The sequence below is a fragment of the Clostridium ihumii AP5 genome, from assembly GCF_000612845.1.
Classification (GTDB): domain Bacteria; phylum Bacillota; class Clostridia; order Clostridiales; family Clostridiaceae; genus Clostridium_J; species Clostridium_J ihumii.
In genome coordinates this window covers 1-211220 of sequence record NZ_CCAT010000065.1, presented here as the reverse complement: position 1 = coordinate 211220, position 211220 = coordinate 1, and the positions used below count along the sequence as shown (strand labels likewise).

The 211220-nt window shown below is 26.5% G+C and carries 233 protein-coding genes and 1 other annotated feature; of the genes, 215 read left to right on the top strand and 18 right to left on the bottom strand.

Annotated elements, in window-relative coordinates:
• The first annotated feature begins 301 nt into the window (after nt 1-301).
• The 56 genes from BN346_RS14265 to BN346_RS14000 all read left to right on the top strand — a co-directional run bounded on the left by BN346_RS14265 (nt 302) and on the right by BN346_RS14000 (nt 52460).
• Complete coding sequence (locus tag BN346_RS14265) at nt 302-1615, top strand: MBL fold metallo-hydrolase RNA specificity domain-containing protein (RefSeq protein ID WP_051540424.1); 1314 nt, start codon at nt 302-304, stop codon at nt 1613-1615.
• A gap of 225 nt (nt 1616-1840) precedes the next feature.
• Nucleotides 1841-5359, top strand: coding sequence for a pyruvate:ferredoxin (flavodoxin) oxidoreductase (nifJ, locus tag BN346_RS14260; RefSeq protein ID WP_040329492.1), 3519 nt, complete (start codon nt 1841-1843; stop codon nt 5357-5359).
• A gap of 653 nt (nt 5360-6012) precedes the next feature.
• On the top strand, nt 6013-6387 hold the full coding sequence (locus BN346_RS14255; RefSeq protein ID WP_040329491.1) for a DUF1292 domain-containing protein: 375 nt from the start codon (nt 6013-6015) through the stop codon (nt 6385-6387).
• 677 nt (nt 6388-7064) lie between these two features.
• Complete coding sequence (locus BN346_RS14250) at nt 7065-7706, top strand: HAD-IB family hydrolase (protein WP_040329489.1); 642 nt, start codon at nt 7065-7067, stop codon at nt 7704-7706.
• A gap of 8 nt (nt 7707-7714) precedes the next feature.
• On the top strand, nt 7715-8521 hold the full coding sequence (locus BN346_RS14245) for an aminotransferase class IV (protein ID WP_040329487.1): 807 nt from the start codon (nt 7715-7717) through the stop codon (nt 8519-8521).
• Nucleotides 8522-8642: 121 nt separating this feature from the next.
• The gene (locus BN346_RS14240; RefSeq protein WP_040329485.1) at nt 8643-10409 is read left to right on the top strand and encodes a DUF342 domain-containing protein; all 1767 of its coding nucleotides are present in this window, start codon (nt 8643-8645) and stop codon (nt 10407-10409) included.
• Between the two features lie 11 nt (nt 10410-10420).
• On the top strand, nt 10421-10867 hold the full coding sequence (locus BN346_RS14235; RefSeq protein WP_040329512.1) for a chemotaxis protein CheW: 447 nt from the start codon (nt 10421-10423) through the stop codon (nt 10865-10867).
• 9 nt (nt 10868-10876) lie between these two features.
• Nucleotides 10877-11365, top strand: coding sequence for a chemotaxis protein CheD (locus BN346_RS14230; protein ID WP_040329484.1), 489 nt, complete (start codon nt 10877-10879; stop codon nt 11363-11365).
• A 30-nt stretch (nt 11366-11395) separates the two neighbouring features.
• Entirely contained in the window at nt 11396-12451 is a 1056-nt protein-coding gene (locus tag BN346_RS14225; protein ID WP_040329483.1) for a protein-glutamate methylesterase/protein-glutamine glutaminase, read from the top strand.
• Nucleotides 12452-12456: 5 nt separating this feature from the next.
• Nucleotides 12457-13221 (top strand): CheR family methyltransferase, encoded by a 765-nt coding sequence (locus BN346_RS14220; RefSeq protein ID WP_040329482.1) that lies wholly within the window; start codon nt 12457-12459, stop codon nt 13219-13221.
• An 11-nt stretch (nt 13222-13232) separates the two neighbouring features.
• Nucleotides 13233-15650, top strand: coding sequence for a chemotaxis protein CheA (locus BN346_RS14215; protein ID WP_040329480.1), 2418 nt, complete (start codon nt 13233-13235; stop codon nt 15648-15650).
• 14 nt (nt 15651-15664) lie between these two features.
• On the top strand, nt 15665-16279 hold the full coding sequence (locus BN346_RS14210; RefSeq protein WP_040329479.1) for a chemotaxis protein CheC: 615 nt from the start codon (nt 15665-15667) through the stop codon (nt 16277-16279).
• Complete coding sequence (locus tag BN346_RS14205; protein ID WP_040329478.1) at nt 16272-16631, top strand: response regulator; 360 nt, start codon at nt 16272-16274, stop codon at nt 16629-16631. The genes BN346_RS14210 and BN346_RS14205 overlap by 8 nt, the downstream gene beginning before the upstream one ends.
• A gap of 11 nt (nt 16632-16642) precedes the next feature.
• Nucleotides 16643-17041: a chemotaxis protein CheW gene (locus BN346_RS14200; RefSeq protein WP_040329476.1), complete on the top strand. Its 399-nt coding sequence runs from the start codon at nt 16643-16645 to the stop codon at nt 17039-17041.
• A gap of 31 nt (nt 17042-17072) precedes the next feature.
• Complete coding sequence (gene fliM / locus BN346_RS14195) at nt 17073-18068, top strand: flagellar motor switch protein FliM (RefSeq protein ID WP_040329474.1); 996 nt, start codon at nt 17073-17075, stop codon at nt 18066-18068.
• A complete protein-coding gene (fliY, locus tag BN346_RS14190; RefSeq protein WP_040329472.1) occupies nt 18061-19227 on the top strand; it encodes a flagellar motor switch phosphatase FliY in 1167 nt (388 codons plus the stop codon). The genes fliM and fliY overlap by 8 nt, the downstream gene beginning before the upstream one ends.
• 754 nt (nt 19228-19981) lie before the next feature.
• On the top strand, nt 19982-20251 hold the full coding sequence (gene flgM / locus BN346_RS14185; RefSeq protein WP_040329471.1) for a flagellar biosynthesis anti-sigma factor FlgM: 270 nt from the start codon (nt 19982-19984) through the stop codon (nt 20249-20251).
• Nucleotides 20252-20259: 8 nt separating this feature from the next.
• Nucleotides 20260-20676 carry a flagellar protein FlgN gene (locus BN346_RS14180; protein ID WP_040329469.1) on the top strand — a complete coding sequence of 139 codons (417 nt, stop codon included), beginning with the start codon at nt 20260-20262 and terminating at the stop codon, nt 20674-20676.
• Between the two features lie 12 nt (nt 20677-20688).
• Entirely contained in the window at nt 20689-22212 is a 1524-nt protein-coding gene (gene flgK / locus BN346_RS14175; RefSeq protein ID WP_040329467.1) for a flagellar hook-associated protein FlgK, read from the top strand.
• Nucleotides 22213-22224: 12 nt separating this feature from the next.
• Nucleotides 22225-23415 (top strand): flagellar hook-associated protein FlgL, encoded by a 1191-nt coding sequence (gene flgL / locus BN346_RS14170; RefSeq protein ID WP_040329466.1) that lies wholly within the window; start codon nt 22225-22227, stop codon nt 23413-23415.
• Nucleotides 23416-23438: 23 nt separating this feature from the next.
• Nucleotides 23439-23867 (top strand): flagellar assembly protein FliW, encoded by a 429-nt coding sequence (fliW, locus tag BN346_RS14165; protein WP_040329465.1) that lies wholly within the window; start codon nt 23439-23441, stop codon nt 23865-23867.
• 2 nt (nt 23868-23869) lie between these two features.
• A complete protein-coding gene (gene csrA / locus BN346_RS14160) occupies nt 23870-24085 on the top strand; it encodes a carbon storage regulator CsrA (RefSeq protein WP_040329463.1) in 216 nt (71 codons plus the stop codon).
• A gap of 17 nt (nt 24086-24102) precedes the next feature.
• On the top strand, nt 24103-24498 hold the full coding sequence (locus BN346_RS14155; RefSeq protein WP_040329461.1) for a flagellar protein FlaG: 396 nt from the start codon (nt 24103-24105) through the stop codon (nt 24496-24498).
• A 17-nt stretch (nt 24499-24515) separates the two neighbouring features.
• Nucleotides 24516-24905, top strand: a complete 390-nt coding sequence (gene fliS / locus BN346_RS14150) for a flagellar export chaperone FliS (RefSeq protein ID WP_040329459.1) — start codon at nt 24516-24518, stop codon at nt 24903-24905.
• 445 nt (nt 24906-25350) lie between these two features.
• Complete coding sequence (gene fliD / locus BN346_RS14145; protein ID WP_040329458.1) at nt 25351-26943, top strand: flagellar filament capping protein FliD; 1593 nt, start codon at nt 25351-25353, stop codon at nt 26941-26943.
• 5 nt (nt 26944-26948) lie between these two features.
• Nucleotides 26949-27299 (top strand): flagellar protein FliT, encoded by a 351-nt coding sequence (gene fliT, locus BN346_RS14140; RefSeq protein ID WP_040329457.1) that lies wholly within the window; start codon nt 26949-26951, stop codon nt 27297-27299.
• A 618-nt stretch (nt 27300-27917) separates the two neighbouring features.
• A complete protein-coding gene (locus BN346_RS14135) occupies nt 27918-28745 on the top strand; it encodes a flagellin N-terminal helical domain-containing protein (RefSeq protein WP_040329456.1) in 828 nt (275 codons plus the stop codon).
• Between the two features lie 85 nt (nt 28746-28830).
• Entirely contained in the window at nt 28831-29217 is a 387-nt protein-coding gene (flgB, locus tag BN346_RS14130; RefSeq protein WP_040329455.1) for a flagellar basal body rod protein FlgB, read from the top strand.
• A gap of 4 nt (nt 29218-29221) precedes the next feature.
• Complete coding sequence (gene flgC / locus BN346_RS14125) at nt 29222-29653, top strand: flagellar basal body rod protein FlgC (protein ID WP_040329454.1); 432 nt, start codon at nt 29222-29224, stop codon at nt 29651-29653.
• A gap of 10 nt (nt 29654-29663) precedes the next feature.
• Nucleotides 29664-29984, top strand: a complete 321-nt coding sequence (fliE, locus tag BN346_RS14120) for a flagellar hook-basal body complex protein FliE (RefSeq protein WP_040329452.1) — start codon at nt 29664-29666, stop codon at nt 29982-29984.
• Between the two features lie 15 nt (nt 29985-29999).
• Nucleotides 30000-31574: a flagellar basal-body MS-ring/collar protein FliF gene (gene fliF / locus BN346_RS14115; protein ID WP_040329451.1), complete on the top strand. Its 1575-nt coding sequence runs from the start codon at nt 30000-30002 to the stop codon at nt 31572-31574.
• Nucleotides 31575-31580: 6 nt separating this feature from the next.
• Nucleotides 31581-32597, top strand: a complete 1017-nt coding sequence (fliG, locus tag BN346_RS14110) for a flagellar motor switch protein FliG (protein ID WP_040329449.1) — start codon at nt 31581-31583, stop codon at nt 32595-32597.
• Nucleotides 32581-33336, top strand: coding sequence for a DivIVA domain-containing protein (locus tag BN346_RS14105; RefSeq protein WP_040329447.1), 756 nt, complete (start codon nt 32581-32583; stop codon nt 33334-33336). Before fliG ends, BN346_RS14105 begins: the two co-directional genes overlap by 17 nt.
• Before the next feature lie 18 nt (nt 33337-33354).
• On the top strand, nt 33355-34668 hold the full coding sequence (gene fliI / locus BN346_RS14100) for a flagellar protein export ATPase FliI (RefSeq protein ID WP_040329446.1): 1314 nt from the start codon (nt 33355-33357) through the stop codon (nt 34666-34668).
• A gap of 12 nt (nt 34669-34680) precedes the next feature.
• Complete coding sequence (gene fliJ / locus BN346_RS14095) at nt 34681-35109, top strand: flagellar export protein FliJ (RefSeq protein ID WP_040329445.1); 429 nt, start codon at nt 34681-34683, stop codon at nt 35107-35109.
• 13 nt (nt 35110-35122) lie between these two features.
• Nucleotides 35123-36385 (top strand): flagellar hook-length control protein FliK, encoded by a 1263-nt coding sequence (locus BN346_RS14090; protein ID WP_040329444.1) that lies wholly within the window; start codon nt 35123-35125, stop codon nt 36383-36385.
• Between the two features lie 22 nt (nt 36386-36407).
• Nucleotides 36408-37238 (top strand): flagellar hook assembly protein FlgD, encoded by an 831-nt coding sequence (locus BN346_RS14085; protein ID WP_242838437.1) that lies wholly within the window; start codon nt 36408-36410, stop codon nt 37236-37238.
• 29 nt (nt 37239-37267) lie between these two features.
• The gene (locus BN346_RS14080; RefSeq protein ID WP_040329442.1) at nt 37268-37660 is read left to right on the top strand and encodes a TIGR02530 family flagellar biosynthesis protein; all 393 of its coding nucleotides are present in this window, start codon (nt 37268-37270) and stop codon (nt 37658-37660) included.
• 80 nt (nt 37661-37740) lie between these two features.
• Complete coding sequence (locus BN346_RS14075) at nt 37741-38754, top strand: flagellar hook-basal body complex protein (protein WP_040329441.1); 1014 nt, start codon at nt 37741-37743, stop codon at nt 38752-38754.
• 216 nt (nt 38755-38970) lie between these two features.
• Nucleotides 38971-39162: a flagellar FlbD family protein gene (locus BN346_RS14070; protein ID WP_040329440.1), complete on the top strand. Its 192-nt coding sequence runs from the start codon at nt 38971-38973 to the stop codon at nt 39160-39162.
• Between the two features lie 12 nt (nt 39163-39174).
• Nucleotides 39175-39975, top strand: a complete 801-nt coding sequence (locus BN346_RS14065) for a motility protein A (RefSeq protein WP_040329439.1) — start codon at nt 39175-39177, stop codon at nt 39973-39975.
• The gene (locus tag BN346_RS14060) at nt 39975-40703 is read left to right on the top strand and encodes an OmpA/MotB family protein (RefSeq protein ID WP_040329438.1); all 729 of its coding nucleotides are present in this window, start codon (nt 39975-39977) and stop codon (nt 40701-40703) included. Before BN346_RS14065 ends, BN346_RS14060 begins: the two co-directional genes overlap by 1 nt.
• Nucleotides 40704-40772: 69 nt before the next feature.
• Nucleotides 40773-41213, top strand: a complete 441-nt coding sequence (locus BN346_RS21010; protein ID WP_074432720.1) for a flagellar basal body-associated FliL family protein — start codon at nt 40773-40775, stop codon at nt 41211-41213.
• A 9-nt stretch (nt 41214-41222) separates the two neighbouring features.
• Nucleotides 41223-41567, top strand: coding sequence for a flagellar biosynthetic protein FliO (gene fliO, locus BN346_RS14055; protein ID WP_040329437.1), 345 nt, complete (start codon nt 41223-41225; stop codon nt 41565-41567).
• Nucleotides 41568-41588: 21 nt separating this feature from the next.
• On the top strand, nt 41589-42413 hold the full coding sequence (gene fliP, locus BN346_RS14050; protein WP_040329436.1) for a flagellar type III secretion system pore protein FliP: 825 nt from the start codon (nt 41589-41591) through the stop codon (nt 42411-42413).
• A 16-nt stretch (nt 42414-42429) separates the two neighbouring features.
• Entirely contained in the window at nt 42430-42693 is a 264-nt protein-coding gene (fliQ, locus tag BN346_RS14045; RefSeq protein WP_040329434.1) for a flagellar biosynthesis protein FliQ, read from the top strand.
• 17 nt (nt 42694-42710) lie between these two features.
• The gene (locus tag BN346_RS14040) at nt 42711-44552 is read left to right on the top strand and encodes a fused FliR family export protein/FlhB family type III secretion system protein (RefSeq protein ID WP_074432717.1); all 1842 of its coding nucleotides are present in this window, start codon (nt 42711-42713) and stop codon (nt 44550-44552) included.
• A 123-nt stretch (nt 44553-44675) separates the two neighbouring features.
• Nucleotides 44676-46742: a flagellar biosynthesis protein FlhA gene (flhA, locus tag BN346_RS14035; RefSeq protein WP_040329432.1), complete on the top strand. Its 2067-nt coding sequence runs from the start codon at nt 44676-44678 to the stop codon at nt 46740-46742.
• Nucleotides 46739-47917, top strand: coding sequence for a flagellar biosynthesis GTPase FlhF (gene flhF / locus BN346_RS14030; RefSeq protein ID WP_040329431.1), 1179 nt, complete (start codon nt 46739-46741; stop codon nt 47915-47917). Before flhA ends, flhF begins: the two co-directional genes overlap by 4 nt.
• Nucleotides 47911-48780, top strand: a complete 870-nt coding sequence (locus BN346_RS14025; protein WP_040329429.1) for a MinD/ParA family protein — start codon at nt 47911-47913, stop codon at nt 48778-48780. Before flhF ends, BN346_RS14025 begins: the two co-directional genes overlap by 7 nt.
• An 11-nt stretch (nt 48781-48791) precedes the next feature.
• On the top strand, nt 48792-49451 hold the full coding sequence (locus tag BN346_RS14020; protein ID WP_040329427.1) for a flagellar brake protein: 660 nt from the start codon (nt 48792-48794) through the stop codon (nt 49449-49451).
• The gene (locus BN346_RS14015; protein ID WP_040329425.1) at nt 49448-50173 is read left to right on the top strand and encodes a FliA/WhiG family RNA polymerase sigma factor; all 726 of its coding nucleotides are present in this window, start codon (nt 49448-49450) and stop codon (nt 50171-50173) included. Before BN346_RS14020 ends, BN346_RS14015 begins: the two co-directional genes overlap by 4 nt.
• A 68-nt stretch (nt 50174-50241) precedes the next feature.
• A complete protein-coding gene (locus tag BN346_RS14010; protein WP_148361108.1) occupies nt 50242-50688 on the top strand; it encodes a hypothetical protein in 447 nt (148 codons plus the stop codon).
• Nucleotides 50689-50765: 77 nt separating this feature from the next.
• The gene (locus tag BN346_RS22255) at nt 50766-50891 is read left to right on the top strand and encodes a hypothetical protein (protein WP_278245519.1); all 126 of its coding nucleotides are present in this window, start codon (nt 50766-50768) and stop codon (nt 50889-50891) included.
• A complete protein-coding gene (locus BN346_RS14005) occupies nt 50888-51661 on the top strand; it encodes a flagellar hook-basal body complex protein (RefSeq protein WP_040329423.1) in 774 nt (257 codons plus the stop codon). The genes BN346_RS22255 and BN346_RS14005 overlap by 4 nt, the downstream gene beginning before the upstream one ends.
• Nucleotides 51662-51674: 13 nt before the next feature.
• The gene (locus tag BN346_RS14000) at nt 51675-52460 is read left to right on the top strand and encodes a flagellar hook-basal body complex protein (RefSeq protein ID WP_040329422.1); all 786 of its coding nucleotides are present in this window, start codon (nt 51675-51677) and stop codon (nt 52458-52460) included.
• A 49-nt stretch (nt 52461-52509) separates the two neighbouring features.
• Here the strand turns inward: BN346_RS14000 and BN346_RS13995 are convergent, their stop codons facing one another.
• On the bottom strand, nt 52510-54144 hold the full coding sequence (locus tag BN346_RS13995; RefSeq protein WP_040329420.1) for a putative manganese-dependent inorganic diphosphatase: 1635 nt from the start codon (nt 54142-54144) through the stop codon (nt 52510-52512).
• Between the two features lie 737 nt (nt 54145-54881).
• Here BN346_RS13995 and BN346_RS13990 point away from each other — a divergent pair.
• Nucleotides 54882-57428: a cation-translocating P-type ATPase gene (locus tag BN346_RS13990; RefSeq protein ID WP_040329418.1), complete on the top strand. Its 2547-nt coding sequence runs from the start codon at nt 54882-54884 to the stop codon at nt 57426-57428.
• A 41-nt stretch (nt 57429-57469) separates the two neighbouring features.
• Here BN346_RS13990 and BN346_RS13985 read toward each other — a convergent pair whose 3' ends face one another.
• Complete coding sequence (locus BN346_RS13985; protein ID WP_040329416.1) at nt 57470-57898, bottom strand: hypothetical protein; 429 nt, start codon at nt 57896-57898, stop codon at nt 57470-57472.
• Nucleotides 57899-58559: 661 nt separating this feature from the next.
• Between BN346_RS13985 and BN346_RS13980 the strand changes: the two genes are divergently transcribed.
• Complete coding sequence (locus BN346_RS13980; RefSeq protein ID WP_040329414.1) at nt 58560-60851, top strand: AAA family ATPase; 2292 nt, start codon at nt 58560-58562, stop codon at nt 60849-60851.
• Nucleotides 60841-61014 carry a hypothetical protein gene (locus tag BN346_RS21740; protein WP_158644498.1) on the top strand — a complete coding sequence of 58 codons (174 nt, stop codon included), beginning with the start codon at nt 60841-60843 and terminating at the stop codon, nt 61012-61014. The genes BN346_RS13980 and BN346_RS21740 overlap by 11 nt, the downstream gene beginning before the upstream one ends.
• A 68-nt stretch (nt 61015-61082) precedes the next feature.
• Here BN346_RS21740 and ychF read toward each other — a convergent pair whose 3' ends face one another.
• A complete protein-coding gene (ychF, locus tag BN346_RS13975; RefSeq protein WP_040329413.1) occupies nt 61083-62180 on the bottom strand; it encodes a redox-regulated ATPase YchF in 1098 nt (365 codons plus the stop codon).
• A gap of 828 nt (nt 62181-63008) precedes the next feature.
• On the opposite strand from ychF, the gene rsmH reads away from it, so the two are divergent.
• From rsmH to BN346_RS13850, 25 genes are all read left to right on the top strand, one after another.
• On the top strand, nt 63009-63932 hold the full coding sequence (rsmH, locus tag BN346_RS13970; RefSeq protein ID WP_040329412.1) for a 16S rRNA (cytosine(1402)-N(4))-methyltransferase RsmH: 924 nt from the start codon (nt 63009-63011) through the stop codon (nt 63930-63932).
• Nucleotides 63933-63959: 27 nt separating this feature from the next.
• A complete protein-coding gene (locus tag BN346_RS13965) occupies nt 63960-64460 on the top strand; it encodes an FtsB family cell division protein (RefSeq protein ID WP_051540422.1) in 501 nt (166 codons plus the stop codon).
• Between the two features lie 239 nt (nt 64461-64699).
• Nucleotides 64700-66889 carry a stage V sporulation protein D gene (locus BN346_RS13960; protein ID WP_040329411.1) on the top strand — a complete coding sequence of 730 codons (2190 nt, stop codon included), beginning with the start codon at nt 64700-64702 and terminating at the stop codon, nt 66887-66889.
• A 249-nt stretch (nt 66890-67138) separates the two neighbouring features.
• Nucleotides 67139-68587 (top strand): UDP-N-acetylmuramoyl-L-alanyl-D-glutamate--2,6-diaminopimelate ligase, encoded by a 1449-nt coding sequence (locus BN346_RS13955; protein WP_040329410.1) that lies wholly within the window; start codon nt 67139-67141, stop codon nt 68585-68587.
• 3 nt (nt 68588-68590) lie between these two features.
• On the top strand, nt 68591-69979 hold the full coding sequence (locus BN346_RS13950; protein ID WP_040329409.1) for a UDP-N-acetylmuramoyl-tripeptide--D-alanyl-D-alanine ligase: 1389 nt from the start codon (nt 68591-68593) through the stop codon (nt 69977-69979).
• Nucleotides 69980-70933 carry a phospho-N-acetylmuramoyl-pentapeptide-transferase gene (gene mraY / locus BN346_RS13945; protein WP_040329408.1) on the top strand — a complete coding sequence of 318 codons (954 nt, stop codon included), beginning with the start codon at nt 69980-69982 and terminating at the stop codon, nt 70931-70933. It begins immediately after the preceding gene.
• 113 nt (nt 70934-71046) lie between these two features.
• Nucleotides 71047-72159 carry a stage V sporulation protein E gene (spoVE, locus tag BN346_RS13940; protein ID WP_040329407.1) on the top strand — a complete coding sequence of 371 codons (1113 nt, stop codon included), beginning with the start codon at nt 71047-71049 and terminating at the stop codon, nt 72157-72159.
• Nucleotides 72160-72595: 436 nt separating this feature from the next.
• Nucleotides 72596-73384 (top strand): cell division protein FtsQ/DivIB, encoded by a 789-nt coding sequence (locus tag BN346_RS13935; protein WP_040329406.1) that lies wholly within the window; start codon nt 72596-72598, stop codon nt 73382-73384.
• A gap of 19 nt (nt 73385-73403) precedes the next feature.
• Nucleotides 73404-74120 (top strand): DUF881 domain-containing protein, encoded by a 717-nt coding sequence (locus BN346_RS13930; RefSeq protein WP_040329404.1) that lies wholly within the window; start codon nt 73404-73406, stop codon nt 74118-74120.
• Nucleotides 74121-74141: 21 nt separating this feature from the next.
• Nucleotides 74142-74483 (top strand): small basic family protein, encoded by a 342-nt coding sequence (locus BN346_RS13925; protein ID WP_040329403.1) that lies wholly within the window; start codon nt 74142-74144, stop codon nt 74481-74483.
• Between the two features lie 10 nt (nt 74484-74493).
• Complete coding sequence (locus BN346_RS13920) at nt 74494-75195, top strand: DUF881 domain-containing protein (RefSeq protein ID WP_040329402.1); 702 nt, start codon at nt 74494-74496, stop codon at nt 75193-75195.
• 113 nt (nt 75196-75308) lie between these two features.
• Entirely contained in the window at nt 75309-75980 is a 672-nt protein-coding gene (locus BN346_RS13915; RefSeq protein WP_040329401.1) for a YggS family pyridoxal phosphate-dependent enzyme, read from the top strand.
• Nucleotides 75981-75995: 15 nt separating this feature from the next.
• A complete protein-coding gene (locus tag BN346_RS13910) occupies nt 75996-76463 on the top strand; it encodes a cell division protein SepF (protein ID WP_040329400.1) in 468 nt (155 codons plus the stop codon).
• Nucleotides 76464-76474: 11 nt separating this feature from the next.
• Entirely contained in the window at nt 76475-76750 is a 276-nt protein-coding gene (locus tag BN346_RS13905; protein ID WP_040329398.1) for a YggT family protein, read from the top strand.
• Nucleotides 76751-76753: 3 nt separating this feature from the next.
• Nucleotides 76754-77530, top strand: a complete 777-nt coding sequence (locus BN346_RS13900) for a YlmH family RNA-binding protein (protein ID WP_040329396.1) — start codon at nt 76754-76756, stop codon at nt 77528-77530.
• Between the two features lie 15 nt (nt 77531-77545).
• A complete protein-coding gene (locus tag BN346_RS13895) occupies nt 77546-78133 on the top strand; it encodes a DivIVA domain-containing protein (RefSeq protein WP_040329395.1) in 588 nt (195 codons plus the stop codon).
• A 179-nt stretch (nt 78134-78312) separates the two neighbouring features.
• Nucleotides 78313-79401 carry a 3-dehydroquinate synthase gene (gene aroB, locus BN346_RS13890; RefSeq protein ID WP_040329394.1) on the top strand — a complete coding sequence of 363 codons (1089 nt, stop codon included), beginning with the start codon at nt 78313-78315 and terminating at the stop codon, nt 79399-79401.
• Nucleotides 79402-80094, top strand: coding sequence for a 5'-methylthioadenosine/adenosylhomocysteine nucleosidase (locus BN346_RS13885; RefSeq protein WP_040329393.1), 693 nt, complete (start codon nt 79402-79404; stop codon nt 80092-80094). It abuts the gene before it with no gap.
• Nucleotides 80095-80104: 10 nt separating this feature from the next.
• Nucleotides 80105-80896 carry a 3-deoxy-7-phosphoheptulonate synthase gene (gene aroF, locus BN346_RS13880; RefSeq protein ID WP_040329392.1) on the top strand — a complete coding sequence of 264 codons (792 nt, stop codon included), beginning with the start codon at nt 80105-80107 and terminating at the stop codon, nt 80894-80896.
• A gap of 9 nt (nt 80897-80905) precedes the next feature.
• On the top strand, nt 80906-82219 hold the full coding sequence (gene aroA / locus BN346_RS13875) for a 3-phosphoshikimate 1-carboxyvinyltransferase (RefSeq protein WP_040329390.1): 1314 nt from the start codon (nt 80906-80908) through the stop codon (nt 82217-82219).
• Nucleotides 82220-82303: 84 nt separating this feature from the next.
• Nucleotides 82304-82915 carry a TraR/DksA C4-type zinc finger protein gene (locus tag BN346_RS13870; RefSeq protein WP_040329388.1) on the top strand — a complete coding sequence of 204 codons (612 nt, stop codon included), beginning with the start codon at nt 82304-82306 and terminating at the stop codon, nt 82913-82915.
• A 79-nt stretch (nt 82916-82994) separates the two neighbouring features.
• Entirely contained in the window at nt 82995-83447 is a 453-nt protein-coding gene (lspA, locus tag BN346_RS13865; protein WP_040329386.1) for a signal peptidase II, read from the top strand.
• A complete protein-coding gene (locus tag BN346_RS13860; RefSeq protein ID WP_040329385.1) occupies nt 83447-84364 on the top strand; it encodes an RluA family pseudouridine synthase in 918 nt (305 codons plus the stop codon). The genes lspA and BN346_RS13860 overlap by 1 nt, the downstream gene beginning before the upstream one ends.
• 21 nt (nt 84365-84385) lie before the next feature.
• Nucleotides 84386-84922, top strand: a complete 537-nt coding sequence (pyrR, locus tag BN346_RS13855) for a bifunctional pyr operon transcriptional regulator/uracil phosphoribosyltransferase PyrR (protein ID WP_040329384.1) — start codon at nt 84386-84388, stop codon at nt 84920-84922.
• A 28-nt stretch (nt 84923-84950) separates the two neighbouring features.
• Nucleotides 84951-86066 (top strand): THUMP domain-containing class I SAM-dependent RNA methyltransferase, encoded by a 1116-nt coding sequence (locus BN346_RS13850; protein WP_040329383.1) that lies wholly within the window; start codon nt 84951-84953, stop codon nt 86064-86066.
• A gap of 28 nt (nt 86067-86094) precedes the next feature.
• Here the strand turns inward: BN346_RS13850 and BN346_RS13845 are convergent, their stop codons facing one another.
• On the bottom strand, nt 86095-87843 hold the full coding sequence (locus BN346_RS13845; RefSeq protein WP_040329381.1) for an Rqc2 family fibronectin-binding protein: 1749 nt from the start codon (nt 87841-87843) through the stop codon (nt 86095-86097).
• Nucleotides 87844-88230: 387 nt separating this feature from the next.
• On the opposite strand from BN346_RS13845, the gene dapF reads away from it, so the two are divergent.
• Entirely contained in the window at nt 88231-89052 is an 822-nt protein-coding gene (dapF, locus tag BN346_RS13840; protein WP_040329380.1) for a diaminopimelate epimerase, read from the top strand.
• A 180-nt stretch (nt 89053-89232) separates the two neighbouring features.
• On the opposite strand, the gene BN346_RS13835 is transcribed toward dapF, so the two are convergent.
• Together BN346_RS13835 and BN346_RS13830 are read right to left on the bottom strand one after the other, a co-directional pair.
• Nucleotides 89233-89871 carry an SdpI family protein gene (locus BN346_RS13835; RefSeq protein ID WP_040329379.1) on the bottom strand — a complete coding sequence of 213 codons (639 nt, stop codon included), beginning with the start codon at nt 89869-89871 and terminating at the stop codon, nt 89233-89235.
• A complete protein-coding gene (locus BN346_RS13830; protein ID WP_040329378.1) occupies nt 89868-90146 on the bottom strand; it encodes an autorepressor SdpR family transcription factor in 279 nt (92 codons plus the stop codon). The genes BN346_RS13835 and BN346_RS13830 overlap by 4 nt, the downstream gene beginning before the upstream one ends.
• Before the next feature lie 351 nt (nt 90147-90497).
• Between BN346_RS13830 and BN346_RS13825 the strand changes: the two genes are divergently transcribed.
• From BN346_RS13825 to rpiA, 37 genes are all read left to right on the top strand, one after another.
• A complete protein-coding gene (locus BN346_RS13825) occupies nt 90498-92000 on the top strand; it encodes a GspE/PulE family protein (RefSeq protein WP_051540421.1) in 1503 nt (500 codons plus the stop codon).
• Between the two features lie 4 nt (nt 92001-92004).
• Nucleotides 92005-93204 carry a type II secretion system F family protein gene (locus BN346_RS13820; RefSeq protein ID WP_040329376.1) on the top strand — a complete coding sequence of 400 codons (1200 nt, stop codon included), beginning with the start codon at nt 92005-92007 and terminating at the stop codon, nt 93202-93204.
• A 32-nt stretch (nt 93205-93236) separates the two neighbouring features.
• Nucleotides 93237-93683 carry a hypothetical protein gene (locus tag BN346_RS13815; protein WP_040329374.1) on the top strand — a complete coding sequence of 149 codons (447 nt, stop codon included), beginning with the start codon at nt 93237-93239 and terminating at the stop codon, nt 93681-93683.
• On the top strand, nt 93664-94104 hold the full coding sequence (locus BN346_RS13810; protein ID WP_040329373.1) for a hypothetical protein: 441 nt from the start codon (nt 93664-93666) through the stop codon (nt 94102-94104). Before BN346_RS13815 ends, BN346_RS13810 begins: the two co-directional genes overlap by 20 nt.
• On the top strand, nt 94082-94597 hold the full coding sequence (locus BN346_RS13805) for a hypothetical protein (RefSeq protein WP_148361107.1): 516 nt from the start codon (nt 94082-94084) through the stop codon (nt 94595-94597). Before BN346_RS13810 ends, BN346_RS13805 begins: the two co-directional genes overlap by 23 nt.
• Nucleotides 94573-94965, top strand: coding sequence for a hypothetical protein (locus tag BN346_RS13800; RefSeq protein WP_040329370.1), 393 nt, complete (start codon nt 94573-94575; stop codon nt 94963-94965). The genes BN346_RS13805 and BN346_RS13800 overlap by 25 nt, the downstream gene beginning before the upstream one ends.
• Before the next feature lie 36 nt (nt 94966-95001).
• Nucleotides 95002-95709, top strand: a complete 708-nt coding sequence (locus BN346_RS13795) for a hypothetical protein (protein WP_040329369.1) — start codon at nt 95002-95004, stop codon at nt 95707-95709.
• Nucleotides 95710-95725: 16 nt separating this feature from the next.
• Entirely contained in the window at nt 95726-96160 is a 435-nt protein-coding gene (locus BN346_RS13790; protein ID WP_040329367.1) for a hypothetical protein, read from the top strand.
• Complete coding sequence (locus tag BN346_RS13785; RefSeq protein ID WP_040329366.1) at nt 96154-96534, top strand: hypothetical protein; 381 nt, start codon at nt 96154-96156, stop codon at nt 96532-96534. The genes BN346_RS13790 and BN346_RS13785 overlap by 7 nt, the downstream gene beginning before the upstream one ends.
• Before the next feature lie 12 nt (nt 96535-96546).
• On the top strand, nt 96547-97053 hold the full coding sequence (locus BN346_RS13780; RefSeq protein WP_040329364.1) for a shikimate kinase: 507 nt from the start codon (nt 96547-96549) through the stop codon (nt 97051-97053).
• Nucleotides 97054-97166: 113 nt separating this feature from the next.
• On the top strand, nt 97167-97604 hold the full coding sequence (aroQ, locus tag BN346_RS13775) for a type II 3-dehydroquinate dehydratase (protein WP_040329362.1): 438 nt from the start codon (nt 97167-97169) through the stop codon (nt 97602-97604).
• Between the two features lie 121 nt (nt 97605-97725).
• Nucleotides 97726-98796: a M24 family metallopeptidase gene (locus BN346_RS13770; protein ID WP_040329361.1), complete on the top strand. Its 1071-nt coding sequence runs from the start codon at nt 97726-97728 to the stop codon at nt 98794-98796.
• 80 nt (nt 98797-98876) lie between these two features.
• The gene (efp, locus tag BN346_RS13765) at nt 98877-99434 is read left to right on the top strand and encodes an elongation factor P (RefSeq protein ID WP_040329360.1); all 558 of its coding nucleotides are present in this window, start codon (nt 98877-98879) and stop codon (nt 99432-99434) included.
• A 173-nt stretch (nt 99435-99607) separates the two neighbouring features.
• Nucleotides 99608-100525 carry a stage III sporulation protein AA gene (gene spoIIIAA, locus BN346_RS13760; RefSeq protein WP_423219654.1) on the top strand — a complete coding sequence of 306 codons (918 nt, stop codon included), beginning with the start codon at nt 99608-99610 and terminating at the stop codon, nt 100523-100525.
• Nucleotides 100522-101040 (top strand): stage III sporulation protein SpoIIIAB, encoded by a 519-nt coding sequence (spoIIIAB, locus tag BN346_RS13755; RefSeq protein ID WP_040329357.1) that lies wholly within the window; start codon nt 100522-100524, stop codon nt 101038-101040. Before spoIIIAA ends, spoIIIAB begins: the two co-directional genes overlap by 4 nt.
• Before the next feature lie 12 nt (nt 101041-101052).
• Nucleotides 101053-101250, top strand: a complete 198-nt coding sequence (spoIIIAC, locus tag BN346_RS13750; RefSeq protein ID WP_040329355.1) for a stage III sporulation protein AC — start codon at nt 101053-101055, stop codon at nt 101248-101250.
• A gap of 11 nt (nt 101251-101261) precedes the next feature.
• A complete protein-coding gene (spoIIIAD, locus tag BN346_RS13745) occupies nt 101262-101645 on the top strand; it encodes a stage III sporulation protein AD (protein WP_040329353.1) in 384 nt (127 codons plus the stop codon).
• Nucleotides 101646-101667: 22 nt separating this feature from the next.
• The gene (spoIIIAE, locus tag BN346_RS13740) at nt 101668-102840 is read left to right on the top strand and encodes a stage III sporulation protein AE (protein WP_040329352.1); all 1173 of its coding nucleotides are present in this window, start codon (nt 101668-101670) and stop codon (nt 102838-102840) included.
• Nucleotides 102841-102917: 77 nt separating this feature from the next.
• Nucleotides 102918-103499, top strand: a complete 582-nt coding sequence (gene spoIIIAF, locus BN346_RS13735; protein WP_040329351.1) for a stage III sporulation protein AF — start codon at nt 102918-102920, stop codon at nt 103497-103499.
• Nucleotides 103500-103538: 39 nt separating this feature from the next.
• On the top strand, nt 103539-104240 hold the full coding sequence (spoIIIAG, locus tag BN346_RS13730) for a stage III sporulation protein AG (protein ID WP_040329349.1): 702 nt from the start codon (nt 103539-103541) through the stop codon (nt 104238-104240).
• A gap of 41 nt (nt 104241-104281) precedes the next feature.
• Nucleotides 104282-104809 (top strand): SpoIIIAH-like family protein, encoded by a 528-nt coding sequence (locus tag BN346_RS13725; RefSeq protein ID WP_040329347.1) that lies wholly within the window; start codon nt 104282-104284, stop codon nt 104807-104809.
• 75 nt (nt 104810-104884) lie between these two features.
• Nucleotides 104885-105286 carry an Asp23/Gls24 family envelope stress response protein gene (locus BN346_RS13720; protein ID WP_040329346.1) on the top strand — a complete coding sequence of 134 codons (402 nt, stop codon included), beginning with the start codon at nt 104885-104887 and terminating at the stop codon, nt 105284-105286.
• 285 nt (nt 105287-105571) lie between these two features.
• Nucleotides 105572-105976: a transcription antitermination factor NusB gene (gene nusB, locus BN346_RS13715; protein WP_040329344.1), complete on the top strand. Its 405-nt coding sequence runs from the start codon at nt 105572-105574 to the stop codon at nt 105974-105976.
• Nucleotides 105977-106008: 32 nt separating this feature from the next.
• Entirely contained in the window at nt 106009-106854 is an 846-nt protein-coding gene (locus tag BN346_RS13710) for a bifunctional 5,10-methylenetetrahydrofolate dehydrogenase/5,10-methenyltetrahydrofolate cyclohydrolase (protein WP_040329343.1), read from the top strand.
• A complete protein-coding gene (gene xseA, locus BN346_RS13705) occupies nt 106847-108052 on the top strand; it encodes an exodeoxyribonuclease VII large subunit (protein WP_040329342.1) in 1206 nt (401 codons plus the stop codon). The genes BN346_RS13710 and xseA overlap by 8 nt, the downstream gene beginning before the upstream one ends.
• Nucleotides 108052-108270, top strand: coding sequence for an exodeoxyribonuclease VII small subunit (locus tag BN346_RS13700; RefSeq protein WP_040329340.1), 219 nt, complete (start codon nt 108052-108054; stop codon nt 108268-108270). The genes xseA and BN346_RS13700 overlap by 1 nt, the downstream gene beginning before the upstream one ends.
• Nucleotides 108271-108294: 24 nt before the next feature.
• Nucleotides 108295-109161: a polyprenyl synthetase family protein gene (locus BN346_RS13695; RefSeq protein ID WP_040329339.1), complete on the top strand. Its 867-nt coding sequence runs from the start codon at nt 108295-108297 to the stop codon at nt 109159-109161.
• Between the two features lie 373 nt (nt 109162-109534).
• Nucleotides 109535-111403: a 1-deoxy-D-xylulose-5-phosphate synthase gene (gene dxs, locus BN346_RS13690; RefSeq protein WP_040329337.1), complete on the top strand. Its 1869-nt coding sequence runs from the start codon at nt 109535-109537 to the stop codon at nt 111401-111403.
• Between the two features lie 151 nt (nt 111404-111554).
• Complete coding sequence (locus BN346_RS13685; protein ID WP_040329336.1) at nt 111555-112382, top strand: TlyA family RNA methyltransferase; 828 nt, start codon at nt 111555-111557, stop codon at nt 112380-112382.
• Nucleotides 112379-113233 (top strand): NAD(+)/NADH kinase, encoded by an 855-nt coding sequence (locus tag BN346_RS13680; protein WP_040329335.1) that lies wholly within the window; start codon nt 112379-112381, stop codon nt 113231-113233. The genes BN346_RS13685 and BN346_RS13680 overlap by 4 nt, the downstream gene beginning before the upstream one ends.
• Nucleotides 113230-113682 (top strand): arginine repressor, encoded by a 453-nt coding sequence (locus BN346_RS13675; RefSeq protein ID WP_040329334.1) that lies wholly within the window; start codon nt 113230-113232, stop codon nt 113680-113682. Before BN346_RS13680 ends, BN346_RS13675 begins: the two co-directional genes overlap by 4 nt.
• A gap of 12 nt (nt 113683-113694) precedes the next feature.
• A complete protein-coding gene (recN, locus tag BN346_RS13670; protein ID WP_040329333.1) occupies nt 113695-115389 on the top strand; it encodes a DNA repair protein RecN in 1695 nt (564 codons plus the stop codon).
• 408 nt (nt 115390-115797) lie between these two features.
• A complete protein-coding gene (spoIVB, locus tag BN346_RS13665; RefSeq protein ID WP_081771021.1) occupies nt 115798-116985 on the top strand; it encodes a SpoIVB peptidase in 1188 nt (395 codons plus the stop codon).
• A gap of 182 nt (nt 116986-117167) precedes the next feature.
• Entirely contained in the window at nt 117168-117983 is an 816-nt protein-coding gene (gene spo0A, locus BN346_RS13660; protein WP_040329330.1) for a sporulation transcription factor Spo0A, read from the top strand.
• A 552-nt stretch (nt 117984-118535) separates the two neighbouring features.
• A complete protein-coding gene (locus BN346_RS13655) occupies nt 118536-119390 on the top strand; it encodes a GNAT family N-acetyltransferase (RefSeq protein ID WP_040329328.1) in 855 nt (284 codons plus the stop codon).
• 531 nt (nt 119391-119921) lie between these two features.
• Nucleotides 119922-120209 (top strand): hypothetical protein, encoded by a 288-nt coding sequence (locus BN346_RS13650; RefSeq protein WP_040329327.1) that lies wholly within the window; start codon nt 119922-119924, stop codon nt 120207-120209.
• 250 nt (nt 120210-120459) lie between these two features.
• Nucleotides 120460-121137, top strand: a complete 678-nt coding sequence (rpiA, locus tag BN346_RS13645; RefSeq protein WP_040329326.1) for a ribose-5-phosphate isomerase RpiA — start codon at nt 120460-120462, stop codon at nt 121135-121137.
• 55 nt (nt 121138-121192) lie between these two features.
• Here rpiA and BN346_RS13640 read toward each other — a convergent pair whose 3' ends face one another.
• Nucleotides 121193-122191, bottom strand: coding sequence for a pyruvate kinase (locus tag BN346_RS13640; RefSeq protein WP_040329325.1), 999 nt, complete (start codon nt 122189-122191; stop codon nt 121193-121195).
• Between the two features lie 177 nt (nt 122192-122368).
• Nucleotides 122369-122572 (top strand) — a binding site (T-box leader).
• A gap of 71 nt (nt 122573-122643) precedes the next feature.
• Between BN346_RS13640 and serS the strand changes: the two genes are divergently transcribed.
• The 11 genes from serS (at nt 122644) to scpB (ending at nt 134704) form a co-directional block, all read left to right on the top strand.
• The gene (gene serS / locus BN346_RS13635) at nt 122644-123924 is read left to right on the top strand and encodes a serine--tRNA ligase (RefSeq protein WP_040329323.1); all 1281 of its coding nucleotides are present in this window, start codon (nt 122644-122646) and stop codon (nt 123922-123924) included.
• A 489-nt stretch (nt 123925-124413) separates the two neighbouring features.
• On the top strand, nt 124414-125388 hold the full coding sequence (locus tag BN346_RS13630) for a hypothetical protein (RefSeq protein WP_040329322.1): 975 nt from the start codon (nt 124414-124416) through the stop codon (nt 125386-125388).
• 86 nt (nt 125389-125474) lie between these two features.
• Nucleotides 125475-125993, top strand: coding sequence for an NUDIX hydrolase (locus BN346_RS13625; protein ID WP_040329321.1), 519 nt, complete (start codon nt 125475-125477; stop codon nt 125991-125993).
• Between the two features lie 183 nt (nt 125994-126176).
• Nucleotides 126177-126776, top strand: coding sequence for a stage II sporulation protein M (gene spoIIM, locus BN346_RS13620; protein ID WP_040329320.1), 600 nt, complete (start codon nt 126177-126179; stop codon nt 126774-126776).
• Between the two features lie 217 nt (nt 126777-126993).
• Nucleotides 126994-127869 carry a site-specific tyrosine recombinase XerD gene (xerD, locus tag BN346_RS13615; RefSeq protein WP_040329318.1) on the top strand — a complete coding sequence of 292 codons (876 nt, stop codon included), beginning with the start codon at nt 126994-126996 and terminating at the stop codon, nt 127867-127869.
• 301 nt (nt 127870-128170) lie between these two features.
• Nucleotides 128171-129346 carry a phosphopentomutase gene (locus BN346_RS13610; protein ID WP_040329316.1) on the top strand — a complete coding sequence of 392 codons (1176 nt, stop codon included), beginning with the start codon at nt 128171-128173 and terminating at the stop codon, nt 129344-129346.
• 62 nt (nt 129347-129408) lie between these two features.
• Nucleotides 129409-130224, top strand: a complete 816-nt coding sequence (locus BN346_RS13605; protein ID WP_040329314.1) for a purine-nucleoside phosphorylase — start codon at nt 129409-129411, stop codon at nt 130222-130224.
• 164 nt (nt 130225-130388) lie between these two features.
• Nucleotides 130389-131693 (top strand): pyrimidine-nucleoside phosphorylase, encoded by a 1305-nt coding sequence (locus BN346_RS13600; RefSeq protein ID WP_040329312.1) that lies wholly within the window; start codon nt 130389-130391, stop codon nt 131691-131693.
• Nucleotides 131694-131928: 235 nt separating this feature from the next.
• Nucleotides 131929-133125 carry a D-alanyl-D-alanine carboxypeptidase family protein gene (locus BN346_RS13595; RefSeq protein ID WP_040329311.1) on the top strand — a complete coding sequence of 399 codons (1197 nt, stop codon included), beginning with the start codon at nt 131929-131931 and terminating at the stop codon, nt 133123-133125.
• Between the two features lie 195 nt (nt 133126-133320).
• Nucleotides 133321-134091: a segregation/condensation protein A gene (locus tag BN346_RS13590; protein ID WP_040329310.1), complete on the top strand. Its 771-nt coding sequence runs from the start codon at nt 133321-133323 to the stop codon at nt 134089-134091.
• Complete coding sequence (gene scpB, locus BN346_RS13585; protein ID WP_040329309.1) at nt 134084-134704, top strand: SMC-Scp complex subunit ScpB; 621 nt, start codon at nt 134084-134086, stop codon at nt 134702-134704. Before BN346_RS13590 ends, scpB begins: the two co-directional genes overlap by 8 nt.
• Nucleotides 134705-134844: 140 nt before the next feature.
• Here the strand turns inward: scpB and ytfJ are convergent, their stop codons facing one another.
• Both ytfJ and BN346_RS13575 read right to left on the bottom strand, forming a co-directional pair.
• Nucleotides 134845-135321 carry a GerW family sporulation protein gene (ytfJ, locus tag BN346_RS13580; RefSeq protein WP_040329308.1) on the bottom strand — a complete coding sequence of 159 codons (477 nt, stop codon included), beginning with the start codon at nt 135319-135321 and terminating at the stop codon, nt 134845-134847.
• A 1-nt stretch (nt 135322) separates the two neighbouring features.
• A complete protein-coding gene (locus BN346_RS13575; RefSeq protein WP_040329307.1) occupies nt 135323-135904 on the bottom strand; it encodes a DUF2953 domain-containing protein in 582 nt (193 codons plus the stop codon).
• Nucleotides 135905-136044: 140 nt separating this feature from the next.
• Between BN346_RS13575 and BN346_RS13570 the strand changes: the two genes are divergently transcribed.
• Nucleotides 136045-137157 carry a D-alanyl-D-alanine carboxypeptidase family protein gene (locus BN346_RS13570; protein WP_040329306.1) on the top strand — a complete coding sequence of 371 codons (1113 nt, stop codon included), beginning with the start codon at nt 136045-136047 and terminating at the stop codon, nt 137155-137157.
• A gap of 64 nt (nt 137158-137221) precedes the next feature.
• Here BN346_RS13570 and BN346_RS13565 read toward each other — a convergent pair whose 3' ends face one another.
• Nucleotides 137222-137737, bottom strand: coding sequence for a DUF1643 domain-containing protein (locus BN346_RS13565; RefSeq protein ID WP_051540420.1), 516 nt, complete (start codon nt 137735-137737; stop codon nt 137222-137224).
• A 239-nt stretch (nt 137738-137976) separates the two neighbouring features.
• Between BN346_RS13565 and BN346_RS13560 the strand changes: the two genes are divergently transcribed.
• Complete coding sequence (locus BN346_RS13560) at nt 137977-138972, top strand: sulfide/dihydroorotate dehydrogenase-like FAD/NAD-binding protein (protein ID WP_040329305.1); 996 nt, start codon at nt 137977-137979, stop codon at nt 138970-138972.
• Entirely contained in the window at nt 138969-140246 is a 1278-nt protein-coding gene (locus tag BN346_RS13555; protein ID WP_040329303.1) for an FAD-dependent oxidoreductase, read from the top strand. Before BN346_RS13560 ends, BN346_RS13555 begins: the two co-directional genes overlap by 4 nt.
• Nucleotides 140247-140345: 99 nt before the next feature.
• Here the strand turns inward: BN346_RS13555 and BN346_RS13550 are convergent, their stop codons facing one another.
• Entirely contained in the window at nt 140346-140888 is a 543-nt protein-coding gene (locus tag BN346_RS13550; RefSeq protein ID WP_040329302.1) for a hypothetical protein, read from the bottom strand.
• A 551-nt stretch (nt 140889-141439) separates the two neighbouring features.
• Here BN346_RS13550 and BN346_RS21735 point away from each other — a divergent pair.
• The 20 genes from BN346_RS21735 to BN346_RS13455 all read left to right on the top strand — a co-directional run bounded on the left by BN346_RS21735 (nt 141440) and on the right by BN346_RS13455 (nt 159485).
• Nucleotides 141440-141580 (top strand): hypothetical protein, encoded by a 141-nt coding sequence (locus tag BN346_RS21735; RefSeq protein WP_158644497.1) that lies wholly within the window; start codon nt 141440-141442, stop codon nt 141578-141580.
• Entirely contained in the window at nt 141573-141983 is a 411-nt protein-coding gene (locus BN346_RS13545) for a DUF3139 domain-containing protein (RefSeq protein ID WP_051540419.1), read from the top strand. The genes BN346_RS21735 and BN346_RS13545 overlap by 8 nt, the downstream gene beginning before the upstream one ends.
• 135 nt (nt 141984-142118) lie before the next feature.
• Nucleotides 142119-142865, top strand: a complete 747-nt coding sequence (locus BN346_RS13540) for a hypothetical protein (RefSeq protein ID WP_040329301.1) — start codon at nt 142119-142121, stop codon at nt 142863-142865.
• A gap of 366 nt (nt 142866-143231) precedes the next feature.
• The gene (locus tag BN346_RS13535) at nt 143232-143690 is read left to right on the top strand and encodes a hypothetical protein (RefSeq protein WP_040329300.1); all 459 of its coding nucleotides are present in this window, start codon (nt 143232-143234) and stop codon (nt 143688-143690) included.
• 234 nt (nt 143691-143924) lie between these two features.
• Entirely contained in the window at nt 143925-145598 is a 1674-nt protein-coding gene (gene hcp, locus BN346_RS13530; protein ID WP_040329298.1) for a hydroxylamine reductase, read from the top strand.
• A gap of 552 nt (nt 145599-146150) precedes the next feature.
• Nucleotides 146151-146822, top strand: coding sequence for a manganese catalase family protein (locus BN346_RS13525; RefSeq protein ID WP_040329297.1), 672 nt, complete (start codon nt 146151-146153; stop codon nt 146820-146822).
• Nucleotides 146823-147288: 466 nt separating this feature from the next.
• On the top strand, nt 147289-148182 hold the full coding sequence (locus BN346_RS13520) for a DUF1266 domain-containing protein (RefSeq protein WP_040329295.1): 894 nt from the start codon (nt 147289-147291) through the stop codon (nt 148180-148182).
• Between the two features lie 211 nt (nt 148183-148393).
• Entirely contained in the window at nt 148394-148876 is a 483-nt protein-coding gene (locus BN346_RS13515) for an RNA polymerase sigma factor (RefSeq protein ID WP_040329294.1), read from the top strand.
• Nucleotides 148869-149621 (top strand): hypothetical protein, encoded by a 753-nt coding sequence (locus BN346_RS13510; RefSeq protein ID WP_040329293.1) that lies wholly within the window; start codon nt 148869-148871, stop codon nt 149619-149621. Before BN346_RS13515 ends, BN346_RS13510 begins: the two co-directional genes overlap by 8 nt.
• 213 nt (nt 149622-149834) lie before the next feature.
• Nucleotides 149835-151622, top strand: a complete 1788-nt coding sequence (locus BN346_RS13505; RefSeq protein ID WP_051540418.1) for an ATP-binding cassette domain-containing protein — start codon at nt 149835-149837, stop codon at nt 151620-151622.
• Nucleotides 151600-153378 carry an ABC transporter ATP-binding protein gene (locus BN346_RS13500; RefSeq protein ID WP_040329292.1) on the top strand — a complete coding sequence of 593 codons (1779 nt, stop codon included), beginning with the start codon at nt 151600-151602 and terminating at the stop codon, nt 153376-153378. Before BN346_RS13505 ends, BN346_RS13500 begins: the two co-directional genes overlap by 23 nt.
• A 91-nt stretch (nt 153379-153469) precedes the next feature.
• On the top strand, nt 153470-153721 hold the full coding sequence (locus BN346_RS13495) for a dihydroxyacetone kinase (protein ID WP_040329290.1): 252 nt from the start codon (nt 153470-153472) through the stop codon (nt 153719-153721).
• Nucleotides 153722-154206: 485 nt separating this feature from the next.
• Nucleotides 154207-154596: an ArsR/SmtB family transcription factor gene (locus BN346_RS13490; RefSeq protein ID WP_040329288.1), complete on the top strand. Its 390-nt coding sequence runs from the start codon at nt 154207-154209 to the stop codon at nt 154594-154596.
• Between the two features lie 16 nt (nt 154597-154612).
• A complete protein-coding gene (gene arsM, locus BN346_RS13485) occupies nt 154613-155410 on the top strand; it encodes an arsenite methyltransferase (RefSeq protein ID WP_158644496.1) in 798 nt (265 codons plus the stop codon).
• Between the two features lie 322 nt (nt 155411-155732).
• Nucleotides 155733-156434: a glycosyltransferase family 2 protein gene (locus BN346_RS13480; protein ID WP_051540417.1), complete on the top strand. Its 702-nt coding sequence runs from the start codon at nt 155733-155735 to the stop codon at nt 156432-156434.
• A gap of 36 nt (nt 156435-156470) precedes the next feature.
• Nucleotides 156471-156653, top strand: coding sequence for a hypothetical protein (locus tag BN346_RS13475; RefSeq protein WP_040329287.1), 183 nt, complete (start codon nt 156471-156473; stop codon nt 156651-156653).
• The gene (locus BN346_RS13470; protein ID WP_101541707.1) at nt 156646-157116 is read left to right on the top strand and encodes a pyridoxamine 5-phosphate oxidase; all 471 of its coding nucleotides are present in this window, start codon (nt 156646-156648) and stop codon (nt 157114-157116) included. Before BN346_RS13475 ends, BN346_RS13470 begins: the two co-directional genes overlap by 8 nt.
• Nucleotides 157117-157141: 25 nt before the next feature.
• Entirely contained in the window at nt 157142-158206 is a 1065-nt protein-coding gene (locus tag BN346_RS13465) for a hypothetical protein (RefSeq protein WP_040329286.1), read from the top strand.
• A 14-nt stretch (nt 158207-158220) separates the two neighbouring features.
• Nucleotides 158221-159027 carry a PP2C family serine/threonine-protein phosphatase gene (locus BN346_RS13460; RefSeq protein WP_040329284.1) on the top strand — a complete coding sequence of 269 codons (807 nt, stop codon included), beginning with the start codon at nt 158221-158223 and terminating at the stop codon, nt 159025-159027.
• A gap of 56 nt (nt 159028-159083) precedes the next feature.
• Nucleotides 159084-159485 carry a GNAT family N-acetyltransferase gene (locus BN346_RS13455; protein WP_040329282.1) on the top strand — a complete coding sequence of 134 codons (402 nt, stop codon included), beginning with the start codon at nt 159084-159086 and terminating at the stop codon, nt 159483-159485.
• A 66-nt stretch (nt 159486-159551) separates the two neighbouring features.
• Here the strand turns inward: BN346_RS13455 and BN346_RS13450 are convergent, their stop codons facing one another.
• Nucleotides 159552-160412 carry an SDR family oxidoreductase gene (locus BN346_RS13450; protein WP_040329281.1) on the bottom strand — a complete coding sequence of 287 codons (861 nt, stop codon included), beginning with the start codon at nt 160410-160412 and terminating at the stop codon, nt 159552-159554.
• Nucleotides 160413-160649: 237 nt separating this feature from the next.
• Here BN346_RS13450 and BN346_RS13445 point away from each other — a divergent pair, with 237 nt between their 5' ends.
• From BN346_RS13445 to BN346_RS21725, 14 genes are all read left to right on the top strand, one after another.
• Entirely contained in the window at nt 160650-161516 is an 867-nt protein-coding gene (locus BN346_RS13445; RefSeq protein ID WP_040329280.1) for a GNAT family N-acetyltransferase, read from the top strand.
• Nucleotides 161517-161520: 4 nt separating this feature from the next.
• The gene (locus BN346_RS13440) at nt 161521-161967 is read left to right on the top strand and encodes a GNAT family N-acetyltransferase (protein WP_051540415.1); all 447 of its coding nucleotides are present in this window, start codon (nt 161521-161523) and stop codon (nt 161965-161967) included.
• 81 nt (nt 161968-162048) lie between these two features.
• Nucleotides 162049-162423, top strand: coding sequence for a hypothetical protein (locus tag BN346_RS13435; RefSeq protein ID WP_040329277.1), 375 nt, complete (start codon nt 162049-162051; stop codon nt 162421-162423).
• Nucleotides 162424-162447: 24 nt separating this feature from the next.
• Nucleotides 162448-163008: a GNAT family N-acetyltransferase gene (locus tag BN346_RS13430; RefSeq protein ID WP_040329276.1), complete on the top strand. Its 561-nt coding sequence runs from the start codon at nt 162448-162450 to the stop codon at nt 163006-163008.
• The gene (locus BN346_RS13425; protein ID WP_040329274.1) at nt 162998-163576 is read left to right on the top strand and encodes a GNAT family N-acetyltransferase; all 579 of its coding nucleotides are present in this window, start codon (nt 162998-163000) and stop codon (nt 163574-163576) included. The genes BN346_RS13430 and BN346_RS13425 overlap by 11 nt, the downstream gene beginning before the upstream one ends.
• Nucleotides 163577-163609: 33 nt before the next feature.
• Entirely contained in the window at nt 163610-164113 is a 504-nt protein-coding gene (locus BN346_RS13420) for a GNAT family N-acetyltransferase (protein WP_040329273.1), read from the top strand.
• A 53-nt stretch (nt 164114-164166) separates the two neighbouring features.
• Nucleotides 164167-164655 (top strand): GNAT family N-acetyltransferase, encoded by a 489-nt coding sequence (locus tag BN346_RS13415; RefSeq protein ID WP_040329271.1) that lies wholly within the window; start codon nt 164167-164169, stop codon nt 164653-164655.
• 38 nt (nt 164656-164693) lie between these two features.
• Nucleotides 164694-165161 carry an HD domain-containing protein gene (locus BN346_RS13410; RefSeq protein WP_051540413.1) on the top strand — a complete coding sequence of 156 codons (468 nt, stop codon included), beginning with the start codon at nt 164694-164696 and terminating at the stop codon, nt 165159-165161.
• Between the two features lie 21 nt (nt 165162-165182).
• A complete protein-coding gene (locus tag BN346_RS13405; RefSeq protein WP_040329269.1) occupies nt 165183-165683 on the top strand; it encodes a GNAT family N-acetyltransferase in 501 nt (166 codons plus the stop codon).
• Between the two features lie 49 nt (nt 165684-165732).
• Nucleotides 165733-166182, top strand: a complete 450-nt coding sequence (locus BN346_RS13400; protein WP_040329268.1) for a GNAT family N-acetyltransferase — start codon at nt 165733-165735, stop codon at nt 166180-166182.
• A gap of 229 nt (nt 166183-166411) precedes the next feature.
• Nucleotides 166412-166582: a hypothetical protein gene (locus BN346_RS21730; protein ID WP_158644495.1), complete on the top strand. Its 171-nt coding sequence runs from the start codon at nt 166412-166414 to the stop codon at nt 166580-166582.
• A gap of 514 nt (nt 166583-167096) precedes the next feature.
• Complete coding sequence (locus tag BN346_RS13390) at nt 167097-167279, top strand: hypothetical protein (protein WP_040329267.1); 183 nt, start codon at nt 167097-167099, stop codon at nt 167277-167279.
• Between the two features lie 97 nt (nt 167280-167376).
• Entirely contained in the window at nt 167377-168009 is a 633-nt protein-coding gene (locus BN346_RS13385) for a Type 1 glutamine amidotransferase-like domain-containing protein (RefSeq protein ID WP_040329266.1), read from the top strand.
• Between the two features lie 151 nt (nt 168010-168160).
• Nucleotides 168161-168298, top strand: a complete 138-nt coding sequence (locus BN346_RS21725) for a hypothetical protein (protein WP_158644494.1) — start codon at nt 168161-168163, stop codon at nt 168296-168298.
• Nucleotides 168299-168553: 255 nt separating this feature from the next.
• Here BN346_RS21725 and BN346_RS13380 read toward each other — a convergent pair whose 3' ends face one another.
• A complete protein-coding gene (locus tag BN346_RS13380) occupies nt 168554-169507 on the bottom strand; it encodes a transposase (RefSeq protein ID WP_040329265.1) in 954 nt (317 codons plus the stop codon).
• Nucleotides 169508-169746: 239 nt separating this feature from the next.
• Between BN346_RS13380 and BN346_RS13375 the strand changes: the two genes are divergently transcribed.
• The 29 genes from BN346_RS13375 (at nt 169747) to BN346_RS21955 (ending at nt 191995) form a co-directional block, all read left to right on the top strand.
• On the top strand, nt 169747-170238 hold the full coding sequence (locus BN346_RS13375; RefSeq protein WP_040329264.1) for an ASCH domain-containing protein: 492 nt from the start codon (nt 169747-169749) through the stop codon (nt 170236-170238).
• A 51-nt stretch (nt 170239-170289) separates the two neighbouring features.
• Complete coding sequence (locus tag BN346_RS13370) at nt 170290-170646, top strand: MazG nucleotide pyrophosphohydrolase domain-containing protein (protein ID WP_040329263.1); 357 nt, start codon at nt 170290-170292, stop codon at nt 170644-170646.
• 65 nt (nt 170647-170711) lie between these two features.
• On the top strand, nt 170712-171392 hold the full coding sequence (locus BN346_RS13365; protein WP_040329262.1) for a hypothetical protein: 681 nt from the start codon (nt 170712-170714) through the stop codon (nt 171390-171392).
• A gap of 63 nt (nt 171393-171455) precedes the next feature.
• Nucleotides 171456-172430, top strand: a complete 975-nt coding sequence (locus BN346_RS13360) for a phosphotransferase (protein ID WP_051540411.1) — start codon at nt 171456-171458, stop codon at nt 172428-172430.
• A 52-nt stretch (nt 172431-172482) separates the two neighbouring features.
• Nucleotides 172483-173031, top strand: a complete 549-nt coding sequence (locus tag BN346_RS13355; RefSeq protein ID WP_040329261.1) for a GNAT family N-acetyltransferase — start codon at nt 172483-172485, stop codon at nt 173029-173031.
• A gap of 33 nt (nt 173032-173064) precedes the next feature.
• Nucleotides 173065-173766: a 5'-methylthioadenosine/adenosylhomocysteine nucleosidase gene (locus BN346_RS13350; protein ID WP_040329260.1), complete on the top strand. Its 702-nt coding sequence runs from the start codon at nt 173065-173067 to the stop codon at nt 173764-173766.
• 11 nt (nt 173767-173777) lie between these two features.
• A complete protein-coding gene (locus BN346_RS13345; protein ID WP_040329259.1) occupies nt 173778-174644 on the top strand; it encodes an aminoglycoside 6-adenylyltransferase in 867 nt (288 codons plus the stop codon).
• 50 nt (nt 174645-174694) lie between these two features.
• Nucleotides 174695-175363 carry a hypothetical protein gene (locus BN346_RS13340; protein ID WP_040329258.1) on the top strand — a complete coding sequence of 223 codons (669 nt, stop codon included), beginning with the start codon at nt 174695-174697 and terminating at the stop codon, nt 175361-175363.
• Between the two features lie 121 nt (nt 175364-175484).
• A complete protein-coding gene (locus BN346_RS13335) occupies nt 175485-175907 on the top strand; it encodes an NUDIX hydrolase (protein ID WP_051540409.1) in 423 nt (140 codons plus the stop codon).
• Nucleotides 175908-175935: 28 nt separating this feature from the next.
• Nucleotides 175936-176442 (top strand): P-loop nucleotide/nucleoside kinase family protein, encoded by a 507-nt coding sequence (locus tag BN346_RS13330; RefSeq protein WP_040329256.1) that lies wholly within the window; start codon nt 175936-175938, stop codon nt 176440-176442.
• A gap of 28 nt (nt 176443-176470) precedes the next feature.
• On the top strand, nt 176471-176752 hold the full coding sequence (locus BN346_RS13325) for a hypothetical protein (RefSeq protein WP_051540407.1): 282 nt from the start codon (nt 176471-176473) through the stop codon (nt 176750-176752).
• Between the two features lie 94 nt (nt 176753-176846).
• Nucleotides 176847-177500, top strand: coding sequence for a zinc dependent phospholipase C family protein (locus tag BN346_RS13320; protein WP_040329254.1), 654 nt, complete (start codon nt 176847-176849; stop codon nt 177498-177500).
• 94 nt (nt 177501-177594) lie between these two features.
• On the top strand, nt 177595-177969 hold the full coding sequence (locus BN346_RS13315) for a nuclear transport factor 2 family protein (protein ID WP_040329253.1): 375 nt from the start codon (nt 177595-177597) through the stop codon (nt 177967-177969).
• Nucleotides 177970-178036: 67 nt separating this feature from the next.
• On the top strand, nt 178037-178888 hold the full coding sequence (locus tag BN346_RS20635; protein ID WP_051540405.1) for a GNAT family N-acetyltransferase: 852 nt from the start codon (nt 178037-178039) through the stop codon (nt 178886-178888).
• Nucleotides 178889-178928: 40 nt separating this feature from the next.
• Nucleotides 178929-179441 carry a GNAT family N-acetyltransferase gene (locus tag BN346_RS13305; RefSeq protein WP_040329252.1) on the top strand — a complete coding sequence of 171 codons (513 nt, stop codon included), beginning with the start codon at nt 178929-178931 and terminating at the stop codon, nt 179439-179441.
• Nucleotides 179442-179460: 19 nt separating this feature from the next.
• Nucleotides 179461-180402, top strand: coding sequence for an amidohydrolase family protein (locus tag BN346_RS13300; RefSeq protein ID WP_040329251.1), 942 nt, complete (start codon nt 179461-179463; stop codon nt 180400-180402).
• A 116-nt stretch (nt 180403-180518) separates the two neighbouring features.
• On the top strand, nt 180519-181373 hold the full coding sequence (locus BN346_RS13295) for a hypothetical protein (protein WP_040329250.1): 855 nt from the start codon (nt 180519-180521) through the stop codon (nt 181371-181373).
• Nucleotides 181374-181646: 273 nt separating this feature from the next.
• Nucleotides 181647-182651: a DUF5700 domain-containing putative Zn-dependent protease gene (locus BN346_RS13290; RefSeq protein ID WP_040329249.1), complete on the top strand. Its 1005-nt coding sequence runs from the start codon at nt 181647-181649 to the stop codon at nt 182649-182651.
• Nucleotides 182652-182715: 64 nt separating this feature from the next.
• Nucleotides 182716-183201 carry an NUDIX hydrolase gene (locus BN346_RS13285; RefSeq protein WP_242838436.1) on the top strand — a complete coding sequence of 162 codons (486 nt, stop codon included), beginning with the start codon at nt 182716-182718 and terminating at the stop codon, nt 183199-183201.
• A gap of 67 nt (nt 183202-183268) precedes the next feature.
• On the top strand, nt 183269-184045 hold the full coding sequence (locus BN346_RS13280) for a hypothetical protein (RefSeq protein ID WP_040329247.1): 777 nt from the start codon (nt 183269-183271) through the stop codon (nt 184043-184045).
• Between the two features lie 75 nt (nt 184046-184120).
• Entirely contained in the window at nt 184121-184789 is a 669-nt protein-coding gene (locus tag BN346_RS13275; protein ID WP_051540403.1) for a Type 1 glutamine amidotransferase-like domain-containing protein, read from the top strand.
• A gap of 28 nt (nt 184790-184817) precedes the next feature.
• Entirely contained in the window at nt 184818-185291 is a 474-nt protein-coding gene (locus BN346_RS13270) for a GNAT family N-acetyltransferase (RefSeq protein ID WP_040329246.1), read from the top strand.
• Nucleotides 185292-185310: 19 nt separating this feature from the next.
• Nucleotides 185311-185841: a GNAT family N-acetyltransferase gene (locus BN346_RS13265; protein ID WP_040329245.1), complete on the top strand. Its 531-nt coding sequence runs from the start codon at nt 185311-185313 to the stop codon at nt 185839-185841.
• A 245-nt stretch (nt 185842-186086) separates the two neighbouring features.
• Nucleotides 186087-186860, top strand: coding sequence for a class I SAM-dependent methyltransferase (locus BN346_RS13260; RefSeq protein ID WP_040329244.1), 774 nt, complete (start codon nt 186087-186089; stop codon nt 186858-186860).
• A gap of 38 nt (nt 186861-186898) precedes the next feature.
• Complete coding sequence (locus BN346_RS13255; RefSeq protein WP_040329243.1) at nt 186899-187360, top strand: GNAT family N-acetyltransferase; 462 nt, start codon at nt 186899-186901, stop codon at nt 187358-187360.
• 11 nt (nt 187361-187371) lie between these two features.
• On the top strand, nt 187372-188049 hold the full coding sequence (locus BN346_RS20630; RefSeq protein WP_051540401.1) for an HAD family hydrolase: 678 nt from the start codon (nt 187372-187374) through the stop codon (nt 188047-188049).
• Nucleotides 188050-188294: 245 nt separating this feature from the next.
• Entirely contained in the window at nt 188295-188750 is a 456-nt protein-coding gene (locus BN346_RS13245) for a hypothetical protein (RefSeq protein ID WP_040329241.1), read from the top strand.
• Between the two features lie 121 nt (nt 188751-188871).
• A complete protein-coding gene (locus BN346_RS13240; protein ID WP_040329239.1) occupies nt 188872-190815 on the top strand; it encodes a cell wall-binding repeat-containing protein in 1944 nt (647 codons plus the stop codon).
• Between the two features lie 157 nt (nt 190816-190972).
• On the top strand, nt 190973-191995 hold the full coding sequence (locus BN346_RS21955; RefSeq protein WP_203226300.1) for a GNAT family N-acetyltransferase: 1023 nt from the start codon (nt 190973-190975) through the stop codon (nt 191993-191995).
• A 98-nt stretch (nt 191996-192093) separates the two neighbouring features.
• Here the strand turns inward: BN346_RS21955 and BN346_RS13225 are convergent, their stop codons facing one another.
• Both BN346_RS13225 and BN346_RS13220 read right to left on the bottom strand, forming a co-directional pair.
• Nucleotides 192094-192315, bottom strand: a complete 222-nt coding sequence (locus BN346_RS13225) for a helix-turn-helix domain-containing protein (protein ID WP_040329237.1) — start codon at nt 192313-192315, stop codon at nt 192094-192096.
• Between the two features lie 17 nt (nt 192316-192332).
• On the bottom strand, nt 192333-192821 hold the full coding sequence (locus BN346_RS13220) for a DUF2975 domain-containing protein (RefSeq protein ID WP_040329235.1): 489 nt from the start codon (nt 192819-192821) through the stop codon (nt 192333-192335).
• 237 nt (nt 192822-193058) lie between these two features.
• Here BN346_RS13220 and BN346_RS13215 point away from each other — a divergent pair, with 237 nt between their 5' ends.
• The 9 genes from BN346_RS13215 (at nt 193059) to BN346_RS13175 (ending at nt 199356) form a co-directional block, all read left to right on the top strand.
• A complete protein-coding gene (locus tag BN346_RS13215; RefSeq protein ID WP_040329234.1) occupies nt 193059-193370 on the top strand; it encodes a hypothetical protein in 312 nt (103 codons plus the stop codon).
• Nucleotides 193371-193745: 375 nt separating this feature from the next.
• The gene (locus tag BN346_RS13210) at nt 193746-194099 is read left to right on the top strand and encodes a hypothetical protein (RefSeq protein ID WP_040329233.1); all 354 of its coding nucleotides are present in this window, start codon (nt 193746-193748) and stop codon (nt 194097-194099) included.
• Nucleotides 194100-195205: 1106 nt separating this feature from the next.
• Entirely contained in the window at nt 195206-195385 is a 180-nt protein-coding gene (locus BN346_RS13205; protein ID WP_040329232.1) for a hypothetical protein, read from the top strand.
• Between the two features lie 14 nt (nt 195386-195399).
• On the top strand, nt 195400-195648 hold the full coding sequence (locus tag BN346_RS13200) for a spore coat protein (protein WP_040329231.1): 249 nt from the start codon (nt 195400-195402) through the stop codon (nt 195646-195648).
• Nucleotides 195649-195903: 255 nt separating this feature from the next.
• Entirely contained in the window at nt 195904-196308 is a 405-nt protein-coding gene (locus BN346_RS13195) for a VOC family protein (RefSeq protein ID WP_040329229.1), read from the top strand.
• Nucleotides 196309-196749: 441 nt separating this feature from the next.
• Nucleotides 196750-197067 (top strand): thioredoxin, encoded by a 318-nt coding sequence (gene trxA, locus BN346_RS13190; protein WP_040329228.1) that lies wholly within the window; start codon nt 196750-196752, stop codon nt 197065-197067.
• Between the two features lie 278 nt (nt 197068-197345).
• Nucleotides 197346-197711 (top strand): C-GCAxxG-C-C family (seleno)protein, encoded by a 366-nt coding sequence (locus BN346_RS13185; protein ID WP_040329227.1) that lies wholly within the window; start codon nt 197346-197348, stop codon nt 197709-197711.
• A 146-nt stretch (nt 197712-197857) separates the two neighbouring features.
• Nucleotides 197858-198751, top strand: a complete 894-nt coding sequence (locus tag BN346_RS13180) for a glycoside hydrolase family 73 protein (RefSeq protein ID WP_040329225.1) — start codon at nt 197858-197860, stop codon at nt 198749-198751.
• 59 nt (nt 198752-198810) lie between these two features.
• A complete protein-coding gene (locus BN346_RS13175) occupies nt 198811-199356 on the top strand; it encodes a flavodoxin family protein (RefSeq protein ID WP_040329224.1) in 546 nt (181 codons plus the stop codon).
• Nucleotides 199357-199453: 97 nt separating this feature from the next.
• Here the strand turns inward: BN346_RS13175 and gap are convergent, their stop codons facing one another.
• Both gap and recQ read right to left on the bottom strand, forming a co-directional pair.
• Complete coding sequence (gap, locus tag BN346_RS13170; RefSeq protein ID WP_040329223.1) at nt 199454-200485, bottom strand: type I glyceraldehyde-3-phosphate dehydrogenase; 1032 nt, start codon at nt 200483-200485, stop codon at nt 199454-199456.
• Nucleotides 200486-200879: 394 nt separating this feature from the next.
• Entirely contained in the window at nt 200880-203021 is a 2142-nt protein-coding gene (gene recQ, locus BN346_RS13165) for a DNA helicase RecQ (protein ID WP_040329222.1), read from the bottom strand.
• A gap of 213 nt (nt 203022-203234) precedes the next feature.
• On the opposite strand from recQ, the gene BN346_RS20625 reads away from it, so the two are divergent.
• Complete coding sequence (locus BN346_RS20625) at nt 203235-203993, top strand: nucleoside phosphorylase (protein ID WP_051540399.1); 759 nt, start codon at nt 203235-203237, stop codon at nt 203991-203993.
• Nucleotides 203994-204095: 102 nt separating this feature from the next.
• Nucleotides 204096-204260, top strand: a complete 165-nt coding sequence (locus tag BN346_RS21720) for a hypothetical protein (RefSeq protein WP_158644493.1) — start codon at nt 204096-204098, stop codon at nt 204258-204260.
• A 51-nt stretch (nt 204261-204311) separates the two neighbouring features.
• Here the strand turns inward: BN346_RS21720 and BN346_RS13155 are convergent, their stop codons facing one another.
• Nucleotides 204312-205406 (bottom strand): iron-containing alcohol dehydrogenase family protein, encoded by a 1095-nt coding sequence (locus tag BN346_RS13155; protein ID WP_040329221.1) that lies wholly within the window; start codon nt 205404-205406, stop codon nt 204312-204314.
• A 303-nt stretch (nt 205407-205709) separates the two neighbouring features.
• Here BN346_RS13155 and BN346_RS13150 point away from each other — a divergent pair, with 303 nt between their 5' ends.
• From BN346_RS13150 to BN346_RS21950, 5 genes are all read left to right on the top strand, one after another.
• Nucleotides 205710-206438 carry a pseudouridine synthase gene (locus BN346_RS13150; RefSeq protein ID WP_040329220.1) on the top strand — a complete coding sequence of 243 codons (729 nt, stop codon included), beginning with the start codon at nt 205710-205712 and terminating at the stop codon, nt 206436-206438.
• Between the two features lies 1 nt (nt 206439).
• Complete coding sequence (gene mnmM / locus BN346_RS13145) at nt 206440-206982, top strand: tRNA 5-(aminomethyl)-2-thiouridylate-methyltransferase MnmM (RefSeq protein WP_040329219.1); 543 nt, start codon at nt 206440-206442, stop codon at nt 206980-206982.
• 278 nt (nt 206983-207260) lie between these two features.
• Nucleotides 207261-208145: a MurR/RpiR family transcriptional regulator gene (locus BN346_RS13140; protein ID WP_423219653.1), complete on the top strand. Its 885-nt coding sequence runs from the start codon at nt 207261-207263 to the stop codon at nt 208143-208145.
• A 1024-nt stretch (nt 208146-209169) separates the two neighbouring features.
• On the top strand, nt 209170-210522 hold the full coding sequence (gene gdhA / locus BN346_RS13135; RefSeq protein ID WP_040329217.1) for an NADP-specific glutamate dehydrogenase: 1353 nt from the start codon (nt 209170-209172) through the stop codon (nt 210520-210522).
• Between the two features lie 152 nt (nt 210523-210674).
• The gene (locus BN346_RS21950; protein WP_187372139.1) at nt 210675-210827 is read left to right on the top strand and encodes a hypothetical protein; all 153 of its coding nucleotides are present in this window, start codon (nt 210675-210677) and stop codon (nt 210825-210827) included.
• Nucleotides 210828-211220 lie beyond the last annotated feature (393 nt).

The following is a 211220-nucleotide window of genomic DNA, read 5'->3' as shown; positions in this document are numbered from 1 at the left end:
CTAAATCAATTTTTAAAGAAATACTAATTTAAATAATTCCTGTTTCTTGATGAAAGAAAAAAGTTTTTCAATTGATAAATCTGCTATTTTGAATTTGAACTTGGATACCCTTAAGAGTGAGACTAGCTCGGAATCATTTTATAGTAAGTATTTCTTTTGAAAACAATATATTTACAGTTTAAAAAATAGTTTTGAATTTGAGCTTGTTTCCCTATAGCATGAAATTTATTTTTATAAATAAGATTTATTTAGGAGAAACTATTTATAAAGTAAGAATAAATTTAAGCTTAGAGGTGATTTTGTGGAAATTAAATTTTGTGGTGCTAATAAATGTGTGACAGGGTCTTGTCATCTATTAAAAATAAATAATAAACAAATTTTATTAGATTGTGGTAAGTTTCAAGGTGAAGATGAAAAAATAGGAAACAATGAAGACTTCATATTTAATCCAAAAGAAATCAGTTTAGTGATATTATCACATACACATATAGATCATAGTGGTAGAATTATGTTGTTGTATCAACGAGGATTTACAGGAAAAGTTATATGTACAAAAGCAACAGTAGATTTATGCAAAATTATATTAGAACAAAATGAAGAATTATCAAAAAAAGAAATTGAAAGTTACTTAGATAAATTTGAGGGGTATGACTATAATCAAGTTATAAAGATAGATGATAAAATTCAACTTGTTTTTAAAGATGCAGGACATATGTTAGGGTCAGCAATATGTGAACTAAATATAAAAGAAAATAATAAAAATATAAAATTAATATACAGTGGAGACCTAGGAAACTTAGATTTACCTTTAGTTAAAGATCCTGAAAAAATATATCGTGGTGATTACTTAATATTAGAAAGTACTTATGGCGATAGAGTACATAAAATAAAAAGAAATGAATTTGCAAAGCTTATAGATATTATAAAGGATATTACTGAAAAACAAGGAAATGTGCTAATTCCAGCTTTTTCATTAGGTAGGACTCAAGAGATACTATATACATTAAATAAATTTATAGAAAAAGAAAAGTTAAAGGTAAAAGTTTACGTAGATAGCCCTTTAGCGTCAAAAATAACAGATGTTTTTGAGAATAATTTTGAGTATTTTGATAAACAAGCTAAAAAATATATAGAACAAAATGATAATCCACTAGATTTTAAAAATTTATATTTCACAAGTTGTATAGATGAATCTAAGGAACTTAAAAACTTAAAAGGTGTTGTTATTATAGCTGCAAGTGGTGATTGTAACAAAGGTAGGATAATTCATCATATTAAAAACAACATTGAAGATGAAAATAGTGCATTAGTATTTGTGTGTTCGCAAGGAAATAAAACATTAGGACGAGAAATTTTAGAAGGTAAGAAAGAAGTAACAATTTTAGGTGAAACATTAGAGGTTAAAAGTAAAATCTATAACTTGCAAAGTTTATCAGGTCATGGTGATTGTGAAACTATAAAGGGCTGGATAGACAATTTTTTAGAGAAACCAAAAAAAATATATTTAGTTCATGGAGAGGAAATTGTACTTTCAAAATTTAAGGAAAATTTAGAAAAAGCAGGATATTTCGTGAAAATACCTAATTATGGAGAAAGCGAAATCATAGATAGTTAAAAATATAACAAAGAAAGTAAAGGAATAATACTTGAAATTTAGTTAGGATGGCATTATTATTATAAATGAAGGATGTATAAAATGTTATTTTAATAAAAATATTATAAGGTTAGGTTTTTTTGACTTTTTAAGCAAATTTTTTTGTTATTAGAATAATTATATTATTTAGAATTTTTTGCTTAAAATGAAATCTTAAAGTAAATATAAAGAAAGAAGGTTTGGACGATGAGACAAATGAAAACTATGGATGGAAATACAGCTGCTGCTCACGTAGCATATGCTTACACAGATGTAGCTGCAATATATCCAATAACACCATCATCACCAATGGCAGAACACTGCGATGAATGGGCTGCCCAAGGAAGAAAAAACATCTTTGGTCAAACTGTAAAAATGATGGAAATGCAATCTGAAGCAGGAGCAGCAGGAGCAGTTCACGGATCATTACAAGGAGGAGCATTAACTTCTACATTTACAGCTTCTCAAGGATTATTACTTATGATTCCTAACATGTATAAAATAGCAGGAGAATTACTACCAGGTGTATTTCACGTGAGTGCTAGAGCTTTAGCAGCTCAAGCATTATCAATCTTTGGAGATCATCAAGACGTAATGGCTGCAAGACAAACAGGTTTTGCATTACTTGCAAGTAATAGTGTTCAAGAGGTAATGGATTTATCACCAGTATCACACTTAGCTGCAATAGAAGGAAGAATACCATTCTTAAACTTCTTTGATGGATTCAGAACTTCACATGAAATACAAAAAATAGAAGTTTGGGATTATGAAACATTAGCTAAATTTGCAAATATGGATGCTGTAGAAGCATTTAGAAATAGAGCATTAAATCCAAATAGCCCAGTAACAAGAGGAACAGCTCAAAACCCAGACGTATACTTCCAAGCTAGAGAAGCTTCAAACAAGTTCTATGATGCAATTCCAGAAACTGTTGAGAAGTATATGGAAATGGTAAATAAAGAAATCGGAACAGACTATCACTTATTCAATTACTATGGAGCAGCAGATGCTGAAAGAATGGTAATAGCAATGGGTTCAGTTTGTGATACTATAGAAGAAACAATAGATTATTTAACAGCACAAGGAGAAAAAGTAGGTTTATTAAAAGTTCGTTTATATAGACCATTCTCACTAGAACACTTCTTTAAATATATACCAAAAACTGTTAAGAAAATTGCAGTTTTAGATAGAACTAAAGAACCAGGTTCAGCTGGAGAACCATTATATCAAGATGTAAGAAATGCATATTATGAATGTAGTGAAAAACCAGTTATAATTGGTGGAAGATATGGACTTGGATCAAAAGATACAACTCCAGATCAAATAGTAACTGTATTCGATCACTTAAATGGAGAAAACTTAAAGAATGGATTTACATTAGGTATTAATGATGATGTAACTCATACTTCAATAGATATTACAAGAAGCATAAATGTTGCTGATGAAGGAACTACAGCTTGTAAATTCTGGGGATTAGGATCAGATGGTACAGTTGGAGCAAATAAAAGTGCAATAAAAATTATCGGTGATAATACTGATATGTATGCTCAAGCATATTTTGCATATGACTCTAAAAAATCAGGTGGAATAACAGTTTCTCACTTAAGATTTGGTAAAAAACCAATAAAAGCAACTTATTTAATAAACGCAGCTGACTATGTTGGATGTCACAACCAATCATATGTTACAAAATATGATGTTTTAGCTGGAATTAAAGACAATGGAACATTCTTATTAAATTGTATCTGGGATGAAAAAGAATTAGACAAACATTTACCAGCATCAATGAAGAGATACATTGCAGAACATAATGTTAAATTCTATACAATTAACGCTGTAAAAATAGCTCAAGAAATAGGCTTAGGTGGAAGAATTAACATGATAATGCAAGCTGCATTCTTTAAATTAGCTAACATAATTCCAGTTGAAGAAGCTGTTAGACATTTAAAAGATGCTGTAGTTAAATCTTACGGTAAAAAAGGCGAAAAAGTTGTTAACATGAACAATGCTGCTATAGATAAAGGAATAGAATCAATTGTTGAAGTGAATGTTCCAGCATCATGGAAAGATGCAGTAGATGAAGCATTACCAATGAAATCAAAACCAGATTTCGTTAAGAATGTAGTTGATGTTATGAATAGACAAGAAGGAGACAAGCTTCCTGTAAGTGCATTTAATGGTATAGAGGATGGTACATTTGCTCCAGGAACAGCAGCTTATGAAAAGAGAAATGTAGCTATAAGTATTCCAGAATGGATACCAGAAAATTGTATTCAATGTAACCAATGTGCATATGTTTGTCCACATGCAACAATAAGACCATATGCAGTAACTGAAGAAGCATTAAAAGATGCTCCAAAAGCTATGAAAATTGCAGATGCTAAAGGCGGAAAAGCGTTTGAAGGATTAAAATTTGTTATGACAATTTCAGCAGAAGATTGTACTGGATGTGGAAACTGTGCAGAAGTTTGTCCAGCAAAAGAAAAAGCATTAGTAATGAAACCAGCAAATACTCAAGAAGCACAAGCTGAAGTTTGGGATTTTGCTACTGAAAAATTACCAGCTAAAGCTCAAAATCCAATGGGTGTTTCTAACGTAAAAGGAAGTCAATTTGAGACTCCACTTTTAGAGTTCTCAGGTGCTTGTGCAGGTTGTGGAGAAACTCCATATGCAAAACTTATAACTCAATTATTTGGAGATAGAATGATGGTGGCTAATGCTACAGGATGTTCTTCAATTTGGGGTGGTAGTGCTCCTTCAACTCCATATACAGTAAATCATAAAGGACAAGGTCCAGCATGGGCAAACTCATTATTTGAAGATAATGCAGAGTTCGGTCTTGGAATGTTCTTAGGTGCAAACCAAATGAGAGACAAATTAGTTATAGAAGTTGAAAAAGCTGTTGAAGCTAATATAAATGCTGATTTAAAAGCATTATTAAATGAATGGTTAGAAAAGAAAAATTGTTCAGAAGCTACTAAAGAATTAGCAGCTAAAATATTACCATTACTAGAAGCTGAAAAATCAAATGAAGCATTAACAGAAGTAATAAACAAAAAAGACTTCTTTGTTAAGAGATCTCAATGGATATTCGGTGGAGACGGTTGGTCTTATGATATCGGATATGGTGGAGTTGACCACGTTTTAGCAACTGGTGAAAATGTTAATATTTTTGTATTTGATACAGAAGTTTATTCAAATACAGGTGGACAATCATCTAAAGCAACTCCAACTGCAGCTATAGCTAAATTTGCAGCATCAGGTAAGAAAACTAAGAAAAAAGACTTAGGTATGATGGCAATGAGCTACGGTTATGTATATGTTGCTCAAATAGCAATGGGTGCTGATCAAAATCAAACACTTAAAGCTATAAAAGAAGCAGAAGCATATGATGGTCCATCATTAATAATTGCATATGCACCATGTATAAACCATGGAATCAAAAATGGTATGGGCAAAACTCAATTAGAGTCTAAATTAGCTGTTCAATCAGGATACTGGTCATTATATAGATTTAATCCAGTATTAAAAGAAGAAGGAAAAAATCCATTCTCATTAGATTCTAAAGAGCCAACATTATCATTTAGAGATTACTTAATGGGTGAAGTAAGATATGCATCTCTTCTAAAATCATTCCCAGAACAAGCAGAAGCATTATTTGCTAAAACAGAAGCTGATGCTAAGGAAAGAAGAGAAAACTACAAAAGACTTGCAGAACAACAATAGTCTTTAAAATATATAAAAAAACAGTCTCGAATTTATATTTGAGACTGTTTTTTTATTTACTATAGAAATATAAGTTAAAATTTTAAGTTATTCATATTTTAGTTGAGAAAGAGCAATTTAAAATGTTATACAAAATTAACAATTAACGATGAACAATTAACAATGAAGGATAAAATTGATGTCTCAGTTTTTTAAAATCAAATTTTATAATAATTTGCAGAGCAAATTAGTGGAAAACAATATAAAAACTTAGTTTTTAGGTATTTCTATTTTAAATATTAGGAATGAGATGAGTAATATTAAGCATAACTGTCAATTATCAATTTTCAATTGTCAACTGGTTCAAAATATAAAAATAGGAATAAACTGCAACTCTAGAATTATCATTTGATAAATTTGTTATTTTAAATATTAGAAATGAATAATATATTTAATAACTGTAAATTAATAAAGTTGATGAAAGTTTGTTTTTGTAAAACAATATAAAAATAATGAAATGCATATTTTTATGAATAGGATTAATTTTTAATTATGAAATATTTATATTAAATGTGAATTTTAAATAAAAATTATATTTTTATAACAAAAAGCTTTTAAAATATTAGATTTAAGGGTACAATTAATACATAACGAGATACAGGAGGTATTTAACAATGAGTGACGAAAAGAAATGCGGATGTGGATGTGGCTGTGAAGGTACAGAAGAAGTAAAACATGATGGATGTGGATGCGGACATGATCACAACCATGAAGATTCAGATTGTGGATGCGGATGTGGATGTGAAGATCACGAAGTTTTAACAGTTGCATTAGAAGATGAAGAAGGAAATAGCATTATTTGTGAAATAGTAGATGGTTTTGTATTTGAAAATAACGAATATGCATTAGTTCAAAATCCTGAAGATGATTCAGTTTACTTATTTAAAGTTGTTGGTGATGATGAAATAGGAGAACTAGTAGTTCCAGAAGACGACGAATATAATGCTGCAAGAGCATATTATGAAAATGAAGTAGCTTCTCAAAACTAATGAAATATGAAAAAACCGTTGTAAAAGACGGTTTTTTTTATTTAAAAATGAAAATAATATATAAGTATAGGGTTTGAAAATTAAAATTTTAGTTATTTATGTTTTGGGTGAAAATGGGCAGTTTAAAGTGTTGTACAAAAATTAAAAATTAATTATGAAGAATGAAATTGAAGTCTCAGTTTTTTTGAATCAATTTTTATGATAATTTGCTAAGTAAATTAGTTAAAACATATATTACAAAAATATTCTAATTAATAGTTAGAGTTACTATTAAAACTATGATTAGTAAGAATATTATAATGGGGAATTTATTCTCCAAAATGAACTTTTTATGGATAAATATTATATTAGTTTTATTTGAAGTACAAATAAAACATTGTAGAGGGGATTTCAATCCCCGGGGATATTCAGCATCATTGTTAATTACTAACTGTCAACTGGTTCCAAATATAACAATGTAATAAACTGCAAGATAAGTAGTACCATTTGAGTAAGAGATTACTTTGAATTTCAGCTTGAAACCCTATAAAATACTAAATGTATAAGTTGAAAACTAAATTTTGAATAATATAAAGGTATATGAATATAAGTAAAAATATTCTATAATAATATTAATAAATGAGAACAAATATTAAAGATTAAATTTATTTAAATATAAAATAGGAACTGGAGTATATATGGAAAAATTAGCTATATTTGATGTAGATTACACTATAACTAAAAGGGAAACCTTATTTGAATTTTATATGTTTATGATAAAGAAAAAGCCTAAAGTTGTATTGCACGCACCGAGAAATATAATATCAACTATATTATTTTGTTTAAAGATTAGAGATGCTTCAAAAGCAAAAGAGACATTTATAAGATTTATAGATGGCATAGAAGATGTTGAAATGAAGTGTTTGGTTAAAGAATTTTATGAAGAAAGATTGTGCAAGATTTTTTATAAAGATGCAATTGAAATGATGAAAAAGTTAAAAAAAGAAGGCTGTAAGATATATTTAATATCTGCATCAGCTGAATTCTATTTAAATGAATTATATAATATAAAAGAAGTTGATAAGGTGATTGGAACAAGATTTAAATTAGAAAATAATATCCATAAACCTAAGATAGAGGGGGAAAATTGCAAAGGTGAAGAAAAAGTTATAAGGCTTAAGGAAGAGTTAAAAAAAGATAATATTGAGGTGGATTTTAAAAATTCTTATATGTTTTCTGATTCATTATCAGATATGCCATTATTCAAATTGGTAGGAAATCCATATTTAATAAATTATAAGAAAAAACATGATTATATAAAAATACTAAAATGGAAGTAGGGGTAAAAATGAGTGAAGCTTTAAAAGAATATTTTATATACAATGGGGATGAATATTTAACTAATGAATATGAAAAATTTAAATTGCAAGGCAATAATCAAATATATGAAGTTATAAGAATAATAGAAGGTAAACCATTATTTTTTAAAGAACATATGGAAAGATTGAGAAACTCAAGAAGAATGATTTCTAATAAAGATAGTATAAGTGATGATAAAATAATACAGTCTTTTGAAAAGCTTGTCACATTAAACAATGTTAAAGAAGGAAATGTTAAAGTTATATTACAAGAAGAAAATTTTATTATGTTTTTTATAAAACATAGTTACCCTACAGAAGAAATGTATAGGAATGGTGTAGATACTATATTATATTTTGGTGAAAGAGAAAATCCTAATGCTAAAATCATAAATAATGATTTTAGGAATAAAGTTAATATAGAGATAGACAATAAAAATGTGTATGAAGCTATTTTAATTGATAGAAATGGAAATATAACAGAAGGAAGTAGATCTAATATTTTCATGGTTAAAGATGGAAACGTAATCACTTCTCCTGTAAAAAATGTTTTACCAGGTATAACTAGGATGAAGATATTAGAAGCTTGTAGAAGATCTAATATAAAAGTAATTGAAAAAGAAGTTAATTATAAAGAAATTGAAGATTTGGATGGAATGTTTATTTCAGGAACATCACCAAAAGTTTTGCCAATAAGAAACTGTGAAAATATAAAAATAAATTCTCAAAGTAATGAATTAATTCAAAAAATATTAAAAGAATTTAACAAAATAATAAAAGAGGATATAAACTATTAAAAATTAGTGAAAAAGATAAAGTTATAGGGACTTTTGACGATAATTTATATAAAACATGGGTATTAATTATCTAAATAAGTTCCACAAAGATAAAAAATATTTTAGCTTTGGAGGGGAATAGATGGGGGATTTAAAAAGTAAAGGCATAGGTCTTATAAAGTTTGAAAATAATCAGATTATTATTATTGATCCAAAAGAAGGAAACTTACCAGCTAGAATACTACCTTCATTAGATGTGGCGGTTATAATAGATGGTAAAGAAGTTTCAATTCCATCAGAAGTTCATGAAAAAAATAAAATAGAACTTAAAATAAAAAAAGAATCTATACCTAAGAGAGAAATCATATTAAATGTCTCAGAAGATAAAATGGAAGCATGTATAACTATTAAAGAAGAAAAATCTTATAAATATAAGATAAGAGAGTCTTCATTTGCTCCTGTTTTTGTTCCAGCTCTTGAAATAGAAGCAGAAGTTACAGCACCTAGATATACAGAAATCGAATTATTGTCACAATTATCTAAAATGGGAATCATTTATGGTCTTGACAATGATAATATAAGATGGTGTTGTAACAATGATATGGTTGAAAATGTAATCATAGCAAAGGGAAAGAAATGTGTGGAGCCAATAGATGATAAAGTAACATTATTTTTTGACGACAATAAAGAAGGAAAGCTTATAGAAGATGAACAAGGTAATGTGGATTTCAAATCTATAGGTAATGTTGCAAATGTTAAGACGGGTGAACTAATAGGTCAATTAGAAATTGGTAAAAATGGAGAAATTGGATTTAATGTTTATGGACAAGTAGTGAAGCCACATAGAAAAAAGGAAAAAAGAATATTTGCAAAAGATGGATGTAGAATACTTGACAATAAAGTTTATGCAACAATTGATGGTAGACCTAATATTAGAGGAACTGTATTTTCGGTAGAAAAAGTATTAAAAATATCTGGAGATGTAGATATATCGAAAGGCAATGTAAGTTTTATAGGTGATGTTATAGTAAGTGGTGATGTAAAAGAAGATATGAAAGTAGAAAGTGGAAACAATATATTAGTTAATGGTAACACTTTGATTGCAACTTTGATTGCAGAAGGTGACATAGAAATAAATGGTAATGTTATATCGACTAATATATGTGGTGGAAATTTTAGTGCTGAATATATAATTTATGTTGATAAGTTAGAAAAATTTTATCAAGTTATAAGTAATATTTATGAAAATTTAATAAAAATAAATCACAGAAATCTTTTAACAACACATATAAATGAAAAAGAATTAATAAATGCAATTATAGATTCTAGATTTAAGAATTTTAACATGGATTTAAAAATTTTAATAAATATGATGGAAAAACAATATGATGTTGAGAATGAGTTTTATAGATTAATTAAATCAAAGATGTACACCACATATTTTTCAAGTTTTGAAAGTATTGATGAAATAAAAAAAGCAGTTTCACTATTAGAAAAAAGGCTATATGATATAAAATCAAAGAATAAAAGAAAATCTGATTTGTATGTAAATTATGTTCAAAATAGCACCATTAGTATGTCAGGGTCAATATATGTTAATGGACAAGGTATTTATAAATCGGAAGTCACTGCACTTGATAGTATCTACTTTTTAAAGAACAGTAGCATAATGAGAGGTGGAGTATTAGTTGCAGAAAATGAAATAAAGGCTAAAATAGTTGGAACACCTAATGCTGTTCAAAATATATTAAAGGTGAAAAAACATGGACATATATATGTTGATAATGCATACTATAATACAAAATTTATTGTAGGTAATAAAATTTATGTGCTTGAAGAAAATAGCAGAGATGTCCACGTTTATTTGGATAAAGATGGTGAAATATGTGTAGAAAAATTAAAAATATAGAGGGTGAATGCATGAGTAATGAAATAAAGATGTTGGTCTTTATGATAGGAGATCAATTTTATTCTGGAGATATTATGGAAGTGGAAAGAATATTAAATTATGAAGAATTAGCAGAATTGCCAGATTCTCCACAGTTTTTAAAAGGAATAATGAATTATGAAGGAAATATTCTACCAGTTATATCACTATCAGAAAAATTTAATAGATTTACAAATGAGAAAAGTAATGACTCAAAAATAATAGTAACAAGAGATGGCGATAGAAAGATAGGAATTATAGTTGATTCTGTGTCAGAAGTAAAGTCAGTTAAAGAAGAAGTGATAGAAGAATCACCAGAAATGGTAGCAGATATTTCAAAAAGATATATAAAGGGATTTATAAAGGAAAAAGATAGAATAATAATATTTTTATCACTTTCAACTATATTATCAGAAGATGAAAAAGAACTTGTGTATTAAGGTGAAAATATGGAATGTAAAAATATAAAAATTGGTATAGGCGATTTAAATATAGCAAAAGATCCAGACACGTTAATGACTATTGGACTTGGTTCTTGTATTGGGATAGCTTTATTTGATAAACGTACTAAAATAGGTGGACTTGCACATATAATGCTACCAGACAGTACTAAGTTTACAAAAGTGACAAATGAACTAAAATTTGCTGATTTAGCAATACCTATTCTTATAAAGAAAATGACACAAGCAGGAGCAAATAAAAGCTTAATAAAAGCTAAAATTGCTGGTGGAGCATCTATGTTTAGTTTTTCAGATAAAAGCATGAATATGGATGTAGGAGAAAGAAATATAAAAGCCGTAAGAGAAGTTTTAAAACAGAACAATATATCTATAGAAGCAGAAGATGTAGGTGGAAATAAAGGTAGGACAATTACATTAAGTACTGTAAATGGTATGTTACAGATTAAAACTATTGGGCTAGGCATTAAAGAAATTTAAACTATAATTTTTTATGGAGAGTGATGCTTTATGAATACTAAGTTGAAAGTTATAGTTGTTGATGATTCCGCACTTATGAGAAAAATAATATCTGACATGATAAATTCAGAAAGTGATATGGAAGTTGTAGCAACTGCTAGAAATGGACAAGATCTTTTAAAAAAACTAGATGAAGTAAATGCAGATATTATAACATTAGATATTGAAATGCCTATAATGGATGGGATTACTACACTTAAGAAGTTAAAAGAAAAAAGAGTAGATTCAAAAGTCATTATGCTTAGTTCATTAACAAAAGATGGTGCGGAAATCACTATGGATTGTCTTCAATTAGGTGCTTTTGATTTTGTATGTAAGCCTTCAGGATCTATATCACTAGACATAGATATAGTAAAAGAAGATTTAATAGATAAAATTAGAAATGGAAAAAAAACATTAAAAAGTTCATTTGCAATGAAAAATAGAACAAAACCTTCGTTTGTAGAGAGAACAAAAAGAAGTGAAGTTAAAAGGATTAGTAAAATAAGTGCAGTTGCAATTGGGGCTTCTACTGGAGGACCTAAAGCGTTATACACTGTTATTACAGCATTACCTAAAAATCTTGATGTTCCGGTATTTGTCGTTCAACATATGCCAGTAGGATTTACTAAAGCATTTGCTGAAAGATTAGATAGATCAAGTGGGTTAAAGGTTGTGGAAGCAGAACATGGCATGCATATTGAAAAAAATGTTGTTTATGTAGCTAAAGCAGGATACCATATGGAAGTTGAAAGAAATAGTATTAAACTTGTTGACAGTGCTCCTGTTTGTGGAGTAAAGCCAGCAGTAGATAATTTATTTATTTCATGTGCAAAAGTATATGGAAATGGACTTTTAAGTGTGGTATTAACAGGAATGGGAAGAGATGGTTCTAATGGAACTATTGAAATTAAGAATAAAGGTGGCTATACAATATCAGAAGATGAATCTACATGCGTAATATATGGAATGCCGAAAGCTGCATTTGAAACAAACAAAGTAGATGAAGTACTGCCATTACACCATATTTCAAGTAGAATAGCTAAGATAGTTAGAGGAGTTGAATAAGAGTAATGGATTTTAAACCGTTAGAGGCATGGGTAAAAAAAGAAATAGGAATAGATTTAACAGCATATAAATCAAATCAATTGCATAGAAGAATTCAAAGTTTAATGACAAGAGTTGGAGTAAGTACAATTGATGAGTATATAAAGCTACTAAAAAGTGATTTAGGCCAAAGAGAAAAATTTATAGATTACTTAACTATAAATGTTACAGAGTTTTTTAGAAATCCTGAGATATTTAATGAATTTAAAGATGTTATAAAGAGTGATTTTCAATATAATACTCCTTTAAAAATTTGGAGTGCTGCTTGTTCCATAGGAGCTGAACCATATACTTTAGCAATGATATTAGATGAAATGTCACCAGGTGTAAATCATAAAATTTTAGCTACTGATTTAGATAATACCATACTAAATAAAGCTAAAAAGGGTCAATATAATTCTTTAGAAATAAAAACTGTGCCACAACAATTGCTTAAAAAATATTTTGCAAATGATGGTGGAGTGTACAATATAGATAATAAATTAAAAAAGAATATAACTTTTAAAAAACATGATTTAATTTTAGATAACTATGAAAATAATTTTGATATAATAGTTTGTAGAAATGTAGTTATATATTTCAATCAAGATGTAAAAGACAAAATATATGAAAAATTTAGCAAGTCCTTAAAAAAAGGAGGGATACTTTTTGTAGGTGCTACAGAGAGTATATATAATTACAAAGCATTTAACTTTGAAAAAGTATCTACTTTTATTTATAGGAAGCTTTAAGGAGGAATAATATGGATACGTCTCAATACCTTTCAATGTTTTTAGAAGAGTCAATGGATAATCTTCAAACTTTAAATGAAAGTCTCCTTATTTTAGAACAAGAGCCAAATGATAAAGAAATATTAGATCAAATATTTAGGGTGGCTCACACTATTAAAGGCATGGCTGCAACTATGGGTTATAGCACTATGGCAGAACTTACTCATAAAATGGAAGATGTATTATCTAAATTTAGAGAAGGAGAACTTAGTGTTACTCCAAAAGTTGTAACAGTATTATTTAAATGCTTGGATACCTTAGAAAATATGGTTAATACTATTTCAGATGGTGATGAGTTAGATATGGATGTATCAGAAATAGTAGAACACTTAGAAGGAATTTCACAAAGTGAAGTATCAGAAGAGGAATCTGACACTAAAGAATTTGTTGAAGATGAAGAAATTGAAAATAATGCATTAGAAGAGAATGTTGTTAATTTTAACGAATATGATTTAAATGTTATAAAACAAGCTGAAGATAGTGGGTTTAATGCATTTAATATTCATATCAAATTAGATGAGGGTACTATATTAAAGTCAGCTAGAACATTTATAATAGTACAAAAATTAGAAGAATATGGAGAGATAATAAAAGCTTATCCTACTTTAGAAGATTTAGAAAATGAAAATTTTGATTTAGATATAAATTTTGCATATGTAACTAAAGAATGTAAAGAAAAGATACAAAAATCACTGGAAGATATTTCAGAAGTTAAAAATGTAGATGTTTTTGAAATAGCTAAAAGTAGAGCAAATCTAGTATCTCAAAATTGCAATTTAAATGAATATGACTTAGATGTTATAAAACAAGCTAGACAGAACGGATATAATCCTTATAATATAAATATAGAACTAGATGAAGGAACTTTATTAAAGTCAGCTAGAGTATTCATTATAATGCAAAAACTAGAAGAATATGGAGAGATTTTAAAATCTAATCCAGTACTTGAAGATTTGGAAAATGAAAATTTTGATTTAGATATAAATTTTGTTTATTTAACTCAAAAAAGTTCTGAAGAAATTGAAAATGCAATTAAGTCAATTTCAGAAATTAGCTTAGTATCGGTAACAGAAATAGATGAAAAATCTGCAAGTAGTAAGCCAAAAGAAAACAAAATTAAAGAAAATGCTAATAATAAAGAAGTAAAAAAAGAAGAGATAAAACCTAAAGAAATAAAAAAGAATTCTAGTGAAAAACCAAAAACTGAAAAGAAAAAAGCAAATGAGAAAAATGGTTCAGAAAAACATCCAAAGGGAAGAACTGTTGGACAATCTGTTAGAGTTGATTTAGAGAGACTTGATAAATTTATGAATATGGTTTCTGAGCTAGTTATTCATAGAACAAGATTAGAACAAATAAGTTCAAATCATAAAATACCTGAACTAAATGAAACTTTGGAACAAGTGGCTAGAAGTACATCTGATTTACAAGACTTAGTAATGAAGATTAGAATGTTATCTTTAGATACTGTATTCAATAGATTCCCAAGAATGATAAGAGATTTATCTATAGAACTTGGAAAAGAATTTGATTTTGAAATACAAGGACAAGATACAGAGCTTGATAGAACCGTAATAGAAGAAATAGGTGAACCATTAATCCACTTATTAAGAAATGCTGCAGATCATGGAATTGAAAGTCCAGAAGAAAGAATTAAACAAGGAAAAGATCCTCGTGGTAAGATAAAACTTATTGCGTATTCAGAAGGTACTAAAGCAGTAATAAAAGTTGAAGATGATGGTGCTGGACTAAAAGTAGATAAAATTAGAGCTAAAGCTGAAAGAGTAGGTATAAATACTGAAGGAATGACTGAAAGTGATATTAAAAATTTAATATTTAGTCAAGGTTTTAGTACTAACGAAGTAGTTACAGACGTTTCTGGTAGAGGCGTAGGAATGGATGTTGTAAAAACAAAAATTTCTACACTAGGTGGATCGGTAGAAGCTATAAGTGAAGAAGGTAAAGGAACTAGCTTTATAATTAGACTTCCACTAACATTACAAATTATCCAAGCTTTACTAGTAAAGGTTGGAACAGAAACTATGGCTATATCTTTAGGATATATAGATAGAGTTATAGAATATAAAGATGAAATGACTAAGAAGACTAATAATAAAGAAGTAATTATATATAACGATAATATAATTAACCTTATAAGAGTAAATGAAAAATTAGGTTTAGAAGAAGTAAATCATGGAAAAAAATATGTAGTGATAGCTAAAATTGGAGAAAAAGAAGTTGGATTACTTGTAGATTCTCTATTAGGACAACAAGAGATAGTTATTAAATCTTTTGGAAAAACATTAAAGAATACTGATGAATATATAGGAGCTACAATCTTAGGAGATGGACTAGTAACACTAATATTGGATGTTGCAGCCTTAATATAAGGAGGTGTTAAGACTTGGAATATAGCAAATTTAGTGATATTGAGTTAGATGCTCTAAGAGAAGTCGGAAATATTGGAATAGGAAATTCAGCAACAGCACTATCTAAACTTTTAAATAAAAAAATCGATATAACTTTTCCTAAGGTTAATCTAATTAGATACGAAGAATTATTTGAAAGTGATTGTGAAAGTTGTGTTTATGCAGTTGTTACAAGAGTTTTAGGTGAAGCTCCTGGAAATATGCTTTTCATAATAGAAGAACAATCTCTAATAAATATAGTTGGTAGTCTTTGTGGAAGTTATAATGATGAAATAAATGAACTTGGAATTTCAGTTTTAGGTGAAATAGGAAATATAATCTCAGGTACGTATATAAATGCAATAGCATCGCTTACCAATTTACAACTATCATTGTCTGTTCCAGCAATAGCATCAGACATGATATGTGCAATTTTAACTACAACGTTTATGGAAGCTGGACAGTATGGAGATTATGTTTTAGATATTGAAACGGAATTTGTTCAAGAAAATGAAACTTTGAATGGGCATTTTTATTATGTTCCGATGCCTGGTTCACTAGAAAAAATACTAAAATCTTTAGGAATAATGGAGGGAAATTTAAATGGCTAAAGTATTAATAGTTGATGATGCAACGTTTATGAGAATGATGATAAAGGATATATTAGAAAAGAATGGATTTACAGTTGTGGGAGAAGCACCTAACGGTATTAAAGCAGTTGAAATTTATAAAGCAGAAAAACCAGATGTAGTTACTATGGATATAACAATGCCTGATATGGATGGTATTGAAGCAGTTAAAGCTATCAAAGCTTTTGATCCAGCAGCTAAAATAATAATGTGTAGTGCGATGGGTCAACAAAGCATGGTAATGGATGCCATAAAGGCAGGTGCAAAAGATTTTATAGTTAAGCCGTTCCAAGCAGATAGGGTTTTAGAAGCTATAAATAAAGTAATTGGATAGGGGGAATTGTGATGCAAGTTGTTGTATTTAAGATTGGGGATGAACAATTTGCTGTTGAAACTAGCAAAGTTCAAAGCATAAGTGATATGACTAATATTACAATGGTACCCAAAGCTCCAAGCCATATAAAAGGACTTATAAATTTAAGAGGAATAATAATAACAATATTAGATATCAATTTAATATTGGATATGAATCCTAGTTATGCAGAGGAACAAAACATTATAATCTTAAACTTAGAAGATGAATCAGTTGGCATAACTGTTGATTCTGTAGATGAAGTTTTAGACATAGAAGATAGTTCCGTAGAAAGAGCTTTAGGAGAAAAGGAAAAGATATTTATCAAAGGGGTAATAAACTTAAAAGATAGAATTATAACTTTATTAGACTTTGATAAAATTAATATATAAAAATCTACGTATATAGGAATGAGGTAGAGTAATGTCAGAAGTATTGTCTCAAAGCGAAATAGATGCTCTTTTGCTTGCTTTATCTTCTGGGGACTTAGAGGCAGAATCATTAGAAACCAAAGAAGAAAAAGTAAAGGCTAAGCCTTACGATTTCAGAAGGCCTCAAAAGTTTACTAAAGATCATATAAGAACTTTGGAGCTTGTTCATGATAATTACAGTAGAATAATTTCTAATTATTTAACTGCACAGCTTAGAAGTAATATAAAGGTTAGGGTAGAGAGTGTTCAGCAAATAACTTATGAAGAGTTCATACACTCTGTACCTAATCCGACAGTGCTTACACTTTTTAAAATGCCACCATTAAGTGGGGATATATTACTTGAAACAAATGCAGAGTTTGTTCTTAGAATGTATGATGTTTTAGCAGGAGGTTCAGGTTATAAGAAGCCTAAATTAAAAGAACTTACAGAAATAGAAAAAAATCTTATAAAGGTTTTAAATGCTGGGTTAATTTCTAATTTAAAACTTGCATGGGAAGATATATTAGATGTTGAACCAGAGATAAATGATATAGAAACAAATCCAGCGTTAAATCAAACATTAGCACCTAATGAACCAGTTGCACTTATAACATTTACTGTTGAAATGCTTAATACATCTATGCTTATGAATATATGTATTCCATATTTAAGTATAGAAAAAGTATTAGATAAATTAGTTACAAGATATTGGTTTAGTGATGAAGATGAGGATGTTAATAGAGAATCTAAAACTAAAGTAAGAAAGAATTTAGATTCAATTAATGTAGAAGTATCATCTGTTATAGGTAGAGCTGAAATTACAGTAGAAGATTTTTTAATGTTAAATGTAGGAGATGTTATAAAGCTTAATAGTGCTATAGATGATTCAGTAGAAGTTTATGTAGAAAAACAATTAACGTACATGGCTAAACCAGGATTAAGTGGAAAGCATAGAGCAGTTCAAGTATTAGAATTTATAGGTGAGGATGTGAATAAGTATGAATAACGAATTTCTATCTCAAGAAGAAATAGATTCTCTTTTAAATGGTGGAGATTCATCTTCTACAGAGGAAATAAGTGAAGATAGAGAAGTTTTTAGTGATATAGAAAAAGATCTTCTTGGTGAAGTTGGAAATATTTCAATGGGATCAGCGGCTACAGCGCTTTCTACTATTATTGGAAGAAAAGTTAACATAACTACACCAACAATACAAGTAAGTTCATTAAAAAAAGTAAAGGATAGTTTTGAAACACCTAATGTTGTTTTAGATGTTCAATATACTAGTGGTATAGTAGGCGGAAATCTACTTATTATGAAAATAAGTGATGCAGCTGTAATTGCCAATTTGATGATGGGCGGAGATGGAAAAGTTGAGGGAAGTCTAGAACTTTCAGAAATTGAAATTAGTGCAGTTTCAGAAGCGATGAATCAAATGATTGGTTCCTCAGCAACTTCTATGGCAACTATGTTTAGAAGAGAAGTAAACATATCTCCTCCAGTTTCAAGTATATGTGAAGAGAAAACTATACCAATATCGGAAGAAATAAATGATGATGAAGATGTAGCATTTATTTCTTTCAGAATGAATATAGATGAGTTGGTTGATAGTAATATAATGCAGGTTTTACCATTAGTTACTGCTCAAAAAATAGTTTCTATAATGATGGGGACAGAAGATTCAGAACCTCAAGCACCTGTGGAGGAAGCTCCAAAGGCACAAGTAGCACAAACTACTTATGAGGAGTCAAAAACTGAACCAGCAAGAAGTATAGAATCACAAGTTTCGAACAGTAATTATGATTATCAGTATGAGCCTAAACCAATAGAAGATAGAGTGGAACCAGTTCAAGTTAAAGAGGCAAGTTTTTCACAGTTGCAACCAAAACAAACTATGAATTTACCTCATAACATAGATTTAATAATGGATGTTCCGTTAGAAGTTTCGGTAGTACTTGGTAGAACAAGAAAAAATATTAGAGATATTTTAGATTTAAGTGCAGGGTCGCTAATTGAGTTAGATTCTTTAGCAGAAGAACCGGTAGATGTACTAGTAAATGGCAAGAAAATAGCTTATGGAGAAGTTGTCGTTGTTGACGAAAATTTTGGCATAAAAATTACTGGTATAGTAAGTGGTGAAGAGAGAATTAAGAGTTTGGGAAGATAAAAAAGGAGCATTTTAATGCTTCTTTTTTTATGAAAATATTATATAAGGAACTAGCTGGAAGATACAATTATTCTTATTCATATTGATAAAGAGCAATTTAAAGTGTTATACAAAAATCACAAATTAACAATGAAGGATAAAACTGAAGTCTCAGTTTTTTTAATCAATTTATATAATAAGTTGCTAAGCAAATTAGTTAAAACATATATTGAAAAATATTCCAATTAATAGTTAGAGTTACTATTAAAACTATGATTAGTAAGAATATTATAATGGGGAATTTATTCTACAAAATGAACTTTTTATGGATAAGTATTATATTAATTTTATTTGAAGTACAAATAAAATATTGTAGCGGTGATTTTAATCCCCGGGAAGTTCTATAATTGGTGATTAGTTTAAAATGCAATTATGCAAATAACTTCTAAGCCTATAATTATCATTTGATAAAGAGATTGCTTTGAATTTGAACTTGGAACCCTATATGATTAATAAATATAAAATATGCATATAATTTATACAATAAGATTAAGTAGTCTTAAAAATTAAATCTTTTTTTTCTGTATGTTTTTTCTATAAACTTTTAAAAAATAGAAACGATATATTAATTAGAATAAGAGGTGTGTGGAAATATAATATTTAGATTTTTTAGCAAAATTTTCATAAGTAATGTTATTATATTATAGTAAGGAAAGTTTACAAATTCTTATATTATATTTTAAAAATATTAAAGTAAGGTAGGAGAGAGTGTGGTATGAAAGTAAATAATGTATCTAATAGAATGATGATAAATCCATATAATAATATAAATAAAAGTAGGAATATATCAAAACAAAATCCTATGAAAGACAGTTGTGAAATTTCTAATATAGGAAAGAAATTAAACAATATGTCACTAGATACGGTAGAGGGAAATTCTGAGGCAAAGGTTGAAAAAATAAAAAATCAAATTAATAATGGAACTTATAAAATTGATAGCAAATTAGTTGCAGAAAAAATGATTGAAGCTATGAAAGGAAGATAATATTATTAATGGTTGTAGAATTAAAAGAAATTTTAATAAAAGAAAAGCAAGTTATAGATGAAATGATAACATTACTAGAAAAGCAACATGAATTAATAGTTAATGAAAAAGCATTTGCATTAGAATCAATTATAGATGAAATTGAAGAAGCTAATAAAAATATTGCAATAATAGAAATGCAAAGAAGGAAACTTTGCAAGGATAAAAAAATTACAGAAGTTATAAGTGAAATTAAAGATAAAGAATTAGAAAAATGCTATGATGATTGCATAATGAGTTTAGAAATTGCAACAATGCAAAAAGATACAAATAGCTTGCTTTTAAAGCAAGCTCTTGTATATACTAATTCAATGATAAATATGATGAAACCACAAGAAAAAGCATATAGCAATACTTACAATTCATATGGAAAGGTAAGAAGATAAAGAGGTGTAAAAATGTCAGGATTATTTGGAACAATGCACGTATCGAAACTTGGAATGTTTGCACAACAATCAGCGTTAAATACAACATCACATAATATAGCAAATCAAGCAACACCAGGTTATTCAAGACAACACGTTGTGCTTAAAACTGCAAGACCAATAACACTTACAGGACCAGGACAAATTGGAACTGGTGTTAATGTTGTAGCAATAGAAAGGACACGAGACATATTTTTAGATCATCAAGTTAGAAGAGAGACAAGCAATCTTGCAAGCTCAACAGCAAAAGAAAAATATCTATCTAAACTTGAAGGCATATATAATGAACCAAGTGATAGTGGAATATCTAAACTTTTGTCAGAGTATTTTGATGCATGGCAAACATTATCATTAAATCCAGAAAAATTAGAAGCAAAACAAGTAGTTGTTCAAACAGGAAAACAACTTACAGAATTTTTAAATCATACAAGTAAGCAAATTGATGGGGCTTTTTCAAATTTAGAAGATGAGAAAAAAGATGTAGTAACTCAAGTTAACACAATATTAGATCAGTTAAATGAAGTAAATGAGCAAATAAAAAAAGTTACATTGATGGGAAATAACCCAAATGACTTGTTAGATAGTAGAGATTTACTATTAGATGAACTAAGTACTAAATTTGGAATTGATGTAAAAGCTGATGGAAATTTAAATGGAATAGAAATTAAGCCACTTGGTGGAGGGCCTAATTTAATACAAGATACAGATAAAGATAAAAAATATCATTTAGAGTATGTAAAAGATAAAGATGATGAGCAAGGTAAGTTTCAATTTGTGGAAGTGGATAAGGACGGCAAAAAAATAGGTGCTGGTATAGATTTTGAGCCAGATGGAGGTACTATAAAAGGGCTTCAGAGTGTAGAAGATACAATAAATGCTAATAAAGCAGAATTAGATAACTTGGCAAAAATGTTAGCATATTCAGTAAATGCTATACATAGTGAAGGTGGAGCTAATAAAGGTGATTTTTTTGTAACAACTGATGGTAAAGATGTAACGGCTGCCAATATAGTTGTAAATGATGCTTTACTTAAAAATCCAGCAAATGTAAATACTGCAACTGAAGATGATGTAGCAGATGGTAAAAGGGCTTTAGCAATAGCTCAATTAAGGAACATAAAGTTCTCCATTCTAAAAGATGACAATACTGTTATGAATTATAATGAATTTAAAGCAGCAAATAAATTTGGAACAAGTACAGATAAAAAGATTATTAATACTTTTGAGGGAGATAAAAAAGGGGCTACTACAGAGGGATATTTTAAAAGTAGTATGAATGGTTTAGGAGTTATAACTCAAAAGGCTAAAAAAGAAATTGAAAATCAAACCATATTACTAAGGAGCTTATTAGAGAGAAGAAGTTCTGTATCAGGAGTTTCACAAGATGAAGAAACTATAAATTTAATTCAATTCCAACATGCATATCAAGCAAATGCTAAGATGATTTCAACAGTTGATGAATTATTAGATGTAGTAATAAATGGACTAAAAAAATAGTGAGGTGATAGCATGAGAATAACTACAAGTATGATGACAAACACTTTTTTAGGTGATATGAATGTAAATTTAAATAACATGAGTAATAGACAAAAGCAATTAAATACTGGAAAAGAATTTAGTAAACCATCAGATTCTCCATATAAAGCTGCTCGTTCTATGCAAATGTATAGTGAGATATATTCTAATGAGCAATACAATACAAATATTTCACATACTGTGAATTGGCTAGATACAACAGATACGGCAATGAACAGCTTAGGAAATGCATTGACAAGAATAAGAGAACTTATGGTTTCCGCAGGAAATGGTTCTTATGGAGAAGATGAATTAAAATCTATAAAAGATGAGATAAGTGAAAAAACAAATGAAATATCACAAATTTTAAATACTTCTTTTGATGGTAAATATATATTTGGTGGAACAAAAGGAGAGAAACCCTCATCAGTAAATGATAAAGGTGAAATTGTAGCAAAGGATCAAGGTGATACATTAAAAGTTGAAATATCTCAAGGTGTCGTAATTGATTATAGTATAAATGCAGATGAAATTTTAAATTTTCAACATGAAGTTTTAAAGGAAAAGCTTCCTGATGGAACAGGTGGAAGTATAATAAAATTGGACAAGAATGGAAATACACTAAGGATAAATTCTACAACGTCTAATTTAATAGATAATGCAAATAATAATGTTTTATATGATGGTAAACCTATTAGTGTAGATAGCGAAGGAAATTTAAAGGGTCATGATGGAACTGTTTTAAAAGTAGATAAAAGCAATGGAAAATTGCAAAAAGAAGATGGAACATATATTAGTCCAGAAATTAAAATAGATAATAAAATTGAAGTGATTAAATCAAAAGAAACAGGTGAACTAGGAAAATTATTAAGTGATATTACCAATTCATTAGAATCAGGTGATGCATCTAATGTTACAGGTGAATATTTGTCAAAGATTGATAGTGCTATTAGCAATGTTTTAAGTGTTCGTTCAAAGGTTGGTACTCTTCAAAATAGAATGGAAGGTGCTGAAACTATAAATAAATCTCAAAATACAAATTTAAAGGAAATATTATCACACAATGAAGATATAGATTGGGTAGAAAAAAGTATGGAGATGGCTACAGTACAAACTATTTATATGGCATCACTTCAATCTTCAGCTAGAATATTACAAAATAGTCTTTTAGACTATGTAAGATAAAGATAGATTAAGGAGAATAAGTTATGAAGCTTAATACAAAATATCATGGAGTTATAGATTATAATGAAGATGATGTTATAAGTTTTGAAAGTGGAATTTTAGGATTTGAAAATTTAAAAAGATATATAATATTTTCTTTAAAAGATAATGAAGATTTTAAAATTATTCATTCTATAGAAGATGAAGGTGTTGGTTTAGTACTTATGTCTCCATTTTTAATAAGAAATGATTATGAATTTGAATTAAATGAGAACATTCTAAAAAGCTTGCAAATTGAAAATGAAAGTGATGTTATGGTTTATACAACGGTGACGTTAAATTCAGATTTAAAGAAAATAACAACTAATTTAAAAGCTCCTATAATTATTAATGTATGTAAAAACATAGGAAAACAAATAATAGTAGATAATAAGGATTACCTAGTAAAAGAACAAATATTTAAGGAGAATTAATTATGTTAGTTGTAAGCAGAAAAAAAGGTGAATCTATACTTATAGGGGAAGATATTGAAGTTACTGTAGTAAAGTTAGACAATGGCTCAGTAAAGTTATCTATAAATGCACCGAAAGATGTTACAATCCTAAGAAGGGAATTGAAGGAAGAGGTAACTATAGAAAATAAAAATGCAGTTTCAAGCAATACTTTCATTTTACCTAAATTAAAAAAATAATAGTGAGGTGAAAGTTTATGGAAGTTAAAGCAATACAACCTAAAATCAACAAGGAAGTAGATTTAGGCTATAGCCCTTCTATAAAAAATGTTTCTACAGAAAATATTGAGGAATTTTCTGGTAAAGTTATTGGGAAAACAAGTGAAAGTAAAAATGAGGGTTTTGAGAGTTCAAAGGATGAGTATAGAGAAGAGGATATAAAAAAGGCGGTAGATGAACTTAATAAAGTTTTTAATAATGACAAATCATATATAGAATATGAGCGACATAAAGTTTTTAAAAATACTTTTATAGTGAAAATAATAGACAAAGAAACTAAGGAAACTATAAAGGAAATACCGCCTAAAAAAATATTAGATATGATAGCATCATTGTGTGAAATTGCAGGAGTTATCGTAGATGAAAAAGCATAGAAGAGGTGGAGTAAAAAGTGAACAACTATATCAATGGATATAATGCTTATAAAAACAACAGTGTAAATTATGCATCCAAAGAGCAATTATTATTGATGCTTTTAGATGGAGCTGTTAAATACTCTAAAATAGGTAAACAAGCTATAATAGATGGAGATGTTAAAAAAAGACATGAAAATCTAGTTAAAACTCAAGATATTTTTTATGAGCTTATAATATCTCTAGATAGAAGTACAAACTTAGAATGGATAGATGGATTAGCTGGTGTATATGAGTTTATAAACTCAAGACTAATGGAAGCTAACATAAAATGTGATGTAGCTATAATGGATGAAGTAATACCACTAATAGAAGACATTAGAAACATGTGGTATGAAGCTCACAAAATAAGCTCAAAACAAAAATAAAACAAATTAAAATCAAATATGAATAATTAACAATTAACGATGAACAATGAAGGATAAAACTGAAGTATAAGTTCTTTTTGAATGAATTTTTATAATAATTTGCAAAGTAAATTATTTAAAGACTATATAAAAATTTCATCTTAAAAAAATCTTCGAAGTAATAGTGATATTTAATATTAAACCTATTATTAGTAGAGGTATTATAAGGGGGAATTTATTATCCACAATAAACTTTTTTATGGATAAATATTATGTTGATTTTATTTGAGGTGCAAATAAAACATTGTAGCGGGGATTTTAATCCCCGGGATATTCACCATCATTGTTAATTGTTAACTGTTACTTTGTTCAAAATGTAAAAATAGAAAGAACTCTATAATTATCATTTAATAAAGAAATTAAACTAAAATAGCTCTACAGAGAATATTAAAGGATGGTGGTACAAATGAGATTAACAGGATTAGCTACTGGAATGGATACAGATGCTACTATAAAAGAAATGCTTAAACCACAACAAACTAAGATAGATAATATGAAGAAAGATCAAGAAATAGTTCAGTGGCAACAAGAGATATATAGAGACATAATAAAAGAAACAAATAGCCTTATGAGTAAATACTTTGATGTATTAAATAAAGATAACTACTTATTAGGTTCTTCATCATTAACAACAACAAAAGTTACATCAAGCAACCCATTACTAAACATGACAGCAAGTGCAGATGCTAAAGAAGGAGCTTATAAAATAGAAGTTAAAAGTTTAGCTAGTAATGCAAAGATTAGTGGGTCTGAAATTAAAGATATAAATATGGGTAAGACAAAACTTGAAGATTTAGGAATTGCTATTACAGATACTCAAGTTATGAAAATGGAAGTAGAAATTCCTGATAAGGATGGAAAAGTTGAATCAAAAACTATTAATATAAAAATTAAATCTGATATGACAATTAAAGAATTAGCTAGTGAAATTTCAAAAGAAACTAATGGTGAGGTTAAATTAGAGTATAGTGAGATTTCTAAAAGCTTTGAGATATCTACAAAGAGCGCTGGTAAAAACGTAACATTAGGTATATCAAGTGATAGTAGTGATGTAAAAATAATAGAAAAAGACAAGGATGGTAAAGAAATAGAAGTAACCTATAAAGGTATAAGTGCGGTAGATGTATTTGAAAAGATGAATATTAAAAGTTCTGGAAAAGTTAATGGAAGTAATGCAACAGGTACAATTACATTGCCAAATGGACAATCAGGAGGGTTTGATCAGTCAAATAATAAATTTTCACTTGATGGTATAAATTTTGATATTAATGGAATGTCAAAAGATGATACAGTAACCATTACAGTTTCTAAAAGCAATGATGAGGCAGTTAAGAAGATTAAGTCTTTTGTTGAGGATTATAATAAGCTTGTAGATAAGGTTAATAAGTTAAACACAGAGAAGAGAAATTATAGTTATAAACCACTTACAGATGCAGAGAAGAAGGATATGACTGATGATCAAATTGCTAAGTGGGAAGCAAAGGCTAAGCAGGGTATATTAAAAGGTGATAACTATCTAAACAATATGCTAAGTGATTTAAGAACTTCTATGTTTGGAAAATCAGGAGATACATTATTTAGTATAGGTATAAGTACAACTACTTCTTATAATGATGGTGGAAAGTTAGAGTTTGATGAAGAAAAGTTTTTAAAGAAGCTTAATGAAGATCCAGAAAAAACTATGGACACATTCAAAAATGGAATGAATAGATTAGATGAGACTTTAAAAAATTATACAAGTACTAATAATGTAAGGGTAAATGGTAAAGATGCAAAGAGAAGAGGTCTTTTAGTAGAAAAAGCTGGTTATGAGGGAACAACTACTGTTACAAATAACATACTTACTAAAAAGATTAGGGAAAAACAAGAATTAATAGATACACAAATCAAAAAGATGTCTACAATGGAAACTAATTATTATAAAAAGTTTTCAAATTTAGAAACAGTTATGAATAAGTTAAATTCACAATTAGGTTATCTTACTCAGATGATGGGTTAAAAAGAATGAGTAATGATTTAGTAAAGCTTTTAGAAGATTATAGTAACTTAAGTGAAAGTATTATAGAAATTTTATCTAAAAATATTGATGAGGCAGATTATTCTAATATAGATGACTTAGTAACTAAGCGACAATTTATAATAAATAAATTGCAAAGTTATAATAAAGAAGATATAAAAGAATGTGTAAAAAAGTTAAATTTATTAGATGATGAACTTAAAATAAATGAACTTTTCAATTCAAGAAGAAATGAGTTGAAAAGTAAAATGAAAGAGTTATCATTAGGTAAAAGTGCTAATAGTATGTATAACCAAGAATTTTATTCTACTTTTAGATTGTTTTATGAAAGAGCATAAAAAAATTTCACTATTATGAATAAAACATGAAGAAATCATAATAAATCGAAAAAATCGGTGAAGCAAAGTGAAATTTGTATTATAATTATTAAATAAGATGTTTTTTAATGAAAAGGAAATTTGTAATACAATGTTTGTAAATAAAAAAATCTGCATAGACATCTATTGCAGATTTTTTTATGGCATAAATAGTAAAGGTTTATGGCATAAATAGTAAAGGTTTATGGCATAAATAGTAAAGGTTTATGGCATAAATAGTAAAGGTTTATGGCAAAAATTACATATAAATTCTATTGACATAATAGGTCAAATTCCAATATCATATATAGTATATTATGTAGAAAAATGATGAAAAAGGGACAGATATAATTTTTTTATGAACTGTATTCTAAAAGAATATGTATAAAATAATTGGTAAATTTTAATAGTGAAAATAGGAAATGTTAACTAATTGTTAAGTTTTTAAAAATGTTGAAATGATACTTTATAAAAGATAGAATTAAGTTATAAATATATAAAAACAAAATACAAAAAAAGTAAAAATGTGCAAATTTTTATATAGATTTTAAAAATAATATAGAAAATGTTACTAAATAATAAATATGGAGATGATATTAAATGAGATTAAATCAAAACATACCATCCTTAAATGTGTATACGGAATACTGTAAGAATTTAAATAAACAAAGCAATGCTATGAATAGAATACATTCAGGACTTAAAGTTGCTACAGCAAAAGATGATCCTAATAAACTTGCATCTAGTGAACATATGAAAATCCAAATGAGATCACTTCAAATGGCATCTAGAAACACTCAAGATACAATTAGTATGCTTGAAACAGTAGATGGAGCAGCAAATAATATATCACAATCATTGGTAAGAATGAAAGAACTTGTGGTACAAGCTGGTGGAACTGCTTCACCAGAAGATAAAGCAATTATACAACAAGAATTAGACATGATTTCTGAGTCAATAAATGATATAGCTAATTCTACAGAATTTAATGGAAAGAAAATTATGACAGGAGCTGAAAAAATTAAAGCTCAAATAGGTAGTGAGGTAGGAGAAACTACTGAAATTAATATGTTTGATTTTACGTCAAGGGGATTGGGAATAAAAATTGAAAATTTAAAGGTTGAAAAACCAGAAGATATAGATGCTTCACTTGAAATGATTGAAAAGTCTATAAATACAAATACTAGTTATAGAAGTAAATTAGGTGCTATAGCAAATAGACTAGATAGTAATGTAAATATAGTTGAAGAAAACTCGCTAAAAATACAAAATGCAGAAAGTAAGTTAACAGGTGCAGATATTGCAGAAGAAATGGTAGAACTTACAAGTAAAACTGTACTTGTAAATGCAGGAATATCTTTAATGGCACAATCTAACAAATTGCCACAAGATGTCTTAAGTGCTATTCAAAATATAGGGAAAAAGTAAATTCTTTGTTGTAAATTATTACTTATAGTATTAAAATTAATATGAATTAAATTCATATTATAATATTTTGGAAAGGGGGATTTTGATGAGTGTTATAGATAGTGCTACATATAACCTTATAAAAAGAGGTATGGATGTAACAACCTTAAGTGGAAAAGTTATAAATAACAACATTAGTAATGTTAATACAAAAAACTATAAGAGACAGTATGTTAACTTTGATGAAGCGCTTCAAAATGAAACATCAAAGGATTTAATGAGAAAAACAAATTCAAAGCATTTAGGAATTTCATCTACTGATATAGAAGTAAAAAGAGACAAGGCTTCAAGTATGAGAGAAGATGGAAATAATGTAGACATAGAAAGTGAAATGACTAGTGCTGCATCTAATAGTTTAATGTATGATGCTCTTGTTAAAGAAGCTAACTCAAGGTTTAATATGCGTAGCTCAGTTATAAAAGGAGGGAATTAAATAAATGGAAGCATTTAGAGGAATGAGAATAAGTGCTAGTGGTCTTTCAGCAGAACGTTTAAGAATGGATACTATAACATCTAATATAGTAAATGCAAACACCACTAGAGGTAAAGATGGAAAACCATATGTAAGAAAGATAGCTGTATTTCAAGAAAACTTAGATAATGAAATTAATAAGTCTACAGGAAAAGTAGAAGCGAGGCCTTTAGGAATTAAAGCTGTTGGAATTCAAGAAGATGAATCGCCATTAAAAAGAGTGTATGATCCAACTCATCCTGATGCAGATGAACAAGGGTATGTTACAAGGCCAAATGTTAATATTTTAAATGAAACAGTAGATTTAATTGCTGCGTCAAGAGCCTATGAAGGTAATATAACAGCATTGAACACTCAAAAAAGTATGATATCTAAGACATTAGAAATAGGAAGATAAGGAGGAGTATATGGAGATTATTAATAATTTTGTACCAGATAGAAGTGTTTTTACTAATGGTATAAAGAACACTTTAAATGTGAATCAAGAAAACGAAAGTCAAAAAGTTAATAAAAGCAACTTTTCAGAAACTTTAAAATCTGCATTGAAAGATGTAAATGAATCGCAAATAACTGCAGAAAGTAAAACTATGGGATTTATACAAGGAGACACTGACTTACATGACGCTTTAGTTGCAACTGAAGAAGCAAGGTTATCGCTAGAACTTGCTGTTCAAGTAAGGAATAAGATTATAAATGCTTATGAAGAGTTTAACAAAATGCAAGTATAGTGAGGAGTGTATACAATGAGTAAGCTATCTGATGGCTTAAATAAGCAAAAAGAAAAATTAAAAGAAATGAGCAAGGCTAAAAAGATAGCTCTAGCCATAATAACCTCCGTTGCCTTAATAAGTATAATTACTATAGCAGTAGTTGCTCTTAAGCCTAAGTATACGGTGTTGTTTTCAAAGATGACAACAGAAGATTCAGGGGCAATTATAGGAAAATTAGATGAGAAAGGTGCAAAATATAAAATAGAAGGAGATTCTATTTTAGTGGAACAAAAAGATGTAGATAAGCTTAGAATGGAAGTATTATCAGAGGTTTCTTTAAAAGAAGGAAGCAATGGCTTTGAACTTTTTGATGAAAAAAATTCAACAGCTTCAACAGATAGAGAAGCAAAGATTATGTACCAAAGAGCATTATCGGGAGAATTAGAAAGAACTATTAAAGCTTTCGAGGAAGTAGAAAGTGCAAAAGTAAATTTAGTTATACCAGATAAATCAGCTTTTATTACCACACCAACACCATCATCAGCATCGGTTACTCTTTTAATGAAAAAGGGAAAAGAACTTAGTGAAGATCAAGTAAGAGCAATAGTTTCTTTAATATCTGGAAGTGTAGAAAATTTACCAAAAGAAAATATATCAGTTGTATCTGATAATTTTAAACTTTTAACTGAGGGATTATATGATGAAAAAGGAAATAGTACTTCCAATAATTCAAGTGATAAGCAGTTAGCAATTAAAAAACAGATAGAAGAAGAATACAAAGATAAAATAATGAATGTATTAGAACCTATATATAAAGATAAAGTTAAGGTTTCAGTTAATACAGCATTAAACTTTGATGCAATAGAACAAAATACTTTAAAGTATGAACCAGAAGGAACAGTAGTGAGTAAACATGATATTACAACGACAGAAGGAAGTGCAGAGAATACTTCAGGAAGTCCTGTAGATAATAATATGAATGAAACTCAAGAAAATGAAACTGCTACTAATGGTACAACTCATAAAGAAAATACTACAAACTATGAGTTATCTAAAAAGGAAGAAACAATTATTAAGGCGCCAGGTGCAGTAGAAAAAGTAACTGCAGCGGTAGTAGTTGATGGAGCAATTGATAATCAAACTAAAAATTCTATAAGAAGTTTAGTAAGTGAAGCTATAAGTTTAGACACTAAACGTGGTGATGCAGTTACTGTAGAATCTTTAGAGTTTGATAATACGGAAAAAGAGCAAGCAGAAAAAGAATTAGAAGAAATGAAAAAAGCTGAAGAAGCAGCAAAAAGAAAAAAATTAATATCTATGATAGTTGCAGGAGCAGCAGCATTTATAATACTAATGATAGTACTTCGTGCAATAAAGAAATCTAGAGCGGTGGAAGAAGAGGATGAATTTGATGAAGATGAAGATTCAAACTTTGACATAATAATTGGAGATAAACCACAAGCAAAAGATATATTTGAAGATTTAAATTTAGAAGCAGATAGTGAAAATGAACATGTTGCAAGTGAAGTTAAAAAATATGCAAGTAGTAAACCAGAGCAAGTTGCAGATATCATTAAATCATGGATAGCTGAAGATGAAAGGAGATAGGTATATATGGCAAAGGTTGAAAAACTTAGTGGCGTTGAAAAAGCTGCAATATTGTTCATAACCTTAGGACCTGAGGCATCTTCAGGTATTATAAAAAAATTACCTGAAAAATATATTCAAAAAATAACCTACGAAATTGCAAATATGAGCACTGTTTCAGGAAGTCAAAGAAAAGCTATACTAGATGAATTTCTAGAAATGAACAAAGCCAAAGATTATATAGTAGAAGGTGGACTTGAATATGCTAGAAATCTTTTAGCCAAGGCATTAGGCACTCAAAGGGCATCTGAAATTTTAGATAAGGTTACAGAAGCAACACAACAATATAGACCTTTTGCAATAGCAAGAAAAGCAGATGCAAGTCAACTTATGAATGTTATATGTAATGAACATCCACAGACAATTGCATTGATACTTTGTTATCTTCAAGCAGATAAGGCTGGACAAATAATGTCAGAACTTCCTGCGGAGTTGCAAGCAGAGGTTGCATATAGAGTGGCAACAATGAATACAATTTATCCAGTTGTAATAAAAGAAATTGAAGGTGTTTTAAATGATAAACTTTCAAATGTAATTCACAATAGTGAAAACAGTGTTGTTGGAGGTGTTCCATCACTTGTTAATATACTTAACCAAGTAGATAGAAGCACAGAAAAGAATATAACAGAAGCATTAGAACATGAAGATGCAGAACTTGCTGAAAAAGTTAAAGAGTCTATGTTTGTATTCGAAGATATTATTACTCTTGGAGACCCAGTTATTCAAAGAATTTTACGTGAAGTTGACAATAAAGAATTATGTCTTGCACTTAAAGGTTGTTCAGAAGAAGTGGCAACAGCTATATTTAAGAATCAATCTAAGAGGGCGGCTGCAACTTTAAAAGAAGATATGGAATTCTTAGGACCAGTAAGACTTGTTGAAGTTGAAAAAGCACAACAAAAAATTGTTGGTATAATAAGAAGGTTAGAAGATGCAGGAGAAATTCAAATAGCGAGAGGTGGAGAAGATGCAATCATCTTATAATGTAATAAAAAATGATTATGTTATGTCAGAGGGAAAGCAAGAAATTTCCACGAAGGTTAAAATAGATTTAGAAGATATTGAAGAAACTTCAAATTCTGAAGAAAATCAAAATGATATGCTTTTAAGCTTTCAAAATATGGCAGATGATATTATAAAAAATGCTAAAGTTAAAAGCAATATGATTTTAGTAGAAGCTACTGAAAATGCAAAAAATCTAGAAGAACAAGCTAAAGTAGAAGGTTATGAAAAAGGGTATAATGAAGGTTATGAAAAAGGTTATAGCGTAGGATATAATGAAGGTTATGAAAAATCCAAAGCAGACGGTCAAGCTATAATAGATAATGCATTGAATGTATTAGAAGATGCAAAAAAAGAATATATAAAATATGTAGAAGAAAAAGAAATAGATTTTAGAAATCTTATAATTAACTGTATCAAAGAAACTTTAAAAAGAGAAGTTAAAGATGAAGATGCACTTAATAACATGATATATGATGTTATGGAAAAAGAAAAAAATGAAGATTATTTTACAATAAGATGTAATAAAAACTATAAGGAAAGTCTAGAGAGTGAAAAGCAAAATATGGCTAGTAAGTTAGCATTCCAAGGTGATATATTTATTGTAGAGGACAATTCATTAGAGGATGGTAGTGCAATTATTGAAAAGAAAAATGGTACAAGTTATATAAGTATAGATAATATTATTGAAAAGCTTAGTGAATTAATAATGGAAAGATGATTATAAAGTGGTGATTATTTGTTATCCTTAGATTTTAAGAAGATTAATGAAAAAATACAAAATTCAAACTACGTGTATTGTCAAGGTATAGTAGCCAATGTTATAGGATTAACTGTAGAAGTAAAAGGAATTAAAGCTTTTGTTGGTGAGGTTTGTTTAGTTTATAATACTGTAAATGAAATTATAAGAACAGAAGTTACAGGATTTAAAGGTGAAAATGTAATACTTATGCCATTAGGAGAACTAAAAGGAATTGCACCAGGATGTAAAGTTGTGCCTACAGGAAAGTTATTAAGTGCAAAATGTAGTGATGATCTTTTAGGAAAAGTATTAGATGGACTTGGAAATCCATTAAATGAAGAAGAAATAAGAAATTACACTAATTATCCATTAGAAGCTATGCCGCCAGATCCTTTAAAAAGAAGAAGAATAAAAGAAGTACTACCTACAGGGATTAGAGCAATAGATGGCTTTTTAACTTGTGGAGAAGGGCAAAGAATCGGTATTTTTGCTGGTAGTGGAGTTGGAAAAAGTACAACACTTGGAATGATAGCTAGAGAAGCAAAAGCAGAAATAAATGTAATTTGTCTTATTGGAGAAAGAGGTAGAGAGGTTTTAGATTTTATAGAAAAGGATTTAGGCGAAGAAGGATTGAAAAAATCTGTTGTAGTTTGTGCAACATCTGATCAACCAGCACTCGTAAGGCTTAAAGGGGCTTTTACAGCAACGGCAATAGCAGAATATTTTAGAGACAAAGGTAAAAAAGTAATATTAATGATGGATTCAGTAACACGTTTTGCAATGGCACAAAGAGAAGTTGGACTTGCGATAGGTGAGCCACCAGCAACAAAGGGATATACACCTTCTGTATTTGCGATGCTTCCAAAACTACTAGAACGTAGTGGTATGTCTGACAAGGGCTCTATAACAGCATTTTATACAGTACTAGTAGATGGGGATGACTTTAATGAACCAATTGCAGATGCGGTTAGAGGTATATTAGATGGACATATAGTTTTATCTAGAGCATTAGCGGCTAAAAACCATTATCCGGCTATAGATGTGTTAAGTAGTGTTAGTAGACTTATGTCTGAAATTGCAGATACTAATCATAAAAAGGCAGCATCTAATGCAAGAGATTTATTAGCAACTTATAAAGATACAGAGGATTTAATTAATTTAGGTGCATATGTAACTGGAAGCAATGCAAAAGTAGATTTAGCAATAAAATATAATGAACTTATAATAAGTTATTTAAAGCAAGGTATAAGTGAAAAATCTCAGTTCAATGAAAGTATAGAGTTTTTAGAGAATACTTTTACAAATATATAAAAGAGGTGTTTTATGCATTATAAATTTAGACTTCAAAAGCTATTAGATATGAGACAAGAAAAAGAAGATGAAAAAAAAAGAGAGCTTATGAAAGCAATGTCTCATAAACAGCAAATTGAAAATAAAATAAAACAATTTGAAGAAAGTTATGATGAATATAGACAAATACCTTTAGAAAAATCAATAGTAGAAAAAAAAATAACACAAAGATATTTAAATTCGCTAACATCTTTAATAGAAGAAAATAAAAAAGAACTAAAAAAGCATGAGAAAATTACAGAAGAAAAAAGAATAGAACTTGTAAGTGCACAAGTTGAAAGAAAAACTGTAGAAATTTTAAAAGAAAAAGACTATGAAAGAGCAGTAAAGGAAGCTGCACTTAAAGAGCAAAATCAAATAGACGAATTTGCATTATATGGGTATGTAAGAAAAGAGAGGTAAAGGAGGGAAGAATGTGGAACTAAATTTAAGAGCAATAGATTTGAATGCTTCATTAAATATTAATGAAAATCAAAATTCAAGAAAATCTGATGAAAAATCTGTAAAATCTGGGGCATTTGATGAAATATTAAATAAGAAAAATGAAGAAAAGGATGAAGTAAAAAAAGATTACAAAAATCCTACTACAAAATATGAAGATTCAAAAAAAACTGCCAATAATAAAAATAGTGATAATAATAAAAGCAATAAAATAGAAAAAAAAGATATAAAAGATATAGTTGAAGAAGAAATAGAAAACCTTGATGAAAAAACTGTAGAAGAGTTAAAGGGATTATTTGAACATTTAATATTAATGGGAAATTTAGATATAAATAATTTCCAAATTGATAATGAAAAGTTAAAAAATATGATTTCAGAATTTATATCTTCTAATGAAGATATAACATCAATGTTAGAAAATAAAAATTTATCAGATGTATTGAAAGAATTACTAAGTGAGATAACTAATGTATCAAAAGATGAAAAAATAGATATTAGAGATATATTAGAAAAGATAAACAATACTGTAACAGAAGAAAAAAATTCAACTAATCTATCTAATAACAAGGTTAAACCTACAGTAGTTGAATTACAAAATGACTACAAAACTAGTTTTAAAGATGCAATGAATAATGGTAAAGAAGATTCTAAACAAAGTTTAAATCAAAATCTTTCAAAGGAAGATCAATTATTAGAAAAGCTTAGTGGAAATAAGAAAGATGAAAACATAATAAACAAATTTAATTTTAATAATGTTTTTAAAAATAGTGAAGTTTCTACTGAATCAGTTCAAAATAGTAATGTGGTTATAAATAAAATGACTTTTAATGAAGATATTATAAAGTCTATAAAATACATGAATATTAATGATATACAAGATTTAACCGTTAAAATAAATCCCAAACAATTAGGTGAAATTGTAATAAGCTTAACTATGGAAGGTGATTCCATGAAGGCACAATTAAAGTCAGCTAATAAAGAGACCTTTGCAATGTTAAATGCAAATGTAAAAGAAATAGTGGATAAGCTTAATGGTGAATCTATAAAAATAAGTCAAGTTGAAGTTCAAGTATATAATGAAGATACTACTTATTTTAGTGGTGAAGAAAACAGAAGGAATAACTTCAACAATGAAAATAAAAAACAAAATAATAATGAAAAATCGCTAAAAGAAATTTCAGAAGAAATTTCAGAAGAAAAATTAGGAGCTAATGATAATTTAAATATGTTAGTTTAATAATAAGGGAAGGAGGCATAAGATGGAATCTATAAACAGTAATGCTTATATGAAATCTTTACAATTAGAAAATAAGAAATCAAAAGAAAACCAAAAAAACACTTCTAATAGTGCTACTATGCATACATTAGAAGAGACTAAATCAGGTGTATTACAAAATGCTACTGATAGAGGAACAGCAATTGTTCAACCAGGTTCAGAAATGGATAAAAATGCATTTTTAAGAATATTAGCAGCAGAGTTATCTAATCAAGATCCAACACAGCCACAAGATAATACACAATATGTAACTCAAATGGCACAGTTTGCAAGCTTAGAACAAATGTCTAACTTAAACACTACAATGAGACTTTCTGCAGCTCAGGGGCTAAGTGGAAAATATGTAGCATTAAATGCAACCAACTCAAAGGGTGAGCAAGAATTTGGTCTTGTACAATCTGTATATAAAAGTGGATCTGGTGTTTATGTAACTGTTTTAACTTCTGATGGAGAAATAAAGAGCTTTAACTATGACAAAGTTTTAGAAGTTATGGAAGCTCAGGACAATACATTAGATTATATTAACTTTATAAATGCATCAAACTTAATTGGTAAAGATGTAGAACTTTGGGATGAAGCAGTTGATGGAGCAAAACCAGATGATGATAAAGAAGATGGTGAAACTGAAAAACCAGATGCAAAAAGACCATATGGTACTGTAAAAGAAGTATTTAGAGATAAAGATGGTGTAAAAATAAGAGTACATCTAAAAGATGAAGATGGTAATTTAAAATATGAAGATGGTAAACCAGTAATAAAAGATTACGCATTTGACCATATTATGAATATTAGAGATACAAATACTAAAAAATAGAATTTAGACGTAAATTGAGAGGTTTTAAAATGGGTTATAGAATTATAAATGGAGTTTTGTATCCCGTAGGCGATTTTAGTGAATTACATAAAAAAAGTGACACTAAAAATTTAGCTAAGGATAGCAAAAGTTTTAAAGAAATATTACAATCTGAAAAAATAAAAAGCCAAGGATTTACTTTATCAAATCACTGTGCACAAAGGCTTAAAGAGAGAAATATAGAGATAAACTCTGAATTTTTAAGTAAAGTAAATGAAGGTATAAATAGAGCCAGTGAAAAGGGAAGTAGGGAGTCATTAATTCTTTATAAAGATATAGCCTTAATAGCAAGTATAAAAAATAGAACTATAATAACAGCAATGAATAGACAAGAAGAAGATATAAATGTAATAACTAATATTGATTCAGTAGTTTTATTATAAATTTTAAGGCTGGACCTATAAGGAAGCCTTCTATCTTAACGAATGACAGAGTTAAGATATATTAAGAGGAGGAAATATAAATGATAAAATCAATGTACTCAGGAATTTCAGGAATGAATGCACAACAAAAGAAACTAGATGTAATAGGTAACAACATAGCAAACTCAGGGACTACAGCTTTTAAATCATCAAGTGTAACTTTTCAAGATACTATGAGAGAAACTATAGGAAAAGGTAGTGGACCAGTTTTAGCACTTGGAGGTAGTAACCCTAAACAAATAGGTATGGGCGTTCAACTTCAAAGTATTAATGTAAACACTGGACAAGGAAGCTTAAATCCTACAGGAAGACCACTTGATAATGCTATAGATGGAAATGGATATTTTATAGTTGGAAAAGGTTCAATTACTGATACTATAAAATTTAGTGATCAAGGTGTTATTGGTGCAGCAGATGATGCAGCAGATGATGGAGCTATGGAAGTTTATTACACAAGAGACGGTGAGTTTAAAAGAGATAGCACAGGAAATTTAGTAACACCAGATGGTTATAGAGTTATGGGATATGCTATAGATGGTAGCATAACACATAAAGATGGAACAACTACAGTAATTAAGGTTCCCGTTGTTGATGATGATGGGAAAGCAGCAGATCTTAAAGCTGGAGATGAGTTAATTCCATTAGTTATTCCAGAAACAATAGGTGATCCAGGTGTTAGACTTGTAGGTTATACTATAGAGAAGGATGGTTTAATAAAAGCAACTTTAGAAGATAATAGTGTTGTGGCTATAGGACAAATTGCAATGGCATCCTTTGTTAATGATAGTGGATTGCAATCTGTAGGAGGAAACAAAGTTTCTCCAAGTGCAAACTCTGGTGAACCTATATTAAGACCAGGAAAAGGTAATGATACAAGACCAGGTGCTGAAAAGGCATATGGAGATATTATAAATGGAATGCTTGAAATGTCTAATGTTGATTTAGCTGTAGAGTTTACAGAAATGATAGTTGCTAGTCGTTCTTTCCAAGCTTGTAGTAAGGTTATAACAACAGGAGATGAAATTCTTCAAGAACTTGTTAATTTAAAAAGATAATTTAAAGACTTAATAAATTACTTCTAAATTTACATCTAAATATAAAAATAAAAAATGTCCAACCTGTCGTAGTACAGGTTGGATAAATATAAACTATATAAAGTATAAATACATAAATAAATATACTAAGTGATTTTATAAATTAAAATATTACATTGAATATCATACAGAGTAGTTTGTATTTATATAAATTAAAATAAGAAAAGGGTGATGCTAGTGGTTGAAGTTACAACTTTAAATGGCAAAGAAGTTGTTATAAATTGTGATCTTATTGAAAAAATAGAGTCTGTACCGGAAACAGTTATTACCTTGAGTAATGGAAAAGTTTATTTAGTAAAAGAAGAACGAAAGGAAGTTATACAAAGGATAATAAACTATAAAAGAAAAATATTTACAGGAAACTTTTAGGAGGGCATAACAATGAAGAAAAATGATATGCTTACGTTAATTGGATTTATAGTGGCATGGGGACTAGTTGCTTACGGAATTGTAGTAGGTGGAGGAGCATTAAAGTTATACGTAGATTTACCTTCAATAGCAATAACTGGTGGAGGTTCTATAGGTGCATTACTTATATCCTATCCAATGAAAGACATAAAAATTTTAGGTAAAGTTTTTATGGAAGCTTTTAAAGAAGATACTACATCAAAAAAAGATATAGTTGTATTGTTTACAACATTATCAAGAAAAGCTAGAAAAGAAGGATTATTATCATTAGAAGATGATATATCAGGAATTAAAGATCCATTTACAAAAAAAGCACTTAGTATGGTTGTAGATGGAGTAGAACCAGAAGCTATAAAAGAAATTATGGCACTAGAAATAGATCAATTATCTGTAAGACATGGTCAAGGTTCAGCAATGTTAAAATCACTAGGTGCATATGCTCCAGCAATGGGTATGACTGGTACACTTATAGGTCTTATACAAATGCTTGGAAATATGACCGATTCTGATGCATTAGCAAAAGGAATGGGAGCTGCACTTATAACAACATTTTATGGTTCATTAATAGCAAATATTATGGCGATTCCAGTTGCACAAAAATTGGATCTTAAAACAGAATTAGAAGTTGGTAATATGGAAATGATAGTTGAAGGTGTAATTGCTATACAATCTGGAGCAAATCCTAGAGTTATAGAAGATAAATTAGTAGCATACTTATCACCAACAGAAAAGGAAGCATTTAAAGCAGAAGCTGGTGCTGCAGGGGCAGAGTAATGGCAAAAAAGAAGAAAGATGATATAAAAACCGATGCATGGCTAGCTACATTCTCAGATACCATGACATTACTTTTAACTTTCTTTGTTATGTTATATGCTATGTCTACGGTAAGTGAGGATAAATTAAAGCAAATATCAAGTTCTTTCCAATTAATGTTTACAGGACAAGTGTCACAAAACATATTGAATTTTAATGAAGCTTCAGGTGAAGTTCCGGTGGTTGGACAACCAGAAATAACAGAAGGCGAAAGAGAAAATATGGAAGACACTAAGGACAAAGTATATCAAGAGGTTTTAGAATTAATAAAACAAAATAATATGGAAAAGGAAATAGATGTTTATGAAGATGAAAAAGGTATAAACATTCAAATGAAAGAAACTGTACTTTTTGATTCAGGTAAAGCGGAACTAGTTCCAGCTAGCAAAAATATATTAGAAAAAGTAAATACTATTATAGCTGGTATAAATAATAAAATAATTATAGAAGGACACACTGATAATGTGCCAATAAGTAGCTCCATATATCCAAGCAATTGGCATTTATCATCAGCAAGATCATTAAGTGTACTACAATATTTTATAAATGAAAAAGGAAATAAAAATCCAGAAAGATTTACAGCTACTGCTTATGGCGAATATAGTCCATTAGTTCCCAATGATAGTGATGCAAATAGAGCTAAAAATAGAAGAGTAAACATAATTATTGTTACTGATAAAAAGGAGTAGAGGTATGGCTAAAGAGAAAAAAGAAAAAAAGAAAAAAATGTTGAAAATGGAGAAAAGAAAAATAGCAATATTTTAAAAGTTATATTAATAGTTTTATTAGTATTTATATTAGTTGGAGGGGCTGCTTTTGCTGGATATTTTGTTGCAAGCAAAAATACTCCAAAACAAATTATAGAAGTTGAAGCTAGTGGTCAATTAAAAACAGAAGCTTATTATGATTTAGATGAGTTTTTAGTTAATTTATCAGATGAAGGAAAAGCTAGATATTTAAAAATAAAAATTTCTTTAGGATATGATGAAGAAAATTCAAAACTTCTTCCAGAAATAGAAAAAAGAAAAGCAGCTATAAGAGATTCAATAACAAATACTCTTAGAACTAAAAAGACAACTGATTTAGGAACAGTAGATGGAGAAACAAAACTTAAAGAAGAATTAATTCAAAGAATTGATGAATTATTAACACAAGGTCAATTACACAATATTTATTTCTCAGAAATATTAATTCAATAGGCAATAAGTATGAATGGTCAATTTTTTAAGAGTTTTATACAACTTATAATATTTTTACCATTAATAATAACACTAATATATCTACTTGGAAGACTAGGAAGTAAGTTTAATGTAACGTCTCCAAGTAGATGTATGAAGATTATTGAGAAGCTTCCATTATCAAAAGAGGCTTCAATTTTAATAGTAGAGATAGGAAAAAAGACATATTTAGTAAGTGCAACATCTAATAATATAGAATTATTAAGAGAAATTGATAAAAGTGAAATAGAAGAGTGTAAAATTCAATATAATGAAGACTTAAAAAAATATGCTAATATTTTCAATATAAAAGGATTTAAAAATAAGAACAAATAAGAATCCAAAAGAGGAAATTATATGGAAAAAACAAAAATAATATACAATAAAAAGAAATACATTATGGCGATTTTTATAGGCATATTAATTTCTTTTGTAGGTTTTAAAATAGCATTTGCAGCACCAAGTGATAGTTTTATTCCAATTCCAAATATAAATATAGATTTTGGAGAAGGTGCAGGAAAGGTAGATTTTGTAGATAACTTAAAAATATTACTATTACTTACAGTTTTAACTGTATTACCATCAATAATAATAATGACTACAGGATTTGTGAGAATAGTTACAGTTTTATCTATATTAAAAAATGCTATTGGGGTACAACAATCCGTACCAAGTAAAGTTATAATAGGTCTTGCACTGTTTTTAACTTTCTTTGTAATGACACCAACATTTAATAAAGTAAATGATGAAGCTATAAAACCATACATGGAAAGTAAAATTACAACAGAACAGGCATATACAAATACAATAACGCCTATGAAAGAGTTTATGCTTAAACAAACTCGTACTAAAGATTTACAAATGTTTATAGAGGTTGGCGATATAAAAGTTAAAACAGAAAAAGATAAAAATAATGTAGAAGTTCCAGTATATAAAGATGTTCCACTTTATGCAATTATGCCTGCATTTATGATAAGTGAATTAAGAACTGCTTTTGAAATAGGATTTTTATTATTTTTACCATTCCTAGTAATAGACATAGTAACCTCTAGTGTACTTATGGCAATGGGAATGTTTATGTTATCGCCAGTTATGATTTCATTACCATTTAAGTTATTATTATTTGTGTTAGTAGATGGTTGGAACTTAATTTCACAATCACTGATACATAGCTTTAAATAAAGGGAGGTAAGGTTTTATGTCAGAAACGTTAGTTATATCACTTATGAGAGAACTAATAAGAGTGAGTCTTATGATAGCAGGACCAATGCTTATTGTAGCTACAGTAGTAGGACTTATTATAAGTATTTTTCAGGCTACAACTCAAATACAAGAGCAAACCTTGACCTTTGTACCTAAAATAATAGCTGTTGCATTAGTAGGAGTGCTTATGGCAGGATTTACAGGAAATGTAATAATGTCATTTACTCGTAAAATATTTTCAATTATAGCTAATATATAGGCTTAGGTGGGATAATTTTGATAGAATCAGTAAATTTACAAGAATTTTTAGTATTTATCTTGATATTTGCAAGACTTACATCTTTTGTGCTTTATGTACCATTTTTTTTCCCAAATGGTGTACCACAAAGATATAAGATTGGATTATCATTGATACTTACATTTATATTAGTACCTATAGTAGGAAGAAATATAGTAGCAATTAATGACATATTTACTTTTTCAGTATTAATAGGAAAAGAAATTTTAATTGGTTTATTATTAGGTTTTATAACAACAGTAGTATTTTATATGGCACAAATGGCAGGACAATTTTTAGATTTTCATGTATCTTTTTCAATGTCAGCTGCATTTGACCCACTATCAAGTGAATCGGTAACAATACTTGGAAGATTTTTTTATATGTTATGTCTTATAGTCTTTGTATTAGTTGATGGACATCATTTAGTAATAACAGCATTAGTGGAAAGCTTTAACTTAGTTAAGGTGGGCACCTTTGTAATAAAGCCAGAAATATTTACATATATGATACATGTAATAATAGAGTTTTTTGCAATAGGGTTTAAAATGGCGTTACCTATTATATTAGTAATAATAATTACTGATTTTACATTAGGATTAGTTGCTAGGGTTATGCCACAACTTAATATTATGATGTTAGGTATACCTATAAAAATAATGTTGGGACTTTTAACTGTATCTTTAGCAATACCAGTATTTATGAATCTTTTCATAGATAACTTTGACAAAATGTTAGAAGCTATACGGGGATTATTTAACATTATGCCATGTATACTTATATTCTTTGCTAATGAAAACGGTGATAAGACTGAAGAAGCTACACCTAAAAAGAAAAGTGATGCTAGAAAAAAAGGTCAAGTAGCTAAAAGTAAGGAGTTTACATCAGCCATAGGACTTTTGGGTATAACAGCTGTTTTGATGTTCTTATTAGAATATATATTAAACAATTTGAAAGAAATTTTAATAATGTTTTTTTCAAATTATGCTACGTTAAACTTAGATCCTAATAACACTATTATGATAATAAAAACAGTAGTTTTAAGACTGATAATGATATTTTTACCAGTTGCGTTACCAATAATGGTGATAGGAATTGTTGCTAATGTTATACAAGTTGGAAAAATGTTTACAACAGATCCATTGAAGCCAAAATTTGAAAAAATAAATCCTATAAGTGGATTTAAAAGAATGTTTTCTATGAAAGCTGTTGTAGATTTATTAAAAAATCTTGTAATAATATGTATTATCGGATATGTTGGATATAAGTTTATACTATCTAATTATAATAATATCTTAAATTTTGCAAATTTAAGATTAGCAGCAACAATTTCAAGTTTTGGAGATTTAATAATAGAAATCTTTAAGAAGATAAGTTTAGTACTATTTATAATTGGGGTAGCAGATTATGTATATCAATTATATCAATTTAAAAAAGATTTAAGAATGACAAAACAAGAGGTTAAAGAAGAATTTAAACAACAAGAAGGAGATCCAGTAGTAAAAGGAAAAAGAAAGCAAAAGCAAAGAGAAATGTCTATGCGTAGAATGATGCAAAATATTCCAGATGCTACAGTGGTAATAACAAACCCTACACATATAGCTATAGCACTTAAATATACTGAAAACAGTGGTGAAGCTCCAATGGTCGTTGGAAAAGGAGCAGATAATGTAGCTATAAAAATTAAAGAAATAGCAAAAGAAAATGATGTTCCAATAATTGAGAATAAGGAACTAGCAAGACTTATATATAAAGAAGTCGATATTGATATGGAAATTCCATACAATATGTATCAAGCTGTAGCAGAGATTTTAGCTGTAGTTTATAAATTAAAAAAGTAAATTAGGTTACAAATGAAGAATTTTTAATATGAAATTAGAAATATGAATAATAGTTTAAAGAATAAGTAAAAATATTATGTTTTAATATTAAGCCTAATATAAACTAAAGTAGAGGATGATGATATGGCAGCTTTTAAAAATATAGAATTTAAAAAGAATATAGATATTATTATAGCTTTTGGAGTTATTGGAATTGTACTTATGATGGTAATTCCACTTCCATCAGTTATACTAGATGTTCTTTTAGCAATAAATATAACTGTGTCAGTTATTATTATGTTAATAACAATGTTTACAACAAGTATATTACAATTGTCAGTATTTCCAACATTGTTACTTATAACAACATTATTTAGACTTGCACTAAATATGTCATCAACAAGACTTATATTAGGAAAAGGATATGCAGGGGCAATAATAGAAACCTTTGGTGAGTTCGTTGTTGGTGGAAATTATGTAGTTGGAGTAATTATGTTCTTGATTATCATAATTGTACAGTTTGTAGTTATTACTAATGGTGCTGGTAGGGTATCAGAAGTATCAGCAAGATTTACACTAGATGCTATGCCAGGTAAACAAATGAGTATAGATGCAGATTTAAATGCAGGTATGATTTCAGAAGAAGACGCAAGAATTAGAAGAGGAAACTTGCAAAAGGAAGCAGATTTCTATGGAGCTATGGATGGTGCATCTAAGTTCGTAAAAGGAGATGCCATAGCTGGTATAATAATAACACTAATAAATATTATTGCAGGTATAGTAATTGGTGCAATGATGAATGGTCTTTCCATAGGAGAAGCAGCAAGTAAGTATACAATTCTTACAATAGGAGATGGTCTTGTATCACAAATACCAGCATTACTAATATCTACAGCGTCAGGTATATTAGTAACTCGTTCAGGTAGTGATGAGAACTTTGGTAAACAATTAGGTGGACAACTTACAACATTTCCTATAGTAATAGCTATGGCAGCAATTATTCTAGTTGTTTTATCTTTTATACCTGGAATGCCTACACTTGTATTTTGGGCACTTGCTGCATTAACAGGATATAGTGCATATTTACTGTTAAAAGATGAAAAAGCAAAAGTAAAACAAGAGATAGAAATAGAAGAACAAGAGATAATAGAAACAGAAAAAAGGGAACCTGAAAATGTTATGACTTTAATTTCAGTAGAACCTTTAGAAATAGAAATAGGTTATGGATTAATACCACTTGCAGATGATGCAGCAGGAGGAGATTTAGTTCAAAGGATAGCTTCAGTAAGGCGTCAATGTGCTATAGAGATGGGAATAGTTGTACAACCCATTAGAATTAGAGATAATTTAAGATTAAATAGCAATGAGTATGTAATAAAAATTAGAGGTACTGTTATAGAAAAAGCAGAATTGATGCCAAATATGTTTTTATGTATGGATCCGTCTGGTGGAAGCATAGGAATGGAAGGCATAAGAACTGTTGAACCAACTTTTGGTATACCAGCAATTTGGATAAATAAAGACCAAAGAGAAGAGGCAGAAATTAAAGGATTAACAGTAGTAGATCCAACAACAGTTATGATAACTCATTTAACAGAGACTATAAAGAGTCATTCATATGAATTATTAGGAAGACAAGAGACAAAAATGATTATAGATTCTGTAAAGGAAAAATACAGTACTGTTGTAGAAGAACTTATACCAGATTTAATGACTATTGGAGAAGTTCAAAAGGTATTACAAAGCTTATTAAAAGAAAAAGTATCTATTAAAGATATGGTTACAATATTAGAATCATTAGCTGATAATGCTAGAAATACACAAGATATAGAGGTATTAACTGAATATGTAAGATTTGCATTGTCAAGAAATATATGCAGTGAACTTATAGAATCAGAAAAAGTAATAACTGTAGTTACGGTAGATCCTAACTTAGAAAATTTAATTGCAAATAGTATACAAAAATCACCACAGGGTTCATTCCCAACTATAAATCCAGATGTTACTACTAAAATATTTGCAGCTATAAAAGAATTACTTGATATTACATATTTTAATAATAATATACCAGTAATATTAGTATCACCTAAGATAAGGCCGGCTTTTAGAAAATTAATAGAAATGGTTTTCCCTCAAATTGTTGTATTATCTTTAAATGAAATACCTAATGATATAGATATTAAAGCCGAAGGAGTTGTTTCAGTACAATGATAATAAAAAAATATATAGGTGAAAGTGCAAATGAAGCAATAAGCAAGGTTAAACAAGAACTTGGGAAAGATGCAGTTATAATTAGTCAAAGGAAAATTAAGAAAAAAGGAATTAAAGGTTTATTTTCTAAAAAACTTATTGAAGTTACAGCAGCAATAGAGTCTAGTAGTGAGTCATCAGCACCTAAAACATATAGTGTAGCAAAACAAAAGCTAGTGGAAGATGAAACAAATATAGAACAAAATTTAATAGAAGCATTGTTAAAAAATAGTGAGTCAAATAAAGAACCAATAAGAAAACAGGATAACATTAGTAGAGAAACTAATTTAATGTCATCTAATAAAAACCAAGATTTACTTTTTAATGAAGTTAAAGAAATGAAAAATATGATTAATAATTTAGTTAACAGCACTAATGCAGAAGTAAATAAAGTAGAAGAGTTTTTAGAAGAACAGGACATATGTAAAGAGATAAGAAATGAACTACTGGAAAAGACAAAAGATATTAATGATGAAAAAGAAAGATTAGAAGAGATTAAAGAATTAATAACTAAAAAAATAAAAATAGAGCCAATAGAAATGAATGAAAATATAGTGTTTGTTGGTCCCACAGGAGTAGGAAAGACAACCACTATAGCAAAACTTGCTGGTAGACTTGCATTAATTGAAAAGAAAAAAGTAGGGTTAATAACAATAGATACTTATAGAATTGGTGCAGTTGAACAGTTAAAAACTTATGCTGAGATAATGAATATACCATTTAAAGTTGTTTTTAATTTAAAAGATATGGAAATTGCAATAAATTCTATGGACGATTGTGATGTTGTATTAATTGATACTACAGGAAGAAGTAGTAAAAATACAATGCAAATCTCAGAATTAAGGGCATATGTAGAAAAAGCTAATTCTAAAAATATAAATTTGGTTTTAAGTTCAACAATAAAAGATAAAGATGTAAAAATAATAAATGAAGCATATAAAGTATTAAATTTTAATAAGGTTATAATAACAAAACTAGATGAAACATCTACTTATGGTTCTATTGTAAATATATTAAAGGAAGTAGAAGTTCCTATTAGTTTTATAACAACAGGACAAAATGTTCCAGAAGATATTGAATGTCCTAAAAAAGATAATCTTGTAAACTTGATAATGGGAGAGAGTAGTGTATGTTAGACCAAGCATCAAAATTAAGGCAATTAGCAAATGAAAATACAGTGAGTAACAAATTTGAAAAAATCGGTACTAAAGTAATAACTATAACTTCAGGAAAAGGTGGAGTTGGAAAAAGTAATATAGTAGTAAACCTAGCTATTATATTACAAAAAATGGGGAAAAAAGTTTTAATATTTGATGCAGATATAGGAATGGGAAATGATGATGTATTAATGGGCTGTTTTCCACGATATAGTGTGTTTGATATCATATTTAATGATAAAAACATAGAAGAGGTAATAATAGATGGTCCAATGGGAATTAAATTATTACCTGGTGGATCAGCACTTTCAAGAGTAGAAGATTTAACAGACATACAAAGGCAAAAATTTTTAAATCAGTTAGAAAGTATACAAGGATTTGATTATATACTTATGGATACAGGAGCGGGTATTAATAAAAGTATTCTTGCATTTATATCATGTAGTGATGAACTTTTAATAGTTACGACACCAGAACCAACATCACTTACAGATGCATATAGTTTAATAAAGGCTATAAATAAGTTCGAAATAAAGAAAGAAGCTAAAATTATAGTTAATAGAGTTATAGAGATACAAGATGGTACGGTAACATTTTCTAAATTAAAAAATGCAGCAAACAAGTTTTTAGATATAGATTTAGAATTTTTAGGTATGATCACGGAAGATACAAAACTTATAAAATCTGTAAGAAAGCAAGTTCCGGTTTGTATAGAATATCCTAAGGCTGAATCTACAAAAGATATAGAAGATATTGCAAAAAAAATAGAAGGATATCTTATAAAAGAAAACAATGGAAATATACAAAAGTTATTTAAAAGAATTTTTAATATTTTTTCGTAGGGGGATATATAATGAGTAATATAAAATTTCATCCAAATACAAAGTTAGAAATAATTACGGAAGATGGATATGCCAAAACTATAATTCAAGATGTAGAAGATGAAAACATTGCGATTTTAATACCTACAATAAATAGCACTTATGTTGCAATGAGACAAGGTGAAAAGTATGAGGCAATTTATAATGATAAAAAAGGTGGAGTTTATAAATTCAAATTTGATGTTGAAGGTCGCAAGTATGATAAAGTTCCACTTATAGTTTTAGGTGAACCTTATGATATAAAGAAAATTCAAAGAAGAAAATATGTAAGAATAAGCTATACAGGAATTATAAATTATTATCTTTTAAAGACATATCCTAAAAAAGAACTTATGAGTTATGATATTCTAGATTTTAAAGTTGGCTATACAGTTGATTTAAGTGGTGGCGGAATAAGGATGAGAATGTCGGAAAAACCAGATTTAGATGACTATATGATAATTAATTTAAATTTAAATGAAGAAATTATAATTTTAGGTAAAGTAGTTAGAATAGAAGAAGATGGAAATGGAAAATATCTATGTGGAATAGACTTTCTTGAAATTGAAGAAACTGAAAGAGAGAAAGTAATAAGATATATTTTTATGGAAATGAGACGAATGCTTAAAACTTCTGGAGGTGAAGCTCTTTGAATACTCTAAAAAATGAAAATGCACATATAGTAGAGCAATATATACCACTTGTAAAATATATTGCATCTAGAATAATTATGGGTAAAACTAAATATGTAGAATATGAAGATTTAGTAAGTTATGGCATGATAGGACTTATGGATGCTTTTAATAAATTTGATGAAAGCAAAGGAATGAAGTTTTCTACTTATGCAGCAATAAGAATAAAAGGATCTATGATAGATGAACTAAGAAAAAATAGCCCCATTTCTAAAGGGGCTATGGATAAACTTAATAAATATAATGAAGCAGTAGAAACACTTCAAAATAAATTATTAAGAGAGCCACTTCAAAGTGAAATAGCAAAAGAAATGGAAATAACAGTATCAGAGCTTAGTAAAATAGAGAACTATATAAATTATATTTCGGTGGTATCTTTAGAAAGTTTAATGTTTAGTGATGATGATGATATAGCACTTATCGGAAAAATTGAAGATAAGAAAGTTATTGGACCAGAAAAATCACTAGAAAAGAAAGAATTGTTAGAATATCTGTCTAATGCCATAGACCTTTTGAGAGAAAAAGATAGATTAATAATTACATTATACTATTATGAAAAGCTTACTTTAAAAGAGATAGGAAAGATTTTAGAGGTTTCTGAATCAAGAGTTTGTCAACTTCATAGTAAAGCTATAATTAATTTAAGAAAAATGCTTAAAAAAATGAAGTATGATATCAATTAGAGGTGTTAACTGTGTTAATTGTATTACTCATAATAGGGATAACTATTATAGTGTTTAGTTTAAAATCTATGAAAAAAGAAAGTGGATTTTCACAAATATTGAGTTATGAAGAGAAAAAAATAGATGAGGTTGATGTAAGAATAGGGAAGCTTAGAAGAGAATTTAGTGAAACAATTTTAGACCTTCAACTTGAAATAGAGGAATTAAAAGAAGAAATATCGAATTTTAAAAGTAAAGGAAACGTGATTTATAACGATAATAATTTAAAAGAACAAGATGTTATAAATGAAATATCTATACATAATATAAACAAAAATGATAGAAATTATGAATTAGATAATAATAATATGGAAAAAATCTATCATACATATAATGAAGAATTTGAAAAAAATAGTGTAAAAATTGAACAAATAAGAGAACTTTGTAAGAAAAATATATCAGTTGAGGAAATAGCTGAAAAGTTGGAAATGGGAAAGGGGGAAGTATTATTAATAAAAGAATTATATATAAAATAGATTTAATAAAAAACTCCCTAAAAGATAAAAAAATTATATTAGGTATAGGTATAGGTATACTTATAGGTTCACTTTTAATGGGCATATCAAAGCTAACTTATAATTTAAGTGATGCTCAAATCGAGATAAGAGCTCGTAAAATGGGAATGGAATACAAAGATCAAATGAAGGTTAAAATTGAAGATAACGAGGTGAAAAAATGATAAGATCATTATATACAGCAGCATCGGGACTTATAACTAGTGAAGCAAAACAAAATGTTATTATGAATAATATGGCCAATGTAAATACAACAGGATATAAATCAGAAAAATTATCTATAAAAAGTTTTGATGAAGTTATGATTTCTAATAAAGATAAAAGATTTAATAATAAAAATTATAAAACAGATATAGGAACTTTATCAAATGGAGCTGAAATAAATGGCAAATTCACTAATTTTGAACAAGGATTTATTAAAGATACGAATAGTTCAAAGGATTTTGCATTAAATGGAAGCGGTTTTTTTACAGTACGTCAAAGAGATAATAACCAAATTGCATATACTAGAGATGGACATTTTTCAGTAGATAATGAAGGATATTTAATAACTCAAGGTGGAGATTATGTACTTGGTAGAAATTCTAGAACTGGAGCTGTAGAACAAATAAGAATTGGAAATGGCGAAATAACAGCTGATAAATTAGGTAACATTCAAATTAATGGTAATCTAAATTATCAATTTGAAATAGCTGATTTTCAAAACTATGATAATTTAGAAAAAAGTGGACATAACTTATACAAGACTAATGAAGCTCCAACTAGATCTAATGCGTTTGTTATTCAAAATGGGTTAGAACAATCAAATGTAAATACAGTAGATGAGATGGCGGACATGATGACCACAATGAGAGGATTTGAAAGTACAATAAAGGTATTAAAAACTTTAGATGAATCTTTAGGAAAAGCAGTTAATGAAATAGCAAGAAAATAGGGTGGTGAAGTGAATGTATACAGCGTTATATACTAATAGAAGTACTATGGCAGCACAACAAAAAAAATTAGATATTATATCAAATAATATTGGAAATGTTAATACAACTGGATATAAAAGATTAAATGTTCAATTTGAAGATTTATATCAAGATAGTTTAAATAGAAAAGGCTATCCAATTACTGAAGGTGGAAATAACTTAACTTATGGAACTGGTGTAAAAGCTGGAAAAGTTATAAGACAAGTTAATCAAGGAAGCTTGAGAGAAACAGGAAAATCATCTAATTTAGCTATAGATGGAGAAGGCTTTTTTAAGGTTTATATGGCTGATGGTAAAGAGGCATATACAAGAGCAGGAAGCTTTAATGTAGATGCAAGTGGAAACTTAGTAGATGCAAATGGTAATAGAATAAGCATAATTAATGCTGCAGGACAAGAAATAAATAAGCCAGGTGGACCAATTAATTTAAAAAATGGAGAGTTTACAATAAATAAAGATGGTAGTATTACTCAAAAAATTAATGGTGATATTGTAGAATTAGGATCAATTAAAACATATAAAGCTGTAGGTGATAGTTCATTTATGTCAGTAGGCGAAAGTTTATTTGTACCATTAGAGGGTATAACAATATATGAAACAACGGACAGAAACATACTACAAGGATATTTAGAAAACTCAAATGTTGATATGGCAGAAGAAATGAGTGAGATGATATTAACACAAAGAGCTTTCCAATTAGGATCTACAGGAATGAAGACTGCAGATGAAATGTGGGGAATGATTAATAATATAAGATAATATATATTACAAAAAAGGAGCTTATCTAGCTCCTTTTTTGTATTTATATTTACATATCTATAGCTTCTGTAATTGGTGGTATAACTTGTTTCTTTCTAGAAACAACACCATCCAAATATACTTCATTATTTTCAAGTGTAGTTTTAAATGCTGCTGTAAATAAATCTTTATTTCCAGATACTAAGAATAATGATCCACCGTTAAAGATATCTGTAATCATTATAGTTATCATTTCAAGATTTTTTTCAGAGGCCATAGTATCCATTAAGCTTAAAATATCAGATTTTATATCTTTAAAACCATCTATATAAGTTGTTGTAACTTGTGCTACACCTATTTTCTTTTCACCAATAGTGAATGTTTTATAATCTTGACCTAAAATATCTTCAGCAGATTTACCTTCAAGAGAAGTAGCTGCTTTAAACATTTCATTTGCAAATGCCTCAATATCTATATCAGCAATTTGAGCAAGTCTCTTAAGAATTATCTCATCAACTAAAGTTGCAGTTGGTGATTTTAATAAAAGTGTATCTGAAATTATTGCACCACATAAGATTCCTGCAATTTGCTTGCTAGGTCTAATGCCATTTTCAAAGTAAATAGAAGCAACGATTGTTGAAGTACTTCCAACTGGCTCATTTCTAAAGTATATAGGTAGTCCAGTTTGAACATCTGCTATTCTATGGTGATCTATTATCTCCATAACTTCAGCATCGCTTAATCCATCTACAGATTGTGCAGTCTCATTATGATCCATTAATATAACTTTTTTCTTAGTTTGATTAATTAAATGATAACGAGAAATAGTTCCAATAACTTTACCTTCTTCATTAATTACAGGATAGCTTCTGTATCTAGTTTCAAGCATTATATCTTTTATTTCATCAACAAAATCTGTAACTTCAAAAGAAATTAAGTTATTTTTACTCATAACGTAACTTACAGGTATGCTTTGAGTTATAAGTCTTGAAGTTGTAAATGTATCATATGGAGTAACTATAACAGTACAACCAACTTCTTTAGCTTTATCTAGTATTCCAGGAAGAGGTTCTCTATTTCCAGTTATAATCATTAAAGAAACTTCTTTGTTTACTACAAAGTTTTGGATATCTTCTCTATCACCACAAATAACTATATCATTTTTTTCAATTATAGTCTTTTCATCATTTGGTGACATGTTTGCAACAGCTATTTTACCTTCAAAAGTTTTATTTTCTTCATGTAAATATTCAACTTTTGCAGATAAAGTATCTAATATGTTATCAATAGAAGTTCCGCTTTTGGCAAGTATGTAATTATCCCATATATCTAAATAGCTAGATGCTAAGTTTGAAACAGATGTAATACCAATTAATCTTTCATTTTCATCTACTACAGGTAGAGTTTTAGTATTATTCTTTTTCATTATAGTCCATGCCATTTTTAATGAAATATCAGGTGATATAGGTGCAACTGTATCTATATCTAAATCAGCAACTTGAGTTTTTACTGTTTTAATAAAATCTGGTGCTTCCACTCCAAAATAATTAAGGATAAATTGAGTTTCGTTGTTAACTTCGCCTAATCTTATCGCCTTTGCAGGAGTTTTTTGCGTTTTATTTTTAAATTCTGCATAGGCAAGTGCAGAACATATAGAATCTGAATCAGGGTTTTTGTGTCCTGTTATATAAATTGTATTTTTCAAATTTATATCCTCCTTAAAAAATAATCTTTGTCAAGGCATCAAAAATAAAATAACATGAAATAATAAAATTATTTTAATTACTGGAAGTAATATATAGATTTAAAATTCATATATTAGTTCTAGTATGACAAAAAATAAATTAAATATAACAAGTTATTTTTATAGATACCTATAAAACAGTATATATGTATTTTAAAACGATAATTTATTAATGTAAAGTAAAAATATTTATTACCATTAAAATTTAGAGCTTATTTCATATAATTGGGATTAAATACATATATTTTAAAGTAAGAAATTATAAACATTTCTTAAAACTTTTTATACAAGAATATAATACAAATTTATAGGAACTCAACTTCAAAAATTAACGTTTTAGTTGAGAATTTTAACTCTAAGTTTTAATCTATATTTTAAAATTGACAATTGATAGTAGAAAGTTAAGGTGAAAATTGGATTCAAAATTTAAAAGAATGATTTTTATTAAATTTGCAGAGCAAATTATTTGAAAACAACATAAAAATTTAGTTTTTATGTATTTATATTTTAAATATTAGGAATGAAATGAATAATATTAACCATCGCTATTCACTTTTCACTCTTACTTTTTACTTGGTTTTCGATATGATAATGGAATAAACTGTAAGGATGGTAGTATTATTTGATAAAGCTATTATTTTGAATTTGAACTTGAAACCCTATATTTGTATTATGCAAGAATAAAAGGAGGGATATGATTGTATGATAAAGAATTAAGAGGACTTACAAATGAAGAAGTAGAGAAAAAAATAAAACAATTTGGATTAAATGTTTTAGAGAATAAGCAAAAAGTTTCTGCCATAAAAATATTCTTAAGTCAATTTAATGATTTTATAATTTGGGTGTTAATAGGCGCAACAATAATATCAGGTTTTATGGGAGATTTGGCAGATGCAATAACCATACTTATAATAGTATTTATGAATGCTATATTAGGTTTTGTACAAGAATACAAAACAGAAAAGTCATTAGAAGCATTAAAAGAAATGGCATCTCCAACAGCTAAGGTAATAAGAAATGGGGCTATTGAGGTTGTAAACTCAATGTATTTAGTACCAGGAGATTTAATTGTATTAGAAAGCGGAGATAAGGTACAAGCTGATGCTTGTCTTATTGAAGATAACTCTTTTATGGTAGATGAGTCATTATTAACAGGTGAATCAGTAGGTGTCTATAAAAATTCAAAAGAAAAAAGTGCAAATAATATTTTTATGGGAACTACAGTATTAACTGGAAAAGGTGTGGCAAAAGTAATTTGCACTGGTATGGATACTGAAATGGGAAAAATAGCACATATGCTAAATAGCATAGAGACAGAAAAATCAGTGCTAAGTGAAAAATTAGACTCATTAGGTAAAATATTAGTTGCAGTTTGTATTGTTATATGTGCAATAGTTACTATACTAGGAATTGTAAGAGGACAAGACCCATATACAATGTTTTTGTGTGGAGTTACATTAGCTGTAGCTGCAATACCAGAAGGACTTGCTGCTATAGTTACAGTAGCATTAGCTTTAGGTGTATCAAGAATGCTTCAAAGAAAAGCACTTGTAAGAAAATTACCGGCAGTTGAAACGTTGGGATGTACTTCAGTAATATGCACAGATAAAACAGGAACTCTTACAGAAAATAAAATGATAGTAAAAAAAGTATATTTTAATGAAAAAATAAGAGATGAATTTAATGATATAAATGATTTAATTATAAAAACATTTGTTTATTGTAATGATTGTGATTACAATTTTAAAGATATAAACTTAGAAAAATGTTTAATTGGTGATCCAACAGAAACAGCACTAATAAAAGCATTTTTCAATGAACCAAAAACTTTACAAAGGTTTATATCTAAAGCTAAGAGAACTTATGAAATACCATTTAATTCTACAAGAAAAATGATGTCAGTTGTAGTTGAAGAAAACGGAAAAGAAACTTGTTATGTTAAAGGTGCACCAGAAATGGTAATGAAAAAATGCACACATATATTAGTAAGGGGAAAAATAGAACCATTAACTATTAATCATAAAAGAACAGTAGAAAAAGCTATAGATCAAATGTCATATGATGCATTAAGATGTATTGCTGGTGCATATAAAACTGAAAATATAGTAAAAAATGATAACTCATTGGAAAGTGGATTAGTACTTGTAGGTATAGCTGGAATTATAGATCCTCCAAGAAAGGAAGCTAGAGATTCTGTAATAGAATGTAAGTTAGCGGGAATAAAGCCAATAATGATTACAGGTGACCATAAAAATACTGCATATGCAATAGGTAAAGACTTAGAAATATGTGGGGATTTAAATGAAGTTATTACAGGCGAAGAACTAGACAAGCTTTCAGATAATGATTTAAAAGCAAATATAGATAAATATAGAGTATTTGCAAGAGTAAGTCCTAAACACAAACTTAGAATAGTAAAAATGTTTAAGAAAAAGGGTCATATAGTTGCAATGAGTGGTGATGGTGTAAATGATGCACCAGCAGTAAAAGAGGCTGATATAGGAATTGCAATGGGGATATCAGGAACAGATGTTACAAAAGAAGCAGCAGCTATGATTTTATTAGATGATAATTATTCTACTATAGTTGCAGCTGTAGAAGAAGGTAGAAAGATTTATGATAATATAAGAAAATTTATAAGATATTTATTATCATGTAACTTAGGTGAAGTTTTAACAATGTTTTTATCATCATTATTTTATTTAGAATCTCCATTATTACCAATACAAATATTATTTGTAAATTTAGTTACAGATGGACTTCCAGCTATAGCGTTAGGTGTTGATCCAGGAGATAGTGATATAATGATGCAAAAACCTAGAAAGAGAGATGAAAGCATATTTGCAGGAGGATTAAAGGAAAAAATACTATTAAGAGGTACTTTAATTGGAATATGCACAGTAATGGCTTTTATTGCAGGAAAGTATTATAGAATGGATTTAGAAGTATGTAGAACTATTGCACTAGGTACACTTATAATGTCTCAACTTGTGCATGTATTTGAATGTAGATCAGAAAGATATTCATTATTTGAAATAAATCCTTTTACTAATATGTATTTACTAGGGGCTGTTTTAGTTTCCTTTTTATCATTAGTATGTATTATTTACATACCAGTATTTCAAAATATATTCCACACTGTTGCATTAAACTTAGGACAATGGCTTATTATAGCTTTTTTCTCAGGAACAATTGCTATGGTTAATAGCTTATACATTTATATAGGACATAAAAAAAGAAGATAATAAAAATAAAGTAGGAGATTTTAAAATAAAAATCTCCTACTTTATTTATATCTTCTATCAACTTTAGTCTTTTGAAGTTTCTTTGGTATTTCACCGTTTGATGGAACTAATTCAGACCTATTTGTCATATTAACAATGTTGACAACAGATAAATATTCTTGATATTTCTTCTTTTTCTTCTTCTTTTTATCAGGTTTTAAACCTTGAACTATTACAGAATGTCCTTGTGAAAGGTTCATAAAAGTAGGCTTTTTAAACCATTTCTTTTTCTTGTAGTAACAAGTACTAACACCAGAAGATGATACTGGTTTAACAACAATTAAAGCTGTTAAAGTTCTTATAATACCTAAAAAGCTTTTTTCCTCAACTTTTACAGATAATACTCTTCCTTGAATTTGAGTAAGTCTGTCACCATATCTATTTAAGTAAGCATTAGTATAACTTTGAGATAACTTATCTTTAAATCCCATAAAAAATAACTCCTTTTCAGTAAAAATCTATAAATTCATAATAAAAGTGATTAAATTTTTATAATAAAAATTTAACTCACTAAAATAACAATGATAAAAATATTATATCGAAACTTTAAGTAATTCACAAGTTTAAATTAAAAATTCTATACAACATATAAGTATACAATAGATTAAGCTTAAATACTATAGATAAATATGAATGCAATTAAAGCTTAGATAAGAATACAAGTTGAAAAATTAAATTAGTCTTATTCTAATTTAGAAAGAGCAATTTAAAGTGTTGCACAAATAACGGTGAACAATTAAAGATAAAACTGAAGTATCAGTTTTAAAAATCAATTCTTATAAAAATTTCTCACTCTTCACTCTTACTTTTTATTTGGTTCCCAACATTATAATAGAATAAACTGTAAACTTAATAGTATCATTTGATGAAAATATTAATTTGAACTTGTAACCCTATAAATGTATTTGTAATTTTAAAAAATATTAAAATAAAATATATATATAGCATATTAAATTACAATAAAATATATACATAAAATATAGAACATAAATTATAAGTATAATAAATTATTTTTTAAATTTATAAATTTGTTCCAAAAGTTTCCTGTTAAGAATAGTAATATAATAAGCGATTTATTCATGGGAGGTTATGATGAGAAGAAAGTTGACTCCAAAAGAAGTGGTTTTTAAATTTGATATGGAAAAAGTTAAGTTAAAGGATAGCATTGATATGCTACCACAATATGATATAGCATATAATAAGATAAAAACTGCAATAGAGATAAAGAATCAAGGGTATAATGTATATTTAATAGATGATTATTCAAAAAGTAATGTTGAAAGTATAATGAAATATGTAAATGAAATATTAAAAAGCGAAGAAGCACCTAAAGATATATGTTATGTTATAAAGGATGATATAAAAAAACCTATACCTCTACTTGTAGCTAATGGAAAAGGAAAAGTTTTTAAAGAATTATTAGAGCATATACAAAATACAATTGCAGATAAAACATTTGAATTTTATACAAGTTCAATAAGTAAAGAAAAAGAACAATTAGTGGGTAAAATTCAGAAAAAAAGAAGTGATATGTTATGTGAACTTATAAGTATATCAAAAAACAGTGGATTTGATATAAGAACAAGTGAAGAGGGGTTTACATTTATTCCTTTAAGCGAAGAAAAAGAAATGACAGAAGACGAATATGACAAACTAGATGAGCAAGAAAAAGAAGATATGATAACAAAAGTAAATGAACTTAAAATAAAAACTAAAGAAATACTAGAAGATTTAAAAGATATTGAATCTCATGAATTAGAAAAAGTAAAAGAGATTATGGAAGAATATTTATATGGAATAATGAAAATAGAAGAAGAAGAATGTATAAAAATATTAGATCAAGATGTGGAAGCACAAAATTATTTAATATATATTATAGAGAAAATGTTAGAAGAATTATTGGAAAATTATAATATAGATTATGATGAAGATGAAGATAAAATAAATGAAATAATATTTAAATATATGATAAATGTTATAGTAGATAACTCAGATAAAAAATCTCCACCAGTTATATTTGAGGAAGATCCAAGTTTAAATAATTTACTTGGAAGTATAGAGTATGAAAATCATAATGGAGTATATATATCTGATGTATCCTTAATTAAAGCAGGAAGTTTTTTAAAAGCTAATGGAGGATGTCTTATTATAAGAATTAATAGTCTTTTAAGTAATCCACAATCATATTACTATTTAAAAAAGGTATTATTAAGTGAAAAGGTTGATTTGGATTATAATAAAGGATATCTTGAATTATTAGCTTTAGGTGGATTAAAACCAGAACCTATTAAAGCTGTAACAAAAGTTATTTTGATAGGTAATTATGAGTTTTATGATGTGCTTTACAATAATGATGAAGAATTTAAAAAGATATTTAAAATTAGAGCTGAATGCAATCCACTAATAGGGTTAGATAAAATGTCTAAAGAAGCATTATTAAGGGAAATAATGGATTGTTGTGAGCAAAATAATGTAGGGGAAATTACTACAGAGGCTATAAGTGAAATAGGAAAGTATTTATGTAGAAAATGTGAAAGTAGAGATAAAATGTATTTTGATACAGAAATAATAAAAGATTTAATTTTGTTAGCTAAGAATGATTCAGAAAGAAATAAAAAGGACAAAATTGATTGTGAGGAAATAATAAAAATAGCATACAATGAAGAAATAATGGAAAAAGAAGTTATGAATAGTTACAAAGAGAAGCGAAATTTAATTAAAGTTGATAGTAGTGAAGTTGGTCAAGTAAATGGGTTGTCAGTTATAGATATAGGATATATAAGTTTTGGAAGACCTATTAGAATAACATGTAATTGTTATAAGGGAAATGGCACAATAATTCATGCTCAAAGAGAAGGAAATCTAAGTGGGAAAATTCATGATAAAGCAATAAGTATTTTAAATGGTTATATAAACAATTTAGTTGGTGGTTATAAAAAGATACCAGTTGATTTTCACTTGAATTTTGAACAAATATATGGAATTGTTGATGGGGATAGTGCATCAGTTGGTGAAGTTATTTGTATGTTATCATCTATAACTAAAATTCCAGTTAAACAAAATATAGCTGTAACAGGATCCATTAATCAATTTGGAGAAATACAACCTATAGGTGGAGTTAATGAAAAAATTGAAGGATTTTTTAAAGTATGTAAAAATGTCGATTCCATAAAAAATAAAGGAGTATTAATACCTTTCTCAAATAAAAATGATTTAGTGCTCTCTAAAGAAGTTGAAGAAGCTATACAAAATGGAGATTTTAATATTTACACTATGGAATGTATAGATGATGCTATAAAAGTTCTTATGGATAAGAGCTCCATAAATATAGATAAAGTTAAGGAATCTATGCAAAAGGAGTTTTTAAAATACAATGAAAAATAATCACTCTAATAATATGGATATAACTGTTAGAGTTAACAATATGAAAGTGAAAGCTAAAATGGGAAAAAAACCAACAGTTACGATAAAAGATTTAAAACATGATAAAAAATATAAAATTAATTTGTATAAGTTAAAAAAGTTTAAAAAATTTCTAGATAAATAAAGAAATGGAAAGGTATTGATACCTTTCCATTTCTTTTTTAGTTTTATATTATATTTTTCTTATAAAGATTAAACGTTAAATCTAAAGTTAACAACATCTCCATCTTGCATTATATAATCTTTACCTTCAAGTCTAAAGAATCCTTTTTCTTTAGCAGCAGGTTCAGAACCACATTCTACAAGTTTATCATAAGATACAACTTCTGCTCTTATAAATCCTCTTTCTATATCACTATGGATTTTACCAGCAGCAGCAGGTGCTTTTGTTCCATTTTTTATAGTCCAAGCTCTAACTTCTTGAACACCAGCAGTTAAATAACTCATAAGTCCTAATAATTTATAACTAGCTCTTATAAGTTTATCAAGTCCTGACTCTTCAAGACCATACTCTGCAAGCATAGAAAGCTTTTCATCATCTTCAAGAGTTGAAAGTTCTTCTTCAAGTCTTGCACATATAACCATAGCTTCAGAATGTTCAGCTTCAGCATATGCTTTTACCTTTTTTACTAAATCATTTTCTAAGTTACCGCTCATTAAATCATCTTCACTTATGTTACATGCATATAACACTGGTTTAGATGTTATAAGGAATAAACTTTTTACAAATTCGCTTTCATCTTCAGAAACATCAAGTGTTCTAACTGGTTTGTTTTCTTCAAGATGTTTTTTTATTCTTTCCATTAATTCATACTCTAATTTAGCAGTTTTATCTCCAGAACGAACTAATTTTAATGATTTTTCCATTCTTCTATCTAATACTTCTAAATCTGAAAATATTAATTCAAGGTTTATTGTTTCAATATCTCTTATTGGATCAACAGAACCATCTACGTGAACTATATTTTCATCTTCAAAACATCTAACAACATGAACTATAGATGCAACTTCTCTTATATGAGATAAAAATTTATTTCCAAGTCCTTCACCTTTACTAGCACCTCTAACAAGTCCAGCTATATCATAAAATTCAATTGCAGTATAAACTTTTCTTTTAGTGTTGTACATTTTTTCAAGTACATCTAATCTTTTATCGGGAACGCTAACTACACCTACATTTGGTTCAATTGTACAAAATGGATAATTAGCAGACTCTGCTCCAGCTTTAGTTATAGCATTGAAAAGAGTACTTTTTCCTACGTTTGGTAATCCTACTATTCCTAATTTCATATGTAAAATCTATCCTTTCTTTAACTACACATTTAATAATAAATAATATATATTGTTTAAAACTTATTACAATAACAAATTAATACTTAAAATTAATTAAGTATTAATTTGTTTAACACAAAGTATATTATTTTTCTACATTTAAACTCTTTTAAAATTATACTCTAGAACAAAATTTATTTCAACAAAAGGTAAACAATATAAATTTAAAAAAATATTGTAAAGAAAATACAATAAAAATATGGAAAATATAAAATACAATTAAAATGGATATTTTTACATTTTTTTTAATCTCATATGCGAAAAAAACAAGTATATGGCAAAAAATAAATTTTAAAACTTTGAAGATTTTAAAGGAATTTATATGTACTCATAGAATAAATTATGATATAAATATTTAATAGAGTTAAATTTTTTTCTTTTCTTTTCGATGAATATATTAATTGTTATTTATCAATTGAGAATGAGATAAATAACAAAATTATTGTCTCAAAATTACTATTTATCATATTAAAACTATTAATTGGTGATAATAAGGTATTGATATTAACATTATTAAAAAGCAAATAAAGAAATAATATTGCATAACAAATATATACTTTAAATTTTATTTTAAAGTATATAAAAGTGAATAAATAAAAACAATATAGATAATGTATTATAAAACATAAAAGAGTAAGAAACTAGTGTTTTAAATATAAAAAAATACTATAAGTAGACGATATAATAAATGATATCTTTTACAATTAGTTAGTATTAAGTAAATTAAGTTAGTTTTAAACATAAGAAAAGCTTACCTTTAGAAAAAATTTAAAAGGAGATATTACAATGGAATTTAAACATGTTTCAGTTTTATTAAATGAATGTATAGATGGACTAAACATAAAAGAAGATGGCATATATGTTGACTGTACATTAGGAGGAGCAGGTCACTCAAGTGAAATATTAAAAAAACTTTCAAGTAAAGGAAGGCTTATTGGAATAGATCAAGATGAAGATGCTTTAAAAGCAGCAAATGAAAAGCTAAAGGATTATGACAATGTAACTTATGTTCATAATAATTTTTACAATATAAAAGAAATATTAGAAAGTTTAAATATAGAAAAAGTTGACGGAGTATTAATGGATTTAGGTGTATCATCATATCAGTTAGATAATGCAGAAAGAGGATTTAGCTATATGAAAGATGCTCCTTTAGATATGAGAATGAATAGAGAAAGCGAATTTTCAGCTTACAATGTTGTAAATGATTATAGTGAAGAAGAACTTGCTGATGTTATAAAAAGTTTTGGAGAAGAAAAATTTGCTAAAAGAATAGCCAATTTTATAGTAAATAGAAGACCTATAAATACAACTTTACAATTAGCTGATATAGTAATAGCAGCTATACCTTCAAAATATAAAAGAGACGGTGGACATCCAGCTAAAAGAACATTTCAAGCAATAAGGATTGAAGTTAATAAAGAACTTATGATATTAAATAAAGCAATAGAAGATTCTGTAGAAATGTTAAACAAGAATGGAAGAATAGCAATAATAACATTCCACTCTTTGGAAGATAGAATTGTAAAAAATAAGTTTAGAGAATTAAACGATCCTTGTGAATGTCCTAAAGAATTACCAATGTGTGTATGTAATAAAAAACCAAAAATAAAATTAATAACAAGAAAGCCTATAGAACCATGTGATGAAGAAAGAGAAAATAATTCAAGAAGTAAAAGTTCAAAATTAAGAATTGCAGAGAAAATTTAGTTCTAAAAATACTATAGGGGGAGTAAAATGGTAGTAGAAAAAAACAATAACACTATATCTGGAAGTAATGCATTAAAATCCAATGTAGCAGTAGAAAAAAAAGTTAGACACCAAAACCCTGACAAAAATAATAGGGGAAAAGTAGACAAGCAAAGAATTGTAAAAAACAAATTGTGCTTCATTAGAAATATGGCAATAGGTTTTGTAGTTATAACTGCAGTTTTATTTCGATATTCTATTATTTATAACAATCAAATAAAAATTAATAATATTAAAACTGAGATTCATAATGTAAAAGCAGAAAATGAATCTATGAAAGTTCAATTATTAAAATTAAATAATTTAAGTTATATAGAAGATATAGCTATAAATAAATTAAAAATGGTAAAACCTGATGCGCAAAAAGCTATGTATGTTGGTTTAACTAATGTCATAGATAATAATGCTGAAAAACCAAGTTCTAAAAGTGATACTAACAAATCAAACTCTAATAGTATTATATCGAAAATAAAGAAAATATTATTTTAAAAATCTATAGTAAAAGAAGATGAGGCTCTATGAACAATTATTATATAATTTTATAGGGCCTTAATTATATTCTTAAAAATTGCCATAAAAAACGATGAAAGCTAAGATGAATTAAACATATAGAAAAAATTAATATTATCTACAAGTATAAAAATAAAAAAATGAAAATATTTGTAATGAGAGAGGATAAAAAAATATGTTTAACGAATAATCATTATCGAATTTATGGGGGAATGATTATGGGAAAATCAGAATTAAGAGACTGGATAAAAGCAAGACGAAGAATAGTATTTCTTATTTCAATAGCTTTTATAGGGTTTATAGCTTTATCGTTTAGACTTAGCTATATTATGATAAATAAGAGCAATGAATACAAAAGCAAGGGAATTGTTCAATGGACTAATGATGTGAGAGTAAATGCAAAAAGAGGAAGAATATTAGATAGAGATGGAAATGAACTTGCAGTAAGTGCAAATGTATATAGAGTAGATTTAGATTTAAATGCACTTAGAAAATCATTAGAAGAACAAAAATTAACTATGGAAGATATAGCTAAAGATGTATCAGAAATATTAGAAATGGACAAAGAAAAGGTTTTTAAAATAATGACCCAAAGATTGCCAAATGGTAAGCAAATGGGAAGTGCTATTTTAAAAAGAAGAGTTGAAAAAGAAACAGTAGACAAAATAAATCTGTATAAAGAAAAAAAAGGATTAGTAGGTTTTGTAGTAACACCAGATACGAAAAGATATTATCCACATAATAATTTTGCATCACATATTTTAGGGCATACAAATTCTGATGGCGATGGACTTACTGGAATAGAATTATATTATAATAGATATTTATCAGGAGTTCCAGGAATAAAAGTAGATGAATTAAATGCGAAAACAAGTAACATACCTTATAGTATATCTGACTATTCAAAACCTGTAGATGGTAGGGATGTAATATTAACATTAGACGAGAATATTCAATTTTTTGCTGATAAAGCTGCACAGCAAGCATTAAATGATAATAGTGCTAAGGCAGTATCGGTAGTTGTTATGAATCCTAACAATGGTGAAATATTAGCACTTGCGAATAAACCAGATTATAATTTAAACACACCTTGGCAAGAAGGATTAAGTGATGAAGAAACACAAAAATTATGGAGAAATAGAGCTGTAAGTGATACATTTGAACCAGGATCAATTTTTAAAGTTGTAACGGCTGTTGCGGCATTAGAAACAGGAAACGTTAAAGAAAAGGATAGTTTTAATTGTGGAGGTTCTTTGACGATTGGTGGTAGAAATATACACTGCTGGAAAAGATCTGGACATGGTCAACTTGACTTTGAAGGTATAATAAAGAATTCTTGTAACGTAGGATTTATGACGCTGGGTGAAAGACTTGGAAAAGATAATTTATACAAGTATATTAAAAAATTTGAATTTGGACAAAAAACAGGAGTAGATTTACCAGGAGAGGCATCAGGAATTATAAAAACACCAGACAATATGACAACCGTTGACGTTGCAACAATTTCTTTTGGGCAAAGTAATACATTATCAATAATGCAATATATGAAAGCTTTCAATTCCATTGCAAATGGAGGAAATTTAATAACACCTCATGTTATGAAAGAAATTGTACATTATGATGAAAATGGAAAAAAAGTTGTAGATAAAAGTTATGATGGGAAAGTAGAAAAAAATGTTTTTAAAGAAGAAACAATGAAAGAGATGAGAGAACATTTAGAACAAACTGTTTCAAATGGTGGAGGTTCTAAGGCATATGTTGAAGGATATAAAATTGGTGGTAAAACTGGAACAGCTCAAAAAGTTCAAAATGGAGTTTATGCTAGTGGCAAATATATAGCATCTTTTGCAGGAATGATGCCAGCGGATAATCCTAAAGTTACAGTTTTTGTATCAATTGATGAGCCAGATCCATCTTTATATTATGCAGGTCAAATAGCTGCACCTGTGGGTAAAATGATATTTACAGATTTAGCAAATTATTTATCATTAGATCCAGAGTATAGTATAGATTCAGAAAAAGGTAAATTAAAGGATGTATCAATACCAGAAATCAGAGGATTAAAAAAGGAAGATGCATTTAAAATTTTAAAAGATAGTAATTTAAAATATAGATTAGATGGAGATGGTGGTTATATAAAGGATATAAATCCTAAGCCTGGATATGTAGTTAAAGAAAATACAGAAATAATTATAGAACTAGGTGACGAGGGAAATGAGGGAGATATTGTAGTAGTTCCAGATCTTACTAAATTCAGTATTGAAGATGCAAAAAAAATACTAACAGATCTTGGACTAAAGTTCGAATTTCAAGGTGAGGGTGCTATAACTGATCAAAGTATTTCAAAAGGGAAAACTGCACAAAAAGGTACTACAATAACGATTCATTTGGCACCTAGCACAGAATAGGATCTGGATTTGTAAATAAAAATAGATCAAATTTTATTGATAACCTTGTATATATGGTGTATAAATATATATGTTAGTAAATTTATATGGTAGCATACAAGAAGTGTGTATGCTACCTATTGCCATGCTATAGATAAATAAAAATTAAATCCAATTAAAAAAGATAAATTTATTATCTAAGTAGTTATTGAAAGTTAAAAATATAAATTTTACATATAAACATACATAAGGGTTGAAGGAGTTGTAAATATGGAAATATCAAAGCTTTTAAATAATATAGAATTTAAAATTTTAAAAGGCGATGAAAACTGCTGTATAAAAAATATCCAATATGATTCAAGAAAAATTTCGAAAGATGACATGTTCTTCTGTATAGAAGGGTTTAATGTAGATGGTCATAAGTATATAGATTCTGCTATAAATAATGGAGCTTTAGCGATTGTTGTTCAAAAGGACATAGATATAAAAAATGAAAATGTTATTGTTATAAAAGTTGAGGATACTAGAAAAGCATTAGCTGTTGCAGCATCTAATTATTATGACAATCCTAGTGAAAAATTAAAAATAATAGGAATAACAGGGACTAATGGGAAAACCACATCTACATTTATGATGAAATCTATATTAGAAAAATGTGGATACAAAGTAGGTTTAATAGGAACTATAGCAAATTATATAGGTGCGGAAAAGCTAAAAAGTGAAAGGACAACTCCAGAGTCATTAGAACTTCAAGCAATATTTAACAAAATGGTAAAAAATGACGTTACACATTGTATTATGGAAGTTTCTTCACATTCATTAGAATTAGATAGAGTTTATAATGTGAACTTTAGTGAAGGTATTTTTACTAATTTGACACAAGACCATTTAGATTTTCATAAAACTTTCGAGAATTATTTCAATGCAAAATTAAAATTATTTAAAAAAAGTAATACTTCCATAGTTAACATAGATGATAAATATGGGAAAACTGTAGTGGAGAAATTAGGAAATGAAGTATTAACATATTCTATAGATGAAAACTCAACATTTAAGGCTGAAAATTTAAGATTACATTCAAGAGGAATGGAGTTTACAGTTAATATAAATGGAAAAGATGAGAAAATAGAACTTAGTGTTCCAGGAAAATACAATGTTTATAATGCATTAGGATCAATAATAGCAGCATTAGAAGAAGGGGCTACAGTAGAAAATATTAGAGAAGGATTGAAAAATATACAAGTTCCAGGAAGATGTGAAATAGTTACATTAAATCATAACTTAGGATACGATGTTATAGTGGATTATGCGCATACACCAGATGGACTAGAAAATGTTTTAAAATCAGTTAGAGAATTAGCTAAAGGAAGATTAATTTCTGTATTTGGATGTGGCGGTGATAGAGATAAAACTAAGAGACCTATAATGGGGAAAATAGGATCAGAACTTAGTGATATAGCAATATTAACATCAGATAATCCAAGAAGTGAAGAACCATTACAAATAATAGATGACGTTAAAGCAGGAATAAAAAAAGATAATTATATAATTATTGAAAATAGAAGAGATGCTATAAAACATGCTATGAAAATTGCAAATGAGAATGATATTATAGTAGTTGCTGGAAAAGGTCATGAAGATTATCAAGTGTTAAAAGATAAAACAATTCATTTTGACGAAAGAGAAGTTATAGAAGAGATTATAAAGGAGTTGGAGTAATTCATGGAACACTTATCTATTAATGAAATTATAGATGCGACAAAAGGAAATTTAGTTTTTAAAGGAACTACAGAAAGTTTTAATAATGTAACTATAGACAGTAGAAAAATTAAAAAAGGTGATATTTTCTTTGCATTAAAAGGTGAAAATTTTGATGGGCATGATTATTTAGAAAACTGTGCTAAAAGTGGTGCTGAACTTTTAATAATTCATAAAGAAAATTTTAAAAAAGAGAATATAAATGAAAATACTTCAATAATATTAGTTAAGGACACAAGAGAAGCTTTAAAAGATTTAGCTGAATATTACAGAAGAAAACTAGATATAAAAGTTGTTGGAATAACTGGATCTACAGGGAAAACTTCAACTAAAGATTTAATTGCTGCAGTATTACAGGAAAAATATAAGGTTTTTAAAACTAAAGGGAATTTTAATAATGAAGTAGGTCTTCCACTTATGGTTTTTGAATTAGATAAATCTTATGAAGTAGCTGTATTAGAACTTGGTATGAGCAATTTAGATGAAATTCATAGGCTTTCTAAAGTTGCAAGACCAGATATAGCAGTTATAACGAATGTAGGTATATCACATATTGAAAATTTAAAAACTAGAGAAAATATATTAAAAGCAAAAATGGAAATAACTGATTTCTTTACAAATGAAAATTTACTTATAGTTAATGGCGATAATGATTTATTATCACAAGTAGAAAGTCATGAATATAAAATTGAAAAAATTGGTATAGAAAGTGATTATAATTTTAAAGCTTGTGACATAATTATAGGTGAAGAAAATATAAAGTTTAAGATTTTAGAAAATAATTTACAAATTGATGAGAATTTTGAGGTTAATGCCTTAGGAAAACATAATGTTTTAAATTCACTATTAGCTATTGCTGTAGGAAAAAAATTAAATATGAATTATAAACAAATAAATAAAGGATTAAAGAATTTGGAAGCTACATCAATGAGGTTAGACATAGTAAAATGTGATAATTTTACTATAGTAAATGACGCATACAATGCTAGTCCTGATTCTATGGAAGCTGCTATTGATGTACTTATGAATTTAAATGGTTCAAGAAAGTTTGCTGTATTAGGTACAATGAAAGAATTAGGTAATGAAGCTCCTTCTGCTCATGAGAAAATAGGAAAATATGCAAAAGATAAAAAGGTTGATTTCTTAATTACTACTGGAGAATTTTCAAATGATTTTAAAGTTGGATTTGGAAGTGAGAATTTCTATAGCTTTGAAAATAAAGAAGATATAATAAACTTCTTAAATAACAAAATAAGAGAAAATGATATTGTTTTAGTAAAAGCTTCAAGATCAATGAAATTTGAAAGTATCGTAAATGAAATCAAAGATTTAAAAATTAAGGAGGGGATATAGATGAGTAAAGTTATATATTCAGTATTAATAGCATTTTTAATTTCTTTACTTTTATCACCACTACTAATCCCATTATTAACAAAGTTTAAATTTGGACAGAGTATAAGAGAAGAAGGACCTAAAAGCCATTTGAAAAAAGCTGGTACACCAACTATGGGCGGACTAATATTTATAATAGCAACAATAATAACTATGCTTATAATACTTAAGAATGTAGAACCAGAAGCAACAATAGCACTTATTTCATTAGTAGGATTTGGTGTAGTAGGAATGCTTGATGATGGACTTAAAATAATTCATAAACATAATGAAGGATTAAAAGCGTATCAAAAAATGATATTATTAGTAGCTTTTTCAATATTTCTTGGATACTATTCATCAAGAACTATTGGAACAGATATAATAATTCCTTTTATTGGTAAAACTATTGATTTAGGACCTTTATTTATCCCATTTATAGTTTTATATTTCACAACTGCTACAAATGCAGTTAATTTAACAGATGGACTAGATGGATTAGCAACATCAATAACACTTTTAGTAATGACATTCTTTGCATTAGTTAGCTTTGGACTAGGTTATTATAATTTAGCAATATTCTGTGGAGTTTTAGCTGGTGCATTACTTGGGTTCTTAAGATACAATTCTTACCCGGCACAAATTTTTATGGGTGATACTGGATCTTTAGCACTAGGTGGAGCGTTAGGTGCAATTGCAATGGTATTAAAATTAGAATTTTTATTACTAATAGTTGGCGGAATTTATGCAGTAGAAGTTTTGTCAGTAGTAATTCAAGTTACATCTTTTAAATTAACTGGTAAAAGAGTATTTAAGATGTCACCATTACATCATCATTTTGAACTATGTGGATGGCATGAAAGTAAGATAGTAGCAGTATTTTCTATAATTACAGTGGCATTATGTTTAATAGGATTCTTATCAATTACACCTTAAAATCATATTAACTTAATTACGTATAACAATATATACAAATTGAGGAGCTACAGTTTAAAATTATCCTCAAATAATTATTTTAATATGAGTAAAATAGTATTGGGGGAAAAAATATGAGAAAAACCAAGAAACGACTAGGGGAAATTGATTTTGTACTTTTTGCTATAATTTTGACATTAACATCATTTGGTGTGTTGATGGTATATAGTGCGAGTTCTTATTCTGCAGCATTTAATAGTAATAATGCAGAGTTCTATCTTTGGAAGCAACTTAGTTGGGCGGTTATAGGAACTATAGCAATGATTATAACTATGAACATAGATTATCACATATATAAAAAACATACAGGAAAGTTAATGATTTTAACCATAATACTATTATTGCTAGTTTTCCTATTTCCACCAATAAATGGTGCGAGAAGATGGATAAGTTTAGGACCACTTGGTAATTTACAACCATCAGAAATAGCCAAATATGTTGTGGTATTATTTCTAGCTATGTATATAGATAGAAAAGGTGAAAAGATTAAAGAATTTAAACAGGGGTTATTTCCTTGTCTAGCTGTAACATGTGTTTATGCAGGATTAATTTTAGCAGAAAAAAATCTTAGTATTACAATGATAACTATTTTAGTTGCTACTACAATGTTAATAGTGGCAGGAATAGATTTGAAAAAAGTTTTTGCACTTGGAACAGTAGTTGTTTTGGGCGGAATTACAGGAATAATTCTTGAACCATATAGAGCTAGAAGAATAACAGGGTTTTTAAATCCATGGGAATCAGCTCAAGGTGATGGTTATCAACTTATACAATCATTACTAGCATTAGGCTCAGGAGGTCTTACAGGTGTAGGAATAGGACAATCAAGGCAAAAATGCTTTTATATACCTGAACCTCATACAGACTTTATATTTGCCATTATAGGTGAAGAACTGGGATTTTTAGGATGTTTATTTGTAATTGTATTATTTGTAATGTTTTTATGGAGAGGATTAGTTACAATATTACGTTCTAAAGATGTCTATGCAATGATGTTATCAACAGGAATAGTAGCTATAATAACATTCCAAGCATTAATAAATATAGCTGTTGTTACAGTATCTATGCCAACAACAGGAGTTCCATTGCCATTTATAAGTTATGGGGGTTCTTCATTAGTTATAAACATGGCAGCCATGGGAATACTTTTAAATATTACAAGACAGAACAATTATCAAGGAATATAATTAAATATAAATCTATATAAAATGAAACCTTTCTAAATTTAAAATAGAGAGGTTTTATTTATTTAAATAATAAATATAAAAAATACTAATACTAAGTTATATTTAAACTTTCATTTATTTAAAATATATAGTAAGATGATGTAATATAGCTTTGAATTATCATATATTTTAAATAAAGATAATGTTTTTAATTGGTATGTTAATTGATGGTAAATGTTTTGAATAAAAAGCATATAAAAATATAAATTTAAAGGAGAAAATTTTACAAATAGAATTTAAAAATACCCATAAATATTGTAATATATAGTTAAGGAGAATTTTATGTAAAATGTGTATATTAAAAATTATATAATAAGGTTTTAATTTTATTTTACTAAAAGATAGAATTTATTTATAATATTGATATACAAATAAATTTTAGGATGAGTGTGGAATAATGGTAAATGGAAATAAAAGTTCTATTTTAGAAAATAAAGAACAATTATTAATTAAAAAGAAAAGAACCAAAGCAAGAAAACGAATGATGGCTTGTATAATAATACTAGTAAGTGTGCTAGTAACATTATGTTTAAAGCTCACCATATTTAATGTTACATCATTACAAATTATTGGTAACAAAAATGTAACAAAAGAAGAAATAATAGCTTCGTCTCATATTGCAGTAGGTTCTAATATTTTTACTATAAAAACTAAAAATGCTATCAATAATATACTGAAAAATCCATATATAGTAAATGTAAAAGTAAAGAGAAAACTTCCAAATAAAATAAAAGTAGAAATTAGTGAAAGAAAGGCAACTTTTTATACTAATTTTAATAAAGAATTTTATATTATAGACAATGAAGGAAGAATACTGGAGAAAACTTCAGAAATAAAAAACAATAATTTAATTGAAGTAAAAGATTTAGACATTAGTAAGAGTAAGGTTGGAGAATTAATAACTTTTGAAAATGAAGATAGAATTAATCTGTTAAATGAATTATGTGATGAAATATATAATTACAACGAGAAAGAAGAGAGAAAAATAACATCTATTGAATTATCAAATTTTATAGATATTAAACTTTACTGTAGTAGTGACTTATATATAAAAATAGGAACTCAAGAAGATATAAATAATAAACTTATGAAGGCTTTGAACATACTAAAAAGTGATCAATTAAAAGGAATGAAAGGGTATGTTGATGTAAGTTTTAATGGAAACCCTGTAATATATAAAAAATAATAGGAGGATAAAAGTAAAGGTGAAAAAAATAACTAACCAACTTATAGTAGGAAGCATATGTATGGTATTGGCTTTTTTAATCACTGTTCAAATAAAAACTGTTAATAAACGAAATGTAGTAAATGATCAGTCACAAAATAATGGTGAAATTCTTGTAGAAAATGAGCATTTAAAAAAGCAAAAAGAGGACTTGCAAAAGCAAGTTGATGCATTAACACAAAAGTCAAAAGAATTTGAAGAAGCAGCAGCAGGAAAAAGTGAAGAAAGTACATTGATATTAGAAGAATTGCAACAAAGTAGGTTGCAGACTGGTAGTGTGGATGTAAGTGGTGAGGGAATAATTATATATATAAACCCTAAAAGTAATATGTTTAATAATAATATAGAAGCTATGCCTGTAAATGATATAGAACTATTAGGAATAGTAAATGAATTAAATGCAGCAGATGCAGAAGCTATATCTATAAATGATATAAGACTTACAGCAAGAAGTGGAATAAGAAATGCGGGAAGTAAGAGTATAGTTATAAATAATGAAAGAATATCTCCAACATCACGTATAGTAATAAAAGCAATTGGAAGTAAAAAGCTTTTAGAACAAGCTATAAATTTTCCAGGTGCTATACCAAGTACTCTTCAAAAAATATGTGATATAAATTACGAATTAAAGGATGAGGTTCTTATAAAGAAAAATAGTACCAATCAAAAATTTGATTATTTAGAAGAAGCTGAATAAGAATAAATAAGAGGTGATTAAATGATAGTATTTATAGGATTAGCTCTAGGAATAATATTGGGTGTTATATTTAATATAAATATACCAGTAAAATTTTCGCCTTATATATCTGTAGCAATATTTGCTTGTATAGATTCAGTATTTGGGGCGTTAAGAGCAATTTTAAATAAGAACTTTAAAGGAGATATATTTATATCGGGTTTTTTTGGAAATGCACTTTTGGCAGGAATAATGGTTTACTTAGGAGAAAAATTAGGAATTCCTATATATCTAGCTGCACTTGTAGTATTTTCAGGAAGAATTTTCAACAATTTTGCTATAATAAGAAGATTACTTATGGACAAAGCTAAATTCCATAATTGAGGTGATTTAGGTGCGAAATAATGAAGCTACTATATTCATATTCATAGGATCCATAATTGTAGGAGTTTTAATTTCTATGAATATTGAAATAGGAGAAAATAGCAAATATTTAGATATGGAACAATATGAAGCTGCATATAACGAGAAGGCTACACTACACAGAGATATAATTGCACTTCAAAATCAAATGGATGAATTAAATGATAAAATAGAAAAGTATGAACAAGGATCTAAACATAATTATGAAGTGTTTAAAGAAATTGATAAGGAATTAGAAAATAATAGAGTGGTTTTAGGAACTACAAAAGTTAAAGGTGAAGGCATAAAAATTACATTAAATGACTCACCGCAAATGGAAAATAAAAATTCAATTATACATGATGCTGATATAGTTAAGGTTATAAATGAACTTAGAAATGCAGGGGCTGAGGCTATTGCTGTTAATGATCATAGAGTTATTTATAATACATATGGATTGTGTGCAGGATCCAATATTGATTTAAATGGAATAAAAATAGTAGCACCTTTTTATATAACTGCAATCGGTAATAAAAATGTTATTGAAAATTATATTGAAACTCAAGAAAATCACATAAAAGCATTACAAAGAAGAAATTGTTATGTAGAAATAGAAACATTATCTAATGTAGAAATACCAGGATATAATGGAATAATTACTTCTAAATATTTAAAAGATGCCACAGGAAAATGATATTAAAAAATATTTAAAATAAGAGGATTTTATATTTAAATGCAGAATATATTAAACAAGTTATTTTAAATTATTAATTATATATAAAGCCTATAGTTAAAGGAGGTTTGAAAATGTCAATTGCAGAAAATTATAACATAATAAAAAAAGAACTTCCATCAGAAATTAAATTAATAGCAGTATCTAAAACAAAAACTGTTGAAGATATTAAAAAAGTTTATGATGTGGGATGTAGAGATTTTGGTGAAAATAAAGTTCAAGAACTTTTAAATAAATACGATAAATTACCAGAAGATATAAAATGGCATTTAATAGGACATTTACAAACAAATAAAGTAAAGTATTTACCTAATTTAGTATATTTAATACATTCTTTAGATAGTATAAAACTTTTGAATGAAATAGAAAAGCAATTTTCTAAATGTAACAAAGTTGCAGATGTATTGATTCAAATAAACATTGGTAAAGAAGAAGCAAAAACAGGATTAAACATAGAAGATTTAGATGAATTAATATCTGAAGTTGAAAAATGTAACTTTGTGAAAGTTAAGGGTTTAATGGCCACTATTCCTAAAGGCAATGAAGAAAGTTGTAGATATTATTTTAAAAAAATGAAAGAGATATTTGATAATCTCACAAATAAAGAATTTAAAAATATATCTATGGAGTATTTATCCATTGGGATGAGTGGAGATTATGAATATGCAATAGAAGAAGGAAGCAATATGATTAGATTAGGATCTAAGATATTTGGTAAAAGAAACTATGATTTAAATAATAATTAGGAGGTAATTTAAAAAATGGAAGGAAAAATATGGGATAAAGTTACTAATGCATTAGGCATAGGAGTACAAGATGATATAGATGATGAATTTGATGAGGTTGCTGCAACAGAGGAACCAGTGGAAGAGTATTCTGAACTAGACATAGAGAATTTTGGAACAAATAAGAAGCAAAATAAAATAGTAAATATACACACAGCAACTGCAGCAAAAGTAGTTATAATAAAACCACAAAATTATGATGAAGCTAAATCAATTGTAGATAACTTAAAGAGCAGAAAAATTGTTCTTGTTAATATAAATGGTATAGAACAAAAAATAGGTCAAAGAATTTTAGACTTCTTAATAGGGGGAGTATATTCTCTAGAAGGAGATTTACAACAAGTAGAAAAAGGTGTGTTTATACTTTGTCCATCTAATGTAGAAGTTACAAATGATTTAAAAAATGAATTATCTAGTAAAGGCCTTTTTGGTTTACAAAGATAGTGGAGGTTTAAATGACAACACTTTTAATAAATATAGTAACAATGTTTTTTGAAGTAATAAAATTTGCTATTCTTATAGAAGTTTTATTAAGTTGGGTTCCAAATGGAAGAAATAGCAAAGTGTGGGACATTGTTAGAATGGTAACTAGACCAATTATGGAACCTTGTGAAAAATTAAATGATATGATTTTTAAAGGATTTGTTTTGGATTTTTCACCAATTATTGCTTACTTTTTAATTTATCTTATAGAACAAATAATAATTACTGTACTTTTTAAGATATTTTAAATTATGATTACGAAAGATAGTTTTTTTAGATATTTTAAAGATTTTGATAAAGATATTATAAGTAAGCTTTATGATAAAGTTATATTAGCACAAAAGACAAATACAGTAATCTACTTTAAGTTTTTTACATATTGTAGTCTTTATGAAAAATTAAAAAGCATTGAGAACAATTTAGATTTAAAAGTGTATTGTGATGGAGGTTTTGAAGAGTTTGATAGAGCAATGATTTCACTTTGCAATTATGAAACTTATGAATACTTTCCAATAAATATAATAAGAATAAAAAATAAATCTAAGTTTAAAGAACTAAAGCACAAGGATTATTTAGGTTCCATTATGGCGTTAGGAATAAAACGTGAACTTTTAGGGGATTTAATAGTTAAAGATAACTATGCATATGTTCCAGTAGTTGAAGATATATCAGAGTTTATAAAAAACAATTTAAGTAGCATAGGAAAATGTCCTTGTGAGGTTACTATCTTAGATGATAGATTGAAAGATGTACCTAAGGTAGAGTATGAAGAAAAATCTATTATTGTTACATCTTTAAGATTAGATAATATTATAAGTTCTTTATGTAATATTTCCAGAAGCAATGCATTGGAAATGTTAGATGGTGGAAAAGTTCTTGTAAATTATATACAAGAAAATAAAAAAGATAAAAATATAGTAGAAAATGATATAATAACTGTTAGAGGTTATGGTAAGTTTAAAATAGGAAGTATTATTAATAAAACAAAAAGTGATAGGACAAAGCTTTCTATAAAAAAGTACAAATAATTAGAGGTGAAAGATATGAAGTTAACTGCAATGGACATTAATAACAAAGAGTTCAAGAGAGTTATGAGAGGATATAGTCCAGATGAAGTAGATGAATTTCTAGAAAAGATAGCAGAAGATTATGAAGCAGTTTACAAAGAAAATGCAACACTAAAAGAGAAAATATCAGTTTTTCAAGATAAGTTAGAGCATTATTCTAAAATAGAGAGTACAATACAAAGTACTTTATTATTAGCTCAAAATGCAGCAGAACAAGCTAAAACTACTGCTGAAAATGAGGCTACTTTAATAATTAAGAATGCAAATGAAACTGGTAAGAAGATTTTAGATAAAGCACATAATGATGTTCTTCAAGTAAATGATGATTTTGACAAAACAAAACAAGAGTTTTTGAAATTTAGAACAAAATTTAGAAACTTTATGACAAGTCAAATTGAGATGTTTGAAACTTTAGAGAGAGATTTTGATAAAAATTACAACATTTCAACAACTATAGATGAAGCCTTAGAAGAAACACCTAAGGAAATAGAAATGAATACTGAAGAAATCGCTTATGATTTAGAAGAGTTACAAGAAATAAAAAGTTTTTTTGCAAATGAGTAACATTATAGACTTTTAAGGTAAATTTACTTTGAAAGTCTTTTTGAATTATATGGAACATTTTTCAATGTAGAATTTTATTGATTTTAGATAACAATAATATAAAGTCTCAATAAAGATTTATTTAAAGAGATTATTTATGTATAATATAATGTAGATATTATAATTTAAAGGAGAAAGTTATGAAGGAAATCTCTGTAAATAGTAATAATAAAGTATATAAAGTATATATGGATAATGATATAAATAAAATATTTTTAGCATTTGAAGAAAATAAAGTAAGGAAAAATGGTAAAATATTTATAATAACAGATGATAATGTTTATTCAATATACGAAGAAAAGATTAAGAAACTAATGAAAAATTTAAACTATAATATTTTCATAATGCAACATGGAGAAGAAAACAAGAGTTATAATACTATATCTAAAATATATGAATTTTTATTGCAAAATGAATGTGATAGAAAGGATTTATTAGTAGCTTTTGGTGGTGGGATAGTAGGCGATATTACTGGTTATGTAGCAGCAACATATATGAGAGGATTAAAGTATGTATCTGTACCTACAACCCTTATTTCACAAGTAGATAGCTCTGTTGGTGGTAAAGTTGCATATAATTTTAATAATGTAAAAAACCTTATAGGAACTTTCTATGACCCTAGTTTTGTATTTATATCTGTTTCATTTTTAAAAACTTTAAGTAAAAGGGAATTTATAAATGGAATGGGAGAAGTAATGAAATATTGCATCATAAAAGATGCTAATCTTTTTAAATATATAAAAACTAATATGAAAGCAATATTAGAACTTGAAAATGATAAATTAATCTATATAGTTAAAGAATGTATAAAAATAAAGGCAGACGTAGTAGAGAGTGATTATAATGACCTAGGATATAGAAATATATTAAATTTTGGACATACAATAGGTCATGCAATCGAAATAGATTCAAATTACGAAGTATCACATGGAGAAGCTGTGTCACTTGGTACACTTGCAGCTATAAAGCTTTCAGAAATGAAGTTTTTTATAGATTCTAATATATATAAAGAAATAAAGAAAATGTACTCAAAGTTGGGTATGAAAATAAATTATGATATAGTTGATAAAGATAAGTTTTTGAAAACTATAAAGCATGATAAAAAAATTGAAAATAATAAAATTAAATTTACACTTCTAGAGGATATTGAAAATTGTCAAACAAAAGTAGATATTACAGAAGATGAAATAGAAAAAGCAATAAATGAAAGTATAGGGAGGAATTTATAAATGATAATAGGAATAATAGGAGCAATGAGTGAAGAAGTACAAGGATTAAAGGATGAAATGATTCTTGAAAGTAAAAATACTAAGGCTATGATGGAGTTCCATAAAGGTAGAATTTACGAAAAAGAAGTTGTAATAGTTACTAGTGGTATAGGAAAAGTAAATGCAGCTATATGTACTCAAATTTTAGTAGATGATTATAATGTAGATGCAGTTATAAATGTTGGAATAGCTGGTGGAACAGGAATGAATATATATCCAGGAGATATAGTTATAGCATCAGATTTAGTTCAACATGATATGGATGTTTCTGCTTTTGGAGATGAAATAGGACAAATACCAAGATTAGATGTTTATGACTTTAAATGTGATAAAGAGTTAGTAAGTCTTTGCACAAAAGCTTGTGAACAGTTAAAAGAAGTAAATCATTGTGTAGGTAGAATAGTATCAGGTGATCAATTTATTAATGATGTAGAAAAAATAAAATGGCTTAACACTAAATTTAATGCATTAGCTTGTGAAATGGAAGGTGCAAGTATAGCACATGCGGCTTATTTAAATCATGTTCCATTTGTGGTTATAAGATCTATATCAGATAATGCAAATAATGGAGCACATATAGATTATGAAAAATTTAAGGATATAGCAGTAAAAAATTCAAATAATATTTTAAGATATATGCTAAAGTCAATGTAGGTGATATTTAATGATAGTAGAGAAAAACTCTGGAGAAAATATAACTGTTAAAGTAAAAAATGCAGTTATTGGTGGAGAAAATAAGGTTGTAATATCTGGTCCTTGTTCTGTTGAAGATTATGACACTATGATGGAAATTGGAGAAAACTTAAAAAATATAGGTGTAGATATTTTAAGAGGTGGAGCTTTTAAACCGCGTACATCTCCATATGATTTTCAAGGTTTGAAATTTGATGGCGTAAAAATTCTAAGTGAAGTAGGTAGAGAATTTAATATGCCAGTAGTTACTGAAATTATGGATGCTAGAGATATTGAGCCATGTCTTAAATATATAGACATGATTCAAATAGGGTCTAGAAATATGTATAATTATACGTTGTTAAAGGAACTTGGAAATTATGATGTGCCTATACTTTTAAAAAGAGGAATGAGTGCAACTATAAGTGAGTGGTTAAATGCAGCTGAATATATTATGAGTAGTGGAAATAGCAATGTTATATTATGTGAAAGAGGAATTAGAACTTTTGAAACATATACAAGAAATACATTAGATTTAAATAGTGTTGCTGCAATTAAAGATAAATATAGATTGCCAATAATAGTAGATCCAAGTCATGGTACTGGAAGAAGAGAACTTGTAAGTACAATGGCATTAGCCGGAATAGTTGCTGGTGGTGATGGCCTTTTAATAGAGAGTCATATAAATCCTGATAAAGCAATTTCTGATGCAAAACAAACTGTAAATATAGATACTGTTAAAGGTATAATTGAAAAGGTTAAAAAATTACAGGATATAATATAGGAGATTTTTATGGATTTACATATAAAAGGTGGTAATAAAACTTTTAATATAGAAACATCAATACCAGGTGATAAATCAATAGGACATAGATCTCTTATTATAGGTGCTATTCCTAAGGGTAAATATAAAATATATAATTTTTCATTTAGTGAAGATTGTAATACAACTTTAGATACAATTAAAAAATTAGGTGTAGATGTAAAAGAAATTTTAGAAGAAGATAAGAAAGTCTTAAATGTTTTTTCGCCGGGATATGAAAATTTTAATAGAAATATATTGGAAATAAATGCCAACAATTCTGGAACTACAGCAAGGTTAATTTTAGGATTGTTATCTGGTACAAATGTAAATACAGTTATAACTGGAGATGATTCCTTAAGTAAAAGACCTATGAATAGGGTTTTGAATCCACTTATATCAATGGGAGCAAAATTTGAATGTAGCAATGGCTATTTGCCAATAAAAATTAATAACAATAATGGCATTAATGGTATAAAGTATGAAATGCCAGTTGATTCAGCACAAGTAAAATCAGCTATATTAATAGCAGGATTTTTTTCAAAGGATAAAACTATAGTTATAGAAAAAAATAAAACTAGAAATCATACAGAAAAAATGTTTAAATACTTAGGTAGTAACATAAAGGTTAATGAGAATAAGATAACTATAAGTAATTCAAAGCTTATATCTAAAGATATATATGTACCTGGTGATCCATCTACTGCAGCTTTTCTAATAGTTGCAACAATAATATCTAAAGATTCAAGTATTTTAATAAAGGATGTATTATTAAATAAAGGAAGACTTAAATATGTAGAAATTCTTAAAAATATGGGTGCAAATATAGAGATAATAGAAAAAGGCTTTAGAAATGAAGAGCCTATAGGAGACATAGTTGCTTTTAGTAGTAATCTAAGTGGAATTACAATAGAACATAGTGAGATAGCTAGCATAATTGATGAAATTCCTATATTAAGTGTTGCAGCAGCATTTGCAAATGGAGAAACAATTTTTGAAAATGTTGAAGAACTTAAATACAAAGAAAGCAATAGAATAAATGCAATGGAAATTAATTTAGCTAAAGCAAATATAAAAACTTCACTAGATAATGATTATAATTTTAAAGTAATAGGCAATAATCAAGATATTGAAAGTGATGTAAAATTTGATTCTTATAATGATCATAGAATAGCGTTAGCTTCTTTAGTATTAGCTATTAAAAACAAAGGAAATACATTAATTAAAAATTATGAATGTACTAATATATCATTTCCAAATTCACTAAAATATTTTAAGTCTATTATAAATATAGAAGAAATGTAAAAAAGACAGTGTAATAAATTTTAATTAAAAACAAACAATAATTAAGAAAAGTAAAGTTCATAATCTTTCTAAGGAGTGAGTGAAATGGATAATGCTAAACTTAATTATTTTAAAACTAGACTGTTAAATGAGAAAAGTAAAATTGAAAAAGTTATAGAAGAGAGAAATCCTAAAAGTGAAGTTAACACTAATGTACAAATGGCAAATGAATTATCTGTTTATGATGATCACACAGGTGACAGTGCTGGTGACTTATTAGACACAACAATAGATATTTCATTAAGTCAAAATGAAAAAACTATATTAAATAAAATAGACAATTCATTAAAGAAAATCGAAAATGGAACTTATGGATTATGTGATAAATGTGGTAAAAAAATATCTAATATGAGATTGGAATTTATGCCATATGCTGAAAATTGCATAGAATGTCAAAATGAAATAAACAATGTAATTGAAGTAGAAGAGCATAGCCTAAACAGGCTTGAAGCTTTAAGACAAAGTGAACAGCCATCATACTATGCATATAAAATTCCAGATCATAACGTATATAAATTCAATAATGGATTTGAAAATATTGCTGGATTTACAGACATAGATGAAGTATATGATGAATTTTATTACGATGACAATTATTATGTAGATCCAATAGATTCTATAAGTAATGAACAGTATAAAAATCAATTACCATATTAAAATAGAAAATAATTGAAATAAAATAATAAATATAGGAAACTATATTTATTATTTTATTAAAAGTTAGGGGGAACCTAAAATGGGATTAGAAATAATAATTATATTTATAGGTTTTTTTGCAGACAGAATAACAAAACTTTTAGCGTTAAAAAGCCTTAAAGGAAATGAAGGAATAACAATAATTAAAGATTTTTTTGCTTTTGAATACTTAGAAAATCGTGGAGCAGCTTTTGGAATTATGCAAAATAAAATTTGGTTACTAGTTATAGTTACTACTATAGTAGTTGGTGGGATTTTATATTACTTAATAAAGCATAAACCTAAATTTAAACTTACAAGAATAGCATTTTCTATGATAATAGCAGGAGCATTAGGAAATTTTTATGATAGAGTTGTATATAAATATGTTGTAGATTTTATTTCAGTACATTATCAAGATGTATACTATTTTCCAACATTTAATGTAGCTGATATATGTGTAACTTTAGGAACTATAGCTATAATATATTGTATAATAAAGGACGAAATTTAATGGAAAAAATGATTTTAGTAGTAGATGAAAAAAATATAGATAAAAGATTAGATTTATTTATAACAGATAATATAGAAGGAAAATCGAGATCTTATGTTCAAGGATTAATAGATGAAAAAAATGTAACTGTAAATGGAAAAGTAAAAAAGAGCAACTATAAATTAAAATTGAATGATGAAATTGAAATAGAAATTCCAGAACCAATAGAGCTAAAAGTAGAAAAAGAAAACATACCAATAGACATAGTTTATGAAGATAATGATGTGATTATAGTAAATAAAGACAAGGATATGGTTGTTCATCCAGCACCAGGAAATTATACAGGAACATTAGTAAATGCACTTATGTATCATTGTAATGATTTATCAGGTATAAATGGAGTTTTAAGACCAGGTATAGTACATAGGATAGACAAAGATACATCAGGAATACTTGTTATAGCTAAAAATGACAATTCTCATAATGAACTTGCAAAGCAATTTAAAGATCATAGTATAACAAGGACTTATTATGCATTAGTAGAAGGTAAATTAAAAAGCGATACAGGAAGTATAGATGCACCAATAGGGAGACATCCAGTAGACAGAATAAAAATGGCAGTGGTTAAGGATGGAAAAAGAGCAGTAACACATTATGAAGTAATAGAAAAATTTAATCATTATACTTTAGTTAAGTGTAATTTGGAAACAGGTAGGACTCATCAAATTAGAGTTCATATGGCTCACATTGGACATCCTTTAGTAGGAGATGAGATTTACGGATTTAAAAAACAAAAATTTAAATTGCAAGGTCAAGTATTGCATGCTAAGGATTTAGGTTTTATACACCCAACTACAAAAGAATATGTTGAATTTTCATCTAAGCTACCAATTTATTTTGAAGATTTATTAAATAATTTAAGAAATACAGATTCATAAATATTGAAGGAGGAGAAAAAATTGGAAGTAAAATCAATACTTTTAGATGATACCGCTATAAAAAGAACATTAACGAGAATTTCTCATGAAATAATAGAAAAAAATAAAGGTGTAGAAAATATAGTATTAGTTGGAATAAAAACAAGAGGAGTACCTCTAGCTAATAGAGTAGCAGAATTAATAGAAAAATTTGAAGGAAAAAAAGTACCAGTTGGAATGTTGGATGTTACTTTATACAGAGATGATTTAAGTGAAATATCAAGTGAACCTAAAGTTAACACTAAACATATTGATATAGAAATAGAAAATAAAAAAATAATATTAGTAGATGATGTATTATATACAGGTAGAACTGCAAGAGCTGCATTAGATGCCATTATAGATGCTGGAAGACCAGAAATGATACAATTAGCAGTATTAATAGATAGAGGACATAGAGAATTACCAATAAGGGCAGATTATGTAGGAAAAAATATTCCAACATCTAAAAAAGAAATAATATCTGTTAATCTTAAAGAAATAGATGGAGAAGATTCAGTAAATATAGTAGAAAATTAAACAAAAAGAATTGGAGATAAAAAAATATATGATGTATGATATAATTGCCACTACGACTTTTGGATTAGAAGCGATTACAGCTAGAGAATTAAAAGATTTAGGATATGAAGATTTAAAAGTTGAAAATGGTAAAGTAACATTTGAAGGTGATGAGATGGACATAGCAATTTGTAATATTCATCTTAGAACTGCAGAAAGAGTTTTTATAAAAATGGCTGAATTTAAAGCTACAAGTTTCGAAGAATTATTTCAAGGAACATTAGCTGTAGATTGGGGAAGTTTAATACCTAAAGATGGAAAGATGCATGTTATAGGAAAATCAGTAAAATCATTATTACATAGTGTTCCAGATTGTCAAAGTATAGTAAAAAAAGCAGTAGTAGAAAGTATGAAAAAGACATATAACACAGATTGGTTTACTGAAGATGGTCCAGTGTATAAGATAGAGGTTGCAATTCTTAAAGATATTGTTACACTATCAATAGATACTTCAGGTGTAGGATTACATAAAAGAGGTTATAGAGAAAATGCTGGTCATGCACCACTAAAAGAAACTTTAGCAGCAGCTATGGTTTTAATATCAAAATATGACGGAAGTAGATTATTGCTAGATCCATTTTGTGGTTCAGGAACTATTGCAATAGAAGCTGCTATGATAGCTAAAAATATAGCACCAGGAGTTAATAGACGTTTTGAAAGTGAAACATGGCCTACTTTCCCAAGTGATATTTGGGAACAGGTAAGGGAAGGTGCTAAAAGATCACAACACAATAAGAAAGAAGTTGAAATTTTAGCATCAGATATAGATGGAAGAGTATTGAGAACAGCTATGGATAATGCAAGAAAAGCAGGAGTTGATGATGTAGTTAAATTTCAAAAACTTCCAATGCAAAGTATAAGTTCCAAGAAAAAAAGAGGAATGATAATAACTAATCCACCATATGGTGAAAGATTATTGGATGAAAATGAAGTAAGAACACTTTATAAAGAGTTTTCTTCAGTTTATCATAAATTAGATGACTGGTCATGTTATGTGCTTACATCATTTGAGGATTTTCAAAGATGCTTTGGTAGAAAAGCTGATAAAAATAGAAAATTATATAATGGTAGGTTGCAATGTTATTATTATCAATATAATATATAAAAAATAAGAAGTATGTTAATCATACTTCTTATTTTTGTTCAATTTCAGGAACTTTAGGTGTAACATATATAGTTTTATTAGTATAATAAATTACCATTCCAGGTTTAGCACCAGAAGGTTTCTTTACATTTTTTACTTCAGTATAATCTACAGGAATATTTGAAGAAGTTTTACCTTTACTATAATAACCAGCTAAATTAGCAGCTTCTAATAAAGTAGAATCACTGACTTCTCCATTACATTTTATAATTACATGAGAACCAGGAATATTTTTAGTATGAAGCCATATATCATTTTTAGATGCAAACTTCAAAGTTAAGTAATCATTTTGAATATTATTTTTACCAACATAAATATCTATATTATCACTAGATAGAAAATGCATTGGTTTAGATGGCTTATTCTTTTTCGTATTTTTAGAAGATTTTTTAAATGCTATATAGCCTGTTTCAACAAGTTCAGATTTTATATCTTCAATTTCATGATAGTTGTCAACGTTAAGTATATTTGCCATAACTGACTCTAAGTAAGAAAGTTCTTCTTTAGCAATCTTAATTTGTATTAATGCATTTTCTTCAGATTTTTTTAGTTTATTATACTTTTTAAAGTAAATTTGAACATTTTCAGAAGGCGTTTTATTTTCATTTATAGGAATGTCAATATATTCTTCATTTTCACTATAATAATTTAAAACTTTTACAGACTTATCACCTTTTTTTATTGAGTAAATATTTGCAGTTAAAAGTTCACCATAAAGATTCAATTTTTGTTTTTCTTTACAATCATCTAGAGTTTTTTCAAGTATAGATACTTTTTTATTTACCCTATCTATATTAGTGTGTACAATTCTTTGAAGATCATGACTTCTATTATTTAGACGATCACTTTTATCTTTTTCAAAATAAAATGATTCAATAAGAACAGAAGGTGAATTAAATTCTTTTAGTTCAAAATTTTCATTTTTAAGAGAATGTAAATCTGTACAATAGAAATCTTTTAAAATACTATTTTTACTATAAGAAACATAGTTAAAGTTAACATCTTTTATAGTATTAAAAGTTTTTATAATAAAGTCATAAAGTCCATCTAAGTTATTTAAAGAAAAGTCTATATTATTACTTTGTAATCTAAATAATAACTCTTTTGAAAAGTTAGAGCTTATACCGGTAAATATATTTGAAAAAAATTTATTGTCTAATTCTTTTTTACTATAAACATCCATTACTTTTTTAGTGAAAGCTTCTTTGTTAAAAGAAAATGTATTTAGTTTTAGTGATTCAGGTGGAAATTTATATGGAACACCTGAGTATAAAACTCTATAAGTATTTATGTCTGGGGTAATATGTTTTATACTGTCCATAACTAAATTGTCACGTTTTCTTACAAGAGAAATATTACTATGACGTCCCATAATTTCTACAATAAGAGAGTATTCACTATTAAATCCTAGCTCATCAGTACTTTCAAATTCTAAAATAACTAATCTATCACTTTGCACTTGTTTTATATCTTTTAATGTTGCAGTGTTTAAATATTTTCTTAAAACCATACAAAACATAGGTGCTTTTAAAGGGTTTTCTTTATTTGTATTTGTTAAATGAATTCTAGAGTAATTAGAGCTAGCACTGATTAAAAGTTTTTGGCTTTTTCTATTTTTCTTTAGGGTTAATATTATTTCATCTTTTTCAGGTTGATTTACTTTTTCTACTCTAGCATCTATTAATTCATCTTTTAATTCATTAATTAAACTATATAAGTAAATTCCATCTAATGCCATGTGAATCATCCTTTCCTATGGAATTTTAAAGTGTGATTATAGTACTAAACCACACAATGCCAATTTATTATAGTATAACATTAATATAAACATAAACAAATATAGTAGAAAAAATAAAAGATACAAACTATAATAATGTGTATAGAAGAAAATAAAACTTTAAGTTATTCATGTTTCAATTGAGAATTTATTCTCCAAAAGGAACTTTTTATGTATAAGTATTATGATTATTTTATTTGAAGTGCAAATATAATATTGTAGCGACACCATCATTATTAATTGGTTCCAAATGTTGTAATGGATATAAAAGGCAAATCTGGAATTGTCATTTGATAAAGATACTATTTTAAATTTGAGATTAGAACCCTATAGAGTGGAGGAAGATATATGAAATTTATAAAGATGCAGGGTGCAGGAAATGATTTTGTTGTTTTAGAGGATATAGAAAATAAATGTACTGATTTAAATAGTTTAGCGAAAAAACTTTGTGATAGAAGATTTGGAATAGGTGCAGATGGAATTTTAGTTCTAAGAAAGTGTAAAGAAGCAGATGTTGAAATGATAATAATAAATGCAGATGGTTCTTATGCTTCTATGTGTGGAAATGGAATTAGATGTTTTGCAAAGTTTGCTTATGAAAATGGTTATGTAACAAAAGAAAATATGACTATAAAAACAGGTGATGGGATAAAAGGGGCAGAATTAATTTTTAATAATGACAAAGAAATAACAGGAGTTAAAATTAATATGGGAATGCCATCTTTTAATTCTATAGATTTTAAATGTACATTAAACACAGAGATAATAAATTATGATATAACAGCTAATAACAAAAGTTATAAAATAAATACTTTACTTATGGGGGTTCCACATACAGTTATAATTGGAAACCTTGATGAGTATGATATAAATGAAGGAAAAGAAATAGAAAAATATGAAATATTTAAAGAAGGAACAAATGTTAACTTTTGTGAAATTATTGATAGAAACAATATAAGTGTAAAAACATGGGAAAGAGGTGCTGGACCAACATTAGCATGTGGAACAGGAAGTTGTGCATCAGTTGTAATATCCAATAAATTAGGATTTATAGATAAAGCTTGTAAGGTTACTATACCAGGAGGAGAGCTTTTTATAGAAATTAAAGAATGTGGAGTTATGATGACTGGACCTGCAGAAAATGTATTTGAGGGGAATGTTGAAGTATAATTATAAGATACGGTTAAGTTGAAATAAAATAATAAAAGAGAAGGTTCAATAACTAAAATTACTGAACTTTCTCTTTTATCATTTGTTATCATATTTAAATTTTAAAATTAAGGTCTATATATAACATATGTTTAAACCTGCAATTAATGGATTTAGTAATAGTGTTAGGTATTATTATTGCTAATTTTTACTTTTATAAAAAAATATATAACTCATAACACAAGGTACAAGTGAACAAAGTAAAATTGCAAAAATAATAAAACCAAGCAAAACATTACCTGAAAATATAAAAGGTGCTATCATAATTATAAGTCCTGATATTACATATAATTTACCACTTAATCTATGAGTTTTTCTCCATACATCATCATTACTAAGTGTCCAAGGTGTTCTTATACCAAAGAAAAATGTGCTTTTACATTTAGGTAAATAATTTCCTAGAATAATAAATAGCATACCTACAATTAATGGAATTATTTTGTCAACAGGTATATCATATCCTAATGATGCAAAAATAGTTACAAAACTGAGTAAACATAAGAATAGAACTAAGAAAAATACTATAACATCATATTGCTTTTCATATTTTATATAATTTTTACTTCTAGGATCAATTTTAGGTAAAAATTTAAGTCCTAAGAAAGATAGTAAAGATAAGATAGGACCTAAAAAGATAAATGGTCTACTTCCATAATTGTCTATATCACCATTAACATTCCAATGTATAGGTATAGAATCTGGCAATTTATTATAAATCGCTACACAGAAAATAAATGTAACTAAAATTAAGCCAAAAGATAACATGTCTTTCTTCTTCATTTTTTAGTACCTTCCTCTTTCATTGTTAAGTTTATAAACCAATTCATTAAATCTTCAAACACAGAAGTATTTAATGAATAATAAATGAATTGACCTTTTCTCTCATCGTGAACTAAATCTGCTTGCTTTAAAATAGAAAGGTGATGAGAAATACTAGGTTTTGATATATCGAAGTAATTAGCAATGTCACCTGCAGTCATATCTTCAGATTTTAAAAGATCTAAAATTTTTCTTCTAGTTGGATCTGACAATGCTTTAAATACATCATTAAACAAAAAAATTCCTCCTTATTAAGAGACTATCTTTAAAATTTCAAAATGTCATATTAAGAAAAAATACATATTAAGTTTTAACATCTATTTTAAATTAAAATACAATAGGTTAAACCTTAAAATTTAAATTCTTAATTTAAAGAAAAATAATTACATTTTTAAACTATTAAATTTACTAAAAAAACTCTATTATATTTACATTATACAATATATGTTACACCTATAATAGACAAATTTAATTTAATTGAAATTATAGATACTAAAAAGTTAACATAAAATTAACTTCAATTTGAAATAAATCCATATAAAATTTGAAAAAATGGCAATTATTATAAATAAGTAGAGGTGATATAAATGAACTTTCAAAAGTTTGATATTGAAAATTGTGGGATAAATGTAATATCAAAAGATTTAGCATTAAGGTACAATTTAATTCCTTATAAAATGGATGAAAGTAATATATATTTATTTGTTTCTAGTAAATTAAGTAAAGAAATTATAGAAGAAATAGAATTTATAACATCCAGAAATGTAAGGGAGAATTTTCTAGATGAAATTAGCATATTAAATTTAATAAAATTCTATTACAATAAGGAAAGTTTAAAGAAAAATATAACTAAATTAAAAAGTAAAAAGCAAATAGAAAAAAGTAATATGAACTTTATAGATATACATACGAAAAAGGATGATTCACCAGCAGTTTTTATATTAAATTCCATAATTAAAGAAGCAATAACGAAAAATGCAAGTGACATACATATAGAACCATTTAAAAATAGTGTATTAGTAAGAATAAGAATAAATGGTGATCTTATAAAAATTGAGGAATTTCCAATAGAGATTTATGAAAATATAATTTATAGAATAAAAATACTTGCATCTATGGATATAAGTATAAAAAATAATCCACAAGATGGTAAGATAAGATTTAAATTTAATGGCGAAGAATTTGATCTTAGAATATCATCACTGCCAATAATATATGGTGAGAAATTTGTAATAAGAATACTTTATAAAAATAATATGAAGTACTCTCTAGAAAATATAGGCTTTGAAAATGAAGATGTAAAAACAATACGAAAAGTATTAAAGGCTAATAGTGGTATGATACTACTTACAGGGCCTACTGGCAGTGGAAAAACTACCACATTATATTCTATGATTCTAGAAATGGATAGAGATAGAAAAAATATAGTTACCGTTGAGAATCCTATAGAATATGAAATAGAAAAAGTAAATCAAGTTAATATAAATCCTAATATAGGTTTAACATTTAGTAAAAGTTTAAGAAATATTCTTAGGCAAGACCCAGATGTAATTATGGTTGGAGAAATTATTGATGAAGAAGCTGCACAAATTGCAATAACTGCATCCTTAACAGGGCATTTAATTTTGTCTACTATGCATTGCAATGATACATCATCATCAATAATAAGATTAATTGATATGAATGTACCAAAGTATTTAGTAGTAGATTCTGTTGGGCTTGTTATATCTCAAAGATTAGTTAAAAAATTATGTAATAATTGCAAAAAAACATATATGGCTACTAAAGAGGAAGTTAAAGACTTAGAAATAGAAAATGAAGAAATGTTATTTTCAGCAGTGGGATGTGATAAGTGCAATTATACAGGATATGATGGAAGAGTTATGGTTTATGAGTTAGTTCTAATACAAGACAGTCATAAAAATATAATTATGAATTATGATGATATAAATGAATTAAGAAAATATAGTTTTAATGACAAAGGAAATTCATTAAAGGAAAAACTAAAAAAATTAGTTTTAAAGGGTGAAACAACTTATGAGCAATATATAGGTAACTTAAAATTAAACTATATGTCAAAGAGAGGATAATTTTATGGAGTATAAATATTTGGCTGTAAATAGAAATGGAAGTATCAAAAAAGGATATGAGTATGCAGAAAATAATTTAGAACTTTTAAGATTATTAAAAAGAAAAAAATTACTATGCATAAAGTATTCAAAAGTCAATAAGATTTTTTCAAGAAGAAGTGTAAATATTGTTTCATATAAAGATATTGCTATGTTTTGCAAATATATGTGTATAGCATTAGAAACTAAGCTAAGTTTTATTGAAGGTCTAGATTTAATAATATCTAGAATTAATAATAAACCTATAAGAAAAAGTTTGAAAATAATTAAAGAAGATATGGGAAAAGGTGAAAGTTTATATAGAGCTATGATGAAACATAGAAATATATATCCAAATAATTTAATAAACATGATTAAGATAGGAGAAGATAGCGGAAATTTAAAAAACATATTTAATAATATGGAAAGCTATTATCTACAAAAATCTAGATTAAGGAAAAAGTTTTTTACATCATTTATTTATCCAGCATTTGTACTTATAGTTGGAATAAGTATACAAATTGTATTTATGACCACGATACTTCCTAAATTTATAAATCAATTCAATATTGATTTAACTCAATTACCAAGCATTACAAAATTTTATTTGAATACTAGTGAATATATATCCGTAAATAAATTTAAAAGTTTAGTACAAATATTCATAATAGTAGCATTAGTTTTAATGCTGAAAACAAATAAAAAATTAAGAGAAAACATAACTAGATTTAAATTTAAAATTCCTTTATTAAGAAAGATACTTATAAAAAAAATTAGACAAGAATTTAGCAGTAGTATGTCTATGCTTCTAAACAGTGGAATTAATTTAGTTGAAAGTTATGATATTACAACAAGTACAATAAGCAATAAATATATAAAAAAAATTTTATATGAAGGATTAAATAAATTAATAACAGGGGAAACACTTTCAAATTCACTTAAATCTACAGAAATATTTGAAAAATTTTTTATTGAAGTTGTAGCCATAGGAGAAGAAGGTGGAAGATTAAATGAAAGCTTCAATACTTTAAAAGATATTTTAACAGAGGATATGGAAAGTTTTTTAGTTAAAGTTACAGAAATAACGCAACCAACAATAATAGTAATAGTAGGAATATTGATAACCACAATGATAGTTGCTATGTTAATACCTATGTTAAATATGATTGAGTTTATGGCTTTATAAATTTAAAAAAGTAAATAAAAGGCGTGATAAGTTTGAAAAAACATGGTGCAATTCTTATGGAGAAAGTTGTAGAGTTATCAATAATATTAATAATAGTTACAATATCGCTACTTTCATATAAGGCACTAAAAATATATAAAAGCAAATTAGATTTAGAGTATTCAGCAAATGAATTAATTGACATTTTAAATGTAGCCAGAAGCTATAGTAGAAATAATAATTGTGAGACAAGACTTGAATTACAATATGACAATAATAAAAATATCCAAAATATTTATTTTATAAGCAATACAAAAATTATTAAAGACTTTAAGTTAAAAGAGGGAATAAAAATAAATGAGAGTAGCTTTAAAAATATAATAATAGATAAGACAGGATACATAACCAAATCAACAACAATATTGTTGCAAGATGAAAAAGGAAAGGAAAAGGAAATATCTATAATGGTAGGTACAAGTTATGTCAATCTTAAAAAATAAGCGAGGATATATAATTATAGAAGCAGTAGTTGCTATGAGTATAGTCCTTATTTTAATAACGTTAATTCTACAAACTATAATTGTTAATAGAAATATTGAAAATAAAATTAAAACTAAAAATGATATATGTAAATACATTCAAAAGTCAGAAAAAATTATAATATATAATACAGAATTTCAAGAGATAGAGTCGTTATTAGATAAGAAGATATATTTAAATGAACGTGATTTAAACAACTATTCAGAAGGTGGAATTTTAAAAATAGCATCTAAGTATGACAAGGAAAATTCAATTTTACAAATAAATTTAAAAAAAGAAGATGATTATGTAAAAGTAAAAATAAATGGAATTTCAAAAGGTGAGATAGTTGAAAGTTGTACATTTTATAAAGGATTGTATGAAAAGAAAAGAAAAATATAGGATGCAAAGAAATAAGGGATATATTTTATTAGAGAGTTTAATTGGGATATCATTAGGAATAATTATACTTACAATACTAATTAGTACATTTAAACTTTGTGATAAATTATTTTATGAAAAAATTAAATATAAAAGAAATATGGTAGACATAGAAGAGTGTTTACATTTCATTGAACATGAAACCATGGAAAATGTTATTAAAATAGAAATAATAGACAATAATATAATTATACATAAAGAAATAGAAGAAAAGGATAAAAATGGGGTCAAAAGCAAATATAAAATTACTAAGCTTATAAAACAAATAGATAATAATTTATTTGTTTTAAACAAAGAAGGATGGAATACTCCAGAAGATACAACTTATAAAAACTATATAATAAGAAACATAAAAAATTTTAAAACAAAAAAAGTTGGTGATTTGTTTTGGGTAGAAATAGAAAGCAATGAAGGAATAAAGTATGAGAGGTGGTATTCATTAGAAAAAAGTTAGAATATAAAAACGGATATGTAATGATATCGGTTATTATATTAACGGCTATAATAATGATTTTAAGTACATACATGGTTGGAAAAAATCAAACTGTATTAGAATATTTTAAATCTAATAATAAGTACTTAATTACACAAAAAGAGGAAGAAGAGACAAAGGAAATTATATTAAGTAAATTATATAATAAGTTAAAAAATACAAGTGATGAAGAAGATGAAGATTTTATGGTTGAATTCAACAATAGCACAGGTATTTACTCAAAGGATAGTAAAAAGGTAACAGTTAAGTTTTTAAATAAATTTAAAAGAATTAAAATTTACAATTATAACGTTATAAAAGAAGGCGGAAAAATTTACTTTGAAAATTGAAAAAAATTATTGCTAAAATAATTGAAAGGAGTAAAAATGGGAATCTTCATATATGGTGATAATAAAAATATTAAGGGATTAGAATATAATAAAAAATTATTTAATAAAGTAAAATTTAAAAGAGAATATAAAAGTAATGAAGAAATTGAAGAGCTGTATTTGAAAAATAAAAAAATAATCTTAAACATAGAAGGGCAAGAACTTTTTATAAAAATAATAAAAGTACCTAAAGTGAAGAAAAAATATTTAAGAGATGTAATCCAAAATGAAGTATTGATAAGATACGGAGAAGATATAATTTATAATTATGATGTGCTAGAAGAAAAAACAAATTGCTTTAAAATTGTTTTGTACTGTGCACACGAAAGTAGTATAAGATCATTGCAAATCAATACTGTAAAGAATGGAAATTTAATTAAAATAGATTTTACTCAAAATAATATAATTAATTACTATTCAAAAATGATTTTAAAAGAAACGTATATGTTAATTATACAATATAGAGATTATATATATTTTTTGAAAGTATATAAAAATAAATTAATCTTTAATAAGGTTATACAAACTAAAAAATATAATGAAAATCATATAGAAATGGAAATAGATAATTTTTTGGATTGTAATATAAAATATAAAAATATATACTATTCAAATTTAGAAAACTTTAAAGAAAAATTAAAGGAGTTAAATGCAACACAACTTTTAAATATAGATATGAATACATTTTTAAAATATATTATATAACAAAAGGGTGAAAAAGATGATAGAAAAGTCTTTTGTAATGATTTCTAAAAAGAAAAAATATGAGATTAATCAAACTTATAAAAAGAAATTAATTATATATGTAGTATTATTAATTTTCATAAATTCATTTTTAGGTGTAAAAAATTTAGAGGCAGATAAATATAATAAAAAATTAAGTCAAGCCACTAATGTAAATGCAGAAAATAAAATAACAAAAGATACAAGTACTACAGATATGCTGAAAAAATTTAATAATAAGTTTCAACCAGAAAGATTAAACATAGAAAACATATTAGTAAATAAAGATAGTGTAGAAATGTTAATAAGAGTAGAAAATAAAAAAGAATGTTTAGACATTATTAGAAGATTAGAAAAAATATATAAAATAAGTTCTATATCTCCAATCATTGAAGAAAATGATAAAAAATTAATAAAGGTGATATTATGCTAAAAAATAATACTATAGTTTTAAAAATAATTATTATATTTTTTTTACTTATTAGTGTATTTAATGTAAAATTATATGTAGATAATTATGTGAAATTAAAAGATGAAAGTGTTACAGTGACAAATACGATAGAAAAAACATATGGTTTTGTAGATGCTCTAGAGATATTATATTCTTATGAAAATTTAAATATAGATAATATAGAGGTGGAAAATGATAGATGTATTTATACTATTTCATTCAATGGTCAATATGATGAACTTTTATCTATATTAGAATATTTGATAGGTTTTGATGAAGTTATATCTATAGATAACATAAATATAAAGAATATGAAGGATGTAACATTTAATATAGAGTTTATAAAAAATAAATAGTAAGGAAAAAATATGAGAAATATAATTTTAATAGGAATGAGTTTAAGTGGAAAAACAACTTTAGCTTATGAAATAAGTAAGAAATTAAATTGTAACTTTATAGATACAGATAAGCTTATAGAAGAAGAAAATAAAATTACTATAAATGAAATCTTTAAAGTTAAAGGAGAAAAATTTTTTAGAGATTTAGAATCAGGTGTTATAGAAAAAATTAAATATGTTGATAATAGTATTATAAGCACTGGTGGTGGAATGCCTATATATAATAGAAATATAGATAAATTAAAAAATATAGGTATTGTAGTATATTTAAGAGTGCCTTTAGAAATATTACTAAAAAGAGCAAAAAATGTGGAGAATAGACCTTTAATAAAAGGGAATTATAAAGATAAAGTAAAAAAAATATATAATTCTAGAGTTAAGGTATATGAAAGTGCAGATATAATAATTGATCTAGGCAATAACTTAGAAGAAAATTTGGATAATATTATTAATATGATTGAAAAATTAAACAAATAAAATGTGAATAAATTTATTGGAATTTTATTCAATGTTTACAATTGCAAAGGGTGACTATTTTTGATAAAATACTATTGTTAGATTTTTTTATTGCAATAAGGTGGTTTTGTATTGTGAAAATTTTAGTTATTAATGGTCCAAATCTTAATTTATTAAGTATTAGAGAAACTAGCATTTATGGCGAGTTATCTTTAAATGATATCAATGAACTTATTTTAGATAAGTTTAAAAACACAAAAGATTTGACAATTGATTTTTATCAAAACAATTGTGAAGGGGAAATTATAAATAAATTACATAGTGCAATAGGTGTATATGATGGTGTTGTTATAAATCCAGGAGCATACTCTCATTACAGTATTGCTATTTTAGATGCAATAAAAGCGTATAACATCATAACTATCGAAGTTCATATTAGCAACATTTATAAAAGAGAAGAATATAGACGTAAAAGTGTCATAAGTGAAGGATGCTATGGCGTTATTAGTGGGCTAGGGTATTATGGGTACATCGCGGCAATAGATAGTATACTAAATGTATTAAAAAGATAAAATATTATCCGAATTATTACTAACTCCTTAGAAATTTTATAAATAAATATATATCTTATATATTAAAATAATTATTTATAGCTAATATTTCTTCTAAGAAATAGGGAAAGGTGAGATTATTATGTTTAGTAAAAGAATAGAAACATTAAGAAAAGTTATGGCAGAAAGAGGCTTAGACGCTGTCTTACTACAAGGTGATGTTAATAGAAACTATATGAGTGGATTTAAAGGTGATGAAAGCTATTCAATAATAACTATGGATAAAGCTATATTTATTACTGATTCTAGATTTACAGAACAAGCAACTCAAGAAGTTAAAGATTATGAAGTACGTGAATATCAAAGACCTTTTGAAGCTTTTTTAGATAAAATTGTTAAAGAGTTTAATATAAAAAAATTAGGATTTGAAGAAAATGTATTAACTTATGAATTATATAATTCATATAAAGAAGCAGTGAGCTGTGAGTTAATACCTCTTAATGGTGTTATTGAAACATTAAGAGAAATCAAATGTGAAAAAGAAATAGAAATTATGAGAAAAGCTCAAAATATTGCCGATAAAGGTTTTGAACATATACTAAAATTCATAAAACCAGGAATGACTGAAAGAGAAATAGGTTTAGAATTAGAATTCTATATGAGAAAATTAGGAGCAACTGGACTTTCATTTCCTTCTATAGTTGCATCTGGAGTAAGATCATCACTTCCTCATGGAATGGCAACAGAAAAAGTAGTTGAAAATGGAGACTTCTTGACATTAGATTTCGGTGTAGTGTATGATGGATATTGTTCTGACATGACTAGAACTATAGTTATAGGGGAACCAAATGAAAAAATGAAAGAAATATATAATGTAGTTTTAAAAGCACAAGAAGCTGCATTAAAAGCTGTTAAACCAGGAATATCTTGTTATGATTTAGATAAAATAGCAAGAGACATAATAACAGAAGCAGGCTATGGTGAATACTTTGGTCATGGTCTTGGTCATGGCGTTGGTAGAGTAGTTCACGAGCTTCCAATGGTTAATTTCAGAAGTAAAGAAATATTAAAACCAGGAATGGTTATAACAGATGAACCAGGAATTTATATTCCAAACTTTGGTGGAGTAAGAATAGAAGATATAATATTAGTAACAGAAGATGGTTACGAAGTATTTTCAAAATCACCAAAAGAATTAATATGTTTAAAATAATTTATGCTAATTTTATTGCTTATGGTTATACTAAAATATAACAATAGGTATAACATTTATTATATTAGGAGGTAACACTAATGATTTCAGCAGGAGATTTAAGAAAAGGAACTACTTTTGAAGAGAATGGACAAGTTTATACAGTTATAGATTTCCTACACGTTAAGCCGGGAAAAGGAGCTGCGTTTGTTAGAACTAAACTAAGAAACGTTATAACTGGGGGAGTAACAGATACAACTTACAACCCAACAGCTAAATTACAAGAAGCAGTAATTGAAAGAAAAGAAATGCAATATTTATATTCAGATGGAGAATTATATTATTTCATGGATCAAGAAACTTTTGAACAAATTCCACTAAACCATGAAAAAGTTGAAGATGCTATAAAATTCTTAAAAGAAAATATGTTTGCAATCATAAAATTCTACAAAGGAGAAGCATTCTCTGTAGAAGCGCCAAACTTTGTTGAGCTAGTAATAACTCACACAGAGCCAGCAGTAAAAGGAAACACTGCAACAAATGTAATGAAACCAGCAACTGTAGAAACAGGAGCAATAGTTCCAGTACCTTTATTCGTAAATGAAGGAGAAACTATAAGAATAGATACAAGATCTGGAGAGTATATGGAAAGAGTTTAATCTACATATGCTAGGTTTGTTTGATTTAGTATAGCAAGCCTTAAGATAAGCATAGTAATAACAAAACTGTTATTACTATGCTTATTTTTTTGTACATATAAAATAAAGTTTTGAAATTTTGTAATAATTTTATGTAGTACTAAATATTAATGGAATATGAAAGGATGATAAAAATGACAAGAGATATACTTGAAATTTTACCTAAGAATATAAGAATGATAGTTGAAAATAATACTAAGTTAGATGAATTACAAGAGATAAGAATAAAAATAGACAAGCCAATATATCTATATATAAATAATATAGAAAAAAAATATGAGTACAAGCCTTGTGCAGAAGATATAAAATTTATATTACAAAAAATAAGTAGTTATTCTATATATGCATTTGAAAACGAAATAAAACATGGATATATAACTATAAGAGGTGGACATAGAGTAGGGTTGTGTGGAACCATAGTAACAGAAAAAAATGTGGTAAAAACAATAAAAAATATAACATCAATAAATATACGGGTTGCTAAGGAAGTTGTAAATTGTTCTAAGTATTTAATCCCTTATATTGTTAGAAATAAAGAAATACTTAATACAATAATTATTTCTCCACCAAAATGTGGGAAGACAACAATACTTAGAGATCTTTGCAGAATTATTTCTGATGGGGATGGTATAAATTTAAAAGGTAAAAACATAACTGTTATAGATGAAAGAAGTGAAATAGCAGCATGTTTTAAGGGGATACCACAGATGAATGTAGGAAATAGAACAGATGTATTGGATAGTTGTCCTAAAAGTGAAGGCATAATTATGGCAATAAGAAGTATGTCGCCAGAAGTAATAATTTGTGATGAGATTGGAACACATAGTGATATGGAAAGCATAATAGCAGCATTAAATTCAGGTGTAAATCTTATAACAACTATACATGGATTTGATATAGAAGATTTATATAAAAGACCTGTATTTAAAGAAGTAATGGAAAATGCTGTTTTTAAAAGAGCAATTGTACTTAGTAATAGAAAAGGTATAGGAACAATAGAATATATTTATGACTTTGAAAAATGCAAAGAAATAAAGGAGGTTTGTAGGTGATAAAGTTTATAGGAGCAGGTATAGTTTTAATAACTTCTTCTCTAATAGGATATCTTTATGGTGAAAATTTAAAAAAAAGAGTAAATAACTTAAAAGAATTTGAAAGATCAATGTATCACTTGAAAAATGAAATAAGTTATAGTCATTCGTTATTATATCAAGCATTTTCAACTGTAGCAGAAAGAAGTAAAGAACCTGTAAATAAAGTGTTCATACACATATCGAAAAGTTTAGAAGAAGGTGTTTGTGATAGCGTTTATGATGCTTTTTATAAGGCTTTTGAGAAATATAAACAAGAATTATTATTTTTGAAAGAAGATGTTGATATATTCTTAAATTTATCTAAAACCTTAGGAGAGATAAATTTAGATAGCCAAGAAGATATGTTTGAATTGTCCATAATGAATTTGAAGAAAAACATAGAAAATGGAGAAGAAAAATTAAAAAAGAATTTAAAAATGTACAGATATTTAGGTTTTACTATAGGAGCTATGATTACAATAATATTTATTTAGGGGGGCAGTAAAATGTTAGATTTTGGATTGATTTTAAAAATAGGAGCAATGGGGATGATTACTATAATATTAGACAAAGTTCTTAAAAGTGGAGGAAGAGATGATTATGCAACTATTGTTAACTTTGCAGGCATAGTAATAATACTAATGATGGTTGTAACACTTGTAGTAAAATTATTTTCATCAATACAAACATTAGTTAATTTTTAAGGGAGGGCATTATGGAAATATTGCAAATAGTAGGATTTGCTTTTGCAGCTCTCTTTATGGCACAAACATTAAAACATAATAGAAGTGATATAGCACTATTAGTAAGTACTTCAGCAGGAATAATTATTTTTATATTTGTGATTAGTAAATTAAACATAGTTATAAGCTTTTTACAAACTATAGCTAATAAAGCTAATATTGATGCTATTTATTTAGATGTTATTTTCAAAATTTTAGCAATTGCATATTTAGCATCCTTTTGCAGTGAAGTGTGTAAGGATGCAGGAGAAGGTAGTATAGCATCTAAAGTAGAATTTGCAGGAAAAATATTAATACTTACTTTGGCTATGCCAATTCTAATGGGTGTTTTACAAACTATATTAAAGATGTTGTAAAAGTGAAAAAAGAGGTATATGTATGAAAAAGTTTCTATTCATATTAATTTTAATATTATTTATACCAGTTCATGTACAAGCTGTACAAAATGGTGATAGTAATATAAATAGTAATGTTGAAATGACAGAAGAAGAAAAACAAAAGATAGAATCACTGTACGATTATATATCAAATATTCAAAATGATTATGAGATATTAAGAAATTTAAATCCAAGAGAATTTGTAGATAGTTATATAAAAAATGGAGATGGTGGTTTATCTATAAAAGATATTTCAAAGTATTTTTTAATGTATGCATTTAAAGAAGTTGTAGCTTCATTTAAACTTGTAGGCTCATTGATTATAGTTGCTATAGTATGTGCACTTTTAAATAATTTGCAGCAAGCATTTAAAGTTGACAACATATCGAATATTGCACACTTTGCATGTTACTCGCTCATGATAATAATTATAGCAAAAGGATTTTTTATAGGTATAGATGTTGCAAGAAATGCAATTAAAGAAATGAGTGATTTTATAACAGCACTATTTCCAGTTTTAATGATGTTACTTGCTAGTATGGGGGGATTATCTGAGGCAATGCTAATGGATCCTATAATTATGGGTATATGTAGCATAGGAGCAAAATTTTACTCTCTAGTCTTAATTCCATTAATAACAATGAGTTTTGTATTAAGTTTTGTAAATAATATTTGTGATGATTACAAAATAAGTAATTTAACTAATTTAATAAAAAAATCAGCTATATGGATACAAGGTATATTTTTAACGGTATTTATAGGGACTATAACAATAAGAAGTATAGCAGCTAAAAGTATAGATGTAGTTACTATGAAAACAGCTAAATTTGCAGTAGATAATTTTATCCCAGTAGTAGGAAAAACTTTATCAGATGCAATCTCAACAGTAGCAGGATATACGATGCTTTTGAAAAATGCTATAAGTACTGTTGGGTTGATAGTAGTACTTATAATAGTTTTGATGCCAATAATAAAGATACTAATAATGGCTTTAATTTATAAACTTACAGCAGCAGTTTTAGAACCAATAAGTGATAAAAAAATAGTATCAGTTATAGACTCAGCAGGTAGTTCCTTAATAACTATAAGTTCATGTGTAATAAGTGTAAGTATAATGTTTTTTATAATGATATCAATTGTGGCGGTTGCGGGGAAAAGTTCATTACTTATATAAAAAGAGATATTGAATTTAATCTTATTGGTACAAGCTATTAAGAATCTAACAAATTAAATAGAAAAAGGATGAGTTTTATGATAGAGGGGTTAAGAAATTTTATAATAATTTTAAGTAGTGCAGTGTTTTTTATTACTGCAGTACAAATGATACTTCCGGATAATTCTATGAAAAAATATTGCAAATTTGTATTAGGGCTTGTCTTAGTGGTTATAATGCTTAATCCGATAGTTAAACTATTTAATTCGGAAATAAATATTTATGATGAAATAGAAAAATCAACAGGGTATATCTTTGACAAGGAATATGAAGTAGATTATGAAAAGTACAAAGATATAAATATAAAAAATACAATTCAGAATTTTGAAAAAAACATGGAAAAGCAATGTATAGAGGATTTGCAAACAAAATATAGTGATAAAAAATTTACAGCAAGTGTAAAAGCATCTTTTGATGAAGAAAAGAAAATTTTCAATATTGAAAGTATAGAAGTTGCTTTGTGTGATAGTATTGTTCCTAAAATAAAAAAAATAGAAATAGGAAATGATAAGGCTATGACTGTAGATAACACAAATGATGAGACATCAAATGAAATAAAAAAGTATATAAGTAACAAATATAATGTATCAGAAGAGAGTGTATTGGTTTGTAGAAAATAAAATTAAGTAAAGATAAGAATTTAGTAAGGGGGTAGAAATGTGGATTTTAAGAAAATAAAAGAACAATTATTTAGTAATACAAAAGATAAAAGTAAAGAATGTATAAATGATGAAAAAGAAGATAATAATAAAACTAAAGAAAAATCAAATGGTAGAATTTATAACCTATCAGTATTATTGATAATTGGAATTATGTTGCTTATTATAGGAAGCTTTTTTAGTAAAAATACAAAACAAGCATCTATTCCAAATGACCTCAATGATTCTAAAAATATTAATAATGTTATGGTTACAGATAAAAATAATAATGAAAAAGCAGTTAATAGTTCAGTGAAAGAAAATCTTTCATATAAAGAAAAAATTCAAGGTGAACTTATTGAAATTTTACAAAAGATTGATGGAGTTGGAAAAGTTGAAGCAATGATTTATTTTGAAGGTGGAGAAGAACAAATACCAGCATTTAATGTTAATGATTCTAAAAGTAATACAGAAGAAAAAGATACAACTGGAGGACAAAGAAACATTACACAAGAAAATGGGGGAAGTACAGTAGTTATGGAGAGTGATGGATCTAAAACATCTCCACTCATAGTTAAAACATATAATCCTAAAATAACAGGAGTATGTGTAGTTGCACAAGGTGCATCAGATCAAATAACTGAACTTAGAGTGCGTCAAGCAGTTACAAATTTATTTGGTTTAAATGAAAGTGAAGTTCAGGTATATCCTATGAAAGATTAGCATATAATTAGTTAGAAATAAAAATTTTGGGGGGAATAAATATGAATAAAAAACAGACTCTAATCATTTCTACATTATTATTAGTTGTAGTATTATGTGGATATGCTGCTACTAAAGTAAACTCACCTTTATATGTAAATGACAACGAGGTTATAGGAGAAAAAACAGCTTTAAAGAACAACAAAACAAGTTTAAAAAATGAAAAGACAAAATCAACAAGTAGCACTAGTTATTTTACAGAAGCTAAGCTAAGCAGAGAACAATCAAGAAATAAAGCAACTCAATCATTAAAAAGCTTACTAGATAATGAAAATACACCAAAAGAACAAAAACAACAAGCTGCAGAAGAATATAAAACTTTAGCTTTAAGAGGAGATAAAGAAACTAACATAGAATTAGCATTAAAATCTCAAGGCTTTGAAGATGCAGTGTGTGAATTAGGCGATAAAAAAGCTAATATAGTTCTAAAAAATCAAAAAGAATTAAGTGACCAACAATTAAGACAAATAAAGGACATAGTAATAAGCAAAGCAAATATAAAAGACGTTCAAATAAAGGTAATAGAATAATGTTTGTAATCTAATTCTTTATCTGATATAATAAATCTAACAACTTTTACCTACGAGAAATAAGGGGGTACTAATATGGAAGAAAACAAACAATTTGAAGAAGTAAATGAAGAAATTGGAATTGTAAGAATATCTGATGAAGTTGTAAGTATTATAGCTGGATTAGCAGCATCTGAGATAAATGGCATTATAGAAATGAGTTCAAAGACAGGTGAAATAACGCAGTTATTTCCAATGAAAAAAAATGTATCTAAAGGCGTTAAAGTAACACTTGAACAAGATAGTGCTATGATAGATCTACATGTGGTTGTTGAGTATGGTGTTAATATATCTGAAATATCTTATAAAGTTCAAAATAATGTAAAAAGAACTGTAGAATCAATGACAGGATTAAATGTTTCTGCCGTTAATATATACATTCAAAACGTTATACTCCCTAAACCAGATAAAGAAGAAAAAAAAGAACAAGAAGTTTAATAAAAAGAAGCCTTCAATGTACGTTGAAAGGCTTCTTATTATTTTTATATAATTAAAATTAAAACTTAATTTCACAAATAGGTATATTTTATGATATAATTATTTTCGTTTGAAAATAATTGAATAATATATTGTCATATTAACAATAATTAAAAAAGAACTTAAATTACATATTAATTTTAATTGATAAATATTATTTCGAATGAAAAAGTATTATTTTAGTATAATAACAAATATTAATCATATTGAAGCCATGAGATATGGCTTATATATAGGAGGAAATTTATGAATAGAAGAAAAACTAGGGAAATAGCTATGAAGCTATTATTTGAAATGTCAATTAGCAAAGATAATTATATGGAGACTATAAATAATTTTAAAGAAAACACTGATACTAAAATAGATGATGTAGATTTTGAGTATTTAATAAGAATGCTAAAAACTGTTGAAGAAAATAAAGAAAAAATAGATGAAATTATATCTAAAAATCTAGTTAAATGGACTATAGAAAGAATTTCTAAAATAAATTTAGCAATTTTAAGATTAGCTACAGCAGAAATATTATTTGAAGAAGATATACCAGAGAAGGTTTCTATGAATGAAGGAATAGAACTTTCAAAGAAATATGGAGAAGATAACTCTTCAGCCTTTATTAATGGAGTATTAAACAGTATAATAAAGAATATATAGTATATATTGTATTAATAAAAGGGGGGATTTCAATGGGCATTAAAATAGACGGAAAAGAAATCGCTAAAGCTCATAGAGAAGAAATAAAAAGAAATATTGAGGAAAAGGTTGCTAAAGGTGTTAGAAAACCATCCATGGTAGCAATATTAGTAGGAAATGATGGGGGATCAATTTCCTATATGAAAAATCAACAAAAACTTAGTGAATCTTTAGGCGTTAAATACACTTCAATAATATTGGAAGAAAGTATAACAGAAGAAGAACTTTTAAATGAAATAAAAAACTTAAATGAAGATAAGAATGTTGATGGAATAATACTTCAATTACCATTACCAAAGAAATTTAATGAAAAACTAATAACTTCTTCAATAAATTATGAAAAAGATATTGATGGACTTACAGATGTTAATATTGGAAAGCTATATAAAGGTGAAAAATGTTTTATACCATGTACAGCTAAAAGTGTTATAGAAATAATAAAATCTGTAGAAAATAACATAGAAGGAAAAAAGGCAGTTATCATAGGTAGAAGTAATATAGTTGGTAAACCAGCAGCACAACTTCTATTAAATGAAAATGCAACAGTTACAATATGTCACTCAAGAACTAAAAACTTAAGTGAAGTATGCAAAGATGCAGATATTTTAGTATCTGCAATTGGAAGACCAGCTTTTGTTACAAAGAATTTTGTAAAAGAAGGAGCAATTGTTATTGATGTAGGAACAACAATGGTAGAGGGAAAAATTAAAGGTGATGTACTTTATGATGAAGTTATAGATATAGCATCACTTGTTACACCAGTGCCAGGTGGAGTTGGAGCTATGACAACAACAATGCTTATAAAAAATACATGTGAGGCATGGGAGAAGAATGTATAGTAAAATAATAACAGTATCCACTTTAAACAATTATATAAAAAAGACATTAGATAATGATTTTATACTTAGAAATGCAAATGTAAAAGGTGAATTATCCAATGTTAAAATTCATAGTAGTGGACACATTTATTTTTCACTAAAAGATAATTCTTCAAAAATAAACTGCGTTATGTTTAAAAGTAATGCAAATTCATTAACATTCATACCAGAAAATGGTATGAATGTTCTTGTTAATGGGAGAATATCTGTTTATGAAAAAGAAGGTGTTTATCAATTATATTGTGATGGTATGGAAATTGATGGGGTTGGAAATTTATATATAGAATTCGAAAAGCTTAAGAGAAAATTAGAAGAAGAAGGATTATTTGACTTTGAAAATAAAATAGACATACCTATGTTTCCAAGAAAAATAGGTGTCATAACATCTAGTACAGGTGCAGCAATAAGAGATATAATAAATGTTACAAGAAGAAGAAATGATAAAGTAGATATTTTAATATATCCATCATTAGTACAAGGAATTAATGCTAAATATGATATAGTTAAAGGAATAGAAAAATTAAATTCTATTACTGATATTGATGTTATAATATTGGCAAGAGGTGGAGGGTCTATAGAAGAATTATGGGCGTTTAATGAAGAGATTGTAGCAAGAGCTATTGCAAAATCTAAAAAACCTATAGTTACGGGAATAGGACATGAAACAGACTTTACTATAAGTGATTTTGTTAGTGACAAGAGAGCATCAACACCATCACAAGCAGCAGAAATAGTAGTGCCAACAATAGAAGAATTAAATGAAAGATTATTAAATATAAGAGGAATGCTTACAAACAACATAAAATCTGAAATGTTGAAAAATAAAAAAAATTTAGAAATGTACAAAAAAGTACTTGAACTAAATAGCCCTAAAAATTTTTTAGTTAATCAATACAATATTATAGATAATAAAAAAGAAATATTAGGGCATAAAATGAAAAAGATATTGGAATATCAACTAAGAGAAGTGCAAAAAAACTATGAACTTTTAGGAGCACATAATCCATTAAATATATTAAATAAAGGATACTCTCTTATATATGATAATGAAAAACATGTAATATCTTCAATAAATGAATTAAAAGATGAAAAAAAGGTAAAGATTTTACTAAAGGATGGAAAAGGAACCTTTAAAATAGAAAGGATGAATGAAGAGTAATGCCAAGAAAAAAAGAAAGTTACGAAGATAAACTTTTAAAGCTTACTGATATTATAAATGTAATGGAAGATGGAGATCTTACATTAGATGAATCTATGAAAAAATATGAAGATGGTATAAAATTATGCAATGAACTTTATAAACTTCTTAATGCTTATGAAGGAAAGATAAAAGTACTATCTGAAGACAAAGAAGAAGAGTTTGAAATAGTAGAGTAATATGAGATTAGTGAGGAATTAATTATGAAAAATAATGATTTTAAAGTTTTAATAGAAAATTATATATTGGATTATTTTAATTCGAAACCTAGTGAAATTAAAGAGTATTTAAAGCCAATGGTATATAGTTTGACTATAGGTGGAAAGAGAATAAGACCAATTCTTTTACTTTTGACATATAGTTTATACAAAGAAGATACTTCAGAGGCACTTCCATTTGCTACAGCAATGGAAATGATACATACATATTCATTAATACATGATGATTTACCAAGTATGGATAATGATGATTTAAGAAGAGGAAAGCCAACTAATCATAAAGTCTTTGGAGAAGCTAGAGCAGTTTTAGCTGGTGATGCACTTTTAAATGAAGCTATGATATTAATGTTTAATGAATGTATGAATGCTGAAATGAGAAAAATAGAAGCTTCTAATATAATAGCTAAATCTGCTGGAGCAGAAGGAATGATATTAGGGCAAATCATAGATATTGAAAGTGAAGGAAAAAGCATATCGGAAGAAATGCTACTTATGATGCATAAAAATAAAACGGGTAAACTTATAAAAGCATCTATATTGGCAGGTGCAACACTTGGAGAAGCAAGTTCTGATGAACTAAAAATTCTTGAAAAGTATGGAGAAAATTTAGGGTTAGCTTTTCAAATTAAAGATGACATATTAGATTATACTGGTGATGAAAAAATTGCTGGAAAAAGTTTAAGTGATAAAGACAACTTAAAAACAAACTTTATAACAATGTATGGAATGGATGAATGTAAGAAACAGTGTATTAAATTAACAAATGAATGTATAGAGTTATTAAACTCTCTAAAAGGGGATACAACGGAGTTGAAAGAACTTACAGAATTTTTACTGGTTAGAAATTATTAGTAAGTACAAAGCAAAATTATATAGTAGATAGGATGTTTGAAAAATTTTGAACTTATTTTATGACTAATGTGTCCAAAATGATAGTGATGACTTTAAAAAAATATCAATTTTGATATTTTAATATGATATGATATAATTTTACTTGCAAATAGCAAAATAAAAACTAAAATATACATTTATAATAAAGTTTAAAGTGATTTAATCGATAAATAAATAATTATTTTATTGTATAAATATATACTTTTATACAAATTTATATATTTATATATGAAATGGGATATATGATGGGAAAATTACTATTTATATAAAATTATAGATAATATATTTTTTATGGTTACAAAAATAATATATTTTGTAAAAGAGGATAATGAAAATGACAAAATACTTACATGATTATAAGGATTTTAATAGTATTAGGTACATGAATTTAGTAGAGCTAAATGAATTTGCGGGAGAAATTAGAGAGTTTTTAATAGATAAAGTTTCACAAACTGGAGGACATTTAGCATCAAACTTAGGAATAGTTGAGCTAACTATTAGTTTATTTAATGTATTTGACTTTAATAGTGACAAAGTAATTTGGGATGTAGGACATCAAAGTTATGTTCATAAAATATTAACTGGAAGAAAAGGTGACTTTGACACATTAAGATCATTTAATGGATTAAGTGGATTTCCTAAAAGGGAAGAAAGTATATATGATTTCTTTAATACAGGACATAGTAGTACATCTATATCTGCAGCAGTTGGTATGGCTCGTGCAAGAGACCTAAAAAAAGAAAACTCAAATGTTATTGCTGTCATTGGAGATGGTGCTTTAACAGGTGGAATGGCTATGGAAGCGTTAAATGATGTGGGAGATAAAAAAACAAAAGTCATAATTATATTAAATGATAATGAAATGTCCATATCTAAAAATGTAGGGGGAGTATCTTCTTACTTAAGTGAAATAAGGCTTGATAATGGTTATAATAGACTTAAAAATGACGTAACCAACAAGCTTGAGAAAATACCAAACGTTGGTAAAGGAATGGTAAATTCCATACATAAAATTAAAGATGGCATAAAACAAATTTTAGTACCAGGAATGTTTTTTGAAGACATGGGAATAAAATATTTAGGTCCTATAGATGGTCATAATATAAAGGAAATGAGTAAAGTTTTAAAAATGGCTAAAGAATATAATGGACCTGTAATTATACATGCTATAACTAAAAAAGGTAAAGGCTATACTTTTGCAGAAAAATTTCCAAATAAATTTCATGGTGTAGGTCCATTTAATTGTGATAATGGAAAGATGAATGGAAGTAGTAGCAAAAGCTACTCTTCAATGTTTGGAGATACAATGGTTGATATTGCAAAACAAATGCCAGAGGTTGTTTCAATTACAGCTGCAATGCCAGAAGGTACTGGTCTTGGAGAGTTTTCTAAGAAGTTTCCAAAAAGGTTTTTTGATGTTGGTATAGCAGAACAACACGCAGTCACTATGGCAGCAGGTATGGCAGTTTCAGGATTGAAACCTGTATTTGCAGTTTATTCAACTTTCCTTCAAAGAGCATATGACCAAATAGTACATGATGTAGCACTTCAAAATCTACCGGTTGTATTTGCTATAGATAGAGCAGGAATAGTAGGGCAAGATGGAGAAACACATCAAGGTATTTTTGATTTATCATATTTGTCACATATACCAAATATGACAATTATGAGTCCTAAATGTGTTGATGAACTTAAAGAAATGCTAAAATTTGCAGTGAATGCAAATTATCCGATTGCTATAAGATATCCAAGAGGTGGAGACAATCCTAATGTTCATTTATCATCAATGAAAGCTATAGAAAAAGGTAAATGGGAAGTGTTGCAAGAACCTAAAGGGAAAATAGCAGTTATAGCAACTGGAAAAATGGTTCAAAGTGCAGTTTTAGTAAGAGAAAAGCTATTAAATGAAAATATAGATATTACTGTTGTAAATGCGTGTTTTATAAAGCCTATAGATACTAAATTAATAGAAGATTTAATAGAAAATGGCTTTGAAAAAATAGTAACAATCGAAGATAATGTTATTAATGGGGGTCTTGGAACACTTGTTTTACAACACGTAAATAAAATTAATAATAATATAAAAGTTATTAATTTAGGATTTAACGATGAATTTATACCACATGGAAATGTAGATATTTTATATAAAACATATGGATTAGATTCTAATGGAATTTATAACAAAATAAAAAATGAATTGTAAACTGTAGAGTTATAAACTAAAATTTAGTTTATAACTCTATATAGGGTTTTAAAGTTAAAAATTAAGTTGTTTATATTTTAATTTTGGACTTGGAACCCTATAGATAAAAAAATAAAGATGAACATATTTAGAGTTACATAAAGGAGTTTATATGAGTGATACTTTAATAAGGGTAGATGTATTAGTATGTGATAAAGGATTTGCTACATCTAGAGAAAAAGCAAAAGAATATATAAGTGAAGGTAAAATTTATATAAATGGAAAAAAGGAAACAAAAGCTGGAAAAAAAGTAGATGAAAATTCAGAGATAGAATTTAAAGGTGAAGTTATTCCATATGTAAGTAGAGGTGGACTAAAACTAGAAAAAGCAATAAAACAGTTTGAAATTGAACTAAAAGATAAAATTTGCTTAGATATAGGAGCTTCAACTGGAGGATTTACACACTGTATGCTAGAAAATGGAGCATCTAAAGTGTATGCTATAGATGTAGGACATGATCAATTAGTTAGAGAGTTAAGAGAAAATCCTAAAGTTATATCAATGGAAGGTGTAAATATAAGATATGTAACTAATGATGATATAGGAGAACTATGTGATTTTGCTTCAATAGATGTATCTTTTATATCTTTAGAAAAAGTTATTCCAGCTGTTTCAGAACTTTTGAATGAAAATGGAACAGTAGTTGCACTTATAAAGCCACAATTTGAAGTTGGTAGGGGAAAAGTAAATAAAAAAGGTGTAGTAAAAAAAGAAGAAGACCATATAAATGTACTACTTAAAATAGTAGCACTTTTAGAAGGTTTAAATTTAAAGGTGGAAAAGTTAGATTATTCACCAATAAAAGGACCAAATGGAAACATTGAATACTTAATTAACTTTAAAAAAAGTAAAAATGAAATAGATAAGAGTTTTGATATATATAAAGTTTCAAATCTAGTAAAAGAAGCACACTCAAGATTATCACTGGAGGAAGTATGAAATTTATAGGTATAAACATAAATTCTACAAAGGATGTAGATGGGAAAATAATGACACAAGTAGAAGGACTTGTGAATAAGTATTTTAAATCTTGCAAAATTAAGAGGTTTTATGATTCAATAGAATTAGACAATGAAGAAAATAGAAAATTAGATTTTGTTATTGCTCTTGGTGGAGATGGAACTATACTAAGAGTTGCAAGAGCAGTAGAAAAGTTTGAAACACCTATTCTTCCTGTAAACATAGGACATTTAGGTTTTTTATCTAGTATAGAATTTTCAGAGATAGAAGAAGCAATAAAAAACATATTAGAAAATAAATATAGTATAAGTAAGAGAATGATGATTAAATGTTCATTGCCTAAAAGAGACAAAGAAATTTATTATTCTGCACTTAATGAAATAGCTATATTAAAAGATACATTAGCAAGTGTTGTAAGCTATGATATATATATTGATGATACATTTTATATAAACTATAAAGCTGATAGTTTAATAATAGCTACACCAACAGGATCAACAGCTTATTCGTTATCAGCAGGTGGACCTATTATTTATCCTACATTGGATGTTATTTCTGTTACACCTATTTGTCCAGTATCAGTAGGAATTAAAACAATAGTGTTACACTCAGAAAATATATTGAGGATTAAAGTTGATTCTCATAATGAGAAGGTTTATTTATCTGTAGATGGACAGTCTGTTATAGAAATAAATAATGGTGAAGAAGTTGTTATAGAAATTCTTCCAAGGAAGTGTAATTTAATAAAATTTGAAGACTATAATTATTTTAAATTATTGCGTAAAAAAATAATTTCGAGGTCTATAGAGTGTGAGGGTGATAATTCGTGAAAAGTTTACGTCATGAAAAAATTTATGAAATAATAAAAAATGAAGATATAGAAACACAAGAGGAATTGGCTGAGAAACTAAGAGAAGAAGGTATAAGCGTAACACAAGCTACAGTATCAAGAGATATTAAAGAATTAAATCTTATAAAAATTTTATCACACAATGGAAGATATAAATATGCTGCATCTACAAAATTAAAAGGATATAGTCCTAATGCCATGGCAACTATGTTTTCTAAAACTGCAATATCAGTTGAAAGAATAGATAATTTTTTAGTTGTAAAAACAATATCAGCATCAGCAGCTTTAGCGGCAGATGCATTAGATTCTTTTGAATTTGATGGTGTAATTGGAACAATAGCTGGAGATAATACAGTTTTAGTAATTACAAGAGGCCAAGGGAAAACAGATGAAGTGTTAAGAGAAATTGAAAATTTGATTCATAGATAGGATGATAGATAGATGTTATTACAATTAAATATAAAGAATTTTGCATTAATAGAGAATTTATCAATCGATTTTGAAAATGGATTTAATGTTCTATCTGGAGAAACTGGAGCAGGAAAATCTATTTTAATAGATGCAATTAACTATGTATTAGGTGGAAAATTTAATAAGAATTTAATAAGGGTTGGAACAGAAAAAACAGTAGTTGAAGCTATATTTACTTTAGAAAATGAAAAAACCAAAGCGATACTAGAAAACTTGGAAATTGATTGTGATGATGTTGTAGTAATAACAAGAGAAAGCTTTAACACAGGCAAATCAATAGCAAAAGTTAATGGGAAAACGTTAATATTATCTAAAGTTAAGATGTTAAGTGAAACTATATTAGATATACATGGACAACATGAAAATCAAAATCTGTTAGATAATTCTAATCACATAATATATGTGGACTCTTTTGGAAGTGAAAATATTGAAAAGCTTTTAATTGAGTATGAAAAAATGTATACAGAACTTGCAAATATTGAAAGTAAAATTAGAGAACTAAAAGGAAACAATAACGATAGAGAAAAAAATATGGATTTCATAAAATTTCAAATTGATGAGATAAATGGAGTTAATCCTAAAATTGGAGAAGACGAAGAACTAGAAGAAAAATTTTCTTTTTTATCAAATGCTGAAAAAATAGAGAAAAGTTTAGTTTTATCTTATAACTATTTAAAATTAGGTGGAGATGAAGTACCTTCTTTAATAGACAATTTATCTTATGTTATTAGAGAATTGAGAACTATAGAAAATAATAAAACTGAAATAAAAACTATAGCAGATTCATTAGAAAGCTCATATTATCTTATAGAAGAAAATATTGATGAAATAAGAGTGTTAAAAGACAATATTTATTATGATGAAAAAGAATTAGAATACATAAATTCAAGAATATATCAGTTAGGCGTTTGTAAGAAAAAGTATGGAGAAACTATAGAAGAAGTTTTAAAACATAAGAAGCAATTAGAAGAAAAATATGATGAACTTTCTAATAGTGGAGAAATAATAGAAAAATTAGAACAGAAAAAAGAAGTAATTCAAGAAGAAATGAAAAATAAAGCTTTAGAAATTCATAATATTAGATTAGAAATAAGTGCTGAACTTGAGAAAAAAGTTAAACACGAATTAGATTACATAGGACTTAATAAAAGTGTTTTTAGAATAGATGTTAAACTTACAGAGCAGTTTTATATTAATGGAATGGATAAAGTTCAGTTTAACATAGCTACAAATCCAGGACAACCACTACAGCCCTTAGAAGAGATAGTATCTGGTGGAGAACTATCTAGAATAATGCTAGCACTAAAAACAGTTTTTGTTGATAAGGATGAAATACCAACAGTTATATTTGATGAAATAGACACTGGAATAAGTGGTAGAATAGCACAAAGAGTTGGAGAAAAAATGTATTTAATATCTAAAAATCACCAAGTATTTTGTGTAACTCACCTTCCACAAATTGCAAGTATGGCAGATCATAATTATTTAATAGCTAAAGAATCAACTGAAAATACTACAGTAACAAATGTAAGGAAAATGAGTAAGTGTGATAAAAAGTATGAAATAGCAAGAATGATTGGTGGTAGTGAGGTAACTAAGCTTACACTAGAAAATGCAGAAGAAATGATTGAAATGGCTGAGATATTAAAAAGAAATATAGTTTAAAAAAATTTTAGCAATAATTATTGCTAAATTTTTTTTTATAATAAAACATACATATAAAAAATAAAAAACCATAAAATAATGCTATGACTTTTTTGCAAATTAAAAAAATAATTCTACAATTACATAAATTAAAATTTAAAAACAATAAAAATATGTAAATATAATGAAAATATTACAAAAGGTTAAAAATAATTTAAAATTTAAAAAGATATAAAGAATATACTATAATATAAAGCATTTAATTTAAGACTAAGAAAAGTCTAATAAAATAAATATCATTACAAAAAGTGTATATGAAAATAATACAATTAACTAATTATTTTAACTTTTAAAGAAATATAATATCAACATAATATGAACAGAATGAGGGAAATTTAAAATTATAAAGTTGCAAGGAGGTATAGCATTATGAACAAACATAGAAATACTATATTATCATTTATTACAGCTATAATGCTATTTGTTAGTATAAACATATATAATAATGTATATGACAAGATAGAACTAGCATTTAAGCTAAATAAAGATAATGTTTGTGCATTGGATGAAAGTAATAATGCAAAAGAACATGACATTGATTTAAAAGTAAGTAATATTAATAATGAAAGTATACCTACAAAAAAAGATTTATATGCTACAACTTCCGAAATAAAATTATATCCTGGAGGTCAGCCATTAGGTATAAAATTAAATACAAAAGGTGCTTTAGTAATTGCTATTTCTGATATAGAAACTGAAAAAGGTATAATAAGTCCAGGAGCAAAAGCTGGAATACAAATCGGTGATAGTATATTAAAAATAAACAATGAACAAGTACAAAGCTCTGAAGATGTAGCAACTTACATTAATAGATGCGATGGAGAAGAGGTAAAAATTACAGTTCAAAGAAAAGATGAAGTATTGCAATTAGAATTAAAACCTGTAAAAAGTTTAAATGATGATAAATATAAAATAGGATTGTGGGTTAGAGATTCTACAGCTGGAGTAGGAACATTAACTTTTTATGATGCAAAAAGTAAAAAATTCGGAGCGTTAGGTCATCCAATTACAGATGTAGACACGGGAAATATAATGTCTATTGCTAATGGTGAAATTTTGTCTTCTAATATTGTGTCAGTAAGAAAGGGTACTAAAGGAAATCCAGGAGAATTAAGAGGAATATTTATAGAAGAAGAAACTTCTCTTGGAAAAATTGAAAATAACACAGAATGTGGAATATTTGGTCAAGGTAAAGATACATTAAAAAATCAAGTTTATAGTGAACCTTTACCAGTTGCAAAAAGAGAAGAAATAAAAGTAGGACCGGCAAAAATATTAACAACCGTAGAAGGAACTGAACCTAAATTTTATGATATTGAAATTGAAAAATTATTAACACAAAGTTCTCCAGGATCAAAAAGCATGGTAATAAAGATAACTGATGAAAAATTTTTAGAAGAGGTGGGAGGAATAGTTCAAGGTATGAGTGGAAGTCCTATAATACAAGATGGTAAAATTGTAGGTGCTGTAACTCATGTTTTAATTAATAAACCGGATACTGGTTATGGAGTTTATATAGATTGGATGTTAAAGGATGCAGATATTTTATCAAAATAGATAGATTTTTTCAGTAAAAAATAATAGAATGTATAAGAGAGGGTTCTTATGCATTCTATTATTTTTAATTTAAAAATAAAATTTTTATTTTTTTTAGTTAAAAAAAAGGATTTGAAACACTTTTGTCGAAACTATAAAATGTTAGAAAATGGTAATAAGTGAGAAAAGGGGAGTATAACAATATGGAACAAAATAGTATAAGTGTACTTATAGCAGATGATAATAAGGAATTTTGTAATATTCTTAATGACTATTTATTAAGTCAAAAGGATATAAATGTTGTAGCTATAGCAAAGGATGGGCTAGAAGCGTTAAAACTTATTGAAGAAAAGAAACCTGATTTAGTAGTTTTAGATATAATAATGCCACATTTAGATGGATTAGGAGTTTTAGAAAAATTAAACAGCATGAGTTTAGATCCAATGCCACAAGTTATAGTTTTATCTGCAGTTGGACAAGACAAAATAACACAAAGAGCAATAACATTAGGAGCAACTTATTATGTTGTAAAACCATTTGATATGGATGTATTTACAAAACGTATAAGACAAATGTTCAATAATACAATCAATACAGATGAAAATGTAAAAACAATTGTAGCATCAGAAGTGCCAGCAGTATCTAAAACATTAGAAAGTGGCCCAATAAACCTAGAAACAGAAATTACAAATATTATTCATGAAATAGGCGTGCCAGCTCATATAAAAGGTTATATGTATTTAAGAGAAGCAATTACATTAGTAGTAAATGATATAGACTATTTATCAGCAGTTACTAAAGAATTATATCCAACAATTGCAAAAAAATATAACACTACAGCTTCAAGAGTTGAAAGAGCTATAAGACATGCTATTGAAGTGGCATGGTCAAGAGGACAAGTTGATACAATAAACAAACTATTTGGCTATACAGTACACAATGATAAAGGCAAACCTACTAACTCAGAATTTATAGCAATGGTAGCAGACAAATTAAGATTAAGAAATAGAGTAAGCTAATTAAAGAATTATTAAGGAAATTAGCGTGAAAAGGTATACTTTTGTCGAAATGCTCTAATTTTGTTTTGAATAGTATGAAAACAAGGAAAATTTATTATCGATATAAGTATTATAAAATCAATAAACATAATCTTAAAATAATAAACTTCATAAAAAGTTTGAAAAAAACCTTTGATGTAAAAAATAGCATTAGGGGTTTTTTTATTATAATGAAAAATAAATATGAAATATTGAATATGATTAATTAGCTACAAATTTATAACAATTTTTATATATTTTACTTTTTTATATAAATTAAAATTTTATTATTAAAACTCAAAATGAAATTAATAAAAAGAATATAGAATTATTGTGCCCTAAAATGTGCATTGCAAAGCAATTATAAAGTCATATTATTTAAAAGATAAATTGCCAACTTTTACTTGGCTCAAACAACTTGGAATGAATTTATTTGAATCATTGTAAAATATAGTATAATATTAATACTAAAAGTATTGAATAATCGTATTATATTGAAAATTATACAAATCATAAAATGATGGAGGTACCATAATGGAAATAAAGATTTACAAAACAGTACAAGAATTTTTAGATGAAAATCAAAAGATACTTTTAGAAAATGAATCAGTAACTCAATTAATACTTTATAATAGTTTTATTAATAAAGGAAAAGAAATTAATAAGGAATTATTATTTGGAAGAGTACAAGACGAACAAGGTAATATAAAGCTTATATTTGCTAATGTAATCCCATATAATCTTCTAATATATAATTTAGTTAAGGATGAATTGGTAGCGGTTAAATATTTAGCAGATTACCTTATAAAGGAACCTGTAGCTCTAAAGGGTATTAATGCTAACAAAACAGTCTGTGATGAATTCATAGAACACTATAAAAATGAAACAGGATATACATTTAAAGAATATTTAGCTATGGATATTATGGAGATAACTGAACTTAATAAAGATATAAATTTACCTAAAGGATTTTTTAGAGTAGCTAATTGGAATGATAAGGATATATTAATAGAGTGGTATATAAAGTTTACAAAAGAAGCTTTATGTGAAGAAACTTGTTATGAAGAGTTTAAAGATAAATTGAATTCAAAAATTGAAAATAGAAACATTTATATTTTTGAAGATGAGAAACATAAGCCTATGGCTATGGCAGCATCTACTAGACAGCTTATCAATGGAGTGTCAGTAAGTTTAGTCTACTCAAGTAAAGAAGCTAGAGGAAAAGGTTATGGATTAGCTGTAGTATATAACTTAAGTAAAGAATATTTAGGTAGAGGAAATAAATTCTGTAGCCTTTTCGTAGATAAGAAAAATCCAATATCAAATGGAGTTTATAGTAAAATAGGATATAAGATTATAGAAGATAACTATGATTATAGAATTGACTAAGTATTTAAAGAACAATGTTAGTACTATGTGAACTAGAAGTATAGAAATATATTTCTAATTTTTTTAGTGTGCCAAGCATGTGCATAATCTCAAGGGGGAAAGTCTCTAATATGACCTAGTAGTGGTAGGTGTATAGCTTAAGACAAGGCTGTCCATGGTGAGGTGGAATCTGAAGGAAGTCGGCGGCAAATTTCTGGTATTATGAACAGAAATCACACAGCCAACTAATAGTGAATTTATAGTAATTTTAGCATAAAAATTAAGATTAATAAATTATATATTTTTTAGAGAAGAAGTCTATAAAATTTATAGGCTTTTTATTATGTGAAAAAATAAATTTAGCATTTAAAATAAAGTTTGATGAATGTAGGTTATAGCATTTTATGGTAGAGTAAAAAAATGTATTATCTATATAATATAAATAAAAAATGGAGTGTTGAAGAATACTAAGAAAGTTAGAAGTTTTTATTAAAGGAATATTGAAAGTTATGTAGAATGGTATAATTACTAATGTTATATGGAGGGATAAATATGTTGGTTAAAGATGTTATGGTTTGGGGCAGTAATTCTTGTAAGCCTAAGTATTATGAGTGTATTAATGTTAGAGAAGGAAAAAATAATTATTTTGTAACTATTGAGAGTAATGGAAATGATGATTACGATTTAATTAATTTGGATACAGACGAATGGGTTCAATTAAAAAGAATGGTTAGTTTAGAGTATAAACAATTAGATGAATGTAATATAAAAAAACCAGAGATTAGACATGATAGTCAAGGTGCGATATGTAAAAAAGTTTGGACACTAAATGTTAAATAGTAATATACAAAAGCTACTGAGTAAAATTTAAACTTAGTAGCTTATATATTTTATAGGATAAATTATTAATTGTTTTAAAAAATAATATTTATGTAAAGTCTAGTATTATTTGGATCAAAAAAATTATTGAAATAATTAAAAATGTAAAAATGATAATAGAATAAAGAATTAAGAATTTGAATTAACAATTTATTATAAATAGTACATGTAGAGAATTTAAGGTGAAATTCAGATTATTTAGGAGGATATGATGAATAAGAAAAAAATTGCTGGAGAAAAGGCAGTAGAGTATATAAAGGATGGGATGATATTAGGGTTAGGAACTGGTTCAACAGCATATTATATGATTAATAAAGTTGGAGAATTAGTTAAAAAAGGCATGAAATTAAAAGCAGTTGCAACTTCAAAAAGTACAGAAATTTTGGCAGAAGAGTTAAAAATTCCATTAGTTTTAATAGATGAAGTAGATAAAATTGATTTAGCAATAGATGGGGTAGATGAAATTGATAGAGAATTTAATGCTATTAAAGGTGGTGGGGGTGCATTGTTCAGAGAAAAAATTGTTGCTAATTTGGCTAAAAAAGTGATATGGATTATGGATGATAGCAAGCTTGTTGAGAATATTGGTGAATTTCCACTACCAGTTGAAATATTGCCATATGGCTATAAACATACAATTAAAAAGTTAGAAAATTACTCTTTAAAGCCTATAATAAGAATGAGAGAAAATAAAATTTTTATAACTGATAATGGAAATTATATTGTTGATTTGCATATAGGAAAGCCTATAAATATTAGTGATATTTATAGTAAAATTAGCAGAATACCTGGAGTTTTAGAAATAGGATTATTTATTAATATGTGTAATTTTATTATAGTTGGAACTAATAACGAAGTAAAAGTTATTGAAAATAAAATTTTAAATTGATATTATTTATAAATTATAAGTAAAATAGAAAAGAGCTACTGCTCTTAACTAATTTCTAGTTATTGTACAGTAGCTCATGTTTATATTTAAGTGCTTCTTTAGATGTATTTACTAAGTAAGTCATGGCTTCAATAGGATATTTACCTATGGCAGTTTCCCCAGTGAGCATAAGTGATGATGCTCCATCTAAAGTTGCGTTGAATATATCTGATATTTCAGCTCTTGTTGGAACTGGAGAATTTATCATTGAGTGTAGTAGTTGAGTTACAACCATAAAATTTTTATTATGTTTATTACAAAGGTTAGAAATGTTTTTTTGAGCTTTTAATAATGAGTATAGTCCAAGGGAGTTTCCAAGATCACCTCTTGCAATTATGACTTCATCTGTTAAGTCTAAAAAGCTTTCTAAATTATTTATTCCATCTTGATTTTCAATTTTAGCATGTATTGTAGTTTGGTTAGCAGTAGCATCTTTTAGAGCTGATTTTAATGTAATTAAATCATGTCTGTTTCTTACAAAGGGAAGCATTATTCCTGTGATACCATATTGGTTGATTTTAGATATGCTATCATAGTCTTCTGATGTAAGAGTTTCATTATCTATATCTACACCACATAATGCAATGCTTTTTCTTGAATCTAAAACACCGCCTCTAAGAATTTTACATTTAGCAGAATTATTACTGAAAGAAATTACTTGTAGTAATATTAGAGAATCATCTAAAAGAATTTCTTGGTTTTCTTTTAAATATGAGAATATAACTTTTGGAACAGGTATACCATTAGTACCTAAGTGTATGTAATCTTGACTTTTAAGTTCTAAAGGTTTACTTAAATCTCCAATTCTTAATTCAGGTCCTTGAATATCAATAAGAATTTTTTCTTTAATACCACAATTTTTAGAAGCCTCTTTAATATTTTTAATATAACATTCACAGTCATCTATAGTTTTATGAGAAAGATTTATTCTAATACCGGTCATTCCTGCTCTAAATAATTTTTCTAGAATTTTAGTATCTTCGCAAGAAGGTCCTATAGTTCCATAATAATCCATAAAATTCACTCCTAACACAAGATTTATATGTTTATTTATTTATATTCAATATTACTATTTAATTCATTAAAATACAAATTATGGCGATAAATTTAAATTTAAAAAATTATTATAATAATTTTTTTATTTATTCTTGAAATTTAATTATAAAAGAGTTATAATTAATAAAAAATATGAGAATCAGCAAAGATGAAAGCTACGATTTATAAATTTCTTTAGAGAGCCGATGGATGGTGCAAATCGGTGAAAGGTTAAATCTTTCCACTTTCGGAGCTGTCAATGATGAATTGAGAGGTTGGTAACCTTTATATTACTATTTGAGTGGTCAACTTTATTTAAGTTGGCAATTTGGGTGGCAACACGGAATCTTTCGTCCCATATATAGAGGGAGTGAAGGATTTTTTTGTTATATAAAAATAAATTAAAGTTTTTTACTTATAGGAGGAGCAAAAATGTTAGATTTAAAATTTGTAAGAGAAAATCCAGAGATTGTTAAAGAGAATATTAAAAATAAATTTCAACTTAAGAAGTTAGAATTAGTTGATGAAGTAATTGCTTTAGATGTTGAAAATAGAGATGCTAAAACAGAAGCAGAAGCATTAAGAGCTAATAGAAATAAACTTTCAAAACAAATAGGTGGTTTATTAAAAGACGGAAAAAAAGAAGAAGCAGAAGAAGTTAAGAGAAAAGTTGCAGAAAGTGCAGAACGTCTTGCAGCTTTAGAAGTTAAAGAAGCAGAATTAGAAGAGAAAATTAAAAAAATAATGATGGTAATACCAAATATTATTGATCCTAGTGTTCCAATTGGAAAAGATGATAGCGAAAATGTAGAAGTAGAGCGTTTTGGAGAACCTGTAGTTCCAGAATTTGAAGTACCATATCATACTGAAATAATGGACAAATTTAATGGTATTGATTTAGATGCTGCTAGAAAAGTTGCTGGAAATGGTTTCTACTATTTCATGGGAGATATTGCAAGACTTCATTCAGCTGTAATTTCTTATGCTAGAGATTTCATGATTGATAAAGGATTTACTTATTGTATTCCACCTTTCATGATTAGAAGTGAAGTTGTTACTGGAGTAATGAGCTTTGATGAAATGGAAGCGATGATGTATAAAATTCAAGATGAAGATTTATATTTAATTGGAACAAGCGAACACTCTATGATTGGTAAATTTATAGATACAATAGTTCCAGAAAAATCTTTACCACAAACATTTACATCTTATTCTCCATGTTTTAGAAAAGAAAAAGGTGCTCATGGTATAGAAGAAAGAGGAGTATATAGAATTCACCAATTTGAAAAACAAGAAATGATAGTTGTATGTAAGCCAGAAGAAAGTAAAGAATGGTTTGAAAAATTATGGCAATACACAGTAGAATTATTCCGTTCTTTAGATATTCCAGTTAGAACATTAGAATGTTGTTCAGGAGATTTAGCTGACTTAAAAGTTAAATCTATAGACGTAGAAGCATGGTCTCCAAGACAAAAGAAATATTTTGAAGTTGGAAGTTGTTCTAACTTAGGAGATGCACAAGCTCGTCGTTTAAAAATTCGTGTTAATGGAGACGATGGAAATAAATATTTTGCACATACATTAAATAACACAGTTGTTGCACCACCAAGAATGTTAATTGCATTCTTAGAAAATAACTTAAATGAAGATGGTACAGTGAATATACCAGTTGCATTACAACCATATATGGGTGGAAAAACTATAATTAAATAATTTCAATAAAAAGGCTATAAAAATTTATAGCCTTTTTTATATGCAATGGAAATTTCTCTATAGAAAATATAATTAGAATGTAAAAATTAATTTTATATAAGAAACTAGGTGGATACATACTTTGTTTTAAATTGAAAATTTAATTTGAATATTGAAGTATATTTTTTGTTAAAGTAGTATAGATGAACAACGAATTATATTATAAGAATGAAACAACTTAATATGTAAAGTAATTACTAATTTATGGTTGAAAGAAATTTTAATATAGTAGTATAATCATATTGAAGAATTAATAATGTTATAATTATTATTATAAATTGTAAATTTATTAAGATTAATTTTGCACAATATAATGTTTTGAAGAGAGGTGTACCTTTAGGCAGAATGTTTTTATATTCTTTTTAGGTATACTTTTTTCATATAGATTTTTAAAAACACATAAATATAAGAATATATATAAATAATTTACGTGGAGGGGAATTATTAAGTATGGAAGATATGAAACTATTTGATAAAACAGAGAGTTCTTTAGAGTTCTCTAGTAGTTTGGAAGGCGTTTTAGAAGTTTTAATTAGCAACAAGTATTTCTACGAAGAACAAATAAATATATTAAAGGAAGCTCTTATGAGTAGAGTTAGTGCTTCAGCAATTGCAGATCCAACTTTAGAACCTAAAATGATGAAATTGATGTTAGAAGGTTTAAAAGAAAACATAAATCTTTCAGAATATGTTAATGATGGATTTAAATTTGAACAGGTAGAAGAGTTATATAAAGGAATAAAAAAAGGAATAGATGTAAAGGCGTATGCTAATGTAGAGTATAATCACTTTCAAATGTCAGTAATAAGAAATGCAATTGAAATGGGATTAAATATAGAACCTTTAAAAAATGCAGAATTAAGTCATACTCAAATGGCGTTAATATGTTATGGAATTATAAACAATTTAGATATATCTAAGTATTCTAATCCTAAAATAAGTGCAGAAAAGGCATTAGAAGTAATAAAGTCTTTAGAAAACAAAACATCTTTATATCTTGTTTTAAATGAAGAAGAAATTGCCAGTGAGTATAGTTTTTATCAATTACAACAAATCAGATTAGGTATGTTAAATAGAATTAACGTATGGTTATATAAAAATCCTAACATTAAATTAGAATGTATGAAATACATAAGATTTTGTTTAGAAAACAACATAGAAATTGATGGTATAAAGAATTATGACATAACTGGTGATGAAGGAGAAGCTTTAGTTAAAGATAGTGCATTAAAAATTGCTATGAAGAAGTTAAGAGATAAGAGAAGAGACATGAAAGATATAGATATGAGCAATGTAACAATAGAAGCTGATAAAAAGTTATGTACTGAATACTTAGAAATGCTTTATTCTAAATGGGAAAAACAAAACTTAAAAGTTCTTATGAATGAGGGAAAAGTACCTAATTATTGTAGATGTTTAGATTAAGTATTTTAGAATATTAACTTAAACATTTGTAAAAACTTTAAATATATAATATAAAAATTTAATTATTGCTAATAAGGGGTGTTTTTATGGAATTTTATGAAGAAACTTTAAATAGTAAGTGTATATATGATGGTAAAGTTATAAAAGTTAGGGTAGAAGATGTGAAATTACCTAATGGAAAAGTAAGTAAAAGAGAAATTGTAGATCATGTAGGAGCAGTTGCTATAGTAGCATTTAAAGATGAAAATACTATAATTTTAGTTAAACAGTTTAGAAAAGCGTTAAATGAAATTTTAACAGAGATACCTGCTGGAAAACTAGAACTAAATGAAAATCCTAAAGAGGCTGCTATAAGAGAACTAGAAGAAGAAACTGGATATAAAGCAAAAAAACTAGAGTTCTTAGGGAAAATAGCTACAAGCGTAGGATTTTGCAATGAAATAATTCATATATTTAAAGCTACTGAATTATATGAAGGTAAATTAAATTTTGATGAAGATGAATTTATAGAATTAGAAGAAGTTAAACTAAATGAAGTTAAAACAAGAATTAGAAATGGCGAAATAATAGATGGAAAAACTGTTGCAGCCATGGCTTTAATCTAAAGATTTAAATGGAAGTAGATTTTGAAATTTACTTCCATTTTTCTATAGCTAAATAAATAAAATATTCATAGAATTAAACATTATATCATAACTATAGATAAGACTTATAAAATGATTATTTAACTAATTATAAAAAGCAGTTAAATTTTTAGGACAAGTAGTCCGTGATAAAAGGAGGATATCATGATTAACAAAGGTATATCAAAAAGTTTAGATGATAATAAAATATTTTATTTATTAAGTGCTATATTTATTGCTATTGGTGTAATTATGGGGATATATTGTGTTAAATATTTAAGCGCAAATGAAAATGAAAGTATTGCTAAATATATAGATACGGTACTTAAGGGATCTAGTGGTGAAATAAGAAATGCTTCTGTATTCTTTGAGGCATTAAAAAATAATATGATGTTTTTATTAGCTTATTTATTTTTAGGTATAACAGTAGTAGGAATTCCAATAATTTTAATTATAAATATAATTAAGGGGTTTACTATAGGCTTTTCATTTAGTTTTTTTATTTCTAAAGTAGCTGAAAAAGGCATTAGATTAGCAATATTTGCAATGATTCCACAAAATATAATATATATATCATGTATAACAGCAGCATCAGCAATAGCTATGAAATATTCTATAAATCGCATAAAAAGAAAAGGAACTGTTTGTGATTTAAGTATAAAAAAATATATAGGAAATATGATTGTATTTACTGGAATAATAATTTTAGGAGCAATTTTTGAATCTTTTCTTAGTCCATTTTTAATAAAAGTTATTTTGAAATAAAAGAATTGAAAATATAGACAAGTTTCTATATTTTCAAAGAATTATTTGTTATATACAACTAATTTATTTTGTAAAGCAAATTTAATGAAATTTTAATAAAAAAATGTACAATAATATTTAAATAATGAGCAAAAATCTTGATAAGCAGGATATGTTGTTATATAATTACATTTATAAATTTAAACTTTTTAAAAAATTTTTAATTAGAGGTATTATTATGAATAAGTTACTAAAACTATATGTAGAACAAATGCAAAATAAAAATTTATCATATAATACTATTGAAGCTTATGTTAGGGATATATCTAATTTTATTTCCTATTTAGAAGAGAGCGAAGAAAGTTTAGAATCTATTAACACGGATGCAATAATATTGTATGTTGAAAAACTAAGAAAAGAAGGAAAAGCTAACACTTCAATAATCAGAAATATTGTTTCAATAAGAAACTTTTATAAATATCTTGTTATAAATAAATTTGTAGATGAAGATCCTACTTTAGCATATGATTTGCCTAGAAATAAAAAAGAAATTCCAGAAATTTTAACTATAGAAGAAGTTGAAAGGTTATTAGAAGCACCAGATGATGATTATAAAGGGCTTAGAGATAAAGCAATGCTCGAGATAATGTATGCTACAGGAACAAAAGTAAGTGAACTTTTAAATTTAACTATGTATGATAAAAATTTAGAACTTTCATATATAAGAGTTAAAGAAAAACATGATGAAGAAAGAATAATACCACTTGGTAGGATAGCAGTTAAATATTTAAAAAAATATTTAGAAGTTAGAGATGAATTAAATATAAATAAATTAGATTATATATTTTTAAATAGTAAAGGTCAAAAGATGACTAGACAAGGATTTTGGAAAATAATAAAAAAATATGCAGAGGATGCAAGCATAAATAAACATGTAAATGCAAATACATTAAGACATTCTTTTGCAGTACATTTACTTCAAAATGGTGCAGATATAAAATCTGTTCAGGAATTGCTAGGACATAATAGTATGACGGCCACACAAATATATTCATTTATTTCAAGGCAAAATAAACTAGAAGAAGTATATAAAAAGGCTCATCCAAGAGCTTAATATACTATTAAATAGGACAGATACTGGTGTTATTTTAAAAACACAAACATTATTAGATATTTTTAAAATAATGTACTGTTCAATTTGGTTATTATTTGTATTAAAATAAGGGTATATTAAATATATTTTAAGAAAAATTAAAAATATATAACTTTTCAAATTTGTACATTATTAAACTAAAATGTTAAGATAATTTTACCCGTTTTACAAAATGTTAAAAATATAGGTAATCATATTAGTTTTAGTTTAAGGATAAATTAATATAAATTTTGATAACCATTTTAGAAAGGAGATATGAATGATGACAAAAAAAGTAACACTTGTTGTTTTAGATAGTGTTGGAGTAGGTGAACTTCCAGACGCTAAAGAATATGGAGATGTAGGTAGCAATACACTTGCTAACATTTCTAAAAAAGTAGAAAAAATTCAGTTACCTAATATGGAAAAGTTAGGCTTAGGTAATATTATAGATATACATAATGTAAAACCAGTTGAAAATGCTTTAGGATGTTACGGAAAAGCAATGGAAAAATCAAAAGGAAAAGATACAGTTACTGGTCACTGGGAAATTGGAGGAATTGTTTTAGAAAAGCCTTTAAAAACATACCCAGATGGATTTCCTAAAAATATTATAGAAGAATTTGAAAGCAAAATAGGTAGAAAAGTTTTAGGAAATAAGGTAGCATCAGGTACAGTTATTATTGATGAACTAGGTGAAGAACATCAAAAAACTGGTTACCCAATAGTATATACTTCAGCAGACAGTGTATTCCAAATAGCTGCGCATGAAGAGGTTATACCATTAGATAAACTTTATGAAATGTGTCAAATTGCAAGAGATATGCTTGTTGGAGATAAAATGGTAGGAAGAGTTATTGCAAGACCATTTTTAGGTTCTGAAAAAGGAGATTTTAAAAGAACTTCTAATAGACGTGATTATGCAATAGATCCATTTGAAAAAACAATGCTTGAGTATATAAAAGAAGATAATAAAGCTGTAATGGCTGTAGGAAAAATAGAAGATATATTTAATAAAAAAGGTATTACAGATGCAGTTCATACAAAAGATAATATGGATGGTGTTGAGAAAACTTTAGAATATATGAAAACTGATAAAGAAGGTTTAATATTTACTAACTTAGTTGATTTTGATATGAAATTTGGACACAGAAATAATGTAGAAGGATATGCTGAAGCATTAATGGAGTTTGATAAAAAATTACCAGAAATTATGGAAGCTATGGGTGATGAAGATATTTTAATATTAACAGCAGACCATGGATGTGACCCAACAACACCTGGAACTGATCACACAAGAGAGTACACTCCAATACTTGTATATGGAAAAAATTTAAAAAACAATGTTAACTTAGGAATAAGAAAAAGCTTTTGTGATATAGGAAAAACTGTATTAGATTTATTGAATGTGAGCAATGAATTAAATGGAGAAAGTTTTTTAAAAGAAATAATAAAATAATAGGTAACAATAAAAATTAATAATATTTAAAACATAAAACTGTTTTAGGAGGCAACAATAGTATGGAAATGAACAAAATAAGAGAAAGTGTTAGTTATATAGAAAGCAAATTAAACTTCAAACCAGAAATAGGAGTAATATTAGGTTCTGGACTTGGAGATATGGCAGACACAATAGAAGAAAAAACAGTAATAAAATATAGTGAAATACCAAACTTTCCAGTGTCAACAGTTCAAGGACATAAAGGACAATTTGTAATTGGAAAATTAAAAGGTAAAAACGTAATAATGATGCAAGGAAGATTCCATTTTTACGAAGGATATGATATTCAAACATTAGCATTACCTATATATGTTATGAAAAACTTAGGTGTTGAAACACTAATGGTTACAAATGCAGCAGGTGGAGCTAATACTTCATTTAAACCAGGAGATTTAATGATAATAAAAGATCATATAAACTTTAGCGGAGATAATCCACTAATAGGTAAAAATGATGAAGAAATAGGACCAAGATTCCCAGATATGTCAGAAGCATATAACAGAGAATATGCAAAAGTTGTTAAAAATATAGGTGAAAAACTTGGCTTAAAATTACAAGAAGGTGTATATATGATGTTCTCAGGTCCAACATATGAAACACCAGCAGAAGTAAAACTAGCAAGACTTTTAGGAGCAGATGCAGTTGGTATGTCAACAGTTCCAGAAGTTATAGCAGCTAGACACTGTGGAATGAAAGTAATAGGAATATCTTGCATAACTAACATGGCAGCAGGTATATTAGATCAGCCATTAAATCATGAAGAAGTTATGGAAACATCAGCTAAAGTTAAGAAAGACTTTACAGCTTTAGTTGAAAATATAATAGAAACTATATAATATATTTAAAATCAAGGTTCTAAGTTGACTTTTTAAACTTAGAACCTTATAAAATTAAGTTTAAGTTATAAATGAAACTGTAAATCAGTTTCTTTTAAATTTTAATATAAAAAATTTAAAGCTATTTTAAAATCAAAATAGTTAGCAGTTGGAGGAAATGCTTTATGAGAATGTATGATTTAATATTAAAAAAACGTAATGGAGAAGAGTTAACTACAGAAGAAATTAACTTTATAATAGAAAACTATACTAATGGAAGTATACCAGATTATCAAATGTCAGCATTATTAATGGCTATATACTTTAAAAAAATGAATGAGAGAGAAACAGCAGACTTAACTATGGCTATGGTTAATTCTGGTGATGTAATAGATTTAAGTAAAATAGAAGGAATAAAAGTTGATAAGCATAGCACAGGTGGAGTAGGTGATACAACTACTTTAATATTAACACCAATGGTAGCAGCAGTAGGAGTACCAGTTGCAAAAATGTCAGGAAGAGGTCTTGGACATACAGGTGGAACTATAGATAAATTAGAAACTTTTGAAAACTTCTCAGTAGCAATGAGTGAAGAAAAGTTTATAGATAATGTTAATACACATAAAATAGCTGTAGCAGGACAAACAGCTCATTTAGTGCCAGCAGATAAGAAAATATATGCACTTAGAGATGTAACTGCGACAGTAGATAACGTATCATTAATAGCTTCTAGTATAATGAGTAAAAAGATAGCATCAGGTGCTGATGCAATAGTTTTAGATGTTAAAGTTGGTGATGGAGCATTTATGAAAACAGTTGAAAATGCTCGTGAGCTTGGAAACGAAATGGTTAAAATAGGTAGAAGTGTTAATAGAAATACTATAGCAGTTTTATCTGATATGGATCAACCTTTAGGATTTGCAATAGGAAATGCCTTAGAAGTTGAAGAAGCAATAGAAACTTTAAAAGGAAATGGACCAAAAGATCTAGAAGAATTATGTTTAACATTAGGAAGTCAAATGCTAATTTTAGCAGAGAAAGCTTCAACTGAAGAAGAAGCAAGAAAAATGTTAGAAGAAGTTATAGAAAATGGTTCAGCTTTAGAAAAATTAAAAGAATTTGTAGAAGCTCAAGGTGGAGATACTTCAGTTATAGATGATACAACTAAACTTCCAAAAGCTAAATATGTAGTAGAAGTTAAAGCTAGTGAAGAGGGTGTAGTTAAGAAAATACACTCTGATAAAATGGGAATTGTAGCTATGGAGCTTGGTGCAGGAAGAGCGACTAAAGAATCAGAAATAGATTTAGCAGTAGGTATTGTTTTAAATAAGAAAAGAGGAGATAAAGTTAAAAAAGGAGATGTTTTAGCATATATTCACTCTAATAATGAAAGCAATATAGAAAAAGCTACAAGAGGAGTAATAGAAAATTACGTTATAGTAGAAAACTATGAAAACAACATACCATTAGTGCATGACATAATAAAATAATTTAAATATGAATGAAAGCTATAAAACATGTAGCTTTCATTTTTTTATAGAAATTTTAAATTTTTAAATATAAAAATAATAGTATGACACTTACTTAAATTTATGAAATATTATATAAAAAAATACAGTTTAATATATATACATTGCATTAATAAATTAATTGATAATATTATAAATAAATTTTTCTTTTTAGGTAAAAATAAGCTTAAATAGTTAATCTTTAAGGAGGAGAAAAATGAAGCAAAGAGGAAAGATTATAAGTTTACTTTTAAGCTTATTGCTATTATTTCAAATAACAATTCCAGTTAGCGTCAGTGCATTAGAAGATGGAAAAGAACAAAAGAAACAAGAAGCAACTACATCACAACCAATGGAAGTTGATGCAAGATCAGCACTACTTATAGAACCATCTACAGGAAAAGTAATATATGAAAAAAATCCTGATGAAAAATTTGCTCCAGCATCTGTAACAAAAGTAATGACAATGTTACTCACTATGGAAGCTATAGATAATGGAGATTTAAAATTAGATGATAAAATTGTTTGTAGTGCAAAAGTTAAAAGTATGGGCGGAAGCAGTATGATACTAGATGAAGGCGAAGTTAGAAGTGTAGAGGACATTTTAAAAGGAATAGCAGTAGCATCTGGAAATGATGCAGCAGTCGCTATGGCCGAACATCTTGGTGGAACTGAAGAAGCTTTTGTGGAAATGATGAATAAAAGAGCACAGGAACTTGGAATGAAAAATACAACCTTTAAAAATTGTACTGGTCTTCCAATAGAAGGACATTTAAGTACAGCAAGAGATATTGCTACAATGTCCCTAGAACTTTTAAAACATCCTAACATTCTAAAATATTCTTCAATATATATGGAAACTATAAGTGAAGGACGTAAAACACCAATTGAACTTGTAAATCATAATAAACTTGTAAGATTTTATGAAGGCTGTGATGGTCTAAAAACAGGATACACAGAGGAAGCAAAATACTGTATATCAGCAACTGCAAAGAGAAATGATGTAAGAATGCTTGCAGTAGTTATGGGATCACCTACCTATAAAATAAGAAATGCAGAAGCAAGTAAATTAATGAATTATGGATTTGCAAGATTTGAAAGCAAAAAAATAGTAGGAAAAGATGAAGAAGTAGAAACAATTCCTTTAAATAAAAAAGGTGATAAATTCTTTATAGCAAAATCTGTTGAAGAATTTAACTTAACTGTAGAAAAAAATTCACAAAATGAAATAAGCAAAAAAATAGTGTTAGATATGGACAAAAAACATTATAAAGAAGGCGATGTAGTAGGAGAATGTGAATACTATTTAGGAGATACACTAATTGGTAAAGTTCAACTATACACAGATAGAGAAATAAAACAATCTCACTTCTTTAGAAATTTAAAAGATAACATAAGCAATATATTTGAATAAACAAAAAACTACCTTGAAAAATATTTTCCAAGGTAGTTTTTCATTATAAATAAATATAATAAAAATATAACTTTTGAGTTAAACCCTACAGTTCACTAAAGGACTTTACTATGATATAATAAAATGTATGTAAAAAATGTGTACATGCTAGAATTAAAATTAATTTTGAATTACCAAAACTAGAGGGAGCTTGTTATGTCATTAAATATAAAAATAACAAATTTTGAAGGTCCTTTTGATTTATTACTTCATTTAATAAAGAAAAATGAGATGAGCATTTATGATATAAAGATATTAGAAATTACAAATAAATATTTAGATTATTTAAAAGAAATGAAAGAGATGGATCTTGATATAACATCAGAATTTATAGTTATAGCTGCAACATTAATAGAAATTAAGTCAAAACTATTATTACCTAAACCTAAGGTAGAAGAACCAAATGAAGAAGATGCAGCAAAAGAACTTATTGAAAAATTAATTCAATATAAAAAATATAAACTTGTAGCTTCATTTTTAGGTGAACGTCAGTTAGAAACAGGTGCTGTTTTTAGTAAAAAACCAGAAATTATAGAAGAAAGAACTCCTAAAAAAGAAAATATTAAAGACATTTTAAAAAATGTAACAATGCTAGATTTATATAATTTATATAATGAGCTATTAAATAATTTTTTAAATAAGATGAATGAAAGTGAAACTTTCTTTGAAGATAAAATAAAAATAGAAACTTTTAAGATAGAAGATAAAATGACAGAGCTTACCACATTAATGAGAAGTTATCCTAAAATTCATTTTACTAAACTTATAAAGAAATATAATTCTAAGGGAGAGGTAATAGTTACATTTTTAGCACTTTTAGAATTAATAAAAATAAAAACTGTAAAGGTTACTCAAGAAAAAAGTTTTTCGGATATATACATAGAAAAAATAGATGAAACTGAAGGGGAAGATTTAGATAATGAGTAATGAGTATAGAGAACAAATAGAAATAGAAGAAGTTTCACGAAAAAAAATATATTATTCAATCATTGAATCATTATTATATGTAACGGGAGATCCTGTGAGTATAAACACAATAGCATCAATAATAGAATGTTCTATTGATTTCACTGAAAGCATAATGAAAGATATGATAAAGCTTTACAAAGAAGATGAAAGCAGAGGACTTAAGATAATAAAGAATAATAAGGAATATCAATTTGTTACTAAGCCAAGAAATTCAAAATACATGGAAAAACTATTAAAAACTAATGTAAGACAGTCATTATCACAGGCTGCATTAGAAACACTAGCTATAATAGCATATAGACAACCTATAACGAGAGTTGAAATAGAGGAAATAAGAGGTGTTAAGAGTGATAGAGCAATCTACACACTTTTAGATAAGAACTTAATAAAAGAAAGTGGAAAAAAAGAAGTAGTAGGTAGACCAAATCTTTATTCAACAACTGATGTATTCTTAAAATATTTTGATTTTGGAAATATTGAAGAATTACCTGACTTAGAAAGTTTTAATATAGAAGAAGATGCTCCAAATGAAAATATTGAGAAAGAAGTAGAGAATAATATTACTAATTAGTTTATACATGAATACAGAATGAAAATGAAGTTATTTATTAAATTTTTAGAGTAATTTAGTTGAATATTATATATAAAATAAGGGAAGTCACATGACTTCCCTTAAGTTTTAATAAAATTATAAGAAAGTAGATTTATAAATTAAATATCTAAATCCTCTTCTGTACTTTTATACTCAGGTTCTATTTTGTCGGCACAACAACATTCACTTTCATGAGAGTGAGAAGAAGGCTTAGATTCTTTTTCATCTTTATTAAAGAAATCTTTTATCATATCAAAAAATTGTGGTACACTTTCGATAAGTTTGTCATAGTTATCTGTGTGTTCAACAGACAATAATCTAACAGATTCACCTTTAACAATTAAAAAACTTACTGGTTTTATACTTATACCAGCACCAGAACCCCCTCCAAAAGGATGAGTTAAAGAATCTTTTGAATTTTTAGATTCAAACTCAGAACCCCCAGAACCAAAACCAAAAGATACTTTAGAAACAGGGATTATAACTGTTCCATCATATGAAGTTACAGGGTCGCCTATTATAGTGTTTACATCAACCATATCTTTAATATTTTCCATAGTACTTCTCATTAAATTTTCTATTGGATGTCCATTCATTTTAAATATCCTCCTTAACGGTATGTAAATTTGTTACTTGTTTTTTATCAGTTTTAGTGCTTTTTATTGCTAAATAACATATATAGATAATCTTTGCAAAACTTATAAAAAATATACCCTCTATTTCCACATTAATGTAATTTTTATTAAACTCGTAATTTACATCATATTTAAAATCATTAACATTAAAAAATAATTTTAAAAGACCATAAATTAAAACAAAAAGTTGATGACTATAACCAAATGCAATAGCGGTAAATGCAGCATCGGGAAAAGAGTAATTTAAATTGCAATTAAATCTAAGGTTTATTTTAAATCTGTTATTTATAAGATTTTTAATAAATGATTTAACATCTATATTAGAAAAAAGTTTTTTACTCACTTTTTCATCTTTAGATGTAGATTTATGTTCAAGTTTTTCTTTATTTAATTCTTTCTTTTGATTTAATTTATCTAAATTCAACTTCTTTTTATATATGTAAATTTCTAATTTTTTATTTATATAATTTAGTTTTATTTTTAGAGGAATAGGACAAAATAATATCAGTATGGTAACTAGTAAGATTAATAAAAAAATTTTCATTATACTCCTCCAATCTTATTAGTAATAAGACTAACCATATTAAAGTAAAATATTCATAAATTTTTTATCTTTATAAAATAATTATTGTCATTTTGAAGAAGAATAATCAATTATAAAAAAGTATTTAGAGGTGAATTTAAATGAAGAAAAAATACATAAGAATTATATCTATTTTTATGATATCAATGATGATGTCCATAAATTTTACAAAAGTTGCTTATGCTAAAGATTTAAGGGTAGATGCAGTAAGTGCAATTGCGATAGATAGTATAAGTGGTAGAGTGCTATTTGAACAAAATGGGTATTCTATTGTACCTATGGCCAGCACAACAAAAATAGTAACTGCATTAGTTGCATTAAATTGTGGTAATTTAGATGATGAATTTACAATATCTAAAAATTCAGCATCGGTTAGAGGTTCTACTGTAGGATATAAGGCTGGAGAGAAAATTAAGCTACATGAACTCTTATATGGACTTATGTTTAAATCAGGGAATGATGCAGCCATAGCAATAGCAGAAGGAATTGGTGGTTCTGTAGAGGGATTTTGCAAATTGATGAATGAATATGCATTAACCATTGGAATTTTAGATTCACATTTTGAATCACCTCATGGACTAGATAGTCAAAATCATTATTCCACAGCATATGATTTAGCATTAGCCACAAAAAAGGCTAAAGAAAATCCTAAATTTCATGAAATAGTTTCATCAAAAACAATTTCAAAAGATAAATATGGTTTTACAAGAGACTATCAAAATATAAATAAACTTTTATATCAAATGCCTAATGCTAATGGTGTAAAAACAGGATATACAGGTGGAGCAGGAAAATGTTTAGTATCTTCAGTTAATATGGGAGAGGGAGACATAATAATAGTCACATTAAACTGTACACCAAGATGGGAAGAAACACGCAAAATATATGAATATGTAGAAAAAAATTATGACTATAAAAAAGTAATATCACAAGGAGAAACATTAAAAAATCTTCAAGTGGAAAATGGAAAAGAAGAGTTAAAGCTAGTATGTCAAAAAGACATAGTACTACCTGTAAAAGAAAATGAAAAACTAAACATAGAAGTTGATGCACCAACAAATTTAAAAGCGCCTGTAGAAAAAAACAAAAAAATAGGTAGTGTAAAAATAAGTGATGAAAAAGGAAAAATACTATATGAGGAACTATTATCAGAAAATGAAGTAAACAAAAACCCATTATTTAAAGTAATAAAAGATAAAATATTTAAGAAATAGACAGAATTTAATCCAATGTCATTAGTTTATAAAATGACATTGGATTTTGTTTAATTTGTCTTTATTAAATAAAATTAAAAGTATAGTCATCTAAAACCCATTTATCAGTTAAATCACGAGGATGTCTATTTTTTTTGCCGTGATCATCTTTAAAGCATTTTAAATTTATCTCATTATATTGAACGAGAATTTTTTCTAATTTTCTTTTTTCAGTAATATATTTTTTATTATCGCTTCCCCAAGCAATTATAACTGTATTACATTCTTTTAATGATCCGATTATATAATCTATATTTTTCAATTCATACTGATTTTCACGTTTTGAAAGCTCAGTGGTATAAGAAGACATGTATGCGAAAAGATTTAAAATAATTAATCCACCATAGTCATGGTCTACTAAGAAATTAGTTACGTTAGTCACAGTTCTATCACTCTTTAATTCACTAGCCTTACTTGGATTTACCATTATAATTATAGCTTTCTTTTTATGTTCATCCCAAATTTTAGTTAACTTATACCTATATTTTTCATTATCAGAAAAAATAGCTTCATTACAAATAATAGATTTTTTAATTTTCATAATTATCACCCCTAATTAAATTATAATTTATTATGTGATTTTATCAAATTTAAATTATTGTATATTCTTTTATTAAAGTAAATTATCATAGTAAATTAGTATAACACTTATAGAAAAATCTCTTAAAAGTTTGTTAATTTGAAGATAGAAAATATAAATTATTATTTAAGGTATAAAATGTAACAAAATACTTCTATTGTAAATATTCTAATAGTAGAGTATTACAGGAGGTTTACCGTATGAGTTATGAACCTTATACTTGCATAGACTGCGGTAGTGAATTTTGTCCTTGCCATTTAGCTGAATCAGGAAATTGTATTCTTTGTTCACATTTGGATGGTAAGGATTTTTGTGACTGTTGCAATTGGAATGGGGTTTGTATATACCATGAATTTGTTACAAATAATTTTGAAAGCAAACCAGGCAGAAAATATCAAAAGTGTAACGTTGTATCAAAGAAAATAATAGATGATAAATTATTAATTTTAAAAATATCTGCTAGTGAAAAATTAGTTAGTGAACTTGTTAATCCTGGAAGTTTTGTTTTCTTAAGAAAGGAAGATACTGAGAGCACTTATAACACACCAGTATCTGTTATGGAAAATGACCCTATAAATGATACATTAACTTTTGCAATAGAAATAAAAGGACTGAAAACAAAAGAGTTAGGCAAAATAAATGAAAATGAATCACTTTTAGTAAAAGGTCCTTTTTGGAATGGAATATTGGGACTTAATCCAATTATGGAGTGTAAAAATAAAATATGTTTACTTATAGCTCGTGGAATTGGTCAGGCACCATTATTACCAGTTATGGAGAAATTAAAACACAATAATAATAAACTTATAGTTATGATAGATAAGGCTCCTTTTGAAAATATATTTATAAAAGAGGAATTAGATAAATATGCAGATGAAGTAATAGAATGTAAAACTATTATAGATGGTGGTTTATTAAGCGGAAAGTTTAAAAAAAGTTTAGAACATGTATTAATGGAACATGATTTTGCCATTGTTCATTGTGATGCTGCAGATATTTTAAATTATCAAGTTATGAGAATAGTAGAAGCTCACAATAAAGATATAAAATTTTCTTGTTGCAATAATGAAAAAATGTGTTGTGGAGAAGGCGTTTGTGGATGCTGTACTATAACAAACAATGATGACAAATTAAGAAGACTTTGTAAACTACAAGCTGATCCTAAATACATTTTGGAAGGGAGGAGAAATCTGTGAGGGTTGTCGTAATTGGTGGTGGATGGTCTGGTGTAGCTTCTGCTATAACTGCAAAAAAAGCTGGAGCAGATGTAACATTAATTGAAAAAACTGATTTATTATTAGGTCTAGGCAATGTTGGCGGTATAATGAGAAATAATGGAAGGTATACTGCTGCTGAAGAATTACTAGCACTAGGTGCTGGTGATTTAATCAATATAACAGATAGAAATACTAGACACAAAAATATAGATTTTCCAGGTCATAAACATGCCTGGCTTTATGATGTTAACAAAATAGAACCTGATGTTAGAAGATATGTTAAAAGCTTAGGTATAGATGTAAGATTAATTACAAGAGTTGTAGATGTAGAAAAAAGTGAAGATAAAATAACAGGTGTATATATAAGTGATGGAAGTTTTATAAGTGGTGATGTATTTGTTGAAACAACTGGTTCAACAGGACCTATGGGTAACTGCTTAAGATATGGTAATGGATGTTCAATGTGTATATTAAGATGCCCATCTTTTGGTCCAAGGATTAGTGTAAGTTATAGAGCAGGTGTTGAAGATATTAAAGGTGAAAGAGATGAAGATGTATTTGGAGCATTTAGTGGTTCATGCAAACTTGCAAAAGAAACATTATCTTATGAAATTGTAAAACAACTAGATGAAACTGGAGTTGTAGTGCTAACAGTTCCTAAAGAAGATGTAAATTTAGATAAATTAAAACAAAAAGTATGTCAGCAATATGCACTAAAAGAATTTGCAGAAAATATAATTCTTTTAGATACAGGACATGCAAAACTTATGACTTCATACTATCCATTAGAGAAATTAAGAAAAATTAAAGGACTTGAAGATGCTAAGTTTGTAGATCCGTATGCTGGTGGAAAAGGAAACTCCATAAGATATCTATCAGTTGCTCCACGTGGTGATGATATGAAAGTTGATGGAATATCCAACCTATTCTGTGGTGGAGAGAAGAGTGGACTATTTGTAGGTCATACCGAGGCAATATGCACTGGTAGTCTTGCAGGTCATAATGCTGTAAGAAGTTATCTTGGAATGCCACTTTTAATACTTCCAAGAACTATTGCTATAGGGGATTTAATTGCCTATGCAAATGAAAAAGTTAAAACTAAAGAAGGTAGAAGAAATAGATACACATTTGCAGGTGCAGAATATTTTAAACGAATGGAAGAAACAGGACTTTATTCAATTGATAGTGAAGAAATTTATAATAGAGTAAAAAAAGTTAATTTGGATGATATATTTAATCAAAAACTAATATAGAAATAAAGAGCTGCTTTAATTAAGGCAGCTTTTTATTTAATATAATGTGGAGTAATAAACTTAACAAATTCATATAAAGTATTTATATAAGTTTTAAGATTAAGAAATCATTTTAAGCATATCTTCATATTCTTTAACAAGGTCAGAACATCCCCATAAAACAAAGTTACTTATTTGAGACTTTAAAAAAGATTTAAGATTAATATTAATTACATTCATAACATCTCTATTAGGACTACACATTTCATTTTGACTATATTTATGATATGTTATAATGTTTGATACAGATGTACGAAGTGGAAGAGATTCATCAAAGGTACATAATTTATTAGAAACTAATCCAGAAATAAAACTATCTAAATCATCAGTACTACAATCCTCAAAGTTTAATCCACATTTGTTAGCTATTTTCTTTATATTAAATTTATCATTAGAATCAATACAATCATTTAATAGATTCTTTTCATATAAGTATGTGATTTCGTCTTGATAATTTTTAGGTTGAACATCATTTGAAAAATTAATTCTATTCTCAGTTTTATAAGGGTTTATAGTATTACTACTTTTATATACGATATTATTGGAAAAACTAAATTTAAAACTATAATTAAAATTGTAATTAGAATAAATATTATTTATCATTTAATTAGATTCCTCCCAAATTTAATATTATTTAAGTAGAATGTCATTAGAAAGTATATATTTAATATTATAAGATTTCAAATGTATTTAAGTAATTATATGACATAAATAGATAGTGTAATTTATATAAAATAAGTTTTTAGAAGTTTGTAAAATATAAAGCAATGAAAAATTATAAAAGATTTATTGATAACTTAAAAAATAAGCAAACTTAAGTGAGTTTGCTTATTTTTTAAATAATTTATTTGAAAGATAATGTGACAACATTATAGAAATAGGTAATAATACAAGCAGTATTAAAAATACTGATATTATACTCAATAGAGTTATATATCCAGGGAAAATATTCATTAGTACGTCTTCAACAAAGAATCCCGTGATTTTATATAAAATGTACCAAAACAGTAATGTAATTAAAATAAAAAATATGTTAGATTTTACTTTATTCATAAAACACCTCATAATAATATTTTTTAATTATATGCAAATAAATAAATGTATATTCGTATACATTTGTAAGCATTCAACCGAAGTTAAGTGTTTCGCAATTTATGGTATATTTAAAGGAGGAAAAGTTTGGAACTGGTGATATACTAGTAATGAAAGATATAACTAGTATTGTATCGACATATGGATTAATTTATTGCTTTAATAAAGGGTATGTACCTGATTTGGAGGTAATATATGCATAGTATTATAAAATGGTATAATCAATTAAAGTATAAAAGAAAGAAAATAATAACATTCATAACAATTTCAATTTTAATTTTAATTTCAATTATAATATGGATTTGTACAAGAAGGTATATTGCTAAAAAAGCTATTTTTGATTATATAGATAATCAAGGAATATCTAGGAATGACATTGTAGTTGAAGATTTTGGTAAAGATTGGAAAATTGGCGGGTATAATTATATGATTTCAATTAGAGATGAAGACCCAGAAATCTATTATAAGTATGATTATTATAAGGGTAACATTGGTTTTTCGGCTTCTAAAATGAATGCTCAGTGGATAAAAGAAAAAACCTGGGGTGGAAATTTTTTAAGCGAATATGAGGAAAAAAATTTAAAATACCCACCATTAAAAGATTAATATATATTAAGTCGCATTAGCTAAACAAGGTAACTCTCAGTAGTTGCCTTTTATTTTTTGTAATAAATTATTTGAAGCAATCACTATTTACTACGATATGTATAATGTGGAATGAATTTACATAGGGGCATTAATATGACAAATCTAACCATACCAAGTTTTTTAAGAAGTTTAATTGATACAAACAATAATAAAAATATAAGACCTAAAGGAAAGATAAATAATATAAATACAAATAATCATATTCAAACTAAGAATAATATTAAAAATAAAAATTTTATAGGTAGAAGTGTTGCTTCATTCTTCAAAGGGGGATTAACAGAATTAAAATTTAAAAATAATGTACTGAATATTAAAGAGGGGGTTAATTATAAAGCAAAAACCTTTTTTAGCGGAGATGCAGAATTCACAATAAAGGATTATAAACTTACTAAGCTTATGCAAGTTATTGGAATTGATGATTCAGAAATTTTTTCAAATCAAGAATTAGATGATATAGGAAGAACAGAGCAATTTATTGAGCTTTTAGCAGGAGAGTATCCAATTGATAAAAAGCTTATGCTACTTAGAACATTTTATCCTAATCCATTAGATAGGAAAATTAGGCTTGAAAAATTAGGAGCAGAATGTAATAAGGAAATATCTTTTAATGGCTGTAGTGAAAACTTATATTTTGATGAGAGTGGATGGTTATATACTAAAGAGGAATTAAAAAATCTTAGAGGTGCTTATTTGGAAAGAAATTTTTTTGAATATGGATATAATGAAAATTCTGAAATTATAATAGACGGCAAGGAATATAAATTAGATGAAACAGGACATATATCAGGAATACCAGAAGATGCTATATGTATTCATGGAAAGGTAAAATTAATAAAATAATTTCATATTAGCTTAAAAGATAGTTCTTAGGAGTTACCTTTTATTTTTATTATTAGAATCAATACAATCATTTAATAGATTCTTTTCATATAAGTATGTAATTTCGTCTTGATAATTCTTAGATATATCAGTTAAAAAATAAACATAAAAATAATAAATAAAAAAATAAGCAAACCTAAGTGAGTTTGCTTATTTCTTAAATAATTTATTTGAAAGATAATGTGACAACATTACAGAAATAGGTAATAATACAAGCAGTATTAAAAATACTGATAGTATACTTAATAAAGTTATATACCTAGGGAAAATATTCATTAATACATCTTCAACAAAGAAACCTGTAATTTTATATAAAATGTACCAAATATGAATATATTAAATAAAAATAAAAAAGTTAAATTATTGATTTTAGCGTTGTTAATAGTTATAGTGTTAGTTTTTGTTCTTCCATTTTATATGCCTTTTATGCCACAATATTCTATAAGATTATACTTCAACAGTTATAATACAAAAAACTATGAATTATATAAAAAAGTTACTGCTAGAAATATGGCTTGTGATGTAGATACGTTTAATGAAAAAGGTAAATTATATGTATTTTTTACTAAAAGAACTAAAATGGATAAAGAAACTTTAGAATCAAATATATATGAAATAAAAAGATATAATGATAGTTTAAAAAAGTATACAGACAAAGATATACTTTTTTATAACATATATGGTATAAGTAATGACATTGATGAAGTTGTTGGTCCATATATAACATTAATAAGATCTAATAACAAAAATAAAGCAAAGTGGATTGTTCAAGGAATAGGATATTAATAGAGAAAATTATAAAATCTAGAATAATACATTAAATATTAATTTATAAAATAGGGATTACACATATACTAATTTGTGTAATCCTTATTTTATATTTAATGAAATTATATAAATTTAAGAACTAAATTACAATTATCTTAAAAAATATAAAAGTAGTTGGTATAAGAGTATAGTTTTCAGGTGTTTTTGAAAGTATAAAGTATAGATGAAAAATTATTATTAGGAGGAGTATAAATGGAAAATAATATGGCTATGGAATATCCAATGTTTTGTTATCAATGTGAGCAAACTGCAGGGGGAAAGGGATGCACGAAATTGGGAGTTTGTGGGAAAACACCTGAGGTTGCAGCATTACAAGATTTATTGATTTATCAGATTAAAGGAATTAGCTGTTATGCTAATAAATTAGTTGAAAAGGGTGAAAATGTAGATAAAAATATAGTGAGTTTTATCGAAAATTCACTGTTTACAACATTAACAAATGTAAATTTTGATGCAGATGTTCATATTGAAATGTTAAAGGAATCTCAAAAAATAAAAGAAAAATTAAGGAAAAGTGTTGGTAAAATTGGAAATGACACTGAACATGCTACATATAATTTAAGTGATACTAAATCAGAAATGCTAAGAGATGCAAAAAAGGCAGGAATAATGTATGACCAAAATCTTGATCCAGATATACGATCATTAAGACAAACAATAGTTTATGGATTAAAAGGAATAAGTGCTTACGGACATCAAGCAAGGGAATTAGGATATTACGACAATCAAGTTGATAATTTTTATATAAGAGCATTAGAAGCAACTACAGATGATACTCTATCAGTTGAAGAGTTAATAAGGTGGACGATGAGAACAGGGGATATGAGTGTTGCTGTGATGAAAAAATTAGATGAAGCGAACACTACAGTTTATAAAAATCCTTCACCACATAAAGTAAATGTACATATTAAAAAGGGACCATTTATAATTGTATCAGGACATGACTTAAAAGATCTTGAAATGCTATTACAACAAACCGAAGGAAAAGGGATAAATATATATACACATGGAGAGATGATACCTAGTCATGGTTATCCTGAATTAAAAAAGTATTCTCATCTTGTTGGAAACTTTGGTGGAGCTTGGCAGGATCAACAAAAAGAGTTTGATGATATTAAAGGCTGTATACTTATGACAACTAATTGTCTTATGAGACCAAGGGATTCTTATAAAGATAGAATATTTACAACAAGTGTCGTTGGCTGGGATGGAGTTAAACATATAGGAAAGAATAATGATGGTAAAAAGGACTTTAGTGAAATAATTAATAAAGCTTTAGAACTAGGGGGATATGAAGAGGATCAAGAGCCATATGAAATATTAGTTGGATTTGGACATCATGCAACTTTGAGTCATGCAGAAGATATAGTTAATGCAGTAAAGGAAGGAAAAATAAGGCACTTTTTCTTAATAGGTGGTTGTGATGGAGCAAGACCAGGAAGAAACTATTATACTGAATTTGCTAAGAAGGTTCCAGAAGATTGTATAATATTAACATTAGCTTGTGGAAAATATAGATTCAATAAATTAAAATTTGGTGAAGTTGCAGGACTTCCGAGGTTATTAGATATAGGACAATGCAATGATGCATATTCTGCGGTGAAAATTGCAACAGCACTTGGAGATGCATTTGGAACAGATGTTAATGGATTGCCATTATCAATTATTTTATCATGGTATGAACAAAAAGCAGTTGCAGATTTACTTGCTTTATTATCATTAGGAATAAAGAGTATATATCTTGGACCATCGCTTCCAGCATTTTTAAGTCCAAATGTTCTTCAATATTTAGTTGATACATTTGATTTAAGAGCAATAAGCACAGTTGAGGATGATCTAAAGTCTTGCTTAAAACAGAATATTTAATGTAATAAGTTAACTTTTAAAATGAATGTTTAAGTAGAATTGTATTAAAAGAATAAGGTGATTTAATGTGATTTATTTACAACAAATTGTTTTGATTTAAGTAGCAATATTAAATAAATTAGATAGTTTAAATTATTTAATATATAAATAAATAGATTTTAGAGAATGTAATTACAAGGTGAAAAAGATGTTTTATGTAATATTGATTATTAAATTATGGAAGTTTAAGAAATATTACTAAATTAACATGTATAATTTACACAAGTAATAACAATTTTTTTGCGTCACATGATCCAAAGACCCTTAAATATTAACTTGGACAATAAAAAGATGTATCACCCTTTTTATTGTCTTTTTTTTATAATTGTAATTAAGATTTTAGATTGAGAAAATGCAATTAAATTTATATTAGTATAATAATCAAAAAGCTTTTTTGATAAATAAATTATTTTTAAAAGAAAATCTTCATTCTAAATTTAATATTTATATATGCATATAAAATAAGCAGTAACAAACAATATATTTGAAATATATTATTTGGAGGTGCTGTTAATGTTTGAACACAAAAAACAATTACTACACGATGTTAAAGTTGAAAAGCCTAATCCTCAATATGCAGTTTTAATGCAAGAGCAGTTAGGTGGTGGAAATGGTGAGCTTAAAGCAGCAATGCAATATATGGCTCAAAGCTTTAGAATAAAAGATCCAGAAATAAAAGATTTATTTTTAGATATAGCAGCAGAAGAGCTTAGTCACATGGAAATGGTAGCACAAACGATAAATTTATTAAATGGTCATGATGTAAATATTAATGAAGTTAATAGTGGAGAGGTTCAAACACATGTTCAATGTGGTTTATCACCAGTATTAATTAATTCATCAGGTGCACCATGGACTGCTGATTATGTCACTGTGACAGGTGATTTAGTTGCAGATTTATTATCTAACATAGCATCAGAGCAAAGAGCAAAAGTTGTATATGAATATTTGTATCGTCAAATTGATGATAAAGAAGTTAAAGCAACTATAGATTTCTTACTTAATAGGGAAGAGGCTCATAATGCATTATTTAGAGAGGCATTAAATAAAGTACAAAATACTGGATCAAATAAAGATTTTGGAGTTACTGAGGATTCTAAATTATACTTTAATTTATCTAATCCAGGACCTTCTCATGAAGCACCTAACCCTACTCCACCTTCATTTGAGAATCCACGAAGATAAAAATATATACGAAATATTTAAAAGCTGTTTATATAATCTAATTAATGATATATAAACAGCTTATTTTTTATATGATGTTTATGAAATAATTTTATAAAAATGTGTTTACATTAATATATAAGATTATAAAAAAATTGAACTGATACTTAATAAGTATATTGTAAAAATACGGAGTGCTTTAAAATATATCAATTTATACTTTTGTTTTTTAAAATAAAAAAATATTTAGAAAAATTGATTTAAGTTTAATTAAAATGGTATTTTATACAAATAATTTTAAAAAAAATTAACAAATGTAAAATTTTTTTAAAAATATAGTAAAGTTTTTAAAAAATAATACGAAAATAATGTTGTAATTATATGTTTTAAGTAGAATAATATATAAAAAATAGTAAAAAATATATTAATTAGATTATATTATATAATCATTATTTAATGTATAAATTGATATGAGGGGGACTTAAATATGTATGGAAAAACATTGAAAAAACATATACATACAACGATATTGTCTATTATAATTGTAGGTGTTTTAGTGTATTTAAAAGGTTTTATGATAAACTTTGTAGATGCTAAAATTATTAATCTTTTAATATTACCTTTTTTAGTTAGTGTTGTTGTAAATGTTGTAAAATGGGTGGCTTTTTTTGCTGTGCCATTTATTTGGAAATCAAGTACAATTTCATTTGAGAAAGCTATTAATAAAAATATTCACTTTAAATGTACAGATGAAATTTCTCAATTTATAGTTAAAGTGGGAGCATTATTTTCAATTAGTGAAGCAACTGTGGATAAACACAACAAAAATGAAAAAGGTAAAAAAGGATTTATTAACTGTTTAGAAGTAAGAGATTATGAAAGTAAAGAAGAAAAGAAAATGGTTCTTGCATCACTTGGTGCTAGTTGGAATATTCAAACTAAAAATGAACTTTATGAAACATTAAATCAATTAATAGATGAAAATAATTTTTCAGATGTGGAATTTGATATAAATAACAATAAGTGGTTTGTAAAAATGTTAGAAAAAGAAAATTTAAAGTTTGAAAATCTTAAAAACAAAAGAAGTTCAAAGCATCAAACAGCTTTTAATCTTCAAAGGGCAGTCTTATTATTAAGAGAAGCATTAACTTGTGATTTAATAACTATAGAAGAGTTTGAAGAATTTAAAGCTAATATATATAATCTTATTAAAAAAGAATTTAAGTCAATGGAAGATTTGATTATAGATTATTTAATTGGAGTAGCTTATTTCTATGAAGAAAAAATAATTTTTGGACCTGTAACAATAAATGATAGAATAAAAGGTATAAAAATTTTAATTGAAAACAACTACTTTGATAGAGATTTAAATGATATATAAGATTAATTTTATGTATAATATACTTAAGTAGTTTCGGCTATAATGTATAATAAAATAATGAAAAATAATAAATTATAAGAAATACCATATTATTTAAAAATAATATGGTATTTCTTATAATTTAAAATGAACCTTTTATTAAATATATGCGTCTAATAAGTGTAAAGCAAAAAAGTAGCGCTACAATTTGCAAGGAAAGGTAGGAAGTCAATTGAATAAAGAAACATTTAAAGAAAAAGTTCTTGAGACTGAATCTACTTTGTATAATGTATCTAAATCAATTCTTAGTAATGATAAAGATTGTGAAGATGCAGTTCAAGAAGCAATCCTAAAGGCTTATAATAAATTGAAAACATTAAAAGAAGAAGAATATTTTAAAACATGGCTAATTAGGATATTGATAAATGAATGTTATAGTTTGAAACGCAAAGAATTGAAAACATTATCTTATGAAGAATGTTTTGATATTGCTTCTGATAATAATAAAGATGAATATAGTGAATTGTATTTTGCAATTCAAAAATTACCAGAACGCATTAGGATTACAATTGTTCTTTATTATGTAGAAGGGTACTCTATAAAGGAAATTAAAAAAATTTTGAAGATACCTGAAGGAACTGTAAAAAGTAGATTAGCAAAAGGGCGAAAATTGTTAAAAATAAAATTAGAATACATGGAGGAAATCTATGAATAATTATAATTGGAATGATGCCTTTCCAAATACACCTAAGAATTTTAAAAGTAAGGTAAGTATGACATTAAATAGCTTACCAGATGAAAGGGAGCAGGGTATAATGAAAGGTAAAATGATAAAAAGCAAAATTACGGTTGCGTTAGTAGCTACTATGATATTAGGAACAACTGCATTTGCAGGAGGAAAAGTAATATCTATAAATTCAAGTTCAAGTAATATACCAACATATACTAAAATGCCTACAGCAGAAAAAATAAATAATGATTTTGGATTTAATCCTAAATTAGTTGAAAAGTTTGAAAATGGGTATGTATTTACAGGTGGGTATGTTGTAAATAATGAAGGTAAAGATGAACAAGGAAATTCTATAATGAAAACTAAATCTCTTGATTTTGATTATGAAAAAGGTGATGATAAAATAGGTTTTTATATGGAAAATAAAGAAATAGATGAAGAAACAGAAAAAAAACAAGCTGTTGATACGTATAAAAATGTAGAATTATATTATAATTCTTATGATAATAAAGTTGTTCCAGGAGATTATGAGATGACAGAAGAAGATAAACAAGACAAATTATCTGGAAAATATGTTTTTAGCTTTGGATCTGATGATGTGAGAATTTCTAAGGTTCAAGGATTGAGTTGGAAAGAAAATGGGATTAGATATGGATTTACAGCTATTGACTCCGAAATATCACAAGATGAATTAGTTGAAATGGCTCATCAAGTTATTGATAGTAAATAGAAATATATTATGAATAAAAAATACCGCAATATTTATAAAGAATTTTGTGGTATTTTTTTGTTTATAGAAAATTTAACTATTTAAATAAGAGGGCATAGTTAAATATTAACTAATTGTAAAATAAAACATAAAAATACAAAATAATGAAAATAAATAAACGTATATGATATAATTTTATTGATTTATTAGGAATGTTTAAGGGGGGGGATAATTTTGGGGTATATTAAAAATCAATGGGAAATTATTAAGATTAATTTTAAAATTAATAGATTATATTGTTTAATATATGTTTTTATGAGAATGATAATTGCATTTATTCCAGCATTTTATGTGGTAGCGTACTCAAAGTTTATTGATAATGTACTTAATTTATATGAAGGTGTATCAAATTATAAGTTATTACTATCATCTTTTCTATGGATTACAATATTGACTTTTATAAAATACTTAAGCATAAGTTTTAATGAAGTCATTTCTAATAAAATAAAAATCAACTTATTAAAGGCATTAAAACTTAAAATAGTTGAAAAAAAGGCAAAGCTTAAATATGAACTTATAGAAAATAAAGAAGTTTGGGATTTGATTTATAGAACTTCAAAAGGAATTCCAGATAAGATAAATGTAGGATTTGTAAGTTTTTTTGATCTTATGGAAATTACCATAAAGATTTTTTCAGTTGTTTTAATAATATGGAAATTTTCTAAAACAATTGCTGTAATAGTATTTATATGTTTTATTCCTGTTATCATTGTATCTATAAAATCAGGGAAAAATGATTATAGTGGGTATGTAGATATAGAAAAAATTGAGAGAAAAATTGGAAGTTACGAAGAGATTCTTACATCAAAAGAATATGCAGAAGAAAGAAAAATATTTAATTACACTGAATGGTTTTCAAAAAAATGTAAGGATACTTATAATACTATGATATCTATGTTTTTAAAATTTAAGATTAAATTTTATATGAAGGTGAAAATTACTAGTTTTATTATTACATCTATATTATTTATTATAATTTTTCTTCTTATGAATTTAACCATTAATAAAGTTATAACAATAGGGTTATTTACATCTATGGTTGCACAACTTATGGAAATATCTAATAGCATAGCTTGGCAACTTTCAGGTATTGTATATAAACTTACTAATAGCAATTTGTATATGAATGATTATTTAAACTTTTATAATCTAGAAGAAATAACTTGTAAATCTTTTTCTAATAATTATTTTGATAGAATTAAAACTATTGAATTTAAAAATGTAAATTTTAAATATCCGGGAAATAGTGAGAATACTCTTAAAAATCTAAATTTAAAACTAGGGAATAATGAAAATTATGCTATTGTAGGAGAAAATGGAGCAGGAAAATCTACAATAACTAAACTTTTATTAAAACTTTATGATAATTACGAAGGAGAAATTCTTATAAATGGTATAGAGTTAAAGAAAATAAAAAATGTAACATCGTTATTTGCAGTAGTATTTCAAGATTATGCTAAATATGAAATTAGCATAAGAGATAATATACTTTTTGGTGATAATGATAAAGTATCAGAAAAGATTTTATACGAGTATTTTAATTCTGTAAACTTTAATATAGACAAGAAAAGGTTTGATGAAGGTTTAGATACCGAATTAGGAAGACTTACAAATAAGAATACAGATATGTCAATAGGACAGTGGCAAAAATTAGCTATGATTCGCTCCTTATGTGAAAAAGGAAGTTTTTATATATTGGACGAGCCAACAGCTGCATTAGATCCTGTAACTGAAACTATTATATATAAGGATTTTATTAAAATATTAAGTGAAAATCCTGCAATAATAATAACTCATAGACTAGGAGCTGCTAAACTTGCAGATAAAATTATAGTAATTAAAGATGGAACTAATGTTGAATTTGGAAGTCATGAAGAATTGATGTCAAAAGAAAGTTTATATAGAAATATGTATGAAAATCAGAGCAGGTGGTATAGTGATGAAAAGTCAGAATGCATTTAAAATAATGTTTAAAGAAGTAAAAAGAATAGGTTATAAAAACCCAGGTATTACTATAATGATTCTTGTAGCAAGTTTTATTGAAGCTTTATTACTTTTAGGGAATACTATGGCTTTAAAAAACTTTTTTGAAAAAATCACATATGCAGTAAAAAGTAATGCAGGAGTAAGTTGCACATTAACAGCATTTATAATATTATTTATCATTGTAATATTAAGTGATTTTTTTAATGCTTTAAATAATTTTCTTGCAGATAAACAAGCAATGATATCTAGAAAAATTATAATGGAAGAATTTTACATAAAAATGAAAAGTATGAAGCTGTTATATTTTGAAAATCCTAAATTTCTCGATACTTTAGATAAGGCAAAAGCAGGAATAGATGGTAGTATAAATGCAGTTATTTCATTAGAATTTATTTTAGGAAAACATATTATTTATTTTGTGATAATAACTATATATTTGTATAAAATTCATCCACTTTTAAGTTTAACAATTTTTTGTACATTTATTCCTACATTTTTTAGTTATGTACTAAGAAATAGAATTAAAAGTAAATTAGAAAATAGTATTGCATTGCAAAGAAGAAAAGTTAGTGCTTATGAAGATTATATAGGACATAAAAATTATTTTAAAGAAACAAGACACTTAGGTGCAGTTAAGTTTTTTAAAATGAGATTAGAAAATTCTTTAAATGAACTTACTAAATTAAGTATTAAATCATTCAAAGAAATAAGTATTATAAAATTAATTATTAATTTTATTTATTTTTTAGGTTTTATATTAATAATAGGAATCATATATTATCTTACTTTAATAAAATCTATTTCAGTAGCAGAAACAGGTGCAGTTTTAACTACAGTTATTACTATGTATAATCAAATGGATAATCTATTTAATTTTCAGATAGCAGGTGTTTCGGAAAGTTATAATAGTCTTTATAATCTTAATAAAATACTAGATTATGAAGAGGATAACAGTGGAGAACAAATTTGTGAAGACGAAAAAAATATTAATATATCAATGAAAAATGTAGATTTTAATTATCCTAACTCTGAAAAAAAAGTTCTAGAAAATATATCAATAGACATAAATTCTGGAGAAATAATTGCAGTAGTAGGTGAAAATGGCTCTGGAAAAACCACATTATCTAAAGTTATAACAGGTCTTTATGAACCTACAAAAGGAGATATATTTTATAATGGAAAGTCATTTAGAAATATAGATATGACGTCTATTTATAAAAAAATTTCTATAGTATTTCAAAAGTTTAATCATTATCCAATAACTGTTAAAGAAAATGTTGCATTAGGAAATATTGATAATTTAGATGAATTAAAAGTATGTAAAGAACTTGAAAAAGTTAATCTTAATTATATTAAGGAAAAGCTTCATGATGGTATAAATACATTACTTTCAAAAGAATTTGGTGGTACAGATTTATCAATTGGACAATGGCAAAGAATTGCTATAGCAAGAGCAAATTATAAAGATGCTTCATTAATTGTATTTGATGAACCCACTGCATCACTAGATCCATTACAAGAAATGGATATAATGAAAAACTTTATTGAGACTACAAAAAATAAAACTAGAATACTTGTAACTCATAGAATTGGTGCAGCAAGACTTGCTGATAGAATTATAACTATGAAAGATGGAGAAATCATTGAAGTGGGAACTCATGATGAACTTATTAACATGAATGGAGAATATGCTTATTTATACAATAGTCAGAAGCAATGGTACAATAATTAACTAAGTTATTTAAAATGAATAATTTTTATGAAAAATATGTTATTATTATTTAAAAGATAAAGAAAATTTACAAAATGGAGGAGCATATATCATGATTGAATATAAATTTGATACTCAGTTATTAATTGAAGGAGAAAATCTTTCAGAAGATGGAATTAATGAATATATAAAAAAGAATATTGAAGGGGATTGTTTACTTGCTGTTGGAGATGATGAACTTATTAAAATTCATTTTCATACAAATACTCCATGGAAAGTACTTGAATATTGTGCTTCATTAGGGGATATTTATGATGTTGTTATTGAAAATATGGAACGTCAAGCTGAAGGACTTAAAGGTTAAGAAATAGATTGTTATATAAATATCGCATTATTCAAGATTTTTGAATTTGCGATATTTTTTATATTGTTTTCAACTAATTTGCTAGCAAATTTAATAAAAAATCATTCTTTAAAATTGGAAATCCAATTTTCACATTCACTGTCCACCGTCAATTGTCAATTGTCAATTTTTAAAAATATAGATTAAAACTTAAAATTAAAATTCTCAAATAAAACATGAATAACTTAAAGTTTTAACTTGGATTCCTATATAGGGTTCCAAGTTCATCTTCATAATTATCAATTCCAAAACTTGGATACCCTTAAGAGTGAGACTAGCTCGGAAGCATTTTATAATAAGTATTTCTTTTGAAAACAATATATTTACAGCTGAAAAAATATTTTTGAATTCGAGCTTGTTTCCCTATAGTTGTTGACAACTTAAACTTATAAATGTATTATATGAGTATAAACGCATATACTCATATAGGGCTGGTGATAAATACAATGGATATAATACAAATGTTAAAAGTTTTAGGTGATGAAAATAGAATTAGAATATTAAATTTATTGAAAGATGGGGAACTATGTGTATGTGAGATTGAATATATATTAGGAATTACACAATCTAATGCATCAAGACATCTTACTAAGTTAAATATATTTAACTTAATTATAGCTGACAAAAAAGCTCAGTGGGTTTACTATAGATTAAATAAAAATACATTAGAAGAATTCCCTTTTATAAGAGAACTTTTAGATAATGAATTAAATAAAATGGAGATATGCAATAGTGACAGAGATAACTTAATAAAATATAAAAAAAGTGGAATGAATTGTGAAACATTAAGAGAATATAAAAATGATATTAAAAGCAGTTGTATATGTAATAAATAATTAATGGAGGCAGAAAATGAGTGATTTTAAAAAAGTAGATGTTAGAGATGCTGTACGTAATAGTTATGGGAAAATAGCTATTGAAAATGTAACTAAAAATGGATGTTGTAGTGGTGGAATTAAGTTGAAAAAATCCTCAATAGAAATATCAAGTAAGATTGGATATTCTGATGAAGATATGTCAAATGCACCTCAAGATGCTAATATGGGCTTAGGTTGTGGAAATCCACAGTTAATAGCTAATATAAAAGAAGGAGAAACAGTTATAGATCTTGGAAGTGGAGCTGGATTTGACTGCTTTTTAGCTTCAAAGAAAGTTGGAAGCAATGGACATATTATTGGTGTTGATATGACACCTGAAATGATTAGTAAATCAAGAACTATGACTAGAAAATATAAATATAAAAATGTAGAATTTAGATTAGGTGAAATTGAAAATCTTCCAATTGCAGATAATACAGCAGATGTAATTATTTCAAATTGTGTTATAAATTTATCTCCAAATAAACAAAGAGTATATGATGAAGCTTATCGTGTATTAAAAAATGGTGGTAGAGTAGCTATTTCAGATATAGTTCTTATTAGAGAACTAACAGAGGAAATGAAACAAGATGAAAAACTTTACTGTGGCTGAGTTACAGGGGCATCTTCAGTTGAAGAGTTAGAAATATATTTAAAAAAAGCTGGTTTTAGTGAAATTAAAATTGAAACTAAAGAGGTATCAAAAGAATATGCAGAAAAATGGGCACATAATTTAAAAGTTGGTGAATATATTATGTCTGCATCTGTAAAAGCAGTAAAAATTAAAAAATAGAAAACTTATTAAAACATCACAGTGTGGAAGTTAAAGTTCTGTGATGTTTTTTATTATATATGAATTTAAATTTTGTTTAATTAAAAATCATAAATTATAAGCAATATTGAAAATATAGCTAAAACGAAAATAGTATTTAATAATCAATATTTAGAGTTTAAAACTTATCTTTTTGAAGTTTATAAGACAGAATTAAGTAGAAAAATATATCAGAAATGATACAAATTTATATTTAAAAAGAATCATATACAATATATAACATATATGATACAATTTTCAATAAATATGCAGAAAAATCAGAAAATAAGGAGGGGGAATGTATATGTATGATTTTAGTGTAATAATTCCAGTTTTTAATACAGAAAAATATTTAAGGGAATGTATAGATAGTATTTTAAATCAAGATAATAAAAATTTGGAAATTATTTTAATTGATGATGGATCTACAGATGAAAGTGGTGAAATATGTGATTTATATCATAAAAAAGAATCAAGAATTAAGGTAATTCATAAAATAAATGGAGGACCTTCAAAGTCACGGAATTGTGGACTTGATATTGCAAATGGCAAATATATAATGTTTGTAGATAGTGATGATTATCTTGCAAATAATAATGTTATATCTAAGTTTTTTAGCATATTTGAAGAACATGATTGTGATATTATATACGGAGTTTATAAGGGTTTTATAGATAAAAATTATAAATCATGTACATATGAAATTTATCCAAAAGTATTACGAGTAAAAAATGAAGATATAAAAACATTAAGTACAGAAGAAGTTATACAATTGTTATTTGACAATGAAAACTACTATGTTTCTCCAACAATTAAAATTTATAAAAAGGAATATTTAGATATAAATAACTTTAGATTTAAAGAAAATGTGTATCTTGAAGATGAAGAATGGACTCCAAGAATACTTTTAAACTGTAAAAAAATATATTTATATAATGATAAATTTTATATGAGAAGAATTAGAGAAGATTCAATAATGACAATAATTAAAGATGAAAAGAGATAAAAAAAAATAGAAGATTTAATTGAAATTTCTAAGGATATGACAAAATATATAGAAACTAATTGTAAAAATAGTAAATTAAAAAATACATTTGAAGATTATTATAAATCATTTAAAAATATTTATATAAGATTATACAATGAAATTACAGATAATAATATTAAAGTTAAAGCAAAAGAGATAATAGAAAACGATCTAAAGGGAAGTGAGTTTTTTGAATAGCTTTGATGAAAGCATGATTGTTATGAATGAGCTGTTTGGCAAAGATTATCAATTTGCATTAGCAACAACAATAAATGATATGCCTTCAATTAGATTTGTAGATGCATTTTTTGATAAAGGAAGTTTTTATATTGTAACTTATGATAATACACAAAAAGTTAAAGAAATAAATACTAATAAAAATGTGTCATTATGTAATGAAATGTACAACTTTAGTGGTATTGCAAAGAATATTGGACATCCATTAGATAAAAAGAATCATGAGATTAGAAAAAAACTAGTAAAAGTATTTGAACCTTGGTATTTTATACATAATGATGAAAGTGATGAAAAAATGTGTTATATAGAAATAAAGATGACACATGGATTTTGTTATAAAGATGGCATTGGATATAAGATGGACTTTATTAATAAGAAAGCAAAAAAATTTTCATTTGAATGTGATATTGTATTTGTTAAATGACTTTAGATATATTGGAGTGAAGGCTATGATAAAATTATATAATCTAGTTAATAGTACTTTAGAACAAATTGATTTTAATGAAATATGGAATGGATTTGAAAGAGGAGATTTTGCTTTATACAATAAAGAAAAAGTATATTTAAAGGACAAGGTTATTCCTTATGATAATAGATTTTTAGGAAATACAACAATAAAGTATAAAGGAAAAAACTTAGCAATTTGGAATGTGGAAAATGAAAGTGATGAAGAATATAGGGAATTAACAGCCAATATAGTTCACGAAATGTTTCATTCATATCAATTTTTAAAAGGTGAAACTAGATTTCCTAACGATATAGAAGGTTTATCCTATCCTAATATTTTAGAAAATTATAATTTAAAATATAATGAAAATAGTTTATTGATTAACGGATTAGATGCAAAAAATAAAAGTGAAAAAGTTAGAATATTTAAAAAACTAGTGGCATCAAGAAAGCTAAGATTAAAGAAATTTGGAGACTTAATAAAATATGAATTTGAAATTGAAACTGCTGAAGGAAGTGCAGAGTATTGTGGAGTTAAATCATTAAGAATAATATCAGATGATTTATATGAAAAACGTATTGAAAGTTATAAAAAGTTAATTATTGAAGAAGAGAAAATATTATTTGATATTCGTAAATCTTGCTATTTTACAGGAACATTGTTTTTATTATTTTTAGATGAAATAGGGGTTGATTTTTCAAGAAAAATAGAAAATGAACAACTTACAATATTTGAGCAAGTAGCATATTCGATAGATACAAGTGATGTAAATTTAGAATATGTGGACAACCCAGAAATTGAAAAACAATTTAGAAAAGAAAAATTAAAAAAAGAAAATATAATTAATAAATTTTTAAAAGATAAATTATCTTTAGTTAAAGGAAAGTTTGATATTTGTGGTTATGATCCAATGAATATGTTCAAAGTAAATAATAGAATTTTCTGTAGTCATTTTATTATTTTAAGGAATATTGAAACAAAAGAAAAAATTTTTATCAATGGACCAGTTTTAATAAAAATAGATGAAGAAGCAGGTTATGTTAAAGAATATTATAAGATTAAGTAATGTGGGGTGGGGGTATGGAGAAAAACAATAGTTTTTACTGGCTTGGAAGTGATGATATGTCTCTTAACAAAGATACAATTAAAAATTGTGGAGAAATAGTTATTGGGTATTATGGTGGTAACACTGAGAGTGGTGCAGATAAGAATGAAGATGCTGCAGTTTTACTTTGCGATAAAAATAGTAAATGGAAATTTGCCGTCTTACTTGATGCACATGGAACAAGTGAAAGTGCTAAATTAGTTATTGAAAATATAAAAAAAGAACAATGTTCCATAGAAAAAAATTTAAATATGTCTATAAAAAATGCTTTTATACAGTTACATAAATTGTTTTTTAATATGTTTAACAATGAAGATTTTAAAGAAAAGTGTAAAAATGTAAATGGAGAAACAGCATGTTTAATAGTTGCTCAAAAAGAGGAGTATCTTTGGTGGATGTCTATAGGTGATAATCGTGTGTATTTATTACATCCTGAACTTATGGAGTTAAATCAATTTGCATTAAATGAAAGACAATTTTATGAATGGATTGGAAAAGTTAACACTTTTGATTGTGATATTCCTTGTTATACAACTGGAACTAGATTACTAAGAGAAGGAAAAAATTATATATATTTAATTACTGATGGAGTATTAGAGTGTGGAAATAGAAAATTTGAAGATGATAGAGAGTTATGTAATATGTTAGTGGACAATGGTGATATATCAGGAAATATATCAAAAGTTCTTAATGAAGTTCATAAATTAAAGGGAAGAGATAGTGCTACAATGATAGGTTGGAGTTATTTTAATAATAAAAAGGCTCCTAGGCCAACAAGATAAATTTAAATTATAAAATATAAAAAAGACTAGGTTATAGAGATAGGAAGGCAAATTTTATGATTAGAAAAGTTAAAAAGGAAGATTTACAAACTATAAAAGATTTAATGCAATCAATACCTTATTTTTGGCATGAGTGCTGGAATGATGAAATATTAGAGAAGGCATGTAGTTCTGCTAGTGCTCTTCCATTTGTATATGAAGAAAATGGTGAAATTTTAGGAGTAATATTTGCATATGACTTTGGATTTAGAGGATATATTGCTAAACTTGCAACTGCAGAAAAGGCAAGAGGACGAGGAATAGGAAAAAGTCTAATTAAGCATGTTGAAAATATTCTAAGGGAAAATGGATGTGAACTAATAATTACAGACGTATTAGAATCAGCAGAATCATTTTATAAAGAATTAGGGTTTGACTATCCTAAAGCAATATTATTAAGAAAAAGGTTAATGAATTAAATTTTATATAGTAGTTATTTAAGCTAATAAAAAGAAAGAACTGTTTGCTCTTTCTTTTAGTAATAATTATCCATTTACAATTTCGCCACCATTAATATGTATGGTTTGACCTGTTATATATGAAGCTTCATTACTTGCTAAAAATACGTATGCACCAGCACACTCTACTGGTTGCCCAGGTCTTTTCATAGGTGTCTTATTGCCAAATTGAGAAAGTTGTTGAGAGTCAAAAGTGCATGGTATTAATGGTGTCCATATAGGACCTGGAGCTACAGCATTAACTCGTATTCCTTTAGGAGCTAATTGCATAGATAGTGATCTTGTAAAAGATACTAAAGCACCTTTAGTCATAGAATAATCTATTAAAGTTTCATGTCCATGATAAGCAACAACAGAGGCTGTATTTATTATACAATCACCACATTTCAAATTAGGAAGAACAGCTTTAGTTAAATAAAATGCTCCATAAACATTGGTTTTAAAAGTTTTATCAAATTGCTCATCAGTTATGTCAGTTAAGTTTTTTTGAACATATTGAACTGCTGCATTATTAACTAAAATATTAATTTGGTTGAACTCACTTAAAGTAGAATCTACAGCTTCTTTGCAAAAAGTACTGTCTTTTATATCACCTTTTATTAAAAGACAGTGTGCGCCTTCAGCTTCTATAAGTTCTTTTGTATTTTTAGCATCTGTATCTTCATTAAAATAAATTATACTAATGTTACATCCAGATTTTGCAAAGGCTATAGCCACAGCTTTACCAATACCACTGTCTCCACCAGTAATTAAAGCTACTTTATCTTTTAGTTTGTTGTTTGACTTATTATATAAGGGATCATCATATATAGGATTTGGTTTCATTTCATACTCAAATCCAGGTTGATGATTTTGATATTGATTGGGAAATGAATTTGGAAAAGTCATAAATTAATGCTCCTTTTTTTATATTTTAATTATACAGTTATGATTTCCTTGTAAGGTGAATTTATACTTTTTATTAAGGGGGTTAAATATAAAAAGTAATGAAAGTGTAGGATAAGTGGATTATTTTCAATACATAAAAATGTTTAAGGTTATTATATAAATAAAGTAAGTTGTATAATTTAGTAAGATGGTTAGTTTAAAGAGATAGGGCGATAAAATACTAAGGGGGTATATTTAATGATAATTTTAAATGAATGTGAATTTGGTAATGTTGTTGAATTATTAAACCAAGAAAAGGTACACTCTACATTTGCATATGCAGTTGTAGAAGGAATTCAAAAGGGAAAGATTTATGTAGATACCAATATGAAACCTAAATGTTGTTTGATAGTTTGTGAAAGTGGAAAATACTTAGTGGCAGGAGAAACAATTAATGATGATTTTAATGAATTCATACAGGAATATTTATTGAATAGAAAAAATCATAGAAACTACTTCGATTTATATTGTTCTTCTACAAAGTGGATTGTTAAATTAAATAAAATGCTTGGTAATAATGCAGCTAAATTGAGTAGAGAATTATTTGTATGGGATTATTCAAAACTATCATCAATTTTAAAATGGAGTGAAATAAAAGAAAATGGAAATGGATTTGAAGTAAAAAAGATGAATTCTACCTTATTTGAAAAATATATAAAAGAAGTAGATTCATCATATAAAAATCTATGGGAATCATCAGATAACTTTCTTAAAAATGGATTTGGATTTTGTGTATTAAAAGATAATAAATTTGTGAGTGTTTGTAATACATATTATGTAAGACAAGGAGTTGCTGAAATTGATATTATAACAATGGATGAATTTAGAAGCAAGGGATTTGCATTATTGGCTTGTTCAGAATTTATAAAACATTGTGTAAAAAATGATATTAAACCTGTGTGGGATTGTGATAAGGGCAATGAGAATTCTAAAAAGCTGGCTATTAAACTAGGGTTTAAGATAGTGGAAACTTATGAAATGTATTGGTGGCATGAAGATAGAAAGTTTGTTGAAGAATATCTAAATAAATTTAATTATAACACTAAAAAATATGAAGGAGAATAGATTTATGAAGTTAATTGATATTACTAAAAACAATTGGGAAAAGATTGTATGTCTAACTACAAATAAGGAAAATATGCCTACACTTTGTGAAGAATATGTTGCATCAAATGCTTTCTCAATTGTACAAGCTAAGTATGAAGAAACATGGATAACTAAGGCAATTGAACATGATGGAGAGATTATTGGATTTACAATGTATGGATATTGTGAAGAGCAGAAGTTTTATGAGCTTTGTAGGATTATGATTGATAAAAAATATCAAGGACATGGTTTTGGAACAAAGGCAATAAAAATGGTATTGGAAGAAATGAAAAACATTAAGAATTGTAAAGAAGTTTTCTTGTCAACTGACTCTGAAAATATGAGAGGAAAGCATATTTACGAAAAGATAGGATTTATTAATACTGGAAAAAAGATTGATGATGAAGAGTTATATTATTATAAATTTTAATGTTTTTGATAAAAGATATTAAAAATAACTATATTAATGGCATAGGCCTAATGGAATTATAAATTAAATAAAGGAGATAGAATGAAAAGAGAATTAGGAATTGCACGTTGTGGACTTGCTTGCTCATTGTGTTCTGAAAATACAAAATGTTCTGGATGTGACTCAGGAAACTGTACAGGTAAAGAATGGTGTGAAAATCGTAAATGTTCTATAAAAAAATGTATAGATGCTTGTTATTCCTGTAATGAAGAATGTCATAAAGGATTATTAAACAAAATAAAGCCTTATGGATTTACGTTGTTTATACAAAGGTATGGAATAGAGAAACTTCTTGATTGCTTAGAACAAAATGAAAAAAATGGTGTTGTATATCATAGAGATGGGATAAATGGAGATTATGATGATTTTGATGATGTAAATAAATTAATAGAGTTTATTAAATCAGGCAAGAAATAATATTTATATAAGGTTGGAAATTGTATGAGAATAGAAGCAAAAGAAATAGTAATTAGAGATTTTGAGAGAAAAGATGCAGATAATCTTTATAGAATTGTTAGAGAAAATAATATTTTAAGATTTATGCATGATTGGTCAGAAGCTGGAGATTCAAAAGAAGCATATTTTGAGTATATTGACTGGCATCAAACTCAAAAAAATTCAATTGATATTTATGAGAACAAAAGATATGTGATTGCGTTAAATGACACAGATGAGATGATTGGTATGGTTGGCATGGGTATGGAAGACACATTAAATGAAGTTGAAGTAGCATATTTTATGTCAGAGAAATATCAAAGAAAGGGTTATACATTAGAAGGAGTAAATCAATTGGTAAAGTGGTGCTTTCAGGTATCAGATATAAAATACCTTATTCTAACTATAGACTGTGCAAACATAGCATCATGTAAACTTGCAGAAAAATGTGGCTTTGAGCTTTTTGAAAAAAGGACTCCTATTAGTCATAAACAACCTAATATGGAAAGTGACAGTTATTTTTATTATAGAAAATATAGAAAGGGGATGAATAAGAGTGAAAAATGAAATTAAAAAAAAGGGTGTAATAAATAATGAGAAGTTAATAATAAGACAAGCTGTAGATGCTGATTTAGAAGAAATTAAATCTGTAGTAAAATCAGCTTTTTATTGTGATGGAGACAATGATGAGTTTAATGAATGGGAATTTGTAGATAAGGTTAGATGTGATAAAGGATTTGTAAAAGAATTATCAATAGTAGCTGTGATAGATAATAAAATAGTGGGATATATTTTATTATCAGAAGCTCATATTGGAAATAATAAAGGATTATCTTTAGGACCATTAGGGATAGAACCTAAACATAAAAATATGGGTATAGGAAAAGAACTTGTAAAAAATGGGCTAGAAAAGGCAAAAGAATTAGGTTATGAATGGGTAGCATTAACAGGGGGAAATTATTATCTCCAATTTGGATTTGAGCCTGCATTAAAGCATAATGTAATATTGTCAGAAAATAATCCTGAAAATGATTATCTAAAAATTATATTTTTAAGTAAGAATAATATAAATCAAATCAATGGAATTATGAAATTTTGCGATTCATTTTATAATGAAAAAGGAGAATTACTTTAAAATCATATATATATATAGGCTGGAGAAAATATAATGAAAATAAGAAGAGTTATGCAAGATGAAATAAATATTTTTTATGAACTTATTGGTGAAATAGAATATAGTATTTTCAATGTGAAAAATGAAGAACATCTTGATTGGTTGAAAAAGAGGATTGATAGACTTTATTATAGTGGAGCTGAATTTTTTGGAGCATTTAGTGAAAAAAATAATATATTAGGTGTTATTGCTATATTAATAGATGTACCTCCAAAAGGAATTAATGATGGTTATAATAGCTGTGAAGTTATAGAAATGGGAGTACAAAAAGACGTTAGAAATAATGGATGTGGATCACAGTTATTGAAATATGCTGAAAATTATGTAAAAGGTTACAATGTATATTGTATGTACATGCATACATATGCTGGTGATTATGATGTAATAGCGTTTTATGGTAAAAATGGTTTTATTCCAGTAGGATGCATTCCTGATATATATGGTCCTGAAAATGAAGGTATGTTATACATGAGAAAAATAATAAAATATAATAAATAATTTTCAATGTGAATTTATTTACATTAAATATATAAAGATTATAAGGAGGATTTATGATAGAAAGCAGTAGATGCAAAATGCACATACTGAAAAAGAATGATCATGACCAAGTTAAGGAATTATTTATAAATGAAAAAGTAAGAAAATTTCTTGGGGGAATTGTTAACTCTGAAAATTTTGATAGAAGTTTTCATAATATGATTACTTGTAGTAATGATTCTTTTTACTGGATTGTACGACTAAAGTATACCAATGAAGTAATTGGATTGGTATCTCTTGATAAACATCATGATGGATTTAATACAGAGTTATCATATCAATTTATGCCTAAGTATTGGGGATATGGTTATGCAGAAGAGGTTATTAGAAAAATTATTGATTATGCATTTTATGAATTAGATCTAAATAAGATTGTTGCTGAAACACAATCTGCTAATACAGCATCATGCAATCTTCTTAAAAGGGTTGGTATGCATTTAGAACAAATACTTTCAAGATTTGGAGCTGAGCAGTATATATTTGGAATTAATAAACCTATTTAACAATAAAATAAAAGTTTATTTACAATGAGGGGGAAATGATGGGAAATAGAGTTGAAGTTTTAAGAAAGTATATTGATGAAATAATTTTAAACATGACAGATGTTGAGGAAAGAAGATGTGCTTATATGCATTTATATGGGGTGTCACAATTTTGTGCATTAATTGCGTTAAGACGTGAAGAAAATTCAGAACTTGCTACAATGGCAGGTATGTTACATGATATATATTCATATGCAACTATGGATTCAAATAATCATGCACATAAAGGAGCTACAATGGCAAAGGAAATTTTAGCAAAACTAAATTTAACAAGTGATAATGAAAGTAAACTAATTTGTGATGCAATTTACACTCATAGTGATAAAAATTTACTTCATTCTAATTTTAATGAAGTGCTAAAAGATGCCGATGTACTTCAACATTGCTTATATAATACTATGCTTGAAGTAAAGCCACATGAAAAAGAGAGATATGAAAAACTAAAAATAGAATTTGGTATTTTATAAGTAATGAAGGTGATTTGGTAAATGATTTTAGAAACAGACAGACTTATTATTAGAAAATTTACACATGAAGACATTGACTTGATTTATGATATAAATAACAATCCAGAATGCATTAGATTTAATAGCTGGGATTCTATGAGTTATGAAGATTGTAAAAGTGATATAAAAAAGTGGATTAATCAGTACTCAAAGTTTCCAGGAACAGGAGCATTTTGTGTAGAGAATAAAGACGAAAAAGTTAAAATTGGTATGGCTTTTATAGTTCCAACTGATAAATATGGAGAATTTGAAGTTGGATTTAGATTACGTAGAACATATTGGAATAGAGGATATGCAAAAGAAATCACTTGTGGATTTATAAATTATTCAAAACAGAAATTAAATGCAAATACTATTATTGCAGAGGTTTATGTAGATAATTTAAGATCCAGAAATGTATTTGAAAAATTAGGATTTTTAAAGTTTAAATATCCCAATAGTGAAGATGGATTAATTTATAAATATGATATGAGAAATGCATAAATTTATTTATAAAATATTGTATATTAAAATATAATCTTGAGGTAAAATCATGGAATATAGAAAACTTCAAACAAGTGATATTGATGCTTTTGTTGAAAATAGAATTGAATTTGTTACACTAATAAGAAATATTGAGAATGTGGAGTTATTTAGAGAGAAAACAAGGGAATATATTGAAACTTATATAAATAGTGATAATTTGATAATATACATTGCTATGGAGAATAAAAATATAGTTGCATCTTGTATGTTGTGCATATTTCAAACAATACCGCTTCCATCCAATTATAGTGGTAAAGTAGGTGAACTACTAAATGTATATACTAAGCAAGAATATAGAAAACAAGGGCATTCAAAAAAATTAATAAAATTATTAATGGATGAAGCAAGAAAAAAAGGAGTTTCAAAAATTATTTTAAATTATACAGATGAAGGTTATCATTTATATAAGTCTTTAGGTTTTAAAGAAATAGACACACAAATGGAATATAAATTATAACTTTAAATTTTATTTTGTAGTAAAACAGTAATTTATGTAAGAAATGACTACTTTATATAGAATTTAGATAAAATATATATAAATAATATTTATAATAATAATGTAGAATTTTTAAGCATCACATTATTTATTTTTAGAGATAAATCTCATAATTTTGTTTTAAGCAATAAGGATTGGAGTTTTTATTGCTTATTTTTTATATAATTTTTAATAACTATAGGAGATTATTATGGTAAATGTAGAAACAATTTTAGCAGATAAAGATAAAGCTAATATAATTAGAAATATATATCCATTATACTTGTATGATTTGTCTGAAATCTATGGAAATATTCCCAATAAATATGGAATTTATGAATATGAATCGGTGAAAACTTTAGATGAACAATATCATATATAAGATGTATGGTTTAAGAAACAAGGAGAACTATTTCCCTTTATAATTTTTGTAGATAAAAATCCAGCAGGATTCATATTAGTGTCTACTGGTAAGTTTGCACCAAAAATGTTGAATACTATGTACATGAGTTCTTCTTGATGCGACCATATAGGAGAAAAAACATTGCTGAAATTGCAGCTAAACAAGTTTTTAATAGATTTCAAGGCAAATGGTGAGTTTATACAAATGGTACAAATTCAAATAAAAAAGGACAGGTATTTTGGAATAAAACTATAAATAATTACACATTAGGAAACTTTGAAAAAACGTTTGGAGAAATATTTGATGGGAAAAAATTAATCTTTAAATTCGATAATAAGAAATAAAAGTAAAATATGCTCTTTAAAAATTGAATAATGAGTATTATAAGATATCATGATTTATATAAAATTATGAAAATGTAAGTATGTTATGGTATAATTTTATATTAATTAAATAATAAGCTTAGTTCTATAATAAACAATGGAGGTATGTTTTGAAATATAAAATATTATTCTTAGTTGGGTTTCTTATGTTTATTCTTGGAATATACTTTTCAAGCAAATCTAATTTCATGATTATAATAGGAATATTAGGTGGTGGTATAATAGGGTGCATGTCAGCATTTATAGGATATTCATTAACAAGAGAAAATAAAGGTAAGAAAGGTCGTTCATAATATTTATAAAGGAAACAATTAAATAAATTATTTATAATACTGTATTATTCAAAAGTGAATATACGGTATTTTTTATATTGATGAATAGGGGGAGAAAATGAAAGTATCAATTTTAACAAGTGGTTTTCCTAATGGATTCACAGAGGAATTTATTCAATGTATAAAAAAATATTATAATAATAATGGTGTATTTGTATTTATTGCATCTGACTTTAATATGCACTCAAAAACAGATAAATATATAAATGTATTTATAAATATGTTTAATGAATATAACATTACATTTAAAAAAGTATATTGTATAGATAGTAGAGTTACAAAGAAAGAGGCACAACAATATATAGAAAAAGCAGACATTGTATGGATTTCTGGAGGGGACACACTTAAACAAATTAAACATATAAACAAATATGATTTAATTTCTGATTTGCAAAATAGAGAAGGTATCACTATAGGTATGAGCGCAGGGGCAATAAACATGGCTAAAAAAGTTATTCTTGCAAAAGACATAGAAGACAACATCCCAGAACTATCTATATATGAAGGCATAGGAATTGTAGATATAAATATTGAACCGCATTTAAATGAAGCAACTGAAGAACATATTAATGAAATTTATAAAGCTGCAAAATATAATGATATTTATGGAATCCATGATAACTCATTTATTACAGTTGTTAATAATAAAACTGATATTTATGGTAGTTATTTTAAATATAAAAAACATTAAAAGTTCATTATATTATAAGCAAATTTATAATAATGTCATTATATTTAAATATTGTGCCACATGAAAAATATTAGCATAAAATATATATTGAGATAAATAATTAGAAAGATTAAATAAGAAAATAAAATTTAAAAATAGGGAGAGAAAAGCAATGGATGAGACAATGCGAGACTTCCTAAAAACTTGTTTAGAATTAGGAAAAGAATTACTAGAGAAAAATAAATTAAGTGATAAAGAAAAATTATTCTTAAAAAAGTTAGATATAATTGTAAATAATTATGTTAAATAATTTAAACTTGCCTTTATTAGGTGACAGTCATAAATAAAAGATCAATACAATAAAAGGTCAATAAAAGGTGACAGTCACTAATATAAATGACTGTCACCTATATTTTATTGCTATTTAATAGGGGAATATCATGAATGATGATTAATATGTGAAATGTACTATATAAATATATTTTTATTAGTGATTAATACAATGCTTGTACAATATCTTAATACTAAAAAAGAAATGAGAAATTAAATTTAGAAAATTTTGATTTTATTTAGTTTGATTATAAAATTTTTCAATTATATTTTTATAATCTAATTTATTGAGAACTAATGAAATTCCATCATTACATAAAGAACTAACTTGTTCAATTGATATATTACCTAGTATATGACCTATTTCATAACTGCTTTTTCTTGTGTATATTCCCATTAGTAGTGCAAAAATGGCTTTGGGTATTTTTACCTCCCTTGAATCTTTAATTAAAAATGAATTTCGTGATATACCAGTTTCTTGTTCTATAAAGGCTAGGATTTCTTCTACTTCAAAGTTTCTTTTTAAAATACTGCGAGTTACTTCAAATTCCATATCATCAATGTCTAATTTTATGTATTGATTTTTGATTTTTATTGGTATGGAAATGTCTAAGTCTTTAAAATGAGTTGCTTTTTGTTCTAATGTATATTCAAATAATTGTGCATATGATTCAGTAGCATATAGTATTTTTTTGGATAAAATGCTAAGGATAAAACTTGTATCAATTATTTCAAGTTCATCTTTTTCACCTAAATAAAACCTCATACTTGAATATTTATATGAAGCTGGATTTGTGCTATATCTAATCATATCCTTAGGATTAGCATGAATGTATAATGAGGCTTTTAATAAATATTCATCTGAAGTTATAAGCTCACTAAAAAAACGTTCTTTTAATAATTTACCATCTGTATTGTGTTCTTTATTGTAATATTTAGAATATCTAAGGTTAATATTTTTCATTATATCTGAAATTTCTTCTCCATTAGAGTCAATTATAAAATGAGCATGGGTATCCATTAAACAATATGAATATACTTTGAATTGATATTTTGTTTTACTTTCTGTTATTTTTTCTAGAAGTTTCTTTTTATCAGATTCATTAGGAAACAATGGTTTTGATTTAGATTGTTTAATAACTATATGATATATTCCATTTATATCAGTTATTCTTGCATGACGTGACAAGATAATCTCTCCTTTTTTTATAATATTATCTGTAATTATTGACTGTTAACATTTATTTAGACAATATTTATAAAAACAAAAAATTTAGGTGACAGTCATGTAAAAAGTGATGTATATAAATTTAAGGTAGGTGACAGTCATGTACAAAGCATTATACAAAAATATGTAAAAAAAACCATAAAGTGATTTATTGTGTGATATAATATGTTTAAAAATTAATTTAAATATTTGGGGGAGCTATGGGGGAAAAGTGTGAAGAAGTTGAGAAAATGTGGAAAGATTATTTGTTATATATAGGTGAAAATGTAAATAGTAATAATAAAAAGTATGACTCATGGTATTTTTGCGATAATGAAAAGAGTGCTAATGATTTAGCAGAGTTGACAAAGAAAGGCATAAAAAGAGGAACAACATCTCTTTATTTTTTATATGAAATAGAGAATGAGAAATTGCCCAAGGTTAATGAGTATAATGTAATTACAGATTGGTATGGAAATCCCAAGTGTATTATCAAAACTAAAAATGTAACTATAATATCTTTTAAAGATGTAGATGATGAGTTTGCAGCGATAGAAGGGGAAGGAGATAAATCCTTAGAGTATTGGAGAAAAGTTCATATAGAGTTTTTCTCAAAAGAATTAAATAGGTTTAATCTTAAGTTTACAGAAGATATGTTAGTTGTATTTGAAGAGTTTGAAGTTGTTTATAGAGATGTTGAAAGTAGTAGTTAAATATTAAAACAAATAAAAAGACAGAATGTTTTGAGAAAGAAGATGTGAAAAATGTCGGATTTAAAGTTATCGGATATTATAACTATGCAAAATGAATTACAAGAGAGATATAAGGAAAAATGGGCACCGCTTACACCTAAAAATGGCAGAACCAGTTTGTTATGGATGATTGAAGAAATTGGAGAAGTCATATCTATAATAAAGAAGCGTGGTGAAGAGGACATCATGGATAATGAGAAAGTTAGAATGGCATTCATTGAAGAACTATCGGATGTAATAATGTATTATAGTGCTGTTTTAATTTCTTATGGAATTAGTTCAGAAGAGTTATCAGAAATTTTTATTAAAAAACATTTAAAGAATATGGGAAGAGATTTTGAAGCGGAGTATAAAAAAATGTTTACATAGTATGTAATGATAATTAATTGTTGTTTCATAATATTATAAGAATTTTAAAAGGATGATGATATAAAATGAAAGTCCAAAAATTAATGTTAGTTATAATGTTAGTCTGTTCAATGGTTATAGTGGGAGTTGGATGTTCTAATAGAAACAATAGCTCTAGTAAGGAAGAAACTAGAAGTTCTAAGGTTATAGAAAAAACTGAAAGCACTAAGAAAACTAAAGATAATAATAAGGTTGTAACTACACCAGATAAAACTAATACTGAAAACAAAAATGAGACTGAGAGTACATCTACAGAGAATAAAAAAGTAGTAGTAGATAATGCAAAGAAAGTAGAAGAAAATAGTAAATCAAGCGAATCTTCTAGTAATAGTATGAATGATAATATTGCGGAAAAAGTTAAAAGCTATATTATTAGTGGTCAAGAAAATAAGTCAGAGGCAGAAAAAATAAAATGGAGCAATACATTTTTAAATAAAGTTGATATTGAAGGATTATATAAAAATTATATAGCTAATGGAGGAAAAGCAGGTGATGTAGAAAGTTTTGCAAAATATATAACCTCAAATGCAGCTATCTCCAATGATTGGAAAGACATGTTTGGAAAAGACTTATATAATGCATATGGTGAGAACGTAGTTAGAGTAGAACCATTAGAAGGAGATTTATATCAAGCATATATTAAAAAAGATGGAAAAGAAGTTCCTTTTGTTGTAGTTTCAGCAAGAACTGGGTATTTTCATGGTTAAACAAACTAATATCGGTATTAATAGTAATGCCGATATTTATTTATATAATATTTTATGAAAGTGGTGATAAATATAAATTTAATTATAAGTAGTAATGATATAAGAAACTTAATTAGAAAGATTTACGACATTTCTGAAATAATAGACTGCAAATTTATTAGAAGAAGTTTTAATGATCATTATTTAATAGAGACTAAAGATAATAAATATATTTTAAGAGTATATTTAAATAATAAGTATTATATTAATGATATAGATGATTTTAAGTTTGAATTAGATTTATTAAGTTTTCTTAATTTTAAAAAATTACCAGTTTCTTACCCAATAAAAAATATAAAAAATGAAGTTTTAAGCAAAATAATTTATAAAAATGAAGTAAGATTCATAACTATGTTTTCTTTTGCACAAGGTAATCCTATTGATACTAAGTTAAATAATGAGATAGCTATAAAGTTTGGACAATATATAGCCAAAATACACAAAAAATCTACTGAATTTAGAAGCAATTATAAAAGGTACAAAATAGATGCAGATTATCTTATAAAAGAACCTATTGAAATGCTAAAAAAACATTCAAAAAAATATAATTTAAGTTCAATTAATTTTTCAGAATCAGCTATTACATATTTATATAAGAAAATAGAGGAAATATCTTTAAATGATGAAACATATGGAATAATTCATGGAGATTTGAATCCATCAAATATACACTTAGATAATGAAAAAAATATAACTATATTTGATTTTGATCATTGTGCATATGGATTTAGGATACATGACTTAGCAGTTATAAAGCTTTGTTATGAGAATAGCACTTATGAACATATATTAAAAGGATATAAATCTATAAGAATTTTATTAAATAATGAAGAAGAAATGATTGATTTATACTCAAATATATTGCTTATAAGAAAATATAAAGATGTATTAAGTATGTTAAAAATTAGTGATAATGAAATAAATAAAAATTTTAATGAGCAAGAATTTATTACAAGTGGAATTAATGAATTAAATTGTTTAATTGGAAAGATTAATTAAACAAATTTAAAGATAATATTACAAATGTGTTTTTTAGTTTTGGGGGATAAAAGTGATTATTATACGTGAGTTAAGAGATATTGATATGAGACAGGCAATTGAATTAAAGGCTTTATGTTGGCCAGAAGAATTAGGTGGTTTATCAAATAATAAGATAAATATAGATAAAGAAATAAAATTTTGGTTATTATGGATGCATGAAGGCGTAGAAAATAATGATGTTAGAGTGCTATTAGGAGCATTTGAAAATGAAAAATTGTTAGGGGTGACGTTTGCAAGTTTTGCTGAAATAGATGATATTTTAGAGCGTGGGATTGAATTAAATGGATTGTGGGTATATCCAGAACATAGAAATAAAGGAGTTTCTTTAATGCTTGTAAACAGGCTATTGTCATATTATAAGAATTTAGGAATGAAACAAATTGTAATTTATAATCTTCATTATTCATCATCAAATTCATACTACAGAAAATATGGTGCAACTGTTATGAGAATAGATAATCAATTAGAAGAAAAGCTTCCAGTGGATGTTTTTATTTGTAATATAGATGAAATGAATAAGAATATAATGAAAGTATTAAATAAATATAACATTATATAATTGAAATAAAGTTAAAAAAGGTAGGGATTAAAAATGAAAATAGGGGTAATTGGGCCTAGTGATAATGAGATAATGGAGTTTATAAATAAGATATGTGATGTGAAAATAGTAGAATATGCTATGTTAAAGTTCTATATTGGGAATTATGAAGGTGTTGAAGTTGTAGCAGTAATTTGTGGTGTATGTAAGGTAAATGCAGCAATAACTACTCAGATATTAATCGATAAATTTGAAGTTACGCATGTTATCTTAACTGGAGTAGCAGGTGGATTAGATAAAAAGCTTAAAATAGGTGATACTATTATTTCAAATGATATTGCACATCATGATGTATCAAAGGAAATTTTAATAGAATATCATCCTTATATGAAGGATATATATTTTAGAGCAAATAGTCAACTTATAAATATATGTGAGAAGATTATAAAATCAAAAGATATTTCTAACAAATGCTATGTTGGAAGAATTATTACAGGGGAGAGGTTTATTACAAATAATGAAAGAGAAGAATTAATAGAAAGATTTAATCCATTATGTGTGGATATGGAAAGTGCAAGTGTTGCACATGCATGCTATGTAAATAATATTCCTTTTGTAGTTATTCGTTCAATTTCAGATAATGCAGATGAAGATGCATCTAATTCATTTAAAAACAATGTGAATATAGCAGCTTTAAATTCTATGAAGATAACAGAAGAAATTATAAAAGAATTGAAATTCATAGGGTGTAATTAGGAGGGAAGATTTTGAGAAGTGAAAAAGAGATTATGGATTTAATACTTAATATTGCAAGGGAAGATGAAAGAATTAGGGCTGTATATATGGGTGGATCTCGCACTAACCCTAATGTGGAAAAGGATATTTATCAAGACTATGATATTGTATATGTGGTTACAGAAACTAAATCATTTTTAGAAGATAAGAATTGGATTTCTATGTTTGGAGATATAGCAATTGTTCAAGAACCAGATTTAATTGATGTTGCTTTTGGTAAAAAAGGAGATTTTAGTCGTTCATATACATGGTTAATGCTTTTTAAAGATGGAAATAGAATTGATCTAGGTATAAAAATCAAAGAAGAAGCATTACAACAATATAATAATGATAAACTTAATTTGAAATTACTAGATAAAGATAATATCATACTAAATTTATCCAAGCCAACGGATATAGATTACTGGATAAAGAAGCCTACAGAAGCAGAATTCAAAGGTTGTTGCAATGAATTTTGGTGGTGTTTAAATAATGTAGCAAAAGGTATTGCTAGGGATGAACTTCCATATGCTATGTGGATGTTTAATGTGCCAGTAAGAGATATGCTTGTAAAAATGATAGAGTGGCACATTGGTGTTAATACAAAGTTTTCGTTATCAGCAGGAAAAATGGGTAAGTACTTTAAGAAATATCTTTCAGATGATTTATATGAAATGTATGCAAAAACTTATTCCAATAGCGATTATGATAATTTTTGGATTTCAGTATTTAAAGCCTGTGAATTGTTTAGGATTGTGGCAGATAATGTCTCTAGTAAACTTGGATATAAGTATAATCAAATGGAAGATAAAAATATGACAGATTATTTAATAAAGGTTAAAAATAACACTTTAGAATAAATTATACAAATGAGAAGTGAAATTAGATAGACAAAGGAGAAAGTGAATTTATGAAAGAAGAATTGAATCTAATTATAAAAAAATGGCCTAAAATAGTAGGATTGTTTTATTTATTAGTATTTGTACCAGCAATATTTGTAATTATAACTGCATATGAACTTTTAAAGGCAATTAAGGATAAAGACAGTAAAAGAGCATTGCCACTTGTTTTTGGTATATTTATGATTATAAATTGTAATTTTTTTAGCTTTAGCAATTGGTTTAGATTAGATTATCCAGTGGCTTTGTTTATACAAAAACCATTATCAATAAGTGAAAATATGCAACTTAAAACAGTGGAAGTTGATGGGTATGAGAAAATAAGTAAATCAGGAAAATATGGCTTAGTTAAATATGATAAAGATAAGTTAACTGATAGAGAATTGAATAAGTTTTATAAAGAAGTAGTGGACAAGCATTTTGTTACCAATGAAGATGGGCTAGAGTGGATTACACTTATAGATGAAAGTGATAATACAGGAATTTGCTTTTATGCATGTACAAATGGATTTATTACAGGGAAAATTTCAAAAGAAACAGGAAGACTGATAGATGGATCTGAGGCTAAACAAGGAATTTTAAAAGTAGATAGAAAAATTAAATATTATGATTATAAAGAAATTCAAGATAAATGTTATGATGGGAAAAAATTTTTTAACTGTTCTAATGAAGAGATTTAGAGATTGACTTGGCTCGTGCAGTTTTTTACTTAATGTAAATATTTTTACATTAAGTAAGCACAAGAAAATGCAATATATTTTGCAAATATAAAATAGTTTGAGTAGGGAGGTTTGAAGAATAATGGAATGTAAGATTTATCCACTAAATGAGTTGAAAGAGTATAAACATGTGGTAATTCTTTCTAAATATAAGGGTGAAATTATGTTAAGTCGCCATAAAGAACGTTCTACATGGGAAACTCAAGGAGGACATATAGAAAAAGGTGAGACCCCACTTGAAGCAGCAAAAAGAGAATTATTTGAAGAGTCTGGAGCTGTAAAGTTTAAAATAACTCCAATATTTGATTATTGGGTAGGTGATGATAATTCTGGTGGAAATGGAATGGTATTTATGGCTGAAATAAAAGAGTTAGTAGATATTCCTAATAGTGAAATGCAAGAAGTTAAAATTTTTAAGGAATTACCTAAAAACCTAACATATAAAGATATAACTCCTGTATTATTTGAAAATGCTAAGATTTGGAACTCACAAGATAACCATTAGATTTTTATAAGAATAAGGAGGAACTGTAATGTTTTTATTGCAAATGGCTGGACATCCAGGGAGTGGAAAATCTGCCTTATCAAAAAAAATTGCTAAAAGAACAGGTGCAATTGTAATAGATAGAGACATAATAAAAAGTTCAATGATTAATTTAAATATTAAAGAAGATATTGCAGCTAGTGTTTCATATGATATAGTTTTTGATTTAGCTGAATTCTATTTAAATATGGAACTAAGTGTAATTATTGATACACCATGTTTTTATGAAGGAATTTTAAAAAATGGAATTTCTATAGCAGATAAATGTGGTGTAGATTACAAGTATATTGAATGTAGAGTAGAGGACTATTCGATTATTAAAAATAGAATTCAAACAAGAGATAGAGTTGTAAGTCAGATTGAAAGTATAACCGAAGAAAAATTTAATAGTGTTCTAAATACAACAATTAAACCAGTTGATAAAGAAATGTTAGTTTTAGATACAAGCACAGAAAATAGTTGTGATATGGAATTAATTTATGAATATTTAATGTAAAAATATATTTAAAGGTGGTAATTTGAATTTGAAAAAAAATAATGATATATGTGAAAGTATAAATTATATAGAAAAAATAGAAGAGAACTTTGAGGATATAGTAGAATTATCAAAAATGTGTAAGTTTTCTAATTGTACGCATACAAATGAGCCTAAGTGTGAAGTAAGAAAATCAATTGATGATGGAAGTCTTTCAGAAGAAAGATTTAATAGTTATTATAGTCAAAAGAAAGAAATTGAATATGTTTTCAAAGAAAAAAAAACTAAGGCAATAGATTATATGAAACAAAAAAAGCTTTTTCAAAAGTAAGAATATAAAACTTTAAGAGTATTGAAACTAATAAACATAAGATATGAAAAGCTTAAATATAAAATAGAAATATAATTAAAGGATGTGTTATATAATGCCATTTCAAATGACTCATTTAGAGATTGCATACAATATAGTAAAAAATACACCAGAAATAAAAAATCCAGGTGATTTCATTTTAGGAGCTATAGCACCTGATTCAGTGCATTTAAGAGAAGGTTATAATAGTGATATGAAAAAGAAAAGTCATTTATGTTTTGGAACTGAAAAATGGGGTGAAACAAAAGATAATAAAAAATGGTTAAATGATGTGTATAAGTTCTTAGAAGAAAATAAAAATCAAGAAAATTCAGATTTTATAAAAGGATATTGTTGTCATGTAATAACTGATATACAAAATAATATAAAATTTTGGACACCGTTTTTATTAGAAAATAGCATTGATTTAGATAGTGAAACCCAAAGTGATTATAATAAAGAATCTTATAATATGGATTATGAGTTATATTTAATAAATAAAAATAAAAAAACAATATGGAAAATGCTTAAAGACGCAAAAGCATATAACGTTACTAATATTGCATTTGCTAGTGATATAGAAAAAATGAGAAATGATATATTATTTAATAATTTTGTAAATAGAAAACATCATGCAGATGTATCTTTAAATAAGTACATTACATTGCCTAAAATGCAAGAGTTTATTTTGGAGGAATCTAAATATATTAAAAAGTTGTTATATAAATAGAATTAAAAGTATTTCCAAAGAAATATCAGAAAAAATAGAAAAATAAAAAAACGAATTTAAATTTATTATAATATTATTAAAAGGAAGATTAAAGATGAAATTATTGAAAGAGCAGATATTAAAATTAGAAAATGATTTATTAAAGTCAGATACTAGGAAGTCAGCAGAAAAAATAAGTGAAATAGTGAGCAATGATTTTGTAGAGTTTTGTAGTTCAGGATTTGAATACCATTATAAATATGGTGATATTTATCAGGATAAGGAAGACAATACAGAACTGAACTGGGAAATAGTAAATTTTGAAATAAAAAAGTTATCTGATGATTGTGTTTTAGCAATGTATAAGGTAATAAAGCATAATGAATTAAATGAAAATAAAAAGTATACATTACGTAGTTCTATATGGAAATGTGATGATAAAAAGTGGAAGATGATTTTTCATCAAGGAACAGTAACATCCAAGTTTTGAAATTGATAATTATGAAAAAGACAAAAAGTTATTAAAAACGTAATTTATATGTTAGAAAGGTTTTGTAATGGAAACAAAGTTTAGAGAAATTAAAAACAAAGATGAAGAATATAACGCAAAAAAAGTTATATCAAGTATTGATAGAGGAGAAAAAGAAATATTTGAGAATAATGAAATAGAAAATAAAAAGTGCTTGTATTACTCAGAAAATCACACTATAGGTGTGTATTGTGAATATATAATTAAAGATGAAATTCACATACAAATAGGATTTAATGAAGATATGCCAGAAGAAGTTAATGACGAAGTGTTAAATCTTATTAAAGGTGACAGTCATCATAACTATAATATAAGGATTTGGTATTCACCAAGAAATAAAAAGCTTGAAGAGTTTTTACTTAAAAAATTAATATATAAAGAAAAAGGTGAAGAAATTTATGAATTTACACTACAAAAGAAAATGTTAAAAAATGAAGAGTGTACTTATATAAATAATTTAGAAATTGTGCCATTTAAAGAAAAACATATTAATGATGTATGTAATATGTTTGATAAATCGTTAGCTCATACATTTGATAATCCTAATGAAAAAGTATTTTTAAATAGCAAAAATACTTTTTTACATGAATGGATAGATAAGTCAAATCGTAGTGAGTTTTATGTAGTTATAGAAAAAAATAATATTATAGGAGCATATATATTAGATGGATTAGAAATAGATATACTTGCAGTTGCAATAAATAAGCAAGGTAAAGGAATTGGAAAATATATGTTAAATCATGCAATGAAACACATATTAGAATTAAATAGAGGTAATCCTTATTTATATTGTATGAAAAGCAATTTAAATGCTGTGGAATTTTATAAACATGAAGGCTTTGAAATGACAGGTTATTCTAGTTATATAGCACTAAAATAAAAATATATATAATTAATTTATAGTAAAATGGAGAATTTTTATGAAGAATTTAATACTTAGTAAGCCTAATAAGATATATGAAAAAAGTTTTAAAGATTATGCTCAATCATATAAAGATATAAATGATCATCATTATTTCCATAAATATAAGAAATCACTAGAAAATTTTGATGAATATTTAAATGATTTATGTGATCATGCAAATGGAATTAATTTATTAAAAGATGAAGTTACAACTTCAACATTTTGGATGATTTTTGAAAATCAAGTTGTAGGAGTTGTTAGAATTAGACATAAAGAAGTAGATTGTGCTGGACATATAGGTTATGATATATCACCATATTATAGAAACAATGGATATGGATATGAAATTTTAAGACTTGCATTAGAAAAGGCTAAAAATATAGGAATAAGAGAAGCAATTTTAACTTGTAATGTAGATAATATATCATCAAAAAAAATTATAGAAAAGAACAATGGAAAACTATTAGGGACGATTTTTGATAAAGATGAAAATGAGTATTTATTTAAGTACAGTATTATGATTGAGTAGTTTAAAGAATGGGGGATTTATGAATAGTGATTTTATTGAAGCATTAAAAAATAAGGATTTAGCGGAAATAAGAAAAATATCTAAAAGTGATTTGCATAATCATGCTCCAAGAGGTGGAAATAAAAGATATATAGAAGAATGGAAAGGTATAAAAATACCAGATGCTCCTATTTTTAAAAATCTTAATGAAATGAATGATTGGAATTTAAAAAATATAAAACCATTTATAAAAGGTGTTAAGGGTTATGAAAAGAGGATAGAAGCAGCTTTTGTTCAAGCTAATATGGATGGCGTTAGATTATTAAATATGAGTTTTAATATAGATGAGGTTTCTGAATATGCAAACTCTGTGGAAAATATGATTAATTCATTAAAAAAAATTCATCTTAAATTCGCACCTAATACTGTTTTTATACCTGAAATTGCACTTGGTTCATATATGGATACTGATGAAGTTAATGAAAAATTAAATGAGTTTTTACACTATGATTATTTTAAATCTATAGATATTTATGGTGATGAAAATAATTTATTTAAATTTAAAAAAGTGTTTAAAAAGGCAAAGAATAATGGATTAATTTTAAAAGCACATGTTGGTGAGTTTGGATGTGCTGAGTTAGTTCAAAGAGTTGTAGAGGAATTAGAGTTAAATCAGGTTCAACATGGCATTTCAGCAGCCAACTCTAAAAGCGTAATGAAATGGCTTGCAAATAATAAAATTCAACTAAATATTTGTCCAACAAGCAATATTTATCTTTCAAGGGTAGAGAATTATAGTAAGCATCCAATCAGAAAATTATATGATAATGGTGTTAAAGTTACAGTAAATACAGATGATATGATTATTTTTGATAAAAGTGTATCAGAAGAATTCTTAAATCTTTATAATGCAGGTGTTTTTAACTGTGAAGAATTAAATGAAATAAGAGAAAATGGTTTAAAACTACTTCACAATGTATAGGTTAAAAATAGGACAAGCCTTAAAATTTATATTAATATTTTGAATATTAAATATAATATATAGTTTTGAATGTAAAATCATTTTGTTATTTTAAGTATGAGGAGGAATAAATAAAAATGATAAAAGAAGTTAAAGAAATTAATGAAGTTTTAGATTTTGCATGGAATATATGCCAAGATAATAAAAAAAGTAGTTATCCTAAATATAAGACAAAAGAGGATTTAAAAAGTAACATTGAAAGAGCAATTAATTCAGATATACGAAAAATTATTGCTTGTTATAAAAATAATGAACTTAAAGGAGTTTGTATTTATTTTTGGATAAATGAAGATAAGTATTCACAAACTGAAGCACTATTAATAGAGGATGATTATGATATAGTTGCTGATGAATTTATGGATTATATTGGTGATGAATTGAAAGAATATGATTTTTTTATAGGAGTAACAGCATATAATGAGAAAGCAATTCAATATTTAGAAAATAGAAAGATGGAATGCATAGAGTCGAGCATAGTTACTTTATTATATAAAAAGAACTATAAACCACATCATATTAAAACCTCAATAAGTTTATTAGATTTTAATGAGTTTGATGAATATGCTAAATTTCACGATAAATATGCAGGGAATATGTATTGGGACAGTAAGCATATTAAAAAAGATTTTGATATATTTGATATTTATATATACAAAGAAAATGGAATTATTAAAGGAAGTATATTTGTCAGAAAAATTAAAAAACAAAATCAGAAAGAAGTGGTTGGATTATTTCTTGATGATGATGTAAGAAAAAAGAATATAGAAAGTGACTTAATTAGTGAGATGCTTAAAGATGCCTATAAAGAATATTCTGGTATAGATAGTGTTCTTTATTTTATTGAAGAAAAAGATGAAGATGAACTAAAAGCTGTAATAGATTGTGGATTTGAAATTCAGGATAGATATAAATGTTATAAGTGCATCTTATGATAAAAGTCTGGAATTTTTATCTAAATATAATATCTATCAATTTTAAAAGAAATACTTATTTAAATAATTCCTGTTCTTTGATGAAAGAAAAAAGTTTTTTAACTGATGATAAATTTATTATTTTAAATTTGAAATTGGATACCTTTAAGAGTGAGACTAGCTCGGAATCGTTTTAAATTCGAGCTTGTTTCACTATATGAATTTTGTTGTAGCATTGTATATGAAGGTATTAGTTGAATTTTCAAAGTTATTAAAGTGAAGGGAGAAATATAAATGACTTATGATATTAAGATAAATTATAATTTAGATGGAATATATGATTTTATGGAGACTTTTAGTTGTAAAGATAGCATAGACAAAGGTAAAATAGAAAAATTATTTGAGAAAAATTCATATAAAAAATTAGTAGGGTGTGTTGGACAAGATTTTGATATGGAAGAGAGTTATAAGTGGGTAGATTTATTTTATGAAGCATATGAATTATTGAAAAATGATAAGGAATATGAAGGATTCAATGTAATAAAGAAAAACGTAATAAATTCAGTGATGAGTGCTATAAAAAATGTTGATAAATTAGAAGAATATTGTGAGAATATTATAGAAGTTATTAAAACCAAAGAATTTATAAAAAAAGCTATGTACTATTTGCCAAATTTAAAAACTAAAACTATAGAACTTAATATAAATTTTTATGTATTTATGTACAATGCTGCAGTAGAAAATTTACAAGTATTTATAGATATAATGTTTGCAAATTTATTAACAGTAGAGCAATGTACTGATTTACTTGCTCATGAAATGCATCATTATTTACAACGATATATAGACAATGAAGAGCTCATTTTAAAAGATGATTATAAAGATATAAAAAGAATGCTATTTGTAATTTCTAATGAAGGAACAGCTGATATGTGCAACTTTATGAGTACGAATGAAATATATGAAAAGTTTGGGTGGATGGAAAAGGGATGTCTAGATAGCATGATGGAGAATGTAGAGTTTCATATGAAGAAGTTAAATAATCTTTTAGAAAAAAGATTAGATGAAAGAAATAAAAATGTTGACATTATTAGCTTTATAAATGAAAATCACAAATATCATGTATTGGGGTATCATATGGCCAAAACTATAGAAAAAGGTATAAGTATAGAAGAGTTGAGGTCATGTATAGGAAAGCCTTTAAGATTTATTTTGAGTTATAACGAAGCATATAAAAAATTATATAAAGAATATATGTTAAGCGATTTTGTTGTAGATAGATTAAAAAATGTATATTAAATTTAGAAAATGTTAGGAGGATTAATGATAATGATTTTGTATTTTAAAATAGAGGTGGGAAGTGATGAGAGATATTATATTTAAAACAGAGGAGTATGTTTTTAGTTATAGAGTAGCAGGTATATTAATATATAATGATAAAATTTTATTGCAAAAAATTGATGATGATACAGCTTATGCAATTCCAGGTGGACATGTAAATTTAGGTGAAACAAATGAAGAAGCATTAATACGTGAATTTAAGGAAGAAATTAATTCAGATATAAAAGTAAATGATATTATGTGGATGGGTGAATTGTTTTTTCCATGGGGAGAGAAACAGTGTCATCAAATATGTATTTATTATAATATATCTTTAAATCAAAACACCAATATTCCATTTGATGGTGTATTTTATGGAAAAGAGGAATTAGAAGAAAAATCATTTGAACTAAAATTTTCTTGGATTAATATTAAAGATATAGAAAATATAGATTTGTATCCTATTCAAGCCAAAAAGTATATTTTAGAAGGAATGAATAAAACAGAACATTTTGTTTATAAGGAATGAGAAGAATTACAAGTTGTAACTCTTCTAAGTTAATGAATAACTTAAGAATGGGGGGAAGGCAAATAACATGATATTAAATGATGAAATTATTGTTGATTATCTAAAAGAACCAAGTTCAAATAAGTATCGTAACCATTGGATTTTTTATAATATTGAACCTAATAAATATATGTATGATACGCCAAGTAGAGAAAATGTTGAAGTTGTTAAAGAAATATATATAAAAATAAAAATAATTTTAATGAACTTTAAGCCAATAAATGAAGATATATTTAAAGTGTTATTTCCTAATTATAAAAATGTGTTTGAAAGCACTAAAGTTTTATTAGTAGTTGGATGTCCCAAAATGTATGATGCCATGTTTATAGAACATGAAGAATATATAATATTTGATTTGATTAATTTAGTTAATTATATAAAACATGGACATGATATAGAAAAAGTTTTAAAAAATTTACTAACACATGAATTTGTGCATAGATGTGTAAAAGAAAAATATCCTTTAAAAGAGAACTTACCTTATGTGGAGAAACTAAATTATATTGTTTTTAATGAGGGTTTTGCACATCTTTTAGCATATAAAGATAATATTAAAGAATACGATTTTAATTCTAAGTTCTATTTAGATAAATATGAAAATGCAAAATTAAAATTAAGGAATGCAATTAAAGAAAAAAATGAAACAAAGCAAGAAAAATGGCTTAAGGAAGCAGATGTGGGAAATTATTGGGACAAGTTTGGAGCTATAAGTGGCAAATTGTATTTAGCACAGCATATTGACTTATTAATTGAAATATATACAAATGGATGGAGAAATATAATGTTTAATATTATAAGGGAATAAAAATTCAGAACATTAAGTTAAAAAGATTCTTTGTTATGGTATAATTACTAAAAATGGATAAAAGAGGTGATTGTTTTGAATATTTTATTAGATAAGTTAGATTTTAATGAAAGCTGGGCTTATGATACATTAAAAAATATAATTAAACCAGAATATAAAGTTTGTATAATACCTTTTGCATTTCATGATGATTGGATAAAAAATAAAGTTGAATGGGATGAATGTTATAACAAATCCTATGGAAAATATTACAAAGAGATGATGATACCTTTTTATGATTATGGAATAAATGATAACAATGTAGAATTAATAAATTACTTTGAAGATAGTACAGATAATGCTAAAAAGAAAATAAATAATAGTAATATAATCCTTTTTACAGGTGGATTTCCAGAGAAAATTATGCAAAGGTTAATAGAATTAGATTTAGTTAGTATTGTAGAAAATTACAAAGGTATAATAATGGGATGGAGTGCAGGTGCTATGATTCAGTGCCATGATTATTATATTTCACCAGATGAAAAGGATTATTTTAAATTTGTTTATGAAAAGGGATTAGACTTTATAAGGAATTTTGCAGTTGAAGTTCATTATAAAAAGTCAAATGTACAAAATGAAAGTATTGAAAAATATATAAATGAAACAGGTAAAAATGTTTACACTACAGAAGCTAAAAGTGCAATAATAGTTGATAATGATGAAGTTATATTACTAGGAAATGCAAAACAGTATAAATTGAAATAATAAAAGTGAGTTAATGAGGGGGCAAGTTATGAAAATAGAATTAAGAAAGATTACATCTAATAATTTTGATGAATGCACTAATTTAGAACCAAATGAAAATCAAAAAAACTTTGTAGCAACAAATGTATCTAGTTTAGCTGAGGCATATGTTGCATTAACTAACAATGAGTGCATTCCAATGCCATTTGCTATTTATAATGATGATAATATGGTTGGTTTTATAATGCTTTCATATATGGATTCCAATGAAAAGGATTATCCAAACACTTATTGGGTATGGAGATTAATGATAGACAAGCATTATCAAGGAAGAGGTTATGGAAGAGAAACAATGAACAAAGCAATTGAACTTATAAAAACTTTTCCATATGGTAAGGCTTCAGCAGCATTTATTTCTTATGAACCAGAAAATATAATTGCAAAAACACTTTATGCATCATTAGGATTCATAGAAACTGGTAAGATTGAATATGGTGAAGCAGTAGCAAAATTAGATTTGTAAATAGGAGAAATATTTTATTATGAAAATTGAAATAAATTTAGCAAATGAGAAAACTGCTAATATAATTAGAAATATATATCCTTTATATCTGCACGATTTATCTGAATTTTCTGGAGAAACTCCTAATAAATATGGAATTTATGAAGATGAAGAAATAAGGACTTTAGATGAACAATACCATATACAAGATATATGGTTTAACAATCCAGAAGCATTATTTCCATTTATAATTAGTGTAGATGAAAACCCAGCAGGATTTGCATTGATATCTACTGGAAAGTATGCACCTAAAAGCACAGATTATTATATATATGAATTTTTTATACTTAAACCATATAGGGGAAGAAATATTGCAGAGCTTGCAGCAAAGGAAGTTTTTGATAGATTTAAAGGTAAATGGGAACTTGATACTCATCCTTCCACATTGAATCAAAGAGCACAGTCATTTTGGACTAAAACTATAAAAAATTATACTTCAGGAAATTTTGAAAAAGCATTTGGGACAAACTTTAATGGAGAAAGGTTAATATTTAGATTCAATAATAATTAATAAATATTTAATGTATAAGTAGGTATTTTATGTATATAAATGAATATTTATTATTAAGAATATATGCACATAAAAGCAAGTAATGACACATGATTACTTGCTTTTATATAGGGTTTCAAGCTCAAGTTTTAATTGTAAATTGTTAAATTCAACAATAATATTACTAGTTAATAATTGTATAAACTAAAATATTAGCTTGTAAGTCTATATTTTTCTATTAACTTCTTATAAAGAAGGAGGAGTATATGAATATATTAAAATATAATGAAGATTCATGGAATAAAAAAGTTGAAGATGGATGTATGTGGACTAAGGCTGTTAGTAGTGAGATTATAGAGAAAGCTAAAAATGGTGAATGGTCTATTGGTGTTACTGCTGGCAAAAGTATACCTAGAGAGTGGTTTCCCGATTTAAAGGGATTGAAGGTTCTTTGTTTAGCATCAGGTGGTGGTCAACAAGGACCAGTTTTAGCAGCGGTAGGTGCTGATGTTACGGTAGTTGATATTTCAGAAAAACAATTAGCAAAAGACATTTATGTTGCAAAAAGAGATTATTTGAAAATTAAAACTATCAAAGCTAGTATGACGGATTTGAGCATGTTTGAAGATGAAAGTTTTGATTTAATTATACATCCAGTATCTAATTTATTTGTAGAAGATATTATATCAGTTTGGAATGAAACTTTTAGAGTTTTAAAGTATGGAGGAACTTTAATTTCAGGATTTTGTAATCCAGTTGTATATTTATTTGATGATGATGAAAGTAATGGAATTTTGCAAGTGAAAAATTCCATTCCATATACCACTATGAAAGCATTATCAAAAGAAGAATTAAATAGGTATTTGGAAAACAAAGGACCAATAGAGTTTGGACATACTCTTGAATCACAAATTGGTGGGCAAATAGAAGCAGGATTTACAATTACAGGATTTTATGAAGATGATTTTGGTGGAGGAAGATTGATTGATAAGTATATAAAATCATTTATTGCTACAAAGGCTTTAAAGATTAAATATTAAATATTAAATTTATTTTTAATAATATGGGGGTTAGTAGTATGATAATTTTAAGAAATATGACAGATGAAGAATTTAAAGAGTATTTAGAAGTAAGCATCAAAGAATATGCAGAAGAAAAAGTTAAAGCTGGTAATTTAAAAAAAGAAGGATCATATGAAAAAGCACTAAAAGAATTTAATGGATTACTTCCAAATGGTAAAGAAACAAAGGATAATTATTTATTGTCTATAGTAGAAGAAGATAAAAATGTAGGAATATTTTGGCTAAGTAAAAAAGATGAACATACTGGTTTCATCTATGATATAAAGATTTTTGACAGATATCAGGGCAAAGGTTATGGCAGACAAGCAATGGAGTCAATTGAAGTTTTTGCTAAAAAAATAGGTATAACAGAAATAGGGTTGCATGTATTTGGTCATAATAAACGAGCTTTTAATTTGTATAAAAGTTTAAAATATGAACCTATCAATATAGTGATGAGTAAAAAATTATTAGATTAGGAGATTTTTATATGACTTATAAAGCAATATTTTTTGATAGAGATAATACATTAACATATGCAAATGAACAAATTAAAAATAGAAAAAAGCAGTTAATTGAAAGTTGGATAGGAAAAGAATTTAAGTTAGATTATGATAGAATGATGAATTTGTTTGAAAAAGCTAATTATCCTAAGGATGGACTTAAAAGTGTAGAAGATGAAATAATATTTTGGAAAAGATATTATTATGAGCTTTTAAAAGACGAAGGAGTGTTAGAAAATATTGAAGAAAAAGCTGAAATGATTCATAATGAATTATGGCTTAAGGAAAAAGCACTTTTCCCAGAAGTTATTGATGTACTAGAATATTTTAAAACACATGGATATAAGATAGGAGTAATTTCAGATACATCACCATCACTACAACTTACACTAGAAACATTAGGGCTTGGAAAATATTTTGATTGTTATATATGTTCTGATTTAGTTGGAGTTATGAAACCTGATGAAAAGATTTATAAGGCAGCATTAAGTGCTTTAAATGTAGAGGCTAAGGAAAGTATATATGTGGATGACTATGATGTAGAAGCTGATGGGGCAAGAATATTAGGATTTACTTCATTTCATATTGATAGAAAAAATTCACCTGAATCTCAGTGGGATATTAATTCACTTAAAGAAATAATAAATTATGTAGAAAATAAATAGATAATTTGCAAATCAAATTAATTAATTACTTTATATAAATTATACTATAGATGATAGATACCGTAGTATTCTTGAAAAGAATTTTACGGTGTTTTTTACTATATAGAAATTTAAAGTTTTTTATAAAGAATTATATTTTGCAATGTTAGGAAGGATTTATCTATTTTATATAGAAATATTACTATAACTTAATTATTTAAATAAGTTAAAAATATAGGTTTGAACCTTACAAAGAGGTAATGTTAATGAGGGGAAAGACAATAAAGATAATAAAAAATGATTTTGAGAGAAATAAATGTAAGAAATTTAATAAACTTTTATATTCTATCAAAAGTGACTATAAGGTTAACTTCAAAAATGATTTGAAAAAGATACAAATTGAAAAAGAAAGATTAGAAGTAGAATTAGAGTGCATAAAAAGTCCAAGTACACAATATGCATTAACTATAGGACTTTTTGCAGTAGGTACTGGGTTAGACAATTTAATTGAAACAATGGCTAAAGACTTAAGATTTATTGTTGCCATAGCTTATTGTTTTATAATAATTGTTGTACTAGGAAAATTATTTATTAGTGAAGCTAGAAAAGAAAAAGCATATAGATGTGCATTAGTAGCATTGAAAAAGCTAGAAGAAGAAATTAGAGAAGAAGAAATAGAAAAGCAGTTAAAACCTAAATTAATTAGAGTTCAAAAAATATAATTTAATTTTTTAGACACTTACAAATGTAAGTGTCTTTTTAGTTTAAAAATGCTTTTACATATAATAAGTTTATGTAATAATTATTATATTAAATAATTTACATTGAGCAAGGGGGAATATGATGAAGAGTAAAAAGAGCAAAGGGCTATTAGCTTTTATAGTTGCAGGAGCGTTATCATTTAGTGCCATTCCAATAAAAAATGTTAATGCAATTCATAAGGTAGATAGACTTTATGGGAGTGGAAGGTATGAAACAGCAAAGGCAATTTCAGAAAAATTTACTAAAACTGATATTGCTATTTTAGTTACTGGTGAAAATTATCCAGATGCATTAGCAGCAACACCATTAGCTAAAAAGTATAATGCACCAATATTACTTACAGAGAAAAACAATTTAAATGTAAACACTTCAGAAGAATTACAAAGATTAGGTACTAAAAAAGTATTTATTGTAGGTGGAGTTGGTGTAATAACTGAAAATGTTGAAGAACAACTAAAGTCTATAGGTCTTGAAACAGAAAGATTACAAGGAAAAACAAGATATGAGACATCTGTTAAAGTTGCAGAGAAAGTTGGCTTAACTAAAGGAATTTTTTTAACAACAGGAGAAGGATTTGCAGATGCATTAGGGGTTGGACCAATAGCAGCAAATTTAGGCATGCCAGTAGTCTTAACAACTAAGGATGTATTAAACTCAAGTACAGAAAAGTTATTAAAGGAAAACTCAATACCTAAAACTTATGTAGTAGGTGGACGAGGTGTTGTAGCAGATAGTGTTGCAAATAAATTTTCAAATTCAGAAAGAATAGAAGGATTGAATAGATATGCTACAAACAAAGCATTAATAGATAAATTTAAAAATAATTTAAGTTTTGATAATACATATGTAGCTACAGGTAACAATTTTCCAGATGCATTAGCAGGTGGAGCTTTAGCTGCAATAAATAATAATCCAATAGTTTTAACTGACTTAAATCCAGCAAATGAAACTATGACTAGTCTAGAAAATGTTAAAAAGATGACTATCTTAGGTGGAGATGGGGTTATAACTAAATTTACTGAAGATAAATTAATTGGAAAAAATGTAACCGATTTAAAAATGCATTTTATAAATGTTGGACAAGCAGATGCTATTTTAATAGAAAACAATGGAGAAACAATGCTTGTAGATGCAGGAAATAATGATGATGAAACTGTTATAAAAAATTATTTAGAGAGTCAAAATGTGTCTTATATTAATTACTTAATAGGGACTCATCCACATGAAGATCACATAGGTGCAATGGATTATGTTATAAATTCATTACAAATAGGAAAAGTGTACATGCCAAAGACAGTTTCGAATACACAAACATATAGAGATGTTATAAGTGCTATTAGCAATAAAGGAATGGAAATAACTCCACCTACAATTGGAGAGAGTTTTTATGTTGGTAGTGCAAAATGTACTATATTAGGGCCTAGAAGAGAGTATGAAAATACTAATGATAACTCTATTGTAATCAAAGTTGAGTTTGGAAATAATTCATTTTTATTGATGGGTGATGCAGAAGCTACATCAGAAATGGATATGGTAAATGGTGGAGCATATTTAAAATCAGATGTTATAAAACTAGGTCATCATGGATCAAAAACATCAAGTGTTCCCAATTTTTTAAGTAAAGTTAGTCCTAAATATGCAGTTGCAAGTGTTGGAAAAGGAAATAGCTATAAACATCCATCACAAAGTGTTATGGATAGATTAAATAGTAGTAAAGTTCCAGTTTATAGAACAGATGAATCAGGAACAATTATCTCAACAAGTAATGGAAGTATTATATTATTTAATACAAAACAAGGAAGCTATGTTGGTGGAGATTATGTGAATCCAACACCACCAAGTACATCAAATCCTGATAAACCTCCAATAAATCCACCAACAGTTGCACAAACTGTATATGTAACTAATAGTGGTAAATCATTTCATAGAACTTCTACTTGTAGCAATATGAAATCACCTATTGCAATGAGTAGACAAAATGCTATAAATAAAGGTTATAAGCAATGTAGTAAATGTAAACCATAAAATAATTTTGGAAGATAGTTTTAGCTAATAACTAAAACTATCTTTTTTTATGAAGGACTTTGAACTTAAGTTATAGAATAATTGAATTTAAGGATATTATGAATAAAAAAAGATTAGTAAATGGAAGTTTTAAATTTGATATGGAGGAAGTTTTTTTATGGAAGTTATTTTAAGAAATTTAGTAGATTCAGATAGAAGTTATTTCTTTTCATGGGTAAAAGATAAAGAGGTTATAAAATACTCACGATCAATATTTCAAAGGATTAAAACGGATGAAGAAATATCTAGGTGGTTTGATAGTATTTTAAAGGATAATACTTCTTATAACAAAGCAATTATAGATAAGTCAACTGGAATTTTAATAGGATATGCAGGCATAGCTAACTTAAATGAAACAAATTTATCTGGTGAGTATTTTATATTTATAGGAAATAAAGCTTATCATGGAAAAGGCATAGGGACATTTGTAACTAAGAAAATTGTTGAATTTGGATTTTCAGAATTGAAGCTTAATAGAATAATGCTTACAGTTTCAGAGGAGAATACTTGGGCAATTAGAGCATATGCAAAGGCAGGATTTAAAACAGAAGGTATAATGAGACAAGGGTTCTGTAGAAATGGAAGTTTTCATGACAAAGTTATTATGAGCATTTTAAGAGATGAGTGGACTGAAATGAAAAATGATGTTGTTAAAATACGTTTAGCAAATATTGAAGATGAAGATAAGGTGTCAATTTTAATATCTCAGTTTAGAATGGAATTAAAAAAGCTTAAAAATATAGAAATTACGCCCAATATAGAAAAATCAAAAGAAGAATTCAAAGAATATTTAGAAAAAAATTATCCTATTTTTGTTGCTGAAGATTACTATAAAAATGTTTTAGGATATATAGTTTGTAGAATTGAAGAAGGCGTTGTATGGGCTGAATCTTTATTTGTCTTAGAAGAGGCAAGAAGACAAGGAATAGCATACAAATTATATGAAAAGGCAGAAAATGTTGCAAAAGGATTTGGAGAAGATATGGTATACTCTTTTGTTCATCCTAATAATGATAAAATAATAAATTTTTTAGCTAAAAAGGGATATGATGTACTAAATCTTATAGAAATAAGAAAACCTTTTAAAAATGAGATGTTTAATGGAAAAATACAAGTAGGAAATTATAAATATAATTATTAAATTTATAATTTATAAATCAGATATAATTAAAAACAAATAGTATATCTTAATTACTATTTGTTTTCTAATTATAGTAGAATATTTTGAATAATATTCAATTAATTATCACTATTATTATCAGAAACATATTCTAAAATATCACCTGGTTGGCAATCTAATATTTTACATAAAGATTCTAAAGTTGAAAATCTTATGGCTTTCGCTTTATTGTTTTTTAAGATAGAAAGATTGGCCATGGTTATACCTAGTTTTTGAGATAACTCAGTAGAACTCATTTTACGTTTTGCCATCATCACATCTAAATTCACTATAATTGACATATTACACCTCTAAATATTTATATTGTTGCATCATTTTCATTTTTTATCGCTGTAGCTTCCTCAAAGACATTAGATAGCACTAAGCATAGGAAGCTTATAGCTAAACATATAAATGATACTATTATCATAGACATCACAGTAAAAGCATATAAAAATAAATCATGAAAATACACAAGATATAATGAACATCCATTAAATAATAATAGTTCAAAAAAGGCACAAAATGCAATGCTTTTAAGTAATTTACTTGTATTTGTAGAAAATGGTGTATTTTTTATAACTAAATTGCTTAAGCTTTTCAACTTAAATAATGCAATTATATAAGGTATTGAACAAAGATATATGCATGAGCTTATAATTATAACTAATTTACGATTGATTATAGAGTATGTACTTTTAAGAAATGCTGTTAGAACTAAGGGTGTACATAATAGCATTAAAACAGTAACTATGATAGCTAATATTGTTAGAAATTTTAATGTTTTAGATGTTCTATTTATTGTCATTTAAAATTACCTCAACTTTCTTTTTAAAGTTATGCTTTAATTTTAAATGCATATTTATTGTTTGTCAATAAATATACATTATTTAAAAATAAAAATGCAATGGGAAAAGATAAAAATAGAATTATAAATAGAGAGTGAATATAAAAATTAAGTATACATTGAAATTTTATGATAAAACGTAACATATAAAAATATATATAATACAAGTAAAATATTATTAAAAGGAGTGATTTTTTAGTGGAGAAGAAGTTTAAAGTATCAATAATTTTCTTTACTTTAGCAGTATTACTAGAATTTATAAGTTTATATCATTCAGAGTTTTTTATTAATAATTTCAGTGTTAATAAACCTGCAATATTTATTATGATTTTACAAATGATTTTTGCTATTGTAAGTTTAATATTAGGTGGAATAGGATTATTTAAAGCGAGAAATGAAGGTATGAAGGTAAAACATATTGTTGTTATAATTTTTTTAATAATGAATTGTGCAATTATATTTAGAGGAGCTACTGGGATTGTTCTAGTTTTGAAATTTTTAAATATGTAGTTTTGAATGATTAAACTAATAATGATTATGCAGAAAATAAACATAAAACATGAACTAATAAGAAAAAAGTGATATAATACATGTATAGTATAATAAAATTATTGCTAGTTAATGAACAAATTCAATAAGTTTTTTAGAAAAAATTAGCATTAAATATTCTTTTTAGAAAAATATTTAATTATATTAAACACAATTTAATATAATTTTTCAAGTGAAATATAAATAATTTGAACGTGCTTTCCTATATTTATAATTTTAAAATTTAGCCAGCTTAAGACATTATTTTATATTTAAAAGTATATTAACTGATTATAAAATAAAAATTAAAAAGCAAGATTAAAAGTATTAGTATCTTTAAGTTTTAGGAGGCGTAAGATGAAGTTAGTATTAGTAGATATATGTGATAGATTTAGCAGAGATGTAGTTGTTCTTAATTCCTTTGCAAAGATATTAGATGGATTAAATATTGAAGAAGAAAAATATTATAATCATGTAAAAGAAATAAGCGATGATGTATATGGAATTGCAAAGCAATTTAGGGATTTTAAAAGAAAATATGATATTATTAGTTATAATATAGAAGTAGCAAAGATGTATGAGAGTTTGTATGACAAGTTATGTGATATATCAGTGGCTTGTGCTAGATTTAGTAAAATTAGAATAGAAGAAAGTATTCATAAATTTGATGTTGCGGTAAATGATTTTAAAATAGCAATATATGATTTATAGATAAGTAAAGAGAGTATTAGACTGAAAATCTAGTACTCTTTTATAATTTTATAATTTTAAATTATTTAAAAAGTTATTCATAAAAATTTCAAACAAACTCTAATAAATTTGTAACCCTATATAGGAAAATTATATGTATAATATTTATATTTAAAATAAATATTGTAAAAATATGTGTTATAATTTTATTATTAAAATGGTTAGAAGGAGAGAATAAAAACTTATGATATTATCCTTACTAGTAGGAATAATTGCAATACCGATTTTTTTTATTAATTTTGTTGTCATATTGAAAAGAATTAAAGAAGAAAAACCTATATTTAATAATACGTTTGTATGTTGTATATGTTTAATATATATTTGGGTTTTCAGTATTATGGTATGTTCTAATTAAAATGCAAACAATAAAGAAAATTTCGACAAAATACTTTACAAAAGTATAATTTGTGATAAAATATAATTAAACCAAAGCACAATATTAAATTAGTAATTTTAGATTAATCAAAAGAAAAATATAAAGGATTAATATCTTTTATTAGAGAAGTAAAGATACTTTAATACCATAGAACCTCAAAATATAACTATATTGCACAAAAATAGGAAAGATATTTTTTATCTTTCCTATTTTTACATATAAAAGTATTGAGATTTTAATTAAGGATAAAAGGTTATTGTTTAGTTATTTATATTAAAAGGCTTAAATATTATTGTAATAAAAGATACATTAAAAAATATATTTCAAGTATGTTTTTTAGGATTTTAAGATAATTTATTTTATATTAAGATACTAAAATTAAAAATGTTGTCTTTTTTTGAAAATGTCACTAAAGTGTCATTAACAAGACATATATTTGACACATTAGAGTATTATTATATAAATATAAAGTTAATACCAATAACTAAATAAAAGTTTTTAAATTGAGTCCCCCTTAGTTTAAAAACAAGAAAATCCTTAACTTAGTAGAAAATATATTAAACTTAACATCGCACATGAAAACAAGGTAGTAAATGCTATCTTGTTTTCTATTTTTATAAGAATAAAATAGAAAGCTTAGATAATAATAAGATATGTAAAGAAAATATATAGCTACTAAGGAGGAATTTTTATGTCACCAAAAGAATTATTGTACATTGAAGATACTTTAGGTCATCTAAAATTTATGGAATCAAAATGTAATGAGGCTTCAAATAGCTTACAAGATGCAGAACTTAAAAAATATGCAACAGAATTAGCACAGAAGCATAAAGAACTATTTGATAAAATCTATGGATTATTAAATCAATAGGAGGGACTTTAATAATGAATGATAGAGATTTAATGGAATGTTTATTAATAATATCTAAAGCAGAAGCTGGATTGTGTTTGCATGGAACTATAGAATCTGCAACTTCAGATGTACATTCTACATTTAATGATGTATTATGTGAAGTATTAAAAGTACAAAATGAAATATATAATAAAATGTCATCTAAAGGATGGTATCCAACAGAACAAGCTGAACAAGAAAAAATATCAAAAGTAAAACAAAAGTTTTTAGCTCAACAGTAGATTATATTAAGCTGTACTTTAAAAAAAAAGTACAGCTTTGAATTTTTTATATAATAATATATACTAATGTATAATGAGAATAAAAGTATGGAAAGGAAGTGAAAATTAGCTTTTTTATAGGGAAATAATTAAAGTTTAAACTTTAGGTTATTCATGTTTTAGTTTAGAAAAAGTATAGAATAATTATTATTGTTATTAAGCAATAAACGTATAAATTAGAAACTTGGTTTGAAACCCTATATAGGCTAAATTTATATGAGTATAAAAAATGTTCATCATGTATGTATTCAAACAGAGTGCTATAAAGAGTCTTTAGAATTTTATACAAAAATATTAGGATTTGAAATAGTTAAGGAAACTAAAAATTTCCATAATAGGGAATATAACACATGGATTAAACTTGGAGATTTTATGATTGAACTTCAAACTAATAAGTTAGGAGATAAGCTTAATAATTGGAATTCTTTAAATGCAGGAATAGTACATATGTGTTTTATGAGTTGTGATGTAAAAGAAGAATATTTAAGAATAAAAGGAATGGGATATAATAATTTTAAAAATAAAAATGGTGAAGATGTGTACAAAGTAGAGGATGGATACTTATTTAAAGTTAAAGCTCCAGAAGGTACAGAAATTGAAATAAGAGATTTACAAATATAAGTTATTAGATTTTGATTGAAACATGAGCAACTTTGAAATTAACTTTTTAAATATGTGGAAATTCAATACGAAAATTAAATTACTCTTATTTCAAATTAATTAACAACTAAATTTATGATTAATATAAATATTACAATGGGGAATGTGTTCTCAAAATACAACTTTTATGGATAAAAAGTTGTATTGATCTTATTTGAAGTACAAATAAAATGTTGTAGTGGGGATTTCAATCCCCGGTGATATTTAACATTATTATTAATCATTAATTAGTTCAAAATATTATTTTAGGAGTGAAATAAATAATATTAATTATAAATTCATAAATAGTATTGACACATATATCGTAAAAACGTAATATATAAATATAGAGTAAAAATTTTTAAATATTATTTTAAGTTTTAATAAAAATCAAAATAATATTTTTCTTTGGAGGGGTTAATTATGATAAATAAAGTTAATAAAGAAGAATTTACAAATAAAGTTATTGAAAATGAAGGAGTAGTATTAGTCGATTTTTTTGCTACATGGTGTGGACCTTGTAAAATGATTGCGCCAGTATTAGATGAATTAAGTGTTGAGATGAAAGAGAATGTTCATATGGTAAAAGTTGATATAAATGAAAGTATGGAACTTGCAAAAGAATTTAAGGTTATGAGTGTACCAACAATGGCCATATTTAAAAATGGAGAGATGGTTGATAGAATAATTGGTTTTACAGATAAAAGTGATATTAAGAGTAAGTTAGAGTCATATATTTAAGTGAATTATAAACAATTAACAATGAAGGATAAAAGTAAATTTCTATATATTTAATTCTTAAATATTAGTAACAGTATAAGTAATATAACCATCATTGTTAATTGGTTTAAAAAGAAGTTTATATATTGAATGTGAATTTAGGATTATGAATTAATTAGATGTATAAACTAAGAAATGGCTTACAATTCTATAATTTGACAGAAGTTTTGTAAAAATATAATATATATATGATTAAATTTTTAACTAATAAAAATATTATTGTAAAGGAAGAGATTAAAATGTTAAGAGCATCAGAATATCATAAACAAGGATATAATTGTGCAGAATCAATGATAAAAGCATATAATGAAGAACATAATACTAATATACCAGTATCTTTAGGAAGTGGAATGGGTACAGGTCTTGGAGTAGGAAGTCTTTGTGGGGCAGTAAATGCTGCAGCTCTTATAGTGGGATACTTAAGAGGAAGAGAAGATTCAAATGAAGCAAATGAAGCTAGAAAAATAGCAAAAGAGCTGATGCAAGAAATTAATGGTAAGTATGGTACTAGCATATGTAAGGAATTAAAGCAAAATAAAGTTAGCTGTGCTGAAATTATAGATAATTCCTATGAGGCTTTAAATAAAGTTTTAGAGATAAAATAAGGTGGGTAGCAATACCTACCTTATTTTTTTCTAAAATGACTTTAAACTGTAACTTAAAATTAATATAATTATAATATATAACTTTAGAATGAATAAAGAAATATATAACTAATGAATAAATTTTTAGAAGCAAAGAGGAAAAAAGAATGAAAAAAAAGATAGGTATTACTTTAATAGTAATTGTAATTTTAATTATTTCAACATTTTTAGGTATTAGACATTTAAAGTTAAAAGACATAAATTTAAATAGCTTTGATGTTATAAATTATGTCAAGTACGTAGATGAAATAGGTGAAGATAAGTTTCAATTAAATTGGAAAAATATAACTAGTATATTGGCAGTTATGAATAATAACAACTTAAGTAATGTAGGAGAAAATGACATAAAGGAAATTGGAAAAAAGTTTATAAATAAAGATACTGAAAAACTTTTCAAAGTAGAACATGTTTTAGAAGAATTAGATTTTAGTAATACTGAAAAGAAAAGATTTTATAATTATATGAATCAGTTAGAATATTATGGAATAGTACCTGAAAGTTTAAGTGAGGGTTCAGAACAAATGAACTTTATAAATGATGTAAAAGAAGGTGCAATAGAGAATTATAAAAAATATGGGATTTTGCCATCTATAACAATAGGACAAGCTATTTTAGAGTCAGAATGGGGAAGATCTAAGTTGGCAACAGATGGAAACAATTTATTTGGAATAAAAGCTTCTGAGAATTATAAAGGAGATGTTATAAATTTAAAAACTAAAGAATTTTATGATGTTACTATAAATGATAACTTTAGAAAATATAAAACTAAGGAAGAGTCAATAATAGATCATGGAGAGTTTTTAAAGAATAATAAAAGATACGAAGAAAATGGAGTTTTCATTGCAAAAACATATATAAATCAGGCAAAAGCTTTAGAGAAGGCTGGATATAGTACAGCTGAAAATGAAAATGGTGAAAAAATATATGCTAAATCATTAATTCAGCTAATAAGAGAATACAACCTTCAACTAATAGATAGTGAACTTCAAACTGAACAATAACATAAAATTTGTATAACAAAATTTAAAATATAAATATAAAGAAAAGGTGGGGGAGTATTATGAAAGTTGTAGCATTTATGGGAAGTCCTAAAAAAGAAGGAAATACAGCTACTTTATTAAATCAGTTTTTAAATGGAGTTAAGGAAAGTGGAGAAAATGTAGATGTAAAAAATATTTATCTTAAGGAAAATAAAATATCTCCATGTATGGCATGTAATTATTGTAAAAGAGAAGGTAAGTGTATACAAAATGATGATATGCAGAATCTTTATGAAGTATTTAAAGAAGCAGATATTTTAGTATTTGCTACACCTATATATTGGTGGAGTATGTCTGCTCAATTAAAGACATTTATTGATAGAACATATGCTTTAAGTGAAGAGGATAGAAAAGGTAAAAAAGCATATTTAATAATGACTTATGGTGGAGAAGCACCTAATTTAGGACCAGAGCTTACTAAAAAAACATTTGAAGAGATATTTGATTATGTAGGTATTGAGTATTTAGGTTCATATGGTGTTTGCACAGATGATTATATGCCAGTAAAAGAAAACACTAAGGCATTAGAAGAAATATATACTATAGGAAAGAATATAATAAAATAAAAATTTATATAAAATTAAATAGTATATATGGATAAAACAGAAAAGCATCAGGAAATCCTGATGCTTTTTTAAAACTTATTAAGTTTTATACCAATTATTAAGCTGTTTTAGAAACTTCTTCAGCATTTAATCCTTCAGCTACAGTGTTTGCTAAATCTACAACTCTAGCAGAGTATCCCCATTCGTTATCATACCAAGAAGCAACTTTAATCATTTTACCATTAACCATAGTTGATAATGCATCAACTATAGAAGATCTGCTATCACCTTTGAAATCAACAGATACAAGTGGTAATTCACAATAACCTAATATTCCTTTTAATTCATTTTCAGAAGCTTCTTTGAAAGCATTATTTATTTCTTCAACAGTAACTTCTTTTTCAATTTCGCAAACAAGGTCAGTTATTGAAACTGCTGCAGTTGGAACTCTAAGAGAAAATCCATTTAATTTTCCTTTTAAATCAGGTAATACCTTAGCAACAGCTTTAGCAGCACCAGTTGTAGTTGGAACTATTGATTGTCCAGCAGCTCTAGCTCTTCTTAAATCTTTATGAGTTTTATCTAATATTTGTTGATCGTTTGTATATGAATGTATAGTAGTCATAAATCCATTTACTATACCAAATTTATCATTTAAAACTTTAGCAACAGGTGCTAAACAATTTGTTGTACATGATGCGTTAGAAATTATTGTATGTTTAGATAAATCTAATTCTTCATCATTTACACCCATAACTATAGTTATATCTTCATCTTTACCAGGAGCTGTTAAAATTACTTTTTTTGCACCAGCATCTACATGTCCCATAAGATCTTCTTTAGTTTTGAACTTTCCAGTAGATTCTATAACTAAATCAACATCAAGTTCTTTCCAAGGAATATCTTTTGGAGTTTGACATCTTGTTATTTTTATTTCGTTACCATTTATTATCATTGAATCTTCAGTTGTTTTTACATCACCTTTGAAAGTTCCGAAACAAGAATCATAAACAAATAAATGTGCTAATGTTTCAACATCTGCTCTAGCATTAATTGAAACTATATTAAAATTATTATCAGGATTCTCACATGCAATCCTTAAAAATGTTCTACCTATTCTTCCAAATCCGTTTATACCTACATTTATCATAAAAAAGTTACCCCCTACTAATCAATAAAAATTATTAATACGCTTTATATTTAAATTCATATTTTAAAATTTCAAATTTTGTTGTTCTCTATATTTAAATAGTACAACATATTAACTATCAAATCAAATAAAGTATATCACAATAAAATTAAAAATATGATGAATTTCTACTGAATATATATGAAAAACTCGTAAATGCTCTATAATGCTAAAAAATATACTATGCTATATAATATATAGCATAGTATATAAATGTTAATAAATTCAGAAATAATAGAATATTTAACAAAAACGTAACGAAATAATATATAAATATATTATAATAGTGTATCACATTTATATTTTTACATATAAGCGTGAATGAAGAAGCACTGTTTAATATAGATTTTCTATATTAAACAGCAAAATTTTTGAATAATACAATTCTTATTTCATCATAAGATATATTAGTGTTAACTATTTCTTTTATAGGCTTTAAACGTTCTTTACCTACTTTAGATATAGCATCTAAAATTTCTCTTTCATTATCTTCATTATAAAGGTTAGTAAAATCTAATTGTAAATCTTCGCTACCATGTTCTAAAAAATATTTTTTTATGTGATCTAATATAGTATTTAGCTGAAGACCTCTTTCATTAATTACATTCTCTACGGAAGGATTGTCTTTAAGCATATCTATAGTAATATCAATGGTTTTTCCCTTAGTAGATGAAGTTTTGGAAGAATTAGATTTAGGGGATTTTAAGTATGTAAAGTTTCTAGTTACATTGTTAGACTCAACATATTCTTTTATACAACTTAAGAATTCTTCCCCATATTTATTAGCTTTATGTTCTCCAACACCATTTATGTCTAAAAGTTCATTTATAGATATAGGGAACCTTTGACTAAATTCTTTTAAAGTACTGTCTGAGAAAATTATATATGGTGGAATATTTTCTTCTTCGGCTAAAGATTTTCTTAAGGATTTTAAAATTGTAAGTAGTTCATTATTAGTAGAAATAGATTCTTTTGTGTTAATCTCCTTAAATATCACTTTAGCTTCTCGCTTTAAAACAGGAATAGAATTTTCAGTTAATCCAACAACAGGAAAATCACCTTGAATAGATTCTAAATATTTATGAGATATAAGTGTGTTTATAAAGTTTTTTAAATCATCTTTAGAAAAGTTATGCATAATTCCATAAGTATTTAGTTTATCTAATCCAAGTCGTAGGATTTTTTGGTTTTTAGAACCTCTTAAAATGTCTACTATAGTAGTAACACCTAAAGGTCTTTTCATTTCGTATACACAATAAAGGACATTTCTAGCATCTTCAGTTTTATCAACTAGTTCTCCTTCAAAGTGGCAGTTACTACATTTTCCACATTCTTTATCATATTCTTCCCCAAAATAATTTAATATAAATTTCTTTAAACAGTCATTTGAATACACAAAATCTGACATAAGTTGTAGTTTATTATATTCATTGACTTTTCTAAATTCATCATAAGTTCCAATATCAATTAAATATTTTTGAAGATGTATATCGGAAGGAGAAAATAGCATTATACAATCACTTTCTTCACCATCTCTTCCAGCTCTACCTATTTCTTGATAGTAACTTTCTATATTTTTAGGCATATTATTATGTATAACAAATCGAACGTTAGATTTATCTATACCCATACCAAAAGCATTTGTAGCTATAATTACATTGGATTTATCATATATAAAATCTTCTTGATTAGTGGAACGTTCATTATCAGAAAGTCCAGCATGATATTTAAGTGCTTCAATATCATTAGCAATTAAAAGCTCATGGAGATGTTCTACTTCTTTACGTGTAGCACAATATATTATTCCAGAATCTTTGCTATGAGTTTTTAAGTAATTAAGGATAAATGATTTTTTATCTCCACCTTTAATTATTGTAAGATTTAGATTTTCTCTATCAAAACCAGTAATAAAAATTTCAGGTGATTTTAAATTTAGTAGATTAACTATATCTACTTTAACTTCTTCTGTAGCAGTTGCAGTAAAAGCTGCAATAATAGGACGATTATTTAAAAGATTTATAAATTCAGGTATTTTTTTATAACTTGATCTAAAATCATGACCCCATTGAGAAACACAGTGAGCTTCATCTATGGCAAGAAAAGACACTTTTAAAGAGGATATCATCATAATAAAATCCTGTGATAGTAGTCTTTCAGGTGCTACATATAAAATTTTTATAGTATTATTTAAAACTTTATCTTTAATTATTTCATATTCTGTATTACTTAAAGTACTATTTATATAAGCAGCGTTTATGCCTATTGAGTTTATAGAGTCTACTTGATCTTTCATAAGAGATATAAGTGGAGAAACAACAATTGTAATTCCATCGAATAAAACTGAAGGAATTTGATAACAAATAGATTTTCCACCACCAGTAGGCATTATAGCTAAGGTATCATTACCATTTAAAATAGAGTTTATTATGGATTCTTGACCTTTCCTAAAGGAACTATATCCAAAATATTTTTTCAAAACATTAAGAGCATTGTTCATTAAAAATTCACCTCATAAATTATACTATTGACTATTTATAATGATAGACCAAATTAGTAATAAATAAAACATAAATACAATAATTTATTAATATTATAAAAGTAAATACAAAGTTTGAAATATATAGAAAATTATGATAATATGTAAAATAAATATTAACAAATTGTAATATTTATATAAATTGTGGGGAATTTAATGAGAGGGGTTTGGAATATGGAGAGATTTTCAGCGGAGGATTATATTGAATATGTAGTTTCAACTAAAAAGGTAAAATACGATGACATAAAAGTTGGTGAACTTGTTATTCTTACATGGTTTGAAAGTGTTATTGATCACCTGAAAAATAAGTATGCTGCTGTAGAGCCAAAACATAATATTTTTGGAAACAGAAATAAAGTTTATAATGGTAAAGTCAATGGTAAATTAGTTACCTTTGTATATTGTACAATAGGTGCATCAGCAACTGTAGCTATAATGGAAGAACTTAAAGTATTAGGAGCAAAAAAAATAATAGGAGTTGGATTATGTGGAAGTTTAAATGAAAAGCTAAAAATAGGAAATCTATTTATTCCATATAAATGTATTAGAGAAGAAGGAACGTCTTATCACTATTTAGACGCAAATGAAGAGGCTATACCATCAGAAGTTTTAATGAAAAAAATAGAAAAGGCAATGAAAAAAAATAGACATACATATTATATAGGAAATCATTGGACTACAGATGCAATTTATAGAGAAGACATAGAAAAGATTCAAAAGTATAAAAAAGAAGATATTTATGGAGTTGATATGGAAACATCAGCTATGTATGTTTTTGGAATAGTTAAAGATATAGAGGTATGCAACTTGTTGGTAGTAAGTGATGAAATGTGGGACAAGTGGAAGCCAGGTTTTGGAGAAGATAAGATTGAATCAGGATTTTATAGGGCTATGGAAGCTATCGAAGATGTAATAATAGATTGGTTATTTTAGTTTATATAAATAAATTAAAAGAAAAAGCCTTAAAACTCAAGCATTTATATTTATTATACGAATATATCTATAGTAAATATAAAAAGAGGGTGTATAAGGGATATGATAAAAATTGGAGAGGTTTTATGTGCAAATAACTATAATGTGTATAAACACTTAAATAATTATAAGAAGAAAAAGAAAAATGAAGATGAGAATGTTAAATCATTTAAAGAACTTACAGAAGAAAAATATAAAAAGATGAGAGATGAAAAAAATAAAAGATGATTAAATTTTAAAAAAGGTACGAATAAATTTAGGTTACTCGTACCTTTTGTTTTATAAACTATTGGTATACATATCTATAATATCTTTTTCTGTCACCTTAAAAGGATGATTTTTAAGTTTTGAAGTATTAATTGCCATTGAATGTGAGAAGTTTAAAATCTCTTCTTTAGATAAAGTTAAGTTTTCATCTAAAAGTAATTTTAAATAATCTCCAAATGCATCTAATGTTCTAAAGTTTAAATAGGAAAGAATTTTGTTAACTTTTTGTTTATCTTCATGAAACTGAAGAAATGATTTTAATAGGAATCCATTTGCTCTTCCATGTGGAATTCCTTTAAAATATGTTAGAGAATATCCCATTCCATGAGGAAGTGAAGTTCCAGATTGAGATATAACCATACCAGCTATAGTTGATGTTAATACAAGTTTTTCTCTTGTATTAACATCAATAGTATTCTTTTCTAAAGATTCAAGACATTGTCCGAAGTATTCAAGTCCTTTTTCAGCTAAAGAATCACTTAATAAATTTGCATTACTTGAAAGATAACCTTCTATAAGATGTGAAAGAGAATCTATAGAAGTATTAATTGTTACATTTTTAGGAGTTTCCATAAAATAAGTTGCATCTAAAAATGATATTTTAGGAAACACTCTTTGAATAATACCTCTTTTAGTTTTAGAGTTATGATCGGTAACTATTGCATAAGGTGTAGTTTCACTTCCAGTACCAGCTGTAGTTGGAATTGCAACTATAGGTAGTGATAATAAATTACTATCATTAAACAGTGAATCTAAATTGGCACTTTCATTTTTAATAAGCACACCAGCAGCTTTTGAAGAATCAAGAGGTGAACCACCACCAATACCAATGATAAAATCTACATTAGAAGCTTTTCCAAAAGTAGCTATTTTATCTATAGTTTCTAATGAAGGGTTTTCTTCTACATCATCAAATATAACAAAATTTATACATAAGGAATTTAGTATAAATTTAACATCATTTAAAGAACCATTTTTCTTAGAAGAATGTTTTCCTGTTACTATAAGTGCATTTTTACCTAATCTACTAATTAAATCTTTGTGTTTTTTTAAACAGTCTTTTCCAGACACAATTTTAGTTGGCATGTAAAATAAATCGTTACTCATATTTTCCTCCTACATAGTTAATATTTAATATATTATATTTTCTATAAGTAATAAAAAAAACCTTTATAATAATAAAAAAATCATGTAGAATTGATTTTTCAATAATAAGCTATTATAATTCATAAGAGTTAGTATAGTTATTTAAATTGAAAATGAAATGTATTCATAATTCAATTTTAAATTTAAGATTGTGAAAATATATTATAAATACAAATTTTATATACTGGTAAGATTTTAGTCTTGGCAGATTTTGATAAAGATATAAGTTGAAAACTTATAATATTAAATATGGGATGTGAAAAAGTGGAAGAAAGATTACAAAAATATATGGCTAGATGTGGTGTAGATTCTAGAAGAAAATGTGAAGAAATAATACTAAGTGGAAGAGTTAAAGTTAATGGACAGATAGTTAACGAACTTGGAATAAAAGTAAATGAAGAAAAAGATGTTATAGAAGTGGATGGAAAAAATGTAAGACCAGAAGAAAGAAAGGTTTATATAGCACTTAATAAACCTGAAGGATATGTATCTACGGTTAAGGATGAAAGAGGAAGAAAAACTATAATAGATTTAGTAAGTGTTGATGAAAGAATTTATCCTATAGGTAGATTAGATTATGATACATCAGGGCTTATATTACTTACAAACGATGGAGACGTTTATAATAAAGTAATACATCCAAGAGTTGAAAAAAATAAAGTATATATTGCAACTGTAAAAGGAATACCTAATAAAGAAGAAATAAGAAAAATATGCACTGGCGTAGATATAGGTGGATATATAACAGCTCCTGCAAAGTGCAGAATTTTAAAAGAGAATTCTTTAAATAGAAATAGTGAAACTTGTGAATTGGAAATAATAATACATGAAGGTAAAAATAGACAAGTAAGAAAAATGTGTGATGCTATAAATCATAAAGTTATAAAACTTAAAAGAATAGCTATAGGTAATATAAAACTTGGAGATTTAAAAAAAGGAAATTTTAGATTTTTAAATGATAATGAAGTGAAGTATTTAAAGGGAGAAATTTAACATGTTTAAATATGTAAGTGATGTAAGTGAACTTTCTCAGAATATAATAGATAAATTTGTAGGAAACAAAAATGTTGCTATAGATTGTACTTTAGGAAATGGATATGATACTAAATTTTTGAGTAGTAAATTTAACAAAGTATATAGTTTTGATATTCAAGATGTAGCTATAGAAAATTACAAAAAGAATAGTGATGAGAGAGTCACATTGATAAAAGATTGTCATAGTAAAATTTCAGATTATGTAGAAGAAAATGTAGATGCAGTTATGTATAATTTAGGGTTTTTACCTGGTGGAGATAAAAGTATCACAACTAACTGTGAAAGTAGTTTGAAAAGTATAGAATGTGCATTACAAATATTAAATCCAGGTGGAATAATGACTGTGGCTATTTATGTAGGGCATGAACAAGGTGCAAAAGAAGAAGGCGTACTTATGGAATATTTCATGAAGTTAGATAAAAAGAAATATGGTGTTATGTTACATAAAGTTGTGAATAGAAGTGAGGTTGCACCGAGGCTTGTTGTTATTGAAAAGAAATAGAAAAGGTTTAAAACTTATAAAACATTAAGTTGCAAAAAGAACAAATGGTGAAATTATAAATTCAAATTACGAAAAAATGAAATATTTATTGATATATAGTTCATTAAATGTTAAAATTTTATATAGAACAATTCTATTATTTAATAAATTGAAATTTTGAATGTGTGTCTGTTTCAAAATTCAATTTTACTATATAGTTTTAATTTCAAATAGATATTATATTGTTTAAAATAATAGGGAACTTAAAATAAATAGTATACATTTTAAATATTCGTTGAATGGAGGTTAGCAAATTGGAGAATAGTAGCAAAGATCTTATGAGATTAATTCAAATGAAATTTCCAAGACTTAGTAAAGGTCAAAAGTTAATTGCTGAATATATATTAAAGCATTATGATAAAGCAGCATTTATGACTGCAGCTAAGCTTGGAAATAGTGTTGGTGTAAGTGAATCAACCGTAGTTAGATTTGCAAATCAATTAGGATATGAAGGATACCCAGAGTTACAAAAAGCATTACAAGAACTTATAAAGAATAAACTTACAACAGTTCAAAGAATTGAATTGTCTAATGATTTTATAAGTCATAATAATGCATTAAAAGGTGTATTAAAGTCAGATATTGAAAATATTAGAGTAACATTAGAAAAAATAAATCATACAGCTTTTGATGAAGCTGTAAATCATATTTTTAAAGCTAAAAAAATATATATTATAGGACTTAGAAGTTCTACGGCATTAGCTGATTTTTTAGGTTTCTATTTAAATTTAATATTAGACAATGTAAAAATTGTATCTTATGGAATGAGCGATATTTTTGAACAAATGTTAAATGTTTCAGAAGAAGATTGTGTAATAGGTATAGGATTTCCAAGATACGCTGTTAGAACAATAGAAGCTTTAAATTTTTCAAAGTCTAGAAATGCAACAGTAATTGCAATAACAGACAGTCTTTTATCTCCATTAGCAACGAAGGCGGATTATACACTTGTAGCAGAAAGTAATATGGCATCATTTGTAGATTCACTAGTAGCACCTTTAAGTGTTATAAATGCACTTATAATTGCTGTAGGCCTTAGAGAAAAAGAAAAAATATCACAAACATTTAGTGATTTGGAAAGTATGTGGAAAAATTATCAAGTATACTCTTATAAAAAAGAATAATAAAACGGTATGTTTATAAAATAAGTTCGTGAAATTATATACGAACTTATTTTTTTTATACAAAATAATTGATATTTAATTAAGTTTTTATATAAAAATCTTAACTGATATATATTAGGTTATAAAATAAGTGATGTGTTTATAAAAACAAATTGATTTTTAAATAAAATTAATAACTAATAATTAAAACTATGAGTATTTTTTATAAAATTAAATTAATAATATTTAGTATTTATGATAAATATCTTATAGGATCATAAAACTATAACAAATAGCAGGCTAAAAAAGTTTTTGTAGGTATTGGTTCAAAGCTATATAAAGGATTTAACATATATGGAATATATGTATATTGTAAATCATATGTTAATTATCGTAAGACATATAAAGAAATTATTAAATATAATAAGAAATTTATAATTTTGTTATTATATTATCAATAAATAATAAAGACAGTACTTAATTATTTTTGAGTAATTTATAATATTACATTGATTTAAAAAAGGAATATCTATAAAAAAATAATAATAAATGATACTTTACAAAATATTAAAATAGTGTTATAAAACTATATATAGAGAAAAGATTAATAATTTTCAAAATATTTAAATTTAATTATTCAAAATAAATAAGTCTAATTTAAATAAAACACAATGATGTTTACAGAAAGTGAAAAAAATAACAAAAAATAAATTAAAAAGTTATTGATTTCTTAGAAAATATAGATTAATATGTTAATTGAAAGGTATGTAATCGTTTTATGATACTAAAATGATTATTAGTTTTCAGAAAAATATAAAATTAAATGTCAGACGATAAAAATATTAAGAATCTACAAAACATTCAGAAAAAACTGTATATTTAAAGGGTTTTTGATGAATTTGTAGAATTATAAGAGTGTGGTTATAATAAAGTTAATATTATAAAATATTTATTAATATTAACAAATTTTATAATATATATTAAAAATATTAAATTATTAATTATTAAATTTAAAATATTTAAAATTTATTGGGGGTAGGGAACCATGGATACTAAATCTTATATTGAACAAGTTCTAGAAAATGTAAAGAAAAGAAACAGTGGAGAGCCTGAATTCATTCAAGCTGTTGAGGAAGTTTTACACTCATTAACTCCTGTTTTAGACAAACATCCAGAATACATTGAATCAAATCTTTTAGAAAGATTCTGTGAACCAGAAAGACAAATAATGTTTAAAGTGCCTTGGACAGACGATAATGGCAATGTTCATGTAAATAGAGGTTTCAGAGTACAATTTAATGGATGTATAGGACCTTACAAAGGTGGTTTAAGATTCCATCCATCAGTTTACTTAGGAATAATCAAATTCTTAGGATTTGAACAAATATTAAAGAACTCATTAACAGGTCTTCCAATAGGTGGAGGTAAAGGTGGTTCAGACTTCGACCCAAGAGGTAAATCAAATGCTGAAATAAGAAGATTCTGCGAAAGCTTTATGACTGAATTATACAGACATATAGGACCAGACGTAGACGTTCCAGCTGGAGATATGGGTGTTGGAGCTAGAGAAGTAGCTTACTTATATGGACAATATAGAAGAATAAGAGGAGCTTTTGAAAATGGAGTTATTACTGGTAAAGGATTATCATTTGGTGGTAGCTTAGTAAGACCAGAAGCAACAGGATTTGGTGTAACTTACTTCTGTGAAGAAATGTTACAACATGTAGGAACAACAATAAAAGGAAAAACAGTAGCTATATCAGGATTTGGTCAAGTTGCTTGGGGCGTTTGTAAAAAAGTTGCACAACTTGGTGGTAAAGTTATAACAATATCTGGACCAGACGGATATGTTTATGATAAAGACGGAGTTGTTACTGACGAAAAAATAGATTACTTATTAGAAATGAGAGCTTCAGGAAGAGATAAAGCTCAAGATTATGCAGATAAATTTGGTTGTGAATTCCATGCAGGAGAAAAACCATGGGGAGTTAAAGCTGACGTTATAATTCCAGCAGCAACTCAAAATGATATACGTATAGAACATGCTAAACAAATAGTTGCAAATGGAACTAAATATATTTGTGAAGCAGCTAACATGCCATGTACTAACGAAGCAGTTCAATACTTCTTAGACAATGGTTTAGTAGTAGGACCTGCTAAAGCAGCTAATGCTGGTGGAGTTTCAGTTTCAGCTTTAGAAATGGCTCAAAACAGCATGAGATATTCTTGGACAGCAGAAGAAGTTGATGCAAAACTTCATCAAATAATGAAAGATATCCATAACAATGCTAAAAATGCAGCTGAAACTTATGGATTTGGATATAACTTAGTTGCTGGTGCTAACATAGCTGGTTTCTTAAAAGTAGCTGAAGCTATGTACCTACAAGGAATATACTAATAGAAGTTAAATATACACAAAAGAAACTGATTTTTAAAAGTCAGTTTCTTTTTATGTGTGCATTTACTTTAAAACTCTGAGTTAAACTAAAAAACAATGTATAATAAATAATTTCTATGTATAAACTAAAGAAAAATTCAGAGGTGGTTATTATGAAGAATAAAGATAATAAAAATGCATTTACTAATATAGCAGCTATAGGAAATTTCACTAAAAATGCTGTAGAAAATTTTGAAGAAAATATAGTAAAAGAAAAAGATTATCTTGAAAAAACAGGAGTAAAAAAAAGAGGAAGTTCTAAGTAATCAAAGTTAAATCCTATTAGTATCAAAATCTAATAGGATTTTTTATTATATAATAATTTGAATTCTTTATATAAAAAGATCAAAGAAAAAGTGATGTTTAACATCACTTTTCGCTCTTACTTTTTATTTAGATGCTAATATAGGGTTCCAAGCTGAAAAATGAAATTATTCAAATAATAAATGAGAATAGCAGTATTCCAAGAAACAGTAATTATTTAAAACGTTATTCATAAAAACTTCAAAGAAACTCTAATAAATTTGCCATTTTATTTCCAAGACTAAACGGCTGAATCGACGTCCTGTCTAGGCAGTCGCTGAACCCGTCCTTGGGTTCAGGTCTTGAAAATAAAACACAAATTAATAAGATTTTCTAAATCAATTTTTAAAGAAATA

Excerpts from the sequence above, each read along its gene's own strand:
- BN346_RS13805 (WP_148361107.1), top strand. The coding sequence starts at position 94,082 with ATGAAAAGAAAAGAAAAATATAGGATGCAAAGAAATAAGGGATATATT.
- BN346_RS13495 (WP_040329290.1), top strand. The coding sequence starts at position 153,470 with ATGATTGAATATAAATTTGATACTCAGTTATTAATTGAAGGAGAAAAT.
- BN346_RS14240 (WP_040329485.1), top strand. The coding sequence starts at position 8,643 with ATGGGGGATTTAAAAAGTAAAGGCATAGGTCTTATAAAGTTTGAAAAT.
- BN346_RS13825 (WP_051540421.1), top strand. The coding sequence starts at position 90,498 with ATGAACTTTCAAAAGTTTGATATTGAAAATTGTGGGATAAATGTAATA.
- BN346_RS13895 (WP_040329395.1), top strand. The coding sequence starts at position 77,546 with ATGAAGTTAACTGCAATGGACATTAATAACAAAGAGTTCAAGAGAGTT.
- BN346_RS13550 (WP_040329302.1), bottom strand. The coding sequence starts at position 140,888 with ATGATAAATAATATTTATTCTAATTACAATTTTAATTATAGTTTTAAA.
- ytfJ (WP_040329308.1), bottom strand. The coding sequence starts at position 135,321 with ATGAATGGACATCCAATAGAAAATTTAATGAGAAGTACTATGGAAAAT.
- BN346_RS13350 (WP_040329260.1), top strand. The coding sequence starts at position 173,065 with ATGAAAATAGGGGTAATTGGGCCTAGTGATAATGAGATAATGGAGTTT.
- BN346_RS13140 (WP_423219653.1), top strand. The coding sequence starts at position 207,261 with ATGGAGGTTAGCAAATTGGAGAATAGTAGCAAAGATCTTATGAGATTA.
- BN346_RS13915 (WP_040329401.1), top strand. The coding sequence starts at position 75,309 with ATGTCAATTGCAGAAAATTATAACATAATAAAAAAAGAACTTCCATCA.
- BN346_RS13935 (WP_040329406.1), top strand. The coding sequence starts at position 72,596 with ATGGTAAATGGAAATAAAAGTTCTATTTTAGAAAATAAAGAACAATTA.
- BN346_RS21955 (WP_203226300.1), top strand. The coding sequence starts at position 190,973 with ATGGAAGTTATTTTAAGAAATTTAGTAGATTCAGATAGAAGTTATTTC.
- BN346_RS13570 (WP_040329306.1), top strand. The coding sequence starts at position 136,045 with ATGAAGAAAAAATACATAAGAATTATATCTATTTTTATGATATCAATG.
- lspA (WP_040329386.1), top strand. The coding sequence starts at position 82,995 with ATGGGATTAGAAATAATAATTATATTTATAGGTTTTTTTGCAGACAGA.
- spoIIM (WP_040329320.1), top strand. The coding sequence starts at position 126,177 with ATGATTAACAAAGGTATATCAAAAAGTTTAGATGATAATAAAATATTT.
- BN346_RS13795 (WP_040329369.1), top strand. The coding sequence starts at position 95,002 with ATGGGAATCTTCATATATGGTGATAATAAAAATATTAAGGGATTAGAA.
- BN346_RS14000 (WP_040329422.1), top strand. The coding sequence starts at position 51,675 with ATGTATACAGCGTTATATACTAATAGAAGTACTATGGCAGCACAACAA.
- BN346_RS13820 (WP_040329376.1), top strand. The coding sequence starts at position 92,005 with ATGGAGTATAAATATTTGGCTGTAAATAGAAATGGAAGTATCAAAAAA.
- BN346_RS13545 (WP_051540419.1), top strand. The coding sequence starts at position 141,573 with ATGCATAGTATTATAAAATGGTATAATCAATTAAAGTATAAAAGAAAG.
- spoIVB (WP_081771021.1), top strand. The coding sequence starts at position 115,798 with ATGAACAAACATAGAAATACTATATTATCATTTATTACAGCTATAATG.
- BN346_RS14065 (WP_040329439.1), top strand. The coding sequence starts at position 39,175 with ATGAAGAAAAATGATATGCTTACGTTAATTGGATTTATAGTGGCATGG.
- trxA (WP_040329228.1), top strand. The coding sequence starts at position 196,750 with ATGATAAATAAAGTTAATAAAGAAGAATTTACAAATAAAGTTATTGAA.
- BN346_RS13640 (WP_040329325.1), bottom strand. The coding sequence starts at position 122,191 with ATGGATTATTATGGAACTATAGGACCTTCTTGCGAAGATACTAAAATT.
- dapF (WP_040329380.1), top strand. The coding sequence starts at position 88,231 with ATGAAATTTATAAAGATGCAGGGTGCAGGAAATGATTTTGTTGTTTTA.
- BN346_RS13980 (WP_040329414.1), top strand. The coding sequence starts at position 58,560 with ATGAGAAGAAAGTTGACTCCAAAAGAAGTGGTTTTTAAATTTGATATG.
- BN346_RS13420 (WP_040329273.1), top strand. The coding sequence starts at position 163,610 with ATGAAAATAAGAAGAGTTATGCAAGATGAAATAAATATTTTTTATGAA.
- fliO (WP_040329437.1), top strand. The coding sequence starts at position 41,223 with ATGAATGGTCAATTTTTTAAGAGTTTTATACAACTTATAATATTTTTA.
- fliQ (WP_040329434.1), top strand. The coding sequence starts at position 42,430 with ATGTCAGAAACGTTAGTTATATCACTTATGAGAGAACTAATAAGAGTG.
- BN346_RS13405 (WP_040329269.1), top strand. The coding sequence starts at position 165,183 with ATGATTTTAGAAACAGACAGACTTATTATTAGAAAATTTACACATGAA.
- BN346_RS13245 (WP_040329241.1), top strand. The coding sequence starts at position 188,295 with ATGAGGGGAAAGACAATAAAGATAATAAAAAATGATTTTGAGAGAAAT.
- BN346_RS14235 (WP_040329512.1), top strand. The coding sequence starts at position 10,421 with ATGAGTAATGAAATAAAGATGTTGGTCTTTATGATAGGAGATCAATTT.
- BN346_RS13985 (WP_040329416.1), bottom strand. The coding sequence starts at position 57,898 with ATGGGATTTAAAGATAAGTTATCTCAAAGTTATACTAATGCTTACTTA.
- BN346_RS21735 (WP_158644497.1), top strand. The coding sequence starts at position 141,440 with ATGGTATATTTAAAGGAGGAAAAGTTTGGAACTGGTGATATACTAGTA.
- xerD (WP_040329318.1), top strand. The coding sequence starts at position 126,994 with ATGAATAAGTTACTAAAACTATATGTAGAACAAATGCAAAATAAAAAT.
- scpB (WP_040329309.1), top strand. The coding sequence starts at position 134,084 with ATGAGTAATGAGTATAGAGAACAAATAGAAATAGAAGAAGTTTCACGA.
- BN346_RS14255 (WP_040329491.1), top strand. The coding sequence starts at position 6,013 with ATGAGTGACGAAAAGAAATGCGGATGTGGATGTGGCTGTGAAGGTACA.
- BN346_RS13925 (WP_040329403.1), top strand. The coding sequence starts at position 74,142 with ATGATAGTATTTATAGGATTAGCTCTAGGAATAATATTGGGTGTTATA.
- BN346_RS14155 (WP_040329461.1), top strand. The coding sequence starts at position 24,103 with ATGGAAGTTAAAGCAATACAACCTAAAATCAACAAGGAAGTAGATTTA.
- BN346_RS13685 (WP_040329336.1), top strand. The coding sequence starts at position 111,555 with ATGAGTGATACTTTAATAAGGGTAGATGTATTAGTATGTGATAAAGGA.
- BN346_RS13455 (WP_040329282.1), top strand. The coding sequence starts at position 159,084 with ATGATTAGAAAAGTTAAAAAGGAAGATTTACAAACTATAAAAGATTTA.
- fliM (WP_040329474.1), top strand. The coding sequence starts at position 17,073 with ATGTCAGAAGTATTGTCTCAAAGCGAAATAGATGCTCTTTTGCTTGCT.
- BN346_RS13955 (WP_040329410.1), top strand. The coding sequence starts at position 67,139 with ATGGAAATATCAAAGCTTTTAAATAATATAGAATTTAAAATTTTAAAA.
- BN346_RS21725 (WP_158644494.1), top strand. The coding sequence starts at position 168,161 with ATGGATGAGACAATGCGAGACTTCCTAAAAACTTGTTTAGAATTAGGA.
- flgK (WP_040329467.1), top strand. The coding sequence starts at position 20,689 with ATGTCAGGATTATTTGGAACAATGCACGTATCGAAACTTGGAATGTTT.
- mraY (WP_040329408.1), top strand. The coding sequence starts at position 69,980 with ATGAGTAAAGTTATATATTCAGTATTAATAGCATTTTTAATTTCTTTA.
- BN346_RS13500 (WP_040329292.1), top strand. The coding sequence starts at position 151,600 with ATGAAAAGTCAGAATGCATTTAAAATAATGTTTAAAGAAGTAAAAAGA.
- BN346_RS13870 (WP_040329388.1), top strand. The coding sequence starts at position 82,304 with ATGGATAATGCTAAACTTAATTATTTTAAAACTAGACTGTTAAATGAG.
- aroB (WP_040329394.1), top strand. The coding sequence starts at position 78,313 with ATGAAGGAAATCTCTGTAAATAGTAATAATAAAGTATATAAAGTATAT.
- BN346_RS13255 (WP_040329243.1), top strand. The coding sequence starts at position 186,899 with ATGATAATTTTAAGAAATATGACAGATGAAGAATTTAAAGAGTATTTA.
- BN346_RS13910 (WP_040329400.1), top strand. The coding sequence starts at position 75,996 with ATGGAAGGAAAAATATGGGATAAAGTTACTAATGCATTAGGCATAGGA.
- BN346_RS20635 (WP_051540405.1), top strand. The coding sequence starts at position 178,037 with ATGGAAACAAAGTTTAGAGAAATTAAAAACAAAGATGAAGAATATAAC.
- BN346_RS13305 (WP_040329252.1), top strand. The coding sequence starts at position 178,929 with ATGAAGAATTTAATACTTAGTAAGCCTAATAAGATATATGAAAAAAGT.
- BN346_RS13295 (WP_040329250.1), top strand. The coding sequence starts at position 180,519 with ATGATAAAAGAAGTTAAAGAAATTAATGAAGTTTTAGATTTTGCATGG.
- BN346_RS13340 (WP_040329258.1), top strand. The coding sequence starts at position 174,695 with ATGAAAGAAGAATTGAATCTAATTATAAAAAAATGGCCTAAAATAGTA.
- BN346_RS14105 (WP_040329447.1), top strand. The coding sequence starts at position 32,581 with ATGCAATCATCTTATAATGTAATAAAAAATGATTATGTTATGTCAGAG.
- BN346_RS13680 (WP_040329335.1), top strand. The coding sequence starts at position 112,379 with ATGAAATTTATAGGTATAAACATAAATTCTACAAAGGATGTAGATGGG.
- BN346_RS13290 (WP_040329249.1), top strand. The coding sequence starts at position 181,647 with ATGACTTATGATATTAAGATAAATTATAATTTAGATGGAATATATGAT.
- BN346_RS13450 (WP_040329281.1), bottom strand. The coding sequence starts at position 160,412 with ATGACTTTTCCAAATTCATTTCCCAATCAATATCAAAATCATCAACCT.
- BN346_RS13790 (WP_040329367.1), top strand. The coding sequence starts at position 95,726 with ATGATAGAAAAGTCTTTTGTAATGATTTCTAAAAAGAAAAAATATGAG.
- BN346_RS20630 (WP_051540401.1), top strand. The coding sequence starts at position 187,372 with ATGACTTATAAAGCAATATTTTTTGATAGAGATAATACATTAACATAT.
- BN346_RS13270 (WP_040329246.1), top strand. The coding sequence starts at position 184,818 with ATGAAAATAGAATTAAGAAAGATTACATCTAATAATTTTGATGAATGC.
- spo0A (WP_040329330.1), top strand. The coding sequence starts at position 117,168 with ATGGAACAAAATAGTATAAGTGTACTTATAGCAGATGATAATAAGGAA.
- BN346_RS21730 (WP_158644495.1), top strand. The coding sequence starts at position 166,412 with ATGGTAAATGTAGAAACAATTTTAGCAGATAAAGATAAAGCTAATATA.
- BN346_RS13770 (WP_040329361.1), top strand. The coding sequence starts at position 97,726 with ATGTTTAGTAAAAGAATAGAAACATTAAGAAAAGTTATGGCAGAAAGA.
- flgC (WP_040329454.1), top strand. The coding sequence starts at position 29,222 with ATGGAAGCATTTAGAGGAATGAGAATAAGTGCTAGTGGTCTTTCAGCA.
- BN346_RS14205 (WP_040329478.1), top strand. The coding sequence starts at position 16,272 with ATGGCTAAAGTATTAATAGTTGATGATGCAACGTTTATGAGAATGATG.
- BN346_RS13465 (WP_040329286.1), top strand. The coding sequence starts at position 157,142 with ATGATAAAATTATATAATCTAGTTAATAGTACTTTAGAACAAATTGAT.
- fliG (WP_040329449.1), top strand. The coding sequence starts at position 31,581 with ATGGCAAAGGTTGAAAAACTTAGTGGCGTTGAAAAAGCTGCAATATTG.
- BN346_RS13850 (WP_040329383.1), top strand. The coding sequence starts at position 84,951 with ATGATGTATGATATAATTGCCACTACGACTTTTGGATTAGAAGCGATT.
- BN346_RS13240 (WP_040329239.1), top strand. The coding sequence starts at position 188,872 with ATGAAGAGTAAAAAGAGCAAAGGGCTATTAGCTTTTATAGTTGCAGGA.
- mnmM (WP_040329219.1), top strand. The coding sequence starts at position 206,440 with ATGTTTAAATATGTAAGTGATGTAAGTGAACTTTCTCAGAATATAATA.
- BN346_RS13720 (WP_040329346.1), top strand. The coding sequence starts at position 104,885 with ATGGAAGAAAACAAACAATTTGAAGAAGTAAATGAAGAAATTGGAATT.
- BN346_RS13860 (WP_040329385.1), top strand. The coding sequence starts at position 83,447 with ATGGAAAAAATGATTTTAGTAGTAGATGAAAAAAATATAGATAAAAGA.
- BN346_RS13480 (WP_051540417.1), top strand. The coding sequence starts at position 155,733 with ATGTATGATTTTAGTGTAATAATTCCAGTTTTTAATACAGAAAAATAT.
- BN346_RS13835 (WP_040329379.1), bottom strand. The coding sequence starts at position 89,871 with ATGAAGAAGAAAGACATGTTATCTTTTGGCTTAATTTTAGTTACATTT.
- BN346_RS13315 (WP_040329253.1), top strand. The coding sequence starts at position 177,595 with ATGAAATTATTGAAAGAGCAGATATTAAAATTAGAAAATGATTTATTA.
- BN346_RS13400 (WP_040329268.1), top strand. The coding sequence starts at position 165,733 with ATGGAATATAGAAAACTTCAAACAAGTGATATTGATGCTTTTGTTGAA.
- BN346_RS13430 (WP_040329276.1), top strand. The coding sequence starts at position 162,448 with ATGAGAATAGAAGCAAAAGAAATAGTAATTAGAGATTTTGAGAGAAAA.
- flhA (WP_040329432.1), top strand. The coding sequence starts at position 44,676 with ATGGCAGCTTTTAAAAATATAGAATTTAAAAAGAATATAGATATTATT.
- rsmH (WP_040329412.1), top strand. The coding sequence starts at position 63,009 with ATGGAATTTAAACATGTTTCAGTTTTATTAAATGAATGTATAGATGGA.
- flgL (WP_040329466.1), top strand. The coding sequence starts at position 22,225 with ATGAGAATAACTACAAGTATGATGACAAACACTTTTTTAGGTGATATG.
- BN346_RS13460 (WP_040329284.1), top strand. The coding sequence starts at position 158,221 with ATGGAGAAAAACAATAGTTTTTACTGGCTTGGAAGTGATGATATGTCT.
- BN346_RS13155 (WP_040329221.1), bottom strand. The coding sequence starts at position 205,406 with ATGAGTAACGATTTATTTTACATGCCAACTAAAATTGTGTCTGGAAAA.
- flgM (WP_040329471.1), top strand. The coding sequence starts at position 19,982 with ATGAAAGTAAATAATGTATCTAATAGAATGATGATAAATCCATATAAT.
- BN346_RS13560 (WP_040329305.1), top strand. The coding sequence starts at position 137,977 with ATGAGTTATGAACCTTATACTTGCATAGACTGCGGTAGTGAATTTTGT.
- BN346_RS13905 (WP_040329398.1), top strand. The coding sequence starts at position 76,475 with ATGACAACACTTTTAATAAATATAGTAACAATGTTTTTTGAAGTAATA.
- BN346_RS14245 (WP_040329487.1), top strand. The coding sequence starts at position 7,715 with ATGAGTGAAGCTTTAAAAGAATATTTTATATACAATGGGGATGAATAT.
- BN346_RS13510 (WP_040329293.1), top strand. The coding sequence starts at position 148,869 with ATGAATAATTATAATTGGAATGATGCCTTTCCAAATACACCTAAGAAT.
- BN346_RS21950 (WP_187372139.1), top strand. The coding sequence starts at position 210,675 with ATGAAGAATAAAGATAATAAAAATGCATTTACTAATATAGCAGCTATA.
- gap (WP_040329223.1), bottom strand. The coding sequence starts at position 200,485 with ATGATAAATGTAGGTATAAACGGATTTGGAAGAATAGGTAGAACATTT.
- BN346_RS13375 (WP_040329264.1), top strand. The coding sequence starts at position 169,747 with ATGGGGGAAAAGTGTGAAGAAGTTGAGAAAATGTGGAAAGATTATTTG.
- fliW (WP_040329465.1), top strand. The coding sequence starts at position 23,439 with ATGAAGCTTAATACAAAATATCATGGAGTTATAGATTATAATGAAGAT.
- BN346_RS13265 (WP_040329245.1), top strand. The coding sequence starts at position 185,311 with ATGAAAATTGAAATAAATTTAGCAAATGAGAAAACTGCTAATATAATT.
- rpiA (WP_040329326.1), top strand. The coding sequence starts at position 120,460 with ATGAATAAGAAAAAAATTGCTGGAGAAAAGGCAGTAGAGTATATAAAG.
- BN346_RS13595 (WP_040329311.1), top strand. The coding sequence starts at position 131,929 with ATGAAGCAAAGAGGAAAGATTATAAGTTTACTTTTAAGCTTATTGCTA.
- spoIIIAD (WP_040329353.1), top strand. The coding sequence starts at position 101,262 with ATGGAAATATTGCAAATAGTAGGATTTGCTTTTGCAGCTCTCTTTATG.
- spoVE (WP_040329407.1), top strand. The coding sequence starts at position 71,047 with ATGAGAAAAACCAAGAAACGACTAGGGGAAATTGATTTTGTACTTTTT.
- BN346_RS14075 (WP_040329441.1), top strand. The coding sequence starts at position 37,741 with ATGATAAAATCAATGTACTCAGGAATTTCAGGAATGAATGCACAACAA.
- BN346_RS13700 (WP_040329340.1), top strand. The coding sequence starts at position 108,052 with ATGCCAAGAAAAAAAGAAAGTTACGAAGATAAACTTTTAAAGCTTACT.
- BN346_RS14220 (WP_040329482.1), top strand. The coding sequence starts at position 12,457 with ATGGATTTTAAACCGTTAGAGGCATGGGTAAAAAAAGAAATAGGAATA.
- BN346_RS13650 (WP_040329327.1), top strand. The coding sequence starts at position 119,922 with ATGTTGGTTAAAGATGTTATGGTTTGGGGCAGTAATTCTTGTAAGCCT.
- aroF (WP_040329392.1), top strand. The coding sequence starts at position 80,105 with ATGATAGTAGAGAAAAACTCTGGAGAAAATATAACTGTTAAAGTAAAA.
- BN346_RS13205 (WP_040329232.1), top strand. The coding sequence starts at position 195,206 with ATGTCACCAAAAGAATTATTGTACATTGAAGATACTTTAGGTCATCTA.
- BN346_RS13210 (WP_040329233.1), top strand. The coding sequence starts at position 193,746 with ATGAAGTTAGTATTAGTAGATATATGTGATAGATTTAGCAGAGATGTA.
- BN346_RS14060 (WP_040329438.1), top strand. The coding sequence starts at position 39,975 with ATGGCAAAAAAGAAGAAAGATGATATAAAAACCGATGCATGGCTAGCT.
- BN346_RS13590 (WP_040329310.1), top strand. The coding sequence starts at position 133,321 with ATGTCATTAAATATAAAAATAACAAATTTTGAAGGTCCTTTTGATTTA.
- BN346_RS14225 (WP_040329483.1), top strand. The coding sequence starts at position 11,396 with ATGAATACTAAGTTGAAAGTTATAGTTGTTGATGATTCCGCACTTATG.
- fliE (WP_040329452.1), top strand. The coding sequence starts at position 29,664 with ATGGAGATTATTAATAATTTTGTACCAGATAGAAGTGTTTTTACTAAT.
- BN346_RS13520 (WP_040329295.1), top strand. The coding sequence starts at position 147,289 with ATGTATGGAAAAACATTGAAAAAACATATACATACAACGATATTGTCT.
- BN346_RS13200 (WP_040329231.1), top strand. The coding sequence starts at position 195,400 with ATGAATGATAGAGATTTAATGGAATGTTTATTAATAATATCTAAAGCA.
- BN346_RS13725 (WP_040329347.1), top strand. The coding sequence starts at position 104,282 with ATGAATAAAAAACAGACTCTAATCATTTCTACATTATTATTAGTTGTA.
- nifJ (WP_040329492.1), top strand. The coding sequence starts at position 1,841 with ATGAGACAAATGAAAACTATGGATGGAAATACAGCTGCTGCTCACGTA.
- fliP (WP_040329436.1), top strand. The coding sequence starts at position 41,589 with ATGGAAAAAACAAAAATAATATACAATAAAAAGAAATACATTATGGCG.
- BN346_RS13300 (WP_040329251.1), top strand. The coding sequence starts at position 179,461 with ATGAATAGTGATTTTATTGAAGCATTAAAAAATAAGGATTTAGCGGAA.
- csrA (WP_040329463.1), top strand. The coding sequence starts at position 23,870 with ATGTTAGTTGTAAGCAGAAAAAAAGGTGAATCTATACTTATAGGGGAA.
- BN346_RS14200 (WP_040329476.1), top strand. The coding sequence starts at position 16,643 with ATGCAAGTTGTTGTATTTAAGATTGGGGATGAACAATTTGCTGTTGAA.
- BN346_RS13335 (WP_051540409.1), top strand. The coding sequence starts at position 175,485 with ATGGAATGTAAGATTTATCCACTAAATGAGTTGAAAGAGTATAAACAT.
- BN346_RS14215 (WP_040329480.1), top strand. The coding sequence starts at position 13,233 with ATGGATACGTCTCAATACCTTTCAATGTTTTTAGAAGAGTCAATGGAT.
- BN346_RS13950 (WP_040329409.1), top strand. The coding sequence starts at position 68,591 with ATGGAACACTTATCTATTAATGAAATTATAGATGCGACAAAAGGAAAT.
- BN346_RS13610 (WP_040329316.1), top strand. The coding sequence starts at position 128,171 with ATGACAAAAAAAGTAACACTTGTTGTTTTAGATAGTGTTGGAGTAGGT.
- BN346_RS13780 (WP_040329364.1), top strand. The coding sequence starts at position 96,547 with ATGAGAAATATAATTTTAATAGGAATGAGTTTAAGTGGAAAAACAACT.
- BN346_RS14250 (WP_040329489.1), top strand. The coding sequence starts at position 7,065 with ATGGAAAAATTAGCTATATTTGATGTAGATTACACTATAACTAAAAGG.
- BN346_RS13330 (WP_040329256.1), top strand. The coding sequence starts at position 175,936 with ATGTTTTTATTGCAAATGGCTGGACATCCAGGGAGTGGAAAATCTGCC.
- BN346_RS13630 (WP_040329322.1), top strand. The coding sequence starts at position 124,414 with ATGGAAGATATGAAACTATTTGATAAAACAGAGAGTTCTTTAGAGTTC.
- BN346_RS13600 (WP_040329312.1), top strand. The coding sequence starts at position 130,389 with ATGAGAATGTATGATTTAATATTAAAAAAACGTAATGGAGAAGAGTTA.
- BN346_RS13625 (WP_040329321.1), top strand. The coding sequence starts at position 125,475 with ATGGAATTTTATGAAGAAACTTTAAATAGTAAGTGTATATATGATGGT.
- BN346_RS13365 (WP_040329262.1), top strand. The coding sequence starts at position 170,712 with ATGAAAGTCCAAAAATTAATGTTAGTTATAATGTTAGTCTGTTCAATG.
- BN346_RS13285 (WP_242838436.1), top strand. The coding sequence starts at position 182,716 with ATGAGAGATATTATATTTAAAACAGAGGAGTATGTTTTTAGTTATAGA.
- BN346_RS13180 (WP_040329225.1), top strand. The coding sequence starts at position 197,858 with ATGAAAAAAAAGATAGGTATTACTTTAATAGTAATTGTAATTTTAATT.
- BN346_RS13540 (WP_040329301.1), top strand. The coding sequence starts at position 142,119 with ATGACAAATCTAACCATACCAAGTTTTTTAAGAAGTTTAATTGATACA.
- BN346_RS13415 (WP_040329271.1), top strand. The coding sequence starts at position 164,167 with ATGATAGAAAGCAGTAGATGCAAAATGCACATACTGAAAAAGAATGAT.
- BN346_RS14025 (WP_040329429.1), top strand. The coding sequence starts at position 47,911 with ATGTTAGACCAAGCATCAAAATTAAGGCAATTAGCAAATGAAAATACA.
- BN346_RS13605 (WP_040329314.1), top strand. The coding sequence starts at position 129,409 with ATGGAAATGAACAAAATAAGAGAAAGTGTTAGTTATATAGAAAGCAAA.
- BN346_RS13525 (WP_040329297.1), top strand. The coding sequence starts at position 146,151 with ATGTTTGAACACAAAAAACAATTACTACACGATGTTAAAGTTGAAAAG.
- recN (WP_040329333.1), top strand. The coding sequence starts at position 113,695 with ATGTTATTACAATTAAATATAAAGAATTTTGCATTAATAGAGAATTTA.
- BN346_RS13810 (WP_040329373.1), top strand. The coding sequence starts at position 93,664 with ATGTCAATCTTAAAAAATAAGCGAGGATATATAATTATAGAAGCAGTA.
- BN346_RS21720 (WP_158644493.1), top strand. The coding sequence starts at position 204,096 with ATGATAAAAATTGGAGAGGTTTTATGTGCAAATAACTATAATGTGTAT.
- ychF (WP_040329413.1), bottom strand. The coding sequence starts at position 62,180 with ATGAAATTAGGAATAGTAGGATTACCAAACGTAGGAAAAAGTACTCTT.
- BN346_RS20625 (WP_051540399.1), top strand. The coding sequence starts at position 203,235 with ATGGAGAGATTTTCAGCGGAGGATTATATTGAATATGTAGTTTCAACT.
- fliD (WP_040329458.1), top strand. The coding sequence starts at position 25,351 with ATGAGATTAACAGGATTAGCTACTGGAATGGATACAGATGCTACTATA.
- BN346_RS14005 (WP_040329423.1), top strand. The coding sequence starts at position 50,888 with ATGATAAGATCATTATATACAGCAGCATCGGGACTTATAACTAGTGAA.
- BN346_RS13710 (WP_040329343.1), top strand. The coding sequence starts at position 106,009 with ATGGGCATTAAAATAGACGGAAAAGAAATCGCTAAAGCTCATAGAGAA.
- xseA (WP_040329342.1), top strand. The coding sequence starts at position 106,847 with ATGTATAGTAAAATAATAACAGTATCCACTTTAAACAATTATATAAAA.
- BN346_RS13960 (WP_040329411.1), top strand. The coding sequence starts at position 64,700 with ATGGGAAAATCAGAATTAAGAGACTGGATAAAAGCAAGACGAAGAATA.
- spoIIIAE (WP_040329352.1), top strand. The coding sequence starts at position 101,668 with ATGAAAAAGTTTCTATTCATATTAATTTTAATATTATTTATACCAGTT.
- efp (WP_040329360.1), top strand. The coding sequence starts at position 98,877 with ATGATTTCAGCAGGAGATTTAAGAAAAGGAACTACTTTTGAAGAGAAT.
- BN346_RS13370 (WP_040329263.1), top strand. The coding sequence starts at position 170,290 with ATGTCGGATTTAAAGTTATCGGATATTATAACTATGCAAAATGAATTA.
- BN346_RS13220 (WP_040329235.1), bottom strand. The coding sequence starts at position 192,821 with ATGACAATAAATAGAACATCTAAAACATTAAAATTTCTAACAATATTA.
- BN346_RS13535 (WP_040329300.1), top strand. The coding sequence starts at position 143,232 with ATGAATATATTAAATAAAAATAAAAAAGTTAAATTATTGATTTTAGCG.
- spoIIIAC (WP_040329355.1), top strand. The coding sequence starts at position 101,053 with ATGTTAGATTTTGGATTGATTTTAAAAATAGGAGCAATGGGGATGATT.
- gdhA (WP_040329217.1), top strand. The coding sequence starts at position 209,170 with ATGGATACTAAATCTTATATTGAACAAGTTCTAGAAAATGTAAAGAAA.
- BN346_RS13475 (WP_040329287.1), top strand. The coding sequence starts at position 156,471 with ATGACAAAATATATAGAAACTAATTGTAAAAATAGTAAATTAAAAAAT.
- BN346_RS13225 (WP_040329237.1), bottom strand. The coding sequence starts at position 192,315 with ATGTCAATTATAGTGAATTTAGATGTGATGATGGCAAAACGTAAAATG.
- BN346_RS13195 (WP_040329229.1), top strand. The coding sequence starts at position 195,904 with ATGAGTATAAAAAATGTTCATCATGTATGTATTCAAACAGAGTGCTAT.
- BN346_RS13965 (WP_051540422.1), top strand. The coding sequence starts at position 63,960 with ATGGTAGTAGAAAAAAACAATAACACTATATCTGGAAGTAATGCATTA.
- fliF (WP_040329451.1), top strand. The coding sequence starts at position 30,000 with ATGAGTAAGCTATCTGATGGCTTAAATAAGCAAAAAGAAAAATTAAAA.
- BN346_RS13185 (WP_040329227.1), top strand. The coding sequence starts at position 197,346 with ATGTTAAGAGCATCAGAATATCATAAACAAGGATATAATTGTGCAGAA.
- recQ (WP_040329222.1), bottom strand. The coding sequence starts at position 203,021 with ATGAACAATGCTCTTAATGTTTTGAAAAAATATTTTGGATATAGTTCC.
- spoIIIAA (WP_423219654.1), top strand. The coding sequence starts at position 99,608 with ATGACAAGAGATATACTTGAAATTTTACCTAAGAATATAAGAATGATA.
- BN346_RS13445 (WP_040329280.1), top strand. The coding sequence starts at position 160,650 with ATGATAATTTTAAATGAATGTGAATTTGGTAATGTTGTTGAATTATTA.
- BN346_RS13385 (WP_040329266.1), top strand. The coding sequence starts at position 167,377 with ATGAAAGTATCAATTTTAACAAGTGGTTTTCCTAATGGATTCACAGAG.
- BN346_RS13410 (WP_051540413.1), top strand. The coding sequence starts at position 164,694 with ATGGGAAATAGAGTTGAAGTTTTAAGAAAGTATATTGATGAAATAATT.
- BN346_RS13900 (WP_040329396.1), top strand. The coding sequence starts at position 76,754 with ATGATTACGAAAGATAGTTTTTTTAGATATTTTAAAGATTTTGATAAA.
- BN346_RS13320 (WP_040329254.1), top strand. The coding sequence starts at position 176,847 with ATGCCATTTCAAATGACTCATTTAGAGATTGCATACAATATAGTAAAA.
- BN346_RS13785 (WP_040329366.1), top strand. The coding sequence starts at position 96,154 with ATGCTAAAAAATAATACTATAGTTTTAAAAATAATTATTATATTTTTT.
- BN346_RS14080 (WP_040329442.1), top strand. The coding sequence starts at position 37,268 with ATGGGTTATAGAATTATAAATGGAGTTTTGTATCCCGTAGGCGATTTT.
- BN346_RS21740 (WP_158644498.1), top strand. The coding sequence starts at position 60,841 with ATGAAAAATAATCACTCTAATAATATGGATATAACTGTTAGAGTTAAC.
- aroA (WP_040329390.1), top strand. The coding sequence starts at position 80,906 with ATGGATTTACATATAAAAGGTGGTAATAAAACTTTTAATATAGAAACA.
- BN346_RS13575 (WP_040329307.1), bottom strand. The coding sequence starts at position 135,904 with ATGAAAATTTTTTTATTAATCTTACTAGTTACCATACTGATATTATTT.
- BN346_RS14020 (WP_040329427.1), top strand. The coding sequence starts at position 48,792 with ATGAGTAATATAAAATTTCATCCAAATACAAAGTTAGAAATAATTACG.
- fliT (WP_040329457.1), top strand. The coding sequence starts at position 26,949 with ATGAGTAATGATTTAGTAAAGCTTTTAGAAGATTATAGTAACTTAAGT.
- BN346_RS13695 (WP_040329339.1), top strand. The coding sequence starts at position 108,295 with ATGAAAAATAATGATTTTAAAGTTTTAATAGAAAATTATATATTGGAT.
- BN346_RS13885 (WP_040329393.1), top strand. The coding sequence starts at position 79,402 with ATGATAATAGGAATAATAGGAGCAATGAGTGAAGAAGTACAAGGATTA.
- BN346_RS14085 (WP_242838437.1), top strand. The coding sequence starts at position 36,408 with ATGGAATCTATAAACAGTAATGCTTATATGAAATCTTTACAATTAGAA.
- serS (WP_040329323.1), top strand. The coding sequence starts at position 122,644 with ATGTTAGATTTAAAATTTGTAAGAGAAAATCCAGAGATTGTTAAAGAG.
- BN346_RS14135 (WP_040329456.1), top strand. The coding sequence starts at position 27,918 with ATGAGATTAAATCAAAACATACCATCCTTAAATGTGTATACGGAATAC.
- fliY (WP_040329472.1), top strand. The coding sequence starts at position 18,061 with ATGAATAACGAATTTCTATCTCAAGAAGAAATAGATTCTCTTTTAAAT.
- BN346_RS13280 (WP_040329247.1), top strand. The coding sequence starts at position 183,269 with ATGATATTAAATGATGAAATTATTGTTGATTATCTAAAAGAACCAAGT.
- BN346_RS13440 (WP_051540415.1), top strand. The coding sequence starts at position 161,521 with ATGAAGTTAATTGATATTACTAAAAACAATTGGGAAAAGATTGTATGT.
- BN346_RS13655 (WP_040329328.1), top strand. The coding sequence starts at position 118,536 with ATGGAAATAAAGATTTACAAAACAGTACAAGAATTTTTAGATGAAAAT.
- flhF (WP_040329431.1), top strand. The coding sequence starts at position 46,739 with ATGATAATAAAAAAATATATAGGTGAAAGTGCAAATGAAGCAATAAGC.
- BN346_RS14010 (WP_148361108.1), top strand. The coding sequence starts at position 50,242 with ATGAAAAAAGAAAGTGGATTTTCACAAATATTGAGTTATGAAGAGAAA.
- BN346_RS14230 (WP_040329484.1), top strand. The coding sequence starts at position 10,877 with ATGGAATGTAAAAATATAAAAATTGGTATAGGCGATTTAAATATAGCA.
- BN346_RS13175 (WP_040329224.1), top strand. The coding sequence starts at position 198,811 with ATGAAAGTTGTAGCATTTATGGGAAGTCCTAAAAAAGAAGGAAATACA.
- spoIIIAF (WP_040329351.1), top strand. The coding sequence starts at position 102,918 with ATGATAGAGGGGTTAAGAAATTTTATAATAATTTTAAGTAGTGCAGTG.
- BN346_RS13565 (WP_051540420.1), bottom strand. The coding sequence starts at position 137,737 with ATGAAAATTAAAAAATCTATTATTTGTAATGAAGCTATTTTTTCTGAT.
- BN346_RS13490 (WP_040329288.1), top strand. The coding sequence starts at position 154,207 with ATGGATATAATACAAATGTTAAAAGTTTTAGGTGATGAAAATAGAATT.
- BN346_RS13435 (WP_040329277.1), top strand. The coding sequence starts at position 162,049 with ATGAAAAGAGAATTAGGAATTGCACGTTGTGGACTTGCTTGCTCATTG.
- BN346_RS22255 (WP_278245519.1), top strand. The coding sequence starts at position 50,766 with ATGGGCATATCAAAGCTAACTTATAATTTAAGTGATGCTCAAATCGAG.
- BN346_RS14180 (WP_040329469.1), top strand. The coding sequence starts at position 20,260 with ATGGTTGTAGAATTAAAAGAAATTTTAATAAAAGAAAAGCAAGTTATA.
- BN346_RS13260 (WP_040329244.1), top strand. The coding sequence starts at position 186,087 with ATGAATATATTAAAATATAATGAAGATTCATGGAATAAAAAAGTTGAA.
- dxs (WP_040329337.1), top strand. The coding sequence starts at position 109,535 with ATGACAAAATACTTACATGATTATAAGGATTTTAATAGTATTAGGTAC.
- flgB (WP_040329455.1), top strand. The coding sequence starts at position 28,831 with ATGAGTGTTATAGATAGTGCTACATATAACCTTATAAAAAGAGGTATG.
- hcp (WP_040329298.1), top strand. The coding sequence starts at position 143,925 with ATGGAAAATAATATGGCTATGGAATATCCAATGTTTTGTTATCAATGT.
- nusB (WP_040329344.1), top strand. The coding sequence starts at position 105,572 with ATGAATAGAAGAAAAACTAGGGAAATAGCTATGAAGCTATTATTTGAA.
- fliJ (WP_040329445.1), top strand. The coding sequence starts at position 34,681 with ATGCATTATAAATTTAGACTTCAAAAGCTATTAGATATGAGACAAGAA.
- BN346_RS13845 (WP_040329381.1), bottom strand. The coding sequence starts at position 87,843 with ATGGCATTAGATGGAATTTACTTATATAGTTTAATTAATGAATTAAAA.